The sequence below is a fragment of the Mycobacterium sp. IDUB_3 genome (genome assembly GCF_055419585.1).
Genome location: NZ_JBVAXZ010000001.1, coordinates 460,654 through 682,653 on the forward strand (window position 1 = coordinate 460,654; position 222,000 = coordinate 682,653).

Genomic DNA, 222,000 nt, shown 5'->3' on the forward strand with positions numbered 1-222,000 from the left:
ATGAGACCGCGCTGGCCTCCTCGGTGCCGCCACCGCTGATCGCAGCCAACCGCACCCAGTCCCAGCAGCTGCAGGCGACGAACGTGCTGGGGCAGAACACCCCGCTGATCGCGCAGCTGGAAACCCAGTACGGCGAGTACTGGGCGCAGGATGCGGGCGCGATGTACAGCTACGCGGCCCAGTCCTCGACGGCCACGAATGTGACGCAGTTCCAGAAGGCGCCGGAGGTGACCAACCCGTCCGGCCAGGCCAACCAGGCCGCGGCGGTCACCAACGCGACGGCCAATTCGACGGCGACCAACACGTCGAAGACCCTGCAGTCGCTGGCGACCCCCGCGGCGACCACCACGACCAACGCGACGACGGCGACCACGGCGGCGACCACCACCACCGACCCGCTGTCGGAGGTCTGGTTCCTGCTGACAGGGCAGACCAGCCTGCCCACCAGCCTGGGAACCCTCGTTAACGGCTACAGCCCGTTTGCGGGCCTGTTTTACAACACCGAGGGTCTGCCGTACTTCAGTACCGGTATGGCCAACACCTTCACCCAGATCGCCAAGTCGGTGGGTGCCATCGGTGGGGCGGCTCCGGCCGCGGCCAAGGCGCTGCCCGGCCTCGGTGGTCTGGGCGGCATGTTGGGTGGCGGCGCCGCCGCCGCGCACCCGGTGGCAGCGCTGGGCAGCGCGGCCTCAGTCGGTGGCAAGCTGTCGGTTCCGGTGGCCTGGTCGGGCGCGCCGGCCGCGCCGGCGTTGGGACATGCGATCCCGGTCAGCAGCATCTCCGCCGCCCCGGAGGCCGCGGGCGGACCCGGAAACCTGCTCGGTGGCATGCCACTGGCCGGTGCCGGTGCCGCCGGGCACGGGGTCGCCGGTCCCAAGTACGGCTTCCGGCCCACCGTGATGGCCCGTCCACCGTTTGCCGGCTGAGGGCGGCACGGGCCGAAATGGACGAAAGGAGGTCCCCACGACACGCCGCCGGGAATGGTCATCGCATTGAGCCTTCGCGACGAGTTAATCGGCAATCAGATTTTTATGCCGGGCGACGCGGCCACAGCATCCCGGGCGCCGACTACCAGCAACTTTTTAGGCCGGGGGCTGGTACCGTTTGCTATGACCGTCGTTCAAGGGGCAGCGGTCGAGGTCAGGCGCTGTTACTGTGTCGTTACCAAAAGTGAATTTGCCGTACCGCCAAGTGAACAATTGCAAACACCGGGCTTCCACACCGACCTGGGGGGCCCCAGTCATCTAGTCTCGCAGAGTCGGAGATTGACCTAGGAGGGAAACAATATGTCGTTCGTGACCACACAGCCGGAGGCTTTGGCCGCGGCGGCCGGGAATCTGCAGGCTATCGGGTCGACCTTGAGCGCCCAGAACGCAGCCGCTGCAGCCCCAACCACGGGGGTGGTACCCGCCGCTGCCGACGAGGTGTCGGCGTTGACCGCGGCTCAGTTCGCCGCGCACGCGCAGATGTACCAAGCGGTGAGCGCCCAGGCCGCCGCGATCCACGAGATGTTCGTGAACACCCTGTCCACCAGCTCCGGTTCGTACGCTGCGACCGAAGCAGCCAACGCGGCCGCCGCCCTGTAGCTCGGACAGGCGGTTCGGGGGCTTGGAGCAGGTCGTCACCGAAATGGGTTCCAACGTAACCGCCCCGCAGGGGACGATTTCGGGGCCGGGGGATTGGGCCCTTACAGCGTCCCCAAGCGCAACACACACTCCGTCAACTCAAACGCCGCGGTTCGGGTTCGACGTCCGTCTCACCGTGACAGCACCCGGTGGCCGCCGGCTGACGGGAAGGGGGGGTCATTTCTATTCATTCGGCTCGGCGGTTGCGTAATGCGTAAACGATCCGGCCACCGTCTTCACCACATCACCCAGTAACCACGTAGCAAGGAGAACAGCCGACATGGCAACACGTTTTATGACCGACCCGCACGAGATGCGGGCGATGGCGGGCCGCTTCGAGGTGCACGCCCAGACCGTTGAGGACGAGGCTCGCAAGATGTGGGCGTCGTCGATGAACATCGCCGGCTCGGGCTGGAGCGGTCAGGCCCAGGCCACCTCGTACGACACCATGGGTCAGGTCAACCAGGCCTTCCGCAACATCGTCAACATGCTCCACGGGGTGCGCGACGGGCTGATTCGCGACGCGAACAACTACGAGCAGCAAGAGCAGGCCTCGCAGCAAATCCTCGGCAGCTAGCGCTAAAAACCGCAGCTGCGCGTAACATTCCAAGACATTAGGAGAACACCGTTATGAGCATTAACTACCAGTTCGGCGACGTAGACGCCCACGGTGCCTTGATCCGCGCCCAGGCCGCTTCCTTGGAGGCTGAGCACCAGGCCATCGTTCGCGATGTGCTTGCTGCCGGCGACTTCTGGGGCGGTGCGGGTTCGGTGGCATGCCAGGAGTTCATCACCCAGTTGGGTCGCAACTTCCAGGTCATCTACGAGCAGGCCAACTCTCACGGACAGAAGGTCCAGTCCGCGGGCAGCAACATGGCCAGCACCGACAGCGCCGTTGGGTCCTCCTGGGCCTAACCCGCAACTTCAGGCGCGGCAGCACACCACCCGTCGGTGTGCTGCCGCGTCCTGCGGTTACCGTGCAGTTCCGCTTGAGGTAACTAGGGACCAATTGAGGATTTGATGGACCAACAGAGCACCCGCACCGACATCACCGTCAACGTCGACGGCTTCTGGATGCTCCAGGCGTTGCTGGACATCCGGCACGTCGCGCCGGAGCTGCGGTGCCGGCCATATGTGTCTACCGACTCGAGCGACTGGCTCAACGAGCATCCCGGAATGGCGGTGATGCGCGAGCAGGGCATAGTCGAGAACGACCAGGTGAACGAGCATGTGGCCGCTCGGATGAAGGTGCTCGCCGCGCCCGACCTCGAAGTCGTCGCCCTGTTGTCTCGAGGCAAGCTGGCCTACGGCGTCCTCGATGACGAAAACCAGCCCCCGGGCTCCCGCGACATCCCCGACAACGAATTTCGGGTGGTCCTGGCCCGGCGCGGCCAGCACTGGGTGTCGGCGGTCCGGGTTGGCGGCGAGATCACCGTCGACGACGTCGCCGTCGCGGACAGCGCCTCGATCGCTTCCCTGGTGATCGACGCGCTGGAGTCCATCCACCACGCCGAACCCGCGGCGATCAACGCCGTCAACGTGCCGCTGGAGGAGATGCTGGAAGCGACGAAGTCCTGGCAGGAGTCGGGCTTCAACGTGTTCTCCGGGGGCGACCTGCGCCGGATGGGAATCAGCGCCGCGACGGTGGCCGCGCTGGGTCAGGCGCTGTCCGACCCGGCCGCCGAGGTTGCGGTGTACGCCCGCCAGTACCAGGACGACGCGAAGGGCCCGAGTGCGTCGGTGCTGTCACTGAAGGACGGCTCCGGCGGCCGCATCGCGCTCTACCAGCAGGCCCGCACCGCAGGTTCGGGGGAGGCATGGCTGGCCATCTGTCCGGCCACCCCGCAGCTCGTGCAGGTGGGCGTCAAAACGGTGCTGGACACACTTCCCTACGGCGAGTGGAAAACGCACAGCAGGGTTTGACATTCGCGCGAAACATAGAGTTCACCAATGTCTTTGCACTCAACATGCGCTTGAGCTGCGAACACGGCATACTTCTCTCAAGACATCAGCAAATCTCAAACCGGTGTCAACCACAACTCTTAATCGCAAGGCGAGGCAGATGGAATTCCAATTAGCCGGAATGCACTTTGCGGGGGGCCGCAGCACCTCGACGAGTACCCCGGCGCATGTCCGCGCGCGACTGGCGGCACGGGCTCACACATTCATCACGATAGGGAGTACAGGGCGATGACTGCGGTAGTTGAAGTACCACAGCCTGACGTAGAGGGAATCTCGCAGCCTCAGGCAGTCGTCGTCGGCGTGATGGCCGGCGCGGGTGTCCAGATCGGGGTCCTGCTGGACGCCAACGCCCCCGTCTCGGTAATGACCGAGCCGTTGCTGAAGGTGGTCAACAGCAGGCTCCGCGAGCTCGGTGAGACCCCGCTCGAGGCGTCGGGCCGGGGCCGCTGGGCGCTGTGCCTGGTGGACGGCTCGCCGCTGCGGGCCACCCAATCGCTGAGCGAGCAGGACGTCTACGACGGCGACCGGTTGTGGATCCGGTTCATCCCGGACACCGAGCACCGCTCGCAGGTCATCGAGCACATCTCCACCGCCGTCGCGGCGGACCTCAGCAAGCGCTTCGCCGCCATCGACCCCGTCATCGCGGTGCAGGTCGGTGCGACGATGGTGGCCGTCGGCGTGACGACCGCGGCCGGCCTGCTCGGCTGGTGGCGGTGGCACCACAACTCGTGGCTTCCGACCGTGTACGCGGGCGTGATCGGCGCCGTGGCGCTGGGTGTTTCGCTGCTGCTGTTGATGCGTGCCCACACCCAGCAGGAACGGCGCGTCGCCGACACCATGCTGTTGAGCAGCCTCGCGCCGGTGGCGATCGCGGCGGCGTCGGCACCGCCCGGGGGCGTCGGATCACCGCACGCGGTACTGGGTTTCGGGGTCCTCACCATCGCGGCGATCCTGGCCCTGCGGTTCACCGGTCGCCGACTGGCGATCTACACCGCCATCGTCACCGTCAGCCTGATCGCGTCGGTGGCCGCGCTCGCGCGCATGGTCGCCATGACGAGCGCCGTGACGCTGTTCACCTGCGTCGTGCTGGTGTCGGTCATGATCTACCAGAGTGCGCCGGCGATCTCGCGGCGGCTGGCAGGCATTCGGCTGCCCGTCTTCCCGTCGGCAACCAGCCGGTGGGTGTTCGAGGCCCGGCCCGACCTGCCCACCACGGTGGTGCGCTCCGACGGTGGCCCGCCGGTCCTGGAGGGGCCAGCCTCGGTCCGCGACGTGCTGACCCAGGCCGAGCGCGCCCGCTCGTTCCTGTCGGGTTTGCTGATCGGGCTCGGCGTGCTGATGATCGTGTCTTTGACCGCGCTGTCGGATCCGCACACCGGACAGCGCTGGCTGCCGGTCCTGCTGGCAGGCTTCAGCGCGGGATTCCTGATGCTGCGGGGCCGCTCCTACGTCGACCGCTGGCAGGCGATCACCCTGGCCGGGACCGCGGTGCTGATCGTCGGTGCGGTGGTGTTGCGCTACGCGCTGGTGCTGCAGTCGCCGCTTGCGGTGTCGATCAGCGCGGCGATCCTGGTTCTGCTGCCCGCGGCGGGGCTGACATCGGCGGCCGTCGTGCCGAACACCGTCTACAGCCCGCTATTCCGCAAATTCGTGGAATGGATTGAATACCTCTGCCTGATGCCAATTTTCCCGCTGGCATTGTGGTTGATGAACGTCTATGCAGCAATTCGCTATCGCTAACGGCAAGGTGTGGCGTGGTCGAGCTTCCGCCGCGACCATCGCCGCCGCCCTGCTCGCGTCGGGCGCCTTAGCCGGCCTGCCGCCCGCGTACGCGATCTCACCCCCGACGATCGACGCCGGCGCGGTCCCGCCGGACGGTGCGCCGGGACCGGGGGCGCCGATGAAGCAGAACTCGTACTGCACCGAGGTCGGTGTGCTGCCCGGGACGGATTTCCGGCTGCAGCCCAAGTACATGGACATGCTGAATCTGCAGGAGGCGTGGCAGTTCGGTCGGGGGGCCGGCGTGAAGGTGGCCGTCATCGACACCGGCGTGACGCCGCACCCCAGGTTTCCGCACCTGATTCCCGGCGGTGACTACATCATGTCCGGGGACGGCCTGTCCGACTGCGACGCGCACGGCACCATCGTGGCGTCGATGATCGGTGCGGCGTCGGCCAACGGCGCCGGCGTGCCGCCTGCAGCACCGCGCAAACCCGTCACCATCCCCACCACCGAGCCACCGCCGAAAGCGCCACCGCCGCAGACGGTGACCCTGTCACCGCTGCCTCAGACCGTGACGATGGTCCCGCCGCCACCGCAGTCTCAGGAACAGGCGCCGCCGGGTCCCTTCGGCGCGCCGCCGCCGCAACCGGCGGCTCCGCAGCCCGCTGGCCCGCCCCCGGGACCGTCTCAGGGTGGACAGGGTCCCAATGGGCAGGCGCCGGCGTCCAGCCACGGCGACGGCACGGTGACCATCCCCGGTTACGCCGGTGGCGGGCACGTGGCCAACGTCGACAACCTGCGCGGCCCGCGTCCGCTCGACCCGCCACCGCCGCCGCCCCCGCCGCCGAAGGCAGGTCCGGACGCGTTCAGTGGGGTGGCCCCGGATGTCGACATCATCGCGATCCGGCAGTCCAGCCAGGCCTTCGGCCTCAAGGACGCCTACACCGGGGACGAGGACCCGCAGACGTCGGCGAAGATCGACAACGTGCAGACGATGGCGCGAGCGATCGTGCACGCCGCCAACATGGGCGCTCAGGTCATCAACATCTCCGACGTGACGTGCATGAGCGCGCGCAACATCATCGACCAGCGTTCGCTGGGCGCGGCCGTGCGCTACGCGGCGGTCGACAGGAACGCCGTCATCGTGGCCGCCGCCGGCGACACCAGCAAGAAGGACTGCAAGCAGAACCCGCCACATGATCCGTTGCAGCCCAACGATCCTCGCAACTGGAACGCGGTCACCACTGTCGTGACGCCCTCCTGGTTCAGCGACTACGTCCTGACGGTCGGCGCGGTCGACACCGAAGGCCGCCCGCTGAGCCAGGGCAACCAGGGCCAAGCGTCGACGAGCGTGGCCGGGCCGTGGGTCGGGATCGCCGCGCCCGGAACCGACGTCATCGGACTGTCGCCCCGGGACGACGGCCTGATCAACGCGATCGACGGGCCCGACAACACCCTGCTGGTTCCGTCCGGCACCAGCTTCTCGGCGGCGATCGTGTCCGGCGTCGCGGCACTCGTGCGGGCCAAGTTCCCGCAGCTGTCGGCGTATCAGGTGATCAACCGGTTGACCCGGACCGCCCGAGCGCCGGCGCGCGGCGTGGACAACCAGGTCGGTCACGGGGTCGTCGACCCGGTGGCGGCCCTGACCTGGGATGTACCCGACGGTCCGGTGAAACCGCCCCAGCAACTGTCGGCACCGCTGAACATTCCGAAGCCCGTCCCGCACCGCGATATGGTGCCAGTGTGGGTGGCCGCCGGCGGCTTGCTCGGGGCGCTACTCATCGGCGGCGGAGTGTTCGGTACGGCGATGCTGATGAAGCGATCGCGGAAACAGCAATAGGGGCGGAGCAGCAGCACCATGAAGCGTCAGCGCAGGTTCGGGTTGTCTTTGTCGTGGCCGCGGCTGACCACCGTGTTTTTGGTCGATGTCGTGATCATGGTGGTGGCCAGCCACTGCCCGGAGTCCTGGCAGGGCACGTATCGCATCGCGTTCTGGGTCGGTGTCGGTCTGGCCGTGCTGGTGACGCTGCTGTCGCTGGTCACCTACCACGGCCTCACGGTCACGTCGGGGCTGGCCACGTGGCTGTGGGATTGGTCCGCCGATCCGGGCTCCGCGCTGTCCGCGGGCTGCACCCCCGCCCTCGACTACCAACGCAAATACGGGCGCGACAAGGTCGGCGTGCGGCAGCACGACGGCCAGCTGGTCACCGTGATCGCCATCAACGGCGGTGACGACGACTCGGCCTCGCGCCTTCGGCACCGCAACTCGCCGCCCACCCTGCTGGTGTCGGCCGTCGCTTCGGGCCTGCGCCAGTTCGACGTCCACCTCGACGACGTCGACATCGTTTCGGTGAAGGTCCGCCGCGGCGGCCCTGAAGCCAAAGCCGCCGAGTTGTCCAAGCTGGACGACTGGGGCCCGGAAGAGTGGGAGGTGGCTAACGGCGAGCCGACCTCGTACATTCGCCGCACCTGGCTGGTGTTGCGGATGAACCCGCAGCGCAACGTCGCCGCCGTCGCGGCCCGTGATTCGCTGGCGTCGACCTTCGTGGCCGCCACCGAACGGCTCGCTCAGGATCTCGACGGGCTGACCTGCGCGGCCCGCCCGTTGACCGCGGAGGAGCTGGCCGAAGTCGACCGTGCGGTCCTGGCCGATCTGGAGCCGACCTGGAGCCGGCCCGGCTGGCGCCGCCTCAAGCACTTCAACGGGTTCGTCACCAGCCTGTGGTTGTCGCCGTCCGACATCACCACCGACAAGCTGGAAGAGCTGTGGGAGGACGAGACCGTCGCGACGGTGCTGACCATCCGGCTCACCTCGCGCGGCGGCCGGCCGCAGGTATCGGCCTGGGTGCGGTACCACACCGAAAAGCGGTTGCGCAGAAACGTCTCGTCGGGCCTCAATCGTCTCACCGGACGCCAGCTGGCCGCGGTGCGAGCCAGCCTGCCCGCCCCGACGGCGCGCCCCCTGCTGGTCGTGCCGAGCCGTCCATTGCGCGCCGACGATGACGACCTTGCGCTATCCGTCGACCAGCTGCGAGGGAGCTCGGCGGGCGTACCTGTAGCGCAATGACGAGGCCGCAATCAACCGCTGAAGGTGCCCGTAACGCGATGGTCGCCGGGCTGCTGGCCTCGGGCGTCTCGGTCAATGGGCTGCAGCCCAGCCACAATCCGCAGGTCGCGTCGCAGATGTTCAGCACCGCGACCAGCCTGGATCCGGGGATGTGCGACGCCTGGCTGGCACGGATCCTGGCGGGGGAGCAGAGCATCGACGTGCTGTCCGGTGCGTGGTCCTCGATCCGGACGTTCGGTTGGGAGACCCGCCGCCTCGGGGTGACCGAGTTGCAGTTCCGGCCCGAGGTTTCCGACGGGTTGTTCCTGCGGCTGGCCGTCACCAGCGTGGAGACGTTGGCGTGTGCGTACGCCGCGGTTCTCGCCGAAGCGAAACGCTACGAGGAAGCCGCGAAACTGATCGACGGCGTCGAACCCCGTCAACCTGTCGATGAGGAACTGGTCAGTTACGTGCGCGGCGTGCTGTACTTCCGCACGGCTCGGTGGCCGGATGTGCTGAATCAGTTCGCCGAGGGGAAAAGCTGGCGCCAGCCCGAACTTAAGGCCGCCGGCGCGGCGATGGCCACCACGGCCCTGGCTTCGCTGGGTGTGTTCGAGGAGGCGTTGCGCCGGGGCCAGGATGCCATCGAGGGCGACCGGGTGCCGGGCGCGGCCAACATCGCCCTGTACACCCAGGGCATGTGCTTGCGGCACCTCGGCCGCGAGGACGAGGCCGTCGAGCTGCTGCGCCGGGTGTACTCGCGCGATCCGAAGTTCACGCCGGCCCGTGAAGCGCTGGACAACCCGAACTTTCGCCTGGTCCTGACCGACCCGGAGACGATCGAGGCCCGGACCGACCCCTGGGATCCGAACAGCGCGCCGACCCGGGCCGAGACGGAAGCCGCCCGCCACGCCGAAGAGGCGGCAAGGTACCTGGCCGAAGGCGACGCCGAGCTCAACGCCATGCTCGGCATGGAACGCGCCAAGCGCGAGATCAAGCTCATCAAGTCGACCACCAAGGTGAACCTGGCGCGCGCCAAGATGGGCCTGCCGGTGCCGGTCACTTCGCGCCACACGTTGTTGCTCGGCCCACCCGGAACCGGAAAGACTTCGGTGGCACGAGCTTTCAGCAAGCAGCTGTGCGGGTTGACGGTGCTGCGCAAGCCCGTGGTGGTGGAAACCAGCCGCACCAAGCTGCTGGGCCGCTACATGGCCGACGCCGAGAAGAACACCGAGGAGCTTCTGGAGGGCGCCCTGGGCGGCGCGGTCTTCTTCGATGAGATGCACACGCTGCACGAGAAGGGCTACCAGCAGGGTGACCCGTACGGCAACGCGATCATCAATACGTTGCTGTTGTACATGGAGAACCATCGCGACGAGCTGGTGGTTTTCGGCGCCGGCTACGCCAAGGCCATGGACAAGATGCTCGAAGTGAATCAGGGTCTGCGACGGCGTTTTTCGACCGTCATCGAGTTCTTCAGCTACACCCCGGACGAGCTGGTCGCGCTGACCCGGTTGATGGGCCAGGAGAACGAAGACGTGATCACCGACGAATCGGCACAGGCGCTGTTGCCGTCGTACACGAAGTTCTACCTCGACGAAAGTTATTCGGAGGACGGCGATCTCATCCGCGGCATCGACACCCTCGGCAACGCCGGTTTCGTGCGCAACGTGGTGGAGAAGGCCCGCGATCACCGCAGTTTCCGCCTCGACGACGAGGATCTGGACGCGGTGCTGTCCAGCGACGTGACCGAGTTCAGCGAGCGTCAACTGCTGCGTTTCAAGGAATTGACCCAGGAGGATCTCGCCGAGGGCCTCAGCGCTGCGGTCGCCGAGAAGAAGTCGGACTGACCGCCCCGCGTGCCCTCCACGCCAAGGCCCGCGCGGGTGCATTGCGGGTGACGGCGGGGGAATGCGTTGTACGTCAGCTTGACTCAGCGCGGGCCGAGTGCCACCATTGCCAATGCAAGCACCTCGCTAGGTGAGGCGTCTGCACGGATACAGGCCACTGACCTCGAACGTCGAAAGACGCCCAGGGTCAGGACAGCTCTTCCCGGATTAAGGGTTGAGCCCAAGTGGCTTCCGGCTTTGGTTGGCCGGATACGCCGTGTGGTGCCGAAGCTCTGACGAGAGGGGTGCCGCAGCCGGCCGTTTCGCCTGGTTGTTCCTCCCCGTGTGCACCGTGTGGCGCCCCCGCGTGCCCTGGCCTTGAGGAGGTGAGAGCGAATTAGTCCCGAAGACAGACCGTATGCCAGATTGTTGACCATTTCGCTTCGATCCGGCCTCGGCATCGTTATTTCCTGAATTGGCTTGTAGTTAGCCGATTTTCGTAGCATGCGCACTCGCTGACGTGTGGCGTCGGCGCGCGCCCGCGGCATGGCCACACCCTGGCCTGCCGATATTTGTGGGGAGATTTGTGATGAACTTTGTTACCGCACAGCCGGAATCGTTGTCGGTGGCAGCCGGCCGGCTGCAAGAGATCGGTTCGGCGCTGACTGCGCAGAATTCGGCTACCGCCGCCCCGATGACCGGGGTGGTGCCTGCCGCCGCGGATGTGGTGTCGATGCTGACGGCGGCGCGATTCGCCAAGCACGGGCAGGTGTTCCAGACGTTGAGCACCCAAGCCGCCGCGCTGCATGAGAACTTCGTGGTCACCTTGCGGGCCAGTGCCGAGTCGTACGCGGCCACCGAGGCAATCAACGCGGCTTCAGCGCGCTGAGCATTGTGGAGTATCCATCATGATGGATTTTGCGGCACTGCCGCCGGAGATCAACTCGGCCAGAATGTATTCCGGCCCCGGCTCGGGGCCGATGCTGGCCGCCGCTGCCGCATGGAACACGATGGCCGCGGAGATGCGTTCGGCTGCAGCCTCTTACTGGTCGGTGGTGACTGAACTGACCGGTGCCGGCTGGCTGGGGCCTTCGTCGATGTCGATGTTAGCCGCGGCCGCACCCTATTTGGCCTGGCTGGACGGCACCGCCGCCCAGGCCGAGCAGGCCAGCGGCCAGGCCTTCTCCGCCGCGACCGCCTACGAGTCGGCCTTTGCGATGACCGTGCCCCCGCCGGTGATTGCGGCCAATCGGGCTCAGCTCGCGATGCTGGTGGCGACCAACGTCTTCGGTCAGAACACTCCGGCGATCGCGGCAACCGAAGCGCAGTACGCCGAAATGTGGGCGCAGGATGCGGGCGCGATGGACGGCTATGCCAGCGCTTCGAGCACCGCGTCGCAACTGACGCCGCTGGCTGCGCCGCCGTCCACCACGAACACCGACGGCGTGGCCGCGCAGGCGAACACGGTGGCTCAGGCGGCCCAAACGCCGGCGGGTTCGGCGCAGTCGGTGCTGTCGTCGGCCGGCGGGGGTTCCTCGTCGCCTGGTTCGCTGTCGTCATCGCTGGCGGGCTTGCTGAGCGGCTCGGACAATTCGGCCCTCGGCACCTTCACGAACAGCAACTTCTTCAGCACCGCGGTGGTCAACGGCGCGCTCGCCGGCGGGCCGTTCAACCCGCAGTTCATCCTGCAGACGGCCGCCGGGCTGATGAACGCGGGCAAGTCGTCCACGGGTGCCGCGGCGCTGGCCGGACTGGGGGAGCTGTCGGAGCTGGGTTCGGGTGCATCGATTCCGGCCGCACTGGCTGGCGCCGGCGGCTCGGCGGGACGGGGGCACGCGAGCCTGGTGGGGTCGTTGTCGGTGCCGCCGAGTTGGGCTTCGTCGGCCAACATAAATCCCGGCGAAGTCGCGGCACCGGCCAACGGCCTCAGTGACATCGGCTCGCCGGCCCCGGCGGCCGGCGGGCCCGGTGGTTTTGCCGGGCCCCTGGGGTCGGCGGGCGGGCGCCGTCGCGCAATCCCGAAATACGGATTCCGGCCCGTGGTGATGCCACGCCCGCCTGCCGCCGGATAAGCAAGGAGACAGTGCCATGTTCGATTTTGCGGCGTTTCCGCCGGAGATCAACTCGGCTCGCATGTACGCGGGCCCCGGGCCGGCGTCGATGGTGGCCGCCGGCGCCGCCTGGAACACGATGGCCGCCGAAATGCGTTCTGCGGCAACCGGTTATGGATCGGTGATAGCGGGCTTGACCGGCGAAGGCTGGCTGGGTCCGTCGTCAGTGCTGATGGCGGCCGCGGCTGCGCCCTACGTGGCGTGGCTGAGCAGCACCGCGGCGGCGGCCGAACAGGCCGGCGTGCAGGCCACCGCGGCGGCGGCCGCATACGAGGCAGCGTTCGCCATGACGGTGCCGCCTGCCGTGGTCGCGACCAACCGGATGCAGCTGGCAAACCTGTTGGCCGGCAACCTGTTCGGGCAGAACACCGCTGCAATCGCGGCCATCGAGGCGCAGTACGCCGGCATGTGGGCTCAAGACGCCTCCGCGATGAACGGTTACGCCAACGCCTCGAGCGAGGCCACCCAGCTGACGCCAATGGCCGCACCATCGCCGACCACCAGCACCGACGGTGTTGCCGAGCAGGCCGCGACGGTGGCCCAGGCGGCCACTGCCTCGACCAACGCGGCCTCGGGCAGCTCGACGGGCGGACTGCTGGCCTGGCTGGGGCTCGCGCCCAACACCAATACGTCCACCACGGGGCTGGCCGGGCTGATGAACTTCCTGGACGGCTCCAACGGCTCGCTGCTGGGCAGCTTCCTCAACAACGCTTCGGTGGCCAACTTCTCCAACGCCTTGACCACCAGCGGGCTACTGAACCCGACGTCGATGATCGATTCGGTGACCGCCTTCAGTTCCGTGTTTCCCAACGCGGCCGACGGCGCCGCGGACGCGGCTGGAGCCGAGCTGGCCGCGGGCCTGAGCCGCGGCCAGCTCGGCTCCCTACCAGGCCTTGCGGCCTCGGCGGGTGTCGGCCAGGCGAGCCTGGTCGGCACCCTCGCCGTCCCGTCGAGCTGGGGTGCGACGGGGGCCGCCATCACCCCGGTGGCGGCGACAACCCGCCTGGGGGCGGGGATGTATCACGGCGTTCTGGGGACGACGCCCATGGTGATGGAGGACGCCGGTCCGGTCGGAATGCCGGGAATGCCGGTGGGCGCCGTGCCGGGCGCACACGAGGATGAGTTGGCCGCGCCCCTATATGGATTCCGGCCCCGAGTGATGGCCCGTCCGCCCTCCGCCGGTTAACAACGCGCGCAATCAAAATTAACGGTTGACCAACGGCACTTTTTCACAATCCTTATCTGGCAAATAGCGGGAACCCCAGCAACGGCATGAGGCTAGCAATGTGTGGCTCACAGGGGCCCAAAAACCCTTGTGAGCTATCGAGATTGCCACACAGGAAATTGTCAGTAGCTAATCAGTGCCACGGCAGATTGTCCACGTCTACTCGTATAGGTGAAGTCGAGGAGAACGGTCAACTGCATGGAGTCGGGCGCGGGGCCATGGTCTCGGATGTGCCTGTCGCCGGGGGTTTCTGGGGCCGTGCCGGTTCGGTGGCGTGCGGGAGTTCAGCGCCGATGGTCGGTCGTCGCCTCAAGTCTTCCGCGAGCGGGCCGACTTCCGGCCCCAGCAGGTCCGGTCCCACGGGGAGCGCCATACAAATGCCGACAGCGTCGTCGGCTGGAGTTCGTCGCAATTGAACCCCGGGAATGGAAATACGCCGAATAGATACTGGCAGCGAATTTGTATGACAGCTTTGCTTCGGAAGCCACCAGTGCGGGCCCGGATATATCAGGATCCGCGATATATAGAGATTGATATGGAGGTTACTGATATTCTTGACCGGACTTGAGAGAGATAATTTCTGAGCGCTTTATACGATTGGCGATGGCGCCGATCTACGGGTTGTTGATTACGCCGCTTGCGGAATGCATATTCATTTAGTTCGGGCGTTGTCGAATGCTGCCCACAAGCGCCTCGGAAAGTGATATGTGCCACTAATCCAGTGGTGGTAGCCGGTCTCTCTCACAGACCGTCGAGACTCCCGATATTTATTTTTTACAAAGGTTTACCTGACGGGAACGCCCGACGAAATAAGTGATGGGCACCATCGTCAATACAAAAGCAGCGTGGCTTGACTAGTCGTTCGCACGCCATTTAGGCGCCGATCCAGAGCTAGGAGCAGGATGGCTTTATTGTCTGCAGCACATGGAATCTGCACATGTGTCTCGTAGCAGAGTTGATGAATTCCCTTAGAGCTGCAACTTTGTCGATGCCGGGGTCACCAGGCGGTGCCTACCATGGCGGTCAGATGAGGGACCGGAGGTTTTAGGTGTTGGATTTCGGGGCTTATCCGCCGGAATACAACTCGGGGCGGATGTACGTCGGAGCGGGGTCGGGGCCGCTGCTGGCCGCGGCCGCGGCCTGGGATGAATTGGCCGCGGAGCTGCAGAGCACCGGGGCGTCGTACGGCTCGACGATCGACACTCTGGCGACGGGTCCGTGGACGGGCCCCTCCTCGATCGCGATGGCGGCCGCGGCAGCACCGTACGTGGCCTGGATCCACGCCACCGGCGCGCGAGCCGAGCAGGCGGGCGCCCAGGCGAAACTCGCGGCCGGCGCCTACGAGGCCGCGTTCGCGGCCACGGTGCCGCCGCCGGTGATCGCCGCCAACCGCTCGCTGCTCGCGACCCTGGTCGCCACCAACATCCTCGGCCAGAACACCCCGGCGATCGCCGCCACCGAAGCCCACTACATGGAGATGTGGGCGCAGGATGCCGCCGCGATGTACGCCTACGCGGCGGCCTCGGCGAGCGCCTCTCAGCTGACCTCGTTCGCCGAGCCACCCCAGACCACCAACGACTCGGCCGGTCCGACGCAAGCCGCCGCGGTCGCCCAGAGCACCGGGCAGTCCAGCGCGAACACCGTCAGCCACCTGTCCCAACTGAGCACCACGATGCAGCCGGCGGCACAGGCCGCGAGCAATGCCAGCACCACGACGACGGCGGCGTCTGGTTCGTCACTCACCCTGCCGAGTGCGATAACCAACTGGAACGAGTTCTGGTCGGTCGCCACCGGGCCGTTCTCCCCGCAGTCCTGGAGCAGCATCCCGGGCGGTCCGTTCCTGTCATTCGGCCAGGCCTACGCCTGGGGGCAGAACGGACAAGGCGCCGCCGCCTATCTGGCGGGGCCGAAAGCCATCTCCGGGGCGTTGGCACCGCTGACCAGCGGCGCCAACGCGGTCAAGCCCATGCTGAGTTCCGCGGTCGGGGCGGGGCAGGCGACGGGGTCGATGGGCAAAGCCGCCCTGGTCGGCAGCATGTCGGTGCCGCAGGGCTGGACCGAAGCTGCCCCCGCCTTCCGGATGCTGGCGATGCCGACCAACTTGGCGGCGGCGCCTGCCGCGATGGCCGGCGAAGAGGGCGTGTTCAGCCAGATGGCCTTGTCCAGCCTGGCCGGTCGCGCCGTCGCCGCCGCCGCGACCCGGCCGGTAGGCGGCGCGGCCTCGGCAGCGGCCTCATTGGGCGGCGTCGCCGCCGAGGCCGACCCGGCCGCGGCCACCATCATCGTGATCCCGTGCATTGAGGAATGACGGCGATGACCAAACCGTTTGGCAGGCAATCACTTTCCGCTAGAACACCCAGGTAAGGGGTACCAGAGATGTTTTACGGAGCCTTTCCGCCGGAGTTCAACTCGGGCCGGATGTACAGCGGCCCGGGGTCGGAATCATTCGTGGCCGCGGCGACGGCCTGGCAGAGCCTGGCCACCGAATTGCAGTCCACGGCGTCGTCGTATGCGTCGGTGCTCGCTAACCTGACCGCCGGACCCTGGACGGGTCCGTCGTCGCTTGCCATGGCCTCCGCGGCCGCCCCCTACGTGGCCTGGATGCAGCAAACCGCCGCCCAGGCCGCCCAAACCGCGACCCAGGCCACCGAAGCGGCCGCGGCCTATGAGACGGCGTTCGCCGCCCACGTGCCACCGGCGGTGATCGCGGAAAACCGCACCCTGCTGGCCCAACTGGTGGCGACGAACATCGTCGGGCAGAACACCGCGGCGATTGCCGCGAATGAGGCGCAGTACAGCGAGTTTTGGGCTCAGGACGCCACCGCGATGGACACCTACTTCGCCTCGTCGGCGACGGCGTCCAACAAGCTGACGCAGTTCAGCCCGGCGCCCAAGGCCACCAATGATGCTGCGGCGCCGATGCAAGCCGCCGCCGTGAGTTCGGCAGCCAGCACGCCAACCGCCAATGTGGCGAACACCGCGGCGAGCGCCGCCACGACCACTCTGCCCTACAGCGGATTGTTCTCGGGCCCGGCGAACCTCGCCTATCTCTACAACCAGTTCGTCACGGGTCTTCTTAACGGCCTTCCGGGCGGGTCGAGCTTCTACACGGGCTTGTACAACGCCGTCAAGGTGCCGCTGGGCCTGACCACGCAGTTCAACGACGTCGGATTGCTGATCAACTTCCCACTGTCGCAGTGGCTCAAGTTCGCACCGCCCGTCGGGTACGGCGCGCTGCCCAAAGATGCGCTGGGCGCCGGCCTGGGCGCGCTGGGTTTCGGTCGCGGCACCCTGTACAGCTCGATCAGCCCGATCGCCGGCATGGGAAACGCCGGCACCCTGGTCGGAAAGCTGTCGATCCCGCCGAGCTGGGCCACGACCACCCCGTCGATCAGGACCGTTGCTGCGGCCCTATCGTCCGCGGGGGCGGACACCGTGCCCGCGGCCGCGTTGGGCGAGGGGAGTCTGTTCAGTTCGATGGGACTGGCCGGGATGCTGGGCAGCGCCATGGGTTCCGGTGGACCCACCATGGTCCGTGCGGGCGTTCGTAACCGGATGACCCCGATCAAGGACCTCAAAGACAAACAATCGCCGGAACAGCTGAAACGTCTCGTCGCACAGATCTCGGAGAAGCCGGAAAGCGTCCAGCACCACAACGTCGACCAAGAGAATCTCGACGCGCTCCTCGAACAGCTGGCCAAGAAGCCCGGCATCCACGCGGTGCATCTGAAAAAGGGCGACAAGTCGAAGGTCCTGCCGGCCGATGCCCAATCCGGTTGACAGGCAACGCAGAAGGGTGACGGATGATGAAACGACTATTGGCACTACTCGGTGCGTTTACGACGATCGGGCTTGCCGCTCCCGCGTACGCGACTCCTCCGCCCGAGCCGGATGGTGACGACGGCGGGTTCGTCGCGGCGCTGCAGCAAGCCGGCTTCAGCTTCAACAATCCGGGGTCGGCCATCGCCGCCGGGAGGGCGGTGTGCTCGTGCTTGAACAACGGCGAGTCGGGCCTGGAGTTGGTCCACGACGTGAAGACCCATAATCCGGGCATGGACATGGAGATGGCGTCCAACTTCGCGATGATCTCCGCGAAGTTCTATTGCCCCCACCAACTCTCCAAGGCGTGACACACCACGGGCGGTGAACCTGCTAACGGTTACGCGGGTCGAATGCCCTGGCGTTCAGGGTATTTGCGAGTCGAGGCCGAACGCTGCCGAGATGGCCCCGTGGAACAATCGCGCCGCATGAGACTATTGCCAGCGCTGGTTGTCGGCGTTTCGGCCGCGATCGGAATGGCCCCGCCGGGGCATGGTGACCCCGGCCCGCCCGGCGTCGACGAGGCCGGTTTCCTTGCCTCCCTGAGGAGTGCGGGCATCACCTACTCGACCCCCGACGGGGCGATGAAATTCGCCAAGGCGGTGTGCGTGTCAATGGGCAACGGCGAGTTCGGCCCTCAAATGGTCGACGAACTCAAGAGCGAAAACCCCGGTCTCACCAACGATCACGCAACGTCGTTCTTGGCGATCGCGGTGAAATACTATTGCCCGCAGCAACTTAGCCGGCGGTAGCCCGGCGTCACCGCGCAGCGGGTGACCGCGGCGCAACCAATCGACGGCGCGCCGGTTTCGCGGATGTGGCCGCCCCGCGCCCGATTTGGCTCGGGTCTATCTGCCGTTCACTTGCACATGTTTAGCTGCGCCAACCGGCACCACGCCGGGGCCGCAGCCGGAACCGTCAGGTGCGGTCGGGGATACTCGACGGCAGGGAAAGGAGCGTGTCGTTGGAGACGCTGAGCGCTCTCGATTTCGTACTCCGGCTGGGCGTCGGCGTGGGCTGCGGCGCCCTTATCGGCCTGGAACGGCAATGGCGGGCGCGACGCGCGGGCCTACGCACCAACGCACTGGTGGCCGGAGGCGCGACGCTGTTCGTGCTGTACGCGGCGGCCACCTCCGACACCAGCCCCACCCGCGTCGCTTCTTATGTCGTGTCCGGCATCGGGTTCCTCGGCGGTGGCGTGATCCTGCGTGAGGGCGTCAACGTCCGGGGCCTCAACACCGCCGCCACCCTCTGGTGCTCGGCCGCGATCGGCGTGCTGGCCGCTTCCGGGCACCTGGTGTTCGCGCTGATCGGCACCGGCACCGTCATCGGCATCCACCTGCTGGGGCGCCCGCTGGGCCGCCTGATCGACCGCGACAACAGTGCGGAAGAGGATGAGAGCCTGGTGCCTTACCTCGTACAGGTGGTCTGCCGTCCGAAGCATGAGAAGTACGCGCGGGCCCAGATCGTTCAGCACGCCGGCAGCAACGACATCACGCTTCGCGGAATCCATACCGGCAACCCGGATGGCGACGAGGTCACCCTGACCGCCCACCTGCTGATGTACGGCGACGCCCCGGCCCGGCTGGAGCGACTGGTGGCCGAACTGTCGCTGCTGCCCGGCGTCCGCGCGGTGCAGTGGTATGCCGGAGACGAAGCGCAGTCCGACGATCGTCGCTGAGGGCGGACGGACGCCGCGGCGCTCGTCGTAGTCTTACCTGTGTGAGTGCCCTGTCAGGCTTCCTGTCCGCCCTGCCTCCGCAGATGCGGGATCCGGTGCTGGTCGCCATCCCGTTCTTCCTGCTGCTGCTGACCCTCGAATGGACCGCGGCTCGCAAGCTGGAACACCTCACGGCCGAGGCCGCCGACACGGCGCGGCCGGCGTCGGGGGCGCACCTGACCCGCGATTCGGTGGCGAGCATCTCGATGGGGCTGGTGTCGGTGGCCACCACGGCCGGCTGGAAGACCCTGGCTCTGCTCGGCTACGCCGCGATCTATGCCTACGTCGCGCCCTGGCACCTGTCGCCGACGCATTGGTACACCTGGGTCGTCGCGCTTGTCGGAGTGGACCTGCTCTATTACGCCTATCACCGGATCGCGCACCGGGTGCGATTGATCTGGGCAACCCACCAGGCCCATCACTCCAGCGAGTACTACAACTTCGCCACGGCACTGCGCCAGAAGTGGAACAACAGTGGCGAGATCTTGATGTGGATTCCGTTGCCGCTGTTGGGAATTCCGCCGTGGATGGTGTTCTTCAGCTTCTCGGTGAACCTGATTTACCAGTTCTGGATTCACACCGAGCGGATCGACAAGCTGCCGCGGCCGTTCGAGTTCCTGTTCAACACGCCGTCGCATCACCGGGTGCACCACGGCATGGACAAGGTCTATCTCGACAAGAACTATGGCGGCATCTTCATCGTCTGGGACCGGCTCTTCGGAACCTTCCAGGCCGAGCTGTTCCGGCCACATTACGGCCTTACCAAGCGCGTGGACACCTTCAACATCTGGACGCTGCAGACCCGCGAATACGTCGCGATAGCCCGCGACTGGCGCTCGGCGACGCGCCTGCGCGATCGGTTGGGTTACGTGTTCGGGCCGCCCGGCTGGCTGCCGCGTGCGGCCCGTCACGCCGAGGCCGGCACCCCGGCCGTGACCTCCCTGTAACATTTGCGCAGGCCGGCGCGAAAAGCTGAGCGTGGAGGCGGTTACCCGTAACCTCGCCCTCCCGTCGGTATCGGCCCGTGGATCGGAGTTCATGGTGCATCGTCTGGCAACGCGCACGTTCGCCACGTCGGCTACGGTCGTGGCGCTCGCCTCCTTTGTGCCGGCGGCGCCGGCCAAAGCCGACGTCGTGGTGTATCCGGGCATGGAAATACGCCAGGACAACCGCGTCTGCACGCTGGGATACGTCGACCCGGGCCTGAAAATCGCATTCACCGCGGGGCACTGCCGGGGCGGGGGCAGCGGCGTGGTGACGGATCGGGGCGGCGCCGTCATCGGCCGGATGGCCGCTTTCCGAGACAACACCCCCAGCGGAACGACGGTGTCGACGAGCCAGGTGATCAACGACTACGAAGCGATCGTGCTGGACAGCAGCGTCACGGCGAACAACATCCTGCCGGGCGGCCGGCCGCTGGTCTCGGACCCCGGCCTCACGCTTGCGCCCGGGCAGCCGGTCTGCCACTTCGGCGTGATCACCGGGGAGACGTGCGGGACGGTGGAGAGCGTGAACAACGGCTGGTTCACCATGTCGCATGGCGTGCAGAGCCATAACGGCGATTCGGGCGGACCGGTGTATCTGGCGCCCAGTGGCGGCCCCGGGCAGATCGTCGGGATCTTCAACAGCGTGTGGGGGGACTTCCCGGCCGCGGTGTCATGGGGGGCGACTTCGGAGGAGGTCCGCGAGGACCTCGGAGTGCGCGACAACGCGCACTAGGGGCGGTCAGCCCGCCGGGGTCAGGGCGAATACCGGAATCGAGGGCGCGGCGGCGCGGAACTGCTCGTCGGTGCTGTCCGGCGTCAGTCCGGCGACATAGTCCTTGACCTGCCAATACCATCTGGCCAGGTAGCTCCGCAGCAGCTCGGGCTTGGCCGCGTCGTCGACTTCGTCGGCCCGCACGCGCCGCCGGTGCCAGCGGGGACCCACCTCGACGACGGACGCCGCCCGGACATTGCGTGCCCACTGCGTATTGCCGCGCGGCGAGACCAGGTAGTCCACGCCGTCGACGGTCAACAGGTTGATCACCACCGCGCGTTGCTTCCCGGTTTTGCGGCCGCGGACGCGCAGCGCCCGGGTCCCGGCGATGCTGATTCCCGCCTCGGCAAGCCAGCGGATGACCCCGTTGGCGGCGCGGACGGCCCGGCTCGGTTCTTCATAACGGGTGGACATGGTGCGGCCTCTCAGCGAATCCTGGTCAAGCTAATGAGAGCGGTGCTCTCTGACTTGAACACGCTGCCACACCGCGCCACGGAAAGCAAGAGCGGTGTTCTCAGTTGTGTCAGACTGGCCGCGTGGGCAAACGCCAGGAATCGCGCGAGCAGATCGAGGCACGCATCATCGAACTCGGTCACCGCCAGCTGGCGGAGCGCGGGGCGGCCGGACTGTCGGTGCGGGCGATAGCCCGCGACCTGGGCATGGTGTCCTCGGCGGTGTACCGCTACGTGTCCAGCCGCGACGAATTGCTGACCCTGCTGCTGGTCGACGCTTATTCCGACCTGGCCGACGCCGTGGATCGCGCCCGCGAGACGGTCGGGGACCTGTGGAGCGACGACGTCGTCGCCATCGCGCGGGCGACCCGGGGCTGGGCGGTCGCGCACCCGGCGTGCTGGGCCCTGCTGTACGGCAGTCCCGTTCCCGGATATCACGCGCCACCCGAGCGCACGGTCGCGGTGGGGACCAGGGTGGTCGCGGCGTTGTTCGACGCGGTGGCGGCCGGAATCGCCACCGGCGACATTCGGCTGACGAATGATCTTGCCCCGCAACCGATGTCATCCGACTTCGAACGGATTCGGCACGAGTTCGGCTTCCCCGGGGATGACCAGGTGCTCGCCAAATGCTTTTTGCTGTGGGCGGGGGTGCTGGGTGCGATCAGCCTCGAGGTGTTCGGGCAGTACGGCGCCGATACCCTGACCGACCCGGAAACCATTTTCGACGCTCAGCTGCGGCTGCTGGTGGATGTCCTGACCCGGCATTGATGCCTCGCCGCGACCGCGGGCACTACCAGAATTAGAACGTGTTCACCCGCTGGTTCGCCGACCGGAAGGGCTCGTCATGGCAAATTTATTCGGGCCCTTTCTGGCGGCCCGGAGGCTGGACTATTCTGCGAGGCGATGACGCTTCCCGTTCAATCACCGACACAGATCGCTTGGGTCACCACCGACCTGGATGCCACCGAAACGGCCCTCACCGGCCTGTTAGGTGTGCGAAAGTGGGTGCGCATACCCGATGTGCACTTTGCTCCGGAGGCGTGTAGCTACCATGGCCGGCCCGCCGACTTCTTTGCCAGCATCTCGTTGAGCTACCTCGGTGACATGCAATTGGAACTGATCCAACCGGTTCGCGGCGAGAACATCTATAGTGATTTTTTGTCCGAATGCGGGCCGGGTTTGCACCACATCTGCATGGAGGTCGAAAGCCCCGACCGGCTGGAGGCGGCGGTCACCGAGGCCGCCGAGCGGGGCGCCGCGGTTGTGCAGCGAGGCGTGATGCCCGGCGGCATCCGATTCGTCTATCTTTCAGCGCCGGAGGCAGGCGTGCCGTACGTGGAGCTTGCGTACGTTTCGCCCGAAATGAGGGCGTTTTACGACTACATCAAACAGGAGCAGCGGTGAGCCGCCTCGGCGACGAAGTGGAACGCAGCGATGAGGAAGAGGGGCGCCAATGAGCACGGAGATACCGGCAACAGTCAGTGCGGCCGGCGTGAACACGTGGTCCGACGACGTCGACGTCGTGGTGATCGGGTTCGGCATCGCCGGCGGCTGCGCCGCGGTGAGTGCGGCGGCGGCCGGCGCACGGGTGCTGGTGCTCGAACGTGCGGCCGCGGCGGGCGGCACCACTTCGCTTGCCGGGGGCCACTTTTACCTCGGTGGCGGGACGGCGGTGCAACAGGCAACCGGTCAGGACGATTCCGTCGAGGAGATGTACAAGTATCTGGTAGAGGTGTCGCGGGAACCCGAACTCGACAAGATCCGCGCCTACTGCGACGGCAGCGTCGAGCATTTCAATTGGCTGGAAGACTTGGGTTTCCAGTTCGAGCGAAGCTACTACCCGGGCAAGGTCGTCGTCCCGCCGGGCACCGAGGGGCTGAGCTACACCGGCAATGAGAAGGTCTGGCCCTTCTGCGAGCGGGCCAAGCCGGCACCGCGCGGGCACTCGGTGCCGGTGCCCGGCGAATTGGGCGGCGCCAGCATGGTCGTCGACCTGCTGCTCAAACGCGCCGACGCCCTGGGCGTGCAGATCCGCTACGAGACCGCGGTCACCAACCTGGTGACCGGCGACGACGGCGGCGTGGTCGGCGCCGCGTGGAAGCACTTCACCGACACCGGTGCCATCAAGGCCAAGTCCGTCATCATCGCGGCGGGCGGATTCGCGATGAACCCGGAGATGGTCGCCGAGCACACGCCCGCGCTGGGCCAGGAGCGGCGCACCAAACATCACGGCCTGGTGGCGCCCTACATCCTGGGCAATCCCAACGACGACGGGCTGGGCATCCGGATGGGCGTGTCGGCGGGTGGTGCGACCAAGAACATGGACGAGCTGTTCATCACCGCCGCGGCCTATCCGCCGGAGGTCTTGCTGACCGGTGTGATCGTCAACAAGGAGGGCCAGCGGTTCGTCACCGAGGACTCCTACCATTCGCGCACTTCGGCTTTCGTGTTGGAGCAGCCCGACCAGACGGCGTACCTGATCGTCGACGAGGCGCACTCCGAGATGCCTGCCATGCCGCTGATCCGTTTCCTCGACGGGTACGAGACGATCGCGGAAATGGAAGCGGCGCTGGGTATTCCGGCGGGCAATCTCGCGGCCACGCTGGATCGCTACAATAAGCACGCAGCCGCAGGCGAGGATCCCGACTTCCACAAACAGCCGGAATTCCTTGCACCCCAAGACAATGGACCCTGGGCGGTGTTCGACCTGTCGCTGGGACGGGCGATGTACTCGGGGTTCACCATCGGCGGCCTCGCGGTGACCGTCGACGGCGAGGTGCAGCGAGCCGACGGCAGCGTGGTGCCCGGTTTGTACGCCGCGGGTGCGTGCGCGTCCAACCTCGCCCAGGACGGCAAGGGCTACGCGAGCGGGACGCAGCTCGGTGAGGGGTCGTTCTTCGGCCGCCGCGCGGGAGCGCACGCGGCCGGACGGGCCGCGGGAGCTTAAGCGCTATGACGATGCCTTGAACTGCACCAGGGTCGCCAAGGTTTCCCGATAGTGTTCCATCGGTGGGACGCGCCGGTCTGCGACCTTTGCCGCATCATCCCAGCGGCGCAGGCGGCAAGCGTCGTCCGCGTGGAAGCTCTTACCCGGCATCGCATTTAGGCGTCCTAGACCGGCGCCGGAGCCTTCTCGACCGGGCCCAGTTGCCACGGGCCGCCGCCGAGCAGACGCAGCTGCTGCTCGTGGTGTTGTTCGACGGTGGGCCGGTGGCTCACGCTGACCATGACGCACTCCGGCAGCTCGGACCGGATCAACTGGTACAGCGCGAATTCCAGGCCCTCGTCCAGGGCCGAGGTGGCCTCGTCGAGGAACACCGCCTTCGGCTTGGTGAGCAGGACGCGCGCGAAGGCGACGCGCTGTTGCTCGCCGGGGGAGAGCACCTTGGCCCAGTCGTGGTCTTCGTCCAGCCGGTTGATCAGCGGTGCCAGCGACACTTTGGTGAGCACGTCGCGCAGTTCCTCATCGGAGACGCTGTCCGGCGAATTCGGGTAGCACACCACGGTGCGCAAACTGCCGAGCGGCACATAGGGCAGCTGCGACAGGAACATCGTCGCGTTGTCGCCGTCCGGGCGGCACAGGGTCCCCGAGGCGTACGGCCACAATTCGGCCAGGCTGCGCAACAGCGTCGTCTTGCCGGCCCCGGATCGGCCGGTGATCACCAGCGTGTCGCCGTGGTCGAGCTGGATGTCCAGCGAGTCGACCAGCTGGTCGCCCTCCGGCGTGCGCACCTCGATGCCGCGGAGCTCAACCGCCGTCTCTTCACTCGGCTTGACCAGAATCGCCGGAAGCGCGCGGCCCTTGCTGTTGGCGTCGACCAGTCCGTGCAATCGGATGATCGCCGCGCGGAAGGACGCGAACGCGTCATAGTTGTTGCGGAAGAACGACAGCGAGTCGTGGATGTTGCCGAATGCCGTCGCCGTCTGGCCCACATCGCCGAAATCGATCTTGCCGGCGAACAGCCGCGGCGCCTGAATCACCCACGGCAGTGGGACAATTGCCTGCGACACCGACCAGTTCCACCCGTTGAAAATGATGGTCCGTCGGACAAAATTGCGGTAGTTGCCGATGATCGGGGTGAAGCGCCCCCACAGCTGCGCCCGCTCGACCCGCTCGCCGCGGTAAAAGCCGACCGCCTCCGCGGCGTCCCGCAACCTCACCAGGGCGTATCGGAAGGCGGCGTTCAGCCTTTCGTTGTTGAAGCTGAGCCAAATCAGCGGGCGCCCAAGCCAAACCGCGACGACGGTCGCGATCAGCACGTAGACCAGAACCGTCCAGAACATCGCGCGCGGCAACACCACGCCGAAAAGATCCAGGTCCCCGGACAGGTTCCACAGGATCGCGGCAAAGGAAATCACCGAGGCCACCGCGTTGACCGCCCCAAACAGCAGCGTGCTGCCCGTTCCGTTGGACGGGATGTTGGGGGTTCCGCCGGCATTGGCGGTGAAGATGTCGATGTCCTGCTGGATGCGCTGGTCGGGGTTGTCGATGGTGTTGTCGATGAAAAGGTCTCGGTAGTAGGCCCGGCCCTCCAGCCAGTCGTCGGTGAGGTGGGAGGTCAACCACATACGCCAGGCGATGATGAACCGCTGCGTCAGATAGACGTCGGCCGCGAACCGGATGACGTAAAGGGTCGCCAATACGCTGAAGATCGCAAGCGACATCCAAAAGCCATGTACCCCGGACTGTTTGACGCTGTCGTCACCGGCGGCCATGCCCTGGACCGCCTTCTGTACCGCGGTGTACAAGTCGTTGCCCTGGTAGCTGAGCAGCACCACCAACCGCACCGACAACAGCACCGACAACAGCAACACCCCAAGCATGACCCACACCCGGACGCTGTGTGCCCCGACGAAGTAGCCGCGGGTGATCCGCCAGAACTGCCGCCCCCAGGGGGTGAGAAAGCGGAACGCGAGCAGGACCCCGAACAGACAGACAGCGCTGACCACCCACGCAATGGCGACCCACCGCAATGAATCCATGGGTGCCGCCGACCAGTTGATCGATGGCTTGAAGGGCTTCGGACCCATCGTCGACGTCTCCTTACGGTCGAGGTGGTCAAACACTCCTCAACTTCAAATCCTTCGGCGAAGGTACCCGACGGACCTGGTTAGGCTGCGGTCATGACTACCGACGCCACCCCCGCACAAACATTGCACGCCGGACGACTTGTCGCGCGGCGCCTGCGGGCCAGCGGCGTCGACACCGTCTTCACGCTATCCGGCGGCCACCTGTTCTCCATCTACGACGGCTGCCGCGAGGAGGGTATTCGGCTGATCGACACCCGTCATGAGCAGACGGCGACCTTCGCCGCCGAGGGATGGTCGAAGGTGACGCGGTCGCCGGGCGTGGCCGCGCTGACGGCGGGGCCGGGCATCACCAACGGGATGAGCGCGATGGCGGCGGCGCAGCAGAACCAATCGCCGCTGGTGGTGTTGGGCGGACGGGCGCCGGCGCAGCGCTGGGGCATGGGCTCGCTGCAGGAGATCGACCACGTGCCGTTCGTGGCACCGCTGGCCCGCTTCGCCGCCACCGCACAGTCGGCCGACGACGCCGGCCGACTCGTCGACGACGCGCTGCGCGCCGCCGTCGGCGCGCCGTCGGGCGTGGGGTTCGTCGACTTCCCGATGGACTACGCGTTCTCCATGTCCGACGACGACGGCCGGCCCGGCGCCCTCGCCGACCTGCCGCCCGGCCCAGCACCCGACGGCGAATCCCTGAGCCGGGCCGCGGCCCTGCTGTCCGCGGCTCAGCGGCCGGTGATCATGGCGGGCACCAATGTCTGGTGGGGGCGTGGGGAAGCGGCCCTGCTGCGCCTAGCCGAGGAACTCCAGATCCCGGTGCTGATGAACGGGATGGCCCGCGGCGCCGTTCCCGCCGACCATCCGCTGGCGTTCTCCCGGGCTCGCGGAAAAGCGTTGGGGGAGGCCGACGTTGCGCTGATCGTCGGCGTGCCGATGGATTTCCGGCTCGGCTTCGGCGCGGTGTTCGGGGCGCAGACCCAACTCATCGTGGCGGACCGGGTCGAACCCGAACGCCGCCATCCGCGGCCGGTGCAGGCCGAGCTGTACGGCGACCTGTTGACGATCCTCGCGGCCCTTGCCCCCGCCACGGGGACCGACCACCGGGACTGGATCGGCGACCTGCGAACCGCCGAGACCGCGTCGCGGGCGAAGGAGAAGGCCGAGCTGGCCGACGACCGCATCCCGCTGCACCCCATGCGGGTGTACGCGGAGCTGGCACCCATGCTCGATCGCGATGCCATCGTCGTGATCGACGCCGGCGATTTCGGGTCGTACGCCGGGCGGGTGATCGACAGCTATCAACCGGGGTGCTGGCTGGACAGCGGTCCCTTCGGCTGCCTGGGATCGGGCCCGGGCTACGCGCTGGCCGCCAAGCTGGCCCACCCGGAACGTCAGGTGGTGCTGCTGCAGGGCGACGGCGCGTTCGGCTTCAGCGGCATGGAATGGGACACCCTGGTTCGACACAACGTGCCCGTCGTGTCCGTGATCGGCAACAACGGCATCTGGGGGCTCGAACACCACCCGATGAAAGCTCTCTATGGCTATTCGGTGGTGGCCGAGCTGCGTCCGGGGACCCGCTACGACGAGGTGGTGCGCGCCCTGGGCGGCCACGGCGAACTGGTCGCCGCGCCCGGCGAACTGCGGCCCGCCCTGGAACGCGCCTTCGCCAGCGGGCTGCCCGCCGTCGTCAATGTGCTCACCGACCCCGACGTCGCGTATCCACGCCGCTCGAGCCTCGCTTGATGAATCTGCGCGGGAAGTCACCGCGTACCGTTGACCTGTGCCTAAGACGACCCGCGCTCAACCCGGCCGGCTGAGCAGCCGCTTTTGGAAGCTGCTCGGCGCCAGCACCGAAAAGGACCGCAGCCGCTCCCTCACCCAGGTCACCGACTCGTCAAAGTACGACGACGAGGCGGCCGGGCTGACCGACGAGCAGCTACGCAAGGCGGCCGGGCTGCTCAACCTCGAGGACCTCGCGGATTCCGAGGACATCCCGCAATTCCTCGCCATCGCGCGTGAGGCCGGCGAGCGGGCCAGTGGGCTGCGGCCGTTCGATGTGCAGCTGCTGGGCGCGTTGCGCATGCTGGCCGGCGACGTCATCGAGATGGCCACCGGTGAGGGCAAGACGCTCGCGGGCGCGATCGCCGCGGCCGGGTACGCGCTGGCCGGTAGGCACGTGCACGTCGTGACCATCAACGACTACCTGGCCCGTCGCGACGCGGAATGGATGGGTCCCGTCATCGAGGCCATGGGCCTGACGGTCGGCTGGATCACCGCCGAGTCCACCAGCGAGGAACGCCGGGCCGCGTACGGGTGCGACGTCACCTACGCCTCGGTCAACGAGATCGGCTTCGACGTGCTGCGCGATCAGCTGGTGACCGACGTCGCCGACCTGGTATCGCCCAACCCCGACGTGGCCCTGATCGACGAGGCCGACTCGGTGCTGGTCGACGAGGCGCTGGTGCCGCTGGTGCTGGCAGGGACCACGCACCGCGAGACGCCGCGGCTGGAGATCATCAAGCTGGCCGGCCAGCTGGAAGCCGGCACCGATTACGACACCGACGCCGACAGCCGCAACGTGCACCTGACCGAGGTCGGCGCCCGCAAGGTCGAAAAGGCGCTCGGCGGCATCGACCTGTACTCCGAGGAGCACGTCGTCACCACGCTGACCGAGATCAACGTCGCCCTGCACGCGCACGTGTTGCTGCAGCGCGACGTGCACTACATCGTCCGCGACGACGCGGTGCACCTGATCAACGCCGCGCGCGGGCGCATCGCGCAGCTGCAGCGCTGGCCGGACGGCCTGCAGGCCGCGGTCGAGGCCAAGGAGGGCATCGAGACCACCGAGACCGGCGAGGTGCTCGACACCATCACGGTGCAGGCGCTGATCAACCGTTACTCGACGGTGTGCGGCATGACCGGCACCGCGCTGGCCGCCGGCGAGCAGCTGCGCCAGTTCTACAAGCTCGGTGTGTCACCAATTCCGCCGAATGAGCCCAACATTCGCGAAGACGAGTCGGACCGGGTCTACATCACCGCCGCGGCCAAGAACGACGCGATCGTCGCGCACATCGCCGAGGTCAACGAGACCGGGCAGCCGGTGCTGGTCGGCACCCGCGACGTGGCCGAATCCGAGGAGCTGCACGAGCGGCTGCTGCGCCGCGGCGTGCCCGCGGTGGTGCTGAACGCGAAAAACGACGCCGAGGAAGCCCAGGTGATCGCCGAGGCAGGCAAGTTCGGCGTCGTCACCGTCTCGACGCAGATGGCCGGGCGCGGCACCGACATCCGCCTGGGTGGCTCCGACGAGGCGGACCACGACCGCGTCGCCGAGCTGGGCGGGCTGCACGTGGTCGGAACCGGGCGGCACCACACCCAGCGGCTGGACAACCAGCTGCGCGGCCGCGCCGGCCGTCAGGGCGACCCCGGGTCGTCCGTCTTCTTCTCCAGTTGGGAGGACGACGTCGTCGCCGCCAACCTCGATAGCAACAAGCTGCCGACCCAGACCGACGAGGACGGCAAGATCGTCAGCCCGAAGGCCGCGGGCCTGCTCGACCACGCCCAGCGCGTGGCCGAGGGCCGCATGCTGGACGTGCACGCGAACACCTGGCGCTACAACCAGTTGATCGCCCAGCAGCGCGCCATCATCGTCGATCGACGGAATACGTTGCTGCGCAACCCAACCGCGCGCGAGGAGCTCGCCGAGCTGGCACCCAAGCGCTACGAGGAGCTGGCCGAGACCGAGGGAATCTCTGAGGAGCGCCTGGAGACGATCTGCCGGCAGATCATGCTGTATCACCTCGACCGCGGCTGGGCCGACCATCTGGCGTACCTGGCTGACATCCGCGAGAGCATCCACCTGCGGGCGCTGGGCCGGCAGAACCCGCTGGACGAGTTTCACCGGTTGGCGGTCGACGCGTTCGCGTCGCTGGCCGCGGACGCGATCGAAGCGGCCCAGCAGACGTTCGAAACCGCGGACGTGCTCGAATCCGAGCCCGGACTGGACCTGTCCAAGCTGGCGCGGCCGACGTCGACATGGACGTACATGGTCAACGACAACCCGCTGTCGGACGACACGCTGTCCACCCTGAGCCTGCCCGGGGTCTTCCGCTAGTCCCATGGCCCGGCGGCCGAGTGCACGGCCAGCCGCACACTCCCCGTTGGGCTAATGTCACGGCTCATGGAGCCGGTGCTTCCACCCAACCGGGTGCTGACGGTGCCCAACGTGCTCAGCGCTGTCCGCCTGGCGCTGATCCCGGTGTTCGTCTACGCCCTGCTGGTCGCGCACGCCAACGGGTGGGCCGTCGCGATTCTGATGTTCAGTGGCGCCTCGGACTGGGCCGACGGCAAGATCGCCCGGCTGCTGAATCAGTCCTCCCGGCTCGGTGTGCTGCTCGACCCCGCGGTCGACCGCCTCTACATGGTGGCGGTGCCCATCGTGCTGGCGTTCAGCGGGATCGTGCCGTGGTGGTTCGTCATCGTCCTGGTCGCGCGCGACGGCCTGTTGGCGGCGACGCTGCCGCTGTTGTGGAGTCGCGGACTGTCGGCTCTGCCGGTGACCTACATCGGCAAGGCCGCGACGTTCGCGCTGATGTCCGGCTTTCCGCTGGTGCTGCTGGGCACCTGGGACGCGCGGTGGAGCCGCGTGATCGGCGCCTGCGGATGGGCTTTCCTGATCTGGGGCATGTACGCCTACCTGTGGGCGTTCGTGCAGTATGCGGTGCAGATGACTCTCGTGCTGCGACGCATGCCCAAGGTCGACCGCGGTTCTCGTCCGTCGGCCGCGGCGAAGGTGGCTGACCATGGCTGACGCGGACCGTCTGCTCGGCGGCTATGACCCCAATGCGGGTCACGGCGCGCATGTGGCGTCGCGGCCCAAACAGATCCCGGTGCCGTCGCTGCTACGCGCGCTGCTGTCCGAGCACCTCGACCCCGGCTATGCCGCGGCAGCGGCCAAGCGCGGCGCCGCCGACGCACCGCGCAGCGAACGCCAGCGGGTGTTCGGTTGGCTCTGGCAGGCGCTGGCGGCGCTGCTGATCGCGACGGTCTTCGCCGCCGCGGTCGCCCAGGCCCGCTCGGTGGCGCCCGGGGTGCGGTCCGAACAGGAGCTCCTGTTGGGCAATGTGCGGTCGACGGAGGGCTCCGCGACGAAGCTGAACCAGCGCCGCAGCGAGCTGGCGAAGCGAGTCGACGACGTGCAGCGTCACGCCCTGGCCGAAGACGCCGAGGGGCAGCGGTTACTGAAACGTCTTGACGCGCTCAGCCTGACGGCGGCCAGCACCGCGATCATCGGGCCCGGCCTGAAGGTGACCGTGACCGATCCCGGTGCCAGCCCGAACCTTTCCGACGTGTCCAAGCAGCGGGTCAGCGGCAGCCGGCAGATCATCCTGGACCGCGATCTGCAGCTGCTGGTCAACTCGTTGTGGGCGAGCGGTGCCGAGGCGATTTCCGTCGGGGGTGTGCGGATCGGGCCGAACGTCACCATCCGGCAGGCCGGCGGTGCGATCCTGGTCGACAACAACCCGACCAGCAGCCCGTACACGGTCCTGGCGATCGGACCGCCGCGCGCGATGCGCGATGTCTTCGACAACAGCCCCGGCATACAGCGACTGAGGCTGCTGCAGATCTCCTACGGCGTCGTGGTTACGGTGGACGTCGCCGACGGACTCACGCTTCCTGCCGGATCGACCCGGGATGTCAAGTTCGCCAAGCAGATTGGGCCACAGTGAGAAAAGTCCTGCACAGACACGTTCCCCTGTGTGAGACGCGGACGGGAAGCCAAGCATGATCGGTATCGCAGCTCTGGCGATCGGCATCGTGCTCGGCCTGGTTTTTCACCCCGCGGTGCCCGAATTCGTCCAGCCGTATCTGCCGATCGCGGTGGTCGCGGCGCTGGACGCGGTGTTCGGCGGGTTACGGGCATACCTGGAACGGATTTTCGATCCGAAGGTCTTCGTTGTCTCCTTCGTCTTCAACGTCTTCGTGGCCGCCCTGATCGTCTACGTCGGCGACCAGCTGGGCGTGGGTACGCAATTGTCCACGGCCATCATCGTCGTGCTGGGCATCCGCATCTTCGGCAATGCCGCCGCCCTGCGCCGCAGGCTGTTCGGGGCGTGACGCGCGCCGGCGACGATGCAGAGCGAAGCGATGAGGAGAAGCGGCGCCATGACCGCGCCGGCGACGATGCAGAGCGAAGCGATGAGGAGAAGCGGCGCCATGACCGCGCCGGCGACGATGCAGAGTAGAAAAGCGATGAGGAGAAGCGGCGCCATGACCGAGTTGGGGTCGACGTGAGCCAGGATCCCGAAGACCGCGACGCCGGCGGACCCGCCGCCGGCGGCCAAAGTGGGGACGGGCCAACCGGCCCCGGGCACCCAGGGGCCGACGCGGCGCCGGAACGGGGTGCGCCGCGCGGCCGTCACGAACTGGTCGCGAAAAGCCCCCGTCCGGAAATCGGCCCGCTGCACCGCACCGGGCTATTCGGCATGGTGCGCGGCGGCCGGTCCCGGATGGCGTTCGGGACGCTGGCCGCCATGCTATGCCTGCTGCTGGGCCTGGCGATCGTGACCCAGGTCCGCCAGACCGAATCGGGCGACGCGCTGGAGACGGCCCGCCCCGCAGACCTTTTGGTGCTGCTGGATTCGTTGCGACAGCGCGAGGGCACGCTCAACACCGAGGTGAACGAGCTACAGAACACGCTGAATTCATTGCAGGCGTCCGGGAACAACGACCAGGCCGCCATCCAATCCGCGCAGTCCAGGCTGGCGGCGCTGTCCATTCTGGTCGGGGCGGTCGGCGCCACCGGTCCCGGCGTCACCGTCACGATCGAAGACCCCGGACCCGGGGTTTCGCCCGAGGCGATGCTCGACGTGATCAATGAGTTGCGCGCCGCCGGCGCCGAGGCGATCGAGGTCAACGACGCGCACCAATCGGTGCGGGTAGGTGTCGACACCTGGGTGGTGGGTGTGCCCGGGTCGCTGACCATCGACTCCAAAACCCTGTCGCCGTCGTATTCGATTCTGGCGATTGGTGATCCACCCACCCTGGCCGCGGCCATGAACATTCCCGGCGGCGCGCAGGACACCGTCAAGCGCGTCGGCGCGCGAATGTCCGTCCAGCAGGCCGACCGAGTGGACGTCACCACCTTGCGGCAACCAAAACCGCACCAATACGCTCAGCCCGTCAAGTGAGCATCACCCGAACAGAACAGGATCACCCGTGAGCGATATCCCGCCCGATCTGCGCTACACCGCCGAACACGAATGGGTTCGTCGAAGTGGGGATGACACCGTGCGCGTGGGCATCACCGATTTCGCGCAGTCGGCGTTGGGCGATGTCGTTTTCGTTCAGCTGCCCGACGTGGGCACCGACCTGACGGCGGGCGAATCCTTCGGTGAGGTGGAATCGACGAAATCGGTGTCGGACCTGTACGCCCCGGTGTCGGGCAAAGTTTCCGCGGTCAACAGCGATCTGGACGGCAGTCCGCAATTGGTGAACTCCGACCCGTACGGAGGCGGTTGGTTGCTGGATGTGCAGGTGTCCGACGTCGGCGAATTGGAGTCGGCCATTTCTTCGCTGCTCGATGCGGAGGCCTACCGCGGAACGCTCACCGAATGACGATTGCTAATGTCCCTGCAGCCCCGCGCGGCCAACGCGCGGTGCAGCCAGGGTGCGGGGAAATCGAAGTTTCGGATCGTCAGGTGGTGGGCGCATTGCAAGCCGGTGCGCGGTACCGTCGACACATCGACCTTTGAAGTCTCTCGAAGATCGCTGAAAAGAGACGTGAAAGACTCTTGAACGTACGAAATGGCAGTAATCGGCATATCGGGCAGACAAACCTGATGCACAAGCCGGCCGAGCGGCCCGGACAGACAACGCCACAGCAGCCAGTGAGGAGCAGCGCGTGACGGACATGGACAACGACCAGAATTCGGACGAAGTCACGGTGGAGACGACTTCGGTCTTCCGTGCCGACTTCCTCAACGAGCTGGACGCTCCCGCACAGGCGGGAACCGAGAGTGCGGTATCCGGAGTCGAAGGGCTCCCTGCGGGCTCGGCGTTGCTGGTCGTCAAGCGTGGACCGAATGCGGGCTCGCGGTTTTTGCTGGACCAGCCCACCACGTCCGCCGGCCGGCACCCCGACAGCGACATTTTCCTCGACGATGTGACCGTCAGCCGCCGGCACGCCGAATTCAGGTTGGAAAACAACGAATTCAGCGTGGTCGACGTTGGTAGTCTCAACGGCACTTACGTCAACCGTGAGCCCGTGGACTCCGCGGTGCTCGCCAACGGTGACGAAGTGCAGATCGGCAAGTTCCGCTTGGTGTTTCTGACCGGACCCAAGCAGGGTGAGGATGGAGGATCTTCAGGCTAGTGAGCGCACCCGATAGCTCGGCACTGGCCGGGATGTCGATTGGGGCGGTCCTGGAACTGCTCAGGCCGGACTTCCCCGATGTCACCATCTCCAAGATCCGCTTCTTGGAGGCCGAGGGGCTGGTGACGCCGCAGCGGGCCGCGTCGGGTTATCGAAGGTTCACCGCCTATGACTGCGCTCGGTTGCGGTTCATCCTTACCGCGCAACGTGATCACTACTTGCCGCTGAAGGTCATCAGGGCGCAACTGGACGCCCAGCCCGACGGTGAGCTGCCGCCCGCCAAGGGTCCGTATTCCGTCCCGCGCCTGGTGTCCGTGGCGGGCACCGGGGAAGCCGCCGGGGCGGATGCGGGATCCGACACCTCGGCGGTGGCCCCCACCCACGTCCGGCTGAGCCGCGAAGAACTGCTCAACCGCGCGGACGTGGGGGACGACCTGCTGGTCGCGCTCCTCAAAGCCGGGGTCATCACCACCGGGCCCGCCGGTTTTTTCGACGAGCACGCCGTCGTCATCCTGCAGTGCGCGCGGGCGCTGTCGGATTACGGTGTCGAGCCGCGGCATCTGCGCGCGTTCCGCTCGGCCGCCGATCGCCAGTCGGACCTGATCGCCCAAATCGCCGGGCCGGTAGTCAAAGCCGGCAAGGCCGGTGCGCGCGATCGCGCAGACGATTTGGCGCGCGAAGTCGCGGCGCTCGCGATCACGTTGCACACGTCGTTGATCAAATCCGCCGTTCGCGACGTTCTGGATCGGTGAGGACTAGACTTCGGTCGACAGCTTGGTTTTCGGCAGCAGGGCGGACTTTTGACCTCGCCGTCCGCTGGCGGGTACCAATCCAACCGGCGCCACTAATGCGGAGGGCAGACACAAATGGGTGAAGTTCGTGTTGTCGGCATTCGCGTAGAGCAGCCGCAGAACCAGCCGGTGCTGTTACTGCGCGAAACCAACGGTGACCGTTACCTTCCGATCTGGATCGGTCAGTCGGAGGCCGCCGCCATCGCGCTCGAGCAGCAAGGCGTTGAGCCCCCGCGCCCGTTGACGCACGATCTGATCAGGGATGTCATTGCCGCGCTTGGGCATTCATTGAAAGAGGTGCGGATCGTCGATCTGCAAGAGGGCACTTTCTACGCTGACCTGGTGTTCGACCGCAACATCACCGTGTCGGCCCGGCCCTCGGACTCGGTGGCGATCGCGTTGCGGGTCGGCGTTCCGATCTACGTCGAGGAAGGCGTGCTCGCCCAGGCCGGCCTGCTGATTCCCGACGAGAGCGACGAGGAAGGTGGCACCGCCGTCCGGGAGGACGAGGTGGAGAAGTTCAAAGAATTTCTCGACAGCGTGTCGCCGGACGATTTCAAGGCCACCTAGGGCGCCGAGCGCAAACCCGCTACCACCAGCACTTGGGAACGGCGGGTTGGCTGGTTTAGCCTGGATGGTGATATCACGGATCCATCTCAAACCACACCGTGATCTCGACACGCTGGCGGATAGCCCGCCCACTTGGGCCGGCGGAAGCCATACTTTGATCGCGACTACAGGCGCGGCGGCTATCAGAAAGCGTAAGCTCTACTAGCACTCGGGCCTGAGCAAACGTGGCTGCGACGCAGCCTTAGACGCAGCTAACGACGAGAGCGCGATCGCGGAGAGGAACCACCGTGAGCGAGCAGCCACGCCAAGAGCAGCTCAACCTAGCCGACAGCGGTAGCCCGGCGGCCAGTGACCGTCCCGTCACCGTAGCCAGTGCACCCGTGCAGCCCGGCCTTTTCCCGGACGACTCCGTGCCCGACGAACTCGTCGGCTACCGCGGTCCGAGTGCCTGCCAGATCGCCGGCATCACGTACCGGCAGCTGGACTACTGGGCACGCACCTCGCTGGTGGTCCCGTCGATCCGCAGCGCGGCCGGCTCCGGCAGCCAGCGGCTCTACTCGTTCAAGGACATCCTGGTCCTCAAGATCGTCAAGCGGTTGCTGGACACCGGGATCTCGTTGCACAACATCCGCGTCGCGGTCGATCACCTGCGTCAGCGCGGCGTGCAGGATCTGGCCAACATCACCCTGTTCTCCGACGGCACCACGGTTTACGAGTGCACGTCGGCCGAAGAGGTCGTCGACCTGCTGCAGGGCGGGCAGGGTGTCTTCGGCATCGCCGTGTCGGGCGCCATGCGCGAGCTGACCGGCGTCATCGCGGACTTCCCGGGAGAGCGGGCCGACGGCGGCGAGTCGATCGCCGAGCCCGAGGACGAGCTGGCGTCCCGGCGCAAGCACCGCGACCGCAAGATCGGCTGAACGGCGCGCCACCGCACACCGCGCCGCGCCCCCCGCGGTCCGAGTAAACTGGGCGGCGCATCGCATTCGAGCGGGAGAGTTCCGTGGCGGCCAGCCACGGACGCCGAAGGAGCAACACCTCTCCGTCAACCTCTCAGGCACCCGGACCGCGCGAAATCATGATGCCTCTGGAAAGCGGCAAAGGGCCCTCGTGGTCCACGCCCGCCGATGGGGAAAGGCGCTCGGGCAGCATCGAGCACCGAATCTCTCAGGCGCCCGGCGAACGGGTGAAGACAGAGGGAGAGGGCCGTTAGTCCTCTGCCTTGATATGTCTTCGCCCGCCTACTCAGGAGCTTCCAGTGTCCGATCAATTCACTTTCGCGGCTCGGCACATCGGCCCGGACAGCCAGGCCGTCGCGGCCATGCTCGCCGTCATAGGCGTCGACTCGCTCGACGAGCTGGCCGCCAAGGCGGTTCCGGCCGGCATCCTGGACCGGCTGACCGACGGTGGCGCCGCGCCCGGTCTCGACCAGCTGCCGCCGCCCGCCACTGAGACCGAGGCGCTATCCGAGCTGCGGGCGTTGGCCGAAGCCAACACGGTCGCCGTATCCATGATCGGGCAGGGCTACTACGACACCCTCACGCCTCCGGTGTTGCTGCGCAACATCATGGAGAACCCGGCCTGGTACACGGCCTACACGCCCTACCAGCCCGAGATCAGCCAGGGCCGGCTCGAGGCGCTGCTGAACTTCCAGACCATGGTCGCCGACCTCACCGGCCTCGAGGTGGCCAACGCCTCGATGCTCGACGAGGGCACCGCGGCGGCCGAGGCCATGACGCTGATGCACCGCGCGGCACGCGGGAAGGCCAACCGCCTGGCGGTGGACATCGACGTCTTCGCCCAGACCGGGGCCATCTTGGCCACCCGGGCCAAGCCGCTGGGCATCGAGATCGTCACCGCCGACCTGCGCGGTGGCCTTCCGGATCTGCCCGACGGAGGGGACTTCTTCGGCGTCATCGCCCAGCTGCCCGGGGCCAGTGGCCGGGTCACCGACTGGGCGGGCCTGGTGCAGCAGGCGCACGACCGGGGCGCGCTGATCGCCATCGGCGCCGACCTGCTCGCCATGACGCTGATCACGCCGCCCGGCGAGATCGGCGCCGACGTCGCCTTCGGCAGCACCCAAAGATTCGGTGTGCCAATGGGATTCGGTGGGCCGCACGCCGGCTACCTGGCGGTGCATGCCAACCACGCCCGTCAACTGCCGGGCCGGCTGGTGGGTGTGTCGCTGGACGCCGACGGGTCACCGGCCTACCGGCTGGCGTTGCAGACCCGTGAGCAGCACATCCGCCGCGACAAGGCGACCAGCAACATCTGTACCGCGCAGGTGTTGCTCGCCGTGATGGCCGCGATGTACGCCAGCTACCACGGCGCCGAGGGGCTGACCGCGATCGCGCGCCGGGTGCACGGTCACGCCGAGGCGATCGCCGCCGCCCTCGGCGATGCGTTGTTGCACGACAAGTACTTCGACACCGTGCTGGCCCGGGTGCCCGGACGTGCCACCGAGGTGATCGCCGCGGCCAAGGCCAAGGGCATCAACCTGTGGCAGGTCGACGACGACCACGTGTCGGTGGCCTGCGACGAGGCCACCACCGACGAGCATGTCGCCGCGGTGCTCGAGGCCTTCGGGGTGCAACCGGCCGAGCCGGTGTGCGCCGGCATCATCACCCGCACCTCGGAGTTCCTCACCCATCCCGCGTTCACCCAGTACCGCACCGAGACCGCGATGATGCGCTACCTGCGCGCGCTGGCCGACAAAGATATCGCCTTGGACCGCAGCATGATTCCGCTGGGTTCCTGCACCATGAAGCTGAACGCCGCCGCGGAGATGGAACCCATCACCTGGCCGGAATTCGCCCGCCAGCATCCGTTCGCGCCGGCGTCGGACACCCCCGGGCTACGGCGTCTGATCGCCGACCTGGAGACCTGGCTGGTGCAGATCACCGGCTACGACGCCGTCTCGCTGCAACCCAACGCCGGGTCGCAGGGCGAGTACGCCGGCCTGCTGGCCATCCACGACTACCACGCCAGCCGCGGGGAACCGCACCGCGACATCTGCCTCATCCCGTCCAGCGCACACGGCACCAACGCAGCGTCGGCGGCGCTGGCCGGGATGCGGGTGGTCGTGGTGGCCTGCCACGGCAACGGCGACGTGGATCTCGACGACCTGCGCGCCAAGGTCGGCGAGCACGGGGACCGACTGTCGACGCTGATGATCACCTATCCGTCCACGCACGGCGTGTACGAGCACGACATCGCCGACATCTGTGCGGCCGTGCACGACGCCGGTGGCCAGGTGTACGTCGACGGCGCCAATCTCAACGCGCTGGTCGGTCTGGCGCGGCCGGGCAAGTTCGGCGGCGACGTCAGCCACCTGAACCTGCACAAGACGTTCTGCATCCCGCACGGCGGCGGCGGACCCGGCGTCGGGCCGGTGGCGGTGCGCTCGCATCTGGCGCCGTTCCTGCCGGGGCACCCGCACGCCCCCGAACTGCCCCAGGGGCATCCGGTGTCGTCGGCGCCCTACGGGTCGGCCTCGATCCTCCCGATCAGCTGGGCCTACATCAGGATGATGGGCGCCGAGGGGCTACGCGCGGCATCGCTGACCGCGATCACGTCGGCCAACTACATCGCCCGGCGTCTCGACGAGTACTTCCCGGTGCTCTACACCGGTGAGAACGGCATGGTCGCCCACGAGTGCATCCTGGACCTGCGCGGCATCACCAAGTCCACCGGTGTCACCGTCGATGACGTGGCAAAACGCTTGGCGGACTACGGTTTTCACGCGCCCACCATGAGTTTCCCGGTGGCCGGCACGCTGATGGTGGAACCCACCGAGAGCGAGACCCTGACCGAAGTCGACGCGTTCTGCGACGCCATGATCGCCATCCGCGGCGAGATCGACCGGGTCGGCGCGGGGGAGTGGCCCGTGGACGACAACCCGCTGCGCGGCGCGCCGCACACTGCCGAATGCCTGGTCGTCAGCGACTGGGACCACCCCTACACCCGGGAACGGGCCGCCTATCCGCTGGGCAAGGAGTTCCGGCCCAAGGTGTGGCCGCCGGTGCGTCGCATCGACGGCGCCTATGGCGATCGCAACCTGGTCTGCTCGTGCCCGCCGGTGGAGGCGTTCGCCTGACGGTCGCGCGGGTCGAGCCTCAGCCGGGCGCCGTCGCCGGGACTTGCACCACCAACGGCACCAGGTAGCGGCGGGCGAAGCCGCGGGCCTGGTTCAGGTTGTAGATCGGGATGACCGAGTTCGGCGTCTTGACCAGCGAGATGATCAGCCGCCCGATCATCTCGCCGACCACCTCGGCGTCCAGATCGGCGGACAGTTCGCCGCGTTCCTGCCATCGGCGAAGCCAGGTGGCGATGTAGCCACCGGTCATGGCGATCAGGTTCTCATCGGTCAGGTAAGCGGATAGTTCACCCGCGGCGGGTGATTCGCGGATGCTCCGGGTGAGCAGCTTCGGCGCGGAGGCTTCGTGGACGAAGGCCGCGAAGACTTCCGCGATCCCCTCTTCCGGCGTCGCCGCGCGGCCCGCAACCTCGGAGACCAGTGTGCTCAGCCGCAGTGATTCGTCCATGATGGTCAGCCGCACCAGGTTTCGCTTGTGTCGGAAGCGGCGGTAGACCGTGGCGACGCCGACTCCGGCGGTGTCGGCGATGTCCTGCATGGTGGTGTTGGAGAATCCGCGCTCGGTGAAGCAGGTGCGTGCCGCGGTGACGATGGTGCGGGCCGTCGGATCGAGGGTGGCCAGGCCGTCGGGCACCAGGCCCAGCAGCATCGCGGGGTCTACCATCTGGCCTCCAGCCATCGGAGTATTACGTCGATTCTGCGCTGTATCAGCGTATTAGCCCGCAGGTGCGCAGAATTCTTCCGGGTGCCTGCCGCCCGCCGTCATCTATCGTGCCGAATCAGGCCCGGCTCGGCGCGGCGAACGAATCGAGCAGCACCGAGCGATAGCGGTCGCGCAGCCGCTCGTACTGGTAGCGGTTGTAGGCCAGGGGCTCCAGGGTGAGCCGGCGCGGTAACCATTTCCAGCCCAGCTGCAAGGCGGCAACGTAGACGGCGAACTCGACTTGCTCACGTGTGCCCCATCGCACGCCCAGCAGGCCGCGCATCGTGGGGTGGGCGACCGCGGCCGAGCAGACGACCACCGGCCGGGACGCCAGCGTGGTCATCACCGGCCAAACCAGCCGCAGCAGTGGCCGTATTTGCCGGGACACCAACAACTTCGGGATCGGTGGCGCGACGAAGCTGCGGTTGGCGAATTGCAGAAAGTCGTTGTCGGCCAGATCTTTTGCGGCGACGGCGTTGTAGTACTCGAGCATGTCGTGCAGCGTCGCCGGCAGCTTCGCCTGCTTGCTGGGCAGTTCCAGGAATTGCAGCTCCGCCCGCAGCGTCTGGTAGACGACCTCCTTCTCGACCGGGGTGAGCCGACGACCGCACACTCGCAAATAGGCTTGATACAGGAGGTTGAGGCCACTCACGGCCACCCAGATCCACACCTCGGGATCCAGTGCGCTGTACCGGGTATCGCTGAACGAGTCCTTGCCGGCGCCTCGCACATCGCGGTGCAATCGCTTGAGGTCGGCCCGCGACGTCCGCACGTCGGAGCTGTCGCCGAAGGTGGCCAGGGCGGTGAAGGCGGCGCTGCGGATGCCGCGATCGGTGAAGTTGTCGGCGAACCGTCCGCTGCGGTCCACCGCCGCGGCGATCTCGCGGTGCGCCACCTGGTCCAGCGCCAGGCGACCGAATGCCGCCGCCAAGGGCGAGCCCGCGAACCATCGGACGTCCTCCGCCAATTCCCGGTGCGCCGGGTCTGGTTTCACCCTCGCGCCGGGTTCATTGCCGTGTGGTACGAAACTCGCGGTCGTCGTCATGCCGCTCCTCCTTTGATGGGCGAGAGTTGGGCTCACACCACGGTTGCCCCGACGATGCGGCGCAGCCTCATGTCCCACACCACCGCCTGCACACCCAGCCGTGTCAAGAACCGCGGCGTGAACAGGTCCAGCACCCCGAGAACACGCTGCCACCGGTCGAATCGGCGTTGCTGCGCGTCCGACCAGCCGAATCCGAGCTTGTCGCGCAGTTGAACGGGCAGGTAGCCCAGCGTCATGAACAGGTTCCAGCCGCCGAACAGTGCCGGGATGGGTGCGGGCAGGAAGTTCAGTCGCGCGATGCCGATCAGATAGTCGCGCATCCGTTCGTCGAAGTCGAGTCGGTCGAGTTGCTGCTGCCAGTAGCGGTCAGCGGCCGCCCGATCGGCGGGCCACATTTCGGGCGGCACCTGCAGGGTGGTCGCGAACACCGACGCGGCCCGGTGAATCGTTTCGGGGTCGTGGCGGGATCGGCCGCCCCGCAGCCTGCGGGTGTCCTCGAAGACCGCGGCCATGCAGGATGCCACCCACAGTTGTAACGCGGGGTCGAACGCGTTGTAGCGCACCGGGCTCTGGGGGCCGGACCGTACCGGGACGTGTGCGGCGTTGACCGCTTCCCGATACACCTTGCGATCCTTGGCATTTCCGGCGATGGCCACGGCAATGTAGGTGAATGTGGTGCGGGCCCGTTTGAACGGGTGCTTGTGCAGGTTGCCGCTGTCGACCTTGCTCTCCATCACGCCGTAGGCCACGCCCGCATTCGCCAGCTGCATCACGACATTCGCTGCACCGTAGGCCGGGGTCAGCCAGGGTGACATCTCCTCGGCCAGAAACGACGTGTTGGCCGAATCGGTGTCGGCCCGCTGGTCGCGCCGATCCGGCGGCACCGCCGAGAGTTCGGGATCGGAGGGTAACGGATGGGCCACGTCGCCGCCTTCCTGGATTGATAGACAGCTCAAACAGATTCGGGTACGTGCCTGCCGCGACGGCGCTGCCGTTCGGCGATGCCGCGCCGCCAGGTGGCCGAGCCGGGACCGATGGGGCGCAACGCCGGCGTCGCCACCGGTCCGGCCTGTGCAGCGGACATCTCGACCACGTCTCCTCAGCTCCCCACCCTGATAGAATTTGAGGCGAATTCTATCGTCGAGTCTGGCACAGTCCGGTGTCGTTTGATAGAGACGGCGAGGAATTGTCCGGAACCGGCATGGCAGCCCTGCATTTCGCCGAACTCGACCTGCATGTTCCGCGAGCGCCAGCACCGCCGGTGTCGTAGCCGCCGGTAGGCAGAGGCGAGCTATCTATCACGGACCCGCGGCGGCCGCGTGCTCCACCGGGCGGGCGTAACTCGCGCCGTCAGCTCAGAAAGGCGTTGACCGCCGACGCGAGATCGGGGGACGCGGACGTCGCGAGGTTCTGATAGCTCCCGCCACTGAGCTGGGCGACCGCTTCCCAGGTCGCCCGGTCCGGATCGGCGCCGAAGTCGATCACATTCACCGCGATGGGTTTGGCCGAATCGGCACTCTTGCGGATGAAGTCCTGTAGTCCCGGCCCGTCCAGCGACTGGTCGGTGTGCGGACCTGCGGTGATCAACAGGATCGAATTTGTCTGTCCCGCATGGTAGTTGGTCTGCATGTCCTGGTAGAGCATCCGCAGCGTGGTGAAGGACACCGCGCCGCCCCCCGACGAGTACTGCTTGTCCAGCGCGGCGGCCAGCGCCGCCGAACGCGGCTGGCCGTTGACCGCGTCGGACAGCGGCCCGCTCGCCACCTCGGAGCGGCCCTCGTGGCCGTCGAACGTCCACAGCCCAACCACCGCCGTGCCGGGCAGCGCCTTGATCTTGTCCTGCAGCGCCCCGACCACGTTGGCCAGCCGGGACTTGCCGCCTTCCTGGCCGGGCATCGACTGGTCGAGCATGATGGTCGTGGCCTGTCCGCTCGACGGGCTCGCCATCGCCTCGGCGAGGGTGGCTCGCATCTGCTCATCGCCCACAGACAGCGCGGCCGGCAGCGCCGGGAAGTTGGTGACCGGACTGCTTGGCGGTTTGACCCCGTTGACGCGGAAGCCGGCCTTCGCCAGCTTGGCCAGCTGGTCGGACTTGTGCATGAAACGCGAGAACTCGCTGGCCGCCGAGGCCTGTTCGCGGCTGAGCCAGGAACCACTGAGCAGCACGGTGGGGTAGTCGGCCACCGCGGCGGACCCTGGTGGGAGCCAGAAACTCAAGGCGCCCTTGGCATCTGGCACGGATTGGCCACGCTGGAACAGCTGCTGTTCGGTGGTGACGACCGCGTGTACCGGCGCGGTCGCGGGGTCGCCTGGCTTCAGCAGCGTGTTCATCGCCTCGTTGAGCGAGTTGTCGGCCAGTTTGGGTTGTGCGCTCAGCAGGTTGCGGACCGCGCCGGTGCCCTGCGTCACCGGGGCGCCGGGCGGTACCGACGCGGCCGCCACCGCCTCTCCGGCCAGAAACGATGCGTCCCCGTTGCCGTTCATCGGCAGGGCCAGGCGCAGCGAGCCCCACGCGGGTAAGTTCAACCCGGCCAACGCATTCGGGTTGGCTTGCAGCCCGGGTAGCGCCGCCCAGTTCTGGTTGGACAGGGCCGGGGCGAGTTCCGGGCGGATGGCCAGCACCACGGGCGAGGTGACCAGCGAGTGGCTCTCGGTGACGGTCTTCTGGGCCGTCGCCCCGGCGAGCCGCGCGGCCGAGATCGAGCTGCCCGGAATCCACAGCGCCGGTTGGCCGCCCAGTTCCGCGGGCCACTTGCCGATGAAGCCGTTCAGCACGGCGTCGGAGTTGGCCGGCTTGACGCTCACCACCATGCAGTGGTCACCGATCGGCCCGGCGGATTTGTTGTAGCTCTCCGCGAATTGCTGAACGGAATCGGCGATCGACGGGTCCGCGACGACGGCCACCGTCTCCTGCCCGCCCGAGCAGCGGCCGGCCGCCGTGTGGGATCGCTTGGACAGCGCGTCACCGAAGAAGCTCCACAGGATCACCGATCCCACCACGACGACGACCGCGACCAGCGCCACGATCACGCCGATGCTGACGCCGCGGCGGCCGCCCTCGCTGCGATGACCACCCAGCCGATCGGCGAAGCCACGATGCCCGCCCCGGAAGAGCGACGATGTCGAGGCCGGCGGCTCCGGGCTCGAAGCGGCGGCCGGCCGCGACGGAAACTCCGGGTAGTCGTCAGCAGCGCTGTCTACGAACGAATCCTCGGCCGCGTAGGTAGCGTCGTCAGCCGCGAAGCCCCCGTCGTCGGGATGGCGACGTTCGTCGGAGTAATAACCCTCGTCCGAGTAGTCATCCTCGTCGGAATAGTCACCCTCGTCCGAGTAGAGGTCGGCTTCCTCGTCGTCACCGGCGTCCCGGTGGCGATGTCCTGCCTCTTCACCTCGAGATGGCTCGTCGAGGAAGTCGTCAGGGTCGGGCGCACTGTGCCTACCCATAGCAGTGCCCGCGGCCTTTCCGTCGATCCATCGTTGACTCGGCGCCGATTTTAGTCATCGACGGCACTATTACACGTTCGAACCCGATTTCAGCGCAGGCTCAATTCGGGTTCGAAGCTTGTGCCTTGGCCTCACGCCGACGGCGATGCAGGATCGGCTCGGTGTAGCCGTTGGGTTGCTGCGTTCCGGTCAGGATCAGATCCTGTGCGGCGAGGAAGGCGATGCTGTCGTCGAAGTTCGGCGCCATCGGCTGGTACGCCGCGTCCTTGGCGTTCTGCTCGTCGACCAGCGGGGCCATCCGCTCCAGGCTGGCCCGCACGTCCTCCTCGGTGATCACACCGTGGCGCAGCCAGTTGGCCAGCAGCTGGCTCGAAATCCGCAGCGTGGCACGGTCTTCCATGAGCGCCACGTCGTGGATGTCGGGAACCTTCGAGCAGCCGACGCCCTGGGCGACCCAGCGCACCACATAGCCCAGGATGGACTGGCAGTTGTTGTCGACCTCTTCGCGGATCTCCTCCGAAGCCCAGGCCAGCTCCTTGGCCAGCGGGATGGTCAGCAACTCCTCGATCTTGGTGCGCTTCTTGCCGGCGAGCTCCTCCTGCACGGCGCCCACGTCGACGTAGTGGTAGTGCATCGCGTGCAGGGTGGCCGCCGTCGGCGACGGCACCCACGCGGTGGTCGCGCCCGCCTTCGGCTGGCCGATCTTCTGCTCGACCATGTCGGCCATCAGCTCGGTCATCGCCCACATGCCCTTGCCGATCTGGGCCTTGCCCTTGAAGCCGGCCGCCAGGCCGATGTCGACGTTGGCGTCCTCGTAGGCCTTGATCCACGCGGTGCTCTTCATCGCACCCTTGCGGATCATCGGCCCGGCCTCCATCGAGGTGTGGATCTCGTCGCCGGTGCGGTCCAGGAAGCCGGTGTTGATGAACACCACCCGGTCGGCCGCCGCCTTGATGCAGGCCTTGAGGTTGACGGTGGTGCGCCGCTCCTCGTCCATGATGCCGACCTTGAGGGTGCCCTGAGGCAGGCCGAGGACGTCTTCGACGCGGCTGAACAGCTCGCAGGTGTAGGCGACCTCGTCGGGTCCGTGCATCTTGGGCTTGACGATGTAGATGGACCCGGTGCGGCTGTTGGCCAGCGGCCCGTTCGCGTCACCGGTCTTGAGCCCGTGAATCGCGGTCAGGCCGGTGAACAGGGCATCCATGATGCCCTCGAACACCTCTTTTTCTTCGTCACCCTCGGCGACGGTCACGATGGCATCGTTGGTCATCAGGTGACCGACGTTGCGGACGAACAGCAGGCTGCGGCCGGGCAGGACCAGTTCGCCCTCGCCGTCGGGTGTGCTGTAGGTGCGGTCCTCGTTGAGCACCCGGGTGAAGGTCTTGCCGTCCTTCTTGACCTCTTCGGACAGATCGCCCTTGTTCAGCCCGAGCCAGTTGCGGTAGCCCAGCACCTTGTCGTCGGCGTCGACGGCGGCCACCGAGTCCTCGAAGTCCATGATGGTGGTGATCGCCGACTCCAGGACCACATCCTTGATGCCGGCGGAGTCGGTCTTGCCGATCGGCGATTCCGGGTCGATGAGGATCTCGATGTGCAGCCCGTGGTTGACCAGCAACACCGACCAGTTCGGGGAGCCGAGTTCGCCGGCGTAGCCGGCGAATTTGTCCGGGTCGGCCAGGCCGACGGAGCCGTCGGCGATGGCGACCTGGAGCCGGCCGTCGTCGACGGACAGGCCCGTCGCGTCGGCCCACGACCCGGATTCCAGCGGCACGGCCTCGTCGAGGAACTTGCGCGCGTAGGCGATCACCTTGTCGCCGCGGACCTTGTTGTAGCTCGACCCCTTCTCGGCGCCGTCGTCTTCCGGGATGACGTCGGTGCCGTACAGCGCGTCGTACAGCGAACCCCACCGGGCGTTTGCGGCGTTCAGCGCGAACCGCGCGTTGAGCACCGGCACCACCAGCTGCGGGCCGGCGGTCGTGGTGATCTCGTCGTCGACGCCGGAGGTGGTGATGGTGAAGTCCGCGGGTTCGGGCTGCAGGTAACCGATTTCGGTGAGGAACGTGTGGTACGCCTCGATGTCGAGCGGCTCGATGACGCGCTGCCGGTGCCACTTGTCGATTTGGGCCTGTAGCTCGTCGCGCCGGCGCAGCAGGTCCTGGTTCTTGGGGGTGAGGTCGGTGACCACCTTGTCGACGCCCGCCCAGAAACTGTCCGGGTCGATGTCGGTGCCGGGCAACGCCTCGTTGTTCACGAAGTCGTAGAGCACTCGGGCGACGCGCAAGTTCCCCGCCGACACGCGATCAGTCATGATTCTCCTCCATCATGGGCCGCACCGGCTCATCGTCGGGCCAGATTGGCAATGTCATAAGCCTACCGAGCGCAGCCTGGTGAGCGTTATTAGCCCGACCCGGCAGGCGCAGGTCAGGCTGCGCTGACAGCTCCAAGAACGACGCTGCGGCGAGCACAGGGATCCGGTTCCAGCAACGCATGTTCCGCGCGCCAACGGTGCTGCGCCCTCCAGCACTTTCTTAACTGGTAGCCGTGAGAGATCATACGGGCTGCGCGCAGTGGTATTGGCGGGCCAGTATCGCTAGGCGTCGCGCATGGTGCCGACGAGGTCTTCAACCAGGTCTTCCATGGCGACCAAGGCCACGACCGTCCCGCTTTCGTCGGTCACCAGTGCCAGATGGCTGTTGCTGCGGCGCATCCGGGACAGGGCATCGGCGAGCGGCAGCGACCGGGACAGCCGCGGCAGCGGGCGCACCTTCTCCAGATCGATCACCGTCCGCGGATCGTCGTCGAGCGTCAGCACGTCCTTGATGTGCAGATATCCGAGGAAGGCGCCGCCGACACTGGCGACCGGGAACCGCGAGTAACCGGTCTGGGCCAGGGCCTGCTCGACCGCCCCGACCGTGGGACCCGAGCCGGCCGCAGCCACCGGTACCGCGTGCACGTCGGCGAGGGGGACCGCCACGTCATCGACCACCCGGTGGCGGATTTGCAACGCCCGGGTGAGCCGGGTGCGTTCCTCGCGGTCCAGCAAGCCCTCGGACTCCGATTCGGCGATCATCTCGCTGAGCTCGACGGGCGAGACTGTGATCTCCAGCTCGTCCTTGGGTTCGACGCCGAACGCACGCACCACCACGTTGGCGCACTTGTTGTAGAACACGATGAACGGCCGGGCAGCGCGCACATAGGCCAGATACGGTGGGACGAGCAGCATCGCGGTGCGCTCCGGCCCGGCCAGCGCGATGTTCTTGGGCACCATCTCGCCCAGCAGCACGTGCAGCGTCACCACGATGGCCAGGGCGATCGCGAACGACAATGTGTGCAGCAAGGTGGGGTGAATTCCACTGAGCCCCAGCGCCATTCGCAACAGATTGGACACCGCCGACTCGCCGATCCGCCCAAGCAGCAGGGACGCGGCCGTGATGCCCAATTGGGCACCGGCCAGCATGGACGGCAGCTGTTCCCCGGCGCGGATCACCGTGACCGCGGCCGCCTTGCCCTGTTCGGCCAGCGCCTCGAGGCGGTCGCGGCGCGCCGAGATCAGCGAGAACTCCGCCCCGACGAAGAACGCGTTCACCCCGATCAACAGGCAGGCCAGCAGCACGCCCATGGTGTCGCTCATCGGTGCACCCCGGTCGCGGGGACGTCACCGTGACTGCTCAGTTCGATCAGCTCGAGCAGGTCGATCCGGCGGCCGTCCATCCGGATCACCGTTGCCTGCCAACACGTCACCGCGTCCAGCAGGCCGTCGGCGTCCAGCGCGGGCAGCTTGACCGAGTCGCCGGCCACCGGGATGTGACCGATCTCGCGCAGCACCAGTCCGCCGATGGTCTCGTAGGGGCCTTCCGGCGCCCGGAAGCCGATGGCGGCGGCCACCTCATCGATGCGCAGCAGGCCAGAGACCCGCCAACCGGAGCCGGCGGGCACCACATCCGGAGTCGCGTCGTCGTGCTCGTCGCGGACATCGCCGACGATCTCCTCGATCAGGTCCTCGACGGTCACCATGCCGGCGGTCCCGCCGTATTCGTCGACGACCAGCGCGGTTTGCAGGTTGTTGGCCCGGATCTCGGCCATCACCGCGTCGCCGTCCAGGGTCGACGGCACCTTCGGAACGGGTTGGGCCACCGTGATCAGCCGGGTGCGGGCGCGTTCGGTCCGCGGGATGGCGAACACCTGCTTGACATGCACGATGCCGGCCGTCTCGTCGAGGTCGCCGTCGACTATCGGGAAGCGGGAGAATCCGGACTCGGCCGCGGCGGTCACCAGGTCGGCGATCGTGTCGTCGGTCTGCAGCGCCACGATCTTGGACCGGGGCGTCATCAGCTCCTCGGCGCTCAGGGCGCCGAACTGCAACGATCGCCGCACCAGGGCTGCCGTCGCGGCGTCCAGGGAGCCGCTGCGCGCCGACGAACGCACCAGCGACAACAGCTCCTGCGGGGACCGGGCCGATCGCAGCTCTTCGGCCGGTTCGACGCCGAGCCGGCGCACGATCCAGTTCGCCGCCCCGTTGGTCAGCCGGATCGCCGGGGTGAGCAGCAGCGAGAACAACAGCTGGGCGCTCACGACGGCGCGGGCCGTCGACAGCGGGCGAGCCACGGCCAGGTACTTGGGAACCAGCTCGCCGAACACCATCGACACCGACGTCACGATCACCAGCACCAGGAACGCCATGATCGCGTCGCCGACCTTGTCGGGGATGCCGATCGCGTCCAGCCACGGGTGCGGCAAGTCGTCCACCATCGGATCGGTCAGGTAACCGGCCGCCAGCGTGGTGATCGAGATACCCAACTGGGCGCCCGACAGTTGAAACGACAGCCGGTGGTGCGCGTGGCGGATCCAGCGGTCGCGGCGTCCACCGCCACGGGCGTTGGCCTCGACCGCGCTGCGGTCCAGGGTGGTCAGCGAGAACTCCGCGGCAACGAAGACGGCGTTGCCGAAGATGAGCACCGCGATCGCCACAACGCTGATCACGGTGACGGTGACGTTCATGAACGACGCCGCCGGCCGGCCGAGGGGAAAGCCTTGTCGAGCGCAGGCGGCGCCGAAGGAGGCTCCGCATCGGGCGATTCGGCTGACGGCCCGTGCGCCCGCAAGCCGATGGCTGGCACGGGTGCCTGCGGCACGTCGATCCTTTCGCTGCCTGGTGGCTGAGCGGTCGCGGTTGCGTCCGTCTTTGCTGTCATATGCTAGCCCGGGCCGCGGCCGCACGGCGCTGCCCGACCCGGGACCCGCGGTCGCCCGACCGAATTCGGCGGCCGACGCGGGCCAACTAAAGTATGGCTAACCTTACTCAGGTAGGCTCTGCGGACTATGTCCGACGCTCAGACGCCGTCCATTCATGTCCTCCCGCGCGAACGCTCCGACATTCCCGACGAGGTTGCGCGCATTCCCCGGCCACCGGTTCCCACCCTCGATCCACCGTTCGGCATGCGCGTGGCGCGGCTCGACGACGTGGACATGGTGACCGAGTGGATGAACCGCCCGCACTTGGCGCAGGCGTGGGAATACGACTGGCCGGCGCCCCGGTGGCACCAGCACCTGAGTGCCCAACTGGACGGGACGTATTCGCTGCCGTTACTCGGCAGCATCCGGGGCGTAGACCGTGCCTACCTCGAACTATATTGGGGCGCAAAGGATCTGATCTCCCACTACTATGATGCCGAGCCCTATGACCTGGGGCTGCACGCCGCCATCGCCGACCCGAACCTGGTGAACCGCGGCCTGGGCCCGATGCTGTTGCCCCGCATCGTGGCCAGCGTCTTCTCGATGGAGCCGCGGTGTCGGCGGATCATGTTCGACCCCGATCATCGCAACACCACCGCGCGCCGGCTGTGCGAGTACGCCGGCTGCACGTTCCTCGGCGAGCACGACACGACGAACCGGCGCATGGCGCTCTACGCGCTGGAAGCGCCGACCACGGCTTCGTAGCCGCCGTAGTCGGGCGCGCGACCAGGGCGTCCGCGGGCACCCAGGTGCTCGATCAGCTCACCCGAAACGCGTTGCCGCGCTTCGGCTTCGGCCGTCCACGCCAGTTTGCCCGACGAGGTCCCGGGCAGCCCGCGGCCAGTTCACTCATCGCGAGGTTTCGCGGCGATCGCGGCCTGCAGGTCGCCAACCGTGTCGCAGTTCAAGAGCTCTTCTTCGGACAGGGAGGCACCCAGCCGCTCTTCGATCGCCACCATGGCCACGGCGAAGGCCACCGAATCCAGGCCTACGTCGTCGACGAGGCGGGCATCCGGAGTCACGCGGGACGGGTCGACGTTGAGGTCATCGCGCAGGATGCTCAGCAGTTCTGGCGTGACCGTGGACGAAGAAGTGGGGGAAGAGGAGGTCATGGCGCAGAACGTTAGCAGCCATACTTAGGTAAGGCTAGCCTTATCCCGTCGGGTCACCAGCCCAGCGGGAGCGGGTGTCCCTCAGCGAAGCCCGCCGTCGACTGCACGCCGACCACGGCTCGCTCATACAGCTGCGCCAGGTTGTCGGCACCGACGTAGGTGCAGGTGCTGCGCACGCCCGAGGTGATGTGATCGAGCAGATCCTCGACACCGCCGCGGGCCGGATCCAGCCCCATCCGGGACGTCGAAATGCCTTCCTCGAACAGCGCCTTGCGGGCCCGATCGAACGCCGTCTCGGCCCCGCTGCGCGCGACCACGGCGCGTTTGGAGGCCATGCCGTAGCTCTCCTTGTACGGCTGGTCGTCGCGGTCGCGCATCAGGTCGCCGGGCGACTCGTAAGTGCCGGCGAACCACGACCCGATCATCACGTTGGACGCCCCGGCGGCCAGCGCCAGCGCCACGTCCCGGGGATGCCGGATGCCGCCGTCGGCCCACACATGGCCGCCTAATTCCCGTGCTGCCGAAGCACATTCGACGACAGCGGAGAATTGCGGGCGGCCCACACCGGTCATCATCCGGGTGGTGCACATCGCGCCCGGTCCGACGCCGACCTTGACGATGTTCGCCCCCGCGCCCAGCAGGTCGCGGGTGCCCTCCGCCGAGACGACGTTGCCCGCCACCAGCGGCACACCCAGCTGCAACCCCGCGACCGTCCGGATCGCCTCGATCGTCTTGACCTGATGCCCGTGCGCCGTGTCGATGACCAGCAGGTCGACGCCGGCCTCGGCGAGCGAGCGCGCCTTGGCCCCGATGTCGCCGTTGATGCCGATGGCGGCGCCCACCCGCAGCCGGCCCCGCGCATCGACGGCCGGGGTGTACAGGCCCGCGCGGATGGCGCCGGTGCGGGTCAGCACCCCGGCCAGCGTGCCGTCGGCGTTCGTCACGACCGCGACACCGATGGGCGATTGCTCGAGCAGGTCGAAGACCTTGCGCGGTTCGGTGCCCACCGGGGCGGTGACGAAGTCGGTCATCGCGACGTCGCGCACCCGGGTGAAGCGGTCCACCCCCAGATACGACGATTCACTCACCAGACCCAGGGGACGCCCTTCGAAGGCGACCACCGCGACACCGTGCGCACGCTTGTGGATCAGCGCCATCGCATCGGACACCGAGTCGTCGGGCCCGAGTACCACCGGGGTGTCGAGAACCAGGTCGCGGCTCTTGACGAACTCGACCGTCTGCTGCACCGCGGTGATCGGGAGATCCTGCGGCACGATGACGAGTCCGCCACGCCGCGCGACGGTTTCGGCCATCCGCCGCCCCGCCACCGCGGTCATGTTGGCGACGACGACCGGGATCGTGGTGCCCGAGCCGTCACCGGTGGACAGGTCGACGTCAAAGCGCGACGCGACCTCCGAGCGGTTCGGCATCACGAACACGTCGTTGTACGTCAGGTCGTATGCGGGTCGGTGCCCGTCGAGAAACCTCATCGCAGTCGCCCCACCAACTCATGCCCCCTTCGCGCCCTCTGGTGTCGCCCGGCTACGCGGGCACTTCGGAGCGGTCTCCGCTCCACAGCGTGTGGAAGCGCTTGTCCGGGTCGTCATCGATGCGGCCGTACGTGTGTGCGCCGAAGAAGTCCCGCAAGCCCTGGGTGAGTGCCGCCGGCAGCCGCTCGGTGCGCAGGGCGTCGTAGTAGGACAGCGCGGAGGCGAAGCCGGGAATCGGGATGCCGAGTTCGGTGGCCTTCACCACGACCCGACGCCAGCTGTCGATGGATTCCTCGATGGCGCTGCGGAAGTAGGGGGCGACGATCAGGCTCGGCAGGTCGGCGTCGGCGTCGAACGCCTCCTTGATGCGGTTGAGGAACTTCGCCCGAATGATGCAGCCGCCGCGCCAGATCGTCGCCATGTCGCCGGGCGTGATACCCCAGTCGTACTCGGCGCTGCCCGCCTGGATCTGATTGAAGCCCTGCGCGTAGGCGATGATCTTCGACGCGTAGAGGGCCTTGCTCACGTCGTCGATGAACTGCGCTGCGTCGCTTGGCTTCTCGCCCAGCCGACCGGAGGCCAGCCCGGTGGTGGCCTTGCGCTGGGCCACCGAGCCGGACAGGGCGCGGGCGAACACCGCCTCGGCGATACCCGTTACCGGCACACCGAGATCGAGCGCCGACTTCACCGTCCAGCGGCCGGTGCCCTTCTGCTCGGCCTCGTCGAGGATGAGGTCGACCAGCGGCTTGCCGGTCTTGGCGTCGGTCTGGCGCAGCACCTGCGCGGTGATCTCGATCAGGAAGCTGTCCAGGTCGCCCTTGTTCCACTCGGCGAACACGTCGGCGATTTCGGGGGCGGTCTTGCCCAGGCCGTCGCGCAACAACTGGTAGGCCTCGCCGATCAGCTGCATGTCGGAGTACTCGATGCCGTTGTGCACCATCTTGACGAAGTGGCCGGCGCCGTCAGGGCCGATATGGGTGCAGCACGGCACGCCGTCGACGTGCGCGGAGATCTCCTCGAGCAGCGGGCCCAGCGACTTGTACGACTCGGCCGGGCCGCCCGGCATGATGGACGGGCCGTTGAGCGCGCCCTCCTCACCGCCGGAGATGCCGGCGCCGACGAAGTGCAGGCCGCGCTCGCGGATCGCCTTCTCGCGCCGGATGGTGTCGGTGTAGAGGGCGTTGCCGCCGTCGATGATGATGTCGCCTTCTTCCATGGCGTCGGCGAGCTCGTTGATGACGGCGTCGGTGGGGTCGCCGGCTTTGACCATGATGATCACCCGGCGCGGCTTCTCCAGCGCGTCCAGAAATTCCTCGATCGTCTCGGAGCGGACGAAGTTGCCCTCGTCGCCGTGCTCTTTGAGCAGCGCATCGGTCTTGGCGATCGAGCGGTTGTGCAGCGCCACGGTGTAGCCGTGGTGGGCGAAGTTGCGGGCGAGGTTCGAACCCATCACGGCCAGACCCGTGACGCCGATCTGCGCGGTGCCGGTCGTGGAATCCGAATGCGTGTCCGACATGTTTTCGCCTCTCAATTTGGAGAACTTTTCGTCAAAAGCTTTCGGTGACACTGTGGCACAGCGAACAGTTGGGCGCCCGGGGTGATCGGCCCCCGGCTGCGTCAGAGGTTGAACAGGCGTTCCAGTTCGGTCAGCCACGGGACGGCCAGCGCGACGGTGGGCACCACGAATACCGCGGCCGCGGCCAGGTACGCGGCCGCCGACAGCATCGGGCTGTTGCCGCGGCCGCCCAGCCGGCGCACTCGCAGCACCGTGCTGGGGCCGCCGGCCGCGAGTGCGCCCGACGGGGCCCGCCCGGAAGCGCAGGCGACCAGCGCCCGGGCCAGGGGAGCGCGACCCGCGGCGCGGACCGCCGCGTCGTCGGCGAGCAGCTCGACCAGAAGTTGGACCGCGCCGAGCGCGTTGGCGCTGCGGACCAGCCGCGGGAAGGCCGCGTGCACGGCGGTGAAGGCCTCCAGCACCAAGTCGTGCCGCGCCCGAAGATGGGCGCGCTCGTGGGTGAGGATCGCCTCGACCTCGGCGTCGGCGAGCGTGCTCAGCGTTCCCTCGCTGACCACCACCCGGCTGCGCACGCCGGGCAGGCAGTAGGCGAGCGGCTGCGGCACGTCCAGCACGCGAAGATCGCGCGTGCGGGCGCAGGGCTGGGACAGCGCCGCGCCGTGGCCGACTCCGACCAGGTCGACCACCATGCGGTGGTGGGCCCGTCGTTTCCGGTTGGCGATGGCCACCCGGGCCATCGCGACCATCAACCGGGCGCCGACCAGCACGGTCAGGGCGAAAACGCTGATGTAGACAGTCCACAGCGGCCAGCCGAGGCGGTCGGCGGCGCCGACGATGCTGGTCGTGGGCCGCCCGTCGCGGCCTGGCATCAGCAACCGGGTGGCGATCGCGATACCGGCGCTGAACGCCGAGAGGACCGCCGCCAGCGCAACGGCTTGCCAGAGCACCATTGCGGCGCGGGGAGCGCGCAGCGGCCAGCGCGCGCGTGCCAACATCGCCGGCACCGGGCCGGTCAGTAGCACCGCGAGAATGGTGAAAGCCAGCGCGGACACACTGTAAGTGTCCCTCAGCCCTCCGGGGCAGCGCCAGCAGATGGCGAGTTATTGCGTTGATTGGCTTCCAGTTCGGCGAGTGCGCGCCGCAGCGCCTCCGCCTCGTCGGCGCCGACACGCTCGACGAAGTGCACCAGCGCGGCCTGGCGGCCGCCGGAATCCTCGGCCTGGGCCAGCGCGTCCACCATGAGTCCGGCGACCAGCTCGTCGCGACCGTGCACCGGCGCGTACCGGTGCGCCCGGTCGTCGCGGATCTGGGAGACCAGGTTCTTCTTGGCCAGCCGTTGCAGCACGGTCATGATCGTGGTGTAGGCCAGGTCGCGCTGTGCAGACAACGCCTCATGGACCTGGCGAACGGTCTGCGGCTCGGGCGAGGACCATAGGTGGTCCATGACGGCCCGTTCTAGATCCCCCAGCCGGGTCAGTTTGGCCATAGTTCGTTCATCTCCTGAGCGTCGAATCAAGCGTACTCCGGCTTACTACCGACGGTCGTACGGAAGGCTGACAAATCACTGTGTCGGCCACCGCGCCGCCGCCGCGAACAAGAAGAACGATACCTCTTGCGAACTTAGGGCAGCCTTGCCTATGCTGATCGAGTCGAGCGATAACGGACCGTGCGAGAGTCCTGAGGGCTGCAGCGACCCCCGGTCTACTCGATCGGCGAGCCCCGTGCCATCAAGGCACGGGGCTCAGCCGTTTCCGGGCCAGAATCCGCCGTGAGCGTCCGTGCCGGGCCATGGTGTAGACACATGGACGTGCCAGAGCCGCAGAAAACGATCCTCCCGCCGGACTTCGCCGCACCCTTCGACCGCGAGATCGGGCTGCAATTCACCGAACTCAGCCCCGACGGTGCCCGCGCCCAGCTGGAGGTCACACCCAAGCTGCTGCAGCCTATGGGTTTGGTCCACGGCGGCGTTTACTGCTCGATGATCGAGAGCATGGCCAGCGTGGCGGCCTACACCTGGCTGGCGACCCGCGGCGGCGGAAACGTGGTGGGCGTCAACAACAACACCGACTTTTTGCGTTCCATCGGCTCGGGCATGGTGTACGGCAAGGTCGAACCGATCCACCGCGGCCGAAGCCAACAGTTGTGGTTGGTCACCATCACCGACGGCGACGACCGGGTGGTCGCCCGCGGTCAGGTGCGGCTGCAGAATCTCGAGATCCGCGAGGGCTGATTCAGCATCGGCCCGCCCGCGACGAAATACGTTGTCCGGCACCCTCATTGGGGGCGCCAACGGTGATCGGCTAGCTGGCCCGCCTGGCCGCCGGCCGCTTGGTCTCGGCAGCGACCACCGCCAATTGTTCGAGCCGGGTTCTTGCGAACGCCTGCTGCTCGGTGATGGTCAGCTGGCCGCGGCGGGTGCTCAAGAATGTCACCGTCCAGGACAGCAGCGTGCTGATCTTGGTCTTGAACCCGACCAGGTAGACCAGGTGCAGCACCAGCCAGGCGAACCACGCGAACAGGCCACTGAACTCGACCGGGCCGATCTTGGCCACCGCGGAGAACCGCGACACCGTCGCCATGGAGCCCTTGTCGAAGTACTGGAACGGCTCCCGGTCGGCCGGGTTGGCGCCGCCGAGTTCGGCCTTGATGGTGCTCGCGACGTACTTGGCGCCCTGAATGGCGCCCTGCGCCACGCCCGGTACGCCCTCGACGGCGGCCAGGTCGCCGATGACGAACACATCCGGGTGGCCGGGGACCGACAGGTCGGGCAGCACCTTGACGCGGCCGGCCCGGTCCAGTTCGACCGACGACTGGTCGGCGAGGTCGCGGCCCAGCGGGCTGGCGGACACGCCGGCGGACCACACCTTGCAGGCCGACTCGATGCGCCGGACGGTGCCGTCGGAATCCTTGACGGTGATGCCGTTGCGGTCGACGTCGGTGACCATCGCACCCAGCTGGATCTCCACGCCCATCTTCTCCAGCCGGGCCGCGGCGCGCTGACCCAACTTCTCGCCGAACGGCGGCAGCACGGCGGGCGCGGCATCGAGCAGGATCACCCGCGCCTTCGTCGAGTCGATGTGCCGGAACGAGCCCCTCAACGTGTCCTTCGCTAATTCCGCGATCTGCCCGGCCATTTCGACGCCGGTGGGGCCCGCCCCGATGACGGTGAACGTCAGCAACTTGGCCCGTCGTTCCGGATCGCGAGACCGCTCGGCCTGTTCAAACGCGCTGAGGATGCGCCCGCGCACCTCGAGGGCGTCGTCGATCGACTTCATGCCGGGCGCGAACTCGGCGAAATGATCGTTGCCGAAATACGACTGGCCGGCGCCGGCGGCGATGATCAGGCTGTCGTACGGGGTGTCGTAGGTATGTCCGAGCAAGTCGGACACCACGAACTTGCCCTCCAGATCGATGTGGGTGACGTCGCCGAGCAGCACCTGCACGTTGCGCTGCCTGCGCAGCACCACGCGAGTGGGCGGCGCGATATCGCCTTCGGACACAATGCCGGTCGCCACTTGGTACAGCAGGGGCTGAAAGAGGTGGTGTGTCGTCCGGGCGATCAGTTTGATGTCGACGTTGGCGTGCTTGAGTTTCTTCGCCGCGTTCAGTCCGCCGAACCCGGAGCCGATGATGACGACCTGGTGACGGCGCTCCGGTCCAGCTGTGGTACCTGGCTGGGGGCTCATGTTTCCGCTGCTCCTGACGGGGGCTTCTGGACGCGCGACTGCAGTAACCACCACGCTAGTCAGGCGAATACCCGCAAACCTAGCCGGCAACATGTGCAATCAAACACATCACCAGTATCACTGCTGGTCGTCGAAGGTGATACTCGTCATGCTCGGCCGACCGGTCCGCTGAAGTGCCGAAATGCCTACCGTCCCACGAGCGGACGCAGCGCTGCGCCGGCCGCCTCGATGACGCCGGGCGTATAGAAGGGCAGGTTGATGATCACGCCGTCGATGCCCGCGTCGATCACCTTGGTCTTGAGCTGATCGGCGACCGAATCCGGCGTGCCGACCACCATGCGCTGCGTCATCTCGGCCGGAACCTGGTCGAGACTCGCATTTGCGTCGATCAGCACCGTGATCAGCGTGCTGGTTTCCAGGGTGGCGGGGTCGCGGCCCACCTCCTCGCAGGCCCGTCGCACCGCGTCCAGCTTGCGCGGCAGCTCGTCGAAACCCGCGATCACGTTGAGGTGGTCGAAATGCCGCGCGGCGAGCGGGATTGTCTTCTTCTCGCCGCTGCCGCCGATCATCAGCGGAATGTGGTCCCGGAAGCGGGGATTGGCGAACGCCTCGCTGGTTTGGTACCACTTGCCCGAGACGGTGGCCCGCTCGCCCTTGATCATCGGCAGGATGATCTGCAGGGCCTCGTCGAGCCGGTTGAACCTGTCGGTGAAGGTCCCGAATTCGAAGCCCAGCTGATCGTGCTCGAGCTGGAACCATCCGGTGCCGATCCCCAGGATCGCCCGGCCCTGGCTCACCACGTCGAGCGTGGTGATGGTCTTGGCGAGCAGGGACGGGTTGCGGTACGTGTTGCCGGTTACCAAGGTGCCAAGCTGCACTCGCTCGGTGGCGGTGGCCAGCGCCCCCAGGGTGGTGTAGGCCTCCAGCATCGGCTGATCCGGCGATCCCAACATCGGCAGTTGATAGAAGTGGTCCATCACGAAAACCGAGTCGAATCCGGCGGATTCGGCCTCGCGGGCCTGGGCGATGACGGTGGGGAAGAGTTGCTCAACCCCGGTGCCGTAGGAGAAGTTGGGAATCTGCAGACCGAGTCGAATAGCCACGAGATTTACCGTAGCGATCGGCCCCGCCCGGGAGAAGATCGCCCGTTACGCCTCAGGCGAAACGAGCCAGCGCGCCGTGACTCACGTGCAGCGTCTGGCCGGTGATGTGGCGCGCCGCCGACGTCGTCAAGAACAACGCCAACCGGGCGGCCTCCGTAGCCACCGGCGCCGGCGTGCGGGACAGTCCGTCATAGCCGGCCTCGGCGCTGCGCCCACTCGCCACGACGTTGACCGTGATTCCGCGGGTGCCGAAAATGCCTGCCTGCCCGGCAGTCCAGTTGGACAGCGTGGCCTTGATGGCGGCATCGGCGCTGCCCGCCGGCGGGTTCTCGGGCACCACATTGATGATGGAGCCGCCCGAGCGCAGGTGATCGCCCACGGCCTGCACGGTCAACACCGCCGAAAGCACCGTCGCGTCAAGGGCGTTGCGCCAGGCGTTGGCCGTGTCGGCGATCGAATAGGTGCGTGGGTCGCCGGCTTCCCAAGTGGGGGCCGGCACATTGACGATGGTGTCCAGGTGATGCGGGAACAGCGGACGGGCCTCTTCGAGGCTGGCCGGGTTGGTGGTGTCGCAGATGATCGCCTCGACCTCGAGCTCCTTGGCCGCGATCTCCAGTTCGCTCTTGCGCGCGCCCACGAGTGTCACCTTGTGGCCGTCATCGCGGAAGCTCTCGGCTACCGTGCGCCCCAGGTCCGTGTCTCCGCCGGTAACCAGCACCTCCACTGCCATGACCTCCTCGTGTTCACGCGCGTTATGGCATCAATTCCCACATATGTTACTGGACAGTAGCTAGTCGGCGAAACTTTCGCCGGTGCGACGCGCGGATCAGTTGCGTAACTATTCGGCCGCCACTTTCTTGCGGCGATTCAACCCCCGAGCGGACCGCATCATCGGCGGGCTAGGGTGCATCCATGCGTCCGATCGGGATCCTGGCCGCTGTGGTTTCGACGGTGCTGATGGCGGGGCCGATCGGGTGCGGTTCGAAGTCGCCCACTTCGCAGACCGCGTCGACATCCGGCAGCAAGGTCATGGTGTTCGCCGCGGCGTCGCTCAAGCCGTCGTTCACCCAGATCGGCCAGCAGTTCAAGAACCAGAATCCGGGCGTCGGCGTCGACTTCGAGTTCGCCGGCTCCTCCGACCTGGCGGCCCAGCTGACGCAGGGCGCGACTGCCGACGTGTTCGCCTCTGCCGACACCGCCCAGATGGACACCGTCAGCAAGGCCGGCCTGCTGAGCGGCAACCCGACGAACTTCGCGTCGAACACCCTGGTCATCGTCACCGCGCCGGGCAACCCGAAGAACATCGGCTCCTTCGCTGACCTGGCCAAGCCCGGGCTCAACGTGGTGACCTGTCAGCAGCCGGTGCCGTGCGGGGCGGCCACCCACCGCGTCGAGGACAGCACCGGGGTGCGCCTCAACCCGGTCAGCGAGGAACTCAGCGTGACGGACGCCCTCAACAAGGTCACCAGCGGCCAGGCCGACGCCGCGCTGGTCTACGTCACCGACGCCAAGTCCGCCGGCAGCGAGGTCGCGACGGTGAACTTCCCGGAGGCCGCCGGCGCGGCGAACGTCTATCCCATCGGCGTTCTTAAGGAGGCGCCGCTGGCCGCGCAGGCGCAGAAGTTCGTCGACCTGGTGACCTCACCGGCCGGGCAGCAGATCCTGGCCCAGGCCGGCTTCGCGAAACCCTGACGCCGCCCATGCACCGGCCGCCGACGGATCTGCCCCGCTGGGTGTATGTCCCCGCGGCAGTGGGCACCGTCTTCGTGGTGCTGCCGCTGCTGGCCATCGCGGTCAAGGTCGACTGGCCGCATTTCGGGTCGCTGATCAGCAGCTCGTCGTCGCGGACGGCGTTGTTGCTGAGCCTGAAAACCGCCGCCGCCAGCACGATGCTGTGTCTGGTACTGGGGGTGCCGATGGCGCTGGTGCTGGCGCGCAGCGCCGCGCGCGTGATCCGGTTGCTGCGGCCCCTGATCCTGCTGCCGCTGGTGCTGCCGCCCGTGGTGGGCGGAATCGCGTTGCTGTACGCGTTCGGCCGGCTGGGACTGCTCGGCCGGTACCTGGAAGCCGCCGGTGTCAGCATCGCGTTCAGCACCACCGCCGTGGTGCTGGCACAGACCTTCGTCTCGCTGCCCTTTCTGGTGATTTCCCTGGAGGGCGCTGCGCGCACTGCCGGTGCCGACTTCGAACTGGTGGCCGCGACGCTGGGTGCGCGTCCGAGCGTCGTGTGGTGGCGCGTCACCCTGCCGCTGTTGCTGCCGGGTGTGGCGTCGGGGGCAGTGCTGGCCTTCGCCCGCTCGCTGGGTGAGTTCGGCGCGACGCTGACGTTCGCCGGATCCCGGCAGGGGGTGACCCGCACGCTGCCGCTGGAGATCTATTTGCAACGGGTGACCGACGCCAATGCCGCTGTGGCGCTGTCGATCCTGTTGGTGGTGGTAGCGGCCCTGGTGGTGTTGGGCCTGGGCACTCGACGGCTGACCGTTGCCGGGCAAGCATGAGCGAACTGCAGCTGCGCGCGGCCGTCGCGGACCGGCATGTGGACGTGGAGTTCTCCGTGTCCGCGGGTGAGGTGCTCGCGGTGCTCGGCCCCAACGGAGCGGGCAAATCGACCGTCCTGCATGTCATCGCGGGGCTGCTTCGTCCGGACGACGGGGTGGTGCGGCTGGGGGACCGGGTCTTGACCGACACCGCGGCCGGGATCAACGTGGCGACGCACGACCGCCGGGTCGGACTGCTGCTGCAGGACGCATTGCTGTTCCCGCACCTGAGCGTTGCCGCCAATGTCGCCTTCGGACCGCACAGCCGGCGCGCGAGGTGGCGTCCGGCTCGGGCCGCGCAGGCGGCGACCGCGCTGCGCTGGCTGAGCGAGGTGGACGCCGAACGCTTCGCCGACCGGAAACCGCGACAGCTGTCCGGCGGGCAGGCCCAGCGAGTCGCGATCGCCCGGGCGCTGGCGGCCGAACCCGACGTGTTGCTGCTCGACGAACCGCTGGCCGGGCTCGACGTCGCCGCAGCCGCGGCGATCCGGGCTGTGTTGCGCAAGGTCATCACCCGCACCGGCTGCGCGGCGATCCTGGTCACCCACGACCTGCTGGACGTGTTCACCCTGGCCGATCGCGTCCTGGTGATGGAAGCCGGCAAGATCGCCGAAATCGGTCCGGTGTCTGAGGTTCTCACCGCACCCCGCAGTCATTTCGCGGCCCGCATCGCGGGCATCAACCTGGTGAACGGAACCGTCGACCGTGACGGCTCGCTGCGCGCGGAGTCCGGCGACCGCTGGCATGCGGCGCCACCGGAGAGCGGCGAACCGTTCTCGCCGGACCGGCATGCGATCGCGGTGTTCTCGCCAACGGCGGTGGCCGTCTACCGCGATCGCCCGCACGGCAGCCCCCGCAACACGATTGAGGTCACCGTCGCCGAGATGGATGTCCGCGGGCCGGCGGTGTTGGTGCGCGGCGCACAGCAGCCCGACGGCGCCCCGGGCCTCGCCGCGGAGATCACCGTCGACGCCGCATCCGAGCTGCACTTGGTGCCCGGGGACCGAGTGTGGTTCTCGGTCAAGGCCCACGAGGTGGCGCTGCACCCCGCGGCGCGCTGAGCCGCTGAGTGCGTGGCGTCGTGGCCCCCCAAAAGATTGCACATTGGCAACATCGGTAAATCCGCACCGCATTGGTCCGCAATGCATCCTTGCGTCACAGCGGTAACACGGTAGGTTCGTCGCCATGGAGCAGGTGGATCCGACCTCGACCCGTCGCAAAGGACTGTGGACGACGCTGGCGATCACCACGGTGACCGGTGCCAGCGCAGTCGCCATCGCGTTACCGGCGACTTCCAGCGCCGATCCCGAAGTGCCGACCCCGGTCCCGCCGACCACGGCCACGGCCCCGCCGGGGGCGCCGGCGACCAACGCGCCGCCGGCCGCCCAGGCACCGAATGGGCAACCGGTACCGGGTGATCCCAACGCGGTCCCGCCGCCGGCCAACCCCAACGGGGCTCCGCCGCCGCCCGTCGACCCGAATGCGCCGCCGCCACCGCCGGCTGACCCGAACGCCGGGCGGATCACCAACGCGGTCGGGGGATTCAGCTACGTTCTGCCTGGCGGCTGGGTGGAGTCGGACGCGTCGCACCTCGACTACGGTTCGGCGCTGCTCAGCAAGGTCACCGGCCCACCGCCGATGCCCGACCAGCCGCCAGCGGTCGCCAACGACACCCGCATCGTGATGGGTCGCCTGGACCAAAAGCTCTACGCCAGTGCGGAAGCCAACAATGCCAAGGCCGCGGTGCGGCTGGGCTCGGACATGGGCGAGTTCTTCATGCCCTATCCCGGCACCCGGATCAACCAGGACGCCACCCCACTCACCGGGAGCAACGGAAGCACCGGCAGCGCGTCGTACTACGAAGTCAAGTTCAGCGATGCGTCCAAGCCCAACGGCCAGATCTGGACCGGCGTCATCGGTTCCGCCAACGGCGGGACCGCCCAACGCTGGTTCGTGGTGTGGCTCGGAACCTCGAACGACCCGGTGGACCGCGGCGCGGCCAAGGCGCTCACCGAGTCGATCCAGGCGTGGACACCGCCCGCGGCCCCAGGAGCCCCCGCGGCACCGGGCGCGCCGGGAACAGCGACGGCGCCCGGCGCGCCGGCACCGGCGCCCGCTGCTCCGGCGGCGCCGGGTGCGCCCGCTGCTCCGGCGGCGCCGGGTGCGCCCGCGCCGGTTCCCGGCGGTGCGCCGGCTTCCTCCGAGGTCAGCCCGACGCCCACACCGACACCGCAGCAGACCTTCTCGGCCTGACGCGGCCGCTCGACCGGCCCGTCGCATCCGAAACCGACTGGTCAACCGTCTCCAATTCCGCGCTCATTTCGTGACCCAAACTGGGTATACCGAAATAACAGCCCAGCAAATAGCTGGGCTTTGCCAGCGATTGCGAGGAGACCTCAATGGACGTCACTGCTGCTACCGAATATCTGGCCCGATCGACGACGTTTACCAGCGTCGGCATCATCGGTTACATCATCATCGGCGGTTTGGCCGGTGCGCTCGCCAGCCGGATCATCCGCGGTAGCGGAGCCGGCATCCTGATGGACATCGTGATCGGTGTCGTCGGCGCACTGATCGGCGGCTTCATCCTGAGCTTCTTCGTCAACACCGCGGGAGGTGGCCTGATCTTCACCTTCTTCACCGCGCTGCTCGGAGCCCTCCTCCTGCTCTGGGTCGTCGGCATGGTGCGCAGGACGTAATCGGGTTAACCCGTTGCGGCCGTGGTGGTTAGCGGCATGATGGATTGATGCCTCCACCGGTGACCACCACGGCAATGCGCGCCTGGCGCGTGCGTCGGCCCGGGCCGATGAACACCGGCCCGCTGGAGCGGGTCACTGCCGAGGTGCCACACCCCGGGCCCTCCGAACTGCTGGTGGCGGTGCGCGCATGCGGCGTCTGCCGCACCGACCTACATGTCACCGAAGGCGACCTGCCCGTGCACCGCGATCGGGTCACTCCCGGTCATGAGGTGGTGGGCGAGGTCGTCAGGATGGGTGAGCAGGCCGGCAGCGAATTCCGGGTGGGGGACCGGGTGGGCATCGCCTGGCTGCGCCACACCTGCGGCGTGTGCGCGTACTGCCGTCGCGGCGACGAAAACCTGTGCCCCCATTCTCGCTACACCGGCTGGGACGCCGATGGCGGATACGCCGAATTCGCCACGGTGCCGGCCGCTTTCGCCCACCCGTTGCCCAGCGGCTACAGCGACAGCGAGCTGGCCCCCTTGTTGTGTGCGGGCATCATCGGCTACCGCTCTCTGCAGTGCGCCGGGCTGCCGCCCGGTGGTCGCCTGGGCCTCTACGGCTTCGGCGGCAGCGCGCACATCACCGCGCAGGTGGCGCTGGCGCAAGGCGCCGAGGTGCACGTGATGACCCGCGGATCCAGGGCGCAGGAACTGGCGTTGGAGCTCGGCGCGGCGTCGGCGCAGGGTGCGGCCGACCCGTCCCCGGTGCCGCTGGATGCCGCGATTTTGTTTGCCCCGGTGGGTGATCTTGTGCTGCCCGCGCTGGAAGCGCTGGACCGTGGGGGCACCCTGGCGATCGCCGGGATTCACCTGTCCGACATCCCAACCCTGAACTATCAGCGTCACCTGTTCCAGGAACGCCAGGTCCGATCGGTCACCTCCAATACCCGGGCGGACGCGCGGGCCTTCCTGGACTTCGCGAGTAAGCACCACATCGAGGTGACGACGCCGGAATATCCGCTCGGGCAGGCGGATCGGGCGCTGGCGGATCTGAGCGCGGGCCGCATCGCCGGTGCGGCCGTGCTGCTGGTCTGATCTGGCGTCAGGTGGACAGGTGCCAGACCAGCGCGGCGGCCAGCGCGCCGAGTCCGTTCAACGACCAGTGCAACGCGATGGGTGCGATCAGGCTGCCGCTGCGCCGGCGCAGCCAGCTGAAGACGAATCCGGCGGCCCCGGTCGCCAGCACGGCCCCGGTCACCCCGGCGATCATGCCCACGATTCCGCCACCCAACAGCCGGGTGAAGCCGACGTTGCTGCTGGTCAACCCGAGCGACGTGGCTACGTGCCATAGCCCGAACAACAGCGAACCGGCCAGCGCGACACCGCGAAAGCCCCAGGCCCGGTTGAGCGTGCCGTGCAGGACGCCCCGGAATGCCAGCTCCTCGGGGATGACGGTCTGCAGCGGGATGACGACCATCGAGGCGATCATCGCCCCGGAGATCGTGGCGTAGCGGTTGTTCATGAACAACGGCCGGGTCTCCGGCAGCACCACCCCCAGCGCGATCACCGACGCGACGACGGCCACGGCGGCCACCGCGTAGCCCATGCCGGGCTTCCAGTGCTCGCGGCCCAGGCCAAGGTCCGCCCAGCCCAGGCCCCGCCAGCGCATCAGGATGACCAGGCCGACGGCCGCTGCCGGGACGGTGGCGATGCTCGCCCACGGGGTGGTGAAGTGTGCGACCAGGTTCGTCAGCACCAGCACCACGACGACGACGGCGATGTCGAGATGGATCCGGAATCGGTGCAGCGCCGAGAGCTGGGACACCGCGGGGTGATTGTCGGCTGTCCCGGTGGCGTCAAGCATCCGATCAGTTTACCGGCGCCCGAGGCGCCGACCGGATTGCTCGCGTCACCCGGCGGTCAATTCCACGGTTCACTCAGCCGTCCAGTCCAATGGGTCGTCTCGCTCCCATCACTCACTACGTTCGTTCTGCTCGCTCGACTCCCAGGTCCAATGGGTCGTCTCGCTCCCATCACTCACTACGTTCGTTCTGCTCGCTCGACTCCCAGGTCCAGCCGGCGATCTTCGGGTCGTCCTCACCGTGCTCGCGGGTGTACATCCGCGCGGCGAGGCGGGCGTCGACCATCCGCTGCCGCAGCATGGCGGCGCGACTGGCCAGCCCGTCCACCCGGTCGATGACGTCCATGACCAGGTGGAAACGGTCGAGGTCGTTGAGCATCACCATGTCGAAGGGCGTCGTCGTGGTGCCGCGCTCCTTGAAACCGCGCACGTGCAGGTAGGCGTGGTTGGTGCGGCTGTAGGTGAGTCGGTGGATCAGCCAGGGATAGCCGTGGTAGGCGAAGATGACCGGCTTGTCGCGGGTGAACAGCGCGTCGAACTCGCGGTCCGGCAGGCCGTGTGGGTGCTCGGAATCCGGCTGCAGCCGCATCAGGTCGACGACGTTGACCACTCGCACACCCAGCTCCGGCAGCTCGCGGCGCAGGATGTCGGCCGCGGCCAGCGTCTCCAGCGTGGGGATGTCGCCGGCACAGGCCAGCACCACGTCGGGCTCGTCGGTGGCCGTGCTCGCCCACCCCCAGATGCCCAGGCCGCGGGTGCAGTGCGCGATCGCCTCGTCCATGTCGAGGTAGGCCAGCGCGGGTTGCTTGCCGGCGACGATGACGTTGATGTAGTCCCGGCTGCGCAGGCAGTGATCGGCCACCGAGAGCAGCGTGTTGCCGTCCGGCGGCAGGTAGACGCGGGTCAGCTCCGGTCGCTTGTTGGCGACGAGGTCGATGAAGCCGGGGTCCTGGTGAGACGCGCCGTTGTGGTCCTGGCGCCAGACGTGCGAGCTCAGCAGGTAGTTCAGCGACGCGATCGGCCGCCGCCACGGCAATTCCCGGCTGGTGGCAAGCCATTTCGCGTGCTGGTTCATCATCGAGTCGACAATGTGCACGAACGCCTCGTAGCAGTTGAACAGGCCGTGCCGCCCGGTCAGCAAGTAACCCTCCAGCCAGCCTTGGCACAGGTGCTCGGAGAGCACCTCCATCACGCGGCCGTCGGGCGCCAGATGCTCGTCATCGGGCTCGACCTCCGAAAGCCACACCTTGTCGGTCGACCCGAAGACGGCGTCGAGCCGATTGGAGGCCGTCTCATCTGGCCCCATCAGCCGGAACCGGTCGCGGTTGCGGGCGATCACGTCGCGCAAAAACGCGCCCAGTACCCGGGTGGCCTCGTGGGTGCCCGCCGCTGGCCGCTCGACGGCCACGGCGTAGTCGCGAAAGTCCGGCAGGTCCAGATCGTGCAGCAACAGCCCGCCGTTGGCGTGCGGGTTGGCGCTCATCCGGCGATCGCCCTTGGGTGCCAGCGCCCGCAATTCCTCGCGCAGCCTGCCGTTGTCGTCGAAAAGCTGCTCGGGCGCATAGCTGCGCAGCCAGTCCTCAAGCTGGGCGCGGTGCTCGGGATTGTCGTGCGTCTCGGACAGCGGCACCTGATGCGAGCGCCAGGTGCCCTCGACCTTCTTGCCGTCCACCACCTTGGGGCCGGTCCAGCCCTTGGGCGTGCGCAGCACGATCATCGGCCACACCGGTCGGTTCGCCAGACCGCCGCCGCGGGCTTCGCTCTGGATGGCCGTGATGTCGTCGAAGGCGTCGTCGAGCGCGGCGGCCAGTTGCTGGTGCACGTCGGCCGGGTCGTCGCCGGCGACCGTGATGGGTCGGTAGCCGTAACCGCGCAACAACGACTCCAGCTCGTCGTGTGGGATGCGGGCCAGCACCGTCGGGTTGGCGATCTTATAGCCGTTGAGCGCCAGGATGGGCAGCACGGCGCCGTCGGTGACCGGGTTGAGGAACTTGTTGGAGTGCCAGCTGGCGGCCAGCGGCCCGGTTTCAGCCTCGCCGTCGCCGACGACGCAGGCCACCACCAGGTACGGGTTGTCCAGGGCAGCGCCGTAGGCGTGCACCAGCGCGTAGCCGAGCTCACCGCCCTCGTGGATGGACCCCGGGGTTTGCGCCGCGACGTGGCTGGGGATGCCGCCGGGGAAGGAGAACTGCCGGAACAGCTTGCGCAGCCCTTCGGCGTCCTCCTCGATGCCGGTGTACACCTCGCTGTAGGTGCCTTCCAGGTAGGCATTGGCGACCAGCCCGGGGCCGCCGTGACCCGGCCCGGTCACGTAGATGACATCGGCATCGCGGTTGCGGATGATCCGATTCAGGTGGGCATAGACGAGGTTGAGCCCGGGCGTGGTGCCCCAGTGCCCCAGCAAGCGCGGTTTGACGTGCTCGGTGGCCAGCGGCTCGGTGAGCAGCGGGTTGTCCAGGAGGTAGATCTGCCCGACCGACAAATAATTGGCGGCGCGCCAATACTTGTCGAGTAGAGCGAGTTCGTCGTCGGAGAGCGGAGATTCGGTGGGCGCGGAGGTTCGAGTTTCGAGGCTCACCCGCCCGATTGTCCGCGCCTTCGGCGAACAATGCTCGTGCGCGATTACTCTTCGCCGCGAGCGCGCGCCTCGTACGCCCGGCGCTTGGCGACATCGACGTCGTCGGTGAAGACGTGATCACCACCCAGCATCCGGTTCAGCCCCTCGGCGATTCGGCGCGGCCAGAACTTCTGGGACACCACCATGGCGCCCGCCGCCTTGGTGATCCGCACCCGCGGCTTGGGGTGGGCCACCAGTTTGACGATCGCGTCGGCGATCTCGGTGGGTTCGGCGTTGCGGAACCCCTTCATGCCGGGCGTCCCGGCGACCAGCTCGGTGTTGACGAACGTCGGCAACACCAGCGAGAACTTCACACCGGCGTCGTGGTACTCCAGCCGGGCCGAGTCGGTGAATCCGATCACCGCGTGCTTGCTGGCGCAGTAGGTGGCCAGCCCGACGATGTTGAGCTCACCGGCCAGCGAGGCGACGTTGATGACGTGCCCCCTGCCGCGCGGCGCCATCCGCTGCGCGGCCAGCTTGCTGCCGACGATCACGCCGTAGACGTTGATGTCGAGGATGCGCCGGGTGACCGCGTCCGGCTCGTCGACGATCTTGCCGACGGGCATGATGCCGGCATTGTTGATCAGCACGTCGATCGGGCCGAGCTGGCGCTCGACCTCGTCCAGGAAGTCGGAGAACGAGTGCGGATCGGTGACGTCGAGCCTCCCGTAGACGTCGACGCCCAGGTCGGCACCCGACTCCTTCACCCGCACCTCGTCGACGTCGCCGATGGCGACTTTGGCGCCCAGATTGTGCAGCCTGGTGGCGGTGGCCAGCCCGATACCCCGGGCGCCTCCGGTGATCACGATTACTTTTTGGCGGACCTTGCCTTGGAGCTTCAGGCCGATCGAAGCCGTGTCTGCCATTCCGGTCCCCTCCAGCTTCTTGACGGGTGTCAACTAGACGACGGGCTAAGCACAGCACTCGAAGTCGCCCCGCGCAAGAATCCCCGGTGACCGCGCTGGCCGGACGCGCGGCCCCGCGCACGATGACCGGCCGCCAGGGCCAGTATTCGCTCGAGTTGATGAATCGATTTCACCCAAGCTCGTGTAATGAATTGCCGCAATCGCGGATTGGGCGCCCCACCCCGCCCGACGGTTCAGCTCAGGGCGAACCAGACCAGGCTTGCGCCGCCGGCCAGGGCGCAGTAGATCGCGAACGGCGTCAACGTGCGGGTCTCGAAATACCGTGTCAGGAAACGCACGGCGAGATAGGCACACACGAATGAGGCGACGCTGCCGGCCAGCACCTGGCCGCCGATTCCGGCGCCGAGCGGCCCAAAGAGTTCCGGGATCTTGTACACGCCCGCGGCCAGGATGATCGGGGTCGCAAGCAAAAAGGAGAACCGGGCGGCGTCTTCGTGCGACAGGCCCCGCCACAGTCCGGCCACGATGGTGATTCCCGAGCGACTGATGCCGGGCAGCAGCGCGAGGATTTGCGCCGCACCGATCACCACGCCGCGAGGCAGGGGAAGTTGGGCGAGCCGGTGGTCGGAGGCCTCGTCGCCGTGTTCGGGCTCCGCGCCTGCCGTCTCGGCCCCATCCGGTGCGGGCGCGATGCGCCGGCGCAGCACCTCGCCCGCATACAGGGCGATGCCGTTGAGCAACAGGAAGGCCGCCGCGGGAACGGGCTTGCCGAGTGTGGTGCGGAACACCTGCTCCAGCAGGAGCCCGGCCAGGCCCACCGGGATGGTGCCCGCCACGATCAGCCAGGCGAGCCGTTCGTCGGGCGTCTGGATCCGCCGATGGCGCAGCGAGGTGAAGAACCCCGTCAGGATGCGCACCCAGTCGCGCCAGAAGAACACCAGCAAGGCGGCAGCGGTGGCCACATGCAGGCCCACGATGAACGCGAGGTAGGGCGATTTGGGGGCGGACACGCTGAGGTCCTGCGCCCATCGCCCACCGACCAGCGCCGGCACCAGCACCGCGTGCCCCAGGCTGGAGACCGGGAACAGCTCGGTGACGCCTTGGAACGCGCCGACCACCACGGCCTCCACATAGCTCAGGTGCGCGGTCATAGTGATGCCTCCATGAGACGACGGACAGGGCCGGGCGGATCGGCCTGTGACGATAGCCGACGCCGCGCCGGTGCGGGCCTTCGACCGAAGCTCGCGTCGGCGCCGACGGCGCATGCGCCGAATCATCTTGCCCACCCGGCACTTTGGCCGCCGCGGTGGCCGATCGGCCTCGGCAACGCCCCACGCGCAGCGGCCTGACCAGGCAGGTACGGTGTCCAGATGGCCGACGGATTGCTCGATGCCGTGCGCGTCCTCGACTTGTCGAGCGGCGTCGCGGACGCGGTCACCCGGCTGTTCGCCGACTTGGGCGCCGACGTTCTCAAGGTGGAGCCGCCGGGCGGCTGCCTGGGACGCGATGCGCTGCCCACGCTGCGCGGAGCCAGCATTCCGTTCGCGATGCACAACGCGAACAAGCGCAGCGCGGTGCTCGACCCGTTCGACGACGATGACTGCGCCCGCTTCCTGGACCTGGCCGCGGAGGCCGACATCGTCGTGGACACCGGCGCCGACGAACGCGGAGCCATGTTCGGGACCTCGGGCGAGGAGCTGGCGGCCCGCTATCCGCACCTGGTGGTGCTGTCGATCACCGACTTCGGTGCGACGGGTTCGCGGTCGTCGTGGCGTGCCACCGATCCCGTGTTGTATGCCATGTGTGGCGCGTTGTCGCGATCCGGCCCGGCCACCGGCACCCCCGTGCTGCCGCCGGATGGTATCGCGTCGGCGACCGCCGCGGTTCAGGCGGCGTGGGCCGCGCTCGCGGCGTACTACAACCGGTTACGCTGCGGCACAGGCGATTACATCGACTTCTCCTGGTTCGACGCCGTCGTCATGGCCCTCGATCCCGCCTTCGGCGCGCACGGGCAGGCCGCCGCCGGCGTGCGTCGCAGCGGGCGGTGGCGGGGCCGGCCGAAGAACCAGGACGCCTACCCGATCTACCCCTGCCAGGACGGATACGTCCGGCTGTGCGTGATGGCACCGCGGCAGTGGCGCGGCCTGCGGCGCTGGCTGGGGGAGCCGGAGGAATTCCAGGACCCGAAATACGACGCGATCGGTGCGCGGTTCGCGGCCTGGCCGCAGATCAGCGAGCTGATCCGGGAGCTGTTCGCCGGCCAGACCATGAAGGACCTGGTGGCCGCCGGCCAGGCGAACGGGGTGCCGATCGCCGCGGTGCTGACGCCCGCACGCATCCTGGGGTCCGAACACTTTCAGGCGGTGGGCGCCATCGCCGATGCCGAACTCGTTCCCGGCGTGCGCACCAGCGTGCCGACCGGATATTTCGTCGTCGACGGCCGGCGCGCGGGATTTCGCACGCCGGTGCCGGCCGCGGGCCACGACGAACCGTATTGGCGGGGCAATCCGTCGGTGGTGCCGTCGTCACCGGGCCGGCTCGGCGACTATCCGTTCGCCGGGCTGCGGATCCTCGATCTGGGCATCATCGTCGCCGGTGGTGAGCTGAGCCGGTTGTTCGGCGACCTGGGCGCCGATGTCATCAAGGTCGAAAGCGTCGATTACCCAGATGGATTGCGGCAGGCCCGGGTCGGCGACGCCATGAGCGAGTCGTTCGCCTGGACCCACCGCAACAACCGGGGATTAGGGCTGGATCTGCGCAGCCCCGAGGGCAAGAAGATCTTCGGGCGCCTGGTGGCCGAGGCCGACGCGGTGTTCGCCAACTTCAAGCCGGGAACCCTTACCGCACTGGGCTTTTCCTACGATCAGCTGCGCGCCATCAACCCGCGCATCGTGCTGGCCGAAAGCAGCGCGTTCGGCGACACGGGGCCGTGGAGTGCGCGGTTGGGCTACGGCCCGCTGGTCCGCGCCACCACCGGGGTGACCCGGCTCTGGACCTCCGACGGTGCGAAGGGCGAAGCCGGCACGGGCAGGCACGGGTTTTACGACGCGACGACGGTCTTCCCCGACCACGTGGTGGGGCGGGTCACGGCGATCGGGGCGCTGGCCGCGCTGATCCACCGCAACCGGACGGGCCGGGGAGCCCACGTGCACATCTCGCAGGCCGAAGTCGTGGTCAATCAGCTCGACACGCTGTACGTCACCCAGGCGGCGCTGGCCGCGGGTGTCGCACAGATCCGCGAGGACACCGGCCTGCATGCGGTCTACCCCTGCGCGGGCGACGACGAATGGTGCGTCATCTCGATCCGCTCCGACGACGAATGGCGCCGCGCCGCTTGGGTTTTCGACCATGCCGGGTGGGCCGACGATGCGCGCTTCGCCACCGGCGAGGCGCGGCTGGCCCATCGCGACGAGCTGGTGGAGCTGGTCTCCGGCTGGACCCGCACCCGCACGCCGCTGCGGGCGGCCGAGTTGTTGCAGTCGGCCGGGGTGCCCGCCGGGCCGATGAACCGCCCGCCGGACGTACTCGAGGATCCACAGTTGATCGCGCGAAACGTGTACAGCCCCATGACGCATCCGCTGATCGAAAGTCCGTTGCCGGCCGAAACGGGCCCGGCGCCGTACCGCCACATCCCGGCGGCCCGGCAGGCGCCGGCGCCGCTGCCCGGCCAGGACACCGTCGAGATCTGCCGAAGCGTGCTGGGAATGAACCCCGCGGACATCCAGCGGCTGATCGACGACGGCGTTTTGTCCGTCCCGGCCGACGACGCCTAAGGCGCTCGAAGCCGCATTCACACGCGTGCGCGCGACGCCCGGCGAGGCCCGGCACGGCGGCCAGATCCCTAGCCCCGCTAAATTCGTTCCCATGAGCGTCGACCCCAGGACCCCGGTGTTGATCGGCTACGGCCAGGTCAACCATCGCGACGAGATCGACCCGGAAACCCGCTCGGTCGAGCCCATGGACCTGATGGTGGCCGCGGCCCGGCAAGCCGCCGATGCCGCGGTGATCGGGGCCGTCGATTCGATCCGCATCGTGAACATCCTGTCGGCCCAGTACCGCGACCCGGGACTGTTGCTCGGCCAGCGGATCGGCGCCTCCGACTTCAGCACGCTGTACAGCCCCGTCGGCGGCAACGTGCCGCAGTCGCTGGTCAACCAGGCCTGCCTGCATATCCAGCGCGGCCACGCCAAGGTGGTGCTGCTGGCCGGCGCCGAAACCTGGCGCACCAGGCGGGGACTGCGGGCCAAGGGCGCCAAGCTGGTGTGGACCGAGCAGGACCAGTCGGTCCCGATGGCCGAGATCAGCGGCGACGACGTCGCCATGGCCGGCGACGCCGAGATCAGGATCTCCCTCGACCGGCCGGCCTACGTCTACCCGATGTTCGAGGAGGCCCTTCGGATCGCGAACGGCGAGTCGATCGACGATCACCTCAAGCGCATCGGGGCGCTGTGGGCACGGTTCAACGCCGTGGCGGTGGACAACCCGTACGCCTGGATCCGCAAACCTTCGAGCGCCGACGACATCAGCCAGGTGGGCCCGCAGAACCGGATGATCAGTTGGCCCTACACCAAGCTGATGAACTCCAACAACATGGTGGACCAGGGCGCGGCGCTGGTCCTGACGTCGGTCGGGGAGGCGACCCGGCTGAAGATCCCGGCCGAGCGCTGGGTGTACCCGCACGCGGGCACCGACGCCCACGACACCGCGTCCATCGCCGAGCGTCACGAACTGCACCGGTCAACCGCGATCCGGATCGCCGGTGCGCGGGCGCTGGAGCTGGCCGGCCTGGGCATCGACGACATCGATTACGTCGACCTGTACTCCTGCTTTCCCTCCGCGGTTCAGGTGGCGGCGGCCGAGCTCGGGTTGAGCTCCGACGATCCCGCCCGACCGCTGACGGTCACCGGGGGGCTGACCTTCGCGGGCGGACCGTGGAGCAACTACGTGATGCATTCGATTGCCACCATGGCGGAGTTGCTGGTGGCCAACCCGGGCCGCCGCGGCCTGATCACCGCCAACGGCGGCTACCTGACCAAACACAGCTTCGGGGTCTACAGCACCGAGCCGCCGGCCGAATTCCGTTGGGAAGACACGCAACCGGCCGTCGATCGGGAGCCGACGACCGACGCGGTGGTCCGGTGGGAAGGCGTCGGCACCATCGAGGCCTGGACGACGCCGTTCGACCGCGACGGCCAGCCCGAGAAGGCCTTTCTGGCCGTGCGTACGCCCGACGGGTCGCGTGCGCTGGCCGTGGTCACCGATCGCGCCGCTGCGCAGGCATCGGTGCGTGAAGATATCGGTGGCGCCAAGGTTGCCGTCGCCGCGGACGGCAGTGCAACGCTGCGGTAGCGCCCGCCTACGGCATCACGGCAGGTCACCGAACCGTTACCGGACTAACGGTCGCGTAGCCAGTGCCTACTTGCCTATTGTTGAATGCTGAGGGTTGGGGGAGGTGAGCCCAGGTGCACATCCTGGTTACCGACGCCACCGGCGCACTCGGGCGACTGGTCGCCGGGCAGCTGATCGCTGCCGGGCACACGGTCACCGGCATTGCTGAGCTTCCCCACCCGTGCCTGGACCGCAACGTCGAGTTTGTTTGCGCGTCGCTGCGCGACCGGGTCCTGCGGGAGCTGGCCGACGAAGCCGACGCGGTGATCCACCTGGCCCCCATCGACCCGTCCGTTCCCGGCAGCGCGGACATGGACGGCCTGGCGAGGGTGACCGATGCGGCCGCACGCGCGGGCTCCCGGCTGCTGTTCGTGTCGCAGGCCGCCGGCCGTCCCGAGCTGTACCGACCGGCCGAGGACCTGGTGTCCTCGAGCTGGGGCCCCACCGTGGTCGTCCGGATCGCACCACCGGTCGGTCGCCAGCTCGACTGGATGGTGTGCCGTACCGTGGCCACCCTGGTGCGCGCCAAGGTCTCGGCCCAGCCCATGCGGGTGCTGCATCTCGACGACCTGATGCGCTTCCTGGTGCTGGCGCTCAACACTGACCGCAGCGGTGTGGTGGATCTGGCCAGCCCGGACACCGTCAATCTGGTCACCGCCTGGCGGATGCTGCGAGCCGCCGATCCGCGGTCCCGGCTGCATCGGGTGCGCAGCTGGTCGCAGCTGATCCCGGACATGAATATCTCTGCGGCACAAGAGGATTGGTCATTCGAGTTCGGCTGGCACGCGCTCGACGCGGTCGCAGACACCGCGCGCGGACTCGTCGGCCGCCGCCTCGATACCGCCGGCGCGATCAACCACGGCGGGCGGCTCGCGCTCCCGGTCGAGGTGCTGGCACACGCCCGGCGGCCGGCCGACGACGCGCACAGCGCGGCACCGGAAGGCATCGAAGGCGAATTCGACGACCAGATCGATCCGCGGTTCCCGATCTTCAGCGGTTCCGCCCTCAACCAGGCGCTGCCAGGACCACTCACGCCGATCACCCTCGACGTTCAGCTGAGCGGGCTACGTGCCGCGAGCCGGGTGCTCGGTCAGGCGCTCGCTCTCGGCGACGCTGTCGATGAGGAGTGGGCAAGCAGGGCCATCGCGGTGTTCGGTCACCGCCCCTACGTCGGGGTATCGGTCAACCTGGTCGCCGCCTCGCAGTTGCCCGGTTGGGACCAGGAGGCCGTCGCCCGCGACGCTCTGGTCGGCCGGCCCCACGTAGGGGATCCGCTGCCGTTCGGTGAGCCGGCATTGGCGGGCGGAGCGCTCGGCTCGGTCGCCAAGGCGGTGGCCGCGGGACGGTCGGTGGCCCTGCTGCGCCATCTGCGGGCCGACACCCGCGCGTACGCAGTCGCGGCGGCCGCGGAGCACCTCGATGCCGGCCAACTGGCGCTGCTGCCGGAGGCGGCACTGGAAGTTCGGCTTCGGCTGTTGCGCGATCGCATCCATCAGGGCTGGATCCTCAACGCGCTGTGGTTGATCGACGCCGGGGTCAGCGCCGCGACGCCGGTGCGCAGCCAGGCACATCGCAGCGTGCCCGGGGTGGGCATGATCACCGACAGCGGCCTCGTCGCCGCTGAGATCGCCGGCTTGGCGGCTGCGCTGCGGGCCGACCCGCCGTTGTGTGCGCTGGCCGCCGACGGCAACCTCGCGAGCGTTCGCGCGTTGTCGCCGAAGACAGCGGCCGTCGTGGATGCCGCCGTGGACCGCATCGGGCACCGCGGCCCGGGGGAGGCCGAGCTGGCCAGCACGACATTCGCCGACGACCCGACGATGTTGCTGATCGCCGCCGCACTGCCCGCACCCTCGCCGACGGCGGACGAACAACGCGCTGAACATCGCGCCACCGGCTCCCGCGGCTCCCGGGAGCTGGCCCACGACACCACGATGCGGTTCACGCACGAACTCCGAATGACGCTGCGCGCCTTGGGTTCTCTGCGAGTTGAGGCCGATCTCATCGACGACGTCGACGACATGTACTACCTGACCTGCAACGAATTGGTCACCCTGCCCGGCGATGCGCGGCTGCGGATCAAGCGCCGCCGCACCGAACGGGAACGGTTGCAGGTGCAATGCCCACCCGACGTCATCGACGGCACCTGGGCCCCGGCGCGGCGCTGAGGGCTCCGGCCCCGAGCGCACCGCCGGCTGACGCTCAGCTGGGCAGGTCGGCCAGCGACGACTGCGGATCGCACAATTTGTCGACGTCGACCGGGGCCTGGGCCCGGATCAAGGCTTTGACGTCGTCGAGCACATCCCAGACATTGACGTTCATCCCGGCCAGCACCCGGTCGTCGCCGTCGAGCCAGAACGCGACGAATTCACGGCCGGTGACGTCGCCGCGGAACACCACCCGCTCGAAGTCGGGCGCGTGCCCGGCGTATTCCATGCCGAGGTCGTATTGGTCGGTGAAGAAATACGGCAGCTCCGCGTATTCGCCAGGCGTGCCCAGCATTCCGGCGACCGCGACCGCGGGCTGCTTGAGCGCGTTGGCCCAGTGTTCGGTGCGGATCCGGGTGCCGAAGAGCGGGTGTTGGGCGGCGGCGATGTCGCCGACGGCAAAGATGTCGGGGTCGCTGCTGCGCAACGAGGCATCGACGAGCACCCCGCCGTCGCCCATGGACAGCCCGGCCTGTTCGGCGAGTTCGGTGTTCGGCTTGGCGCCGACGGCCACCAGCACGGCGTCGGCCGCGATCGTCGCCCCGTCGCGGGTCCGCAAACCGGTCGCCGCCCCGTTCGCCCGGGTGATCTCCTCGACCTGAGTCTCCAGCCGCAGATCCACGCCGTGCTCGCGATGCAGATTGGCGAACACTTCACCGACGGTTTCGCCGAGTGCGGCCAGCAGCGGTTGGCTGGCCGCCTCGACCACGGTGACGTCGACGCCGCGCTGACGGGCGCCGGCGGCCACCTCCAGCCCGATCCATCCGGCGCCCACGACGGCCAGCGACGCGCCTTCGGTCAGAACGGAATTCAACGCCACCGCGTCTTCATAGGTACGCAGGTAGTGGACGCCGCCTGCGTCCGCGCCCGGTATCGGCGGACGCCGCGATGCCGAGCCGGTCGCCAGCAGCAGCTTGTCGTAACGCACGGTGGTGCCGTCGGCGAGACCCACGGTGTGGCCCGCGGCGTCCAGGTCCGACACCCGGGTGCTGAGCCGCAAGTCGACGTTGTTGTCCCGGTACCAGTCCGAGTTGCGCACGGTGAAATCGGTCAACGACTTCTTGCCGGCCAGATACTCCTTCGACAGTGGGGGTCGCTCGTAGGGCAGATGCTCCTCTTCGGCGAACACAATGATGTAGCCATCGAAGTTATTGTCGCGCAATGCTTCTACGGCTTTGGCCGCCGCGAGCCCGCCCCCGACGATCACGAAGCTGGTCGAACCGGCCATGACTTGCGCTCCCTTCTTTCGAAGGATTCCAGCCTACTCGCGAGCGCTCAACCCAAAAGGTCGCGCAAGGCCAGCGCGTTGCGGACCGCATGCCCGCCCAGGTCGTTGTTGAAATACATCCACACGTCCTTCCCGTCGCCGTCCCAGTGGGCGATGCGATCGGCCCAGCGCCGTAGGTCGTCGTCGGAATAGGAGCCGGCATAGTTGGCGTCCGGATCGGGGCCGTGCATCCGGATGTACACCAGGTCGGTCGTCGCCCGGGGAATGCATTCCAGCCCGAGGCCGCTCATCACCACGTAGGCGGCGCGGCGGCGTTCCAGTAACTCGAACACGGCTGGGTCATTCCAGGACGGGTGACGCAATTCGACGGCGACGCGGATCGATTCGGGCATGCGGGCCAGGAACGAATCCAGGCGCGCGTCGTCGCGCTGCATCTCGGGGTGCAACTGCACGAGCAACACGCCGTGCCGATCACCCAGCAGGTTCCAGCAACGCTCGAACCGCTCTATCCACGGCTCCGGTGAGGCCAGTCGGCGGTAGTGCGTCAAGCCGCGATGCGCCTTGACCGACATGGTGAAGCCCGCCGGAAGCTGCTGGCGCCAGCCGGTGAAGGTCGAATCCTGAGGCCACCGGTAGAAACTCGCGTTCAGCTCGACGGTGTCGAACACCTCGACGTAGCGGGCGAGCCGGTGTCCCGACGGCGTTCCGGTCGGGTACAGCACATTCACCCAGTGGTTGTAGGACCACCCGGAGGTACCGATGCGTATGGTCACGGGCCGCTCAGCCGGTCACCCGCTGACGCACATCGTCGTCCAGCGACACCCTGACCAGCGCGGCGGCCAGCCGCGCATTTTCCTGCGGTGCAAGCGATCCCAATTTCTTCGGATCGGCGGGAAAGCCCAGTTGCTTGGCGGTGCCGATGGTGCGGTCGTCGAAGTACGGCCGCACCCACGTCCACACGTCCTGAACTTCGCGCAGGAAGATGTCGGCACCCGTGTCACCAATTCCCTTGAATTGCTTGAGCAACCGTTTGGTTGCGGCCGGATCATGCTGGCTGCGCTCCGCCAGTCGGCGCAGATCACCGGAGTAGTCGTCGCGAACGCGCTCGGCCATATCGGCGAGCCGGGTCGCCGAACTCTCGTCGTAACGAACGTAGTGCGCGCGTCCGAACGCCTTGATCATGGTCTGCCGGTCCGCCTCCTGAACGGCTTTGGGTGTGCGCAGGCCGGCTTTGAACAGTTCGCGCGCGGCGGCCATGGCGATGCCCGCATCGATCGGCTTGCTGGCCAGCATGCACAGCACCAGGAGCTGAAACAGCGGCATCGGCTTGTCGCTCATCGTGATACGCGCCTGCGCGGCATATGTGGTGCCGGCAACGTCGAGCAGTCGTCGCACCTGCTTGTCCATAGGCACCCGCGTACCCGCGCCCTGCGGAAACAAACGGGACCGCTATTTGGGCGGCAGGCTGCGCGCGTAACCGACTCCGCGGGTGACCCAACTGTCAAGTTGGCGTTTGGTTTGCACGCCGGCGGCCTCAATGCGCAACCAGCCGCGGGCTTCCCGGCCGGCCATCACCATCGGGCTGACGTGCGCACGCTCCACGAGCTTGTCGGTGTCCTCACGCGGCACCCGCACCAGCAGCCCGCCCTGCCCGCTGACGGCCACCGACATGTTGCCGTTGATCAGAAACGCCAGACCGCCGAACATGCGCTTTTCCTCGACGCCCGATTCGGTGCCGAGCAGTTCGCGAATCCGGTTGGCCAGGTCTTCGTCGTAGGCCATGTGGCGACCCTAATCCCGCGGTCCGACACGTGTGGTCGCGTCAGTCCAGATCGACGCGGAATGTCAGCAGGTCGCTGCCCATCAGCCGCACCACCGCGCTGTTCAGTCGCGGCAGGTTGCCCAGCCGCTGCACGGCGTCGTCGTCGGGCAGCAGGTGCGCGGTGCCGTAGCGCCAGCCGCCGCCAACCCGCACACGGACAGCGGGATTGGCTTTGATGTTGCGGACGTAGTCCGAGTGCTCGCCGTGCTCGGAGACCATCCAGAACTGGTTGTCCACCACGCGCCCGCCCACCGCGGTGCGCCGGGGCTGTCCGCTCTTGCGGCCGGTGGTTTCCAGCATGGTCATGGGCAATTGACGACCCACCGGGTTGACCACCAGCCGCTGAACGCGATGGACGACTTGCCGTTTCAGTTTCGCGAAGTCACTCATACCCCGCGATTCTGCCGCAACGTGCCGCAACGAGAACAGCCGCCGCATAGGCGGCGGCTGTCTCGTTGTGCGGTGTTAGTCACGTAGGCGACAAATTGACCGCCGGGCAGGAAAACGCCCCACTGGTTTACGTCCGGGTTATATACGACCGGGTAGTCGCCCGGTTGGCCCGGGGGAGGCCAAAACCTCTCGGCCTTCCCCGGGGTTGTCCCGTCAGCACCGGCTGAACAGGGGTTCAACCGCGTCAGGCGGCCACCGTGGCGGCGTGCGCGGCCGGTTCCAGCGCCTGCACCACGATCTCGGCGACGTCGGTCATGGGCCGCACGTCCAGCGCATCGAGCACCTCACCCGGCACGTCATCCAGATCCGGCTCGTTGCGCGCCGGGATGAAAACCGTTGACAGTCCGGCACGTTGGGCCGCCAGCAGTTTCTGCTTGACGCCACCGATGGGCAGCACCCGGCCGTTCAGCGTGACCTCACCGGTCATCCCGACGTCGGAGCGGACCTGGCGTCCGGTCGCCATCGACACCAGCGCGGTGACCATGGTGACACCCGCCGACGGTCCGTCCTTGGGCACCGCACCCGCGGGCACGTGCACGTGGATGCGCCGGTCCAACGCCTTCGGGTCCACACCCAGCTCAGCAGCGTGGGAGCGCACGTAGGACAGCGCGATCTGCGCCGATTCCTTCATCACGTCGCCCAGCTGGCCGGTCAACTGAAGCCCCGGCTCGCCGTCGGTGGAGCCCGCCTCGATGTAGAGCACGTCACCACCCAGGCCCGTCACGGCCAGGCCGGTAGCCACGCCCGGCACCGCCGTGCGTTCGGCCGATTCCGGCATGAACCGCGGACGACCCAGGTAGTCAACGAGATCCGGCTCGTCGATGGACAGCGGTGCCGGGTCGGCGGCCAGCTTGGTGGTCGCCTTGCGCAGCGCCTTGGCCAGCAGCCGCTCGAACTGCCGAACCCCCGGCTCTCGGGTGTAGTCGGCGGCGATCTTGCGCAGCGCGGCGTCGGTCACCGCCACCTCGTCCTCGGTCAACGCCGCCCGCTCCCGCTGCCGGGGCAGCAGGTAATCGCGCGCGATGGCGACCTTGTCGTCCTCGGTGTAGCCGTCGATCTGCACCAACTCCATGCGGTCCAGCAGCGCCGACGGGATGTTCTCGATCACGTTGGCGGTGGCCAGGAACACCACGTCGGACAGGTCCAGGTCCAGATCCAGGTAGTGGTCGCGGAAGGTGTGGTTCTGCGCGGGGTCCAGCACCTCGAGCAGCGCCGCGCTCGGGTCGCCACGGTAGTCGGAGCCGACCTTGTCGATCTCGTCCAGCAGCACAACGGGATTCATCGATCCCGCCTCACCGATCGCCCGCACGATGCGGCCCGGCAGCGCGCCCACGTAGGTGCGCCGGTGCCCACGGATCTCGGCCTCGTCGCGCACGCCGCCCAGGGCGACGCGGACGAACTTGCGACCCAGCGCGCGCGCCACGCTCTCGCCCAGCGACGTCTTGCCGACGCCGGGGGGCCCGGCCAACACCATCACCGCGCCGGAGCCGCGGCCGCCCACGACCTGAAGTCCGCGCTGCGCGCGGCGCGCCCGCACGGCCAGGTATTCGACGATGCGGTCCTTGACGTCGTCCAGCCCGTGGTGGTCGGCGTCCAGGATCTCGCGCGCGGCCTTCAGATCTGTCGAGTCCTCGCTCTTGACGTTCCAGGGCAGGTCAAGCACGGTGTCCAGCCAGGTGCGGATCCAGCCGCTTTCCGGGCTCTGGTCGCTGGAGCGTTCCAGCTTGCCGACCTCGCGCAGCGCGGCCTCGCGCACCTTCTCGGGCAGCTCTGCCGCCTCCACGCGGGCCCGGTTGTCATCGGAGCCGTCGGGTTCACCCTCGCCCAGTTCCTTGCGGATCGCGGCCAGCTGTTGACGCAGCAGGAACTCCTTCTGCGTCTTCTCCATGCCCTCGCGGACGTCCTCGGCGATCTTGTCGCTGACCTCGACTTCGGCGAGGTGCTCGCTGGTCCAGTCGATCAGCACGCGCAGCCGCTCGGCGACCTCGACGGTCTCCAGCAGCTGCCGCTTCTGGGCGTTGGTCAGGTAGGAGGCGTACCCGGAGGTGTCCGCCAGCGCCGACGGATCGGTCAGCCTGTTGACGTAGTCGATGATCTCCCAGGCCTCGCGGCGTTGCAGCATGGCCAGCAGCAGCTTCTTGTACTCCGCCGTCAGCGCCTTGATTTCGTCGGTCGTCTCGGCCTCGGAGACCTCGGTCACCTCGACCCACAGCGCCGCGCCGGGTCCGGGCGCGCCCGCCCCGATCTGGGCCCTGCGTTCGCCGCGCACCACCGCGGCGGTGCCGCCGCCGGCGATGCGCCCGACCTGCAGGATCTTCGCGATCACGCCGTGCGAGGGATAGCGGTCCTCGAGCCGGGGGGCGATCAGCAGCTGCCCCGATTCGCTCGCCTGAGCGGCGTCGATCGCCGCGCGGGCGGCGTCGTCCAGCGCGATCGGCACCACCATTCCGGGCAGCACGATGGTGTCGGTGACAAACAGCACCGGCACCGACTTGGCTTCAGCCATCAAATCCTCCAAAAGTTGAGTCTGATGCGCTTAACCCAGCCGGGCGGCGGTTTGTTCCCGACGAATCCGGCCGTCGCGGCTGTGCGACCGGCCTCACACCGGCCGCGGAAGGGGACCCAGCCGCTTCAGCTGTGTGACGTGCTGGGGCGTCAGCTCTTCCAAACAGGTCACGCCCAGCAGCGCCATGGTGCGCAGAATCCCGCTCGCCAGGATGTCGATCGCGCGGCTCACCCCGGCCTCGCCGCCGGCCATCAGGCCGTACAGGTAGGCCCGCCCGACCAGCGTGCAGCGGGCCCCCAGCGCGATCGCGGCGACGATGTCGGCGCCCGACATGATGCCGGTGTCGACCAGGATCTCGGTGTGCTTCCCGAGCTCGCGCGCGACCGTGGGCAGCAGGTGAAAGGGGACCGGGGCCCGGTCCAGTTGGCGCCCACCATGATTGGACAGCACGATGCCGTCGACGCCGCGGTCGACGACGGCGCGCGCATCCTCAAGTGTCTGAATCCCTTTGACGACGAGCTTGCCGGGCCACTGCGCCTTGATCCACTCCAGGTCGTCGAAGGTGAGGCTGGGATCGAACATCGTGCTGAGGTATTCGGCGACCGTGCCCGGCCAGCGATCCAGCGAGGCGAACGCCAGCGGCTCGGTGGTCAGCAGATCGAACCACCATTTCGGGTGCGGCACGGCGTCGAGCACAGTGCGCAGAGTCAGCGTCGGCGGGATCGTCATGCCGTTGCGGTTATCCCGCAGCCGGACACCGGAGACGGGAACGTCGACGGTGGCCAGCAGTGTGTCGAATCCCGCGGCGGCGGCGCGCTGCGCCAGCGCCATCGAGCGCTCGCGATCGCGCCACATGTAGAGCTGGAACCACTTTCGGCCCTGCGGGACGGCGGTAACCAGATCTTCGATCGCGCAGGTGCCCAGTGTGGACAGGGAAAACGGGATCCCCGCCCGGGCCGCCGCTTGCGCGCCGGCGATCTCGCCCTCGGTGTGCATCAAGCGGGTGAAACCGGTGGGCGCGATCGCGAACGGCAACGCGACCGGCTGGCCCAGCACGCTCCAGCCGGCGCTCACTTGGGAGACGTCGCGCAGGATTCTCGGATGAAACTCGATGTCGCGGAACGCTTGTCGCGCACGTTGGATGGACAGCTCGTCCTCGGCGGCGCCGTCGGTGTAGTCGAACGCCGCCTTAGGGGTGCGGCGTTTGGCGATGGCCCGCAGATCCTCGATGGTGTAGGCACCTTCGAGGCGGCGCCTGGTCGCATTCAACCGGGGCCGCTTGAATTGCAGCAGCGGCGCCAGGTCGCGGACTTTGGGCACTCGTCGTTGGACTGCCATGTGTGCAACCGTAGTCATATGGAATCGGCCGGCGACCCCTTCGATCTCAAACGTTTTGTGGACGCCCAGGAGCCGGTGTATGGCGACGTCGTCGACGAGCTGAGGGCCGGCCGAAAACGCAGTCACTGGATGTGGTTCGTCTTCCCGCAACTGCGCGGGCTCGGCGGCAGCGCCATGGCGGCCCGGTTCGGCATCGCCTCACTCGACGAAGCCGGCGCATACCTGCGCCATGACCTGTTGGGGCCACGGTTGCGCGAGTGTGCCCGGCTGGTCACCGCGGTGCAGGGGCGCTCGATCGGCCAGATCTTCGGCTCGCCGGACGATCTCAAACTGCGCTCGTCGATGACGCTGTTCGCCCACGCCACCGAGGACAACCAGGACTTCATCGCGGTGCTCGACAAGTATTACGGCGGCCAACAGGACCGGCTGACGCTGCAACGGCTGACGGCGCCATAGACGGCGCCCTAAACCGGGCGCTAGGCCGGGCTCAGGATCCGCCAGCCCCGGGCCTCGACGACGACGGTGTCGACTACCTCCTGCGGTGGTGCCGCCGATCCGCCGATTACTTTCGCACGGGCCGTGCCCAGCTTCGGCAGCGAGACGCGCAGCGGCTCGTCGTCGATGTTGAGCACCACCAGCAGCGCGTCGTCGCCGCTGCGGGTCTCGTACCCGTAGTGCCGGTTTTCCAGCAGCCGCGCGGTGGTGGACGCCGCGTGCAGCCAGGGGTAGCGGCGACGCAGCCCGACCAGGTACTGGTGCAACCGCCAGGTCTGGACACCGAAGTCATCCAGTTGCAGTGGGGGAGAGCCGAACTCGGGTCGTACCGCGTCGTCTCCGCCGTACCGTTCTTCCTTCACGCCCCGAAACCCGAGCTCGTCGCCGGCGTACACGCTGGGCACCCCGCCGATGGTCAGCAGCAGCACCAACGCGTGCGCGACATGTTCGGGGGTGTCCAGCCGGCTGGCGATGCGGGTGACGTCGTGATTGCCGATGAACGTCAGCGGCGGGAAGGCGGCCAGAAAGTCGTTGTGGCGCTGCAGCGCCCAATCGAGTTCGAAGAAGTTGCCGTCGTTGAGGCTGCTCCAGATGGCCTTCCACAGCTCGTATTGCGTGGCCGAGTCGAAGGTGGCGGCCTGCACGACGGCGGCGTAGTCGCCGTGGATGAGTTCGCCGACGAACCAGGCATCCGGGTAGCGCTCGCGCACCCGCGGCAGGGTCGAGGCCCAGAAGTGTTGCGGCACGGCGTAAGCCGCGTCGAGTCGCCAGCCGTCGGCTCCGCGCCCCAGCCAGTGCGCCATCACGTCGACGGCGTAGTCGGCGACCTCGGGGTTGTCGTGGTTGAGGGTGATCAGCCCGGAGTGGCCTTCGAAGGTGTGGAAGCGGCCGGGGCGCCCGCGAAACCAGCGTGCGGCCGCGTCGTCGTCGGCCGCCGCGCGATAGCGTGCGAAATCCTCCCCGACGTGATTGAACACGCCGTCGAGCAGCACGCGCAGGCCGCGGCGATGCGCCTCGGCCACCAGGTGGTCGAAGTCGGCGTCATCGCCCAGCCGGGGATCGATGCGGTAGTGGTCGGTGGTGTCGTAACCGTGTGTGCGCGAAGCGAAGACGGGTCCCAGCGCGATGCCGGATGCGCCGAGCTCGATGGCATGGTCCAACCAGTCGACGAGCCGCCGCAACCGGTGTTCCTCCGGTTGCGGCGGCTCGCCTGACTGCTGTGCGGGGAATGCTCCGACGAACCCCAGCGGGTAGACCTGCCACCAGATCGCGTGCTGAACCCAGGCGGGTCCGGTCACGGTTCTGGTCACGGCGGCGCGATCAGCCGACGGTAGCCAGCGTCTGGGAGGCGATGATCGCTTGTGCCACGCCGGAAACGATCGCCGCGGCCTTCAACGCCTCCTGGATGGTTTCCCGGCTGACTCCGGCTTCGCGCAGCGTGTGCTCGTGAGCGGCCACGCAGTCCGGGCATCCGTTGATCGACGACACCGCGAAGGACCACAGCTCGAAGTTCGCCTTCTCCACGCCGGGGTTGGCGATGATGTTCATCCGCAACCCCGCGCGCAGGTCGTCGTACTTACCGTCCAGGAAGCCGCGGCCACGGTAGAACACGTTGTTCATGCCCATGATCGAGGCGGCGCCCAGCGCGGCGTTGTACGCCTCGGCGGACAGGATGTCGGCCGCCTCGGCCCCGATCTCGCTGAGCACCTGGGTGTTCCGCGTCGCGGCGGCGCTGGCCAGCAGGGTGCCCCACAGCTGCTCCTCGTTGAGCTCGGTCGTGCGGGTGATCGAGCCCAGGTTGAGCTTGAGGTCCTTGGCGTACTCCGGCAGCGCTTCTTTGAGGTTTTCTACGCTCATCTCGCCTCCTTATCCGACCTTATGCGACCAGGTGAGAATCAGGCCGACTGCTTGAGCAGCTCGGTGGCATCCAGCGTCGGGTCACCCTTGCGCCAGTTGCACGCGCACAGCTCGTCGGACTGCAGGGCGTCCAGTACGCGCAGCACCTCTTCGACGTTACGGCCCACGGAACCCGCGGTGACCGACACGAACTGGATCTCGTTGTTGGGGTCGACGATGAAGGTCGCCCGGTCGGCCACGCCGTCGGCGTTGAGCACACCGGTGCCCAGGCTCAGCTCCCGCTTGATGTCCGAGAGCATCGGGAACGGCAGCTTCTTCAGGTCCTCGTGCTGCGCCCGCCAGTTGAAGTGCACGAACTCGCTGTCGATCGAAACACCCAGAACCTGCGCGTCGCGGTCGGCGAATTCGTCGTTGAGCTTGCCGAACGCGGCAATCTCGGTCGGGCACACGAAGGTGAAGTCCTTCGGCCAGAAGAACACCACGCGCCACTTGCCGGCGTGGTCCTCGTTGGTGATGGTGGTGAAGTAGTCCTCGGGCTGCTTGGCGTCGACCTTGGACAGATCGCCCGCGATCAACGCAGTGAGCTCGTAGGCGGGGAACTGGTCGCCGATGGTCAGCAGAGGCATATCGCTCCTTATCTGGAATTACTCAAGATTAGATGTCCTCCACCATGTTGCCGCGTAGCCTTATTGAAGTAAAGGTGATATTTCCCACTAGACTCATAGGTATGACCGATAAGACTTATCAGCCCACGATCGCCGGCCTGCGCGCATTCGCCGCAATCGCCGAGAAGCGGCAATTCAGCAGTGCCGCAGCGGCTCTCGGCGTCAGCCAGTCGACGTTGTCGCAGGCCCTCGCGGCGCTGGAGACCGGCCTGGGTACCCAGCTGGTCGAGCGCTCAACGCGGCGTGTCTTCTTGACAACCCAAGGCACGGAACTGCTCCCACGCGCCCAGGCGGTCGTCGACGCGGCCGACGCGTTCAGCGCCGCGGCGGCCGGCTCGGCAGATCCGCTACGGTCCGGCATCCGGCTGGGGCTGATACCCACGGTGGCGCCCTATGTGCTGCCGACCGTGCTCGCCGGTGTCGCCGAGGAGCTGCCGGGTCTCACGCTGCGGGTGACCGAAGACCAGACCGAGCGGCTGTTGGCGGTGTTGCGGGAGGGCGCGTTGGACGCGGCGCTGATCGCCCTGCCCGCCGAGGGCGCCGGCGTCACCGCGATCCCGATCTACGACGAGGATTTCGTGCTCGCCCTGCCTCCCGGCCATCCGCTGGCGGGCAAGCGCCGGGTTCCGGCGACCGCGCTGGCCGACCTGCCGCTGCTACTGCTGGACGAGGGGCACTGCCTGCGTGATCAGGCACTCGACGTCTGCCACAAGGCGGGTGTGCGGGCGGAGCTGGCCAATACCCGGGCCGCGTCACTGGCGACGGCCGTGCAATGCGTGACCGGCGGACTGGGCGTCACACTGATTCCCCAGAGCGCGGTGCCGGTCGAGGCGTCCCGTAGCCGCCTGGGCCTCGCGCAGTTCGCCGCGCCGCGCCCGGGTCGGCGGATCGGTTTGGTTTTCCGGTCCTCGAGCGGGCGCGACGAGTCCTACCGCCAGCTGGCCGGGCTCATCGGCACATTGATCAGCGGCCAGCACCCGGTGCGGCTGGTCAAATAGCCGGCCGGCGACTGTAAGTTCTGCGTATGGAGAAGGTCATCGCCGTGCTGATGCGGGCAGAGCCGGATGACGCGTGGTGCGCCCGGCAACGGGGTCACGTCGCCGACGCGCTACTGCAACTGGGCGTCGCCGGGCTGCAGATGAACGTTCGTGACAGCGCCGTGCGTCACTCGCTGATGACACTGACAACCCTGGACCCGCCAGTGGCCGCGGTGGTGAGCATGTGGACCCAGCAGTGCTACGGCGAACAGATCACGGCGGCACTCAAATTCCTTGCCCAGGAATGCCAGCAGCTGGCCGCTTACCTGGTGACCGAGTCGGTCCCGTTGAATGCGCCTGCCGTTGAATCCGGTTCGCGCACACCGGGTTTAGCCAACATCGCACTGCTGCGCCGGCCCGCCGGCATGGACCAGGCAACCTGGCTGAACCGTTGGCAGCATGACCACACCTCGGTGGCCATCGAAACGCAGTCGACGTTCGGTTACACCCAGAATTGGGTGGTGCGGGCGCTCACTGCGGATGCGCCGGGAATTGCCGGCATCGTCGAGGAGTTGTTCCCTATCGAGGCAACCACCGACCTGCACGCTTTCTTCGGAGCCGCCGATGACGGCGACCTACAGGACCGGCTGGGCCGGATGGTCGCCAGCACAACCGCATTCGGTGCCAACGAGAACATCGACACGGTGCCGACAAGCCGCTATGTGTTCGAGACACCGTTCCGGGATTGAGGACCGCCCATGACAACACTCGACGAGGCCGTGGCGCTGGCCAAGAAAGAAAGCGGACTGGCGGTGATCTCCACGGTTCGTGCCGACGGAACCGTTCAGGCCTCGCTCGTCAACGTGGGACTGTTGCCGCACCCGGCGAACGGCCAACCCGTCCTGGGCTTCACCACCTACGGCAGGGTCAAGCTGGCCAACCTACGCGCCCGGCCGCAGCTGGCGGTGACCTTCCGCAACGGGTGGCAGTGGGCCACCGTGGAGGGCCGCGCCGAGCTGGTCGGTCCCGATGACGCCCGGCCCTGGTTGGCAGACGCCGATCAGTTGCGACTGTTGTTGCGCGACGTGTTTACCGCCGCGGGCGGCACCCACGACGACTGGGACGAGTACGACCGGGTGATGGCTGCCGAAGGCCGCGCCGTGGTGCTCATCGCCCCAACCCGCGTCTACAGCAACGGCTAGCCTCGTTAGGCTGCTGGCGTGACGCTGCAGATCGATGACGAGAACCGGGTACGCACCCTCACGCTGAACCGGCCCGAGGCGCTCAACGCATTCAACGAAGCCCTCTACGATGCGACGGCCGAGGCGCTGTTGGCCGCGGCCGAGGATCCCGAGGTCGCGGTCGTGCTGCTGACCGGCGCGGGCCGCGGCTTCAGCGCCGGCACCGACCTGGCCGAGATGCAGGCCCGCATCACCGACCCCGACTTCACTCCGGGCAAGCACGGCTTCATCGGACTGATCGACGCGCTGAGCGCGTTTCCCAAGCCGCTGATCTGCGCTGTGAACGGCGTGGGCGTCGGAATCGGCGCCACCATCCTCGGCTATGCCGATCTGGCGTTCATGTCGTCCACCGCCCGGCTGAAGTGCCCGTTCACCAGCCTGGGCGTGGCGCCCGAAGCGGCATCGTCATATCTACTGCCCCAGCTGGTGGGCCGGCAGAACGCGGCCTGGCTATTGATGTCATCGGAATGGGTCGGCGCCGACGAGGCGTTGCGGATGGGCCTGGTCTGGCGGGTGTGCGAACCGGATGAGCTGTTGGCACAGGCCCGTCAGCACGCCGAAATCCTTGCCTCCCGGCCGATTTCGAGTCTGATGGCCGTCAAGCACACGATGACCGAACCTGTCCGCCCGGAGATCGCGGCGGCCACCGCCCGGGAAAACGCGCACTTCGCCGAACTGATGGGCGCACAAGCCAACGCGGCGGCCCTGGCCGCCTTCAACAAAAGCTGAAGCAACAAACGCTGACGCGCTAGACGGACGGAGCCGTTTCCAACTTCGCCGAGGCGGCCAGGATCGCCCGCAGCGTGCGCCGGCAGCGGCCGCAGTCACCGCCGGCCCCACACGCGGCGGCGATTTCTTTGGAGGTCGATGCGCCCTGCGCGACGACGTCGCACACGGTCTGGTTGGTCGCCCCAACACAGAGGCACACGTACATCAGCGCACCTCCTGCACGTCGAATCCCCTTCGTCGAGAGTTCGGTCCAGCGTCTGCGATTCGTCTCGACTCCGGCGTTCCGAGTCATCGGGCACCATGGCGATGAGGCCGAATGCGCATGCCGCTTATTAGCCGAGTCTAACCTAAGTTCGTAAGCCGAGTCTAACCTAACCAAGGGGTGACTTACTTCACTCGGGGCGTCACTGAGTGCAGCCAAACCTTGCTGGAACATTCCAAGCGGCCGTGGCAAAGTGCTGCTACAGCCCAGGTTTGCGCGCTCCAGCCCAGCGCGTGCGCCGCGGCGATACACGACAGCCGCTCACACCATAGGAGTGACAATGCAAGGGGATCCGGAAGTTTTGCGTCTGCTCAACGAGCAGTTGACCAGCGAGCTCACCGCGATCAACCAATACTTCCTGCACTCCAAGATGCAGGACAATTGGGGGTTCACCGAGTTAGCTGAACACACCCGGGCCGAGTCCTTCGACGAGATGCGGCATGCCGAGGCGATCACCGACCGCATCCTGTTGCTCGACGGGTTGCCGAACTACCAGCGCCTGTTTTCGCTGCGCATCGGCCAGACGCTGCGCGAGCAGTTCGAGGCCGACCTGGCCATCGAATACGAGGTGATGGAGCGGCTCAAGCCGGCGATCATCCTGTGCCGGGAAAAGCAGGACTCCACCACGGCGACCCTTTTCGAGGAGATCGTGGCCGACGAGGAAAAGCACATCGACTACCTCGAGACCCAGCTCGAGTTGATGGACAAGCTGGGCGTGGAGCTGTACTCGGCGCAGTGCGTGTCGCGGCCACCCAGCTGACCCGGCGGCGGCGAAATAGGTAACGTCGCGAAGGTATGACGAGCCCGAGGGCAGCGACCCAAACTCGGCCGGCCTCCGGTGCCGCATCCAGTGGCGAGCTGGTCAGCCCGCAACGACGCAACCTGATTTTCGTCGCGATCGTGCTCGGCATGCTGCTCGCGGCGCTGGACCAGACCATCGTGGCGACCGCGCTGCCGACCATCGTCGCCAACCTCGGTGACGCCGGCCATCAGTCCTGGGTTGTCACCAGTTATCTGCTCGCATCGACCATCGTCACCGCGCTGGTCGGCAAGCTCGGTGACGTTTTCGGCCGCAAACGCGTATTCCAGACCGCGGTAATCTTTTTCGTCGTCGGCTCGATCCTGTGCGGGCTGGCCCAGTCGATGGCCATGTTGGTGGGAGCGCGTGCCCTGCAAGGGATTGGCGGTGGCGCGATCACCGTCACGGCCAGCGCGCTGATCGGCGAGGTCGTCCCGTTGCGCGAACGGGGCCGATACCAGGGCATCCTGGGGGCGGTCTTCGGCGTCACCACCGTCATCGGTCCGCTGCTCGGCGGCTATTTCACCGACTACCTGACCTGGCGGTGGGCCTTCTGGGTCAACGTGCCGATCTCGGTGGTCGTCATCTTCGTTGCGGCAGCGGCGATTCCCGCACTGACGGCGTCCGCCAAGCCGGTCATCGACTATGCCGGGATCACGTTCGTGGGCCTCGGCGCCGCGGGCCTGACGCTGGCCACCAGCTGGGGCGGCACCCTCTATCCGTGGGGATCGGCGACGATCATCGGCCTGTTCGTCGGCGCCGCGGTGGCGCTGGGCATGTTCGTGGTGGTGGAACTTCGCGCCGCCGAACCGATCCTGCCGATCCGGTTGTTCAGCAGCCCGGTGTTCGCCGTGTGCTGCGTGCTGTCCTTCGTCGTGGGCTTCGCGATGCTGGGCGCGATGACCTTCCTGCCGACCTATATGCAGTACGTCGACGGTGTTTCGGCGACCACCTCCGGCCTGCGCACGCTGCCCATGGTGCTCGGGATGCTGGTCACCTCGACCGGCAGCGGCACCATCGTCGGCCGGACCGGCCGCTACAAGATCTTCCCGGTGGCCGGCACCGCGCTGATGGCGCTGGCCTTCCTGCTGATGTCGCGCATGGAGCCGTCCACCTCGGCCCTGGTCCAGTCGCTGTATCTGGTGATCCTGGGCGCCGGCATCGGATTGTCCATGCAGGTGCTCGTTCTCATCGTGCAGAACACGTCCAACTTCGAAGACCTCGGTGTCGCCACATCGGGCGTGACGTTCTTCCGCACCATCGGAAGTTCGTTCGGTGCGGCCATTTTCGGCTCGCTGTTCGTGAACTTCCTCAACCGCCGCATCGGTCCGGCCCTGGCGACCAGTGGCGTGCCGCCCAGCGCGGTCAGCTCGCCGGGGGCCCTGCACCGTCAGCCGCATGACGTGGCCGCCCCCATCGTGGCGGCCTACGCCGAATCGCTCACCCAGGTGTTCTTCTGGGCGGCGCCGGTCGCCGTGGTCGGCTTCGTGCTGGCGTTGTTCCTGCGCGAGATCCCGCTTCGCGATATCCACGACAGCACAACCGATCTCGGCGATGCGTTCGGGATGCCGACCACCGAGACGCCCGACCAGATGCTGGAGAACGCCATCGCGCGGATGTTGCGGGGTGAAACCGGCATGCGGCTGCGCAGCATCGCGATGCGCCCCGATTGCCGGCTCGACGTCGCCGGGCTGTGGGGAGTCCTGCGCATCAACCGTTATACCCAGATGTACGGGGCTGCCCGTCTCACCGACATGGCCAACTATCACCGGATACCGTTCGAGGTTCTCGAACCCACCTTCGCGCGCCTGGTCTCCGGGGGTTACGCGCGGCGTGACGGCGAGCAGATGTGGCTCACCCCGGCCGGGGGACAGCAGGTCGGATACGTGCACTCGCTGCTGTTGGCGTGGCTCGTCGACAAGCTCGCCCGGTCACCGGGCTTCGAGGGCCGCCCGGATCGTCGCACGGTCGAGGCCGCGCTGGACCGCGTCGCGCATCGGGTTCTGGCCCAACGTGATTGGCATGACGAGCAGCCAACCATGGCGATCCCTGCGGCCGGCCGCTAGCGGGCGCCCATCCGCATTCGCCGACATCCCCGACCCGCGCCCTGACGCGGGCGTACCATCACGCCATGAGCCGAATCGGAACATTTGCTGACGACGACCTGGCCGGCTGGTTTGCGAAGTCTCCGGACATCGGCGGCGCGCTCGGCGGCTTCAGCCAGGCGGTCTACACCAAGAACCGGTTGCCGCTACGTACCCGCGAGCTGGCCCGCGCAGTGATCGCCCACCGCAACGAATGCGTCGTCTGCGTCAACACCCGTGACGAAGACGGACCCGCCGCCGGCGTCGACGAGGAGTTGTACGACCACGTCCACGAATGGCGAACCTGGCCCGGCTACAGCGATCAGGAACGGCTGGCCGCCGAGTTCGCGGACCGTTTCGCCACCGACCACACCGCCCTGCGCAACGACGAGGACTTCTGGAGTCGTTGCGCCGAACACTTCTCGGACGAGTTGCTGGCCGACCTGGCACTGTCCTGCGCGCTGTGGGTCGGTATGGGTCGAGTGCTACGGACCCTCGACATCGGCCAAGCCTGCAAACTCACCATCCCCAGCCGCGTCTAGTTTCTCGCCCTGCAAGTTCGGGCAGCCGGCGATGACGCGCGCCCGGGCACAAATGGCGGCGCGGTGATGTTGCGCTGTTGGTGAGAGGACTCAGAGGGAGGTGCCGGTGAAGATTCGCTTCGGCGTCGGTCTGGGTGCCGAATCCGCGCCGGACCAGCTGGCCGCCATCGTCGATCACCTCGAGGCCAACGGGGTGGACTCGCTGTGGTTTTCCGAACTGGTGTATTCGCCTGCGGTCGATCCGATGGTCGGCATGGCGTATGCGCTCGCGCGGACGACCCGGCTGAAGGTCGGCACGTCGGTGGCGGTGCTGCCGGGCCGGCATCCGGTGCTGGTGGCAAAGCAGTTGGCGTCCCTGGCGGCCGTCGCGCCCAAGCGGGTGCTTCCGGTGTTCGGTCTGCGCTCGGCGATCCCGGCCGAACGCGAGGTGTTCGTGGTCCCCGACGGCGAGCGCGCGGCGGTATTCGACGAGTCGCTGCGGCTGCTGCGTGCGGCGCTGGTCGAGGAGTCGGCGACCTTCAGCGGTCGGTATTTCAGCGTCACCGATGTGGCCGTCGCCCCGAGACCGTCACCGCCGCTTGATATCTGGGTGGGCGGCTCGGCGCCGGCGGCGTTTCGGCGCATCGGCGCGCTGGGCGACGGCTGGCTGGGCAGTTTTCTCACCCCGGCGGAGGCGCGGGACGGGCGCGAGGCGATCGAGCGGGCCGCCGCGGACGCCGGCCGCAGCGTCGAACCCGACCACTACGGCATCTCGCTGGCGGTCGCAGACGGGGATTTGCCCGCCGAGCTGGCCGCGGCGGTGCGCCGGCGTCGCCCGGACCGCGACCCCGGCGAGCTGGTCGCCACCGGGTGGGATGAGCTGCACCGGCAACTCGACGCCTACATCGAGGCGGGATTGACGAAATTCGTCATCCGGCCGGTGGGTGGGGCGCCGGCGGATGGCTTTCTCGATCGGTTCGTCACCGAATTGGTAGCCCGGCAGAACTGAGCGTGCGGGTGCGCCGTTTACCGTACGGCGAGATCCGAGGTTGGGAGAATGACTGCCATGACCGGCACACCGCTGGCCGCCGCGGCCATTGCCCAGCTGGAGGCCGAGGGCGTCGACACGGTCATCGGCACCGTGGTGAATCCCGCCGGGCTCACCCTGGCCAAAACTGTGCCGATCCGGCGAACCAACACCTTTGCGGATCCCGGGTTGGGGGCCAGCCCGTCCTGGCACGCGTTCGCCATCGATCAGACCGGCATCGCCTTCACGGCCGATGTGGGCGTGGTGGGGGACCAACGCCTTCGTATCGATCTGTCCGCGTTGCGCATCGTCGGTGACGGTCTGGCATGGGCGCCCGCCGCGTTTTTCTCGCAGGACGGCACGCCGGTTCCCGCTTGCAGTCGGGGAACGTTACGGCGTATCGAGGCCGCACTCACCGAAGCCGGCATCGAGGCCGCGATCGGGCACGAGATCGAGTTCCTTCTGGTCGGCCCGGACGGCGGCCGGCTGCCGTCGACGTTGTGGGCGCAATACGGCCTGGCCGGCGTGCTGGAACACGAAGCGTTCGTGCGCGACGTGATCGGTTCGGCGACGGACGCCGGCATCGCGATCGAACAGTTTCACCCCGAGTACGGCGCCAACCAGTTCGAGATCTCGCTGTCACCGCAGGCCCCGGTGGCCGCCGCCGATCAGCTGATCCTGATGCGGCTCGTCATCGGCCGCGCGGCGCGCCGCCACGGGCTGCGCATCAGCCTATCGCCCGCGCCGTTCGCCGATGGCGTCGGATCCGGTGCCCACCAACACTTTTCGCTGGCAACATCCGATGGCCGGCTGTTCTCCGACGGCCCCCAAACCCACGGCATGACGGAGGCGGGGGAGAGCGCGATTGCGGGTGTGGTCCGCGGCTTGCCCGAAGCCCAGGGCGTACTGTGCGGGTCCGTCGTCTCCGGTTTAAGGATGCGCCCCGGCAACTGGGCCGGCGCTTACGCGTGCTGGGGCACCGAAAATCGCGAGGCCGCAGTGCGGTTCGTCGTCGGCGGGCCGGGAAGTCCGCGCGGCGGCAACGTCGAGGTGAAAATCGTTGACCCGTCGGCGAACCCGTACCTCGCCTCGGCGGCCATCCTCGGTCTGGCTCTGGACGGCATCAAGTGCCAGGCGGCGCTGCCACCAGAGATCACCGTCGACCCGGCCGTCCTGTCCGATTCCGACCGTGCGCGCGACGGCATCGTGCGCCTGACCAATTCGCAAGCTGAAGCGATTGCGGCACTTGATGGTTCAGAGGCGATGCGCCGCATCCTTGGCGATCCGGCGGTCGACATGGTGGTCGCGGTTCGCCGCCTGGAACAGGAGCGTTACGGCGAGCTGGCCCCTGAGCAGCTGGCGGACAAATTCCGCATGGCCTGGAGCCTGTGACGGCTCCTATGGTCTCCGGCACCAGCGCCCTCGCCCAGCACGTCGGCGAAGTGGCGCTGGTCGATCAGCATGTCCACGGTTGCTGGCTGGCGCCCGGAGACCGCCGGCGATTCGAGAACGCACTCAATGAGGCCAACAGCGAACCCATCACGTATTCGGGCTTCGACTCGCAACTCGGATTCGCGGTGCGCGCGCATTGCGCCCCCGTCCTGGGGCTGACCAAACACGCCGATCCGCAATCCTATTGGGAGCGACGCAGCCAATTCGAGGAGGAGGAGCTGGCGCGGCTGTTCCTGGCGGCCGCCGGCGTGAGTGACTGGCTGGTGGACACCGGGATCGGAAGTGGTGGTGTCGCCGGGGTCGTGGACATGGCCCGGCTGTCCGGCGATCGTGCGCGCGAGGTCGTCCGTCTCGAGGAAGTGGCCGAGCAGGCCGCGCAGGCGCCGGGTGCCTACGCCGCGGCGTTCGAAGAAATCCTGCACCGGCGCGCGGCCCACGCGGTCGGCACGAAATCGATTCTGGCCTACCGCGGCGGGTTTGACGGTGACCTGAGCGAACCGTCGACGGCTCAGGTCGCCGAAGCCGCCGGTCGCTGGCGCGAGCGCGGCGGTGCGCGGTTGCAGGACAGGGTTCTGCTGCGGTTCGGGTTGCACCAGGCGCTGCGGCTGGGCAAGCCGCTGCAGTTCCATGTCGGGTTCGGCGACCGTGATTGCGACCTACACCAGGCCAATCCGCTGCTGCTGGTTGACTTTCTGCGGGACGCGGCGGACGTGCCGATCGTGCTGCTGCACTGCTATCCCTACGAGCGCGAGGCCGGTTATCTGGCCCAGGCGTTCAACAACGTCTATCTCGACGGCGGTTTGAGCGTCAACCACCTGGGCGCGCGGTCACCGGCCTTCCTTGCTCGATTGCTGGAGATGGCGCCCTTTTCCAAGATCCTCTATTCGTCAGACGGATTCGGCCCGGCGGAATTGCATTTTCTCGGTGCGGCCTTGTGGCGCAGAGGTATTGACCGTGTGCTACGGGAGTTCGTGGACCGAGGTGATTGGAGCGAGGCGGACGCCATCCGGGTGGTCGATCTCATCGCCCGCGAGAACGCCACGCGCATCTACCGCGTTTGACCCCCGGTGACGCCGGGGTATACCACCGATCATGGCGACCGCGAAGGGCGTCTTGGGTTGGGCCCGCGACAAGGTCGTGTCGTGGGTGCCCAAAGCCGACCTCGACCAGCGGGATCCGGATTACATCCGCGATCAGCTGCCGGGAACCTGGTTGCTGGCGTCGTTCTATTTCAGGGCGGACGTGCGGGGTCTCGACCGCATTCCGGCCGAGGGACCGGTGCTGCTGGTGGGCAACCACAGCGGCGGCAACGTGCCGCCCGACACCTTCGTGTTCACCCTCGCCTTCTGCTCCTATTTCGGCGTCGAGCGGCCCTTCTACCAACTGGCCCACGACCTCGTGGTCTCCGCACCGCCGCTCGGCTCGCTACGCAAGTTCGGCACAGTCGCCGCCAACCCCGAAAACGCTCGCCTCGCACTAAAATCCGGAGCGGCCCTGCTGGTCTATCCCGGCGGCGACTACGAGGTATTCCGGCCCTCGTGGGAACGCCACAAGGTCGACTTCGGCGGGCGCATGGGCTACGTAAAACTGGCCCGCGAGGCCGGGGTGCCGATCGTCCCCATCGCCAGCGTCGGCGGGCAGGAGAGCGCGCTGTTCCTCAACAGGGGGCAGTGGCTGGCCAAGCTACTGATGGCGGACAAGTTGCTGCGGCTCAAGAGCATCCCGATCTCGCTGGCGCTGCCCTGGGGCCTCAATATCAGCGATCTGGCGGGCCACATTCCATTGCCCACCAAGATCGTGATCGAGGTTCAAGACCCCATCGAGGTCGACGGCGATGACCAGGCGGTGCATGAGAAGGTGATGGCCAGCCTCCAGGGTGGTGTCGATCGGCTGGCCGCAGAACGTCGATTCCCGGTGATCGGCTGATGCGCGTCGAACGCCGTTGCGTCATCAACGCCGACCGCGCCGACGTGTGGAAGATCGTCAGCGACCCGGCCTGCTACCCGGCGTTCATGACGAACCTCGAGCGGTGGGAATCGTCGAACGAGATATCCGCCGGTGTCGGTGCGCGCTACACCGTCCACTGGAAGATCGGTTCCGTACCCGTTGGCGGGTTGATCGAGGTGGTCGAGTTCGACGACGGCCGCGACCTGGCGTTCGTCGGTATCACCGGGGTAACACTGCGCGGGCGGATGCGGTTGCGCGACACAGGCGATGGCTGTACAAGGGTGACGTTCCGGCTGTCGTATCAGGCGCCCGGGGGAATTCTCGGATATATCGCCGATCGGATCGCCGTGCGCCAGGTGGGACGCACACTGACGGAAACGTTGAAACGCCTCCGGAAACTGGCCGAGTCGTAGTCGCAATGATGCGTTCCACCGCCGTGGGGCGGCAGACGGTCCGCGCTGCCCTGAAAGGTGATCGTCAGACCAGCGCTGAGGCGTCGAATATCCAACTGGTGTCGCCGGTCGCCAAGCCCTCGAAGTGGTTCGGGGGAGCGAAGGCGACCAGGCTGTTCATGTCCCAATAGTCTTTCCAGACAGTCACTTTGCCGTCGACGACCTTGTGCACGGACACGAATCGCAGCACACCCTGCTCGCCGGTGGCGAAGGTCCAGGTCTCGGAGTGCTCGTAGAGCACGTCGGAGCCGTTCGACACCAACACGCCGGTGTGGTTCTCATAGCCGGCCAACTGCTCGAGACCCATCCTGAGGCGTTGCACGATGCCCTCCGGCCCACGGGCCGACATCGCGGGAACCGGCATGTCGACATAGAGGCAGTCGTCTGACAGGAAGGTCTTGATCGCTTCCCAATCGCGCCGCGAAAGGGCCTGCCACAGCCCACGTACGACATCCTCGACCGCGATCATAGATACCTCTGTCATAACGGCAAATAAAACTCTGTTGCCGCCGCCGTGTCAACTGGTTCGGTCGTACTCGCGCACGTACGGCCCCAGGGTCACCGGCAACGACGACCACCCCCGCAGCACACGGGTTTCGCGCCGGCTTCCGGCACCCGCCGCGCGCGCCTCGGGAAAGCGGTCGAAAAACGTGCGCAGTCCGACTTCGCCCTCGGCACGCGCGAGGGCGGCGCCAAGGCAGAAGTGCCGGCCACCGGAGAAGGCGAGATGCCTTCCGGCGTTCTCCCTTTCGATGTCGAAGCGGTGCGGGTCGGGGAACACGGCGGGATCCCGGTTGGCGGCCGCCAGATACACCAGCACCAAATCGCCGGGTTTTAGCCTCCGGCCGGCGATCTCGACATCGTTGAGCGCCAACCGCGCGGTGAGCTGCACCGGCGACTCCAGTCGCAGGATCTCTTCGACGGCGTTGGGCCACAACTCGGGGCGCCGTCGCAGGGCGTCGAGGTGCTGAGGCGCGTCCAACAGCATGCGAATCCCATTGCCGAGCAGATTCACTGTGGTCTCGAATCCGGCGGCCAACACCAGACCGGCGATAGCCTGCAACTCTTGCTCGTTGAGATACGTCTCCGCGGAGCCGCTTTCGGCGGTCTGGATCACCTGGCTCATCAAATTGTCGCTGGGATCCAGGCGCAACTGCCGCAGGTGCTCGTCGAGCCAGGAGCTGAAGCCGGCGATGCCTTCCTGCACGCTGCGGTACTGCCGCCATGGCAATCCGATGTCGAGGCTCGGCGCGGCCAGTTCACCGAATTCCAGCACGCGGCGCCGCTCGGACTCCGGCACGCCAAGGATGTCGCTGATGATCGAGACAGGTAGTTGCGAGCAGTACCGCCCGACGATGTCCACGACACCCGACTCGCCGGCCAGCCGATCCAACAGCCCGGCGGCGGTCTGCTCCACCCGATCTCGTAGCGCGGCAACCGCTCTGGGGGTGAACACCGCCGATACGGTCTTGCGGTAACGGGTATGGTCGGGCGGCTCGACCGCCAGTAACGACGGCGCCCGCAGTGGATGCAGGAGGTCGTCGCGGGTGCGGCGCTCCAGCCATCGCAACGGCCCCGGCAGGTTCGATCCGAAGATCAGTACCCGGAAATCATCGGACCGCAGCAGCTCATGGGCGAGCGCATGATCCGCCGTCAGATAGGCGACTCGGCCCTTCACCAGCTTGCCCCGGGCGCGCACCTCGTCGTAGTAGCGCACCGGGTCGGCGGCCACCGCCGGATCGGCGATCAGCCTGGCCTGAACATCTCCTCGCCGGGCCCCGAGCGCCGCGGCTCCCCGGATGAAGCCATGCATCGCGAACCAGTGCAATCGTTCCTTCACCGGCCCCTCCCTCGTTCGGGTGTCGTTCGAGCCTAGGCTCCGGCCACCTCGAGAGTCAGCACTGCGCGACGAGTTTGAAGTCGGTGGTCACCACTTTGTTGGGGTTGCTGCTGTTGATGCCGTACGCGCTGCCCGTGATGGTGTATGCGTCGTTGGTGAGGTCGACGTGCGCGTCTCCCACGCCGCCTTGCCAGAAGCTGCCGGTGAAGCCGTCGACGTTGCGAATCTTCACCCACTGCGGCATCACCCGGTAACCGCTGAGCAGCACCACCGCCTCGACTCCGCCATCGCGGTCCGGGATGTTGATGCTGCGGTACATCTGGTCCTGGTGGCACGCTGGGGGCGCCGTCGTGTGGGTGGCGCCGTCGATGGTCAGATGGGCGGCCCGCCGAGGCGTCGTCTGCGCCGCGCTGCATCCGGCGACGCCGACGGCGACGGCGACCGCCGATGAGACCAAAGCGACTGTGAGCAATCGATTTTGCACCAGCCGACCTCCTTATTTTTGCTCCGGCACCAGCTTGGGTAGAGACTTGACGATGCTGCGTCGCACGAATTCCGGACTCAGGCCTTTGAAAAAGTCAATCAAGCGAATGCTTTTCGGCACATACCAGTGCAACCGCTTCTCATTGTGGTAGGCCTGCCACGCCGTCTCGGCCACGCTGCTTGCCGGCATCAACCGCAGCATGCCCTTCTTGGGCGCGGTGGCCCGCAGTTGCTCGGCCGTCATGGGCGCGCCGCCGTCGTCGGAGTGGTTGGTCGTCGTGGTGAGGATCGCGGTGTCGATCAGACCGGGCAGCACGTCGGCGACGCGCACCCCGTGTCGCTGCCACTCCACACTCAGGGCCTCGGTCAGGCCTTTGACCGCGTGCTTGGTGGACGAGTAGACGGCCAGGCGCGGCATGCCATAGGTACCCGAGGACGACGACGTCGTGAACATCAGGCTGCCGGGGGTTTTCTTGAGGTATGGCAGCGAGGCGTACGCGCCCGTCAGCACCGCCTTGAAGTTCACGTCGACGACGCGCATCGCGGCGTCATACGGCACGTCCTCGAACCAGCCGGATTCGCCGATGCCGGCGTTGTTCCACATCATGTCCAGGCCGCCATCGGCGTTGCCGGCGCAGAAGTCGGCCAGGGCGCCGTCGAGGGCCGCCTTGTCCGTCACATCGACGGCGCGGGTCCACAGCCGATCGCCACCGAGCTCGCCGGTCAGGGTTGCCAGGCCGGCGTCGTTGCGGTCGACCGCGCCCACGCGCCAACCCTTGGCGTGGAACAGCTTTGCGCCCTCGCGGCCCATGCCGCTGCCCGCGCCGGTGATGAAGACCGATTTCACGCGCGTCAGCCCGCCTCGACCACGTCTTTGATGCGGTTCAGCGTCTTGGTCATGTCGCGGACGTTGCGGCGCTTCCGCAGGAAGCCGCCGAACAGCCAGTACACGCCGAGCCATGGCGCGGGATTGAGCCGGAACGACTCGGTGACGTCGGTCCCTCCGTCGCTCGGCGCCAGGCGGTAATGCCAGTTGTTGACCGGCCTGTCACCGAGCAGCACCGTGAAGCCGAATTCGCGACCCGGTTCGCACGCGGTGACCTTGCACGTCGTCCAATACACCGGGCCCATCTCGTTGCGCTTGACGTGGCCGCGGAATTTCGCACCGAGGGCCGGGCCGGTCGCGCCGCCCAGCCACTCGGCTTCAAAAACTTCCGGGGAGAACTTTCCGGTGTTGCGGACGTCTGCGATGAGATCCCAGATCTTGGCCGCAGGCGCCGCCATATGAACAGTCGCCGAACCTTCCATGGGCTGATCCAAACACAGCTGGGCGCTGGGTCATAGACCGCAGGTGCGTTTCATCAGTGTGGGACGGCCGCCTGGATCAGCCCGTTGATGATCTGCTTGATGCCCTGGGCCGGGTGCGAGTACCAACCGATTGGCAGGCCGGATTGGGCGCCGCACTTTGGCCAGGCCTCCACGCCCTCTTCGGCGAAAACCCGGTTGGCCACGGCGATTTGCTGCTCCCTGGACGCAGCCGCGGGGTTGCCGACGCCGCCGTAACGGGCCCAGGTGCCCGGTTTGAATTGCAGCCCACCGTATTCGCCGTTTCCGGTGTTGGCGTGCCAGTTGCCACCCGATTCGCATTGAGCGATCGCGTCCCAGTTGGGAGCGGTTTCCGCGCTCACCACACCCGTGGACGAAGCCATCGACGCTGCAACGAACCCGCCGACCACTACGGACTTGACGAGAAGCTTGCAGAGATATTTCATGTCCAGGATTTCGGCGCGTGTGGCCAAAGCGTTACCTATTCGAAAATGGCGCGAGATATGCCATCTATCTGCGGAAACCGACTTATCGGCAGGCCAAATCGGACCGTTAGAAATCGGTGAGGAAAAATTAAATTATTGCTGGCAATACGACTGCGTCGCTGATGACAGGGCCTTTTGGTACAGGCCGTCGAGCTGATGGTCCCGGATGACGCCGCTTCGCGCGGCGCCGAGTTGCGCGACACATTCCGGCGAGTGCAACACGCTCCAGTTGGCCAAAATCTGGGTCAGCATCGTCCGGTTGAAGGCGTCGATCGCTGATCGCGAGGCCGACAGGTCCGGCGCGGCGCCCGGAGCGCTCGCCGGGTTCAGCTTCCAGTCCGCGAACCGGCTGTATTCGATGGCCTCGGTGGCACCGATCTGGTCCCCGAAAACCCCGGTGATGTAGTCGCGGTCGACGCGTTCGGCGTCGGCCTCGTCGCCCAGCCTGGCCAGCTCCTGCTGGACGCGGACCGGGTCTTCGATGGCGCCGTGCTGGTTCCATTTGTACGCGGCGACGGGCTCGGCGACCTGCAACCGTTGCGCGGCGGCGTCGACCAGGGGCGTCAGCGGGCTCGCCGAGTCGGCCCGACCCGGCGCCACAAGCATCGCCAGGCCGCCGATCACGGCAGCCCAGCGCGCGGCCGCGGCCGGGCGGGGCGGGCGGACGCGGCGGTGCATGACGACGATTCTGGCGCGTCGGCGGGGCTGTCGGCCCCTTAACGCACTACTGCGCCTGACGAAGTTGTCAGGCGCAGTAGTGAAACAGCCGGGCGAAGGGTTATCCACCGCCGCCCTGGGTGGCGCCGAGGGCGCCCTGCAGGTCGGGCTTCATGGCGTTGAGCTGGGCACCCCAGTACTCCCAGCTGTGCGTGCCGTTGGCGTCGAAGTTGAACACCGCGTTGTGGCCGCCGGCCGCGTTGTAAGCGTCCCGGAACTTCAGGTTGCTGCTGCGCACGAAGTTCTCCAGGAACTCGGCGGGCATGTTGGCCCCACCCAACTCCGACGGCGTGCCGTTGCCGCAGTAGACCCAGAGCCGGGTGTTGTTACCGGCCAGCGCCCCGACCTGCAGTGTCGGGTCGTTGCGCTGCCACGCCGGATCGCTCGACGGACCCCACATGGCGTCGGGCTTGTAGCCGCCCGCGTCACCCATCGCCAAGCCGATCAGTGACGGACCCATGCCCTGCGACGGGTCCATCAAGGCCGACAACGATCCCGCGTAGATGAACTGTCCCGGATGGTTCACGGCCAAGATCAGCGCAGAGGAACCGGACATGGAGATACCGATCGCGGCGCTGCCGTTGGACTTGACGCTCTTGTTGGAGGCCAGATACCCGGGGAGTTCGCTGGTCAGGAAGGTCTCCCACTTGTAGGTCTGGCAGCCGGCCTTACCGCAGGCCGGACCGTACCAGTCGGCGTAGAAGCTGGACTGGCCGCCGACCGGCATGACGATCGACAGCCCCGACTTGTAGTACCACTCGAACGCAGGTGTGTTGATGTCCCACCCGTTGTAGTCGTCTTGAGCCCGCAGACCGTCCAGCAGATACACCGCGGGAGAACCGTTGCCGCCGCTCTGGAACTGGACCTTGATGTTGCGGCCCATGCCGGCGGACGGCACCTGCAGGTACTCGACGGGCAGGCCCGGACGCGAAAAAGCGTTCGCTGTCGGGGCGCCGCCGGCAAGACCGATCAGGCCCGGCAGTGTAGCTGCCGCCGCTGTGCCGACCAACAGCCGGCGCCCCCAGGCCCGGACCTTCTCGCTCAGATCTGTCATACCTGCCCCTTGTCGATGTGGTCAGTGTGATCGTGGTCTCACAGGAATTTACCGTGTGACGCCGTGAAATGTCGATTAGGACGCGAACGCGTCTCGTTTCGGCATCGCTTTTCACCTAACAATTTCGCCACCCGGCACACCCGGGCGGCGACAGGCGACGCGTACCCGTTCGCCCACGGTCCTACCCGTCGAGCCAGAAAACGCCAGGCAGTACTGCCCCTGAGGCGCGGTGAGCGCCCGGAAGCCCGCAATACGCCACGTTATAGAAAGCACCCGAAATGAAGCCCGCGCCGGATTTGGCCGCGGATCGCCGCCGGACCCCTATGCGTCGCATCTTTGACCGTTTCAAGGCGTCGCCGCCGCACCGCGACACCGATAAATATCTTCCCGGCCGATAAAACGATGTGGCTTTCGCCGCCACCGCGGTTCCCGACGCGGCATGTTCATCTGGCGATTCCCAGGCGATGACTGACCGGGGCAGCCGGACTTGCGCCGACCGCGTAGGCTCTCTCGGAGCAAGCCGATGAAGACCACGCTATCCCGTGTCTGTTCCGGCTCTCACGAATCACCGCACCTGCGGCTTCATGGTGCGCGTCGGTGCGGCTGAGGGCGTCGGACGCGGGACCGATTGGGGCATAGATTTGGACACGGTTCTTGGCCTGTCAGTGACGCCGACCACCGTTGGTTGGGTCCTCGCTGAAGGACACGGCGCGGACGGCACCATCCTGGATCACCAGGAGCTGGTGCTGCGCGCAGGCCACGGCGTGCGCGCCGTGGGTACCGCAGAGCAGGTAGTAGACGAGGTATTGCGGGTTGACACGACGGCGGCCGCGAGCGATCGCCGCCTGCGTGTCATCGGAGTGACCTGGAACGACGAAGCATCCGCGCATGCCGCGCTGGTACTGGAGGCGCTGACCGACGCGGGATTCGACAACGTCGTGCCAATCCGGTTGCTGGAAGCCGTCGAAACGTTGGCTCAGGCCATCGCGCCCGTCATCGGCTACGCACAGACGGCGGTCTGCGTTCTCGACCACGACGCGACCACCGTCGTCATGGTCGACACGCACGACGGGGAGACCCAGACCGTCACCAAGCACGTGCGCGGCGGCTTCGACGGTCTGACCCGTTGGCTGACCGGCATGTTCGACCGCAACGGATGGCAGCCGGGCGGCGTTGTGGTGGTCGGCGCCCACGACAACATCGACGGACTCTCCTGGCAACTCGAAAAGACTTTGCCGGTACCGGTTTTCGTGCAGTCGATGGCCCAGGTCACCATCGCGCGCGGCGCCGCGCTGTCTGCGGCCCGCAGCACCGAATTCACCGACGAGCAGTGGGTGGAGCACGTGAGCGAACCCGTTCCGGCATCCTCCCAGAAGCGGCACTCGTCCTACGCCGGGGCCGTGACCGCGCTGGCGGCGGGTGCCATCACCTTCGTCGGCTCGGTGTCACTCGCGGTGGGGATCCACGTCGGCCCCGCCAGCGCGGCGCCCGCGCCGAAGCACGCTATGCATCCGCCGACACCACAGATCGCCGAGGCGGTCACGGCCGCGGCGCCGCTTCCGGCGGCCCCACCGACCAAGCAGGCCGCCCCGCAGGCCAGGCCGCCTGCCGGGGAACCGGTTTCGGAGCCGAGCGCGCCGGAGGAGCAGCCGGGGGCCGGCGGCGACCGCCAGCCGTACCTGACGCGGGTACTGGAGCACATTCCCGGCGACACCGGCGATCCGGCGGTTGATTCGGCCCCGCGCGCAGCGACCGAATCGCAGCCCTGATTTTTCTTCCGACGCCGGGTCGGCAGCGGTCAATTCTCTTGGGCGCGAACCGCGGAGAAAGTCAACGACACCTCGTCTGCGACTTGGACCGTACCCATCAGCAGCGAGTAGGGCTTGATGCCGTAGTCGGACTGACGGATGGTGGATTCGACTGACAACCGCCACGAGTCCCCGAGATCTTCTGTGTGCACATCGATCACGTGGTCTCGCGACTCTCCCCGAATTTCGAGCGTTCCGGTCAGGCGGTACCCGTCGTCGACCTCGTCGATGACGTCCGCGGTGTAGCGGATTACGGGGAATCGACTGGCGGACAAAGACTTCAGTGCATTGGAGCGCACCAATGCCTTCTCGGTCCCGGACAGCCCTTTGACGCCGCCGTCGCCGCGCAGCACCTCGAACGAATCGGCCTCGACCACGAGCTCCGCGCTGACGGGTCGAGATCCGGCCCGGCTTATGGTGGCGCGCCAGCGCGTCATCGCGATGGTGAGACGATGACCCATCCGTGCCGCCCTACCGGCAACACCGGTGTGCAACAACAATTCACCGCCAGCCGGACCGATCGTCCACACCAAGCTTTTGTCGGAAGTCACGGACCGACTGTGTCACATGGTCAAAACGGTGCGGTAGTGCGCCCGACCTTCTTCCAGGGCCGCATACCCGTCCTTGGCCTGCGACAGTGGAAGTTCCTCGATCCACGCACGCACGCCGGATAACACCGCGAAATGCATGGTGTCTTCGACGTCCTTCGCCGTCCCGGAGGGATGGCCGACGATGCTGACGCCCGGCGTTATCAGCTGCACCGGGCTGATCGGCAGCGGCTCGGGCGTGACCCCGATGGTGACCAGTTCACCTTTGGGGAGTATGCCGCCGACGGTGGCGGCCATGGCTTTTGAATTGCCCGCGGTGGCCAGGACGACGGTCGCGCCGCCGAGATCCTTGAGCGCCTCGGCGGGATCGTTGGCCGTGGAGTCGATGTAGTGATGGGCGCCCAGCTTCCGGGCATCGTCGGCCTTGTCGGTGCCGCGGTTGATCGCGATGGTTTCGAATCCCATCGCCCGGGCGAACTGCACGCCTAGGTGGCCCAGTCCGCCGACACCGAGAATCGCCACCCGATCGCCGGGCAGCGCCTTGGTGTGCCGCAAGGCGTTGTAGGTGGTCACGCCCGCACAACCCATCGGGGCGGCTTCGGCATCGGAGAGCTCGTGCGGGATGCGGGCGAGCGCGCTCACCGGCACGGTCACCGACTCCGCGTATCCACCGGGATACTGCCAACTCGGCACCTTGCCGTTCTCGCAGTGGATGAACAGACCCTTACGACATTGGTTGCAGCGGTTGCAACATCCGCCGAACCAGCCGACCGCGACGCGATCGCCGGGTGCGAAATCCTGTACGCCATCGCCGATCTCGGCAATCCTGCCGGCGATCTCATGTCCGGGAGTCAGCGGCCAGGACATGCCGGGGAACCCGCCGCTGACGAAGTTTGCGTCCGTGCCGCAGATGCCGCATGCAGCGACCGTCAGCCGTACCTCGTCGCGACCCGGTGGCTTCGTTTCGGCATCGACCAGCTCCAGAGCTGCGCCTGCGGACGGGACATGGACGGCTCGATGAGTGGGCATGCCCCTAGCTTGTCACCCCTGCGCCTGATGCGCGACAGGACATTTCTCGGCACCGTTGGTGTGATAGTCGACCTGCCAGTGCTTGATTCCGTTGAGCCAGCCCGACCGGAGCCGCTCGGGCTTGCCCGCCGATTCCAGATCGGGCATGGCGTCAGCGATCGCGTTGAACATCAGGTCGATCGTCATCCTCGCCAGGTTGGCCCCGAGACAGTAATGCGCGCCGGTGCCACCAAAGCCCACGTGCGGGTTGGGATCCCGCAAGATGTTGAAGGTGAACGGGTCGTCGAACACCTCCTCGTCGAAATTGGCTGAACGATAGACCATTACGACGCGCTGGCCCTTCTTGATCTGCACGCCGGACAGCTCGTAGTCCTCCAGGGCGGTCCGCTGGAATGAGGTGACCGGCGTCGCCCAGCGCACGATCTCGTCGGCGGTGGTGACGGGGCGCTCGCGCTTGTAAAGCTCCCACTGATCCGGGAAGTCGGTGAAGGCCATCATGCCCTGCGTGATCGAGTTGCGGGTGGTCTCGTTGCCCGCGACGGCCAGCAGGATCACGAAGAAGCCGAACTCGTCGTCGGAGAGCTTGTGCCCGTCGACGTCGGCCTCGATCAGCTTGGTGACGATGTCGTCCCCGGGGTTTTGCTTACGGTCGGCGGCCATCTGCATGGCGTAGGTGATCAGTTCGACCGAGGCGCCCATCGCGTCGTTGCGGGCGAACTCGGGATCCTGATCGCCCACCATTTCGTTCGACCAGTGGAACAGCTTCATGCGGTCCTCTTGCGGCACCCCCATCAGCCCGGCGATCGCCTGCAGCGGGAGCTCGCAGGACACCTGCTCGACGAAGTCGCCGGAACCCTCGGCCGCCGCGGCCGCGACGATGCGCCGGGCGCGCTCCTTCAGGTCATCGCGCAGGAGCTCGACGGCGCGGGGGGTGAATCCGCGGGAAATGATTTTGCGGAGGTGGGTGTGCTGCGGGGCGTCCATGTTGAGCAATACGAACTTGCCCGTCTCGCGCTGCTCGCGCACCGTGCCCTCTTTGTATCGGGGCAGGGCGGTGTTCTCCAGGCTGGAGAAGACGTCACTGCGCCGCGAAATCTCTTTGACGTCCTTGTGCTTGGACACCACCCAGAAGCCGCCGTCATCGAATCCGCCCACCCCGTCCGGCTGTTCGTTCCACCAGATCGGCGCGGTCCGGCGCAGCTCGGCCAGTTCTTCCACCGGGAGTCGCTCGGCGTGGATGTCCGGATCGGTGAAGTCGAAGCCGGGAGGCAAATTGGGGACCGGCTTGGCAGTTGGCTCGACGGTTGGCATTGCCCGCTCCTCGATGACGAAGTGGTCTAGTCGTCCTTGTGCTAGGAAACCACTGCTGCACCTTGGTTGGGAAGCATTGACGCAAGATCGCCGGGTGCGAATTGGAACGTGTTCTTCACCGGCGGTTTTTCGCCGAGGAGTGGGTCTACGCCGGCGATCGCGGTCGCAGGCCGGAACGGTCTTGTGGCTGACGGTCCGACCGATATGCTTTGGTGCAGGTCACCGGCGACGACAGGCGGGGTAGCACATGATTCGGGAACTGCTCAGCGCCGCTTCGATAGCGGGCATCACGATCGGCTTGGCACCGTGCGCGGCCGCCGGCTATGACGGCGACGTACCGGGGATGAACTACCAGGCTTCGTTGGGCGCTCCGTGCGACAACTACGAGCGCTTCATCTTCGGGCGGGGGCCCAGCGGGCAGGCCGAGGCCTGTCACTTCCCGCCGCCCAATCAATTCCCGGCGGCCACCACCGGATATTGGGTGGCGTCGTACCCGCTGTACGGGGTCCAGCAGACCGGCGCGAAATGCCCGGGCTCGCAGGCCGCGGCACAGACTCCGGACGGACTTCCCATGCTGTGCCTGGGCGCCCAGGGGTGGCAGCCCGGATGGTTCACCGGGGCAGGGTTTTTCCCGCCCAGCGGATAGCCGGTGCAGCCATGAAGCGTAGTGAGCCCGGAGAACTGCTTGTGCCCCGCTGGCTGCGTTTCGTGCTGGCGTCCGATCGCGCCGGGTCGGCGTGGTACATCGGCACGGGGTTCTTCTTCGCGCCGGTGCTCGCGGTGCTCTCGCCGTGGCCCACGGTCACCGCCGTGCTGTGGGGCGTCATCGCACTGGCCGGGCTGTGGCTGGGACTGCTGGGTATCGCGATGGCCATCGGGCTGGCCCGAATAATGCGCTCCGGGGCCGAAATTCCCGAAGACTACTGGCGTTCGCTGGTGCACTACTAGGCCGCGACGCCGACGAGAAATGCTGGGCGACCCCGTCTAGAGTCGGAGCGACCGCCCTGCAACAAAGGAGACTCGAGGTGGCCTTCAATCCCAAAGATGCAGTCGACGCGGCGCGGGACATCGCGACCAACGCCGTCGAGAAAGCCTCCGACATCGTCGAACATGCCAGCGACATCATCCGCGGCGACCTCGCCGGCGGTGCCAGCGGCATCGTTCAGAATTCGATCGACATCGGCACCTACGCGCTGGACCGGACGAAGGAAGTGTTCACCGGCCGCGACGACGTCGAGGACGTCTAGGCGCGACGCCTCCGCGTTATACGGAGGCGGCCTCGTTGAGCTCGTCGAGCCGGTTGGTGGCTTCCAGGTACTCCTGCACCCAGCGCTCGATGACCGTTGAGGTCTTCTCCACCTTGGTGAACTGCCCGACCACCTGACCGACCGGGTTGAACGCCACATCGACAGATTCATTGGGGTACCTGTTGGTGGCGCGGACGGCCATGCCAGACACCATGTACTGCAACGGCATTCCGAGCGGCTTCGGGTTGTCCGGCGCCTCCCATGCCTCGGTCCAGTCGTTGCGCAGCATGCGGGCCGGCTTGCCGGTGAAGGAACGGCTGCGGACGGTGTCGCGGCTGCCGGCCTTGACGTAGGCCTCCTGCTGGACCGGGGTGTTCGAGGACTCCTCGACCATCAGCCACTGCGATCCGGTCCACGCACCCTGCGCGCCGAGCGCCAGCGCTGCCGCGATCTGCTCACCGCTGCCGATGCCGCCCGCGGCGAGCACCGGGACCGGGGCGACCTCCTTGACGACCTGCGGCCACAGCACGATCGAGCCCACCTCGCCGCAGTGCCCGCCGGCCTCACCGCCTTGGGCGATGATGATGTCGACGCCCGCGTCGGCGTGCTTGCGGGCCTGCGAGGGGGAGCCGCACAGCGCCGCCACCTTGAGCCCGGCGTCGTGGATGTGCTTGATCATGTCGGCCGGCGGGGTGCCCAGCGCGTTGGCGATCATCTTCACCTTGGGGTGCTTGAGCGCCACCTCGACCTGCGGCGTGGCCGTCGCCTCGGTCCAGCCGAGGAGCTGCAGCGTGTCGCCGTCGCTGTCCTCGACCGGCACGCCGTGGTCGGCGAGGATCTTCTTCCCGAAGTCCAGGTGCTCCTGCGGCACCATCTTGCGCAGCGTCTCGGCCAGCTCCTCGGCGGACTGGTTCGAGTCCATGCCCTCGTACTTGTTCGGGATCACGATGTCGACGCCGTAGGGGTGGTCGCCGATGTTCTCGTCAATCCAGTTGAGTTCGATCTCCAGCTGCTCGGGCGTGAAGCCGACCGCCCCGAGCACGCCGAACCCCCCGGCCTTGCTGACCGCCACGACGACGTCGCGGCAGTGGGTAAAGGCGAAAATCGGGAACTCGATCCCGAGTTCGTCGCAGATAGGGGTGTGCATTACAACTCCTGGGAGCTCGCCGAATTGGAACGTGTTCTAGTTTAGTACGTACCTCACTGACGTGGCCAGCGGGTCCTGACCTGCGCCTTCTTACTACGACCCGTCGTGCAAGTCAGAGCGCAACGCTGGTCGCCACCCACAGGACGAGAAACGCCAGCAGGCAGGCGGCGCACAGCAGGTGGTCGCGGCAGATCGATCGAGCCAGGCGCGTCTGCTCGGACGGGCTGTCCGTGCGACCTCCGAGTTGTACCGCGTCGGGCACGGTGTGCATCAACGCCAGCATTACCGGAATGCTCGCAAGCACGGCCGAGGTCACCAGCAGCCAGCTGGGGTCGCGTCCGCGCGCGGCCTGCAGCACAAGCGCTCCCAGCAACGCCACCATGACCAGCGCGATCAGGCGGTTCATCGGCCGCGACGTGGTGGTCGCGCGGTTATAGTAAGCCGCGATGGACGCGAGCACGGCCTCGGGCAGCTCGCCGGTGAGCTTCCGGTAGCGCAGAACTTGGACGTCGAACATCAGATCTATCCATAGGACGGCCAACAGGAACCCGCTGCAGGCCGTGAGCAACGAGGCCATGGCACTCACCCACTTCTGGTCCATCGCGGGCAACCGGCGCCGCGGCGCGGTTGCCACCTGGACTCATTGTTCTCGGCGACGCAATAGGCATCGGGGCGCTGGCAAGCTGGGGTCGCTCGCCGCGATTCGCATGCGGACCGCCGATCGTGAGCCTAGGGTCGACAAATGAACTGGATGACGCTGGTGCTCAACGCCCTCGTCCCGCTTGCATCCGTGATTTCGAGCGCAACCGTCGCGATCTGGACGAAGCGCATCGACGCCAAGAACAAGGCGGAAGACCGCCGCCACGAACGTGTGCTCGACTTCGAGAAGCGGGCGGCCGATGACAAGAAGGCCGTATTGAAGTCGCTTATCTCCGCGACGATCTACGTCAAACGCGCGGCCCAGTACGAAGGCGTCGGCACCGCCGAGGAGATCGCGAGCCAGCGGCGCGCCGAGGCCCTTCGAGAGCTCTATGACTTCCGCATGCGCCTGGGCCTGGACGACGGGGTGGCCGAGCTATTGGTCTATGCCGCGCCACCGGTGCGCGACATGGTCAATCAGCTACTCGACCAGTGGGATCGACAGTTCCGCGAGCATGGCTACTCACTGACTCAATTGGATTCGTGTAAGCGTGAATTGGCGCAGACCACGGCCTGCCCCACCCCACGTGAGGACGTGACCGTGTTTTACGAGGGCGAACTCAAGTGGTCGGAGCTGAGGAAGGTGGAGACGGTCTGGCTGGAGAGGTTGGGCAGGGAGTCGGATCTCGATCTCGACGCTCTCGTGAATCTCTGCGACCGCACCCTGGAGGCTGCGCACAAGGACTTGCGCGGCGGATACGGCCTCGAGTAATCGGTGCCCACCACGTCGCAACACCTTCCACCATTGACACGCCTCGCAGATGGCGACCACGAAGCCGACGAGCTTCGCTCCTGATCTCTTGATCCCGTGCCGAGCGACCGGGTACGGTAGGGCTGCCAATTACGAAACGATGCGTAGCGTAATTGGCTTCCAAACCGTCGAGAGGATCTCCCTTGATGCGCAGCCGCTACGCGGGCGATCCCTTCACCACATCCACACCCGAGATCGCCGCCGCGTTAGAGGATGTCAGCATCCCCACGCTGTTGCTCTCGCTCGTCCACATCACCGGCGACCCCAGGTTCATCCGCGACTTCAAGCAGATGGGCATCTTCCTCAACGAGATCCAGGGGTTCATGTCGGAGGAGGACAAGGCGCGCGCCCGCGCCGAAGCCCTGACGGTGATCACCGAGTACCGGGATCGCGGTTGCCCCGAACCGCCGCCGCTGAGCCCGGAACTCATCAGGGAGATGATGGATTGGGCAGCGTGCGAGCACGTTGGCGACGACTACCTGTCGCTGGTTTCCGAAGAACTCGATCTCGACGGCGTCGACCCCCGACGTCCCGCCGCGTTGCCGGCCGCCCGCGCCGCCGAGCTTCCAGTCCTGGTCATCGGGTGCGGCGAATCCGGCATTCTGGCCGGTGTGCGCCTCAAGCAGGCCAACATCCCGTTCACCATCGTGGAGAAGAACGCGGGCCCCGGCGGAACATGGTGGGAGAACAGCTATCCCGGCGCCCGGGTGGATGTGGCGAACCATTTCTATTGCTACAGCTTCGAACCCAACAACGACTGGACGCATTTCTTCGCCGAGCAATACGAGCTGCAGGACTATTTCACCAAGGTCATCGATAAACACGGCCTGGGCGAGCACGTGCGCTGGCGGACCGAGGTTGTCGCGGCCGAGTGGAACGACGACGACGGCACGTGGAGCGTGTCGCTGCGCTCGGCCGACGGCAAGCCGACCACCGTGCGGGCACGTGCGCTCATCACCGCGGTGGGCCAGCTGAACCGTCCCAACATTCCGGCCTTCGATGGAGCGGACACGTTCGCAGGACCGTCTTTTCACTCAGCTGCCTGGGATCACTCGGTGGACCTGAAAGGTAAGCGGGTCGCACTCGTCGGCGCGGGCGCGAGCGGCTTCCAGATCGCCCCCGCCATAGCCGGGGACGTCGAGCACCTCACCGTGTTCCAGCGGACCGCGCAGTGGATGTTCCCCAACCCGATGTATCACGACGAGGTCGGCGACGGCGTGCGTTGGGCGATGCGGCATCTTCCCTTCTACGGGCGGTGGTACCGCTTCCTGGTGCTCTGGCCCGGGTCTGACAAAGGCCTGGACGCCGCCGAAGGTGACCCGGGCTACGCCGACCAGGATCACGCCGTCAGCGACATCAATGCCGCCGCGCACATGATGTTCTCGCAGTGGATCACCAGCCAGGTCAGCGAGGATTCGGAGTTGCTGGCCAAGGTGATGCCCGACTATCCCGCTTGTGGCAAACGGACCCTGCAGGACAACGGCAGCTGGCTGCGAACGCTGCAGCGCGACAACGTCGAATTGGTACGCACCGGGATCGCGAAGATCACGCCGCACGGCATCGTCACCGATGACGGCGTGACGCACGCCGTCGATGTCATCGTGTACGCCACCGGGTTTCGGCACACTGACGTGCTGTGGCCGCTGAAGGTCACCGGCCGAAACGGGACCGACCTGCATGAGATGTGGGGGAGCCGCCCCTATGCCTACCTCGGGATCACCGTCCCGCAATTCCCGAACTTCTTCATCGTCTACGGCCCGGGAACTCACCTGGCCCACGGCGGCAGCCTGATCTTCCAGTCCGAACTGCAGATGCGCTATGTCGACCAGTGCCTCGCGCGACTGGCCGAGACCGACGTGCACTGCCTCGAACCCAAGCCCGAGGCCGCCAGCGATTGGCACCGGCGGACGCAGACCCAGATCAAGAAGATGGTGTGGTCGCATCCGGCGATCAAGCATTCGTACTTCAAGAACGCCGACGGGGAGATCCACACCGTGAGCCCATGGCGGCTCAACGAATACTGGTCGGCGGTGCGCGAGCCCGACTGGTCACAGTTTTCAGTGCGGACGAAAGATTGAGCGCGACAAGGAAAGTGAGCACATCACTATGCGCACCGTAGTCGTCGATGGGCCCCGCAGCATCCGGGTGGACACCCGGCCCGATCCAACCCTTCCCGGGTCCGACGGGGCGATCGTCGAGGTGAGCGCCGCCGGCATCTGCGGATCCGACCTGCACTTCTACGAGGCCGACTTCCCGATGCCCGACCCGATCGCGCTCGGCCACGAGGCCATCGGAACGGTGGTGGATGCCGGGCCCGACGTGCGCAACGTCAAGGTCGGCGATCAGGTCCTGGTGTCGTCGGTCACCGGCTGCGGTGCGTGCGCGGGATGCGCCACCCATGATCCGGTGATGTGCCACTCCGGCTTTCAGATCTTCGGTGGCGGGGTGCTCGGCGGCGCGCAGGCCGACCTGCTCGCGGTGCCCGCCGCGGATTTCCAGCTGCTGAAGATGCCCGAGGGCATCAGCACCGAGCAGGCACTGTTACTCACCGACAACCTGGCCACCGGCTGGGCCGCGGCGCAACGGGCCGATATCCCATTCGGCGGCTCGGTGGCGGTCATCGGCCTGGGCGCGGTTGGCCTGTGTTCGCTGCGCAGCGCGCTCTTTCAAGGTGCGGCAACGGTTTTCGCGGTGGACCAGGTCGATGGCCGATTGGAGCGTGCCGCCCGGTGGGGCGCGACGCCGCTCAAAGCCCCGGCGCTCGAGGCGATCATGGCTGCCACCGGTGGCCGCGGCGCCGACGCGGTGATCGACGCCGTCGCCACGGACGCCTCGCTGACCGACGCGATCAACGCCGTGCGGCCCGGCGGTACGGTCTCGGTCGTCGGTGTGCACGACATGAATCCGTTCCCGCTCAACGCCCTGGGCTGCCTGATCCGTAGCACGACGGTGCGATTCACCACCGCGCCGGTGCAGCGAACCTGGCCGGAACTGATCCCGCTGCTGCAATCGGGTCGGCTCGATGTCGACGGCATCTTCACCACCACAATGCCGTTGGACGAAGCGGCCAAGGGCTACGCGACCGCGGAGTCGCGATCGGGCGACGACGTGAAGATCCTGCTGAAGCCCTAGGTCTTCACCTGGTCGCCGTGATGTATTGCGACCGCATGAAACTGTCGATCTTCACGTCGACGTCCGGCGGGGTCATGCCGTACCCGGCTTGCAGTTCGAGCGTGTTGCGGACGGGCTCGACATTCCATCCGTGGGCCGTGAGCCACTCCGCCGGGTCCGACTGGGGTTCGTAGGTGAGGGCCGAAAAGTCCACATTGCCAGACACATTGACGCCCGGGTGGTTGGTCTCCAGAGCGTTGAGCTGGTCGTGGTCCAGTCGCGACCCCAGCGCACCGATGGCGATACGGCTGCCCGGCGCGCTCAGCCCGCTGATCCGGCTGAACAGCGCGTGTTGCGCCTCGTCGGTCAGGTAGGGCAGTAGCCCCTCCACCGACCAGGCGCTCGGACTCTCCCCGTCAAACCCGGCCGCTTCCAGCGGCCGCGACCAGTCGGTGCGCAGATCGGCGGCGACCTCGATCCGGTCGGCCCTCGGGGCGGCGCCCTGATCGCCGAGAACCCGGGACTTGAATTCGAGGACCTTGGGCAGGTCGACTTCGAAGACCCTTGTCCCTTCCGGCCATTCGAGCCGATACGCCCGCGAATCCAGCCCGGCGGCGACGATCACCGCCTGCCGGATGCCCGCCGCGCCGGCGGCCTCGAAAAAGTCGTCGAAAAACCGGGTCTGCACGCCATATAGGCGCGGGAAGGCCATCTCATCATCGGAGCTACCCGGATTGGCAAGCACGCCCGCCAAATACGGGTCCTGCGACGCGGCGATGAACACTTTGGCGTATTCGTCGCGCACCAAGGGCCGCGGGCTCACGGCATGCAGCGCACGCCATCCCGCCACCAGCAGCGCCGTATACCCGACGCTGCTGACGATGTCCCAGTTGTCATCGTCAGAACGGAGCGACCCGAACTCAGGTGGCGTGCTCATGTTGCCAACGTACTAGAGCTCCAGCAACACCGTCACCGGACCGTCATTCACGAGTTCGACCTGCATGTCCGCGCCGAACACGCCGGTCTGCACCTCGGCACCGAGCTGCCGCAACGCCTCGGCGAACTCCGCCACCAGCGGCTCGGCGACCGCTCCTGGCGCGGCAGCATTCCATGACGGGCGGCGGCCCTTGGCGGTGTCGGCGTACAGCGTGAACTGACTGACGACCAAGATAGGCGCGCCGACATCGGCCGCGGAGCGCTCGTCGGCGAGAATCCTTAGCTGCCAGAGCTTCTCAGCGAGCCTTCGCGCCTTATCGCGATCGTCGCTATGGGTGACGCCGACGAATGCCAGCAGGCCCTGGCCATCCGGGCGGATGGTCCCCACCACCGTGCCATCCACCGAGACCGTTGCCGACGAGACTCGTTGCACCAACACCCGCATGGGCCTCGATGGTGCCAGATTGGCCTCACCCAGGTTGGGTACGCTCGTGGGGTGTCTGTGCTCGTCGCGTTCTCCGTCACCCCGATGGGAGTCGGCGAGGGTGTCGGCGAGATTGTCGCCGAAGCGGTTCGCGTGGTCCGTGAATCCGGGTTGCCCAACAAGACCGATTCGATGTTCACCGTCATCGAAGGCGAAACGTGGGCAGAAGTGATGGCCGTGGTGCAGCGCGCGGTCGAGGCCGTGGCCGCCCGCGCGCCCAGGGTCAGCACGGTGATCAAAGCCGATTGGCGCGCCGGCACCAGCGACGCGATGACGCAGAAGGTCGCCACCGTCGAGCGGTACCTCTCCGAGAGCTAGCCGCGCACCGCGGATTGAAAGGCCCGTTCGGCCGCCTCGCCGTGCACGGCGAACACCACCCTGCGTAGCGAACTCGGCTGGTGCCGCCGCACCGCGTCGACCATCAGCCGTGCCGCCTCGTCGAGTGGAAAGCCGCCGACGCCGGTGCCGAAGGCCACCAGCCCGAGCGAGCCGCAGCCGAGCTCGTCGGCCCTGCGCAGAGTCGAGGCCGTGGCGGCGGTGATGATCTCGGCCGAGGTCGGGCCGCCGAGCTCCATCGTCGCGGCGTGGATGACGTACCGCGACGGCATGTCACCGGCCGTCGTCTCGACCGCTTCGCCGAGGCCGATCGGCGCCTTCTCGGTCGATTCCCGCTGCACGTCGGGCCCGCCCGCGCGCGAAATGGCCGCCGCGACACCGCCACCGTGGCGCAGCTGCGTATTGGCCGCGTTGGTGATCGCGTCGAGTTCGAGCTTGGTTACGTCGGCCTGAATCACCTCTAACTCGATCATGGGCTCATTGTCCTCGCAATGAACGTCCTCGCACCCCATGCGTAGGCTCAGGGCCGTGAGCGCACGCGCGGGAATCGTTGTCACCGGGACCGAGGTCCTCACCGGACGCGTCCAAGACGCGAACGGCCCCTGGATCGCCGATCGCCTCCTGGAGCTGGGCGTCGAGCTGGCGCACATCACGATCTGCGGCGACCGGCCGGCCGACATCGAAGCGCAGCTTCGGTTCCTCGCCGATCAGGGCGTGGACCTGATCGTCACCAGCGGCGGCCTGGGGCCGACGGCCGACGATATGACGGTCGAGGTGGTGGCCCGGTTCTGCAACCGCGAGCTGGTGCTGGACGCCGAGGTCGAAGAGAAGATCGCCGACATCCTCAAGAAGCTGATGGCGCGCAACCCCGCGTTCCAATCCGCCTTGGATCCCGGCACTTTCGAGTCGCTGCGCGCCGCCAATCGCAAGCAGGCCATGGTGCCAGCGGGGGCCCAGGTGCTCGACCCGGTCGGCACCGCGCCCGGCGTCGTCGTGCCCGGCAAGCCGACGGTGATCGTGCTACCGGGTCCGCCGCGCGAGCTGCAGCCCATGTGGCACACCGCCATCGAGACACCAGCTGCGCAGGACGCGATCGCCGGCCGAACCGTCTACCGGCAGGAGATGCTGCGCATGTTCGGGCTCCCCGAGTCGGGGCTGGCCGGAACGCTGCGCGACGCCGAACAGGCCGTCCCCGGCTTCGAGCAGCTCGAGATCACCACGTGCCTGCGGCGCGGGGAGATCGAAATGGTCACCCGCTACGAGCCGGACGCCGCCGACGCGTACGCCCAGCTGGTCAAGCTGCTGCGGGAGAGGCACGGACATCAGCTCTACTCCGAGGACGGCTCGCGCGTCGACGATCTGGTCGCACAACTCCTGGCCGGGCACCGGATCGCTACCGCGGAGTCCTGCACCGCGGGACTGCTGGCCGCGCGCCTGACCGACCGGCCCGGCTCGTCGGATTATGTCGCGGGCGGTGTGGTGTCCTACTCGAACGAGGCGAAGACGGAACTGCTCGGCGTCGACCCTGCACTGATCGAAGCGCATGGCGCGGTGTCCGAGCCGGTGGCCCAGGCGATGGCCGCGGGCGCGCTACAGCGCTTCGGGGCCGACACCGCGGTCGCGATCACCGGAATCGCCGGCCCGGGCGGGGGAACCGAAGAAAAGCCGGTCGGCACAGTCTGTTTCAGCGTATCGGCCAACGGCCGCAACGACACCCGCACGCTGCGGCTTCCCGGCAACCGCTCGGATATCCGGGAGCGCTCGACCACGGTGGCCATGCACCTGCTGCGGCGGCTACTGGACGATAGCGAGTAGCGTCACGTCACTTCGCTTGCTATAAAAGCGCTTTCGGTAGTGCCGAACCGGATTCCGGTGGCGTCCTTGCCGATCAGCGTGAGCACCGTGACCGCGATCAGCACCGGCACGATCGTCGCCGCGAGCGCAAACGGGTAGCCGTGCGATTCGGCGAGGCGTTCCTGGATCGGCAAGTTGAACGCCGCCAGCAGGTTTCCGAGCTGGTAGGTCACGCCGGGGTAGAGGCCGCGGATGGCATCCGGGGACATCTCGGTGAGGTGGGCGGGAATCACGCCCCAGGCGCCCTGCACGAACAACTGCATCAAAAACGAACCCAGGCACAGCATTGCCGCGCCGCGTGAGTACGCGAACAACGGCACGATCGGCAGTGCCAAGATCGCGCAGAAGACGACGGTGTAGCGGCGGCTGAATCGCTGCGACAGGGTGCCGAAGACGAGCCCTCCGATGATGGCGCCGACGTTGTAGACCACCACGATCCACCTGACCGTCGTGCTCGACAGAGCGGCGCCCTGGTTGGCGTGCGCCCCCAGGAAGGTCGGGTAGACATCCTGCGTGCCGTGGCTCATCCAGTTGAACGCCGTCATCAGCAACGCCAGGTAGATGAACCGCCGGATGATCGCGCCGTCGCGCAGCACGTCGCGGATTCGGGTGCTGGTGAGCTTCATCTGCTCCTGCGCGGCCTCCCACACCTCGGACTCCTCCACCCGGTAGCGGATGACCAGGCTGATCAGGGCGGGGACGATGCTCAAGCCGAACAGCCATCGCCACGACAGCCCGAGCCAGTCGATCACCACCAGCGCGGCGACGCTCGCCAGCAGGTAGCCGAGCGCGTACCCCTCCTGCAGCAGCCCCGAGAAGAACCCGCGTCGCTGGACGGGAACCTTCTCCATGGCGAGCGCGGCGCCCAGCCCCCACTCGCCGCCCATGCCGATGCCGTAAAACAGGCGCAGGATGACCAGCACGGTGAAGTTCGGAGCGAACGCGCACAGGAAGCCCACCACGGAATAAAACATGACGTCGACCATCAGCGGCAGCCGCCTGCCGACGCGGTCGGCCCACAGCCCGAAGAGCAGCGCGCCGACGGGCCGCATGATCAGAGTGGCCGTGGTGACGAACGCGACCTCGGCCTTGCTGTGGTGGAACGTCTTGGCGATGTCGGCGTAGACGAGCACCACGATGAAGTAGTCGAAGGCGTCCATCGTCCAGCCCAGTAGCGCCGCGATGAAGGAGTTCCGCTGATCGGCGGTCAACTTCTGTCGGGGACTGTGTGTGGTCACGTCAGCATCGTGCAGTACGCGGGCCGATAGCGCGACCTGTTCCACCGTGGGGACTCCGGGAGTAAGTTGCGGATACATGCGGATCATCGACGCCGACGGGCATGTGGCCGAGAATTCCTCGCTGGCAATCGAAGCGATCAAACGATGGCCGCAGCATGTCAAGCTCAGCACGGACGGGCGCCCGGGGCTGACGCTGGAAGGCCGCAATTACCCGGAGGACACGGGCCCGGGTGCGGGTTGCCCACCCGAGCACGGGATCAGCAAGGCTCCCGACATCAATTGCCGCTCACCCGAGGGCGTGCTGGGCGATGCGGACCTCGATCACATCGACACGATGGTGCTGTATCCGAGTATGGGACTGTGCGCGCCGAGTCTCGAGGATCCCGAATTCGCCGCCGGATTCTCCCGCCTGTACAACGAGTGGATCGCGGACTACTGCGCCTCATCGGGTGGGCGGCTGCGCGGCGTCGCGGTGACACCTATCGAACACGGCCGGGTGGCCATCGACGTCATGACCGAGGCCAAAGAGCTTGGGCTGATTGCGACTTTGGTGCCGCCGGCGCTCAAGAGCCGCAACCTCGACCATCCCGACCTCGACCCGTTCTACGCCGCCGCCGTCGAACTCGGCATGCCGCTGGGCGTGCACGGCGCCCCGGGCATCCATCTGCCCAAGATAGGCGTGGACCGCTTCACGAACTACATCCAGGTGCACTGCATCAGCTTTCCGTTCGACCAGATGACGGCCATGACCGCGATGGTGTCCGGCGGCGTCTTCGAGCGCCACCCGGAGTTGCGGGTCGCCTTCCTGGAGGCGGGCGCGGGCTGGGTGCCCTTCTTCATGGATCGGCTGCACGAGCATTATGAAAAGCGCGGCGATTGGGTCCAAGGCGGCTGGCGTCGCGATCCGCATGACTATCTGGCCGCGGGCAACATCTGGGTGACGTGCGAGCCGGAGGAACCGATCCTGCCCGGCGTGATCGACGTGCTGGGCGACGATTTCATCATGTTCGCCAGTGACTATCCGCACTGGGACGGTGAGTGGCCGGAGAGCACGAAGCACCTGCGGACCCGCCCGGATATCAGCGAAGAGGCCCGCGAAAAGATCGGCGGGCTCAACGCGCAGCGCTTCTACAACTTGAATTGAGCGGACGCGCATCCTCGTGGCAGTCGGCCGGATAGCCTGAGCAGAAAGCCGGGATTTCTTGGAAGGCAACGATCTCAGATGACTGACAAATGGTTCTCCGATAGCAGCGCGCCGGGACAGTTGACCCTCACGGATCTCTGCGACCAGATCGAGCAGAAAATGCACCTCAACGCGGACAACCAGAAAGCCCCGCAGGAGTTCCCCGATTGGCAGTCGTGTGTGGCGGATCGGGACGCCAGCATTTACAAGTTGAGCGCGGCCGTTGTGAACCTGTGCCAGATGGTGAAGCACCTGGCGGCGCAGCGCGGCGACGCTTAGCGAGGAATATCAGCGGTCAACTCAACAGGCCGCCCTTCGCGCACGCCTGGTGAGAGGATCGTGAGCATGGGCCCTTTCCTGCTTCGCGCCGCACTGACCGGTTTCGCGCTATGGCTGGTCACGAAATTCGTCCATGGGATCACGTTCGTGGGTGGCGACACGAAGCTGGAGCGGGTCGGCATCATCTTCGTCGTCGCCGTGATCTTCGGTCTGGTCAACGCGTTCATCAAGCCGATAGTTCAGATCTTGTCGATCCCGCTGTACATCCTGACGCTCGGCCTGTTCCATGTCGTCGTCAATGCGCTGATGCTGTGGCTCACCGCGCGGATCACCGAGCACACCACGCATTGGGGGCTGCAGATCGATCACTTTTGGTGGACCGCGATCTGGGCCGCGATCGTGCTGTCGATCGTTAGTTGGTTGCTGTCCTTGGTGATTCGGCGCACCGGCGCCGGACGCTAGCCATCGTTTGCCAGGCTCAACACGTCGCGTGCACAGCCCCAGGACAAGGTGACGCCGTTGCCGCCGTGCCCGTAGTTGTGGATGCACCGGGCCCGCCCGAGCGGCTCGGCTTGCAGCCGCACCGACGGACGGTCGGGACGCAGCCCGGCGATCACCTCGATCACCTCCGCGTCGTTGAGCCGTGGCTCGACGCGGCGGCAGCGCCGCAGGATGCGTTCGGTCACGTCGGGATCCGCCGCGGTGTCCCAGCGGTCGGGGATGCTGATGCCGCCGCAGACCACCCGCTGCGGGTGGGGGAAGTAGCAGGTCCATTCCGGACCCTCGTTGATTTGCACAAACGGTTGCCGCAGACCGGGATTGGTGAGCACCACGTGCTGGCCGAACAACGGCCGCACCGTGTCGTCACCGGTCAGCGAGCCCGCGGCCAGGCCCGCGCAGTTGACGACGATCGCGGCCGCGTCGGCGGCCTCCGCCAGGGATTGCACGGCATGCTCCTCGATTTCGCAACCGGCCGACGTCAGCCGCCGGGTCAGGTAGTCGAGATAGTGCGGCATGTCGATCACCGGTACGGTCGCGCGAAATCCGGCGCCGAAGCCCTCGGGGACGTCGGCCGGATCGGCCGGGCGCAGGTCGGGGATCAGCGCCGCCGCCGACGACGACATCGCCTGGCTCGCGCTCAGCTCACCAGCGGCCAGCGCGGGAGCCAGCTGAACCCCGGAATCGGAATTCTGGGCAAGATCGGTGAATACCCGCAGCGAGTGCTCGACCCAGCCCAGCGTCTCGGGCGCGCGCTCGGCGGGCCGTGGGGGAAGCCAGATCGCGCCGGCCACCGCCGACGTCGTCTGCTTCAGCGTCGCGGCCGCCCATACCCGGACCGACCAGCCCGCCTCGGCCAGACAGATGGCCGACGTCAATCCGCTGACGCCCGCACCGACGACGACAATCTGCTGCGAATGTGCCACGGCGCCACGGTAGCGAAAACAGGCCTGTCGCGGTTGGCGCCGGGGTCCGCGCCGAGCGCTCTTCGAGGCGGGTCAGGAATGCGCGGACTGCGGGGCCGCGGAGGTCGCCGGCGCGGCCGGTGAGGCGGCCGGCGCCTGCGGGGCGGGTGAAGCGGCCGGCGCCTGCGGAGCGGGTGAAGCTGCCGGCGCCTGCGGAGCCGGCGAGGCCGGCCGTGCCTGCTGTTGACCGCCCAGCAGGCTGTTGAGGATGCCGAGCGTGCCCTGCACACCCGCGGGCGGCGCGGTGGAGGGCGGAACGGCGTCCGGTGTCAGCTGCCAGGGCTGGCAGCCCGAAGTCTTGAACGCCTTATCGCCCGGATCGATCTGCACCACCTGGGGCTTCTTCGACATGGCGTTGTCGATGAGGGCGCCGTCCGGGTTGCCGGTCCGCTTCCAGTAGCAGGTGCCGTTGTCGACGGGGCCCCCCGAGCTGTAGATGCCCGGCACGATGTCAGTTCCCACCGCGTAGATGCCGTCCTTGTCGATGGACGTCTTCGGCCCGGCTGGTGCGGGCGAGGCCCCCGGCGCCGGTGACGCGGCCGGTGCAGGTGATGCCGCTGCCCCGGGTGCCGGGCCGGGCGCCGGTTCGTGTGTATCGTCCGGATCGGCGCTGGCGACCACGGTGGACGCGGCCCAGCCCGCTACCATCAGGCTCGCAGCAACCACCCTTGCCGCAGTAGGTACTCCACCCATAGAGATCGAGGGTACCGGGGTCGAGAACCTAATTCATATCGTTGTGAAATCGGCCCAGCGGCAAAGACCGCCTAGGCGAGCCGCCGCACACGGCCCGCGTAACCGAGCGCGTGCTCGTAGGTCTCGAGGTTGTCGCGGGAAATCTTCGCGTGCACCGGGCGTTCGAGAAAGAAGCGCAGCACCGGGTTGTAGGCGTGATAGGTCTCGTGGAACGTCAGCACGGTGCTGCCGTCGGGCTGCTCTTCGAGCCGGTGATAGCCCTCGGCGCGCGACCACAGCGGGGCGCCGACGGCCACGTAGCGTGACAGCTTGTTGAGTTCTGCCTCGGTCACCGTTTCCCACGATCGCGCCCTGCCGCCGGTCAGCAAGTACTTGGGCACTTCAAAGATGCAGGTGCGGACCAGGCCCTCACCGGCTTCGTTGCCCTCGTTGAGGATTTCCATGCTGCCGGTGGGCCAGGTGAGCACCCGCGGGCGCGGGGCGTTCGGTGGCGCCGGCGGATGCAGCACCCGCCAGACTTTCCGCGGCGGAGCGTCGATGTGGAAGCGCACGGTGTAGGACTGCATCAGCCTTCTCCATCAGCCGGTATCCAACTGTTCCAGAACGTGATGGACTCCGCGGGGGGCCGCTTGGCCGGCCGGAAGTCGGTGCCGATCGTGTAGGCGACGGGGAACAGCGCGGCCTGCGTGACGGTGGGCGGAATGCCGAGCAGCTCGGCGACCTCCCGCTCCTTGAACAGATGCATCGTCGTCCACACCGATCCCAGCCCACGCGAGCGCAGCGCCAGCAGAAAGCTCCAGCCGGCCGGGATGATCGATGCCCAGGCCGCCGCGGCGATGCCCAGTTCGGCGCCGTCGATGCGCTGTTCGATACACGGAATGACGTGCACCGGCACGTCGGCCAGCGTCTCGGTCAGGCTCATCGCGCTCTGGTACACCCGCTGCGTCTGAGGATCCGTCGCGTTGTCGGCGGCGTACGCCAGGTACTGCGCGCCGATGCTGCGGTAGATCTCGGCGATCGCGGCTCGCTTGTCCGCATCGGTGATCACCAGCCAGCGCCAGTCCTGCGTGTTGCTCGCCGTCGGCGCCTGCATCGCCAGCTGGATGCACTCCAGGATCACCTCGCGACTTACCGGCCGGGTCAGGTCGAGGCGTTTGCGAACCGACCTCGTGGTGCTCAGCAGTTCGTCGACGGTGGCGGTGTCCATTGGTTCCTTCGGAGTGGTCAGAGGTCGATGGCACAGGACTGGTCGACGCCCAGCACGCTCAGCGAGCGCCCCAGGCCGAGGAATACCGCGACGCACAGCGTGAGATCCAGGATCTCCTCGTCGGAGAACGACTCCCGAAGTCGTTGAAAGAAGGCGTCATCCAGAGACGCGTGGTCGGTGGCGAAGCGCTCGGCGTACTCGATGCAAAGACGTTGGCGCGGCGTGTATCCCGGGTAGGCGGCGTACGCGGCGACATTGTCGTACAGCTCGGGCGCCACCCCGGCGGCCTGCACCGACTGGGCGCGAAAATCCGAGCAGGCCACGCAGTCGTTGATCTGCGCGATGCGCATCCTGGCGAGTTCCCGCTCGTCGGCCGGAAGGATGCTCTGCTGATAGGCGCCGCGGATCATGTGTTCGACCATGCCGCCGAGTTGCGGCCGCAGCGTCCAGATCATGGCGGCTTCGCCGCCGGGGCCATCCGGCACGTTGAGACGGGCCATCAGCGAACTCCTGCCCGCGAAAGTGAACTACCGAGCTGAGCAAACCAGACTCCTCGCTCGGCTGTCTAGGGCGCGCCGTCCCGGTTGAGGATGCGCTTGGCTTCGCCGACCATGTCGGCGACGATTTCGACGGCGGGACGAACCTCCCGGATGCGCCCCACCGCTTCGCCGGTGAGTATGGCGGCGGTGTCGAAATCCTCTGCCGCGACGGCCTTTTCGTAGGCGCTGATCGCTTCGGGCAGCTGCGCCGCCAGCCCCGCCTCGTTGCCGTGCCAGGTGTCGAGGAAGGGGTTGCTCAGGGCCCGCGCGTTGTATCCGGCGGGCCAATCGAGGCGGCGCACAACGTCATAGACGCGGGTGCGCACGGTGTCGTCCCCGCCTGCCGCCACGGCGCGCTGCTGGGCCCGCGGTGAGACCAGCGCTTCGGGCGTCGCCCAGAACCGGGTTCCCACCACCGCGCCATCGGCACCGAGCGCCAGCGCGGCCGCCAGACCGCGGCCATCGCTCACGCCGCCCGCGGCCACCACCAATGTGTCGGGCGAGCGATCCGCCACGAAGTCGACGACCTCGGGTACCAGGGTGAAGGTGGACCGAACGCTCATGCCGTGGCCGCCGGCCTCGCCGCCCTGAGCCACGACGACTTCCGCCCCGGCGTCCAAGGCCTGGCGTGCCTGATCGAGGTTCTGCACCTGCGCGAGCAGCGGAACGCCGGCAGCGTGAATGCGGTCGGCGAAAGGCTGCAGCTCGCCGAACGACAGCATCACGGCCGCCGGCCGCTGCTCCAGCGCTATGTCGAGCACCCCCGGGTTTCGGGCCAGGCTCCAGCTAATGAATCCGTATCCGACCCGGGCGCCTTCGGCACGGTCCATCTGCGAACGCAGCCATTCGGCGTCGGGATAGCCCCCACCGACGAGGCCCAGGCCGCCCGCCCGCGTCACCGCCGCCGCGAGCCGGCCCCCGGAAGCCAGCGCCATCGGCGCGAGCACGATCGGCCGCTCGATTCCGAACAACTCGGTGAGCCGCGTGGTCAAACCCGTGCCGGCGCTCACTTGAGCTCACCGGTGAGGAACTGCGCCCTGCCGTGGCCGAAAGACCAGTCCTCGTCGCCGTTTTCGGTGACCGACACGATCAGGTCGGCGGGGTCGAGACCGCAGCGGTCGGCGAGACGGGACGCCAGCAGCTCATAGAACTTCTGCTTGAGCTCGCGGGGACGCCGCCGGCTCACCACGTGGAGGACCACCTGGCGAGACGAACGGTCGATGCCCAGACCGGTATCCAGCGTGACGATCTCGAGGGCCGGATGGGTGCGCACCACCTGGTAGCGGTCCCGCTCCGGAACGCCGAACGCTTCGACCACGGTGTCGTGGATCGCGTCCAGCAGCGCGCGAACCTCCGACGACGAACGGCCCTCGATGAGGTCGAGATACAACAGCGGCATTTTTTCCTCCTGCGACAATGCGCGGATCGCGCAGCCATTGCAACCGACGGTAGGTCCGCGAGAATCCCGCGTGAAATGCCTTCTGTAGGGCATCTATGCTCATCAGGCATGGACGTGGTGCGGGCCGGTCGAGTCGAGTTGCGCCACCTCAGGGCATTCGAAGCGGTGGCACGTCTGGCGTCGTTCACCCAGGCCGCGCAGGAACTCAGCATCACCCAGCCCGCGCTGAGCAGAACCATCCAGCAGCTCGAGGACGCGCTCGAAGCGACGCTGTTGGACCGGAGTTCGCGACACGTGGCGACCACCCAGTCCGGGCGGGTCTTCCTCGATCACGTCGAACGGGTCCTCGCCGAGTTGGGGCGCGGCGTGGACGCCGTCCGGCAACAGGCGGGCATCCGCCTCGGGTTCAGCTGGCTGCTGCCCGACCCGTGGGCACAGGACACCGTCGCGCGATTCGAGCGGGCCACTCGGGCCACGGTCCACCTGATCCGCACCGACGACGCGCTCGGCGCGGTCCAGCAGGGGAGGGTCGACGCCGCCGTGGTGCGCGGGCATGTCACGTCGACCGCCGTTCGGATCGTGCACCTGTTCGACGAGCCACGCGTGGCGGTGTGTTCGGTTCATTCGCCCCTCGCGGAGCGGGCGCAGTTGGACTGGGCCGAGGTGCCGCGGTGGCCACTGGTGGTGAACACCGCCAGCGGCACCACCGGACCCTGGTCGTGGCCCGCCGGGGCGGGACCCGAAACCGTGGTCGAGACAACGAATTTCGACGAGTGGATCGAATCCGTCGCCGCCGATCGGGGCATCGGGGTGATTCCCGACGTCGCAGTCAGACGCAACATCCACCCGGGCGTGCGGTTCGTCGCGCTGCGGGGCGCCCCCGACATTCCCGTCGCGGTCGCGTTTTTGAAGCGGGCCAACGGCCCCGTACTGCGCCGCTTCATCGAGGCGGCCGTGAACGCCGCGACCGACCCGTGACGGATCAGCCCCGAGGGCACGTCAGGCGAGCGGCGCCAGGCCGCAACGCACCAGATCCAGGCTCGCGGTCACGTCTGCGCCGAGGTCGCCGGAGCAACCTCTGCGGCCCCAATCCTCCACTGCCGCAACGAGAGCCGCGGCGATCACGGAACCCGCGACCTCGGCGGCCAGGTCGATGTTCGGCAGATCCGGATTCCGCCTCCTGACGAAGTCGGTGAGCACCCGGGCAAACGAGGACTGCACGACCCGCAGGTGACCGGCGATCCGCTCCGCGCTGATCAGCTCGGCACGGGCGGTCGCGGCCTGGCGCACCACTTCGAGGTCGTGCGGGAAGGCGGCGACGCTGGCCAGCACCGCGTCGAACAGTGATTCAGAGGCCGGGCGCTGGGCAAGCGCTTCGGCCAGCCACTCCAACTGGGTCTCGTAGTCCTGGAAGAGCACGGCTTCCTTGGTCGGGAAGTGCCGGAAGAAGGTGCGCTCGGTGACACCGGCCTCGCTGGCCAGCTCGGTGACGGTGACGTTCGCAAACCCCTTGTGGGCGAAGCTCTTCAACGCCGCTCGGCGAAGCGCCTCATGCGTCGATCGTCGTCGTTGTTCATGACGGTTGCCCGGGGAGGTCATCTCAGCGCCGATCGTATCCCAGGCGAGCGGGCCACGACTGACATCTTCCAATTATGTCAGTACTGACATATTCTGGCACGCAATCACCCGACGGAGGCGGAGGGCCACACCATGACCAACACCGAGTACGACGCAATCGTGGTGGGCGCCGGGCACAACGGGCTGACCACCGCCGCGATCCTGCAACGCGAGGGCCTGCGCACCCTGTGCCTGGAGGCCAACACCTACGCGGGCGGCATGGCCGCGACCGTCGAATTGATCGACGGTTTCCGGTACGAGATCGCCGGTTCGGTGCAGTTCCCCATGGCCAGCCAGCTCACAAAAGACCTCGGGCTGGACACGCTGCCGGCGGTAGAGCCCGACGTGATGTCGATCAACATCGGCGACCACGGCGAAGAGCCGATGATCTTCTACCGCGACCCGATGCGGCTGATGACGCATCTGAGCGAGAAGCACGGGCTCGAGGCGGTTACCGGCATGGCCGAATTGATCGGCTGGAGCCGGGGGCCGGCGAAGGCGCTGGGCCGTTTCGACGTCCGCCGGCCGCCCAAGACCCTGGACGAGATGTATGCCTGCACGGCCGACGACGCCGAACGCCGGGCGATTCACGAGATGCTGTTCGGCTCGGCCATGGACGTGATCGACCGCTACCTGCCCGACAAAGACAAGCACGCGGTCATGCGCGGGATGCTGGCGTTCCTGGCCGTCAACTCGACCTACCGCGGCCCGTACACTCCGGGCAGCGCAACCTGTTTGGCCTTTGCCCTGGCGGTGCCCGACAACAGCACCGCGATGATGACCAAGCTGAAGGGCGGCATCGGCGCACTCACCGAACACCTGCGCGAGCTCTTCATCGCCCACGGCGGGGAGATCCGGTTCCGCGCCAAGGCCGAGGAGATCCTCGTCGACCACGGCAACGTGACCGGTGTGCGACTGCGCGACGGATCGACGATATCGGCGCCGATCGTGGTGTCCAACCTGTCGCCGGATATCACCCTCACCGAATTAATTGCGCCCGAACATGTTCCGGAGCAGCTGGTCTCACGAGTCTCCGGCCGCGACCACCGGGCCTCGTTTGTGCAGATCCACTTCGCTCTGGACGGCCTGCCCGAATTCGCCCCGCCATATGAGTTTCTCAACGCCGATGGCATGCAACAGTCGGTCGGAATCTTCGGGTCACCGGAATCCCAGCAGCTGCACTGGGAAAACTGCCGGCGAGGGGTCGTTCCGGACAACCCGTCGATGGGAATGCAGATCCCATCGGTGCATGACCCCGGCATGGCGCCGCCCGGCAAGCACGCGGCGAGCGCGTTCGCCTACGCGTTCCCGGTCGAGGCCAGCCGCGACCAGCACGGACATCTCAAAAATGAGATGGCGCAACGGGTTATCGACAAGATCACCCGCCTGGCACCGAACTTCAAGGACATCGTGATACGCCACATCACGTTCGCGCCCTACCACATGAGCACCATGTTCGGTGCTCCCTCGGGCGACTTCTGCCACGGGCTGCTACACCCGGATCTGATGGGTCCCAACCGGCCCGGCCCGAAGGGCTTCCTCGACATGCCCATCGGAATCGACGGCCTGTATCTCGCCGGCGCCGGATGCCATGGCGGACCGGGCATCACCTTCACCCCCGGTTACAACGCCGCCTATCAGGTGCTCGACGACATCGCCTGACTTTCACGGTTTGCAGGCGGATTCCAGCGCAAGGACTGGGCCACCGGATTGCAGCGACAGCAGATACAGGTAGGTTGCGAGCGAATGTTCGCATGACACCGTGTATTTGACCAGGACCTCGGGTGGAAGCGGCACCCACCGGACCGGGATGAGTTCGACCGGATTGAGCACATGCTCGTAGTCAAGGGGCGGGGGCAATGCGGGAACGATGTCCACCCGGTTCGCGACTCGCCAGGAGTTCTTGACGACCTGGTCGAAGGTGCGCGCAAACAGCGAATCGCCGGTGCGTGGACTGCCGTAGGTGTAAACGGCGGGGTTGGTGAACGCCGTGTTCGCCGCCACGTCCAGGGCGAGCAGTGTCGCCAGTGCGCCTCCCAGGCTGTACCCGCAGATCGTCACGGAGCCGACGGCTTGCGGAAACGCAAGTGTTGCCAGCGCGTCCACCACCGTCGGCGAACCGAGCGTGGCGCCCGTCCGCAGGGACTCGTACATGGCGGTGAAGCCGTCTTCCGTGTGGCCGGCACCGGCCAGAAACGGACACGGCACCTGGAGAAAGTCGACGTCGTGAATCCATTCCAGCCATCCTTCGGTGCCGCGGATCGCGATCGCGACGTCGCCCGTCTTGTCTTCCTGGCAGATCAGCCCGATGGACACTTCGTCGTCGGCCCGGCTCGGCTCCATGCTGGTCGCCAGATCGTTGGCGTAGATCGTGGTGATGACGGTGTAGCTGAAGCCGCCGGCGCTCAACGCCTGACCCGCCTTATTCGTCAAATCGCCGGGTGGCGTCTCATACGTCGCGTCGACGAGCTGGGCGAATTGTATTGCCTGCGCGACGTTTAACGTCGGTTGTGTTGGCATGGCGGGCCCGCTCGGGTTCAGCCGCCGAATATTCCGGTGAGCTGCGCCTGCGCGGTCGCGGCGCCGGCAATCGTCTGCGCCGCCTGAACGCCTGCCAGGCCGCCAGGCAGTTGATAGTCATTGGGCAGCTGATACAGGGTGAACCGGTAATGATGCATGCCGGTTCCGGCCGGGGGACAGGGACCCTTGTACGCGGGTTGGCCCGCCGTGTTCGGCAGGGCGGTCGCTCCGGCCGGGGTCTGACCGTCGGCGGTGCTGCCCGAGCCGGGGGCAATCCCGACGACTACCCAGTGGATGTACAGGCCGTTGATGGCGTCGGGGTCGTCGACCACCAGGGCCGCCCCCAGCGGGGCCGACCAGGCCAGCGGCGGCGCGATGTTGGCGCCTTTGCAGGTGTACTGCACCGGAATGGGCGCGCCGTCGGTGAAAGCCGGGCTGCTGATGGTCAACGGCCCGTCCGCGGGCGCGTTCGGCGCCGTGCGGCCGAGGGTGGTGATCTTCGGCGTCGACGGTGTGGTCTGGTGGCTATTACCTTGGCCGCCGCAGCCGGCCAACCCGGGCGCGATCGCCAGCGCACCGATGATCGCCGCGATTCGGTTCAGCGTGCCTGCCGACGTCGATTCCATGAATAACAGTCTGACTCGCGCGCCCGCGGTGGGGAAGGACCCGATTTTCCCGGGCGCGGCGACGTTACTTGCCGCGCTTCTCCACTTCGAGCACCCGCTTGCGCAGTCCCTCGGTGGCCGTGTCCATCAGGCTCTTGGCCCCCTTCTTGACCAGGAACCCGGGCACCGGCGCAACCAGGTCCACCGTCAGCTCAAAGTGCACCCGGGTGGAGTCGCCCTCCGGGGTGAGCGTGTACCGACCCTCCTGAGCGCGTTGCTGTTTGGCGCTGATCAGGGTCCAGCCCACGCCGTCGTCGTGAACGGTGTACGCCAGCTCCTGTTCGTCGCTGACGCCGACGAGTTTGACGACCTGCCGGGATCTGGTCGGATGGTTCTGGTCGTCGCGCGCGAGCACTTCGACCTTCTTGTGTGCCGACGACCACTCGGTCAACGACTCGATGTCGAACAGCACATCCATGATCTCGTCGGGTGTCGCCTCGATGACGACTTCGCGGGAATCGGTGATAGCCATCTCGGGGAAATAGCCAGCGCGGTGCGGCTCGAAACCACCCGAGCCTCGCATCAGGGACGTGGTTGGGCACCAATGCGAGCGAGCCGGGGGAGGATGACGTCGCGCCAGCCCGGCCCCATCCGCTCGAACGCCTGCGCCATGCGGCTGTCGTCGAGGTCAAAGCCGCTGTGTTCCAAAAACACTCGCGTACCGTCCCCCTCGGCTTCCAGTCGCCAGGTCAGTGTCCAGGCGGCGGTGAACGTGTAGACGAACCGGCGCGGCGGGTCGGCCTCGAGCACCGTGCACGGCTGCTTGCCATAGCCCGGCATGTCGAGAGTGAACTGGTGTCCCACCACCGCCGCCACCGGTCCCTCGGCCCACCACCGCTTCAGCAGCGCGGGTTCGGTCAGCAATCGCCACACGGTGGCCGGTGGTGCTGCCACGAATTGATCCACCCGGATCGTCGCGAACCGTGACGTTTCGGTCATTTGAGCTCCTCTGCTACCTCGGCGAGCTTGGCCAGGCGGGCACGCCAGACCTTCTCGAAGGGATGCAGCCATTCGCCGAGCTCCGCCAACGGCTCCGCGGTCAGGCGGTAGATGCGATGACGCCCGTGCGCCTGGTCGGCCACCAGCCCCGCGTCGCGCAGCACCTTGAGGTGCTCGGCAACCGCGGGCCGGCTGAGCTCGAACCGCTCACTGAGTTCCCCCGCCGACAGCGGTTGGTCGAAGAGGATCTCCAGCAGTTCGCGCCGCACCGGGTTGGCCAAGGCAACGAAGACGCGATCGACACTGGCCATAGTGAGCAACATATGTCGGACATTCCCGACATGTCAACTATTTCCGACATAACGGAGCGAGGGAAACCGCGAGAAGGGGGCAGCGGGCGGAAGCCGGCGCGGCTACCTTCGGAGGCTGTGCATCTCGCCTGGGAACGACTGAGCGCCGGTGCGCATCGCTGCCGGCTCCCGTTCTGCGACGTGACCATCGGGCTGGTGTGGGGCAGTGCCGGGGCGTTGCTCGTCGACACCGGAACCACGCTCACCGAGGCCGCCGCGATCGACGCCGACGTCCGGCTGCTCGCCGGGAGCCCGGTGAACCATATTGTCTTGACGCACAAGCACTTCGACCATGTACTGGGTTCATCGTTGTTCACCGGGGCGCGAGTGCACTGCGCGCCGGAGGTGGCCGAACACCTTTCCTCGGCTACCCACCGGCTCCGCGAGGACGCCCTTCGGCATGGCGCCGACCCCGCCGAGGTGGACGCGGCGATCGCCGCGTTGCGGCCCACGCCTGCCGGCGGTTACGACGCCGTCGTCGACCTGGGGGACCGGACGGTGGCGATCGCCCACCTCGGCCGCGGCCATACCGCGTCGGACTTGGTGGTTGTCGCGCCAGGCACGCACCGGGGTGAGCGGGTTGTGGTGTTCACCGGTGACTTGGTGGAGGAGTCCGCCGACCCCGCGATCGACGCCGACTCCGATGTCGCGGCCTGGCCCGCGACCCTGGACCGGCTGCTGGCGGTCGGCGGGCCCGACGCGATCTACGTCCCCGGCCACGGCGACGTCGTCGACGCGGGGTTCGTCCGGCGCCAGCGCGACTGGCTGGCCCGTCGTGCGGCCGCGCTGTGATCGCTACCATGCCGAAAAGTATTGTCCCCCAAGGGGTTGACGCCGCACGCGAGCACGCCACCCCAGTCAGCGAGCGTTCCGGGTGGCGAACGGCCGGCGCCGATCACCGGCCCGCCGCCGAAAAGCTCTCGCAAGTACAGGGCGCGGCAACAGTTTTGGCTCGAGTCGTTGACCCCTGATTGAACTGCCGTTCCCGGGGATAGACTCACGTTCAGTGGAATCGTGTGCGAAGAGGAGCGTAGACATGGCGATCATTGATAGGGACACGCAAGTCCGGCCATCGTTTGACGACGAGGTCGCTGCTACGCAGCAATACTTCGACGACCCGCGCTTTTCTCGCATCACGCGACTCTTCACGGCCCGCCAAGTAGCGGAGCAGCGCGGCACCATCCCCACCGACTACACCGTCGCCCGCAACGCGGCGGCCGCCTTCTACGAGCGGCTGCGCGAGCTGTTCGCCGATAAGAAGAGCATCACCACGTTCGGCCCGTACTCGCCGGGCCAAGCCGTCGCGATGAAACGCATGGGCATCGAGGGGATCTATCTGGGTGGCTGGGCGACGTCCGCCAAGGGCTCCACCACCGAGGATCCGGGACCCGACCTCGCCAGCTACCCGCTGAGTCAGGTGCCAGACGATGCCGCGGTGCTGGTGCGCGCGCTGCTGACCGCCGACCGCAACCAGCAGTACCAGCGCCTGAACATGAGCGAGCAGCAGCGAGCCACCGCCACAGAATACGATTACCGGCCGTTCATCATCGCCGACGCGGACACCGGCCACGGTGGTGACCCGCACGTGCGCAACCTGATCCGCCGGTTCGTCGAGGTCGGCGTGCCCGGGTACCACATCGAGGATCAGCGCCCCGGCACCAAGAAGTGCGGCCACCAGGGCGGCAAGGTGCTGGTCCCGTCGGACGAGCAGATCAAACGACTCAACGCCGCGCGCTTCCAGCTCGACATCATGAAGGTGCCGGGCATCATCGTCGCGCGCACCGATGCCGAGGCGGCCAACCTGCTCGACAGCCGGGCCGACGAGCGCGACCAGCCGTTCCTGCTCGGCGCCACCAATCTCAACATCCCGTCGTACAAGTCGTGCTTCCTGGCGATGGTGCGCCGCTTCTACGAGCTGGGTGTCAAAGACCTCAACGGTCACCTTCTCTACGCGCTGCCCGAGGGGGAGTACGCCGAGGCGGGCGCCTGGCTGGAGCGGCAGGGCATCCAGGGCGTGATCTCCGATGCCGTGAACGCCTGGCGCGAGAACGGTAAGAAGTCGATCGACGACCTGTTCGACCAGGTCGAGTCGCGGTTCGTGGCGGCCTGGGAGGACGACGCCGGGCTGATGACCTACGGCGAGGCCGTAGCCGAGGTGCTCGAATTCGATGCCAGCGAGGGCGAGCCGGCCGACATGAGCGTCGACGAGTGGCGCGCGTTCGCAGCGCGTGCGTCCCTGTACTCCGCCAAGACCAAGGCGAAGGAGTTGGGCGTCGACCCGGGTTGGGACTGCGAGCTGTCCAAGACCCCCGAGGGCTACTACCAGATCCGGGGCGGCATCCCGTACGCGATCGCCAAGTCGCTGGCGGCCGCGCCGTTCGCCGACATCCTCTGGATGGAGACCAAGACCGCCGACCTGGCCGACGCGAAGCAGTTCGCCGACGCCATCCACGCCGAGTTCCCCGACCAGATGCTGGCCTACAACCTGTCGCCGTCGTTCAACTGGGACACCACCGGCATGACCGACGAGCAGATGAAACAGTTCCCCGAGGAACTGGGCAAGATGGGCTTCGTCTTCAACTTCATCACCTACGGCGGGCACCAGATCGACGGCGTCGCGGCCGAGGAGTTCGCCACCTCGCTGCAACAGGACGGCATGCTGGCGCTGGCCCGGTTGCAGCGCAAGATGCGCCTGGTCGAATCGCCTTACCGCACACCGCAAACCCTGGTCGGCGGGCCGCGCAGCGACGCGGCGTTGACCGCCTCCTCGGGTCGCACCGCGACCACCAAGGCGATGGGTGAGGGCTCGACCCAGCACCAGCACCTGGTGCAGACCGAGGTGCCGAAGAAGCTGCTCGAGGAGTGGCTGGCGATGTGGAGCGAGAACTACAACCTCGGCGAAAAACTCCGTGTGCAATTACGGCCCCGGCGGGCCGGCTCGGACGTGCTCGAGCTGGGCATCTACGGCAACGACGACGAGCAACTGGCCAACGTCGTGGTCGACCCGATCAAGGACCGGCACGGCCGCAGCATCCTTCAGGTGCGCGACCAGAACACCTTCGCCGAGAAGCTCAGACAGAAGCGGCTGATGACGCTGATCCACCTCTGGCTGGTGCACCGCTTCAAGGCCGACGCGGTGATCTACGTGACGCCGACCGAGGACAACCAGTATCAGACCGAGAAGATGAAGTCGCACGGCATCTTCAGCGAGGTCTACCAGGAGGTCGGCGAGATCATCGTCGCCGAGGTGAACCGGCCCCGCATCACCGAGCTGCTGCAGCCCGACCGGGTCGCGCTGCGCAAGCTGATCACCAAAGAAAATTAGCGAGCGGGTCGACGGCGGCCGCCCGATCGCGGGGTGCGGCCGCCGTCGACCGCTGCTATCCATCCAGGCCGGCATGCGTCCGCGCCGATCACCGTTCGCGATGGCCCATCACACCGGCGTGATGGGCCATCTTCGCCTGGCGCAATCTCGGCGCTGAAATCTGTTTGCGCGGCCACGCCCGGGGGTAAGAAAAAATGGGCGGGGCGACGTGACGCAAGTGGAGATTGGGGGATCTGATGAGATCTGGACCGAGGACGACGATCGCACTGTTCGGCGGTGCGGCGATGCTCGTGCTATCGGTCGCCTGCGGCGGCGGTCATAAAGGCGGCCCGAGCAGCACCACCACCCCGACGACCACCCCGTCGTCCAGCGTCGCGCCCACTACTGCACCCGGCGGCGAGCCCGGCGGCCCGACCGGTGGCGGCGGACCCGGCGGTGGCGGTGGGGGTGTACCCGGCGGCCCGACCGGTGGCGGCGGACCCGGCGGTGGTGGCGGCGGTGTACCCGGCGGACCGACCGGTGGCGGCGGACCCGGCGGGGGCGGCGGCAGCATTCCCGGCGTCGGCGGTGGCGGCGGCGGACCGGGCGGCGGCGGCGGTTGCGTCGGCAACGTCTGCGGCGGCTACTGATCGCTGCGCCGAGCTGAGCCGGCGCTGAAACGCACCCCAAAAACTTGTTTCCCTAGCCGGTGGGGCCGGGATCACCTGGCCCCATCGGCTGAACCCTGCTCGCGGGCCTAGGGCAAGCCCGCGATCCGAGTTATGGTTCTGCCAACTCGGATGCAAGGGGACGTCAATGTCAAAGCTGCGGTTCGGATACTTCATCGCCCCGTTCCACCGCGCGGGCACCAACCCGACGCTGGCCTTGCAGCGGGATCTGGCGTTCGTCGAGCACCTCGACGCCCTCGGCTTCGACGAGGTGTGGTTGGGCGAACACCACTCGGCCGGCAGCGAAATCATCAGCTCCCCAGAGATTTTCATCGCGGCGGCCGCCGAACGGGCGAAGCGCATCCGATTCGGCACCGGAGTCATTTCGCTGTCGTATCACAACCCGCTCTGGGTCGCCGACCGGTTGATGCTGCTGGATCACCTGACGCACGGCCGCATCATCGGCGGCGTCGGGCCCGGCTCGCTGCCCAGCGACTCGTCCATGATCGGACTCACCCCCACCGACACCCGAGAGCTGCTCGAAACCAACCTCGACATCGTCGTGCGGTTGCTGGCGGGGGAGACGGTCAGCGCCAAAACGGCCACCCACCAGCTCTTCGATGCCAAGCTGCAGCTTGCCCCGTTCTCCGACGGCGGGATCCCGCTGTCGGTCGCCGCGGTCGCGTCACCGACGGGGGCCCGGCTGGTCGGCAAGCACGGCATCGGCCTGCTGTCCATCGGGGCGACCCTGACAGTCGAGGGTTTCAATGCGCTGTCCTACCACTGGGGCATCGTCGAGGAGCGCGCCGCGGCCTTCGGCACGCAGGTCGACCGCAAGAATTGGAGCCTGGTCGGTTTGTTCCACCTCGCCGAGACCGAGAAGCAGGCCCGCGAAGAGGTCAAGTTCGGCATCGAGCCGTGGTTCCGGTACTTCCAGAAGGTGGCCGCGTTCCCGCAGATGACGATGCCGGGCGAGCAGCTCGACGAAATGATCGACGTCATCAACGAGAACGGGGCGGGCGTCATCGGCACGCCCGAGCGGGCGCGCGAACAGGTGCAGCGGCTGTGGGATCAGTCCGGCGGTTTCGGCTGCATGCTGCAGATGGGCCACGAGTGGGCCAACCCGGCCGCCACCCGACGGTCCGCAGAATTGTTCGCCGCCGAGGTGATGCCGCACTTCCAGGGACAGGCGCAGCCGACGCTGGATGCCGCAGCGCGCGCCGGCCAGGCCCGGGAGAACCTCGCGCAGTCGCAGTTGGACGCCGTGGCGCACATGACCAAGAAGTATGAAAGCGAGAAACGACCTACTAAAGCCGATTGAGCTGGTCTTTTCTGAGATCCCCGCGAATATCCGTGCCCAGGCAACCGAGCGGACAGCGAAACCCCACCGAACGGCTGTGGCGAGGGTTTCGATCCATTCCTCCCGCTCGTCCCCGCGTGGTCGTCGCTTCATCAAGTCCGGCCCTGGCCGCGATTTGGCCGGGCCGGATCGTCGGCCTGCCGGTCTCGTCGTAAATCTGCACGATGGCCTCGAGGACGGGCAAGTCGCGATTGGTCCACGTGTCGGCGATCGGGTCGGGGTTTTGTGGGGTCATCCGCGACGGTAACGCTGGAGTGCCGGCTCATCGAGACAGCGCTGACGCGTTCGGGTGTGTTACAAGTCGACGATTCAGGGAAGCCCTAGTCGAAGATGGAGCCCACTCGGGGCGCCGCTACGACAGGAGTTGCAGCAATGATCGGGTCAATAATCCTCGCCATCGTTGTGGGTGCGCTCATCGGCTTGATTGCTCGTCTTCTCATGCCAGGCAAACAAGACATCGGCATGATTATGACCATTGCGCTCGGCGCCCTAGGTGGCTTGATCGGCTCATGGGTAGCCGGCAAGTTCGGATACCACAATGTCAATGGCGGATTCGCTTGGGTTCCATTCCTCATTGGAATCGGTGCCGCCATCGTCCTCATCGCGATTTGGGAAACCGTGCGGGGTCGCCGTGCTCGCCGTACCGGGTTGCTTCGCCGGTAACTGGCTGGTGGCCAACACAATCGGTGCTTAAGCATCGCTGGTGCAGCGATAGCCGGTGGCGGGCAAGCAGCGCAGGTTGCCCGCCGTGTAGCGAGCCGGATCGAAGGCCCTGCTGGACGCCCGACGCGATGCCTGCTGAGATGGTGGACGCGAAAAAGCAGGACGATCATCGCTCTGGAGGGGACCGGCCTCATGTTAAGACAACATGCGATGCGCGCCATCGACGACGATCTGCAAAGGGCTTGGGATCACAAGCCCCCGCGGGAGTTTCACGATTTCGGATGTGAGTAACGGTAGAAGCTTCGGACTGGCCGCCGACGGTGCCGTCGTGCGGCGGCGCCGGCTTCATATCCAGGCGACAGCGGGGTCCCAGGGGGCAGCTAAGGACGCGGCGCATACCTGGAGGATGACCACCAACACCCCTCGCCTCACGTTCGCCGGCGGACGCCGCCGGCGACTACTGCGCCTCACACTCGCGGGCGCCGCGACCCTGGCCGTCCTGGCTCTCTACGACGCGGCGCAGCCCCAGACCCCAACAACCACGCTGGGATCCGGATCGGTGCGCCTGACGGACCTGGCCTTTTCACCCCAGGCGCCGCCCGGCCTTACCGGCGGCGGCGTCGCGGCCGATGACGACGACGACCAGGCCCAGCTGCAACAACAGCTGAATCAGCAGCAGCTGCAACAGTCCATGCAGCAGGCCGAAGAGCAAAACGAGCAGGCCCAGCAGCAGTTCAACCAGGACATGCAGCAGCAACAGACCTACGAGAACCAGTTCAACAACCCGTAAATCGTGAATCAAAGCGTGGCGGCCGCGGTGCGCGGCCGTCATGCGCCATTCGGGAAAGCTAGCGACCGCCGGTGGATTCGCGCTCGGCCGCCTTCACCAGCCGGCCCGCGAAAAACCGGACCGCTCCGCCCATGGCGGCGCGCATCAGCGGGCCCGTCCCGCGAACGCCTTCGGTGAACGAGCCGGTCCAGCGGATGTCGGTGCCGCCCGCCGCATTCGGCGTGAGGACCACCTCGCCGGCGTAATCCTTGGCCGGGGTGGCCGGGCCCACCAGCTTGTAGGCGTGGCGACGGTCCGGCTCGTACTCGACCGTTTCCTCCTGCACGTACACCGGCCACATGCCCACCTTGCGGATGGCCCCGACGCCGCCTGGCGCGGGATCGCCCTGGCGAGCCCAACTCGAGTGCATGACAATCGGCTTGGCCCACTGCGACCAGTTGGCGCCGTCGGCTACCAACCGGAACACCGTCGCGGGGGGTGCGCTGCTGGTGCGGGTGATTTCGAAGGAAAAGTTCCGGCCCGGCATGACGACTCCTGGTGGTAGCAGACGGACGGCCCTGGACGCCGCTCGCCGGTAGGCTACCGCCCACGCCGGGCGTGAACCGGATCGGGTGGATCGCCGCTGTCAACCCGGTGATCGAACGTCTGCCGGAATCGACGAATGCGCCCGCCGCTCTTGATGTTTGCCGATTCACCGCGCGGGGACCGTCGGATCGGCTTGCCTAGACTGCAGTTATGGATCGCGGTTCCCGGCAGGACGGCCCAGGTGCCGGTGGCCTACTTAGGATCGAGGACTGCCTGGACACGGCCGGCCGGGTGGTGCTGCCGCCGGGGGTCAACCTGATCTCGCTCATCAACCGCAACATCGCGAACGTCGGTGACACCGTGGCGTATCGCTACCTCGACTACAGCCGTTCGGCCGACGGGGACGCCGAAGAGGTGACGTGGAGCCGGTTCGGCGTCCGGCTGGAGGCCATCGGCGCGCGCATCCAGCAAGTTGCCAGTCACGGTGAGCGCGTCGCGGTCCTCGCGCCACAGGGCATCGACTATGTCGCCGGCTTCTACGCGGCGGTCAAGGCCGGAACCATCGCGGTGCCGTTGTTCGCCCCGGAACTACCCGGGCACGCAGAACGGCTCGATACCGCACTGCGCGATTCCGAGCCCACCGTCGTACTCACGACGACGCCCGCCCGAGAGGCGGTGGAGAAGTTCCTGGCCGGCCACCCGCACCTGCGCCGGACGCGGGTGATCGCCATCGATCAGATTCCCGATTCGGCGGGGGAGTCGTTCGTGCCCACCGAACTCGGCATGGACGACGTCTCGCACCTGCAGTACACGTCGGGCTCGACCCGGCCGCCGGTCGGTGTCGAGATCACCCACCGCGCGGCGGGCACCAACCTGGTGCAGATGATCCTGTCGATCGACCTGCTCGACCGAAACACTCACGGCGTCAGCTGGTTACCGCTCTACCACGACATGGGTTTGTCGATGATCGGCTTCCCGGCCGTCTACGGCGGCCACTCCACGCTGATGTCTCCCATCGCGTTCGTCCGCAGGCCCCGGCGATGGATTCAGGCCCTGTCCGACGGGTCGCGGCAGGGCAACGTCGTCACCGCCGCACCGAACTTCGCCTACGAGTGGGCCGCGCAGCGCGGCCTGCCCGGCCCCGGTACAGACATCGACCTGCGCAACGTGGTGATGATCATCGGCTCAGAACCCGTCAGCATCGATGCGATCCGGACCTTCAACAAGGCGTTCGCGCCGTACGGGTTGCCGCGGACCGCGTTCAAGCCGTCCTACGGCATCGCCGAGGGAACGTTGTTCGTCGCGACCATCGCCGCCGACGCCGAGGCGACGGCGGTGTATTTCGACTCAGAACGGCTGGGCGCGGGACACGCGGTGCGCGTCGGCGCGGACGATCCCAACGCCGTCGCGCAGGTGTCGTGCGGCCAGGTAGCGCGCAGCGAATGGGCCGTCATCGTCGACCCCGCCCGCGGATCCGAGTTGCCGGACGGCAACGTGGGCGAAATCTGGTTGCAGGGCAACAACGTCGGACGCGGCTACTGGGGGTTGCCGGACGAGACGCGGCGGGCGTTCGGCGCCGAGCTGCGATCCCGGCTTGCCCAGGGCGGCCACGCCGACGGCGCCGACCCGGACCGCTCTTGGCTGCGCACCGGCGACCTGGGCGTGTATCTGGACGGTGAGCTGTACGTGACCGGCCGGATCGCTGACCTGGTGACCATCGACGGCCGCAACCACTACCCGCAACACATCGAGGCCACCGTCGCCGAAGCCTCGGAAATCGTCCGGCGCGGATACGTGGCTGCGTTTTCCGTGCCGGACGGCGCCGACCCGGATGCCGCCCGGCTCGTCGTGGTCACCGAACGCGCCGCGGGCACCAGCCGTCAGGATCCGCGGCAGGCGATCGAGGCGATCCGCGCGGCGGTCGCGCAGCGGCACGACCTGACCGTCTCGGATGTGCGTCTCCTGCCTGCCGGCGCCATCCCACGGACCACCAGCGGCAAGCTGGCCCGTCGGGCCTGCCGCGCGGAATACCTCGGCGGCACGCTGGGCGTCCGCTAGCCGGGCGAACCCTCAAAAGGGCCTGCGGGCGAACCGTCCACTCGGAGGCGCGCGATTCTCAGGCTGATGGTGTCGCCGGATTTAGTCGGCGGCGACGTAGCGGTCGGCTACGGCAGGGTGGGTGGCATCCTGGCCAGGTGGGTTTGATATTCCGGTTGGCGGAGCTGTTGATCTTGATCCTGCCGCTGACCGGTGCGATCGTCGCCGCGGTGCGCGCATTCGGCGCCTACCGCCGGCGCGCCGACGAGCGGTCGCGGGAGATCGGCCCGACACCGCCCGACACGTCCGCCACGGACGGGGCCGCCGTCAATCACGCGGCCCAGTGGCGCTCGATTCGCCGCGTCCTCGATGAGCATGGCCGCACGGACGCGCGCTGGCTCGAGTACGAACTCGACGTCGCCAAGCTGCTGGACTTCCCCCTGATGACCGACATGCGCGACGCGAACACGATCGCGTTCCACAAAGCCAAGCTGCGGGCCGACTTCCTGCGCCCCGTCAAGGCCGAGGATCTGCTCGACGACCGGGAGGGCGCCGCGCGATACATGGCCGCCGTCGAGGACTACGTCACCGCGTTCAACGCCGCCGAGGCCGAAGCGATTCGCCGGCGCCGCAACGATTTCTCCCGGGCGGATCAGCAGCGAATTGCGCGGGCGCAGAGCCTGTTACGAGTCGCGGCTGATCCCGGGGCGGCGTCGCACGAACGTCAGCGCGCCTATGACGTGGCCCGCAACGAACTCGACGGCCTGCTGGTGTTGCCGTCGGCGACACAGGCCAACCTCGAGCGCGGCATATCGGGCGAGCTGGAGCGGTAAGCGGCGGGGCTAGGGACAGGTGTAGCCGCCGTCGATCACGACGTCCGAACCGGTCATGTAGCTGGACGCCTCGCTGGCCAGATAGACGTAGAGGCCGGTGAGCTCTTCGGGGCGGCCGATGCGTCCGAGCGGAATTTTCGGCTCCCACTGGCGGTGGTACTCCGACAACGGCTCGACCAGCTCGGTGAGGATGTAACCGGGGCTGACGCTGTTGACCCGGATGTTATGCGGCGCGAATTCGACTGCCATGGCCTTGGTCAGGTGGATGACGGCCGCCTTGGAGGCGCAGTAGTGGCCGACCTGTTGCGGGACGTTGATGATGCTGCCAGACATCGAGGCGGTAGTGATGATGACGCCGCCGCGCCCCTGGGCCACCATCGCCCGGGCCGCCGCCTGCGCGGTCAGGAAGACACCGGTCACGTTGGTGTCCTGAATGCGCTGGAATTCTTCGGGCGACATGTCCAGCATCGGGACGACGTCGATGACACCGGCGTTGCAGACCGCGACGTCGACGCCGCCCAGCTCCGCGATCACCCGGTCCACCATGGCGGCCACCTGGTCGGGCCGGGTCACGTCGCATCGGATCGGCACCACCTTGCCGTCACCGTCGGGCGCCAGCTCGCCGGCGATGCGTTCCAGCGCCTCGATATTCCGCGCCGCGATGGCCACGTCGGCGCCGGCCTGCAGGTAGGCCTGAGCCACTTTCCTGCCGATGCCGCTGGACGCCCCGGTGACCAACGCCCTCTTGCCGCGCAGGCCGAACAAGTCCATCACGTTCATCCGACATCCCCATCCATACGAGCGACCCAAAACCGAAACACGTTCTAGTGTGTCCGCATGGGCAAATTCACCAGGGCAGAAATCGACAAAGCCGTCGATAACTACACCAAAGTCGTCGAAGGGTGTAGCGCTTCGGGCGATTGGCGGCCGTTTGCGGACCTCTTCACCGAGGACGTCGTCTACACCGAGCACCACTACGGCGTCTTCCACGGGCGCGAGGCGGTCCGCGACTGGATCGTCGCGGTGATGGCGCCGTTCCCGCACATGCGTTTTCCCAATGACTGGGTCGCTCACGACGAGGACAACGACGCCGTCGTCGTCATGATCAAGAACCTGCTCGATCACCCGACCGACCCGACCGGTGAACCCTTCTGGTTTCCGAACTGGACCCGGCTGGTCTACGCCGGCGACGGGCTGTTCTCTAGCGAGGAGGACATTTACAACCCCGACCGGGACGCTCCCGGCGTCGTTGCGGCGTGGATGCAGGCCGGCGGCCAGCTCGCCACGACCGACATCCTGCAGCCCGGCGCATAGCCTCGCGCAGCGAAAGTGCTTGCGCGCGAAGCGCTATCACCGGCGCCAGCCTTTTTCTGACCGACCTACGCCGTGCCGGAAGCGACTGCCCGCCCGCGGCGCCGCGACCGGACCCTACCCAGCGCCTGCTCCCAGGCGAGCAAGGTTGCGGCTTTCACGTTGGCGGGCTTCACGCTGTCGCGGGACAGCAACGCCGTCGCGGCGGCCTTCGTGGTCGCCGAAGCCTTCGACATGTGACCCGAGTCGTACGGTGGCTGCGGGTCGTATTCGAGCGCGAGCTGGATTGCCTTCGCGCGGGATTCGCCGGCGATCTGGCCGGCCAGCCACAGCGCGAGGTCGAGCCCGGCGGACACGCCCGCACTGGTGACGATGTCATCGGAGTGCACGATTCGTTCGTCGGTCACGGGCACCGCGCCGAATGCCTTCAGCGCGGAAACCGTCAGCCAATGCGACGTCGCCCGGCGGCCGTCCAGCAGGCCGGCGGCCGCCAGAATCACCGACCCCGAGCACACCGACGTCGTCCAGCTCGCGCTGTGGTGGGCCCGGCGCAGCCAGTCGAGCAGCGCGTCGTCACGGGCATGAACCGGCGTCGACGGACCCCCGGGAACGAGAATCACATCGGGGGAGGGGGTTTCGGCCAGCGAGTGGGTGGCGCCGATAACGAGCACCCCGGAGTCGGCGGTGATCGGTCCGGCTTCGTGCCACACGAAGCGCACCTCGGCGCCCGGCAGGTTGCGCAGCACCTCGTAGGGACCGATCATGTCCAGCGCGGTGAATCCCGGATAGGCCACGATGGCGATTTGGGTCATCAGAGTCGTCCTTTCGATGTCAGGCGAAGGCCTTGCGGTATTGGTCGGGCGAAATGCCAACGCGGCGAAGGAAATTGCGTCGCATGGTTTCCGCGGTGCCGAAGCCGCACCGAGCGGCGATCGCGACGACGGTGTCGTCGGTCTCCTCCAACTGCCGGCGTGCGGCCTCGGTGCGGATGCGTTCGACGTATTGGCCGGGCGCCTCACCGATTTCGGCGGTGAACACCCGGGTGAAGTGCCGCGGGCTCATCGCGGCGCGGCGCGCCAGCTCGTCGATGCTGTGCGGACGGCCCGGCGCCGCCTCGATCGTCTCCTGCACCTCGCGGATCGAGTCCCGTCTGGCCCGCGGCATCCACACCGGCGCGGCGAACTGGGTCTGGCCGCCCGGCCGACGCAGATACAGCACGAGCCAGCGGGCAACCGTCTGCGCAAGCTCGGTGCCGTAGTCGTCTTCGATCAGCGCGAGCGTCAGGTCGATGCCCGCGGTGACGCCCGCCGCGGTCCATAGGATGTCCGAGCTTCGCACGAAGATCGGGTCGGCATCGACGTCGATGGCGGGGAATTCACTCGCCAACCGCTCGGCGAAGGCCCAATGGGTGGTCACCCGGTGCCCGTCCAGCAGGCCCGCCTCGGCGGCGAGAAACGCACCGGTGCACACCGTGACGATCCGGCGGGCTTGGGTGGCGACGGTCTTGATCCAGGCGAGAAGGTCGGCATCGGAGCGGGCGGCGTCGACACCGGCGCCGCCGGGCAGAACGACCGTGTCGATCGGGTCGGCCGGGTCCGGCAACGGGGTCGCCACGAAGGCCAGCCCGGTGGCCGTCTGCACAGGTTGGCCACCGACCGAGGCCATCGCGACGTCGTAGCCGCCGCCCGTCAGCAGCGATGCGCCGGTGAACACGTCATACGGGCCCACCACGTCAAGGGCCTGCACGCCGGGAAAGCCGACGATGACCACCTTGCGAGGCATGGCTTCAGTGTTGGGCACGCCGGGGCCTGTCGTCTACGCCATGCATCCCACTGATTAGGACATGGGACCTGCCCCAAGGCCGCCACGGCGGCCTTGGCAGACTGTTGCCCATGGCACAGATAACGTTGCGTGGAAACCCGATCAACACTGTCGGCGAGCTGCCTGCCGTCGGATCCAAAGCCCCGGCCTTCAGCCTGGTCGGCGGCGATCTGGCAGCGGTGAGCAGCGAGCAATTCGGCGGTAAGCCCTTGGTGCTCAACATCTTTCCGTCCATCGATACGCCGGTGTGCGCCGCCAGCGTGCGGACCTTCAACGAGCGTGCCGCCGGGGGCGGGGCGACCGTGGTGAACGTCTCGAAAGACCTGCCGTTCGCGCAGGCGCGATTCTGTGGCGCCGAGGGCATCGAGAACGTCAAGAGCGGTTCGGCGTTCCGCGACAGCTTCGGTGAGGACTACGGCGTCACCATCACCGACGGTCCGATGGCCGGATTGCTCGCCCGGGCCATCGTGGTGATCGGCGCCGACGGCAACGTCGCCTACACCGAGCTGGTGCCCGAAATCGCCCAGGAGCCCAACTACGATGCGGCTCTGGCGGCGGCGGGCTGACCTCCGCGCCCGCCTAGGGCTAGGTCTCGTCGAGTTCGGCCCGGCCCACCCGCTCCGACGTGGCCGCCAGCAGCTCGCGGCAGCCTCGCCACATCTCGTTGATGATGTCGGCGGCCGGCGGCAGGTCCTGGATGCGCCCGGCCACCTGACCCGTGTTGGCGACGCTGGCGTCCAGGTCGCCCTCGAAGTAGAGCCGCTGCACCCGTTGTAGCGCCGCGGCGCCCTCGCCCGCAGATGTCGCGGTGTCGAGTCGCTCGGCGGCCGGGGTGCGGATGACGCGCATCATCCGCGTGCCGTCGAGGGGGAGCATCACCGTGCCGGTCTCGTCGGCGTCGACGACCGCCTGCTTGAGGTTGCCGTGCACCGGCGACTCCGCCGAGGCCAGCAGCCTGGTGCCCATCTGCACCGCTTCGGCGCCGAGAACAAACGCGGCCGCCATGGACCGCGCATCGCAGATCCCCCCGGCGGCGACGATCGGGATGTCGACGTGTGCCGCCACCAGCGGCAGCAGCACCATGGTCGACGCGCCGAACCGGTTCTTGAATCCGCCTCCCTCGACGCCCTCGACCACCAGCCCGTCCACCCCGGCATCGACGGCCTTCTTGGCCGCGGCCAGGGTGCCCACCACGTGGAACACGGTGATGCCCGCGTCGTGGAGACGTTCGGTGAACACCGATGGGCTGCCGGCCGAGGTGGTGACGAACCGAATGTCGTTGGCGACGAGCAGATCCAGCATCGCCGGGTCGCGGTTGAACAGTAACGCGATGTTCGCGCCGACGGCACCGCCGGTCAGCTCGCGCACCCGTCGCAGGTCGGCCCGGCCCGGATCCGAGGTGGTCTCGATGATGCCCAGGCCGCCGGCGTTCGATACCGCGGCGGCCAGTTGGGCGCCGGCGATGTAGGTCATCGGCGCCTGGATGATCGGGATGTCGATGTGTGCGAGCGCGCAGACCCGGTTGGGTGCGGCACCCGGGCCGCCGGTGGTCATCGGTCCCGCGGATCGATGAGGTCGCGGAAGCCCTCCGACCGGTGGACCGATGCGCCCAGACTTCGCACTCGCTCGGTCAACGCCCGGTCGGACGTCACGACGCGAATGTCGTGCGGCGCGGCGTCGGCCGCGACCAGCCGGACGATCTCGTCGTCGGCCGAATTCGCGGCCGCCCGGGGTGCGTGCGCAACCTCGACCACCGATGACGTGATGGCCGTCGACGGCGGTCGTTCGAAAACCACTGTCACCGTTTCTCCTTGACCCGACGCCCATCGATCCAGGCTTTCCACCAATGTGACCATGGCACCGTTGCGGTCTTTCCACCAGCCATCGGGACGACTTCCGATCACATTCATGCCGTCGACGATCCAGCGCACAATCCACACCGTAAACGACCCGGCGTGACCGATTGAATTTCGTTCGAGAAGCCGTCAGTGGTTGATACGGTCACCCTCATGACCTCGATCGCCGACACCGAAGACCGGGTGATCGCGCTGGCCCGCGGTATGCGGGACCTGGTGCGCGCCGAAGCCGCCGAATCCGAGCGGATGCGCACCCTCACCCCCGCGATCGTCGACGCGATGTGGGCCAGCGGGCTGATGTCGGCGTTCAACCCGGTAATGGCCGGCGGGGTCGAGCCGTCGTTCACCGAGATGATCGAGACCTGGATCGAAATGGCTTGGCAGGATGGGTCATTCGGCTGGGTGGGGATCGCCAATCTGCCGTCGTCCTTCGCCGCGGCGGCCTATCTGCCCGACGAGGGCTTCGCCGAAGTGTTCGCCGCACACGACAACCGGGTCACCATGGGCGGCCAGTTCTTTCCCAACGGGCAAGGCGCTGCCGTCGACGGCGGCTACCGGGTGACCGGCGCCTGGAACTTCGGTTCGGGCACCGGTCACGCGCAATACGTTGCGGCCGGTTTCCTGCCGATGGACAACGGCGAGATGCGCTGGATCAGTGAGGGTTTCCCGGAGATGCGGGTCGCTGTGATTCCGCGGGAGGAGATCAGTTTCAACGACGGCTGGTTCGTGCAAGGGCTGAAGGGCACCGGCTCCTACGACTACAGCGCTCAGGACTTGTTCGTACCCGAGAGCCGCACGTTCGAGCTGTTCGTGCGGCAGCCCCGCCGGGGGACCTCGCCGGCCACCCGGATGGGGCTGATGCCCGTGACCGCCGCCGGGCACGCCTCGTGGGCACTGGGCGTGGCCAAGAGCATGCTCGACGATGTCCAAGAGTTGGCCGCGACAAAATTCCGGATGAGTGACATGGCGGCACTGGCCAGCCGCCCCACCTTCCAGAAGGGGCTGGCGCATCACCGCGCGGCGTGGCGTGCGGCTCGCCTCTTGGTGCTCGACGCGTTCACCACCGCCGAGGCGGCGGTAGCGTCGGGTGAGGACCTGACACCGGCGCTTCGCGCCGACATGCGGGTGGCCGCCGTCTACGCCACCGATGTGGCCCGCGGCTGCGCCGAATGGGCCCACCTGGTCGCCGGGACCAGCTCGATCCGCGAGGGCAGCCGGCTGGAGCGTGCCTTCCGGGACATCTACACCGGAACACAGCACGCCTTCATCAGCGAGAAGGTCGCCATCGACGTCGCCCAGATCTGGCTGGGCATCATCGAGGACCAGCCCGGGTTGTAAGGCATCGGACCTAGGTTCGGCGACAGGTCCTCGCTACCATTGCGCGCATGCGCGGCTCAAAAATCCTGATCACCGGTCCGACCGGTCAAATCGCCACCCCCATCGCCCGAGCGCTCGCCGCCGACAACGAGGTTTGGGGGATCGCCCGTTTCACCGACCCTGCCGCGCGCGAAGGCCTAGAGAAGGCCGGGATTCATTGCGAGAAGGTGAATCTGGCGGCGGGCGACTTCACCGCCCTGCCAACGGATTTCGACTACGTCCTGAACTTGGCGGTGGCCAAGAGCGGAAGCTGGGACAAGGATCTGGCGGCCAACGCGGAATCGGTAGGTCCGCTGATGGCCCACTGCCGCAACGCGAAGGCGTTCCTGCACTGCTCGTCGGCCGCCGTGTATGACCCGCCCGACGACGATCCCCGCAGCGAGCAGTCCGCCCTCGGTGACAACCACAAGCCACTGTTTCCCACCTATTCCATCTCTAAGATCGCCGGGGAAGTGGTGGCCCGGTCGGTGGCGCGCGTCGTCGGCGTGCCCACGACGATCGCCCGGCTCAACGTCCCCTACGGCGACAACGGCGGGTGGCCGTTCTACCACATGGAGATGATGTTGGGCGGTATCCCGATTCCCGTTCCACCCGGTGAACCCGCCCGCTACAACCCGATTCACGAGGACGACATCATCGCGACGATTCCCAAGCTGCTCGAGGTCGCCTCGGTACCGGCGACCACGGTCAACTGGTGCGGCGACCAGACGGTCAGCCTGCAGGAGTGGTGCGATTACCTCGGCTCACTCGTCGGCAGGGAGCCGATCTTCGAGGTGAGCGAGCAAGCGCTGCGCGGCAATCCCACCACGATCGACCGGATGCACGAGCTCATCGGCGGCACCTCGGTCGACTGGCGCGACGGAATCCGCCGCATGGCGGCCAAGTTCCATCCCGAGCTGGTCGGCGTCTAACCGGCTGCGGCACAACGTCATTGGTCGAGCGAATCAAGCTCAGCCCTGTATAAGGCGGGTGGCGGCCTCCACCGCGGCGGCGCGGCGGCCCGCGATGACGTCCGCGTCAGTTGTCTCCGCGTCGGGATCGGGCCAGTGCGCCCAGGCCAGCCCGATGCCGAACAGCAGCACCAGCAGCTGCCTCGGGTCCCACGACGGATCGACGTGACCGTCTAGGCGGGCGCGTTCCAGTGCCGCGATGGCCGTAACGGGCGGGGATCCGCCGTCGAACTCCGGCTTGTCGAGTGGAAAGCCCCCAGCCGCGACCTGCTGCGGCTGAGCGGGCAGGACCCCTACCGGGGACTGAACCCACTGGCCTGGCGCAGCGCCACGCTGGCCTGAGGACCAAACAGCCCGAGAGAGGTGCGGCCTTAGGCGACTGCCTGGTCCGGGTGGCAGCATCACATTGGTGACCAGCACACCGGACGCCGCCGCGCAGCGCCTGCGCACGCTGGTGCTGTTGCGCCGCGTCCGCGACCGCATCGATCGGGACTACACCCAGCCATTGGACGTCGAAGCGCTCGCGCGCGGCGTGCACATGTCCGCCGGCCACCTCAGCCGCGAATTCCGGCGGGCCTACGGCGAATCGCCGTACTCCTATTTGATGACGCGACGCATCGAGCGAGCCATGGCCCTGCTGCGCCGCGGCGATTTGAGCGTCACCGAGGTGTGCTTCGCGGTCGGGTGCTCATCCTTGGGCACCTTCAGCACCCGATTCACCGAACTGGTCGGTGTGCCGCCCAGCACGTACCGGCGCGAAGCGGCCGGCGCGCTGGCGGGCATGCCGCCATGCGTGGCCAAACAGGTCACGAGACCGATCAGGAATCGAGAAGCATCCGCCACCGGACCGCACCTAGCCTGACCGCATGGACATCACCATTCACTCGAGCTTCCTGCCCCACGAGGACCCGGAAGCATCGCTCGCCTTCTATCGCGACGTCCTCGGGTTCGAGGTTCGCCTCGACGTCGGCAAGGGCACGATGCGCTGGATCACGGTCGGCCCGCCGAACCAGCCGGACACGTCCATCGTCTTGAATCCGCCCGCCGCCAACCCGGGCATCACCGACGACGAGCGCCGCACCATCGCCGAGATGATGGCCAAGGGCAGCTACGCCACACTGCTGCTGGCCACCAAGGACCTCGATGGCACGTTCGAACGGCTGCAGGCCGGCGACGTGGACATCGTTCAGGAGCCCACCGACCAGCCGTACGGGCTTCGCGATTGCGCCGTTCGCGATCCCGCGGGAAACCTCATCCGCATCCAACAACTCCGCTGAGCCGATCGAGCTTGACCAGCCGTGTGCACAATGCTAAGCAAGTGCTCAGCACTGAGCGCATTGGGCGCTGGGGAGCCACGACTGGAAATACGAAAGGGATCAGATGACCGTGCAGGCGGTATTGGACGACATTCGCAAGCGCCCCGGAACGGGTGACGTCATCTCGGTCATCGATCCCGCGACCGAGGAGACGATCACCGAATTCACCGACTGCGGGCAAGAAGCGGTCAACGACGCCGCGGCGAAAGCGAAGGCGGCCTTCGAGTCGGGGGTCTGGGCGGACCTTCCGGGCCGCGAGCGGGCCAAGATCCTTTGGCGGATCGGCGAGCTGATCGACGAGCACGCCGAGGAGTTCGCACAACTCGACTCGCTCAACACCGGCATGCCGCTGATGCAGGCCCAGTTGCAGATGTCGACCTGTTCGGAGTTCTTCCGCTACTACGCCGGTTGGTGTTCGAAGATCAACGGCGTCGCCTACGACGTGAAGACCGACGGCATCGCGACCGACAACTACGTCAACATGCACGCCTACACCTTGAAAGAGCCGTATAGCGTTGTGGGCTTGATCTTTCCGTGGAACGGCCCGATCTTTAACGCCAGCGCGAAGCTGGCGCCGGCCCTGGCCGCGGGCGGCAGCCTGTTGGTCAAGCCGGCCGAGGAGACGCCGCTGTCGGCGCTGCTGTTGGACAGGCTCATCCACGAAGCCGGCGTGCCCGAGGGCGTCGTCAACCTACTAACCGGTTACGGCCACACCGCGGGCGCCGCGATCACCGCGCACCCCGATGTCCAGAAAGTCGCCTTCACCGGCTCCACCGAGGTCGGCAAGGAGATCGTGCGGGCCTCGGCCGACAACCTGAAGAAGGTCACGCTCGAACTGGGCGGCAAATCGCCGGTGCTGATCTTCGACGACGCCAACCTGGACAACGCCATCATGATGGCGTCGCTGGGCATCTTCGTGCACTCCGGCCAGGGCTGCGTGTGCGGGTCGCGCATCTTCGCCCAGCGCGGCGTCTACGACCGGGTCGTGGAAGGCATTGCGATGATGGCGAATTCGTTCAAGCTGGGCGCCCCCAGCGAGGAGGGCTGCGTCAGCGGCCCGCTGATCAGCGAGAAGCAGTTGACCCGCGTCATGGGCTTCATCGACGAGGGCAAGAAGGACGGCGTCGAGGTGGTCACCGGCGGTCACCGCCTGGACCGCAAGGGCTACTTCGTGCACCCGACGGTGCTAACCAACGTCGACACCAGCATGCGGCTGTACCGGCAGGAGATCTTCGGGCCGGTGGTCACCATCCTGCCGTTCGACGACGAGGACGAGGCCGTGGCCCTGGCCAACGACACCACCTACGGCCTGGCGGCCACCGCCTGGACGGAGAACCTGGGCCGGGCCCACCGCATCATGAGGCGGCTGCAGGCCGGCAGCGTTCAGGTCAACTGCCAGTTGGTCTTCGACCACGATGTGCCGTTCGGCGGGTACAAGCAATCCGGCTGGGGTCACGAGTTCGGTAAAGAGGGCCTCGAGATCTACCTGAAGACGAAGTCGGTCTGGGCTCAGCTCTAAACCTGTTGTCCGACAACGGAAAGTCCCGGATCCCAAAGGTCCGGGACTTCTCCGACGGCCGTCAGACGAGTCAAGATCCCTTGTTGTAGCGGGTGAGGAACCCGACGGAGGCCACCGCGGCGGCTGTCCCGATCACACCCCACAGCACCACCTGGAAAGCCATCGCGCCGAAGAACCAGCCGAAAGTCATTCCGAGATAAAGCATCCAGATCAGCCGGTAGACGCTCCAGATCGCGAGCAGGCCGGTGCTGATCCCGATGTACAGGCTGCGTTGGCGATCGACACGGTTGATCTGCTCTTGGATGCTGGTCGGCACGATGTTCATTTGCTGTCTTCCTTTCGTCGGGCGCCACCTCCGTGGCGGCGTCGTTGCGGTAAGTACAAACCCGCCCCGTGGCTACCGATCCCAATCACGCGCCCCCGCCGATTCCGGGCCGCCGGCCCCGGGTGCGTTCTACTCTGCACAAAGGGGGTCGTGCAGAAGGGTTGGCTCGATGAACGTGGTGCCCCGCATGGCGCTGGCCTGGATCGTCTTGCTGGTGATGGCGACCTCGACGGCCGGGCCCGCGGGCGCCGATCCGCCCGCCACCCGGGTGATCACCGTGATGGCCGTCGGACCCGGCGGCGACGCGATGAACGGCTACAAAGTGGCATCCGGGCCGGGCAACGTCGGGCAGGCCAGCGACTGCTCGGAACCGTCACCGTCGGCGGTTGCCGACAACGTCTACTACTGTTCGCCGAGCGCCGCCGGAGCCGGCACCTGCTGGCCGTCGACGCCGGGATCGCTTCTGTGCGTGGACAATCCGTGGGACATGCAGATGCACCGGGTGGTGTTCGACGGTCAGCTCCCGCCCGTGCACGCGACCGCCGCCCCGGATCCGTTCGCGCTTACCCTCGACGACGGCGCCCGCTGCCTGCTCCGCAACGGCGGCGCGTGGGGTGGGCGAGCCGACGGGTATACCGGCGTCTACGGGTGCGGCAGCGACCTGGCCGTGCTGTGGCTGCCCAGCCAGGGCCCCGGATCCTGCATCGACCGCTCGTCGCCGGCGTGGACCGTCAAGGTCGGTCGCCTCGGCGCACCGGACGCCGCCCTGCCACCGCCCGCGACCCGCACCGTGAGCGAGGCCTGGTTCGCCGGAGGCAGGGCTGGGCAGTAGGGCCGGGACGGTACTGCTATAACGCAACGTATGTCTGGTCCAGCGCACACCATTACCCACGTTTCCGACACGGCCCGGTGGACTGCGCTGCACCGGGCGACCGAATCGGCCCGCCCCGATGCGCTGTTCAAGGACCCCCTCGCGGAACGCCTCGCCGGTGAACAGGGCCGCGCGATCGTCGCAGGAGTTCCATGGACGGATCGCAGCGGTTGGTGGCTGGTCGCACGGACCAAGCTCATCGACGATGCCATCGCCGACGCACTCGCACAGGGCTGTGACCGTGTTCTGAATCTGGCCGCCGGCCTGGATACCCGGCCCTACCGCCTAGACCTCCCACCGGATCTCACCTGGATCGAGGCCGATCTACCCAAGCTGCTCGCCGAGAAGACGCAAGTACTTGCCGATCAGACCCCGCGCTGCCGGCTCAGCCGCACCGCGGTTGACCTCGCCGACCCGCTCGCCCGAGACACCTTCTTCAACGAGGCGCTGGACGGGGCGACGAGGGCCTTCGTGCTGACCGAGGGGTTGTCGATGTACCTGGAGGCCTCCGACATCGCGGCCCTTTCGGGCGCGATCAAGCGACCCGAGGTCGCGTGGTGGATGATCGATTTCGCCTTTCCCGGCCTGGAAAAGCGGATCAACAAGAATGTGGCCGGGATTTCGGAGAACGCACCCTTCAAGTTCGCGCCCGAAAACGGGCTGGCCTTCTTCGAAGATCTCGGCTGGCGAGCCGTCAAAGCGGAATCGCTGCTGGTGGCCGCCAAACGGTTCGGCCGCTTACCGATATGGATGCGTCCGCTTGCCTGGCTGCGATCGGATTTGCGCCGGCCGGGGGGCAGGCCCACGACCGCGGTCGCGCTGCTGACGCACTGAGACGTGCCGCCTACCAGACGCGTATCCAGTCGATGAGCATGTCGGCGGGATAGGTGCCCGGGCCCGGGTCTTCGCCACCCGACCCGGCCACCGCCAGGTTGAACACCGGATAGACCGTGTAGCCCGCCCCGTTGAACGGCCAGTCCGGCAGCGAGCTCGCCGGCACGTCGAAGTAGGGCGCAGCGCCTTCGGTGTAGTCCTTCCAGAACCGGATGCCCGCCTCGTCCCACTGCGTGCGCCAGGTGTGCCAGGCGCTGTCCACCGCGATGTTGTGCGTCTTCCATTCGCCGCCGTTGGCCTCGGCGTGCACGGTGGTGGCCGCGGGCCATTTGCCGTTGCCGTACCACTCCATGACGTCGATCTCGCCCTGATCGTCATTGCCGAGCCAATACGCGGGCCAGGCACCCGGGGTCAGGCAGTTCAGTTTGATCCGGGCTTCCCAGATGTGGCCGACGCCGCCGCGCCACAGGCTCTGCACCTTGCCGCTGTAGTACGTGGGGCCATCCTTGGCGGCGCGCAGCACCAGGTTGGAATTGCCGTCGACGAACACGTTGCGGCGATCGTCGCGGTACTGCCCGATGTGCTCGGGCAGCTCCCAATAGGTCGGGTCCTTGATCGTCTCGCGGGCTTTCGCGATCGCCCACTTCGACGCATCCGGGGCGGAGCCCGCCGGGCCGTCGAACTCGTCCGAGAAGATGTAGCTCCCGGACTGGCCGCTGGGCGCCGCGGGCGGCGGCACCCGACCGGCACGTTCGTCCTGCCGGGGCGGGTGGGCCCAGGCTGTCGGGCCCGGCAGCGTGGCTGCCAGCACGCCGATCCCGGTTGTCAAAATCATGCGGCGGCGATCGATCTCCGGCATAAGCAATGGACCCTAGCAGGCAACGGTGCCTGAGGCTCAAACGGGAATTCTGTCGGTGCCCGTCGCTATGGTTCTGATCGCGGTCGTACCAGCACGGACGACAGCACAGAGGTGGCAACGGATTACGTTTCGCGAATTCACGGCCAATTCTCACCTTCACCGGTGGTTTGGTCTCAGGATTCGACGGGCATTCTGGAATCACGATCCGATAACCACAGTGTTGTAGCTTTTGCGGGTGGTACTGAGAGGAGTGACGATCGTGGCGAATACACAAGAAGGCACGGTTATTTTCCTTCAGTCCCATCCGGCATGGGCCGCCGCGCAACGCCGCGAACGCGAACGCAATGAAGCAATGCGCCGCCATCCGTCGTTCCGCGCCCGCCAGCGCGCCGCAGCTGCTGGTAACCCGGTGGTTCCGATGGTCCGCAACTTCAAGCTGTACTCCAGCGGCAACACGCCCGCCTGAATTCATCACCGAATTGGCGTGATCTCGTTCGCGTCTCGGTCGTTAAAATTAGGCCTCGGAGCAAACAGTTAAGCCGGCCGCGTCGGCCGGTGCTCTCAAGTTCTAGCTGAGGTAATTACCGGCGTTCCCAGCGCTACTACCGTGCGTAGTAGCCATTGCTGGGGAGCCGCCAATGTCCAACTGGGGTGCGGTGCCGACGCACCATTCGCTAACCGGAGGAATGGTCGCCTTCGCGGCCGCGTTTGCGCTCCACGCGGTCGATCATTTTCGGGGGGACGTTTCCGTTGCGCACCGCCGTCGGCGAGACCGGAGCCGCGCTGATCCTCGGCCACGCAGGCCCGTGGGCGCGGCACGAGGAGGCCGCGCCCATTCAATGCCGTCGAGAAACTGCTTAACGCGTCACGTCAGTCATGCCCGGAGGTCGCGGCGCCGATATCGAGCACACCACCGCCCGCCGGATCGTCAACCTCGACGATCGGGTCGTCGACGTCGTCGAACTCCAGCCGCAGTGCCCGAGACATGATCGCGTGCATCACATACATGGTCGTGGTGTAAGTGAATTCGAGGATCTCGGTGTCGGTGAATACCTCACGCAACTGAGTGAACAACCGCTCTGGCACTCGGCCATGCTGTCCCGCAAGGCAATCCGCATACGCCAGCAACAGCCGCTCTGTCTGATCGAAACACTCGGCGGTCTGCCAGGACGGTATGGCCGCGATCTTTTCCTCGGACAGCCCCGCCGAACGGCAGGCCTTGCAGTGTTGGGAGAAGACAAACTGGCTGCCGACGACCCAGCCTGCCCGGATCTGGCCCAACTCGCGGTGATCGGCCGGGATGGAGACCTCTTCGCGGTAGAGGCGGAAGCCGCGCACCGCATGGCGCAGCGCCGCGGGGGATTGCGCCATCACCGTCCACCAATTGCCAGGAGTGCCGCCGACGGCGCCCGGCTCGGCGACCGGATCACGATCGCCGAACATGAAGTCGTACATCTTCAGCGTGAATTCGTCGCTGACTTCTCCCCGCGGGATCGGATCAAGACGCGGCATCGCGTCTCCTCTCAGCTGGCGGCACGGATCTGGCGTTACCGCAGATTGCTTTCGATCCTAGGTTCTGCGTCTGCCGCAACGCAGTTCACGGCGGCTCAGCCAGCGGGAAGCCTTTGGGCAACCGGCCGGCCCGCATCCTCATCGGCCATGCCGGTACGCACTCGTGACCCATGACCGACGCGCAAATCCGGCAGCGCATGCGCTAGCTGATTGAGCCTTGCCTGTTAGCCGGGAGAGAGGTCCGGCGCCGAAGCCGGTCAGAGCTTGCCGGCGACGAAGTCGGCGGCCTGGTTGGCCATGCCCGCGTCGATGTAGGCACCGGCGAGATGCTGTGGCCAGTTTTCCTTCCAGGTGTTCGGATCGGCCGGGTTGCAGATGGGATCGGCGCCGTGGCACAACTCGATGGTCCGGTCGTTATAGGTCGGGTTGAAGTTGGTGATCGGACCCACCCATTGGCTTCCGTTGCCGAACAAGGCGACGGCGGCGATGTGCTGATCGACGCCCGGCGGGAGCGGGCTGTCGAAACCGAACGCGCCGATCGGCGCCGCCAGCACGACGTCGGTGACCGCGGCGCCCAGTGAGTAGCCGCCCAGCACCAGCCGGGTGTCGGGGCAGTTGTTGACCATGTCCTGGATGTGGTGGCTCATGTCGTTGGCGCCCTGGGCGACCTCGGTGTCGGCCGGGTACTGCACGGCGTATGCGCCGACGGTCCTGTTCACCTTGCTGCGAACGTTACTGATGAAGGCGTTACCCAGCACGCCCGGCCCGGGTGATTCGTTACGGCCCCGGGCGAACACGATCTGCACCGGCGGGCAGTTCGCGGCCCCGGCCGGCGGCGCCGCCCCCGGGGTCCCGGGCGGAAGCACCGCTGCGGACAAAATCAGGGCGACCGCGGCCACGACCCCGGCAAGGCCAACACCAGCAAATTTGCGGATAAGCAAGACGCGCACGAGATGATGGTAAAGCGAACCCCCCTCCGCCCGCTGGCCAGCCGGGATACAGGTCGCAAATGATCGCTCAGCGCGAACAACGACCACGGCGTCGGCGGTCCCGATCGAGACGATAGGTTCAGCTGATGAGTCACGTCGACGCGCACGCGCCCGAGCGCCTGTTCGCGCTGGCCGAACAGGTGCAAGGTTTCATGCCGGCCGACGAGGGCCGCGCGCTGTACGACGCCGCGCTGCGGTACCTCGGCGGCGGCATCGGCGTCGAGATCGGAACGTACTGCGGCAAATCCACCCTGTTGCTGGGTGCGGCGGCGCAACAGACCGGCGGCGTGGTCTACACGGTCGACCACCATCACGGTTCTGAGGAACACCAGGCCGGGTGGGAGTATCACGACGCGTCGATGGTGGACGAGGTCACGGGCCTGTTCGACACGCTGCCGACGTTTCGCCGTGCGCTCGATACGGCCAGGTTGGACGAACACGTCGTCGCGATCGTCGGCAAGTCACCGGTGGTGGCGCGGGGCTGGCGCGCACCGCTGCGGTTCCTGTTCATCGACGGCGGCCACAGCGAAGCCGCCGCGAACCAGGACTTCGACGGCTGGGCCAAATGGGTCGACACCGGTGGGGCGCTGATCATCCACGACGTGTTCCCCGACCCGAAGGACGGCGGGCGGCCACCGTATTACATCTACTGTCGCGCACTCGATTCCGGACATTTCCGGGAGGTCTCGGCCACCGGATCGCTGCGGCTGCTCGAACGTGTCGGTGGCGAGCCCGGGGAGCAGCTCTAGCGGGCTATCGGCCCGGACCCGTGACGACGCATTCGCAATCGAAGTCGGTCTGTAGGCCCACCGGCAGCTCGTCGCCGCGGAAGATTCCCGCCCCGGCGGTGGTGTTGGACAGGGCGTCCGCAGCCAGGATCATCGCCGCACCGGTCCACGTGGTGCGCTCCTCGGGCCACCGCTTGCCGTCCGCGAAAACCAGTCCCGTCCAATATGATCCGTCGCCTTCGCGCAGATGCTGCATCGCGGCGAACTGCCGGTGAGCGTCTGCGTGCTGCCCGATGGCGTCCAGAGCCATCACCAGCTCGCAGGTTTCGGCACCGGTCACCCACGGACGATCGCCGACACACCGGATGCCCAGGCCGTCGACCACGAAGGCATCCCAACGCTGTTTGATGCGGGCGGCCGCTGCCGGACCCCGCAGGGCGCTACCGAGGATCGGGTAATACCAGTCCATCGAGTAGCGGTCTTTTTCGGTGAACGCCTCCGGGTGCGCGGAGATGGCGTGACCCAGCCGGCCCAGCGCCAACTCCCACTCCGGCTGCGGATCCCCGACCAAGGCGGCCAGGGCGAGCGCGCAGCGGATGCTGTGGAAGATGCTCGAGCACCCGGTCAGCAGGGCTTCGGGCAACACGCCGGCTTGGCTTCGCGCCCAACCGATCTCGCCGTAGCCGAATTGCATGTCGATGACGAAGTCGATCGCTCTGTGCACCACCGGCCACATCTGCGCCGCGAACCTCTCGTCGCCGGTGACCAGTACGTGATGCCACACGCCGGCGCCGATATAGGCGCAGAAGTTGCTGTCGCTGTTGGCGTCTTCGATGACACCCGCGCGGAACTGGAGGGGCCACGAGCCATCGGGGCGCTGGGTGCGGCGACACCAGTCGAAGGCGGCCCGAGCCGGCTCCAGCAGACCGGCGGTGGTGAGCGCCATCGCGCACTCGATGTGATCCCACGGATCGGTATGGCCGCCCTCGAACCAGGGGATGGCACCCGATGATTCCTGTGCGGCGGTTATGGAACGCGCGGTCTGTCGGCATTGTTCAGGAGTCAGGACCCCCGGAACTGCGGGCGGGTTAGACCGATGCAACTGAATATCCCTCAGTTGCTTGGCTTTTCGCCTCATGCGGTTTGACGAAATACATCGCTACGCTCTTGCCCACCAGCGGATTGAGCAGCGACTCCGCCAGCTGGGTGATCTTCGGCCGCTGCATCAGGTCCCACACCAGCAGCTTGTGGTAGGCGGTCACCGCGCGGTGGTCGGTGTTCTGCACGCCCACAGCGCATTTGAGCCACCAGAAGGGGGAGTGAAGCGCGTGGGCATGATGGGTGTGGGTCAATTCCAGCCCGCCGCCGGAGATCTTGCCGCGCAATTCGCTGGCCCGGTAGATGCGTACGTGACCACCCTCGTTGGCGTGGTACTCGTCGGACAGCCACCAGCACACCTGCTCGGGCAGCCACCGCGGCACGCTGACCGCCAGCGTGCCACCGGCTTTGAGCACCCTGATCAGCTCGGCGATCGCCGCGTCGTCGTGGGGGATGTGCTCCAGGATCTCCGACGCGATGACGCAGTCGAACGTCTGGTCGGCGTAGGGCAGCTTGAGCGCGTCGCCGGCGACCACCTTCGCCGACGCGCCGGCGGGCGCCTCGCCGGTTTCGGCCATCGCGCGCAGAATGCTGTCCACCGAACGCAGTTCGGCTTCGTCGCGGTCGAACGCTACGACGTCCGCGCCTCGCCGATACGCTTCAAACGCGTGCCGACCGGCTCCGCATCCCACGTCGATGACCTTGGTCGACGGCCCGATGCCCAGCCGGTCGAAATCGACTGTCAGCATGGCGCTCCGCTCTGCGCGTTGCGTGCGATCGCCCGCTCGTAGACCCGAACGGTTTGAGCGGCCACCGCTTCCCAGCTGAAGACGTTGACGGCACGGGTGCGTCCCGCCTTGCCGAGGCCGCGGCGCTTTTCGGGGGAGTCCAGGAGTTCACCGAGTGCGCGCGTCAGCGCATCCACGTCTGCGGGCGGCACCAGCTCGGCGCAAGCACCGTCCGTCCCAAGGACTTCCGGCAGCGCGCCGACCCGGCTCGCGACAATCGGGGTGCCGCTGGCCATGGCTTCCACCGCGGGCAGCGAAAACCCTTCGTAGAGCGAGGGGATGCAGGCGACCTCCGCGGACGCGAACAGGGCGGCCAGCTCGGCGTCGGACAGCCCGCTGGTGATGTGCACGATGTCGGAGATCCCGAGTTCGGCGATGAGCTTGTGGGTCGGGCCATTGGGCTCCACCTTGGCGACCAACCGCAACTCGAGATCCCGGACGGTGCGCAGCCGCGCGACCGCCTGCAGCAGGGTGCGCACACCTTTGAGCGGGGTGTCGGCGCTGGCGATCGCGATGATGCGGCCGGGCTCGCGGGGGCCGGATCCAGGTTTGAACAGTTCGGTGTTCACGCCCAGCGGCACGACGTGAAGCTGCTCCGGTGCCACACCGAAGTCGGCGATGATGTCCGAGGCCGACGACGACGAGACGGTCAGGAGGTCGGGGATGTGCCGGGCGACCTCTTGCTGCATGTCCAAGAACCCATACCAGCGGCGCACCAACGGCTTTCGCCACCATCGCGCGGCGGCCAGATCCAGCACCCGATCGCGGGTGATCGGGTGGTGCACGGTGGCCACCACGGGAAGTCCCACCCCGGCGATGCTGAGCAGTCCGGTGCCCAGACTCTGGTTGTCGTGGACTACGTCGAAATCGGCTGTCCGCTGGGCAAGTAACCGCGCGGCCCGCATCGTGAACGTTCGCGGTTCGGGAAAGCCAGCGGTCCACGTGGTGAGCAATTCCAAGAGGTCGATGGAGTCGCGAATCTCGCTCGGCCGCGGCACCCGGAAGGGGTCGGGTTCCCGATAGAGATCGAGGCTGGGCACCTCGGTGAGTCGGACCCGCGGGTCGAGCAGGTCGGGATACGGCTGTCCGGAAAACACCTCGACGTCGTGACCGAGTTCCACCAGACCGTGGCTGAGATGGCGCACGTAGACGCCCTGTCCGCCGCAATGGGTCTTACTACGGTAGGACAGCAGGGCAATTCGCATACTCAACTCTTCTTTGCTGGAAAATGACCGCGGAATGGCGCCGAATCCATCGCGGTCAACGGGCTCCCGAACTCCGTGACAGCAAACTGGACATGTGTCCAGACTATAGTTCGATCACCTAATCGAGCGCAACGAGCCGGAGATCCGCCATCCCGCGCATAGGTGGCCCCCAGGATGTCCGACACGCAAAGATCATGCCACTGGCCGATGTCGGCCCTCTTTCCGACCGGTCGGTTCCGGCCACCCGCCCCCCGGAGGTGACCTGCGCGGACCGGCGAAGATCGGCCGAAAAAGGCGGCTGCTTTTTGTTACCATCGCGCGGTGCGGGATTCGGCCGGACCGGGCGGACGCGGCGACCAGCGATCGCCTTCGAGGCGCGACCTCTTCAAATACGCCGGCGCCTATGCCATGGCGCCGGCCCTGCTAAGCCTGGGCGCGGGCGCCGAGGCGCCGAAGGCGTCGGCGGCCGGCATGAGGCTGATCGATTTCGCCGAGCGCCGGATCGCTCCCGACGAGATCAAGTCGGCCGGCTACGACGGCGTGGTGAATTACGTGTCGCAGTCGCGGCCGGGCGCCAACTTCGAGGCCAAACCGCTGACCCGGGACTACGCCGACGCCCTGCGCGCGGCGGGGCTGCACATCGTAAGCAACTTCCAGTACGGCAAGCCCGGCTGGCCCGACCCGTCGGATCTCACCCGGGGCTATGACGGCGGCGTGGCCGACGCCCACACGGCCATGCAGTTGCACTCCGCGGCGGGAGGCCCGAACTCGGCACCCATCTTCTTCAGCGTGGACGACGACATCGACGCCAACGCTTGGAATAGCGCGGCGGTCCAATGGTTTCGCGGGATCAACTCGGTGTTGGGCGTGGGCCGCACCGGCATCTACGGAGACGCCCAGGTGTGTGGATGGGCGATCAGGGACGGCGTCATCGGTCCGTCCACCAGCGCGGGACACCAATGGGTGTGGCAGACGAGGTCTTGGTCGCACGGCGATCGCCAACCCGCCGCGGTCCTCTACCAGACGGTCGTCAACAGCCCCGGAAATCCGGGGCCGCTGCTGGGCGGCATCAACGTCGATGTCGACGATGTCCTCGCCGCCGACTTCGGGCAGTGGGATCTCGATCGCTGACCCGCACGCGAAAGAACGGCACCCCGCGAGCTCGTGGCTCGCGGGGTGCCGCTTTTGATCAAGACCCTTTCTTACTTGAGGTCGAACCGGTCGTTGTTCATGACCTTGACCCACGCCGCCACGAAGTCCTCCACGAACTTGCCGTGGGCGTCGTCCTGGGCGTAGACCTCGGCCAATCCGCGCAGCACCGAGTTCGAGCCGAAGACAAGGTCATTCGGGGTCGCGGTCCACTTGAGCGCGCCGGAGGCCCGGTCGTGGCCTTCGTAGACGTTCTCCGCGGTCTCCGACGCCTTCCACTCGGTGCCCATGTCAAGCAGGTTGACGAAGAAGTCGTTCGTCAACGCCCCCGGCCGGTCGGTGAACACGCCGTGCTTGCTGCCGCCATGGTTGGCGCCCAGCGCACGCAACCCGCCGACGAGCACCGTGAGCTCCGGACCGGTCACACCGAGTAGGTACGCGCGGTCCATCAGAAGCTGCTCGAGCGGGGCCTTCTCGCCCGGCCGCGCGTAGTTGCGGAACCCGTCGGCCCGCGGTTCGAGCACGGCGGCGGCCTCCACGTCGGTGGTCTCTTGCGAGGCGTCGGTGCGCCCGGGGGCGAAGTGCACCGAGATCTCGTAACCGGCGTCCTTGGCCGCCTTCTCGACCGCCGCGGAACCGGCCAGCACGATCAGGTCCGCAATCGAGATCTTCTTGCCGCCGGAGGCCGAGGCGTTGAAGTCCTGCTGGATCCGCTCCAGCACGGGCAGCACCTTGTCCAGTTCGGAGGGCTCGTTGACCTCCCAGCTCCGTTGCGGCTCGAGGCGAAGCCGCCCGCCGTTGGGACCACCGCGCTTGTCGGTGTTGCGGTAGCTGATCGCGGCCGACCAGGCGGTCTTGACCAGCTGGGGCACGGAGAGACCCGATGCGAGCACCTTGCTCTTCAGGTCCGCAACATCCTTGTCGTCGACGAGCGCGTGGTCGACGGCCGGCACCGGGTCCTGCCACAGCTGTGGTTCGGGAATCCACGGCCCCAGGAAGCGGGTGACCGGTCCCATGTCGCGGTGCAGCAGCTTGTACCACGCCTTGGCGAAGGCGTCGGCCAGCTCCTCGGGGTGGTCCAGCCAGCGCCGGGTGATGTCGCGGTAGATCGGGCTTTCCCGCAACGAGATGTCGGTGACCAGCATCGTCGGAGCGCGCCCCGGCCCACCGAACGGGTCGGGGATGGTTCCCGCGCCGGCGCCGTCCTTGGCGGTGAACTGCCAGGCGCCGGCGGGGCTCTTGGTGAGCTCCCACTCGTAGCCGTACAGCGTCTCCAGGAAGGAGTTGTCCCACTTGGTCGGCGTTGGCGTCCAGACGACCTCCAGGCCGCTGGTGATGGCGTCCTTGCCCACGCCGCTCCCGAACGAGCTCTTCCAGCCGAGCCCCTGCTGTTCGATCGGGGCGGCCTCCGGCTCGGGGCCGACCAGGTCGGCGTCACCGGCACCGTGGGTCTTGCCGAAGCTGTGGCCGCCGACGATCAGCGCGGCGGTCTCCTCGTCGTTCATCGCCATCCGGCCGAAGGTCTCGCGGATGTCGATCGCGGCCGCGACCGGGTCCGGCTTGCCTTCGGGCCCTTCGGGATTCACGTAGATCAGGCCCATGGTGGTGGCGCCGTAGGGCTGCGCGAGATCGCGCTTGCCCGAGTAGCGCTTGTCGGTGCCCAGCCATTCCTCTTCTTCACCGAACAGGATCTCCTCGGGCTCCCAGACGTCTTCGCGGCCGAAGGCGAAGCCGAACGTCTTGAATCCCATCGATTCCAGGGCCGTGTTTCCGGCGAAGAGCAGCAGGTCAGCCCAGGAGATCTTGTTGCCGTACTTCTTCTTCAGCGGCCACAGCAGCCTGCGCGCCTTGTCCAGGCTGGCGTTGTCGGGCCAGCTGTTGAGCGGGGCGAAGCGCTGCATGCCCTGGCCGCCACCACCGCGGCCGTCATAGATGCGGTAGGTGCCCGCGGCGTGCCAGCTCATCCGGATGAACAGGCCGCCGTAGTGACCGTAGTCGGCGGGCCACCAGTCCTGCGAGGTCGTCAACAGCGTGACCATGTCGGCCTTGAGCGCATCGACGTCGAGCTTGGCGAACTCCTCGGCGTAGTCGAAATCCTCACCGAGCGGGTTGGACTGGGCGACGTGCGGGTGCAGCCGCGACACGTCGACCTGGTTGGGCCACCAGTCCTGGTTGGTCCGTGGAGCATTCGACTTCGGCTGCGGCGAAGGGATTGCTGGGTTTTCGCTTTCGCTGGTGCTAGCCGACCCTGCGTCAGGTTGGGGTGGGCGGCTGGCGGATGTATCAGATGACACAGCATTCCTTTCGAGGGTGGGTGAAACGGACTGCGATCACGGCTGTGATCTAGGAACCTGTCGTCGAGCAATCGGCGCACAGGCCCCAGTAGATGACCTCGGCCTCGTCGAGGACGAAGCCATCAAGAACGTTGTCGTCGTCGGAGGGCGTGAGGCAGGGAGCGTCGCCGACGGCGCAGTCGATGTCGGCGATGATCCCGCAGGACCGGCAGACGACGTGGTGGTGGTTGTCGCCGACGCGCGATTCATAGCGCGCGACCATGCCCAGTGGCTGGATGCGCCGCACCAGACCGACGGTGGTCAGCGCATTGAGCACGTCGTAGACGGCTTGGCGCGAGACATCGGGCAGGCCGATGCGGACCGCCGAGAAGATCGTCTCGGTGTCGGCGTGCGGATTGGCGTCCACGACTTCCAGCACGGCAACCCTGGGCCGGGTCACCCGCAGATCGGCCATCCGCAACCTGTCCGCGTAATCGGCCGTCGATGACACGCCACCAATATGACGCACTTAATTGGAACGAGTCAAGACTTTATTGTGAAGTGAGGCACAACGGTGCGTGACGAATGAGCTGGATCATGCGGAGGTCAGGTCGGCTTCAGCGCGCTGCCTTTGCGCCACTCGTCCCAGCTGAGCGTCCAGTCGCCGTTTTGCGCCAGCGTCAGCGGAGGCCCGCCGCTGTTGCGGACCTCGACCACGTCCCCGGGTACCGAAAAGTCGAAGAACCATTTCGCGTTGTCGGCATTGAGGTTCAGGCAGCCGTGCGAGGTGTCGCGGTGCCCCTGGGCCCAGACCGTCGCGTCGAGCTCGTGCAGATAGATGCCGTCCGAGCTGATCTTGGTGGCCCAATTGATGGTCTCCCGGTAGCCGAGCCGCGAGTTCTTGGGCAGGCCGAAGGTCGAGGAGTCCATGATGACCGGATTGCCCTTGTCCAGGACGGTGTAGACACCGGGCGGGGTCCAGAGCGAGATGGTCCTGCCGCCGACGTCTTCGGTGCCGCCCATTCCCATGCTTGTGGGCATCGTGCGCTGGAGGTTTCCGTTGCTGAAGACGCTGACCTGGTGGGTCGCGTCGTCGGCGATCGATACGTGCGCGTCGCCGACGCGGAAGGACACCTTGGTGTCGTCTTGCCCGAACAGGCCGTCGCCCAAGGCTATTCCGTAGATCTTCGCCTCGGCCGTGACGTTCGTGCCCGGTGCGTAGTAGTGCTGCGGCCGCCAGTGCGCGTTCTGGCCGTCGACCCAGTACCAGGAACCCTCGACTTTCGGGGTGGTGGTCACCGACAGTTGCCGCTCGGCGGTGGCGCGATCGGTGATGTTCTCGTCGAAGTGCGCCACGATCACCGTCCCGACGCCGTAGGTGCCGCCGTCGTGCAGCGCGGTCTCCGATGTGGTGGTGAACGACACCTTGGTCTGGTTGGACGGCTTCAGCGTGGAGAACGACGAAACCTGCTTGGCCGCAACGCCACTGACACCGCTGCTGGTGACCGTCAGCGTGTAGGTGCGCCCGTAGCCCAGCGGGACGGTGGGCTTCCACACCGTGTTGTCCGGGGTCATGACGCCCTCGACCGGTTTGCCGCTCTCGTTGACCATGTCGACACCCGTCAGGGTCCCGTTCTCGGCTTTGACCGTGACCGGGGCAACCGGGTCGACGTCATGGGTGTCGGGGCCGGGGGTAATCGTTATCTGGGCCGGCCCAGCGGTTTTCGCGGGGGCGCCGCTTTGACCACAGCGGCCGCCGGGGCAATGTGACGTCGATGCAAGGTATATCGCGGCGACGGCGGCGACGATCACGCACACCGCAATCAAGAGTCTGCGGGGGCGTCTGACCCGCGTGATCCGGCCGACGAGCTGATCACTGTTCTTGGACATCATGAAGCTGCCGAACCCTGCTTTCTGTTGCGCGCAGGCCGCGAACTTCTGCCCGGCGATGTCGATGTTGTAGATGAGGTATCCCGCGACGTGCGGTTTTTAAACCGTCGCGCAGTTGGGCTTCGTCACTCAAGGCCGCACCGGCCGTCCGCGAGAGATCATGGCCTCATGGCCGATGAGGAACTCGACAGCCTCTATGAGGCGCCGCCGAAGGAGTTCACCGCGGAGCGCGCCAGATTGGCCGCCGCGGCCAAGCAGCGCGGCGATACCGCGGCCGCGAAACGGATTTCCGCCGCCAGCAAGCCGACGACGCCTGCCTGGATCGTCAACCGGTTGGCGCTGCGGCACGCCGATACCCGGCAGCGGCTGGCAGACCTTGGGGAGCGGTTGCGCGCCGCGCACGCGGCGATGGATGGCGCCCGCATCCGGGACCTGACGGCCGAACAACGCAAACTCATCGACGAACTCACCCGCAAGGCACTCGGCGAGGCCAGCCTCGAGCAACGGTCGGCGGCCGTGCGCGAAGACCTGACCAGCACGCTGCAGGCCGCCATCGCCGACCCGCAGATCTGTGCGCGGCTGGGCAGGCTGACCCGGCCCGAGCAGTGGTCGGGTTTCGGCGCCTTCGGCGATGCGGTGCCGGAATCGACGGATACATCCGGCGGACCGGCGAAGCCGCGGCGCGCCCAGGCGCGGAAGCAGCCCGCCAAGCGGTCGGCGGACGAAAAGGCGCAGGGCCGACGGCGCGAGAAGCTGAGCGCTGCCGTCGCCACCGCGGAGCGCGCCAAGACCCAGGCCGACGACCTGGTGGACCGCCGGCAGGCCCAACGCGATGCCGCCCGGCAGCGCCGTGACGATGCGGCCCGGGCACTGCGGGAGGCCGAGCGGGAACTCAGCGCCGCCGAAAAGGACTACGACAAGGCAAGGGAAGCCGGCCGAACCGCCGCGGACGCTGTGAAGGAGGCAAAAGCCCGATTGAAGCGGGCGTGAGCTCGCCGCGGCGTTTCCCCGGGCCCGGCTGGGGTATCAGCTCAGCCGTGACTTCTTTGTGGATGACAGAACGCACCGAACAGCCGTGGGCCCCAAGCCGACTTGACCAGGGCTCCGCGTCCGCCGATGTCATCGTCGTGGGCGCAGGCATCACCGGCCTGATGACGGCGGTGCTGCTGGCCCGCGCGGGCAAGGATGTGCTGGTGCTTGAGGCGCGCACGGTCGGGGCGTGCGCGACCGGAAACACCACCGCGAAAATCAGCCTGCTGCAGGGCAGTCAGCTTTCCAAGGTGCTGCCACGACATGGTCGAGACGTTGCGCGCGCGTACGTCGACGGCAACCGCGAGGGCCAGGAGTGGGTGCTGGGCCACTGCGAGGCGCACGGCGTGGCGGTGCAGCGCGAGGATGCCTACACCTACGCCCAGTCCGTGCGGGGCGTCCCGTCGGCGCGCGCCGAGCTCGCGGCGTGTCAGGCGGTCGGCCTGCCGGCGGAGTGGGACGACGATGCCGAGGTGCCGTTCGCGTATCACGGCGGTGTGCGGCTGGCCGATCAGGCGCAGTTCGACCCGATGCCCTTCCTCGACTCGCTGGCCGTCGAGCTGCTGGGTCACGGCGGGCGGCTGGTCGAGCACACCCGGGTGCGGCGGGTCTCGTGGCGCGGCAAGGAGCTGCGCGTGCATGTCAACGACGCCGCGCAGCGGGACGTCGAACTGCAGGCGCCCCAGCTGGTGCTCGCGACCGGGATCCCGATCCTGGATCGCGGCGGATACTTCGCGCGGGTGAAGCCGAGCCGGTCCTACTGCTTGGCGTTCAAGGTCCCCGGCAACATCACCCGGCCGATGATGATCTCCACCGATTCGCCGACACGGTCGGTGCGGTACGCGCCGGTCGCGGACGGGGAGCGGCTGATCGTGGGCGGGGCCGGCCATACCGTGGGCCGCGAGAAGAGTCCGTCCGAGGCGCTGGACGAGCTGTCGACGTGGACGCGCAAGCACTATCCGGGTGCCGTGCAGACCCACTTCTGGTCGGCGCAGGACTACACGCCCATCGACCACCTGCCGTACGTGGGCCCCATCCTGCCGAGCACCGAAAGCATCTTTGTTGCAACGGGTTTCAACAAGTGGGGGATGACCAACGGTCCCGCCGCGGCGTTGGCGCTGTCCAGCCGCATCCTGGGCGGCCGGATGGACTGGGCCCGCGCGTTCGCCAGCTGGAGTCCGCACGAGCTGACGGGGCTGGCGACGGCCGTGCAGGCCAACCTCGAGGTCGGCTTCAATCTGACGAAGGGCTGGATCACGCCGGCGATACGGACTCACCGCCGCGGCCCGGTCGACGACGAAGGCGGTGTGGTGAGTGGCCCGCCATGGCACCTTCAGGCCCGTTGCCGCGTCGACGGGACCGAGCACCGCGTCTCGCCGGTGTGCCCGCACCTGGGTGGGATCGTGAACTGGAACGACGCCGACAACGCCTGGGAGTGTCCTCTGCACGGGTCGCGGTTCGCGCCCGACGGCACCTTGCTGGAAGGGCCGGCGACCCGCGATCTGACCGCGTAGCCGCCGGTGTCAGCCCGCCTTCTGAAACACCAACCAGCGCAACTCGATTGGGGAGTCGCCACGCTCGACGTCGAACACATCGAGGCCGCCGGCCCAACCTTCGAACCAGCCCGTCGGCGGCCAGGCGTCCGACGGTAACCGCGCCTTCTCGTATTCGTAGGCGGCGTCGTCGGCGATCGGCTCCAGAGGCAGGCCGGCCGCCGCGGCGGTCACTTCGTCGCGGGTGAAGATCATGCTGTTGCACTGCTGACTCAGTTGCACCGCGACGTCGTCGGGAACGTAGCCGTCGCGAGCCAGGAAGGTGTTGAAGACCAAGCGCCCACCTTGGGCCAGGCAATCGGTGGCGAGTTCGAACATGCCGCGCAACTCGTGCGGCGTGCGGAAGTCGGACACCACCTCCGAGAGCACCATCAGCTGATACTTATCGCGTACGCCCTCCATCGCGGTGAACACGTCGCTTTGAATGACGTTCACGCCCAACGATTCGCCGGCGGCTTCTGCGACCATCACCTCCGCGAACTTCGCGGTCATCTCGACCGCGTCGACCGGGTGTCCGCGCCGGGCCAGGGCCAGGGCGTTGCGTCCGGTTCCGGCGCCGACGTCCAGCACCCGATAGACCGACGGATCGGCCGCCTCCGCCGCCAGCGCGAGCACGCGCGCGTCGGGTTCGGTCCCGAATAGCGGCGGCGGGCGGATCGCCATCCACTGGTCGTAATCGGCCTCGACCGTGCGCCAATCGGCTTGGACCCGGAAATTCACGCCGGTCCCGAATGGAGCCTCATACGAGATGAGGACCTCGGAACGGGGGGAGGCCTTGAAGGCCTTCGCCAACTCGGCTACCAGCGCGGCCCGCAACTGTGCGGACTGCTCGGGTGGACACCAGACGCCCAGGGTGGCGCAGACGTTGTTGCACAGCTGGACGTACTCGTCGATCAGGCCCGGCACCGCCGGCACCCGGATGTGGCCCTCGGCCGACAATCGCCGATACAGCCGCCTGATCATCGCCTCGCGCAGCATCGACGGGTCGAACGACTTATTCGGCGGATCCTGCACGAGAACCTTCTACATGACAGGCGGGCTTTGCACCACCGCTGGGCGAAGCGGGCGGCGCGGCTACGCCCGGCGGGCGGCGGATTCGAGAAGATCGGCCGCCTTGGCGACGCTTTCGGCGGGTGTGCTCATTTGGGTGGCCACCTCCCTGGCTCGGCTGAGGTAGTGCGCCGACCGCACCGAACGCAGGTCGGCGACCAGCGAGTCCAAGGTGGAGGCCGAGAACGCCCGCCCCACGCCGACTTCCAACCTGCCGACCGCCTCGGCCCAGATCGGCTGATCGAGCCAGAGCCAGAGAATCAACATGGGCACGCCCGCCCGCATGGCCGCGGCGGTGGTGCCTGCGCCGCCGTGGTGCACGATCGCACGGCACGCCGGGAAGACGGTGGCGTGATTCACCGCGTCCACGATCTTCACGTGGTCGGCGGGCGGGATATGGGTGAAATCGTTTGGGCCACTGCAAATCAACGCCCGCTCACCGATCTGCGTGCAGGCCGCGCTGATCACCGCGACCGTTTCGGCGGGGGAGGTGACCGGCGTGCTGCCGAATCCGAAATAGATCGGCGGCGTCCCGTCGGCTATCCAGGACAACACCTTGTCGTCCGCATCGGCCGGCATCCCGAGGGTCAGCGAACCGACGAAGGGCCGTCGGTATCCTGGCCCGGCCCACTGCTTCGCCAGTTCGGGCGCCCATAACTCGTCGTAGGTCTGAATCTCGAGCGCCGGCTGCGTCGACGGGTTGTCGGACAGACCAAGCGCCCGACGTTGGGCCGCTGCGGCCGCGCCGGTGACTTCGGACTGCAGCCGGCCGAGTTCCAAGGTGTCGGCGGGAAAGAAGTGCAGGGCGGCCAGCGGTATGCCGAAATGTTCCCCGACGTTGCCGGCGAGCCGCTGCTCGTTCATCCCGGCCACCAGCAGATCGGCGCCGGCCGCCACCGAGGCCAGCGTGTCGCTCTTACCGGTCCACACCTTGGTGACGCGCTCGATGAGTTGCGGCAAAGCGCTCATCGGATTCTGGACGTTGCGAACGAAATTGGTCGCCATGTTGATCTGCTCGCGGCTGTCGGGCCCGTACGCTACCGCGGAAAGCCCCGCCGACTCGGCCATGCCCAGCTTGTCGGGCGGCACCCCGAGCACGACGTCGTGCCCTCGGCGGTGCAACTCGCGTGCGGCGGCGACGCAGGGTTCGACGTCGCCTCGGCTGCCATAGGCGGCCAGCGCAATTTTCATCAACAGACCTCACTCGCGGGGATGCCTCAAATCCAAGCAGAACCGGCGCCGTCAGACCCGCCGGACGCGCGCTCGCCGCCTGAACTGGTCTTTTGCCAAGTCCCACCCATGAACAGCGGCCGCCCGACGCTGAGCGGGACCGGTCCCGCCCCGTTGAGAGCCGGCTGAGGGTGATTTGCGCAATACGAGCCGAACCCTTGTGAGTTTCGGCTGTCATGTGCAGGTAACCTATCGTTAACCGTCGGCAACAATTTCGCTGTATTCGTTGACGTGGGAGCACCTGCAAACGTTAAGACCGGTCCGCTAGCACTGGGGACGGTCTTATTCGGCCGTCTTCGTTCGCGGGACTGGCAGCACCGGAGGGAGTGCGATTTGTTTGCTGCTCGGTGGGCTATCCCCATACGACCCGCATCGATGATGCCATCGATGCCCTCGCGGCCCTGAAAGCGATCGGAGGAGAACGGCATGGACTTCGCAGTACTGCCGCCGGAGGTCAACTCCGCGCGCATGTACGCCGGTCCGGGGTCGGGACCAATGCTGGCCGCCGCGATGGCCTGGGATGAATTGGCCGCCGCGCTGCAATCGACGGCGAACTCCTATCAGGCCGAGATCACGGCCCTGACCTCCGGTCCATGGGTCGGCCCGTCGTCGGCGTCCATGGTCGCGGCCATCACCCCGTATCTGGAGTGGATGAGGACCACCGGCGCCCAGGCCGAAGAAACCGCCAACCAGGCCAGGGTGGCGGCCTTCGCCTACGAGACTGCGTTCGCCGAGACGGTGCCGCCCCCGGTGGTCACGGCCAACCGCACCCAGCTGGCGGCGCTCGTCGCGACCAACGTCCTCGGCCAGAACACGCCGGCGATCGCCGCGACCGAGGCGGAGTACGGCGAGATGTGGGCGCGTGACACCGCGGCCATGTTCGGCTACGCGGGTACGACGGCCTCGGCGACGCGGTTGACGCCGTTCGCCCAACCCGACCCGGCCAGTAATTCCGGCGCCGGCCAGTCCGACGCGGTGGCCCAGGCCACCGGAACCGCCGCCGGGAGCACGCGCAATGCCGTGCAGCAATCGTTTTCGGCGGTTCCTAACTTACTGAGCAACGTCTCGGCGGCGCCGCTGGCCGCAGTCGACCCTGCGTCTGCAACGGACGTCCTGGGGCTGGGGAGCGATCTCGTCACGTTCTTTCTCGATGCGCCGGCCAGCGTGGCCGGGCTCAGCATCGACACGCCGGGTACGTTGATCGCAGTTCCCTTCGACATCGCCGGTGCGCTGACCGGTTTCCACACCGATGACATCGTCAGCGGGTGGGCCGGGGTGCAGTCGTGGCCGGGCGCCGGCGCGGTGCCGCCCACACCGTTTCCGGTAATCACGAACCCGGCGGGCGGATTTGGAACGTTGGCATCGGCGGGTCTGGGCCAGGCGAACACGGTCGGCGGCTTGTCGGTGCCACCCGGCTGGACGGCGGCCGCCCCGGCGATTCGCCCGGCCGCGCTGGTGCTTCCGACCACCACCGCAGGCGCCGTCGCGGAGGCCGCGGCCGCGGCCGCTCCCACCGGCGCCGGCAGCTTGTTCGGCCAGATGGCCGTGGCGAGCATGGCTGGGCGCGCGATGGCCGGTACCGGTGGCGCCCTGGGTCGCGAGCGGGCCCGGGCCGGCGAGATCGAGAAGGCGACGCGCGAGGCGCCGAAGGAGCCGACGACCGAGCCCACGGCACCACCGCAGGTTGCCGCGGGCGGCCCGATCACCAGCATCGCCGCCGAGTTGCGCGAACTGGCTTCGCTGCGCGACGCGGGAATTTTGACTCAGCAGGAATTCGAGGAGCAGAAAAAGCGCCTGCTGCCCGGCTGATCCGGGGTCCGGCGCTGCGCGTTCATCGGTCAATCCGGCGAGCACAAAGGTTCACGGTTTATTCGGCAGTAGCGGTGCGGTGCGGGTGCTACCGTTTGCTGGCCATTCGACCGTCGACGGGACTCCCTCGCTCATGCTCACGTTTCGGATCGCCCCTGCGGCCGTGATCGGCGCATGCGTCGGTTTGGCCGCCGCGGCGCTCGTTTCGGGGTGCGGTAGCGCCCCGCCGGCGACCACGGCCGCCACCAGCTCGTTGACCACGGTCATTGCGGCACAGACTAATTCATCGCCGGCTCCAGGAGCCGGCCCCGCGGCGACCACCGTCCCCGGCATGTACGGCAACCCGGGCGCCGCGGCGAAGTATTGGGTGGCGCAATCGCTAGAGGACAACTGCGGACTCGTGTCGATCGCCGACGTGGTGGGCGAGCTCACCGGCAACACACCCAGCGAACGGCAGATGCTGGATCTGGCGGAGTCGACGCCGTCGGGGGCCAATCCCGGACCGATCTACGCGCCGCGGAACGACCCGAGCCACTCTGGCCCGGACAGCGGCATCTCGATGTCCGACCTGGTGATCCTGCTCGACCACTTCGGCATCAAATCCGAGATGACCTCCACATCCGACCGGGACCAGAACGGGCTCCCGCTCCTCGAGCAATACCTGGCCAAGGACCGCAAGGTCATCGCCTTCGTCAACTCCTCGGTCATCTTGAATGCCGACGACCAGCGCACCAAGGCCGACCATTTCCTGGTCGTGACGGGCATCGACACCGGCAAAGCGATCGTGCACCTCAACGACCCCGGTATCGACCACGCCGACGAACAGGTCGGCTTCGCCACGTTCATGACGGCCTGGAAGACCAGCGATCAGTCGATCGTGGCGACCGCGGCGCCCGGCTGATCCCTGGTGACGCCAGGCGATTTCGGGCACAGTGAGCAGTGAAACCTCAGTGAAGGCGCGTGATGGACAACTCGACCGCCCAGGCCTCCGATGCCGCACCGATGCGGGTGCAGGCGTTGCTTCGCTATCCGGTCAAGTCGATGCTCGGCGAAACCCTCGATCGCCTGCTGGTCGACGAGCGCGGCGCCGAGGGCGACCGCCGGCTGGCGCTCCTCGACGGTGAGACCGGGCACGTGGCCAGTGCCAAGAATCCGCGGTTGTGGCGTGATCTGTTGACGTGCACCGCACATGCCGATGCCCAGGGCGTGCGTATCAGCCTGCCCGACGGAACCGACGTGGCCGCCGACGATCCCGGCGTCGACGAGCTGATCTCGCGGCTGACCGGCCGGCGGGTCCGGCTGGTCACCCGGCGCCCCGACGGCGCGACGCTGGTGCGGCCCGATCCGGAGCAATTGCTGGAACTCGGTCTCGACGCAGAGGTCGACGGCCGCATCCTGCGGATCGCCGCGGCCACTCCGGGCGAGTCGTTCACCGACGAAGCCCCGTTGCATGCGATCACGACGGCCACCCTCGAGCACATCGGCGTGGAGGCGCTGCGCTACCGCCCAAATCTGGTGATCACGACGCCGCCGGACTATCCGCCCTATGCCGAGAACGACTGGGTGGGCGGCGAAATCGCAATCGGAGAGGCGCGGCTGCGCGTTCTGACGGCCACGTCGCGCTGCGTGGTCCCCACGCTCGAGCACGGGCCGTTGCCGCGAGCCCCGCAGGCGCTTCGCATACCCGCGGCCGAAAACCGTTTGAACACAGGCGGTCACGGCGCGCAGCCATGCGCGGGTGCCTACCTCGCGGTGGCGGCCGAGGGCATCATCCGCGTCGGTGACCGAGTCACCATCCGGCCATAACAGCTGCGCAGCAACGCATCAGCCGCCCAAATTGCGCAGCGCGGTGTCGAGTTCCTCGGCCTGCTCGGTCACCTCGCGGTCGGATAGCTCCTCGCGCCCGACTCGCTGCACCAATTCCTGGCGCGTCGCGACCTGCAGGGCGCCTCGGTATTCGGTGGACTCCAGATCGGCCGGCGCGACGACGGCGGCACGCCCCTCGATCACCACCAGCGTCGCGTCTGCGTCCGGGCGTGCCAGTAGCCGTCGCACATCCTCGGCGCCGATGGTCATGAGCCGCCGCCCCGCCCGGTTCGCTGTTGCAGCTCGTCGATCAGGCTGGATGCCTGGGCCTTGGTGAGGTTGTCCGGGATCTCTTCGCCCGCTTCCTGTGCCAGCGTGTTCAGGTAGCTGCGCTGCGGCCCGGTCATGGGTTCGTCGCCGGTCACCCACTGCGACTGGTCCTTTTCCGGATTCTCTTGTGGCGCCTGCGCGGCATCGTCGACCATGCATGTGGCTATGCCCGCTACCGAGCCAACGTAATCAGGAAGTGTTGTCGCTGGTTTCGGCATGCTAACCCCTCGCCCCGACCATCTTCATCACCAGCAGCACCGCAACCGCGATGAACGCGACGGTGAAGATGCAGACGGCGAGCACGGTGAGCACCGAGCTCGAGGCGAAGCGCCGGGTGTTCGGTGGTTGGGTCTCGGATACCCCGGAGGTTTGGGGCGCGGCCGGGGGAGTGGTGCCCGGTGCGGCACCCCCCCCTGGCTCCAGCCCCGGTATTTGCGTCGGGTCAGGATCGGGAGGTTGCGCGGTCATGGGTGCCACCGGCCCCGTCGTAGCGGACGGTGCCGCAAGTGTTCGGCCACGTCGCCGGCCAGATGCACGCGTTCTGTTGGCTCTGGAACAGGTCTCATCGCGCGCTCCCTCCGTCGGGGCATGGCGATACCCGCCCAGACGCCGCCCAAACGGCCGGCCCGTCGGGAGCTTGCCGACGCCCACCGGCGTCATCCGCGGTGTCGGCGCCCGGTCGTCCGCGATGCGCTGGGGACCACGTGCGCGTAGGTCATCGAAAGGACTGCCCGCCAACACATCCCGCGTCAGGCGGTGTGCTGACGGCGCTTCAGTTCTCCGAGTTTGGGGTCGGGCTCTGCGCGGATCCCCACTTCGCCTCGAGGGACCGTTTCACCCGGGTGCCGGCCGCCATGTCGAGCTGAAAAGTCTCACCGCCGTCGGTCTCGAATGTGATGAGATACCCCGCGTCGCTGGGATCCTTGAAGACGACTTTGTAGGGCCGTTCACCCGAGCCGCGGTCCACGGCGATGATGTCGCCAGGGGTGACGTCGTCGACCAGGTCGTTGCCGGAGACTTTGGACATACGCTCGACGTTAGCCGAAAAGATGCCGCGAACGTCCGGCCGGCCGGCGCAGTGACCGACCTCACCTACGGCTGCAGGAAGGCCTTGATGGCGCGGCGCTCATCCATGGCCCGGTAGGCCTCGGCGACCTGATCGAGGGGCAGGCGCAGGTCAAACACCTTGCCGGGGTGGATTTTTCCCCCGAGCACCGACTCGATCAGGGAGGGCAGGAAGTGCCGGACCGGGGCGGGTCCGCCGCGCAGCCCGACCTGGGTGCTGAAGAGTTGCTCGCCGGTGATTGCGACATCGTGGGGGACGCCCACGAACCCGACGAAGGCGCCCGGGCGAGCGGACTGGATGGCTTGTTGCATGGCCTGGCCGGTGCCCACGCATTCCAGCACGGCGTCGGCACCGACTCCCTCGGTCATCTCCTTGATGACGGCGACTCCGTCGTCGCCGCGTTCGGTGACGATGTCGGTGGCGCCGAAGTCACGGGCCAGCTGCTGCCGCGGCTCGTGGCGGCTCATCGCGATGATCCGCTCGGCGCCCTTTTCGCGGGCGGCCAGCACCGCGCACAACCCCACCGCACCGTCACCCACCACGGCCACGGTCATTCCGGCGGCGACGTTGGCCGCTTCGGCGGCGAACCACCCGGTGCCCATCACGTCCGAGAGGGTGAGTAAGTCCGGAATCAATTCCTCGTCGGGTTGGTCGGGCAGTGCCACGAGGCTGCTGTCGGCCCACGGGATGCGCACGGACTCCGCTTGGCAGCCGCCCATCAGCACGCGGTTTACGCACGAACTCTGAACTCCGTTGCGGCAATTCGGACAGGTGCCGTCGGAGGCGTAGAAGGATCCGATGACGAATTGGCCGGGCCTGACCGAGGTGACGTCGTTACCGACGGCTTCGACGACACCGCAGTACTCGTGACCGAACGGCTTGGGCTCGGGAACGGGGTTGATGCCGCGGTAGTCCCAAAGATCCGAGCCGCACACGCAGGTCGCCGTGGTGCGGATGATCGCGTCGGTGGGGGCGACGATCTCGGGTTCCGGCAGGTCTTCGAATCGGACATCACCCGCGCCGTAGATGACAGCTCCTCGCATTGCGCCTCCCTCTCGCGGTAGTGGGAGCCCAGCTACCCTAAATCGATGTTTTCAACCGCTCCTCAACGCCATTTGATGCCGCACCCGATGGACGGGCGCTGTTCGGGATTCACCGGTTGCCCGGCCAGCACCGCGTCGACCGCGGCGCGGACGTCCGCGGCCGTGACCGGCAGGCCGTTTTTCGGCCGGGAGTCGTCAAGCTGGCCGCGGTAGACCAGCCTGCGTTCGCCGTCGAACACGAAGGTGTCGGGCGTGCAGGCGGCCGAGTACGCGCGCGCGACGTCTTGGGTTTCGTCGTAGAGGTACAGGAACGTCCAGCCATGGCTGCGAGCCTCCGCGACCATCTGATCGGGCCCATCCTGCGGGTAGGTGACCACGTCATTGCTCGAAATGCCCACCATCGCAACGCCTTGCTCGGCGAGGTCACGACCGAGCGTGGCGAGCCCGTCGGCGACGTGCTTCACGTATGGGCAGTGATTGCAGATGAAGGTGACGACCAGGGCAGGGCCGGTGAGATCGTCGCGACTGAGCGTGCGGCCGGTGGCCGGCTCGGGCAGCGTGAAGGGCGGGGCGGCGGTACCGAGGGCGAGCATGCTGGACTCGATGGCCATGCCGGCCAGAGTATCGCCATATCGCCCGTCCGCGCACCACACGAAGTCGCGACCGCGAAACATGTTGCGCCAAAGCTAAATTCGATCCGCAGAGCGCAATTCCCTCGGCTGGCGCCCGGTGACCCGATCCCTGTGCGTGTTTGATCGGCCCAGTTCGTGGAATTACACACCTGACACCAACGAACGATTGGCCAACGCCTCAAGGAGAATGATGAGTGAGCACAATAAGGCCGACGAAGCTCGTAGGGGCCTGATCGACTCGGTCAAAGGCAAAGCCAAAGAGGTCGTCGGCGCGGTCACGGGCAACGAATCGCTGACGGCCGAGGGGCAGCTCGAGCAGACCCAGGCGCATCAACGCAAAGAAGCGAATGCGACCGAGGCCGTGGCCGAAGCCCAGGCCAAACAGGCCCAAGAGGACGCCGCCGAAGTCAGGGCGCAAGGCGCCGAACAACGCCTGGCGGCGAACGCTCAGGCCGTGGCCGCCGAGGATTCGATCGAGGCCCAGGAGGCCGCCCAGAAGCGTGCGGCCGACCGGGCGGCGCACCAACAGGCGACCGCCGCGAAGACCCAGGCCGAGGTGGACGCGCAGCGCGACATCCGACTGGCCAAGGCCGAAGAGCGCGCCGAGATCCGCGAGGCGTCCGAGGAGATCGTCGACGCGGTCGCCGAGCACCAGAGCTCGGTTCAGGTGGCGCGCAACGAAGCATCGGAGGCCGACCGGCTGCGACGCCAGGCCCAGAACGTGACCGACGAAGCCGACCTGCCCTGACGGCGGGCCTCACCCCAGGAGAAGTTGATGAAAATTTCCGAAGTCCCGCTGGCAGTCCTGCGGTTTCACTACCAACTCGCCCGATTCCCGTTGCAGCTGATCGAGAACCAGGTCGTCAACCGCATCCCCACGGAAGCGCCGGCCCGACTGCTGTACGAGCGTTCGCTGGGCATGCTCGACAGCACCATCGGGAATGTGCTCGGCGACGCGACGCTCGCCGAGCGGGGGACCGCCCTGGTCGAACGCAGCGACACGCTGGGCCAAGCGGCTCAACTGGACGCGCAAGCCGCGACCAGGAAGGCGCAGGCCGACGCCAAGCTCAGGAGCACCCGCGACGAGGCCGTCCAGGAGCGTGAGGAAGCGCAGAAGGCCACCCAGCAGGAAGTCAAAGAGGCCCGGATCGGCGCCGAGCAGCGCAAACGCGAGGCGGCGCAATCGGCGCAGCAGCGCAGCGCCGCGGCCAAGCGGCGCGCCGACGAGACCGCCTCCCAGCGCAAGCAGACGGTCGAATCGGCCAAGCGCCAGGTGGAAGACAGGACTAAAGCCGCCGAGAAGGCCGCGGCCAAGGCTTCGGCGGCCAAAGTCGATGAGGCCGAGGACAAGCTCGGTGAGGCCGCCGAGCAGCGCGCCGAGGCGGATCGCGTGGCGCAGCTGGCGGCCGCCGAGAAGCGCCAGCGCCAGGAGGAGCGGGCTAAGGACTGACGGGTGTCAGGCGCTCGGGGCGCTCCGGGCGCCCTGGTTGATCTTGTTGGCCGCAAACGTCGCGGCCTGGGCGGTCATCCCGGCATCGATGTAGGAGACGTGCGCCATGATGTTGCCGCCGCCGGAGCAGATCGGATCGTCGGGCGCGCAAATGCTGGTGACCTTGGAGCCATACGCCGGGTTGATCGTCGGTAGCGGCTGGCCGCCCCACAGCATGGTGGAGAACTGGCTGGTGGGCTCGCCGAACAGGGCGACGGCCGCGACGTGGTCGGCCACCGAGGGCGGCATTGCGTTGGTGGCCAGGTCGATTACCGTCGAGCCCTGGGAGTAGCCGCCGAGCACGATCTTCGAGTTCGGGCAGCTGGCGACGACGTCCTGGATGTGTGCGCTGGCGTCGTTGGAACCGGCGTTTGCGCTGTTGTGGTAGTCGTCGTTGGCGGGGTAGTTGACCGCGTAGACGTCGACGGACTTACCGCCGAGCTGCGACGTGAGCGAGTCGACGAACGCCTGTCCGATGTTGCCGAGACCGGGCTCCTGGTGGGTGCCCCGGGCGAAGACCACCGAGACGTCCGAACAGCCATCGGCTACGGCGGTGGGGGTTCCGAGGGGTGCACTCAGCAGTGCCCACGTCGTCACAACCGCGATACCAACCCAGCGAGCAAATCTGCGTGCACTCATGGGAGAAATCCTGTCATATCGTCGGTTACGGCGATGCCGGCGGTTGACACCACGACGTTGAACCGACGCTCGGGCGGACGAATAGCGTTGCACCGCAACGCCAATGCCTATCGTCCGGTGATTCGGATGCGAATGGGGCCGGACCAGTCGCCGTCGGGGTCGACGACCTTGCCGCGCTGCGTGATCTCCACGTCGCCCGACCTGGCGAGGCGCCGTGCGGCCGTGCGGGCGTCGTCCATCAGCTCGCGCCAACCGTCGCCGCCGACCGCGCGGGCGGCGTCCGACGGGCAGATGCTGCTGCGCGGGCCACGATGTTCGGCCAGCGCCCGTATCGACGACTCGAGGCGCTGCGGCATCGGCCCGTCACCGAGGGCGATCTCGGCGTGGTCGGCCCCGCGGCCCCCGCCGTCGAGCACGCGACCCAGTTCGGCACGCAATCGCTCACCAACCCCGGCCGTCACCGGCCGCGCCACTGGGGTTTGCGCTTCTCGGCCCAGGCGCGCAGCCCCTCGGCGACGTCTTCGGTCGCACCGGCAACCTTGCGCATGGTCTCGCCGAAGCGCACGGATTCGATCCAGCCCATGTCGGCGGTTCGCCACGCCACTTCTTTGGTCGCCCGTTGGGCCAGCGGTGCGGCCTCGGTGAGGGTGCGCGCCCAGGCCTGGGCTTCGGCCTGCAGCTGGTCGGGCTCGACCAGCTTCCACACCAGGCCGATTTCCTTGGCCCGCTCGGCGTTCATCGGTTTGCCGGTCAACAGCAGCTCCATGGCGTTGGCCCAGCCCACCCGGTGCGGGAGCCGAATGGCTCCGACGATGGTGGGTACGCCGATCGACACCTCGGGGAAGCAGAACGTGGCCTCGGTGCTGGCGATGACGAAGTCGCAGAACAGCACGCCGGTTACGCCGTAGCCGATGCACGGGCCGTGCACGGCGGCGATGGTCGGCTTGAACAATTCCATGCCGGATTCGAACGAGTTGATGGTCGGCTTCTCCCAGAACGTGCCGCCGAACGTGCCGACCGATCCTTCACCGTCCTTGAGGTCGCCGCCGGCGCAGAAGACACTGCCGTTGGCCGTCAGGATCCCGACCCACGCGTCCAGGTCGTCGCGGAAGCGATCCCAGGCGGCGTTGAGGTCCTGGCGCAGCGCGCCGTTGATGGCGTTGCGCGCCTCGGGGCGGTTCAGGGTGATGGTGGCAACGTGGTCTTGCAGCTCATAGGTGACCAGACTCATGACTGCAGACTATTGCGCCGGGCTCACAACCTCGCCATAAGCCGGGACCAGACCCGTTCTCATGGCGTGGGCGGGCGACGAAAATCGTGAAATGCCGCAAGGCGCCCAACGGTTTTCGCGGGAAGGCGTTTGACGTCCTCGAAATGCACGTGAACCCGCTCGAAGGTTTTGACCCGTTCGGCTTTGACCTTCTTCGTGTAGGTCCGGCGATCCGCCAGCGTCAAATCCGCGTCATCGCTGAACGCGCCGAGCAGCGCGCGGGGGTAGAGCCGCTCCACCAGGACGACATTGACCTCGGCGCACATCACCAGCGCCACCGACGCGAGGAACAGAAACGCCAACGCGCCCAAGACCAGTGCGAACACACTGTTGGTGGCGCTGGCCCTTTTCACGGTGTGCGCCACATAGCCGGCCCCGAACCACTGCAGCATCTGCCAAATGAACGCTGCGGCAATCGCTCCCGGCAATACCTCCCGGTATGTCAGGGCCCGCGCCGTGGTCACCCGGAAGGCCACCAGGCAGATCACCGCGTTGATGGCCATCGCGACGAGCGCGAGGCCGATCTTGCTGAAGATGCCGAGCGCCCCGGTGGCGTGGCCCGCCGCGGCCAACACGGTGGCCGCGATGGCGGCCGAGCCGAGCACCAACAGCAACAGCAGGCTGCGCAGCCGGGACAGAATCGGGTTGGGGCGCTTGTGCTTCGGCACCGCCCAGATCGTGTCCATCGCGTTCTGCAGCGCCTGGCCGACGCCCAGCCCGCCGTAGAGCGCGCCGAGCAGCCCGACGGCCACGCCCACCGCTCCGCCGCTGAGCCCCTGGGGGTGGTGCAGCTGGTCGCCGAGCACCGGGAATTGGCTCAAGGTGCTGTGCAGCACCTGTGCCTGCAGATCGGGTCTACCGGCCAGCACCACCCCGAGGCCGGTGGTCAACAGCAGCAGCAGCGGAAACAGCGACACCAGCCCGTAATAGGTGATCAGCGCCGCGAGGTAACCGCCCTGATCGTCGTTGTACTTGTAGACAACAGCGACGATCACGCCGACGACTCGATTACGCCGCTGCAGCTCGTCCAGCCAACCGACCATCGCCGATCACTTCCCCCACCAGCCGGCATCCAATTCGATGCACTCGCCACGTGATACCCGGATCCGCCCACGATCAACCCAGCCGGTCACCCGCCGCGTTGGGGACGCCGCCGCGCGAGTGCCTATTCTGTGCGGGGTGGCCGAACCGTCTGCAGCGCAGTTGCGCAACCAACTCGACGGTGTGACCTTACGCGACGCCGCCCGTCTCGGCCGGCGCCTGAAAAACCTCCGCGACGCCTCGCCCGAGAAGCTGCGGCAGCTCGCCGATCAGGTCGCCGCGGCGCACGCGGTCGTCGCCGCCCGGCAAGCCGCCGTCCCCACCATCACCTACCCCGACCTCCCGGTCAGCGAGCGGCGACACGAAATCGCCGCAGCCATCCGGACGCACCAGGTGGTGGTGATCGCGGGGGAGACCGGATCGGGGAAGACCACCCAACTGCCCAAGATCTGTCTCGAGGCCGGCCGCGGCATCCGCGGAACAATCGGCCACACCCAGCCCCGCCGGCTGGCCGCCCGCACCGTCGCTCAGCGCATCGCCGACGAGCTGGGCAGCCCGCTCGGCGACACCGTCGGCTACACCGTGCGCTTCACCGACCAGGTCAGTGACCGCACGCTGATCAAGCTGATGACGGACGGCATTTTGCTCGCCGAGATCCAGCGCGACCGCCGCCTGCTGCGCTACGACACGCTGATCCTGGACGAGGCGCACGAGCGCAGCCTCAACATCGACTTCCTGCTCGGGTACCTGCGTGAGTTGCTGCCTCGCCGCCCCGATCTGAAGGTCATCATCACGTCGGCGACGATCGAGCCGCAGCGCTTCGCGGCGCACTTCGGCGGAGCCGAACATGTGCTCAGCGGCGGAGCCGAACATGTGCTCAGCGGCGGAGCCGAACATGTGCTGAGCGGCGGAGCCGAACATGTGCTCAGCGGCGGAGCGCCGATCATCGAGGTGTCCGGACGGACGTATCCGGTCGAGGTGCGCTACCGGCCGCTGGAAGTCGCCGTGCCTTCGGCCTCCGATGACGACCCGGACGACCCGGACCACGAGATCGTGCGGACCGAGACCCGCGACGAGGTCGAGGCGATCGTCGACGCGGTCGGTGAACTCGAGGCCGAGCCGCCGGGAGACATCCTCGTCTTCCTCTCCGGCGAGCGCGAGATCCGGGATACCGCAGAGGCTTTGAGCGGACTCAAGCACACCGAGGTGCTCCCGCTGTACGCGCGGCTGCCCACCGCCGAGCAACAGAAGGTGTTCGCGCCGCATACCGGGCGCCGCATCGTGCTGGCGACCAACGTCGCCGAGACGTCGTTGACGGTGCCGGGGATCCGCTATGTCATCGACCCGGGCAATGCCCGGATTTCGCGCTACAGCCGGCGCTTGAAGGTGCAGCGGCTGCCGATCGAGCCCATCTCGCAGGCGTCCGCCGCGCAGCGGGCCGGCCGTTGCGGCCGGGTCGCGCCCGGCGTGTGCATCCGGCTCTACTCCGAGCAGGACTTCGCGGCGCGGCCGCGTTACACCGAGCCCGAGATCCTGCGGACGAACCTCGCGGCCGTGCTGCTGCAGATGGCGGCCCTGCAGCTCGGCGACATCGAGCAGTTCCCCTTCCTCGATCCGCCGGACCGTCGCAGCGTCCGCGACGGCGTGCAGCTGCTGGCCGAACTCGGCGCGTTCGACCAGCACGGCGCCATCACCGATCTCGGCCGCCGCCTCGCGCGGTTGCCCGTCGATCCGAGGCTGGGCCGGATGATCCTGCAGGCACAGACCGAGGGGTGCGTCCGCGAGATGCTGGTGCTGGCCGCGGCACTGACAATCCCGGATCCGCGGGAACGCCCGAGTGACCGCGAGGAGGCGGCCCGCCAAAAGCATGCCCGTTTCGCCGACGAGCACTCCGACTTCGTGTCCTATCTCAACCTGTGGCGCTATCTGCGCGAGCAGCGGAAGTCTCTATCGGGCAATGCGTTTCGGCGAATGTGTCGTTCGGAGTTCCTGCATTATCTGCGCATTCGCGAATGGCAGGATCTGGTCGGGCAGCTGCGCAGCATCGCCCGCGAACTGGGCATCGTCGAGGACGCGGCAACTGAGGAGCCGGCCGATCCGGCGCGGGTGCACGCGGCACTGCTGGCGGGGCTGTTGTCGCACGTGGGCATGCGCCGCGAGGACACCCGCGAATACCTGGGCGCCCGCAACTCGCACTTCGTGCTCGCGCCCGGCTCGGCGCTCGCCAAACGGCCGCCGCGTTGGGTCGTCGTGGCGGAGATGGTCGAGACCAGCCGCTTGTACGGGCGCACCGCCGCCCGCATCCAGCCCGAAGTCGTGGAGCGGGTCGCCGGCGATTTGGTGCAGCGCACCTACAGCGAGCCGCATTGGGACGCCCAACGCGGCGAGGTGATGGCCTACGAGCGGGTGACGCTGTACGGGCTCCCGCTGGTCGCGCGCCGCCGCGTCGGATTCGCGCGCATCGAGCCGGTGGTGGCGCGCGAGTTGTTCATCCGCCACGCACTGGTCGAGGGCCACTGGCACACCCGCCATCACTTCTTCGCCGACAACGCGCGGCTGCGGGCCGAGCTCGAGGAGCTGGAGGAGCGGGCCCGCCGGCGCGACCTGTTGGTCGGCGACGACGACGTGTATGCGCTCTACGACGCCCGCATCCCCGCGGACGTCGTGTCTGCGCGGCACTTCGACGCCTGGTGGAAGAAGCAGCGGCACAAGACACCGGACCTGCTGACGTTCACCCGCACCGACCTGCTGCGCACCGACGAGACCGCCGACGCGGATCGGCCAAGCACGTGGCGCACCGGCGATGTCGCGCTGCAGTTGACCTACCGATTCGAGCCCGGAGCCGCCGACGACGGTGTCACCGTGCACGTGCCGATGGACGTGCTGGCGCGCTTGGGCGGCGACGAGTTCGCCTGGCAGGTGCCGGCGCTGCGCGAGGAACTGGTGACCGCGCTCATCCGCTCGCTGGCGAAAGACTTGCGCCGCAACTTCGTTCCCGCCCCCGACACGGCGCGCGCCGTGCTGGCGGCAATCGATCCGGCGGCCGAGCCGCTGCTGCCGGCGCTGCAACGCGAGTTACGCCGTCGCACCGGGGTTTTGGTGCCCATCGACGCCTTCGACCTGGACAAGCTGCCCTCGCACCTGCGAGTGACGTTCGCGGTCGAGGCCGGCGACGGCGCCGAGGTGGCCCGGGGCAAGGATCTGCGGGCGCTGCAGGAGCGGCTCACGGCGCCGGCCCGGCAAGCCGTCGCGCATGCGGTCGCCGGCGAGCTGGAGCAGGCGGGGTTGCGCGGCTGGCCCGATGACCTCGACGAGCTGCCGCGCGTCGTCGAACGCACGATTGACGGACGGACCGTGCGGGGGTTTCCCGCGTTCGTCGACGCGGGCGGCGCCGTCGACCTTCGCGTGTTCGCCACGTCGGCCGAGCAGGACCAGGCGATGGGGCCCGGCATCCGGCGGTTGGTGCGGCTCAGCGTCGCCTCCCCGGTCAAAGCCATTGCGCGTCAACTCGATCCACGGACCCGGCTGGCTCTCGGCACCAACCCGGACGGTGATCTGCCCGCGCTGCTGGGTGACTGCGCCGATGCCGCGACCGACGCGCTCGTTTCGGCGCCGGTGTGGACGCGCGCGGAGTTCGCCGTGCTGCAACAGCGGGCGGAAAAGTCCCTGCTGCCCGCCACCGTCGACATCGTGGGCCGTGTCGAGAAGGTGCTGGCCGCCGCTCAGGAGGTGCAACTCCTGCTGCCCGCGAATCCGCCGCCCGCGCACACCGATGCGATCGCCGACATCCGTGCGCAGCTGGCTCGGCTGTTGCCGGCCGGTTTCGTCACCGCCACCGGGGCCGCGCAGCTCGCCGATCTGACCCGCTACCTGCTTGGGATTCGTCGCCGCCTCGACGCGCTGCCTCGCGCCGCCCAGGCCGATCTGGAGCGCATGCAACGGGTGCACGCCGTGCAGGTGGCCTTCGACGAGCTGGTGCAGGAGCTGCCGCAGTCGGCGGGGGCGGCCTCCGAGGTTCGCGCTATCGCCCGGCAGATCGAGGAATTGAGGGTGAGCCTGTGGGCCCAGCAACTCGGCACGCCTCGCCCGGTCAGCGAGCAGCGGATCTACCGCGCGATCGACGCGGTGCGCAACCGTTGGTGATTGTTTTCCCCGCCACTTTCAACCTATAGCGCATACGGGGGCTTGCCGCAAGACCCGGGTGATGATGCAAAATCGCTGTCCTCGACCAGAATTCAGGCGAATCGGGGTGGCGAAGTGGATGTTTCGGCGGAATCAGGGGACGACGGCATCGAGCACGCGGTGCTCATCGCCGGGGGCGGTCCGACCGGGCTGATGCTGGCGGGCGAGTTGGCTTTGGCGGGGGTCGACACCGCCATTGTGGAGCGGCGCACCAGCCAGGACCTGATCGGAGCGCGGGCCGGCGGCCTGCATTCCCGCACCATCGAAGTTCTCGATCAGCGTGGCATCGCCGATCGGTTCCTGTCCCGGGGCCAGGTGGCGCAGGTCGCCGGGTTCTCCCAGATCCGGCTGGACATCAGTGACTTTCCCACCCGGCATCCCTACGGACTCGCGCTGTGGCAGAACGAGATCGAACGCATCCTGGCCGAGTGGGTCGGCGAGCTCGGCGTGCCGATCTACCGTGGCGGGCAGGTGGCAACATTTGCCCAGGACCGCAGCGGCGTCGACGTCGGCCTGGCCGACGGCCGCAAGATGCGGGGTGAGTATCTCGTCGGTTGCGACGGAGGACGCAGCGTGATTCGCAAGGCGGCCGGCATCGAATTTCCCGGATGGGACGCGACGACCAGCTATCTGCTCGCCGAGGTCGAAATGGATTTCGGGACCGGACAATCCCCGCAGTGGGGCATCCGCCACGACGCGATCGGAGTCCACGCCCTGTCCACCGCCGAGGAGGGCCGCGGCCCGGTGCGGGTGATGGTCACCGAGGCGCAGCTTGGACCTGGCTCCGAACCCACGCTGCGCGAGCTGAGCCAGGCACTCGTCGCCGCATACGGAACCGACTACGGAATCCACAGTCCCACTTGGCTTTCCCGGTTCACCGACGCGGCGCGCCAGGCCACCGCCTACCGCCGCGGCCGGGTCCTGCTCGCCGGGGACGCCGCACATATTCACCACCCGGTAGGCGGGCAGGGCCTCAACACCGGCGTGCAGGATGCGGTGAATCTGGGCTGGAAGCTGGGCCAGGTGGTCAACAAGACATCGCCCGACAGCCTCCTGGACAGCTACCACGCCGAACGGCACCCGGTTGCGCGGCGGGTAGTGCGCAACGCGTTGGCGCAGATGGCGCTCTTGCACCCCGACGAACGCACCAAGGCACTGCGCGACAGCGTGTCCGACCTGCTCGCCATGGACGAACCCCGCACCTGCTTCGCCGCGATGATGTCCGGCCTGGACATCCATTACGACCTGGGCGAGGGGCACCCGCTGGTGGGCCGCCGCATGCCCGACCTGGACCTGGTCACCGCCGACGGGTCGCTGCGGGTGTTCGACCTGCTGCGCTACGCCCGCCCGGTGCTGCTCAATTTCGGCGAGACCGGCCGCATCGACATCGCGCCCTGGGCGGACCGGGTTAAGACGGTCGACGCGAAACATGTTGACCGGTGCGTGCTTCCCGTGCTGGGCACCGTGAGTGTGCCGCCCGCGGTGCTGATCCGGCCGGACGGACACGTCGCCTGGGCGGGCGCCGGCACCGACCCGGCGCTGCGCGATGCCCTCGCCATCTGGTTCGGGCCGGCTGCGACGTGAGGCAACCAAAAGGGTGACTTGTGCCGGCCGGCGCAGGGTGTAACGTGCGTGTTCGCTGTTCAAGAGCAGGAAGCACCGACCGTGGACATGGCAACCGAGCAACCGCCGACTCCGCCCATGGATTGGGCCGAGGCCCAACCATTGCTCCGGCCGATGCTGCGCCCGCAAAGCTACGTCAACAGCTTGGTCAACACCGGGGCCCAGCCCTGGGTCCGCCCGGTGTTCCCCTTCATCAACGAGATGGTGGTCGTCGACCTCCCCACCGTGCGGGCCATAGTGTCGCCGGCGGAAACGGGCGCCTGGGGCGTCACCGGCGATCAGGCCTTCGCGGTGGCCAGGGAGAACCTTTCGGCGCGCCAGCAGCCCTTCGCGCCGGGTGAAAAGTTTTTGTTGAAAGACGCCGACGGCGGCACCTACATCGATTCGATGATCCTGGCCACCGGCTGGCTGGGTTCGCTGGCGGTGGCCGGCGGCCCCCGCCCGCTGGTGTTTTTCCCGGGCGACGGCGTGTTACTGCTGGGCACCGATGCGCCCGATAACGCCGAGGACCTCTTCGAGGCCGCCGAGCAGATGTACCTCGACGCCGACCAGCCCATCTCGCCGCAGGGCTACACCATCGTGGGCAGCGTCATCGCGCCGTTCGATCAGGCCGGCCCGCACCCCCTGCGCGGGTTGGCGTTGAGGGCCCGAACCCTGTTGGCCACAGAGGAATACAAGCACCAGGCCGAATTCTTGCGGGAGCATTATGAGCGCGAATTGTTCCCGCAATACGTCGGCGACGCGCAGATGATCGAGACGGCCTGGGGCCGGCGCACCAATGCGGTGTGGGGGCAGGGGATCCCGTGGGAGTTGCCGCAGACAGATTACGTCACGTTCGTGGTCGGCGAGCCGTCGAACGTGTCCGACAGGTTCACCGTGCCGTTCCCGACGGTGGTCGACGCGGTGGGCATCCTTCCCGTCGCGGGAATCAATCCGGTCCGCTACCGGGCCGACGAATGGCCGACGGCCGAGCTGCTGGCGACGCTGAAGGCGCACGCCATCGACATACCGAGTGAATGACGGTGCTCACCTGAGCCAGGCCGGAGAACCGCTAGTCCGGCGGCTCGCTGGTGGGGCCGCGGACAGCCGCTCGTTCCCGGTCGCTGCGGTTGCCGGGAACGCCTTCGGCTTCGCTCTCCTCGGTAACCTTCTCCTCGAGCTGGTCGACGATGTTTTCCAGCTCCTGAGCGCGGCTCAGCGGGTCTTTGTCGGGTTTGGTCATATCGCTTTCCATCGGCGTTGGTGGGGGACGGGCCCCGGCGCCGGGAACCCGCCGCTATTCCATACCCGATCGCGCGTTCGCTAACCAGATCCGGCGACCGTCGAACGAACGAGACACAAGGCCGTGGCGATGGAAGTATCGCAAGAGTGGCTACCGAGAAACCTCAGACCATCTCTTATCCCGCTGCCGACGCCCGCCCGCGTCGCCACCATTCCGATCCGCTCGACCCGCACGTCATCGTCCTTTTCGGGGCGACGGGCGATCTGGCGAAACGAAAGCTGATCCCCGGTCTGGCGTACCTGGACCAGTCCGAATTGGCGCCCGATATTCAGATCGTCGCCACGTCGCTGGAAGACCTGAGTCAAGACGAATTCCGCGATCTCGCCAAGAAGGCGGTCGATTCCTTCGGCACGCACACACTCACGCCCGAGCAGTGGTCGAACTTCGCGAACATAATCACCTACGTCCCCCAGGGCGCCGGACCCGAGGCGCTGGCCGAGGCGGTGGCGCAGGCCGAGGACAACCTGGGGCCCGACGTCCGGCGACTGCACTACCTGTCGGTGCCGCCCAAGGCGGCGCGCGCCGTCATCACCATGCTGCGCGATGCCAAGCTGGTCGAACGTTCGCGGGTGGTGATGGAGAAACCGTTCGGCACCGACCTGGCCAGCGCGGTGGCGCTGAACGACTTCGTGCACGAAACCTTCGAGGAATCGCAGATTTTCCGCATCGACCACTTCTTGGGCAAGGAAGCCGCGCAGAACATCCTGGCCTTCCGCTTCGCCAACGGCCTCTTCGAGCCGATCTGGAACCGCAACTTCATCGACCATATCCAGATCGACATTCCCGAGGCCCTGGGCCTGGACCAGAGGGCGAACTTCTACGAAGAGACCGGCGCCTACAAGGACATGGTGGTGACCCATCTGTTCCAGGTGATGGCGTTCGTGGTGATGGAACCGCCGACGGCGCTTGAACCGTTCGCCATCAGCGAGGAAAAGAACAAGGTGTTCCGATCGATGCTGCCGGTCAAACCCGCCAATGTGGTCCGCGGTCAGTACAACGGATACCGCGACGAGGACGGCGTGGCAAAGGATTCCGACACCGAGACGTTCATCGCGCTCAAGGTCGGCATCGACAACTGGCGGTGGGCCGGGGTGCCCATCTACCTGCGCACGGGTAAGAAGATGGCAGAGGGCATCCGCATCATCTCGATCGCGTTCAAAGAGGCCCCGCGAACCATGTTCCCGCCCGGATCCGGGGTGGGCACCCAGGGTCCCGATCACCTCACCTTCGACCTTGCCGACAACTCAAAGGTTTCGCTGTCGTTCTATGGCAAGCGGCCGGGGCCCGGCATGAAGCTGGACAAACTGTCCATGCAGTTCTCCTCGCAGGAGATCGACACCGTCGTGGATGTGCTGGAGGCCTACGAACGATTGATCCTCGATGCGATGCGGGGCGACCACACGCTGTTCAACACCGCGGAAGGCATCGAATCATTGTGGGAGCGTTCGGAAGGTCTGCTTACCGATCCGCCGCCGGCCAAGCTGTATCAGCCGGGCACATGGGGGCCCAACGCGATTCACCAATTGATCGCGCCGAATGCGTGGCGGCTGCCGTTCGAGCGGGAGTGGCGCGAGGCCAAGCCTTAGCGGAAGGCCGAACTCCTGGGGCTCAGCGCAGTTCGGCACTGAGGTAACTGATTGCGTGACGGAATTGCTTGAGGATTTCGTTGTCCGGCAGCGCGAATCCGTAACCCGCATAGACCTGTTCGGTGGGGTGGCGGGTGACGTTCCAGCCGGTGGCGCCCAGGTGATCAGCGGCGGGGCGGCGCTCCCCGAGCCAAATCAGCTCGGCGACATCGATGTCCAGCCCGTGCTGCCGCCAGGTGCTGCGCATCGCCCGGGCCCGTTCGTCGGTGAAGACGCTCATGTCGGTGATGTTCTCGGTGGCCATCCGACTGCCCGGGGCGCTGAGCGCGGTGATGTTGTCCAGCAGCCGGTCCTGGGCGTCGGGCGGTAGATAGGGCAGCAGGCCTTCGGCGATCCAGGCGGTGGGGGAGTTGGTGTCAAAGCCACCGTCGCGCAGGGCCGTTGGCCAATCATCGCGGAGATCGATGGCGACGGTCCGGCGCTCGGCGGTCGGTTCCGCGCCGATCTGGGCGAGCGTGGCGGTCTTGAAGGCGATGACTTCCGGCTGGTCGACCTCGAACACCACCGTGCCCGATGGCCACGACAATCGATAGGCCCGCGCGTCCAGCCCGGCGGCCAAGATGACGGCCTGCCGGATTCCGGCGGCGGTGGCGGCGCCGAAGAAGTCGTCGAAAAACCTGGTCCGCACGGTCATCTGCTCGCGCCGCTGCTGCAGCGTCATCGGCATGTCGCCGGTGTCGAGCGGGATCTGACCGTCCAGCATGCGGGTGAAGAAGGGATGCCCGACCGCGCGCACCAGGGGCTCGGCGAACCGGTCATCCAGTAGCGGATCCGGCTCGCGCGATGCCAGCGCCCGGGACGCCGCCACCATCGTCGAGGTCGCCCCCACGCTGGAGGCCAGGTCCCAGCTGTCGCCCTCGGTACGCGCCGAACCAGATGATGACATTCGCTTTCCCCTTCCGGATCCACCCGCCACGTCGGCCAATTCAGCGGTCGGGGCCGCTCGCCACCGGCGACTACACCACCGGTACCGAAGGGTACTTTCTGGCTATGTCGCGCGCACCACGCACCCGTCGCGCGGGCATCTGACTCCCATCCCCGTTGCACGCCGACTCCGAAAGTGAATAACTCCATGGCACCGACCCTGCGCCCGCGCCGATCCGCTCTGTACCTGCCCGGCAACAAGCCCCGCGCGCTGGAGAAGGGTAAGTCGCTGCCGGCGGACGTGCTGATATTCGACCTCGAGGATGCGGTGGGGCCCGACGCGAAAGCCGATTCGAGGGCGACGGTGTGCGACGCGATCTCGTCGCAGAGCTACCGGCCCCGCGAGGTCGTGGTGCGGATCAACGGGTTGGACACCGACTGGCACCGGGACGACCTGGCCGCCGTGGCCGGATCGACGGCCGACGGTGTGCTGGTGCCGAAAGTCGAGACGGGCCAACAGGTTCAAGCGCTGGCCGAGGCGCTCGACGCCTTAGGAGCGCCGAACTCGTTGCAGCTGTGGGTGATGATCGAAACGCCCCGGGCCTTTCTGCGGGCCGAGGAGGTCGCGTCGGCCAGCGATCGCCTGGCCGGGTTGGTGGTGGGGACCAACGACCTGGTCAACGAGCTGCACGGCCTGCACGTTCGCGGGCGCGCACCCGCCGTGCCCGCCCTCGGCCTGGCTTTATTGGGAGCGAGGGCGGCCGGAAAGGTGATCTTGGATGGCGTGTTCAACGACATCACCGACGAGGGCGCATTCCGGGCCGAGGCCCAACAGGGCCGCGAAATGGGATTCGACGGCAAGACCTTGATCCACCCGTCGCAGATCGCCCCGGCCAATGAGCTGTTCGGTCCGTCACACCAGGAGCTGGAGAACGCCCGCAAGATCGTCTCGGCTTACCAGCATGCGCAGGCGGCCGGGACCAGCGTGATCACCGTCGATGGCCGCATGATCGAGAGCCTGCACGTCCGCGACGCTCAGCGAATCCTGACCCTCGCGGATTTGATCTCGGAGATGGAATCCGCCTCTTAGGCCGAGTGGACATATCGTGCGCACGGTGGCGGTGCGCGGCGCAAGCCCGCGACGGGCGTTCGGTGCCTGCCACACGGTAGGTTGAACGCGTTCGGAGGCGACTCGAGAGGAGATAACGTGGGCCAGTCCGCGGCCATGGCCGAGGCCGACCGCACCTGGATGATCGACACGTTGCTGGCGCTGCTGCAGACCCCGAGCCCGTCGGGACGCACGGATGCGGTGATGCAGGTCATCGGCGACATCTTCGACCATTTCGGGGTGCCATTCACGCTGACCCGGCGGGGAGCGCTGACCGCCGAATTGCCCGGTGAATCCGCGACCATCGACCGGGCCCTGGTGGTGCACTCCGACACGATCGGCTGCATGGTCCGCGAGCTGAAGGACAACGGCCGCCTCGAGATCGTTCCGGTCGGCACCTTTTCGGCGCGGTTCGCCGCCGGCGCCCGGGTGCGCATCTTCATCGACGACCCCGACGAGTTCATCACCGGTACGGTCATGCCGCTCAAGGCCAGCGGGCACGCGTTCGGCGACGCAATCGACACGCAACCCACGGACTGGGACCACGTCGAGGTCCGCATCGACCGCAGCGTGTCGACGCGGGAGGACCTGGTTCGGCTCGGCCTGCAGGTCGGTGATTTCGTGGCCCTGATCACCAGCCCCGAACTCACCGCCGACGGTTTCATCGTTTCTCGTCATCTGGACGGGAAGGCGGGCGTCGCGATCGCGCTGGCCCTGGCCAAGAACTTCTCCGAGAACAAAGTGGTGCTGCCGCACCGCACCACGATCCTGGTCACCATCACCGAGGAGGTCGGCCACGGGGCCAGCCACGGCCTGCCCGCGGATGTCGCCGAGCTGGTGTCGGTGGACAACGCGGTGTGCGCGCCGGGCCAGCATTCGCTCGAGGACGGCGTGACGATCCCGATGGCCGACATGCACGGCCCATTCGACTACCACCTGACCCGGAAACTTTGCCGGCTCGCGCACGAACAGGGAATTCCGTTCGCGCGTGACATTTTTCGCTACTACCGCTCCGATGCCGCGGCGGCGATCGAGGCCGGGGCCAACACCCGCGCCGCGCTGGTCGGCTTCGGCCTCGACGGCAGCCATGGCTGGGAGCGCACCCACATCGATTCGCTAGAAGCGGCCTATCACCTGCTGCACGCCTGGCTGCAGACACCGTTGACGTTCGCCAAGTGGGACGCCAAGCCGACCGGCAGCCTGCGCGACTTTCCCTCGCAAGAGCAGCCCGCACCCAGCGAGCGGTGGGTGCCGCTGTCCCGCGGCGATTTCGAGAGCCCCGGCGAGGCGTCGCCCGGGACACACTGGCCGCCGGAGGGACCCCAGGCCTGAGGCCGCTACATCTGGGCCCAGACGACCTTGGTCTGTAGGTAGGTCTCGATGCCGGCCTTGCCGGACTCGTGGCCCCAGCCGGATTGCTTGTAGCCGCCAAACGGCATCGAGTGGTCGTACGGGAAAGCGCAATTGAGCCCGACGGTTCCGGCCTTGAGCCGCTTGGCCAGCCGGTGCGAGCGACCGAGGTCCTTGGTCCACACCGTCGCGGCCAGCCCGTAGGTGCTGTTGTTGGCCAGCGCGACCGCCTCGTCCTCGTCGTCGAACGGCAGGATCGTGACGACCGGCCCGAAGATCTCCTCCTGGAACAACCGGCTGGTGTCGGGATCGACGTCGGTGACGACCGTGGGGTGCACGAAGTAGCCCTTGCGGTCCAGCCGGTGCCCGCCGGTCACTATCTGAGCGCCGTCGGACCAACCCTGCTCGAGGTAACCCAGCACCCGATCGAGTTGCTTCTGGCTGATCAGCGGGCCGCTCATGGTGCCCTCTTCTTTGGGGCCACCCATCTTCATGGCGTCGGCGACCATCGCCATGCCCTCGACGACCTGGTCGTAGACGCCGCGCTGCACCAGAATGCGCGAACCGCACACGCAGGCCTGCCCGGAGTGGACGAAGGTGCCGAACGCCGACATCGGGATCGCCTTCTTCAGCTTCGCATCGTCGAAGATCAGCACCGGCGACTTGCCGCCGAGCTCCAGGGTGACCTTGTTGAGGTTGCTGTCCGCCGAGGCGTGCACGATCGCGCGGCCGACCTCCGTCGATCCGGTGAAGGCGACCTTCTCCACGTCGGGGTGCGCGGTGATGGCCGCGCCGACGGTGTGCCCGTAACCGTTGACCAGGTTGGCCACCCCGTCGGGCACCCCGGCCTCGGCCAGCAGGCGCATCAGGACGTGCGCTGAAAGTGGCGTCTCCTCAGCAGGTTTGACCACACTGTTGCAGCCGGCCGCCAGCGCCGGCGCGAGCTTGGCGCAGAAATTGAACACCGGCCCGTTCCACGGGAAGATCAGCCCGACCACGCCGTAGGGCTCACGCACCGTATAGGTGTGCATGTGCGAGTCGACGCCGGTCAGGCCGCCGGTGTTCACATCCCGCGCGATGCCGTCGATCTTGGTACACCAACCCGCGTAGTAGCGGAACCACTCGGCGCCGATCTTCACCTGCATCTCCGCCTGCGCGGGATACATTCCGGCGTTGAGCATTTCGAGCTCGGCGAGCAGGTCGGCGTTCTCGTCGATCAGGTCCGCGACGCGCCACAGGATCTTCGCCCGCTCATAATCGGGCTTGCCGGACCAGATCCCGGCCTCCGCGCCGGCTTTCGCGCGCGCAACCGCCTCGTCGACGGCTTCGGTGCCGCAGTCGGTGAACGAGCCGATCTGCTCCTCGGTGGAGGGATCGAAGATCGGGATCACGTCACCGGTACCGGGGCGTTCCCGAAGCTCGTCCAGTACGGATTGCACCGTCATGCGTCTCCTCCTCACCCGGCTGGCTGCGGCAGAAGTTACGCGCTTAACCCGGTGCTGTCTACGACATTCGGAAGAAACGCCGCACCGACACGGCGGCTACCGGCCACGGGCGATCCGGTCGGCGCGCCAGCACCGGGACTGCATCGGGATGTCGATTGCTTCGGCGCCGGGGAAACGCTCGGCCAGGACGGCTCGGGCTTTGTCGAGCCGCTGCGCGCGGTCATCCGGAGAGGCGATGATCACCCGGCTGTAGGTGGCAAGCATCGCGACGACATCGTCGATCTTCATGGTCCGCACGAACCCGAACGTCTCCCGCGCGACGTTGTGGAAGATCTGCGGATCGGGGAGCACGACGTTCTGGTGGCGCCGGCGGAAGCGGTCGGGCGCATCCAGTTCGGACGCATCGTCCTTGGGCAGCACCTCGAGGTCGCGCACCCAGTCGACGTCGCGATCTCGACTCGTCCAGATCAGCCCGAACCGTCCGTTGTCGCGCAATACGCGGCCGATCTCCGGCACCGCGCGTTCGGGATCCATCCAATGCCACGCCGACGAGACGAACACCGCGTCCGCGGAATCATCGGGGAGTGGAATCGCCTCGCCGGTGCCCGCCACGGCGCTAACCCCGGGGGACCGCTCGGCCAGCACCGCGCGCATCCGCGCATCGGGCTCGACGGCGACCACGTGCGCCGCCCGGCCGACGAGCGTGCGGGTGAACAACCCGGTGCCCGCACCGACGTCGACGGCCACCTCACACCCGGATGGCAACAACCAGTCCACCGCCTGTTGCGGTGGGGGCGGCCGCAGCCCGTCGTAGTCCTGCGCGATCGAACCGAAGGACATCGCACGCTCTTGACGATCAGTCACACGCGACAACGTAATCCGGCTCGCTGTGCAAGACATGAGAAGTTGTGGCGCGTCACCACAGTGCGCTGTGATTGACCAGTGCATCGGCGATCAGGCCGGTTCCGAAAACCAGGAACAACAGCCGCACCGCCATCGGCCCGTAGCGGGTGAGCGCGCGCACGATCGCGCGCTGAATGCGCTTGGCTCGCATGGTTTTCCTCATCGAGAGGGCAAGGATCAGCAGCGGCGGCGACAGGGCGATCGCCCAGTAGGCGATGATGACCAGCGGCCAGAGCGGCGGTCGCGGGTGCAACGCGGCGAGCATGGCCAGCACGGTGAGGTAGGGCACCGCGGTCGGGGCCTGGCCACTGCCCACCGCGAGCCCCAGGAATCCGAGCAGCCACGGACGTTGCCGCATCGCAGCCAGCGCCCAGCCGGGTGCCGATGATTGTGCGGTCAGCGGGAAGTAGGCCAAGCCGATCAGGACGATCCCCAGCAGAAGTTCGCCCCGGAAGCGAATTGCCGGTGTCAGGTGAAAGTCGAGCACCTCGGTGATGAAGCCGATGCCCAGCACGGTGCACACGCCGAAGGCGGTCGTCACCGCGAACACGCCCGCGATGTAGCTCAGGGCGCCCGGAATTGGTGACCGGCGCCCCAGCCGGCTGTCGAAGATGATGGCCGAGACCACTCCCACGCTGAGCACATTGAGCGAGTCGAGAAACGCCAATCCGGCAAGCGCCAGCGCCAGGGCCGCCACGCGTCTGTACCGGGCCTAGCGTCCGGATGCACCGGCCGCCCACGGCGGGCGGCGCGCTGACCACGGCGGCAGGACCAAGGCGGCGATCATGCTGCAGACAATACGAGTTCGAGTGGGAACCTGTCGGGCGAGGCTGCCGGTTGCCGCGGATGATCGCGCTCACCGCCGCGGCCACTGGTGATGCGGGGGGCGATGGTGTCGGGGCAGGTAATGCGCGGCATTATCGATGCGTCGGCGGCGCGTATTCCGATATCGCGATCGAACGTGCTCATCAAGGGCAAGCTCCGCAACGGACGCCTGATCTGGCAGCGCGCGAAACGGTGATAGCCGGGAAGCGCAACGCCAGACCGGCCGCGCACCTAGGGAGAACCGAATGGGATTGCTTGACAACAAGACCGCCGTCATCACCGGCGCCAACTCCGGGATCGGGCTGGCCACCGCGCAGCGGTTCCTTGACGAGGGCGCCGACCGGGTGTTCATCACGGGCCGGCGTCAGCCCGAACTCGACGATGCGGCAAGCAAATTGGGCCCGGGTGCCACCGCAGTGCGCGGCGACGTCGGAACGCCGGGGGACCTGGACCGGCTCTACGCCGAGGTCGCGGCCGCCGGCAACGGTCTCGACATCGTGATGGCCAACGCCGGATCGACGAGGGTGGCGCGACTGGGCGAGATCAACGACGACGACCTCGACACGCTGCTGACCACCAACGTCAAGGGAGTCGTCTACACCGTGCAGAAAGCGCTGCCGGTGCTCAACGACGGCGCCTCCATCATCCTGATTGGCTCCACCACCGCCGACCGGGGACGCGCCGGACTGAGCATCTACGCCGCCACCAAGGCGGCCGTCCGTTCGCTGGCCCGCGCCTGGGCCAGTGAACTCGCCGACCGCAACATCCGGGTCAACGTGATCGTGGCCGGCTCCACGGCCACGCCGGGAAGCAATGCGTTGGCCGCGCAGACCGATCCCGACGCTTCGATCGAGGAGTTCCGCGCCGAACGCATCGCCACGATTCCGCTGGGCCGCTTCGCCGATCCCACCGAGATCGCCAATGCCGCGGTGTTTTTGGCCAGCGATCTGTCCAGCTTCAGCACCGGTTCCACGGTCACCGCCGACGGCGGATTCAACCAGGTCTGACGGATTCGCCGGGCCGGTCCATAGGCGTGCGTCAGCGCTGAGGTTCCGCGATGCTGTCGGCCAATTCATCGAAGATGGCCTGGTTCAGCCCGAAGGCGAATTTGACCTCGCCGACGATGCGATCGATGTCGCCGGTGTCGGCGCGAAGAGCGTCGAGGCGAGCGCGATAGGCGTCTTTGTAGGATTTGGGCCGCACCGGAAACTCGTAGAACGCGAGGCCGGCGCCGCCGAGATCGAATGTGCGATCCAGAATTTTGCCGATGCCCCGGCCTCCGGAGAGATCCCCGAGATAGCGCGTGTAGTGGTGAGCCACCAGCGCACCGCCCCATGTGAGGGTGCCGAGCCGCTCGGCATAGGCCGCCGCCGCGGGAGAGTCGACATTGCGTGCGGCACCCCGGGGCAGCCAGTGTTCGAGGTCGGCGTCGATAGCCGTCAGGCGTTCCAGCGCGGGGTCATACACTGCGGCAACCATCGAGTCGTCACGCCGGGTCCGCACGGCGTCCTCCAGGGCCGCATACACCACGCGCAACCGCAGCAGATAATCGGAATAGCCGGCCGCGCCGATCCGTCCGGCGAGCAGTTCGGACATGAACGGGCTCTGCTCGGCGGCATCGTGTTCGGCCGCCGAGCCCTCCTTCATCGCGACCGACAGGCGGCGGCTTGCTGGGACGGCGATCGAGCACATGACCTGCCCAGATTACATTGGTGATCTGGGCGGGGCGGGTTGTGGCGGCGGATGCGATTGAGTGATGGGCAAAGCCGCGTGGAAGTGCGGACCGCGGCTGACCTGGTCGGAGTATGGCGACACACGTTGATAGCTTGGAGGTCTGGCTGCTACCCCTGATCAATCCGATAAAGCCGCTCGCGTGACCAACGACGAGCGGTCCGTCCGGCCATCGGCACCCGCGGAGCAGTCGATCGATGATCTCGTACCGGTCGGCACCCCGATCGACCTGGACAACTGCGCGCGTGAGCCGATCCACATCCCCGGCAGCATCCAGCCGCGCGGTGTGCTCGCGGTGGTGCGTGAGCCCGCGTTCGAGGTGCGCCAGGTCAGCGCCAACGTCGCAGATCTGCTCGGCCGTCCCGTCGGCGCCATCGTGGGACGGCACCTGTCGGCATTGATCGGTTCCGAGCAAGCCGCCCGCATCGAGCAGGCCGCGGCGACCTTCGCCAGCCTGCGCCAGAACAACCCGCTCGAGGTCACCATCGAGGTCGCCGGCGAGCCGCGGGCCTTCGACGCGATCCTGCACCGCGAGCCGGGCGGTTTGCTGCTGGTGGAACTCGAGATCGCCTACGGCGAGCGTCCGTTCTCCTTCCCGAACACGTATCAGTCGGTACGTGGCGCGGTGGAGGAGTTGAACCGGGCCTCCACGCTGACCGAGCTGTACGCCACCGCCGCGCGCGCCGTCCGCGACCTGACCGGCTTCGACCGGGTCATGGTGTACCGCTACGACGAGGAATACAACGGCGAGGTTGTCGCCGAGTCCAAGCGCGACGACCTCAACTCCTTCCTCGGCCTGCATTACCCGTCGACCGACATCCCGGCGCAGGCGCGCGCGCTGTACGAGAAGAACTGGATTCGGCTGATTTCCGACGTCGATTACGCGCCGGCACCGCTGGTGCCGAGCATCGACCCGGTGACCGATACGCCACTGGATCTGACCTATGCCACGTTGCGCAGCGTGTCGCCCATTCATGTCGAATATCTGCGGAACATGGGTGTGCACGCATCGATGTCGATCTCGTTGCTGCGGCGGGGGCGGCTGTGGGGGCTGATCGCCTGTCACCATTACACCGGTCCACACCTGCCACCCTTCGGCACCCGGGCGGCGGCCGAGTTCCTCGGTTCGACCCTGTCGCTGCGACTCGTCGACCGGTTCGAGGACGAACAACTGCACAAGAGGTTGGCCGCGCAGGCCATTCTGGCCAAGCTCACCGCCGCCACGCTGGACGATGGCGAACCGCTGTCGGAGGCGCTGCTCGGCGCGCCCGACCTGTTCGATCTCGTGCCGGCCGACGGCGTGGTCATCGATATCGGAGGCGATCTGCGGATGCGCGGCTCGGTTCCACCCCCGGACGTCGTCTCGGCCGTCGCCGCCTGGGCGCGTGACGTGGACGAAGACGTCGCCAGCAGCGAATGCCTGTCCCGGGCGCTGCCCGAGCTCGATCTCGATCCCCAGGTGGCCGCCGGTGCGCTGGTGCTCAACCTGCCTGACGGCCAATACGCCATCTGGTTCCGGCGAGAGGTGCTGCGCTCGGTCGACTGGGGCGGCGACCCCTACAACAAGGCGATCGCGGTCAGCGAGGGTCAACTGCGGCTCAGCCCGCGCAAATCGTTCGACCGGTGGCGCGAGATCGTCCACCAACGCAGTGAGCCGTGGTCGCCGAGCGAGACCGAATCCGCAGGGTCATTGCGGCGCTACCTGGTCGAGTCGCTGTACCGCCGCACGCGCGGGGCGCTGCGCGTGGCTGAGACGCTGCAGCGCAGCCTGCTGCCCGAGTCGATCCCGGCGCTCGAAAGCTGGGAACTATCGGCACATTACGAGCCGGCGGCGGGGGACAACGTCGGCGGCGACTGGTACGACGCGTTCGAGCTACGCGACGGCCGGCTGATCGTGCTGATCGGCGACGTCGCCGGACACGGCATCGCCGCGGCCGGCACCATGGCCGCGCTCCGCAACGCCCTGCGCGCCCAATTGTTCGCCGGCGCCGCGCCGGCCGAGGCGCTGTCGCAGCTCAACGACTTCTGTCTGCATATGCTGCGCGGCGCGTTCGCCACCGTCATCGCCGCGCGGGTCGATCTCGGCTCGGGCCGGGTGGAGGCGGCGTCTGCCGGTCACTTGATGCCGTACCTGACGAACTCCTCGGCGCCGGCGGTACCGGCACCGATCAAGCTCTCGCCACCCATCGGCGTCAAAGGCGTGAAATACGCACCCAGCACCTTCACCGTCGAACCCGGACACGGCGTGGTCCTGTTCTCCGACGGCCTGGTGGAACGTCGCGGTGAATCGATCGACGACGGCCTCGACCTGCTGGCCGAAATCCTCGGCCGGGCCGGTGATACCGCGGCGACCGGAATCTGGACGGCGATGGCATCGGACCACACCGACGACGACGTCACCATCATCACGCTGCGCCGACCCTGAACTCTCGCTAAGCGATTCGTATATCAGCGCCTAATTGAGCGGCGGCCATCTACAGTTCGACGAATAGCGAACCGTAACCGCCCTTAAAGGACAATGCGATGGCGAAAAGTGTTGCGACCAAAAACAACAACGAAAAGATCGTGGTCGATTTTATACATGCCGCTTACGGCCAGAGCATGGATATCGACGCCATGACCGCCCTGATGGCCGAGGACTTCGTCTGGCAGCTCCACGTTCCGCTCTCACCGATCGTCCGCGGACGTGACGCGGCGCGCGCGGAACTCGAAAAGCACAACACCCTCTCGACGGGCATGATCGAGGGCAGCGAAATCCGCACGATCGTGTCCGACAGCGACACCGTCGTCGTTGAGCGGGTCGACGTGAACGCCATGAACGGCGTCGCGGTCACTTTCCACGTCACGGCCCTCTTCGAGATGCGCGACGGTGCGATCACGCATTGGCGTGAGTATTGGGACACCACTCGCGTTGCCCAACAACTCGGGATAGATCCCGCGCTCATGTTCGCGCCGTTAGGCGATTGACCTACGGCACAAGGGATCTGGTGGGTGGAGCTAACCTGCGGCGTTCAGGATCTTGATCGCGAACACCAGCGAGTCGCCGGGCTGGATACCCGCGCTGGGCTGGCCTTGGGGGTAACCATCGGCGGGGACCATCGCGACGGCGACCGTCGACCCGACCTTTTGCCCTGCGATGGCCTTCTGGAATCCCGGGACGACTCCGGTCAGCGGGAAGTCGACCGGGGCGCCGCGCTGGTAGCTGCTGTCGAACACTGACCCGTCACGTCCGTTTACGCCCATGTAGCAGACCGAGACCCTGGCGGTGTTGGACACCACCGGCCCGTCTCCGGCGTGCAGCGTATGCACCTGGGTCTGGCTCACGCTGAACGGTGCGGTCACGTTCACCAGCGGGGCGGTCGTATCCGTGGATCCGGTGACCGCGACGCTGCCGGTGGTGCCGCTCAGTGTCCAGTCGGGCGTTCCGCCGTTCTGCGGCGCCGCGGTGGGACACGAGCCGGCCGCGATAGCCGTGCCGGCGCCAGCGAACGTCATGACGGTTGCCGCGACACAAGCCGTGAGCGCGACGGAGGAATACATCCAGGAGGACTTCACGGCCGTCACGCTACAGCCACCGTGCTTCTCAAGAGGCGCGGGGCTCCACAGATCGCGCGTCGAGATCATTCGTCGGTTGGACGAGGCGTGAGTTGCTGAAGAATGCGCAACAGCGACTTGCGGTCCGACGGAGTCAGTTGGCAAAGCCAACGCTCTTCGCCACGCTGAATTGCCTGCTGTGCCTGCCTTTTGATCGTCCGTCCGCGCTCGGACAGCTCAAGCAGCCGGACTCGACGGTCGTCAGGGTCGGGGCGGCGCTCGATGTACCCGAGCTGCTGTAGATCGTCGAGAACCGCGATGATGCGTGTCTTGTCCGCGCCGATAGCCGCAGCCAGGGCGGCTTGAGTGCGCACTGGCGAGTTGTCCAGCTCGGTCAACACGGTGTAACCCCACATCGTTAGGCCGTGGCGCTCAAGAATCGGCAGCTCGGCAGCCACGAGTTCGCGCACCAACGGTCCGAGCATGGCCGCAAGATCAGGTCGGGGCTGCCCTTTGGTCATGGCGCGATAGTAGAGGAGACACGATAATATGCGTATGCTTACGATATGATCGTGCCTACGATAGATATTCTGCGAACACACCACCGCACGGCCGTAATGGCCACCATCGACATTGTTCAGAGGGTCAGCACCAGCGACCTCGAGCGCACGACCCCATGCAGCGACTGGAATCTGCTGGAACTGGTGGCCCATATGACCGCACAGCACCGAGGGTTCGCCGCGGCCGCTCACGGCGCCGGCAGCGATCGGGCGGCGTGGCAGACCGCTGCCGTGATCGACGCGGTAGCGGCCGACCCCGCAGGCAGTTATGCGGCCGCGGCTTGCGAGTTGCTCACGGCAACCGCCAAGGACGAGGCGCTCGCCGTGCCCTTCGAATTACCCGACTTCGGTCCGGGTGCGATGTTTCCCTTCGAGCAGGCGATCGGGTTTCACTTCGTCGACTACGTCGTGCACGGCTGGGATGTGGCCCGCACAGTTCGCATCCCATTCGAATTGCCCGACAACGTCATTGACGCAGCGCTCGTGATCGGATTGCAAGTTCCCAGTGGCGACTTTCGTACCAGCGCCGCCTCCCCATTCGGGCCGGCCCTTGACCCACTACCAGACGGCACCGGCCTCGACCGCCTATTGCGTCATCTCGGCCGCTCGCCGGCATGGAGTTCACCGGGCGAATGACCGGCGTGAGCTCGTCGGGGATCGCGTCCGGCCGTCAGGTGCAAAGGCTGGGGGCGTCGCACACGTTGCCGGGGCAATAGATCGAATGCGCGGCGTTGACCAGACTTCCGACGTCGAGCAATGTCACACCCTTGGTGTCCAAGCGGGCGTGCAGGTCGTCGGCGATCTGTTGCGGCGTCCAACCCCAAGTGAGGTCGTAACACACATCGTGCGCCTCGGCGATGAGTGCCTCTTCCGTCTTCGGCGGCCAGGTGAGGCCGACGGCGCGCAATTGCGCGAGGTACGCATCTTCTTGGGGGGTCGCGGCCGCGATGCCGGCGCTGCTCGCAAAAGCAAGGGCAACCATGATCGGGACGGCGATTCTGACCGGCCTTCGAGGTGAGGGCATTTGACTCACTTCCAATCTTTGTTGCGCGATGAAAGGCCGCGAAAACCGTGCCGCTGCAAAGCGAGACAAACAGCAGAATAGCCAAAGTTCACCGACGCGGCTCGCCGAAATTCCGGCGTGCACCGGGGCCAGCCGGTCAGTCCAATTCGCTCGTTACCGCATCGAATGCACGCAACGTGTCGAGCATGTGTGGTTCGTGCGAGTCCAGTTGGGTGGACAGCTTGGCGGCGACAAGCTCCGCACGACGGTTGACGTAGATCATCTGACCGCACATGCCCTGGCACAACACGACGTCGTTGCCGGGATAGGGGAACCACATCTGGTTGCGGTACATCCCGCCGGGCATCTCGTTGTCGTCGGGGCTGGCGGCGAACGCCTGGCGCGAATCGGGCCCGCCGTCGAGGGTGTCGGCGATCCACGCCGCCGGCACCACTTGGTGGTCGGTCAACGAAACACCGTCGCGCAAAAACAGCGAACCGAATCGGATCATGTCGGTGAGGCAGGCGCTGACGCCGCCGTCGAATAGTCCGGTCCCTACCGCGTCGACGCCGATGGTGGCATCGCATTGGGCGCCGATTCGGCTCCAGAGGACTTGTGACATCAGTTCGTTCATTCGCAGGCCGCCGGCGACCTCGCAGATCCAGCCCAGCACATCGGTTTCACAGGAACGGTATTCGAACGGGCCGCCGTGAGCGGACTTCTGCCGCAAGGTCAACAGGAACTCCTGCAACGTGGCGGGGGCGTCTGGGCTGTTCCTGGGCGCCCAGCCCATCGCCTGGTCGAGAAGATGTATCTCCGCGGCCGGGTCTTGATAGTTCTCCGAGAAGCCGATGCCCGACCTCATGTCCAGCAGATGACGCACCGTCGCACCCGTGTAGCCGGAATCCGCCAATGCCGGAACATATCTCGTGACCCGTGCATCGAGCGCGATCGCGCCGGCCCCGTGCAGCGCGCCGACGACGGCGGCCACCAGCGACTTGCTCACCGAGAACACCAGGTGCCGCGTCTGGGGTCCCAGACCGTCGAGGTACTCCTCAGCCACCATCGACCCGCGATGCCACACGGCCCACCCGTCGGTGCCGGTGGTAGCCATCACCGCGCCCACGGTGGTGGGCACCCCGCCATTGCGGGTCATCCGGATCGCCGACAGGGGAGAGGGGGCCGCAGGGAATTCCGCGACCGGTCCGGTCCCGCGCGAAATGACGGCAGTCGGCACATAGTCTTCGACGTGCTGGAAGGACCACCGCGCATATGCCGCCGACATCCAGTTGTCCAGTGAGATGCCGGCCGGGGCGTGAGCCGTACGGCCGTCGGTCACGCGCGCGTGACGAGGCGTGAGACGATCGGCGCAGCCGGCGCCAGGGGCGTTGAGACGAACTTCGCCTTCATGCCCTTAACCCAACGCTGGCAGCGCTCGCTGAGCCGATAGTCATCGGTCTGCAGGTGTGAGCGGGTGACGAGCACGCCGAGTTGGGCGCCCTCGGAACGCAAGTCGCCCGGCGCCGCGACACGCATGTAGAAGGCCTCGGACCCGTCGAGCAGCGTGGCCCAGTCGTTGGCGGACCGCGCAAAGGAGACACGCCCGCCGTCGTCGATCCGCCATACGCCGGTGCGTGGCGTTGCGGTGAACAGCTCGACGTCCGGCGAGGTCTCCGTGAGGATCACCTGGCCCCAGACTTCGTCCTCGCCATAGCCGCGCTCCCAGCGGGAATTGATCTCGTCGATGTCGAGCTCGTAGTCCACGTCCATGTACTCGAGCAGATGGAAGAGGAACAGCGGCATGTCGGCGTAGGCCTCGGTGGTCAGGTTCGTCATCGGGCTGGCGCCGGACAGGCGGGGGTTCACCTCGCCGAGGTAGAGCTCGTTGGAGTCCAGGTCGAGCAACAGGTCCACCTCGAAGTAGCCGCGGTAACCCTCGCGGCGCATGACGTCGCCCAGCTTTCCTACCATTTCGCGCGCGGCGTGCGTCTGTGCGGGCGGCAGCACCTCGCGCCAGATGTCGTTGCCGCACCAGCTGCCCCGGTGCGGGGTCAGCTCCGAATAACCGACGAGACTCGTCATCGCGGGGCCGATCACGGTGCCGTGGCGGGTGACGGCGCCCTCGAGGCACACCTCGACATTGCGGATCCGCTTCATGACTTTGACTTCTTGCTGCGCGGTCAGGTCACCGGCGTGCTGGTCCCAGTCGCGCTGGCCGTGCACGAAGAACGTCCCGCTGCCGGCGTTGCCGTAGGCGACCGACACGACGAGGTCATCTCCCAACCCGGCGTTGCGCGCGAGCGCCAGCAGTTCGTCGTAGGAGCCGGCTTGCCCGATCGCGTGCGGCACGCTCGGTACGCCGGCCTCATTGGCCAGGCGCGTCATGACGATCTTGGAGCCTAGGCGCTGGCGCAGCTCGATCGGCGGGTGCATGACCTCGAGACCCGCCTGCCGCGCGAGGGCCTGCGTCTCGCCGTCCAACATCACGAAGCAGGACTTGCCACCGGGCCCTTTGCCCGCGATGAACTCGAGCGTCTCGGGATCGGACAGGAGGTGGTTGCACACATCGCCCATGGACTCGAAATCAAGGCGGTCGCGGCGCCGGGGCACGAAGACGCGCGAATGTGTGCCCTCGAACGAGTCAAAGTAGGTCAGGTAGAAGAAGTTTTGTATCCAGCGGTCGATGCCGAGCAGATTGAACGGGGTCGGCGAGATGAAGTACAGCGGCACCTTGTTGGTGTGAAAGAACGCGCGTATGTCCGAAAGCCCGTGCAGCGTGCGGCGCGGCTCGGGCCCCATCACGTGGCCAGAGGTGGTGCGGTCGGCGCAACGGCGATGGAACGACATACCTCCATTCGGCAAGTGTGCGCCCTTTCGGCGTCCGTGTCAGCGGGAACGGTCCCAAACGCTGAGAGGCGGCCGGTTAGTACACCCTGCCCTAAAGGTCACGGTCGGCGCGTATTCCCTTGTCCCGCACCCGATTCGACCAGCGCGGTGGCCCGGGCTAGCCTGCATTGACTCGAGCGGGTCCGAGATCGACGGGAAGGCACTTGATTCCGTGCAACAGCGTGCTGTCGTTCGGGACCGGTTGGCCCGCGAGAGTGAGTTGGCGAAGGCGTTGGAAAAGCGCCTGCAGTCCGATGTTCAGTTCCATGCGCGAAGGCGCGCGCCAAAGTCGTCGACGTCAGGAATCCCGGTGGTATTCGTCATTCATCAGGACCTCGACGCCACGCCACCCCCAATACACCCGGTGGGCCTGGATCAAGCCGTCCTCGATCTCCATCACCTCGACGAAGTCCATCTGCTCACCCCGCGGGGTCGCACGCGGATACTCCCAGGTCGCTCGCCGACCATCGGTGAAAAAGCCGACCCGATGGTAGGCGCGCAGCTTCGGCGTGCGCGCAACCACCTTGGCGAGAAGCGGCCGTAGTTGCGCGTGACCGCGGCGGATCCCATCGCCGCCGGTGATGTGGGCGGCCACCGGACTTTCCAAGGTCGCATCGGGCGCATAACAGGCCAGCAAGGCGTCCAGGTCATGAGCGGCCAGCGCGCTTTCCCAAGACTGCATCACGGCCTCGATTGCGTCGGGCGAGGCGGTCGCGTTCGCTGCGGTGTCGTGGGTGTCCATCACCCCATCGTGACGCCGAATCGCTTCGGCGCAGCCCGAAATGTCCGCGGCCTATCGTGGTGACATGTCCAGCGATCCCGGCAGCACCATCGCAGCCGGGCATGGCGGCGACGCCGATATCGGCAGTGTTGCCGCACTGATCGGCGAGCGAGCTCGTGCACGGGTGTTGATGGCGCTGCTCGACGGGCGCGCGCTGCCGGCCAGCGTGCTGGCCGCCGAAGCTGGCGTGGCCGCTTCCACGGCCAGTGAACACCTTGCCCAGCTGGTTAGCGCCGGCCTGCTGACCGTGCACCGTCAAGGCCGTGGCCGCTACTTCCGCCTGGCCGGCCCGCCAGTCGCCGAGGCTCTGGAGGCACTCGCCCGAATCTCTGCACCCGAGCCGATCCGCTCCCTGCGCCAAGGGACGCGTGCGCATGCGCTACGCCGTGCCCGCACCTGCTACAACCACCTTGCCGGGCGCCTCGGGGTTGCGATCATGAGTGCGATGCTCGACCAAGACCTGCTCGCCGGCGGCGATGGACGCTATCGCCCCGAAGAAGCCTTCACCGACCGATTGTCGGCTCCCGGCACCGACCTCGCCTATCGGCTCACCGCGAGAGGACGAGAAACTCTGAGCGCCTTAGGTATTGACCTGGCCACCCTCAGCCGCAGCAAGCCGATGATTCGTTACTGCGTGGACTGGTCCGAACAACGCCACCACCTCGCTGGCCCGCTCGGCGCCGCGCTAACCCGACGCATGTTCGACCTGGACTGGATCCGTCGCGTCAATCAACGCCGCGCGGTGGTGCTCACCGACGCTGGGCGGCAAGGGCTCAGCGACACCTTTGGCGTCCCGGAGAACTGGGATTGACCGGATCCGGCACGTACCATGCGCACTCACGACAGGGCGAACCTGTTGCGGGAACGTGGTATAGCCTGCCCGACCGATCAGCTCGCGACCGATCGCTCAAGAGTGGCCAGCGACGCAACGAGGTAATCCTCGCCGAAGATGGGCATTTCACCGACGCGGTCCCGGAAACTCTGTGGCGTGCCGCCCCAGTCATACGTGAGGGTGACGTCGGTGCCACCACCGTTCGGGGCGAGGTCGTAGCGCCAGGACCAACCACCGGGAGAGTGGTTCCCCGCGTCGTCGAACACCCCTGGCATCCAGCCGATGGCGCGGTCCTTCTCGAAAACATTGACCAGGTTGTACGTGACGTAGTCGCCGCCCGCCTGCGGGAGGTACATGTTCATCGCGAACATCTGTCCCGCGCCGGTGATCGGCGCGGTGTCGACCGCGTCGCGCACCCAGTCGGTGGGCTCGGTGTTCCGGTGGCGGGACGGGTCGGCGAGGACGGCGAAAAGCTCGGCCGCGGTGGAGGCGATGGTGCGGGTGACGACGTACCGCTCGGCGGCGCTCATGATCTGTGCGGTCCGTAGGCGGCGGCGATCTCGGGGGAGTCGAGCCATCCCGAGTAGGTGGGCCGCGAGGGCCAACCCTCGGGTGAATCGAGCCATTCCTCTTGGCGACCCCACGGCAGGATGTCGATCAGCCCGAAGGAGTGACTGAGCTGCTCGGTGCCTCGCCCGTTGGTATGCCACGTGCGGTACACGGTGTCGCCGTCGCGCAAGAACACGTTGACCCCGAAGCCACCGCCCGGCGGCGCGTCCATATCGGCGCCGAACGTGCTCTGCGACGACGAATACCAGTCCATGCGATTGCCGACCCGGCGCTTGTAGGCCAGTGCTTCCTCGATCGGTCCGTTGGTGACGATGACGAACCGGGCGTCGTAGTTGTCGAGGAACTCCAGCCGGGTGAATTGCGAGGTGAAACCCGTGCACCCGCCGCACTGCCACTGCGCGCCGTCGGACCACATGTGGTGGTAGACGATCAACTGCGATCGGCCGTCGAAGACGTCGGCCAGGCGGATCGGACCGTCGGCACCGACCAGGGTGTAGTCGGCCACTTCGACCATCGGCAACCGCCGCCGCTGGGCGGCGATCGCATCCAGTTCGCGGGTGGCGGCTTTCTCGCGTTTGCGCAATTCATCGAGCGCGGCGCGCCAGGTGTCGTGATCGACGACCGGCGGCAGCGCCGTGTTCTTCGGGGTCATGGCTCCACCTTTGCTCTCGATTCGTCCGTCTGGAAGGTCTGACCGGTGGACGGCGCAGAATTCATCGGCAACAGGCGCGATCCCCACTACTCGATTGCTTCGAATGCTCTTGACCCGCGTGCCCGGTGCTGGGTTCGATATTGCAAGAACGATGGGAGGCCTGCGATGAGGACGTTCATTCGCCAATTTGTAGTCATCGTCATGTTGGCGTTCGCGTCGATGGCGGCCGTGACGATCATGACGCCCGCGGTGAGTAAGGCCGACTGCGGAGACGGCGAGTGGTGGGACCCGACCGGCAAGGTGTGCCGGCCGCTCGGGGTCGGCCCGCAACCCTTGGCGTGTGACCAGGGCCAGTGGTGGGACCCGACGGCCAACGTGTGCCGGCCCGTCGGTGTCGGGCCGCAACCGCTCGCCTGCGACAACGGCTGGTGGTGGGATCCCGGCACCAACGAATGCCGTCCGCCGGCCGGCTAACAGCCGGGCGCGGGTTATCGAAGGTTTTTTGATCTTCACAGGCCTGGTTGCGGACCGCGATGAGATCTATCGCGTCGGCTGCGGATTCAGCAGAGCGGCGTACTGGCGTTCCAGGGCCTTGGCCGCACCGCCGTACCAGGTCGGCGAGACCGACTGCGACATCGGATCGGGAAAAATCTCTTCGACCCCTTGTTCCACCCCGTCGAAAATGGCGTGCGCCACGGAGTCCGCTGAGGACTTGGGTATATCGAGGCCTCGGGTCATGTCGGTGTCCACCGGGCCGGTCAGGACCGCGTGAACGCGTACGCCCTGTCCTGCGAGAAGAACTCGCAAAGACTGAGTGAAGTTGAATGCGGCCGCCTTCGAAATCGAATAGGCCGGAATCAGCGGTAGCGGGGCGAGCGCGTTCACCGAGAGATTGTTCACGATGGCGCCCCGAGACCGAATCAGCAACGGCATCAAGGCCTGAGTGACGTCGGAGGTGCCGAAGAGATTGACGGCGAGGTGTTGTTCAAGCACCGCGCGATCACTCAGGTCGTCATAGAGTGCCACGCCGGCGTTGTTGACGAGGATGTCGAGAGATTCGAGTTTCCGCGCGGTCTGCTCGATCTGCGCGGCGTCGGTCACGTCCAGACCCACGGCGATCACCCGCGGATCCGGATGGACCGCCGGTCGGCGTGCGCACGCGTACACGCTTTTGGCGTTTCGACGCAACGCCTCCTCCACCAGGGCCTTCCCGATGCCCCGGTTGGCGCCGGTCACCAGAACGGTCTTGCCAGCGATGGTCATACATCCTCCTAGATCAAACGAAGTTTGAAGCGGTCGAAGATGTAGATCCCGCGATGCGCAGAAACTAAGCGGCCGTGGGCCGCCTATTTCACGGCTCGGTCGGTGTCTCTGGGGTGCTGCCCATCTTTCGGCTGCGGGCGGTGCTCCCGAACGAACCGCCAACGGCACATCACGGCGTTCCTGAACACATGAACGGAAACCCGCACCACGGCTTGCGCGTCGCCTCCGGCGGCGGGGGACCACCCTCCCAGATACCGGGGGCGGCGTTTCCATGCCCCCAGACGACGCCGTACCAGGTGTGACACTGACTCGCGTCCCAGTGAACTTCTGTTCCCGGGCAGCCGCGGCCGGTCTGCGGGTGAAGCCCGGTCTTTTGGTCTTCGGGGCAACAGGTGTACGGCCCGCTCGCACCCGGTGGTACCGGCCCGTCTACGGGCGCGAAGCCATGCGTCGGCGGCACGGGGCCGGGCTGAGCCTGTGCGCTACCTAGCGCCAGCCCCATTCCGGCCACCGTGACGCCGCCCGACAACAATGCCGCGCCAACGATTTTCTTCGCGATTCGGTTGATGTCCACAGCAGACTCTTTCGTTGGTATCGGGAATTCAACGCCGCAACTCGCGAAATTTTTGCGCTTTGGCGCGGCTACCGATCCCAAAAAGGGTTAGCGCGTCACACCCCGGCCGGGACCAGCGTCGCCGACGTCCGCATCTCATGCCGGAGCGCGGTGAAGTCCGTGATCGTCTTTGTGCTCACGGTCGCCACCGGACGAGAGTTGCGGCCGGTGGCTTCGCGCTTGGACACCATCACCACGCTGTCGATGTAGGGCTGGATGGTGGTGGCGTTCTGCACGGTGGCCACGATGACGAGTTGGAAGCCGAACTTTCGAAACGCCTGCAAAGCCTGCTGGGCGAACTGCGGGTCGGACTTGGAAAAGGCCTCATCGAGCATCAACTGGGCGAAAACCGGTTTGTTGTCCGCACTTTCGGGATTGGCGAGGTTGAAGCTCAGCGCACCGGCCAGGCAGAAAGCCATCAGCTTCTCCTGTTCGCCGCCGGAGTTGTCGCCGGCGTTGCTATGGGTGCGGATCAGTTCATCGCTACTGACGTCCCATTCGGCGCAGTCGAAGGTGAACCGGTTGCGGACGTCGAGGGCGTCGCGGGTCCACGCCTTGTCTTCCGGTGCGGTCGACGCCAACCGATTGCGCAGCCGCAAGATGTCGGCGTACTGGTCAAGGATGGCCTGCTTGTCGCCGAGGCCGACCTCGGCGATGCGCCGTGAGATGGCCCGAACGATCTCGGTGAGTTCGGCGACCGCGGTCAGGCTGCGCGAGGTGGCGCGCAGGGTGAGCCGGGTGCCGCGGTTGAACTCCACCGCCCCAAGACCGGTGTTGACCCGTTCGATCTGCTCGCTGATCCGCCGGGCCTCCTGCTCGGCGACCCGGTGCAGGGTCAGGATGGCGTCGGGTGCCTGCTCGGTGACCAGCCGCATCATCCGCTCGTAGGCCTCGGGCAGTTCCCGCTCGTCGATGTGGCGGCACAGCGCGACGTAATCGTGCATGCGTTCGTCGAACACGTCGCTGTCGTTGGGGATCGCGTCGGGGAACGCGGTGTCGAACGTGTTGAGGATGCGGGCGAGCTCGTCGTATGAGCGCCTGCGGCTTTCGCGCAGTTGCTCGCGTTCGCGCCGGATCGCGGTGAAGACGGCCTCGCGGTGCGGTTCCGGGTTCAGCATGTCCAGGGACACCGGCACGTCGGCGGCGTAGCTGTTCAGCAGGTCGGTCAGCGGCTCGGACACGAACGCCGGAGCCAGCCGTTCCTGCAGTTCGAGCAGCTGGGTGCGCCGACCGTCGAGGTCGTCGCGGCGGGTCTGGATGGCACCGCGGCGGGTCATCAGCGCCTGGATCTGTTCCCAGCACTCCTCGGCGCGGGCGGTGAGCGCCTCGATATCCGGGTTGTCGGCCAGCAACAGCTCGAACTGCTCGCGCAGCCGATCGGCGTGCCCGTCGGCGGTCTCGGTGTCGATGTGGGTCCACTGCTCGAACTGATCGCAGATCGCCTTGAACGCCGCGGCCCGGTCCCGCCACTGCTGACGCTCGGCGGCGATCTCGTCGGCGACACTGCGGGCCCGGCGAAACGCCTCTTCGGCATCGGCGAGATCCACGGTCAGCGCGTTGACCTTGGCGGCGACATCGCCCTGGTAGATGTAATCGGCCTGCTTGAGCGGCCGGCGGTCGTCCTTGATCGCCAGGCGCTCGGAGTCCTTGTACAGGCCGGTGTCGGTGACGGCGCGCCGGAACCGGGAGAACACATCGGGGGTGTCGACGCAGATGTGATCACCGGCGGCGGCGATGACGTCGGCGGCCTCCGCGGCGCAGTCATGGGTGGGGTCGACCACGAACAGCTTGCCCGCCAACGTGTTCGGATCTGCCTCGGCGACGTCCGCGCCGACGAACCGGGCGCGGACGTGGTGCAGCTGCAGGCGCCCACCCATGTTGGTTTCGTTGACGAAGCGCAGCACCGCCGCGTAGTGACTGTCGGGGACGAGCAGCCGCAGGCCCACACCGCGCAGCACCTTTTCGACGGCGACGCGCCAGCGGCTCTGCTCGGGCCGCAGATCCATCAGCTCGGCGATATAGGGCAGCTCACCGGGATCGATACCCACCGCGGCGCAGATGTGTTCGCGCATGGTGAGCGCGAACTCCGGCAGCGCCGAGCCGACGCGCTCGACGCGTTTGAGTTCCTTGGCGGCGTCGTCGCGGGCGATGCGGGCGACCTTCTGGGCGTACTCGGCGTCGGTCGAGGCTTCCCGGCCGCGATCCAGTTTGGCCAGCAGCTCGGTGGCCCGCGTGCTGAGTTCCTCGCGCAGATTCCAGAATTCGTCGGCGGTGTCCGGGATGTCGAGACCGTGTGTGCTGAGCATGGATTCGTAGGCGGTGCGCCGGCGCGATACCTGCTCGGCGTGCGCCTCGGCGGCGGCCACCTGTGACTGCAACGGCCCCAGACTGGTGCTGGATCCGCTGATCTGTGCGTTCAGCGAATCACCCTCGGCTTTGGCAAGATTCAGCTGGCGGGTTACGTCTTCGTATTCGTTGCCGAGCTGGTCGATGGTGGCGTCGAGCGATTCGATCTGCGCCGGGCACTGCGCGAGCCGGACGTGATCGGTGTAGGCGCGGACCATCGGCTGGTCCACGAGGTCGATGATGCCCAGGTCGGAGGATTCCGAGGCGTAGCGCTGCTGGATCTTTTCGATGTCGCCGAGGATCTTGCGTTTGCGTTGCGCGACCGCCAGCAGTTCACGGGCGTCGACCAAGGGGTCGATCTGCTTGAGCGCTTCGGGCAACCGGCTCAGGCTGCTGGGCTCGTCGAGCATGAACTCCCGGACGAACTGCTCAAGCCCACCAACGCTTTTCAGCGATTTGGCTTTGCCGAGCAGCTGCTGTGCGGCGTCGGAGGCGCGGATGCCGATGGTGGCGTACAGCTGGGCGAGGTACTGCGATTCCACCTTGGTGGAGAACCGCCAGTCGTCCTTGAACACCGCGGCGTCGAAGCGGCCCGCGGCCCAGCGGTTGCAGACGCCCTCGATATCGCGGTCGCCGTCGGCCAGCACGAACCGGCTCGAGGAGTCGGACCGCGATTCGCCGGTGAGCCACTTGAGCACCAGACCGGTGACCGTGCGGCCGGTGTTGCTGCGGTAGGTGACGGCGATCGCCGACCACGCTGTGCCGTCGCCGCGCAGGTACATGACCTTGCTGGTGCCGGCATCGCTGCGCTGGCCCCAGGCGCCGCGGACGTATTTGTCGACGGTCCGCCGGCCCGCGCTCGACCCGGCGGCGGTGTTGTCGCCGGAGGCGTTGAAGTTACGCCGGTTGAACGGCAGGAATCCAAGCGAAATAGCATCCAGCAGTGAGGATTTGCCGCTGCCTGAGGCGCCGGCGATCAGTGCGCCGCCTTCGCTGAATTCGATGGAGTGATACCCGTCGAAGACACCCCAATTGATGACCTGCAGGCGCGACAGGTGGAACTGTTCAGTCATCCTCGCGTTCCTCCCCGTCGTCGTGGCCCTGCTCGTCGGGAACGCCGCCGCCCAGAAGGATCTCGAACTGCTGCTGCAGCTCGGTGATCACCGAAGCCGTCATGACGGCGTTGATGACCGGGCTCACGGTGTAGCTGTCCTCGTCGTCGCGGGTCTTGCGCAAGATCTCCAGAGACGCCAGCCGCGCGATGGCCCCGTCGATGCGCGCGGTGAACGTGACGGCGTCGCGGTCGACATCGTTGAGCACGCCGGAGAACAGCCCGTGCATTTCGTCGCGGCTGATCACGACGGCCTGGTCACCCGAGGCGCGCATCATCTGCGCCAGATGCAGCGCCAGGATCGAGTCGTAGGTGCCCAGCGGCTCACGGCGCAAAAGCTTTACGCCCCGGGCGGATTCGTAGCGGGCCTGCTCGACGAACGCGACGTCAGCGCCCTCGACGACGCGCAGCAGAAGATCCAGTTCGGAGAATCTGACCGACAGTTGGGCCCGATACTCCAGCACCCAGGTGTAGACGTCGCGATCGGCTTCGGCACTGATGTAGCGGCGCGTCAGCAGCTGTTGCAGCGCCCAACAGGCACGATCGGGCAGCTCGGACACGTCGCCGTCGAACCGGGGTCGGCGCTGGTGCGGGGCGCGGGCCGTCTGGTCGACCTGGGGGAGTGCGGAGAACCCGCTGTAGTCCGCGGTCTCTTCAAAGGTCTCTTCGACGGTCACGCGGTAGCCCCCAACAGGGTGGAAACCGGTTCGGTGAACATCAAGTGCGGCACCTCCATTTCGCGGTCACGCCCGTCCAGGGACTGAAAGCGGACCGTGACCGACTCGGAACCCTGTGCGGATCCCGGTTGTTTGAGCGCCCAGCACCACAGCACGATGACGTGGCCGAGGTAGGCCGAATCGAGCATCGCCACCGCATCCGGGAGGGATAGTTGCGCCCCCGAACTGATTGCGCTGTTGATCATCTCCGACATCGCGGGTGCGTCGACCTGGGTGGTCAGCGCGGCGAAGCTGGTCAGGTCGACCTCGCCCTCGGCGGCCTGAGCGGGTTTCGGGTTGGACAGCTCGCCGATCCGGAAGCTAAGCGCGCCAACCGAACTGAACGCGTGGCGGGCCAGGGGGAGTTCGATGTCAAGCCGGGAGTCGGTCAGCGACGATTTGAGCAGGTTGCGGGCGGCGCCGATGGCCTCGTTGAGCTGACGTGCCACGCCACGACTCTGTTCGAGGGTGCCGAACGCGGTGAACCGTTTGACGCGCTGCGCGCAGCGCTGCTGGATGCGTTCCACCTCGTCGATCTGATGGCCGACCAGTTCGAAGAAGCCGGCCATCACCTTGCGCAGGGCGGGATCGAGGGCGGGGAGGGCTTCGGCGACGGCGGCGACGTCGGCTTCGAACTCCGCGCGCTGGTCAGGGTCGTTGATCATGCGCAGGAACGCGCGGTGCGAGTCGCGGCCCTGGGAGTCCCAGGCGGCCTCGTAGTCCGCATACATACGTCGCTGCCGGTCCCGGTATTCGACGTTGCTGTCGATCGGCTCGTCGAGGGCGGCGGTGGCACGTTCGATCATGGCCCCGTACTGGCCGATGTCGGTGATCAGGCGTTCCATCTGCAGGGCGATGGCGTGGGCTTCGTCGTAAGCGTCGGTGAGGTCGACGTCGTGGCTGTCCTCACCCGGGTTGGCGCCGTGCTCCAGGGCATCGAGTTCGGTTTGTAGCGCGGCGATTTCGGCCTCTATGCCGGCGCGAATGCGGTCGGGGTCATTGCCGACGCGCAGCGCGACCTGCTTGAGGCGGGACGCGATGCCGTTGATCGAGCCGCCGGTGGCGATGGTGTCCTGCCGGCGCATGCCGCGCAGGAAGTCGAGCGCCCGGCGCGCCTCCTGGGTCAGGTAACACAGGTTGCGTTCGACACCGGAGCGCTGGTCGGCGACGCGGTGCAGCCAGCCCTGGCTGGCCCAGGACTTGATCAGGGCCAGGCCCGACTGCTCGCCGGCCTGGTCCAGCGCGGCGAGGTCGCGCTCGAGCCGTACGACAAGGTCGGTCTCGGGGACCACGCCGCCGCTGAGCTGGCGCTCCATCAGGGTTGCATAGAGGTTCAGGTTCAGTGTGGCCAGCAGGCGGACCGTCGGCGAGCCCTGAAGGCCACGATTGAGTTCGAGCAGGTCGGCAGGCGACAGCGTGGTGTCGTCGTCCAGCACATGCCCTCCGTCTCGATCGATCGCGTCTCGGACGATCCAAGATATGGCACGGAGGCGACAATCGACGTCCAGCGGGTGGGGTGTCGGGCGATGGTTTGGGGTTAGTCGGTCCCTGTGGTCTCAGGCATCGCTCGAGTCCCAGTAGTCACCGGCGAAACCCGGACGAACGTTTGATTGGCACCGCGGAAACGGCGAGCCCTTCTCGCCTTGACGACGGTTAGGATTCGCTCCATGACCGCACTCCTGGTTGCCAAAGCGTTATTGCTGGGCTTTCTCATTGTGGGCTGCGGCGTCCTCACCGTGACTTACGTGCGCAGGCGTCGCGCCGGCGTGCAGCCATGGAGAAACCCTTACGCCTCACCGTATCTCGACATATATCGCGGCGGACTGCCGCCGATACCGCCGCCGCCCTCATCTGCCTACGAGCGGCCAGCTGACGGCGAGCGTTCCTCGCGCGATCCCGACGGGGTTGCCAGTTAGCCCCAGTAGGCGAAGTCGCATGTGGGCCGCGGTTCACTCTTGAGGGACACGACCTTGTCGCCATCCATGATGATCGTGCAGTTGAGGGCGGCGTCCCCGCCGTCGGCGGTTACCTGCGACTCCAGTTGGTTGTAGACGGGGTACCGCTTTTCGCACAGCAGCGGCGCATCGGTCTCGGTCTGTTCTGGGCCTCCGTTGATCCGGTAACGGATCGTCACCGGGCCACTACCACCACTGACCCTCATTACCGCCGTACCGACTGGCTGACCGGTGGGCGCCGCGGACGTTGGCGTCGGTGGTGCCGACGAGGCCATCGGTGAGGTGGTACCCACACCGCTGGTGGTCTCTATTGCCTGTCCGGAGGTGCTCTTGGTGCATGCCGTCGCGGCAAGGCCAGCCGCTGCGATGCTGATGGTCACCGCGACGGCACAACGGCACGAGCGCATGCCCAAAGCCTACGGTGAGCGCCTCGGAGCCGGGAGGAAACCGTGCCGACAATGATCCAGATCGCGCCTGTGGTCACACGCTGATGCCCTACTTCGTCATGAGATGAAGAAGAGAAGAATTTTGTCGGAGGGCAGCAATGATGGATCGCTTGAATACGGTGGCGCGGATCTACTTGATCGCCTTGACAGCAGTTACGGCGGTCGTAACCGCAGGGATCGGGATCTGGTGTCTGATCGGGCCGAAGTCATTCGCCGATGCCG

The 222,000-nt window shown here is 67.2% G+C and carries 227 protein-coding genes, 1 pseudogene and 3 riboswitches (2 of these 231 cut by a window edge); of the genes and pseudogenes, 114 read left to right on the forward strand and 114 right to left on the reverse strand.

Going from position 1 to position 222,000, the window contains the following annotated elements; translation table 11 throughout:
- The 19 genes from ACZYVJ_RS01815 to ACZYVJ_RS01905 form a co-directional block, all read left to right on the forward strand.
- Nucleotides 1-926: the 3' portion of a PPE family protein gene (locus ACZYVJ_RS01815; protein WP_463829438.1), read on the forward strand. Its footprint begins 292 nt before the window's first position; the window shows 926 of its 1,218 coding nt (coding positions 293-1,218); its start codon lies off the left edge, out of view; it ends in the stop codon at nt 924-926.
- Between the two features lie 360 nt (nt 927-1,286).
- Nucleotides 1,287-1,586: a PE family protein gene (locus tag ACZYVJ_RS01820; protein ID WP_007771419.1), complete on the forward strand. Its 300-nt coding sequence runs from the start codon at nt 1,287-1,289 to the stop codon at nt 1,584-1,586.
- Nucleotides 1,587-1,905: 319 nt separating this feature from the next.
- Nucleotides 1,906-2,202: a WXG100 family type VII secretion target gene (locus ACZYVJ_RS01825; RefSeq protein WP_007771418.1), complete on the forward strand. Its 297-nt coding sequence runs from the start codon at nt 1,906-1,908 to the stop codon at nt 2,200-2,202.
- Nucleotides 2,203-2,255: 53 nt separating this feature from the next.
- The gene (locus ACZYVJ_RS01830) at nt 2,256-2,540 is read left to right on the forward strand and encodes a WXG100 family type VII secretion target (protein ID WP_007771417.1); all 285 of its coding nucleotides are present in this window, start codon (nt 2,256-2,258) and stop codon (nt 2,538-2,540) included.
- A 105-nt stretch (nt 2,541-2,645) separates the two neighbouring features.
- Nucleotides 2,646-3,548: an ESX secretion-associated protein EspG gene (locus ACZYVJ_RS01835; protein WP_007771416.1), complete on the forward strand. Its 903-nt coding sequence runs from the start codon at nt 2,646-2,648 to the stop codon at nt 3,546-3,548.
- A 267-nt stretch (nt 3,549-3,815) separates the two neighbouring features.
- Entirely contained in the window at nt 3,816-5,327 is a 1,512-nt protein-coding gene (eccD, locus tag ACZYVJ_RS01840; protein WP_463829439.1) for a type VII secretion integral membrane protein EccD, read from the forward strand.
- Nucleotides 5,305-7,149 carry a S8 family serine peptidase gene (locus ACZYVJ_RS01845; protein ID WP_463829440.1) on the forward strand — a complete coding sequence of 615 codons (1,845 nt, stop codon included), beginning with the start codon at nt 5,305-5,307 and terminating at the stop codon, nt 7,147-7,149. The genes eccD and ACZYVJ_RS01845 overlap by 23 nt, the downstream gene beginning before the upstream one ends.
- Nucleotides 7,150-7,167: 18 nt before the next feature.
- On the forward strand, nt 7,168-8,376 hold the full coding sequence (eccE, locus tag ACZYVJ_RS01850; RefSeq protein ID WP_463829442.1) for a type VII secretion protein EccE: 1,209 nt from the start codon (nt 7,168-7,170) through the stop codon (nt 8,374-8,376).
- The gene (eccA5, locus tag ACZYVJ_RS01855; protein ID WP_463829443.1) at nt 8,373-10,205 is read left to right on the forward strand and encodes a type VII secretion system ESX-5 AAA family ATPase EccA5; all 1,833 of its coding nucleotides are present in this window, start codon (nt 8,373-8,375) and stop codon (nt 10,203-10,205) included. The genes eccE and eccA5 overlap by 4 nt, the downstream gene beginning before the upstream one ends.
- A gap of 115 nt (nt 10,206-10,320) precedes the next feature.
- Nucleotides 10,321-10,496: riboswitch (M-box (ykoK) riboswitch) on the forward strand.
- A 277-nt stretch (nt 10,497-10,773) separates the two neighbouring features.
- Complete coding sequence (locus ACZYVJ_RS01860) at nt 10,774-11,073, forward strand: PE family protein (RefSeq protein WP_463829444.1); 300 nt, start codon at nt 10,774-10,776, stop codon at nt 11,071-11,073.
- A gap of 19 nt (nt 11,074-11,092) precedes the next feature.
- The gene (locus ACZYVJ_RS01865; RefSeq protein ID WP_463829445.1) at nt 11,093-12,256 is read left to right on the forward strand and encodes a PPE family protein; all 1,164 of its coding nucleotides are present in this window, start codon (nt 11,093-11,095) and stop codon (nt 12,254-12,256) included.
- Nucleotides 12,257-12,272: 16 nt separating this feature from the next.
- Nucleotides 12,273-13,481 carry a PPE family protein gene (locus ACZYVJ_RS01870; RefSeq protein WP_463829446.1) on the forward strand — a complete coding sequence of 403 codons (1,209 nt, stop codon included), beginning with the start codon at nt 12,273-12,275 and terminating at the stop codon, nt 13,479-13,481.
- A gap of 1,087 nt (nt 13,482-14,568) precedes the next feature.
- Nucleotides 14,569-15,828 (forward strand): PPE family protein, encoded by a 1,260-nt coding sequence (locus ACZYVJ_RS01875; RefSeq protein ID WP_463829447.1) that lies wholly within the window; start codon nt 14,569-14,571, stop codon nt 15,826-15,828.
- A 68-nt stretch (nt 15,829-15,896) separates the two neighbouring features.
- On the forward strand, nt 15,897-17,300 hold the full coding sequence (locus tag ACZYVJ_RS01880) for a PPE family protein (protein ID WP_463829448.1): 1,404 nt from the start codon (nt 15,897-15,899) through the stop codon (nt 17,298-17,300).
- Between the two features lie 23 nt (nt 17,301-17,323).
- Nucleotides 17,324-17,650 carry a DUF732 domain-containing protein gene (locus ACZYVJ_RS01885; protein WP_463829450.1) on the forward strand — a complete coding sequence of 109 codons (327 nt, stop codon included), beginning with the start codon at nt 17,324-17,326 and terminating at the stop codon, nt 17,648-17,650.
- Between the two features lie 117 nt (nt 17,651-17,767).
- Nucleotides 17,768-18,091, forward strand: coding sequence for a DUF732 domain-containing protein (locus ACZYVJ_RS01890; RefSeq protein WP_463829451.1), 324 nt, complete (start codon nt 17,768-17,770; stop codon nt 18,089-18,091).
- A 212-nt stretch (nt 18,092-18,303) separates the two neighbouring features.
- Complete coding sequence (locus ACZYVJ_RS01895) at nt 18,304-19,020, forward strand: MgtC/SapB family protein (RefSeq protein ID WP_463829453.1); 717 nt, start codon at nt 18,304-18,306, stop codon at nt 19,018-19,020.
- A gap of 41 nt (nt 19,021-19,061) precedes the next feature.
- On the forward strand, nt 19,062-20,006 hold the full coding sequence (locus ACZYVJ_RS01900) for a sterol desaturase family protein (protein ID WP_463829454.1): 945 nt from the start codon (nt 19,062-19,064) through the stop codon (nt 20,004-20,006).
- Between the two features lie 91 nt (nt 20,007-20,097).
- Nucleotides 20,098-20,778: an Rv1815 family serine proteinase gene (locus ACZYVJ_RS01905; protein WP_463829455.1), complete on the forward strand. Its 681-nt coding sequence runs from the start codon at nt 20,098-20,100 to the stop codon at nt 20,776-20,778.
- A gap of 6 nt (nt 20,779-20,784) precedes the next feature.
- On the opposite strand, the gene ACZYVJ_RS01910 is transcribed toward ACZYVJ_RS01905, so the two are convergent.
- A complete protein-coding gene (locus ACZYVJ_RS01910) occupies nt 20,785-21,231 on the reverse strand; it encodes a nitroreductase/quinone reductase family protein (protein WP_463829456.1) in 447 nt (148 codons plus the stop codon).
- A gap of 122 nt (nt 21,232-21,353) precedes the next feature.
- On the opposite strand from ACZYVJ_RS01910, the gene ACZYVJ_RS01915 reads away from it, so the two are divergent.
- From ACZYVJ_RS01915 to ACZYVJ_RS01925, 3 genes are all read left to right on the forward strand, one after another.
- Entirely contained in the window at nt 21,354-22,037 is a 684-nt protein-coding gene (locus tag ACZYVJ_RS01915; RefSeq protein ID WP_463829457.1) for a TetR/AcrR family transcriptional regulator, read from the forward strand.
- 135 nt (nt 22,038-22,172) lie between these two features.
- Entirely contained in the window at nt 22,173-22,673 is a 501-nt protein-coding gene (locus tag ACZYVJ_RS01920) for a VOC family protein (protein ID WP_463829458.1), read from the forward strand.
- A gap of 49 nt (nt 22,674-22,722) precedes the next feature.
- On the forward strand, nt 22,723-24,216 hold the full coding sequence (locus ACZYVJ_RS01925; RefSeq protein WP_463829459.1) for an FAD-binding protein: 1,494 nt from the start codon (nt 22,723-22,725) through the stop codon (nt 24,214-24,216).
- A gap of 164 nt (nt 24,217-24,380) precedes the next feature.
- Here the strand turns inward: ACZYVJ_RS01925 and ACZYVJ_RS01930 are convergent, their stop codons facing one another.
- Nucleotides 24,381-26,300: an ABC transporter ATP-binding protein/permease gene (locus ACZYVJ_RS01930; RefSeq protein WP_463829460.1), complete on the reverse strand. Its 1,920-nt coding sequence runs from the start codon at nt 26,298-26,300 to the stop codon at nt 24,381-24,383.
- 93 nt (nt 26,301-26,393) lie between these two features.
- On the opposite strand from ACZYVJ_RS01930, the gene ACZYVJ_RS01935 reads away from it, so the two are divergent.
- The 13 genes and pseudogenes from ACZYVJ_RS01935 (at nt 26,394) to gcvP (ending at nt 40,119) form a co-directional block, all read left to right on the forward strand.
- Complete coding sequence (locus ACZYVJ_RS01935; protein WP_463829461.1) at nt 26,394-28,037, forward strand: acetolactate synthase; 1,644 nt, start codon at nt 26,394-26,396, stop codon at nt 28,035-28,037.
- Between the two features lie 37 nt (nt 28,038-28,074).
- Nucleotides 28,075-30,405, forward strand: coding sequence for an accessory Sec system translocase SecA2 (gene secA2, locus ACZYVJ_RS01940; protein WP_463829463.1), 2,331 nt, complete (start codon nt 28,075-28,077; stop codon nt 30,403-30,405).
- Between the two features lie 66 nt (nt 30,406-30,471).
- Nucleotides 30,472-31,101 (forward strand): CDP-alcohol phosphatidyltransferase family protein, encoded by a 630-nt coding sequence (locus tag ACZYVJ_RS01945; protein WP_463829464.1) that lies wholly within the window; start codon nt 30,472-30,474, stop codon nt 31,099-31,101.
- Nucleotides 31,094-32,020, forward strand: a complete 927-nt coding sequence (locus tag ACZYVJ_RS01950; protein WP_463829465.1) for a DUF881 domain-containing protein — start codon at nt 31,094-31,096, stop codon at nt 32,018-32,020. Before ACZYVJ_RS01945 ends, ACZYVJ_RS01950 begins: the two co-directional genes overlap by 8 nt.
- Nucleotides 32,021-32,075: 55 nt before the next feature.
- Nucleotides 32,076-32,408 (forward strand): small basic family protein, encoded by a 333-nt coding sequence (locus tag ACZYVJ_RS01955; RefSeq protein WP_463829466.1) that lies wholly within the window; start codon nt 32,076-32,078, stop codon nt 32,406-32,408.
- Between the two features lie 48 nt (nt 32,409-32,456).
- Nucleotides 32,457-32,549, forward strand: a pseudogene (locus ACZYVJ_RS01960) (hypothetical protein); the annotation flags it as partial.
- Nucleotides 32,550-32,716: 167 nt separating this feature from the next.
- Nucleotides 32,717-33,481 (forward strand): DUF881 domain-containing protein, encoded by a 765-nt coding sequence (locus ACZYVJ_RS01965; RefSeq protein ID WP_463832795.1) that lies wholly within the window; start codon nt 32,717-32,719, stop codon nt 33,479-33,481.
- A gap of 28 nt (nt 33,482-33,509) precedes the next feature.
- On the forward strand, nt 33,510-33,908 hold the full coding sequence (gene gcvH / locus ACZYVJ_RS01970) for a glycine cleavage system protein GcvH (RefSeq protein ID WP_463829467.1): 399 nt from the start codon (nt 33,510-33,512) through the stop codon (nt 33,906-33,908).
- 295 nt (nt 33,909-34,203) lie between these two features.
- Nucleotides 34,204-34,665, forward strand: a complete 462-nt coding sequence (garA, locus tag ACZYVJ_RS01975) for a glycogen accumulation regulator GarA (protein WP_007771376.1) — start codon at nt 34,204-34,206, stop codon at nt 34,663-34,665.
- Nucleotides 34,665-35,417, forward strand: a complete 753-nt coding sequence (ftsR, locus tag ACZYVJ_RS01980) for a transcriptional regulator FtsR (protein ID WP_463829468.1) — start codon at nt 34,665-34,667, stop codon at nt 35,415-35,417. The genes garA and ftsR overlap by 1 nt, the downstream gene beginning before the upstream one ends.
- 114 nt (nt 35,418-35,531) lie before the next feature.
- Nucleotides 35,532-36,026 carry a bifunctional nuclease family protein gene (locus tag ACZYVJ_RS01985; protein ID WP_007771374.1) on the forward strand — a complete coding sequence of 165 codons (495 nt, stop codon included), beginning with the start codon at nt 35,532-35,534 and terminating at the stop codon, nt 36,024-36,026.
- A gap of 287 nt (nt 36,027-36,313) precedes the next feature.
- The gene (locus ACZYVJ_RS01990; RefSeq protein WP_064881076.1) at nt 36,314-36,943 is read left to right on the forward strand and encodes a MerR family transcriptional regulator; all 630 of its coding nucleotides are present in this window, start codon (nt 36,314-36,316) and stop codon (nt 36,941-36,943) included.
- 61 nt (nt 36,944-37,004) lie between these two features.
- Nucleotides 37,005-37,102, forward strand: a riboswitch (glycine riboswitch).
- Nucleotides 37,103-37,229, forward strand: a riboswitch (glycine riboswitch).
- Between the two features lie 52 nt (nt 37,230-37,281).
- The gene (gcvP, locus tag ACZYVJ_RS01995) at nt 37,282-40,119 is read left to right on the forward strand and encodes an aminomethyl-transferring glycine dehydrogenase (protein ID WP_463829469.1); all 2,838 of its coding nucleotides are present in this window, start codon (nt 37,282-37,284) and stop codon (nt 40,117-40,119) included.
- Nucleotides 40,120-40,138: 19 nt separating this feature from the next.
- On the opposite strand, the gene ACZYVJ_RS02000 is transcribed toward gcvP, so the two are convergent.
- From ACZYVJ_RS02000 to ACZYVJ_RS02035, 8 genes are all read right to left on the reverse strand, one after another.
- Complete coding sequence (locus ACZYVJ_RS02000) at nt 40,139-40,783, reverse strand: TetR/AcrR family transcriptional regulator (protein WP_463829470.1); 645 nt, start codon at nt 40,781-40,783, stop codon at nt 40,139-40,141.
- Nucleotides 40,784-40,898: 115 nt separating this feature from the next.
- Nucleotides 40,899-41,867 (reverse strand): oxygenase MpaB family protein, encoded by a 969-nt coding sequence (locus tag ACZYVJ_RS02005; RefSeq protein ID WP_463829471.1) that lies wholly within the window; start codon nt 41,865-41,867, stop codon nt 40,899-40,901.
- A 32-nt stretch (nt 41,868-41,899) separates the two neighbouring features.
- Entirely contained in the window at nt 41,900-42,790 is an 891-nt protein-coding gene (locus ACZYVJ_RS02010) for an oxygenase MpaB family protein (RefSeq protein WP_463829472.1), read from the reverse strand.
- A 29-nt stretch (nt 42,791-42,819) separates the two neighbouring features.
- A complete protein-coding gene (locus ACZYVJ_RS02015; RefSeq protein WP_463829473.1) occupies nt 42,820-42,951 on the reverse strand; it encodes a hypothetical protein in 132 nt (43 codons plus the stop codon).
- A gap of 266 nt (nt 42,952-43,217) precedes the next feature.
- Entirely contained in the window at nt 43,218-45,311 is a 2,094-nt protein-coding gene (locus ACZYVJ_RS02020; RefSeq protein ID WP_463829474.1) for a hypothetical protein, read from the reverse strand.
- 100 nt (nt 45,312-45,411) lie between these two features.
- Nucleotides 45,412-47,619: a malate synthase G gene (locus tag ACZYVJ_RS02025; RefSeq protein WP_463829476.1), complete on the reverse strand. Its 2,208-nt coding sequence runs from the start codon at nt 47,617-47,619 to the stop codon at nt 45,412-45,414.
- Between the two features lie 282 nt (nt 47,620-47,901).
- Complete coding sequence (locus ACZYVJ_RS02030) at nt 47,902-48,942, reverse strand: hemolysin family protein (protein ID WP_463829477.1); 1,041 nt, start codon at nt 48,940-48,942, stop codon at nt 47,902-47,904.
- Nucleotides 48,939-50,309 carry a hemolysin family protein gene (locus ACZYVJ_RS02035; RefSeq protein WP_463829478.1) on the reverse strand — a complete coding sequence of 457 codons (1,371 nt, stop codon included), beginning with the start codon at nt 50,307-50,309 and terminating at the stop codon, nt 48,939-48,941. Before ACZYVJ_RS02035 ends, ACZYVJ_RS02030 begins: the two co-directional genes overlap by 4 nt.
- A gap of 321 nt (nt 50,310-50,630) precedes the next feature.
- On the opposite strand from ACZYVJ_RS02035, the gene ACZYVJ_RS02040 reads away from it, so the two are divergent.
- Nucleotides 50,631-51,248: a GNAT family N-acetyltransferase gene (locus ACZYVJ_RS02040; protein WP_463829479.1), complete on the forward strand. Its 618-nt coding sequence runs from the start codon at nt 50,631-50,633 to the stop codon at nt 51,246-51,248.
- Between the two features lie 140 nt (nt 51,249-51,388).
- Here the strand turns inward: ACZYVJ_RS02040 and ACZYVJ_RS02045 are convergent, their stop codons facing one another.
- From ACZYVJ_RS02045 to ACZYVJ_RS02065, 5 genes are all read right to left on the reverse strand, one after another.
- On the reverse strand, nt 51,389-51,655 hold the full coding sequence (locus tag ACZYVJ_RS02045; protein ID WP_463829480.1) for an acyl carrier protein: 267 nt from the start codon (nt 51,653-51,655) through the stop codon (nt 51,389-51,391).
- Nucleotides 51,656-51,708: 53 nt separating this feature from the next.
- Nucleotides 51,709-53,145 (reverse strand): GuaB1 family IMP dehydrogenase-related protein, encoded by a 1,437-nt coding sequence (locus ACZYVJ_RS02050; RefSeq protein ID WP_463829481.1) that lies wholly within the window; start codon nt 53,143-53,145, stop codon nt 51,709-51,711.
- A gap of 52 nt (nt 53,146-53,197) precedes the next feature.
- Nucleotides 53,198-54,661 (reverse strand): NADP-dependent phosphogluconate dehydrogenase, encoded by a 1,464-nt coding sequence (gene gndA / locus ACZYVJ_RS02055; RefSeq protein ID WP_463829482.1) that lies wholly within the window; start codon nt 54,659-54,661, stop codon nt 53,198-53,200.
- A gap of 101 nt (nt 54,662-54,762) precedes the next feature.
- Complete coding sequence (locus tag ACZYVJ_RS02060; protein WP_463829483.1) at nt 54,763-55,713, reverse strand: M56 family metallopeptidase; 951 nt, start codon at nt 55,711-55,713, stop codon at nt 54,763-54,765.
- 14 nt (nt 55,714-55,727) lie between these two features.
- Complete coding sequence (locus ACZYVJ_RS02065; protein WP_463829485.1) at nt 55,728-56,147, reverse strand: BlaI/MecI/CopY family transcriptional regulator; 420 nt, start codon at nt 56,145-56,147, stop codon at nt 55,728-55,730.
- Nucleotides 56,148-56,462: 315 nt separating this feature from the next.
- On the opposite strand from ACZYVJ_RS02065, the gene ACZYVJ_RS02070 reads away from it, so the two are divergent.
- Entirely contained in the window at nt 56,463-56,891 is a 429-nt protein-coding gene (locus ACZYVJ_RS02070) for a PaaI family thioesterase (RefSeq protein ID WP_463829486.1), read from the forward strand.
- A 70-nt stretch (nt 56,892-56,961) separates the two neighbouring features.
- Here the strand turns inward: ACZYVJ_RS02070 and ACZYVJ_RS02075 are convergent, their stop codons facing one another.
- The 3 genes from ACZYVJ_RS02075 to ACZYVJ_RS02085 form a co-directional block, all read right to left on the reverse strand.
- A complete protein-coding gene (locus ACZYVJ_RS02075; protein ID WP_463829487.1) occupies nt 56,962-58,347 on the reverse strand; it encodes an NAD(P)/FAD-dependent oxidoreductase in 1,386 nt (461 codons plus the stop codon).
- Between the two features lie 185 nt (nt 58,348-58,532).
- Nucleotides 58,533-59,450 carry an LLM class F420-dependent oxidoreductase gene (locus tag ACZYVJ_RS02080; protein ID WP_463829488.1) on the reverse strand — a complete coding sequence of 306 codons (918 nt, stop codon included), beginning with the start codon at nt 59,448-59,450 and terminating at the stop codon, nt 58,533-58,535.
- 52 nt (nt 59,451-59,502) lie between these two features.
- Nucleotides 59,503-60,180, reverse strand: a complete 678-nt coding sequence (locus tag ACZYVJ_RS02085) for an SDR family oxidoreductase (protein ID WP_463829489.1) — start codon at nt 60,178-60,180, stop codon at nt 59,503-59,505.
- A 182-nt stretch (nt 60,181-60,362) separates the two neighbouring features.
- Between ACZYVJ_RS02085 and modA the strand changes: the two genes are divergently transcribed.
- The 6 genes from modA to ACZYVJ_RS02115 all read left to right on the forward strand — a co-directional run bounded on the left by modA (nt 60,363) and on the right by ACZYVJ_RS02115 (nt 65,762).
- On the forward strand, nt 60,363-61,142 hold the full coding sequence (gene modA / locus ACZYVJ_RS02090) for a molybdate ABC transporter substrate-binding protein (RefSeq protein ID WP_463829490.1): 780 nt from the start codon (nt 60,363-60,365) through the stop codon (nt 61,140-61,142).
- Nucleotides 61,143-61,150: 8 nt separating this feature from the next.
- Entirely contained in the window at nt 61,151-61,948 is a 798-nt protein-coding gene (locus tag ACZYVJ_RS02095) for an ABC transporter permease (protein ID WP_463829491.1), read from the forward strand.
- On the forward strand, nt 61,945-63,048 hold the full coding sequence (locus tag ACZYVJ_RS02100) for a sulfate/molybdate ABC transporter ATP-binding protein (protein ID WP_463829492.1): 1,104 nt from the start codon (nt 61,945-61,947) through the stop codon (nt 63,046-63,048). Before ACZYVJ_RS02095 ends, ACZYVJ_RS02100 begins: the two co-directional genes overlap by 4 nt.
- 124 nt (nt 63,049-63,172) lie before the next feature.
- Complete coding sequence (locus ACZYVJ_RS02105) at nt 63,173-64,240, forward strand: alanine and proline-rich secreted protein Apa (protein WP_463829493.1); 1,068 nt, start codon at nt 63,173-63,175, stop codon at nt 64,238-64,240.
- Between the two features lie 146 nt (nt 64,241-64,386).
- Entirely contained in the window at nt 64,387-64,686 is a 300-nt protein-coding gene (locus ACZYVJ_RS02110; RefSeq protein WP_406815589.1) for a GlsB/YeaQ/YmgE family stress response membrane protein, read from the forward strand.
- Nucleotides 64,687-64,733: 47 nt separating this feature from the next.
- Nucleotides 64,734-65,762 (forward strand): zinc-binding alcohol dehydrogenase family protein, encoded by a 1,029-nt coding sequence (locus tag ACZYVJ_RS02115; protein ID WP_463829494.1) that lies wholly within the window; start codon nt 64,734-64,736, stop codon nt 65,760-65,762.
- A 7-nt stretch (nt 65,763-65,769) separates the two neighbouring features.
- On the opposite strand, the gene ACZYVJ_RS02120 is transcribed toward ACZYVJ_RS02115, so the two are convergent.
- The 4 genes from ACZYVJ_RS02120 to ACZYVJ_RS02135 form a co-directional block, all read right to left on the reverse strand.
- Nucleotides 65,770-66,531, reverse strand: coding sequence for a lysostaphin resistance A-like protein (locus tag ACZYVJ_RS02120; protein WP_463829495.1), 762 nt, complete (start codon nt 66,529-66,531; stop codon nt 65,770-65,772).
- Nucleotides 66,532-66,700: 169 nt separating this feature from the next.
- Nucleotides 66,701-69,106, reverse strand: a complete 2,406-nt coding sequence (locus ACZYVJ_RS02125; RefSeq protein ID WP_463829496.1) for a phosphoketolase family protein — start codon at nt 69,104-69,106, stop codon at nt 66,701-66,703.
- A gap of 44 nt (nt 69,107-69,150) precedes the next feature.
- Nucleotides 69,151-70,011, reverse strand: a complete 861-nt coding sequence (locus ACZYVJ_RS02130) for an SDR family oxidoreductase (RefSeq protein ID WP_463829497.1) — start codon at nt 70,009-70,011, stop codon at nt 69,151-69,153.
- 233 nt (nt 70,012-70,244) lie between these two features.
- The gene (locus tag ACZYVJ_RS02135; RefSeq protein WP_463829498.1) at nt 70,245-71,162 is read right to left on the reverse strand and encodes an undecaprenyl-diphosphate phosphatase; all 918 of its coding nucleotides are present in this window, start codon (nt 71,160-71,162) and stop codon (nt 70,245-70,247) included.
- A 219-nt stretch (nt 71,163-71,381) separates the two neighbouring features.
- Here ACZYVJ_RS02135 and ACZYVJ_RS02140 point away from each other — a divergent pair, with 219 nt between their 5' ends.
- From ACZYVJ_RS02140 to ACZYVJ_RS02150, 3 genes are all read left to right on the forward strand, one after another.
- On the forward strand, nt 71,382-73,784 hold the full coding sequence (locus tag ACZYVJ_RS02140) for a CaiB/BaiF CoA-transferase family protein (RefSeq protein WP_463829499.1): 2,403 nt from the start codon (nt 71,382-71,384) through the stop codon (nt 73,782-73,784).
- Between the two features lie 91 nt (nt 73,785-73,875).
- Nucleotides 73,876-75,360 (forward strand): acetyl-CoA acetyltransferase, encoded by a 1,485-nt coding sequence (locus ACZYVJ_RS02145; RefSeq protein WP_463829500.1) that lies wholly within the window; start codon nt 73,876-73,878, stop codon nt 75,358-75,360.
- Between the two features lie 113 nt (nt 75,361-75,473).
- Nucleotides 75,474-77,564, forward strand: coding sequence for an NAD-dependent epimerase/dehydratase family protein (locus tag ACZYVJ_RS02150; RefSeq protein WP_463829502.1), 2,091 nt, complete (start codon nt 75,474-75,476; stop codon nt 77,562-77,564).
- A 34-nt stretch (nt 77,565-77,598) separates the two neighbouring features.
- On the opposite strand, the gene ACZYVJ_RS02155 is transcribed toward ACZYVJ_RS02150, so the two are convergent.
- From ACZYVJ_RS02155 to ACZYVJ_RS02185, 7 genes are all read right to left on the reverse strand, one after another.
- Nucleotides 77,599-78,831: an NAD(P)/FAD-dependent oxidoreductase gene (locus ACZYVJ_RS02155; RefSeq protein WP_463829503.1), complete on the reverse strand. Its 1,233-nt coding sequence runs from the start codon at nt 78,829-78,831 to the stop codon at nt 77,599-77,601.
- A gap of 47 nt (nt 78,832-78,878) precedes the next feature.
- Nucleotides 78,879-79,604, reverse strand: coding sequence for a DUF72 domain-containing protein (locus ACZYVJ_RS02160; protein WP_463829504.1), 726 nt, complete (start codon nt 79,602-79,604; stop codon nt 78,879-78,881).
- Between the two features lie 7 nt (nt 79,605-79,611).
- Complete coding sequence (locus ACZYVJ_RS02165; RefSeq protein WP_463829505.1) at nt 79,612-80,238, reverse strand: HhH-GDP family DNA glycosylase; 627 nt, start codon at nt 80,236-80,238, stop codon at nt 79,612-79,614.
- Between the two features lie 42 nt (nt 80,239-80,280).
- Nucleotides 80,281-80,613, reverse strand: coding sequence for a TfoX/Sxy family protein (locus ACZYVJ_RS02170; RefSeq protein WP_463829507.1), 333 nt, complete (start codon nt 80,611-80,613; stop codon nt 80,281-80,283).
- 40 nt (nt 80,614-80,653) lie between these two features.
- Nucleotides 80,654-81,043 carry a nitroreductase family deazaflavin-dependent oxidoreductase gene (locus tag ACZYVJ_RS02175; protein WP_463829508.1) on the reverse strand — a complete coding sequence of 130 codons (390 nt, stop codon included), beginning with the start codon at nt 81,041-81,043 and terminating at the stop codon, nt 80,654-80,656.
- 244 nt (nt 81,044-81,287) lie between these two features.
- On the reverse strand, nt 81,288-83,609 hold the full coding sequence (lon, locus tag ACZYVJ_RS02180) for an endopeptidase La (RefSeq protein WP_463829509.1): 2,322 nt from the start codon (nt 83,607-83,609) through the stop codon (nt 81,288-81,290).
- 93 nt (nt 83,610-83,702) lie between these two features.
- Nucleotides 83,703-84,947: an alpha-hydroxy acid oxidase gene (locus tag ACZYVJ_RS02185; RefSeq protein ID WP_463829510.1), complete on the reverse strand. Its 1,245-nt coding sequence runs from the start codon at nt 84,945-84,947 to the stop codon at nt 83,703-83,705.
- Between the two features lie 18 nt (nt 84,948-84,965).
- Between ACZYVJ_RS02185 and ACZYVJ_RS02190 the strand changes: the two genes are divergently transcribed.
- Nucleotides 84,966-85,403: a DUF1810 domain-containing protein gene (locus tag ACZYVJ_RS02190; protein WP_463829511.1), complete on the forward strand. Its 438-nt coding sequence runs from the start codon at nt 84,966-84,968 to the stop codon at nt 85,401-85,403.
- A gap of 20 nt (nt 85,404-85,423) precedes the next feature.
- Here ACZYVJ_RS02190 and ACZYVJ_RS02195 read toward each other — a convergent pair whose 3' ends face one another.
- From ACZYVJ_RS02195 to ACZYVJ_RS02205, 3 genes are read right to left on the reverse strand one after another with little or no spacing between them, the layout of a single operon-like run.
- Entirely contained in the window at nt 85,424-86,752 is a 1,329-nt protein-coding gene (locus tag ACZYVJ_RS02195; RefSeq protein WP_463829512.1) for an alpha-amylase family protein, read from the reverse strand.
- Between the two features lie 10 nt (nt 86,753-86,762).
- Complete coding sequence (locus ACZYVJ_RS02200) at nt 86,763-87,299, reverse strand: alkyl hydroperoxide reductase (RefSeq protein ID WP_463829513.1); 537 nt, start codon at nt 87,297-87,299, stop codon at nt 86,763-86,765.
- A 38-nt stretch (nt 87,300-87,337) separates the two neighbouring features.
- Nucleotides 87,338-87,925: a peroxiredoxin gene (locus ACZYVJ_RS02205; RefSeq protein ID WP_463829514.1), complete on the reverse strand. Its 588-nt coding sequence runs from the start codon at nt 87,923-87,925 to the stop codon at nt 87,338-87,340.
- Between the two features lie 101 nt (nt 87,926-88,026).
- Here ACZYVJ_RS02205 and ACZYVJ_RS02210 point away from each other — a divergent pair, with 101 nt between their 5' ends.
- Genes ACZYVJ_RS02210 through ACZYVJ_RS02225 form a run of 4 tightly spaced genes read left to right on the forward strand, consistent with a single transcriptional unit; the run spans nt 88,027 to nt 90,911 of the window.
- Complete coding sequence (locus ACZYVJ_RS02210; RefSeq protein ID WP_463829515.1) at nt 88,027-88,962, forward strand: hydrogen peroxide-inducible genes activator; 936 nt, start codon at nt 88,027-88,029, stop codon at nt 88,960-88,962.
- 26 nt (nt 88,963-88,988) lie between these two features.
- Complete coding sequence (locus ACZYVJ_RS02215; RefSeq protein WP_463829516.1) at nt 88,989-89,690, forward strand: EthD domain-containing protein; 702 nt, start codon at nt 88,989-88,991, stop codon at nt 89,688-89,690.
- Nucleotides 89,691-89,699: 9 nt separating this feature from the next.
- Nucleotides 89,700-90,143, forward strand: coding sequence for a PPOX class F420-dependent oxidoreductase (locus ACZYVJ_RS02220; protein ID WP_463829517.1), 444 nt, complete (start codon nt 89,700-89,702; stop codon nt 90,141-90,143).
- An 18-nt stretch (nt 90,144-90,161) separates the two neighbouring features.
- Nucleotides 90,162-90,911: an enoyl-CoA hydratase/isomerase family protein gene (locus ACZYVJ_RS02225; RefSeq protein WP_463829518.1), complete on the forward strand. Its 750-nt coding sequence runs from the start codon at nt 90,162-90,164 to the stop codon at nt 90,909-90,911.
- A gap of 19 nt (nt 90,912-90,930) precedes the next feature.
- Here the strand turns inward: ACZYVJ_RS02225 and ACZYVJ_RS02230 are convergent, their stop codons facing one another.
- Entirely contained in the window at nt 90,931-91,116 is a 186-nt protein-coding gene (locus ACZYVJ_RS02230; protein WP_463829520.1) for a (2Fe-2S)-binding protein, read from the reverse strand.
- Nucleotides 91,117-91,453: 337 nt separating this feature from the next.
- Between ACZYVJ_RS02230 and bfr the strand changes: the two genes are divergently transcribed.
- The 8 genes from bfr to ACZYVJ_RS02270 all read left to right on the forward strand — a co-directional run bounded on the left by bfr (nt 91,454) and on the right by ACZYVJ_RS02270 (nt 99,416).
- Complete coding sequence (bfr, locus tag ACZYVJ_RS02235) at nt 91,454-91,933, forward strand: bacterioferritin (protein WP_463829521.1); 480 nt, start codon at nt 91,454-91,456, stop codon at nt 91,931-91,933.
- A 35-nt stretch (nt 91,934-91,968) separates the two neighbouring features.
- Nucleotides 91,969-94,038, forward strand: a complete 2,070-nt coding sequence (locus ACZYVJ_RS02240) for an MDR family MFS transporter (RefSeq protein WP_463829522.1) — start codon at nt 91,969-91,971, stop codon at nt 94,036-94,038.
- A 65-nt stretch (nt 94,039-94,103) separates the two neighbouring features.
- Nucleotides 94,104-94,598 carry a carboxymuconolactone decarboxylase family protein gene (locus tag ACZYVJ_RS02245; RefSeq protein ID WP_463829523.1) on the forward strand — a complete coding sequence of 165 codons (495 nt, stop codon included), beginning with the start codon at nt 94,104-94,106 and terminating at the stop codon, nt 94,596-94,598.
- Between the two features lie 106 nt (nt 94,599-94,704).
- Nucleotides 94,705-95,586 (forward strand): TIGR03854 family LLM class F420-dependent oxidoreductase, encoded by an 882-nt coding sequence (locus ACZYVJ_RS02250; protein WP_463829524.1) that lies wholly within the window; start codon nt 94,705-94,707, stop codon nt 95,584-95,586.
- Between the two features lie 57 nt (nt 95,587-95,643).
- Nucleotides 95,644-96,996 carry a type I glutamate--ammonia ligase gene (locus ACZYVJ_RS02255; protein ID WP_463832796.1) on the forward strand — a complete coding sequence of 451 codons (1,353 nt, stop codon included), beginning with the start codon at nt 95,644-95,646 and terminating at the stop codon, nt 96,994-96,996.
- Nucleotides 96,997-97,004: 8 nt separating this feature from the next.
- A complete protein-coding gene (locus ACZYVJ_RS02260) occupies nt 97,005-98,117 on the forward strand; it encodes an amidohydrolase family protein (protein WP_463832797.1) in 1,113 nt (370 codons plus the stop codon).
- Between the two features lie 31 nt (nt 98,118-98,148).
- Nucleotides 98,149-98,982, forward strand: a complete 834-nt coding sequence (locus tag ACZYVJ_RS02265) for a lysophospholipid acyltransferase family protein (protein WP_463829525.1) — start codon at nt 98,149-98,151, stop codon at nt 98,980-98,982.
- Nucleotides 98,982-99,416 (forward strand): SRPBCC family protein, encoded by a 435-nt coding sequence (locus ACZYVJ_RS02270; RefSeq protein WP_463829526.1) that lies wholly within the window; start codon nt 98,982-98,984, stop codon nt 99,414-99,416. Before ACZYVJ_RS02265 ends, ACZYVJ_RS02270 begins: the two co-directional genes overlap by 1 nt.
- Nucleotides 99,417-99,480: 64 nt before the next feature.
- Here the strand turns inward: ACZYVJ_RS02270 and ACZYVJ_RS02275 are convergent, their stop codons facing one another.
- The 8 genes from ACZYVJ_RS02275 to ag85B all read right to left on the reverse strand — a co-directional run bounded on the left by ACZYVJ_RS02275 (nt 99,481) and on the right by ag85B (nt 105,360).
- Nucleotides 99,481-99,924: a nuclear transport factor 2 family protein gene (locus tag ACZYVJ_RS02275; protein ID WP_463832798.1), complete on the reverse strand. Its 444-nt coding sequence runs from the start codon at nt 99,922-99,924 to the stop codon at nt 99,481-99,483.
- Nucleotides 99,925-99,972: 48 nt separating this feature from the next.
- The gene (locus tag ACZYVJ_RS02280; RefSeq protein WP_463829527.1) at nt 99,973-101,295 is read right to left on the reverse strand and encodes a cytochrome P450; all 1,323 of its coding nucleotides are present in this window, start codon (nt 101,293-101,295) and stop codon (nt 99,973-99,975) included.
- A 55-nt stretch (nt 101,296-101,350) separates the two neighbouring features.
- On the reverse strand, nt 101,351-101,779 hold the full coding sequence (locus ACZYVJ_RS02285; protein WP_463829528.1) for a lipoprotein LpqH: 429 nt from the start codon (nt 101,777-101,779) through the stop codon (nt 101,351-101,353).
- Nucleotides 101,780-101,791: 12 nt separating this feature from the next.
- A complete protein-coding gene (locus tag ACZYVJ_RS02290) occupies nt 101,792-102,625 on the reverse strand; it encodes an SDR family oxidoreductase (protein WP_463829529.1) in 834 nt (277 codons plus the stop codon).
- Nucleotides 102,626-102,630: 5 nt separating this feature from the next.
- The gene (locus ACZYVJ_RS02295; RefSeq protein WP_463832799.1) at nt 102,631-103,104 is read right to left on the reverse strand and encodes an SRPBCC family protein; all 474 of its coding nucleotides are present in this window, start codon (nt 103,102-103,104) and stop codon (nt 102,631-102,633) included.
- Nucleotides 103,105-103,139: 35 nt separating this feature from the next.
- Nucleotides 103,140-103,577, reverse strand: a complete 438-nt coding sequence (gene rpfC, locus ACZYVJ_RS02300) for a resuscitation-promoting factor RpfC (protein ID WP_463829530.1) — start codon at nt 103,575-103,577, stop codon at nt 103,140-103,142.
- A gap of 105 nt (nt 103,578-103,682) precedes the next feature.
- Nucleotides 103,683-104,267 (reverse strand): chorismate mutase, encoded by a 585-nt coding sequence (locus ACZYVJ_RS02305; protein ID WP_463829531.1) that lies wholly within the window; start codon nt 104,265-104,267, stop codon nt 103,683-103,685.
- A 100-nt stretch (nt 104,268-104,367) separates the two neighbouring features.
- Nucleotides 104,368-105,360, reverse strand: coding sequence for a diacylglycerol acyltransferase/mycolyltransferase Ag85B (ag85B, locus tag ACZYVJ_RS02310; RefSeq protein WP_463829532.1), 993 nt, complete (start codon nt 105,358-105,360; stop codon nt 104,368-104,370).
- Nucleotides 105,361-106,001: 641 nt separating this feature from the next.
- Between ag85B and ACZYVJ_RS02315 the strand changes: the two genes are divergently transcribed.
- A complete protein-coding gene (locus ACZYVJ_RS02315; RefSeq protein WP_463832800.1) occupies nt 106,002-107,129 on the forward strand; it encodes a DUF7159 family protein in 1,128 nt (375 codons plus the stop codon).
- A 29-nt stretch (nt 107,130-107,158) separates the two neighbouring features.
- Here the strand turns inward: ACZYVJ_RS02315 and ACZYVJ_RS02320 are convergent, their stop codons facing one another.
- Genes ACZYVJ_RS02320 through ACZYVJ_RS02330 form a run of 3 tightly spaced genes read right to left on the reverse strand, consistent with a single transcriptional unit; the run spans nt 107,159 to nt 110,056 of the window.
- Nucleotides 107,159-107,719, reverse strand: coding sequence for a YceI family protein (locus ACZYVJ_RS02320; protein ID WP_463829533.1), 561 nt, complete (start codon nt 107,717-107,719; stop codon nt 107,159-107,161).
- A 12-nt stretch (nt 107,720-107,731) separates the two neighbouring features.
- Nucleotides 107,732-108,745 carry an alcohol dehydrogenase catalytic domain-containing protein gene (locus ACZYVJ_RS02325; RefSeq protein WP_463829534.1) on the reverse strand — a complete coding sequence of 338 codons (1,014 nt, stop codon included), beginning with the start codon at nt 108,743-108,745 and terminating at the stop codon, nt 107,732-107,734.
- A gap of 12 nt (nt 108,746-108,757) precedes the next feature.
- Nucleotides 108,758-110,056, reverse strand: a complete 1,299-nt coding sequence (locus ACZYVJ_RS02330; protein WP_463829535.1) for a cytochrome P450 — start codon at nt 110,054-110,056, stop codon at nt 108,758-108,760.
- Nucleotides 110,057-110,303: 247 nt separating this feature from the next.
- Here ACZYVJ_RS02330 and ACZYVJ_RS02335 point away from each other — a divergent pair, with 247 nt between their 5' ends.
- From ACZYVJ_RS02335 to ACZYVJ_RS02345, 3 genes are all read left to right on the forward strand, one after another.
- A complete protein-coding gene (locus ACZYVJ_RS02335; protein WP_065028655.1) occupies nt 110,304-110,702 on the forward strand; it encodes a hypothetical protein in 399 nt (132 codons plus the stop codon).
- Between the two features lie 11 nt (nt 110,703-110,713).
- Nucleotides 110,714-111,004 carry a hypothetical protein gene (locus tag ACZYVJ_RS02340; RefSeq protein WP_463829536.1) on the forward strand — a complete coding sequence of 97 codons (291 nt, stop codon included), beginning with the start codon at nt 110,714-110,716 and terminating at the stop codon, nt 111,002-111,004.
- 77 nt (nt 111,005-111,081) lie between these two features.
- Nucleotides 111,082-111,303, forward strand: a complete 222-nt coding sequence (locus tag ACZYVJ_RS02345) for an Rv1893 family protein (protein ID WP_463829537.1) — start codon at nt 111,082-111,084, stop codon at nt 111,301-111,303.
- A gap of 16 nt (nt 111,304-111,319) precedes the next feature.
- Here the strand turns inward: ACZYVJ_RS02345 and ACZYVJ_RS02350 are convergent, their stop codons facing one another.
- The gene (locus ACZYVJ_RS02350; protein ID WP_463829538.1) at nt 111,320-112,450 is read right to left on the reverse strand and encodes a nitronate monooxygenase; all 1,131 of its coding nucleotides are present in this window, start codon (nt 112,448-112,450) and stop codon (nt 111,320-111,322) included.
- Nucleotides 112,451-112,562: 112 nt separating this feature from the next.
- Nucleotides 112,563-113,027 carry a hypothetical protein gene (locus tag ACZYVJ_RS02355; RefSeq protein ID WP_463832801.1) on the reverse strand — a complete coding sequence of 155 codons (465 nt, stop codon included), beginning with the start codon at nt 113,025-113,027 and terminating at the stop codon, nt 112,563-112,565.
- 165 nt (nt 113,028-113,192) lie between these two features.
- Here ACZYVJ_RS02355 and ACZYVJ_RS02360 point away from each other — a divergent pair, with 165 nt between their 5' ends.
- The 3 genes from ACZYVJ_RS02360 to ACZYVJ_RS02370 all read left to right on the forward strand — a co-directional run bounded on the left by ACZYVJ_RS02360 (nt 113,193) and on the right by ACZYVJ_RS02370 (nt 117,032).
- A complete protein-coding gene (locus ACZYVJ_RS02360) occupies nt 113,193-113,861 on the forward strand; it encodes a hypothetical protein (protein ID WP_463829539.1) in 669 nt (222 codons plus the stop codon).
- A gap of 185 nt (nt 113,862-114,046) precedes the next feature.
- The gene (locus ACZYVJ_RS02365) at nt 114,047-115,978 is read left to right on the forward strand and encodes a flavin-containing monooxygenase (protein ID WP_463829540.1); all 1,932 of its coding nucleotides are present in this window, start codon (nt 114,047-114,049) and stop codon (nt 115,976-115,978) included.
- A 28-nt stretch (nt 115,979-116,006) separates the two neighbouring features.
- Nucleotides 116,007-117,032, forward strand: coding sequence for an alcohol dehydrogenase catalytic domain-containing protein (locus ACZYVJ_RS02370; protein ID WP_463829541.1), 1,026 nt, complete (start codon nt 116,007-116,009; stop codon nt 117,030-117,032).
- 4 nt (nt 117,033-117,036) lie between these two features.
- Here ACZYVJ_RS02370 and ACZYVJ_RS02375 read toward each other — a convergent pair whose 3' ends face one another.
- Together ACZYVJ_RS02375 and dtd are read right to left on the reverse strand one after the other, a co-directional pair.
- A complete protein-coding gene (locus ACZYVJ_RS02375; RefSeq protein WP_463829542.1) occupies nt 117,037-117,948 on the reverse strand; it encodes a class I SAM-dependent methyltransferase in 912 nt (303 codons plus the stop codon).
- A gap of 12 nt (nt 117,949-117,960) precedes the next feature.
- Nucleotides 117,961-118,392, reverse strand: a complete 432-nt coding sequence (gene dtd, locus ACZYVJ_RS02380) for a D-aminoacyl-tRNA deacylase (protein ID WP_463829543.1) — start codon at nt 118,390-118,392, stop codon at nt 117,961-117,963.
- 51 nt (nt 118,393-118,443) lie between these two features.
- On the opposite strand from dtd, the gene ACZYVJ_RS02385 reads away from it, so the two are divergent.
- Complete coding sequence (locus ACZYVJ_RS02385) at nt 118,444-118,749, forward strand: MTH1187 family thiamine-binding protein (RefSeq protein ID WP_463829544.1); 306 nt, start codon at nt 118,444-118,446, stop codon at nt 118,747-118,749.
- Here ACZYVJ_RS02385 and ACZYVJ_RS02390 read toward each other — a convergent pair.
- Nucleotides 118,746-119,240, reverse strand: coding sequence for a macro domain-containing protein (locus tag ACZYVJ_RS02390; protein WP_463829545.1), 495 nt, complete (start codon nt 119,238-119,240; stop codon nt 118,746-118,748). The genes ACZYVJ_RS02385 and ACZYVJ_RS02390 overlap by 4 nt on opposite strands.
- 55 nt (nt 119,241-119,295) lie before the next feature.
- Between ACZYVJ_RS02390 and ACZYVJ_RS02395 the strand changes: the two genes are divergently transcribed.
- The gene (locus tag ACZYVJ_RS02395) at nt 119,296-120,582 is read left to right on the forward strand and encodes a competence/damage-inducible protein A (RefSeq protein WP_463829546.1); all 1,287 of its coding nucleotides are present in this window, start codon (nt 119,296-119,298) and stop codon (nt 120,580-120,582) included.
- Nucleotides 120,583-120,584: 2 nt separating this feature from the next.
- On the opposite strand, the gene ACZYVJ_RS02400 is transcribed toward ACZYVJ_RS02395, so the two are convergent.
- Nucleotides 120,585-121,937 (reverse strand): MFS transporter, encoded by a 1,353-nt coding sequence (locus tag ACZYVJ_RS02400; protein WP_463829547.1) that lies wholly within the window; start codon nt 121,935-121,937, stop codon nt 120,585-120,587.
- Between ACZYVJ_RS02400 and ACZYVJ_RS02405 the strand changes: the two genes are divergently transcribed.
- The 3 genes from ACZYVJ_RS02405 (at nt 121,936) to ACZYVJ_RS02415 (ending at nt 123,783) form a co-directional block, all read left to right on the forward strand.
- A complete protein-coding gene (locus ACZYVJ_RS02405) occupies nt 121,936-123,003 on the forward strand; it encodes an amidohydrolase family protein (RefSeq protein ID WP_463829548.1) in 1,068 nt (355 codons plus the stop codon). The genes ACZYVJ_RS02400 and ACZYVJ_RS02405 overlap by 2 nt on opposite strands.
- 78 nt (nt 123,004-123,081) lie before the next feature.
- Nucleotides 123,082-123,321 (forward strand): hypothetical protein, encoded by a 240-nt coding sequence (locus ACZYVJ_RS02410; RefSeq protein ID WP_463829549.1) that lies wholly within the window; start codon nt 123,082-123,084, stop codon nt 123,319-123,321.
- A gap of 66 nt (nt 123,322-123,387) precedes the next feature.
- Nucleotides 123,388-123,783, forward strand: a complete 396-nt coding sequence (locus ACZYVJ_RS02415; RefSeq protein ID WP_463829550.1) for a phage holin family protein — start codon at nt 123,388-123,390, stop codon at nt 123,781-123,783.
- On the opposite strand, the gene ACZYVJ_RS02420 is transcribed toward ACZYVJ_RS02415, so the two are convergent.
- The 7 genes from ACZYVJ_RS02420 to ACZYVJ_RS02450 all read right to left on the reverse strand — a co-directional run bounded on the left by ACZYVJ_RS02420 (nt 123,780) and on the right by ACZYVJ_RS02450 (nt 128,622).
- A complete protein-coding gene (locus ACZYVJ_RS02420; protein ID WP_463829551.1) occupies nt 123,780-124,745 on the reverse strand; it encodes an FAD-dependent oxidoreductase in 966 nt (321 codons plus the stop codon). The two genes, ACZYVJ_RS02415 and ACZYVJ_RS02420, sit on opposite strands and share 4 nt — an antisense overlap.
- A gap of 72 nt (nt 124,746-124,817) precedes the next feature.
- Entirely contained in the window at nt 124,818-125,477 is a 660-nt protein-coding gene (locus tag ACZYVJ_RS02425; RefSeq protein ID WP_463829552.1) for a hypothetical protein, read from the reverse strand.
- Between the two features lie 71 nt (nt 125,478-125,548).
- On the reverse strand, nt 125,549-126,043 hold the full coding sequence (locus ACZYVJ_RS02430) for an SRPBCC family protein (RefSeq protein ID WP_463829553.1): 495 nt from the start codon (nt 126,041-126,043) through the stop codon (nt 125,549-125,551).
- Entirely contained in the window at nt 126,043-126,684 is a 642-nt protein-coding gene (locus ACZYVJ_RS02435; protein WP_463829554.1) for a nitroreductase family protein, read from the reverse strand. The genes ACZYVJ_RS02430 and ACZYVJ_RS02435 overlap by 1 nt, the downstream gene beginning before the upstream one ends.
- A 17-nt stretch (nt 126,685-126,701) precedes the next feature.
- Nucleotides 126,702-127,184: a carboxymuconolactone decarboxylase family protein gene (locus ACZYVJ_RS02440; protein ID WP_463829555.1), complete on the reverse strand. Its 483-nt coding sequence runs from the start codon at nt 127,182-127,184 to the stop codon at nt 126,702-126,704.
- A 65-nt stretch (nt 127,185-127,249) separates the two neighbouring features.
- Nucleotides 127,250-128,233 (reverse strand): NAD(P)H-dependent flavin oxidoreductase, encoded by a 984-nt coding sequence (locus ACZYVJ_RS02445; protein ID WP_463829556.1) that lies wholly within the window; start codon nt 128,231-128,233, stop codon nt 127,250-127,252.
- Nucleotides 128,230-128,622, reverse strand: coding sequence for a tautomerase family protein (locus ACZYVJ_RS02450; RefSeq protein WP_463829557.1), 393 nt, complete (start codon nt 128,620-128,622; stop codon nt 128,230-128,232). Before ACZYVJ_RS02450 ends, ACZYVJ_RS02445 begins: the two co-directional genes overlap by 4 nt.
- Before the next feature lie 108 nt (nt 128,623-128,730).
- On the opposite strand from ACZYVJ_RS02450, the gene ACZYVJ_RS02455 reads away from it, so the two are divergent.
- On the forward strand, nt 128,731-129,600 hold the full coding sequence (locus ACZYVJ_RS02455) for a LysR family transcriptional regulator (RefSeq protein ID WP_463829558.1): 870 nt from the start codon (nt 128,731-128,733) through the stop codon (nt 129,598-129,600).
- Nucleotides 129,601-129,621: 21 nt separating this feature from the next.
- Here ACZYVJ_RS02455 and ACZYVJ_RS02460 read toward each other — a convergent pair whose 3' ends face one another.
- On the reverse strand, nt 129,622-130,221 hold the full coding sequence (locus tag ACZYVJ_RS02460; protein WP_463829559.1) for a TetR/AcrR family transcriptional regulator: 600 nt from the start codon (nt 130,219-130,221) through the stop codon (nt 129,622-129,624).
- A 111-nt stretch (nt 130,222-130,332) separates the two neighbouring features.
- Between ACZYVJ_RS02460 and ACZYVJ_RS02465 the strand changes: the two genes are divergently transcribed.
- On the forward strand, nt 130,333-131,901 hold the full coding sequence (locus ACZYVJ_RS02465) for a phytoene desaturase family protein (protein ID WP_463829560.1): 1,569 nt from the start codon (nt 130,333-130,335) through the stop codon (nt 131,899-131,901).
- Nucleotides 131,902-131,904: 3 nt separating this feature from the next.
- On the opposite strand, the gene ACZYVJ_RS02470 is transcribed toward ACZYVJ_RS02465, so the two are convergent.
- The 5 genes from ACZYVJ_RS02470 to ACZYVJ_RS02490 form a co-directional block, all read right to left on the reverse strand.
- Nucleotides 131,905-132,759, reverse strand: a complete 855-nt coding sequence (locus ACZYVJ_RS02470; protein ID WP_463829561.1) for a lipase family protein — start codon at nt 132,757-132,759, stop codon at nt 131,905-131,907.
- 17 nt (nt 132,760-132,776) lie between these two features.
- Nucleotides 132,777-133,385 (reverse strand): YbhB/YbcL family Raf kinase inhibitor-like protein, encoded by a 609-nt coding sequence (locus ACZYVJ_RS02475; RefSeq protein ID WP_463829562.1) that lies wholly within the window; start codon nt 133,383-133,385, stop codon nt 132,777-132,779.
- A gap of 64 nt (nt 133,386-133,449) precedes the next feature.
- The gene (locus ACZYVJ_RS02480) at nt 133,450-133,896 is read right to left on the reverse strand and encodes an SRPBCC family protein (protein ID WP_463829563.1); all 447 of its coding nucleotides are present in this window, start codon (nt 133,894-133,896) and stop codon (nt 133,450-133,452) included.
- 50 nt (nt 133,897-133,946) lie between these two features.
- On the reverse strand, nt 133,947-134,363 hold the full coding sequence (locus ACZYVJ_RS02485; protein WP_463829564.1) for an SRPBCC family protein: 417 nt from the start codon (nt 134,361-134,363) through the stop codon (nt 133,947-133,949).
- A complete protein-coding gene (locus tag ACZYVJ_RS02490; protein WP_463829565.1) occupies nt 134,360-134,686 on the reverse strand; it encodes an ArsR/SmtB family transcription factor in 327 nt (108 codons plus the stop codon). Before ACZYVJ_RS02490 ends, ACZYVJ_RS02485 begins: the two co-directional genes overlap by 4 nt.
- A 105-nt stretch (nt 134,687-134,791) precedes the next feature.
- Between ACZYVJ_RS02490 and ACZYVJ_RS02495 the strand changes: the two genes are divergently transcribed.
- The 4 genes from ACZYVJ_RS02495 (at nt 134,792) to ACZYVJ_RS02510 (ending at nt 140,006) form a co-directional block, all read left to right on the forward strand.
- Complete coding sequence (locus ACZYVJ_RS02495) at nt 134,792-135,505, forward strand: MBL fold metallo-hydrolase (RefSeq protein ID WP_463829566.1); 714 nt, start codon at nt 134,792-134,794, stop codon at nt 135,503-135,505.
- 244 nt (nt 135,506-135,749) lie between these two features.
- Nucleotides 135,750-138,038: an isocitrate lyase ICL2 gene (gene aceA, locus ACZYVJ_RS02500; protein WP_463829567.1), complete on the forward strand. Its 2,289-nt coding sequence runs from the start codon at nt 135,750-135,752 to the stop codon at nt 138,036-138,038.
- Between the two features lie 236 nt (nt 138,039-138,274).
- Nucleotides 138,275-138,667 (forward strand): hypothetical protein, encoded by a 393-nt coding sequence (locus ACZYVJ_RS02505; protein WP_463829568.1) that lies wholly within the window; start codon nt 138,275-138,277, stop codon nt 138,665-138,667.
- 166 nt (nt 138,668-138,833) lie between these two features.
- Entirely contained in the window at nt 138,834-140,006 is a 1,173-nt protein-coding gene (locus ACZYVJ_RS02510) for an LLM class flavin-dependent oxidoreductase (protein ID WP_463829569.1), read from the forward strand.
- Here ACZYVJ_RS02510 and ACZYVJ_RS02515 read toward each other — a convergent pair.
- Nucleotides 139,993-140,280 (reverse strand): hypothetical protein, encoded by a 288-nt coding sequence (locus ACZYVJ_RS02515; protein WP_463829570.1) that lies wholly within the window; start codon nt 140,278-140,280, stop codon nt 139,993-139,995. The two genes, ACZYVJ_RS02510 and ACZYVJ_RS02515, sit on opposite strands and share 14 nt — an antisense overlap.
- A 137-nt stretch (nt 140,281-140,417) precedes the next feature.
- Between ACZYVJ_RS02515 and ACZYVJ_RS02520 the strand changes: the two genes are divergently transcribed.
- The gene (locus ACZYVJ_RS02520) at nt 140,418-140,708 is read left to right on the forward strand and encodes a GlsB/YeaQ/YmgE family stress response membrane protein (protein WP_463829571.1); all 291 of its coding nucleotides are present in this window, start codon (nt 140,418-140,420) and stop codon (nt 140,706-140,708) included.
- A gap of 406 nt (nt 140,709-141,114) precedes the next feature.
- A complete protein-coding gene (locus ACZYVJ_RS02525) occupies nt 141,115-141,498 on the forward strand; it encodes a hypothetical protein (RefSeq protein WP_463829572.1) in 384 nt (127 codons plus the stop codon).
- Between the two features lie 58 nt (nt 141,499-141,556).
- On the opposite strand, the gene ACZYVJ_RS02530 is transcribed toward ACZYVJ_RS02525, so the two are convergent.
- Nucleotides 141,557-142,024, reverse strand: coding sequence for an SRPBCC family protein (locus ACZYVJ_RS02530; RefSeq protein ID WP_463829573.1), 468 nt, complete (start codon nt 142,022-142,024; stop codon nt 141,557-141,559).
- 209 nt (nt 142,025-142,233) lie between these two features.
- Here ACZYVJ_RS02530 and ACZYVJ_RS02535 point away from each other — a divergent pair, with 209 nt between their 5' ends.
- Together ACZYVJ_RS02535 and ACZYVJ_RS02540 are read left to right on the forward strand one after the other, a co-directional pair.
- Nucleotides 142,234-144,081, forward strand: coding sequence for a fatty acyl-AMP ligase (locus ACZYVJ_RS02535; RefSeq protein ID WP_463829574.1), 1,848 nt, complete (start codon nt 142,234-142,236; stop codon nt 144,079-144,081).
- A gap of 137 nt (nt 144,082-144,218) precedes the next feature.
- A complete protein-coding gene (locus ACZYVJ_RS02540; RefSeq protein ID WP_463829575.1) occupies nt 144,219-144,893 on the forward strand; it encodes a hypothetical protein in 675 nt (224 codons plus the stop codon).
- Between the two features lie 9 nt (nt 144,894-144,902).
- Here ACZYVJ_RS02540 and ACZYVJ_RS02545 read toward each other — a convergent pair whose 3' ends face one another.
- A complete protein-coding gene (locus ACZYVJ_RS02545; RefSeq protein ID WP_463829576.1) occupies nt 144,903-145,673 on the reverse strand; it encodes an SDR family oxidoreductase in 771 nt (256 codons plus the stop codon).
- A gap of 57 nt (nt 145,674-145,730) precedes the next feature.
- Here ACZYVJ_RS02545 and ACZYVJ_RS02550 point away from each other — a divergent pair, with 57 nt between their 5' ends.
- Complete coding sequence (locus ACZYVJ_RS02550; protein WP_463829578.1) at nt 145,731-146,207, forward strand: nuclear transport factor 2 family protein; 477 nt, start codon at nt 145,731-145,733, stop codon at nt 146,205-146,207.
- Nucleotides 146,208-146,272: 65 nt separating this feature from the next.
- On the opposite strand, the gene ACZYVJ_RS02555 is transcribed toward ACZYVJ_RS02550, so the two are convergent.
- Nucleotides 146,273-147,016: a DJ-1/PfpI family protein gene (locus tag ACZYVJ_RS02555; RefSeq protein WP_463829579.1), complete on the reverse strand. Its 744-nt coding sequence runs from the start codon at nt 147,014-147,016 to the stop codon at nt 146,273-146,275.
- A gap of 19 nt (nt 147,017-147,035) precedes the next feature.
- Entirely contained in the window at nt 147,036-147,986 is a 951-nt protein-coding gene (locus ACZYVJ_RS02560; protein WP_463829580.1) for a GlxA family transcriptional regulator, read from the reverse strand.
- Between the two features lie 110 nt (nt 147,987-148,096).
- On the opposite strand from ACZYVJ_RS02560, the gene tpx reads away from it, so the two are divergent.
- Nucleotides 148,097-148,591 carry a thiol peroxidase gene (tpx, locus tag ACZYVJ_RS02565; protein ID WP_085289592.1) on the forward strand — a complete coding sequence of 165 codons (495 nt, stop codon included), beginning with the start codon at nt 148,097-148,099 and terminating at the stop codon, nt 148,589-148,591.
- Nucleotides 148,592-148,610: 19 nt separating this feature from the next.
- Here the strand turns inward: tpx and ACZYVJ_RS02570 are convergent, their stop codons facing one another.
- Together ACZYVJ_RS02570 and ACZYVJ_RS02575 are read right to left on the reverse strand one after the other, a co-directional pair.
- Nucleotides 148,611-149,579 (reverse strand): NAD(P)H-dependent flavin oxidoreductase, encoded by a 969-nt coding sequence (locus tag ACZYVJ_RS02570; protein WP_463829581.1) that lies wholly within the window; start codon nt 149,577-149,579, stop codon nt 148,611-148,613.
- Nucleotides 149,576-149,956, reverse strand: coding sequence for an NYN domain-containing protein (locus ACZYVJ_RS02575; RefSeq protein WP_463829582.1), 381 nt, complete (start codon nt 149,954-149,956; stop codon nt 149,576-149,578). The genes ACZYVJ_RS02570 and ACZYVJ_RS02575 overlap by 4 nt, the downstream gene beginning before the upstream one ends.
- A 78-nt stretch (nt 149,957-150,034) precedes the next feature.
- On the opposite strand from ACZYVJ_RS02575, the gene ACZYVJ_RS02580 reads away from it, so the two are divergent.
- Entirely contained in the window at nt 150,035-151,219 is a 1,185-nt protein-coding gene (locus tag ACZYVJ_RS02580; protein WP_463829583.1) for an acyl-CoA dehydrogenase family protein, read from the forward strand.
- A gap of 47 nt (nt 151,220-151,266) precedes the next feature.
- Nucleotides 151,267-152,169 (forward strand): NAD-dependent epimerase/dehydratase family protein, encoded by a 903-nt coding sequence (locus ACZYVJ_RS02585; protein ID WP_463829584.1) that lies wholly within the window; start codon nt 151,267-151,269, stop codon nt 152,167-152,169.
- 39 nt (nt 152,170-152,208) lie between these two features.
- Here ACZYVJ_RS02585 and ACZYVJ_RS02590 read toward each other — a convergent pair whose 3' ends face one another.
- The gene (locus ACZYVJ_RS02590; RefSeq protein ID WP_463829585.1) at nt 152,209-152,691 is read right to left on the reverse strand and encodes a hypothetical protein; all 483 of its coding nucleotides are present in this window, start codon (nt 152,689-152,691) and stop codon (nt 152,209-152,211) included.
- On the opposite strand from ACZYVJ_RS02590, the gene ACZYVJ_RS02595 reads away from it, so the two are divergent.
- The 3 genes from ACZYVJ_RS02595 (at nt 152,618) to ACZYVJ_RS02605 (ending at nt 155,043) form a co-directional block, all read left to right on the forward strand.
- A complete protein-coding gene (locus tag ACZYVJ_RS02595) occupies nt 152,618-153,070 on the forward strand; it encodes a helix-turn-helix transcriptional regulator (protein ID WP_463829586.1) in 453 nt (150 codons plus the stop codon). The two genes, ACZYVJ_RS02590 and ACZYVJ_RS02595, sit on opposite strands and share 74 nt — an antisense overlap.
- A 4-nt stretch (nt 153,071-153,074) precedes the next feature.
- On the forward strand, nt 153,075-153,485 hold the full coding sequence (locus ACZYVJ_RS02600; protein WP_463829587.1) for a VOC family protein: 411 nt from the start codon (nt 153,075-153,077) through the stop codon (nt 153,483-153,485).
- 103 nt (nt 153,486-153,588) lie between these two features.
- On the forward strand, nt 153,589-155,043 hold the full coding sequence (locus ACZYVJ_RS02605; protein WP_463829588.1) for an aldehyde dehydrogenase family protein: 1,455 nt from the start codon (nt 153,589-153,591) through the stop codon (nt 155,041-155,043).
- A 70-nt stretch (nt 155,044-155,113) separates the two neighbouring features.
- On the opposite strand, the gene ACZYVJ_RS02610 is transcribed toward ACZYVJ_RS02605, so the two are convergent.
- Nucleotides 155,114-155,368 (reverse strand): hypothetical protein, encoded by a 255-nt coding sequence (locus ACZYVJ_RS02610; RefSeq protein WP_044485686.1) that lies wholly within the window; start codon nt 155,366-155,368, stop codon nt 155,114-155,116.
- A 169-nt stretch (nt 155,369-155,537) separates the two neighbouring features.
- Between ACZYVJ_RS02610 and ACZYVJ_RS02615 the strand changes: the two genes are divergently transcribed.
- Together ACZYVJ_RS02615 and ACZYVJ_RS02620 are read left to right on the forward strand one after the other, a co-directional pair.
- Nucleotides 155,538-156,200: a hypothetical protein gene (locus ACZYVJ_RS02615; RefSeq protein ID WP_463829589.1), complete on the forward strand. Its 663-nt coding sequence runs from the start codon at nt 155,538-155,540 to the stop codon at nt 156,198-156,200.
- 30 nt (nt 156,201-156,230) lie between these two features.
- On the forward strand, nt 156,231-157,073 hold the full coding sequence (locus ACZYVJ_RS02620; RefSeq protein WP_463829590.1) for a class I SAM-dependent methyltransferase: 843 nt from the start codon (nt 156,231-156,233) through the stop codon (nt 157,071-157,073).
- 10 nt (nt 157,074-157,083) lie between these two features.
- Here ACZYVJ_RS02620 and ACZYVJ_RS02625 read toward each other — a convergent pair whose 3' ends face one another.
- Complete coding sequence (locus tag ACZYVJ_RS02625) at nt 157,084-157,932, reverse strand: glycoside hydrolase family 16 protein (protein ID WP_463829591.1); 849 nt, start codon at nt 157,930-157,932, stop codon at nt 157,084-157,086.
- Between the two features lie 259 nt (nt 157,933-158,191).
- Here ACZYVJ_RS02625 and ACZYVJ_RS02630 point away from each other — a divergent pair, with 259 nt between their 5' ends.
- Nucleotides 158,192-158,398: a hypothetical protein gene (locus ACZYVJ_RS02630; protein WP_155764318.1), complete on the forward strand. Its 207-nt coding sequence runs from the start codon at nt 158,192-158,194 to the stop codon at nt 158,396-158,398.
- A 404-nt stretch (nt 158,399-158,802) separates the two neighbouring features.
- Here ACZYVJ_RS02630 and ACZYVJ_RS02635 read toward each other — a convergent pair whose 3' ends face one another.
- Together ACZYVJ_RS02635 and ACZYVJ_RS02640 are read right to left on the reverse strand one after the other, a co-directional pair.
- Nucleotides 158,803-159,444: a carboxymuconolactone decarboxylase family protein gene (locus ACZYVJ_RS02635; RefSeq protein WP_463829592.1), complete on the reverse strand. Its 642-nt coding sequence runs from the start codon at nt 159,442-159,444 to the stop codon at nt 158,803-158,805.
- Nucleotides 159,445-159,701: 257 nt separating this feature from the next.
- A complete protein-coding gene (locus ACZYVJ_RS02640; protein ID WP_463832802.1) occupies nt 159,702-160,385 on the reverse strand; it encodes a cutinase family protein in 684 nt (227 codons plus the stop codon).
- A gap of 134 nt (nt 160,386-160,519) precedes the next feature.
- Between ACZYVJ_RS02640 and ACZYVJ_RS02645 the strand changes: the two genes are divergently transcribed.
- Nucleotides 160,520-161,182, forward strand: a complete 663-nt coding sequence (locus ACZYVJ_RS02645) for a class I SAM-dependent methyltransferase (RefSeq protein WP_463829593.1) — start codon at nt 160,520-160,522, stop codon at nt 161,180-161,182.
- Between the two features lie 4 nt (nt 161,183-161,186).
- On the opposite strand, the gene ACZYVJ_RS02650 is transcribed toward ACZYVJ_RS02645, so the two are convergent.
- From ACZYVJ_RS02650 to ACZYVJ_RS02660, 3 genes are read right to left on the reverse strand one after another with little or no spacing between them, the layout of a single operon-like run.
- Nucleotides 161,187-162,263 (reverse strand): prenyltransferase, encoded by a 1,077-nt coding sequence (locus tag ACZYVJ_RS02650; protein ID WP_463829594.1) that lies wholly within the window; start codon nt 162,261-162,263, stop codon nt 161,187-161,189.
- Complete coding sequence (locus tag ACZYVJ_RS02655) at nt 162,250-163,008, reverse strand: class I SAM-dependent methyltransferase (RefSeq protein WP_463829595.1); 759 nt, start codon at nt 163,006-163,008, stop codon at nt 162,250-162,252. The genes ACZYVJ_RS02650 and ACZYVJ_RS02655 overlap by 14 nt, the downstream gene beginning before the upstream one ends.
- Nucleotides 163,002-164,252, reverse strand: coding sequence for a glycosyltransferase family 4 protein (locus ACZYVJ_RS02660; protein ID WP_463829596.1), 1,251 nt, complete (start codon nt 164,250-164,252; stop codon nt 163,002-163,004). Before ACZYVJ_RS02660 ends, ACZYVJ_RS02655 begins: the two co-directional genes overlap by 7 nt.
- Nucleotides 164,253-164,573: 321 nt before the next feature.
- Between ACZYVJ_RS02660 and ACZYVJ_RS02665 the strand changes: the two genes are divergently transcribed.
- The gene (locus ACZYVJ_RS02665; protein ID WP_463829597.1) at nt 164,574-165,383 is read left to right on the forward strand and encodes a DUF1906 domain-containing protein; all 810 of its coding nucleotides are present in this window, start codon (nt 164,574-164,576) and stop codon (nt 165,381-165,383) included.
- 71 nt (nt 165,384-165,454) lie between these two features.
- Here ACZYVJ_RS02665 and katG read toward each other — a convergent pair whose 3' ends face one another.
- The 3 genes from katG to ACZYVJ_RS02680 all read right to left on the reverse strand — a co-directional run bounded on the left by katG (nt 165,455) and on the right by ACZYVJ_RS02680 (nt 169,567).
- Nucleotides 165,455-167,695 carry a catalase/peroxidase HPI gene (katG, locus tag ACZYVJ_RS02670; protein WP_463829598.1) on the reverse strand — a complete coding sequence of 747 codons (2,241 nt, stop codon included), beginning with the start codon at nt 167,693-167,695 and terminating at the stop codon, nt 165,455-165,457.
- Between the two features lie 49 nt (nt 167,696-167,744).
- Nucleotides 167,745-168,185 carry a Fur family transcriptional regulator gene (locus tag ACZYVJ_RS02675; protein ID WP_463829599.1) on the reverse strand — a complete coding sequence of 147 codons (441 nt, stop codon included), beginning with the start codon at nt 168,183-168,185 and terminating at the stop codon, nt 167,745-167,747.
- Between the two features lie 95 nt (nt 168,186-168,280).
- Nucleotides 168,281-169,567: a L,D-transpeptidase gene (locus ACZYVJ_RS02680; RefSeq protein WP_463829600.1), complete on the reverse strand. Its 1,287-nt coding sequence runs from the start codon at nt 169,565-169,567 to the stop codon at nt 168,281-168,283.
- A gap of 165 nt (nt 169,568-169,732) precedes the next feature.
- Between ACZYVJ_RS02680 and ACZYVJ_RS02685 the strand changes: the two genes are divergently transcribed.
- Both ACZYVJ_RS02685 and ACZYVJ_RS02690 read left to right on the forward strand, forming a co-directional pair.
- Entirely contained in the window at nt 169,733-170,554 is an 822-nt protein-coding gene (locus ACZYVJ_RS02685; RefSeq protein WP_463829601.1) for a hypothetical protein, read from the forward strand.
- Between the two features lie 62 nt (nt 170,555-170,616).
- Complete coding sequence (locus tag ACZYVJ_RS02690; protein WP_463829602.1) at nt 170,617-172,107, forward strand: FAD-dependent oxidoreductase; 1,491 nt, start codon at nt 170,617-170,619, stop codon at nt 172,105-172,107.
- Nucleotides 172,108-172,116: 9 nt separating this feature from the next.
- Here ACZYVJ_RS02690 and ACZYVJ_RS02695 read toward each other — a convergent pair whose 3' ends face one another.
- The gene (locus ACZYVJ_RS02695; protein WP_463829603.1) at nt 172,117-173,160 is read right to left on the reverse strand and encodes a class I SAM-dependent methyltransferase; all 1,044 of its coding nucleotides are present in this window, start codon (nt 173,158-173,160) and stop codon (nt 172,117-172,119) included.
- Between the two features lie 60 nt (nt 173,161-173,220).
- A complete protein-coding gene (locus ACZYVJ_RS02700; protein WP_463829604.1) occupies nt 173,221-174,387 on the reverse strand; it encodes a glycosyltransferase in 1,167 nt (388 codons plus the stop codon).
- A 465-nt stretch (nt 174,388-174,852) separates the two neighbouring features.
- Here ACZYVJ_RS02700 and ACZYVJ_RS02705 point away from each other — a divergent pair, with 465 nt between their 5' ends.
- Complete coding sequence (locus ACZYVJ_RS02705; protein ID WP_463829605.1) at nt 174,853-176,235, forward strand: PPE family protein, SVP subgroup; 1,383 nt, start codon at nt 174,853-174,855, stop codon at nt 176,233-176,235.
- A gap of 51 nt (nt 176,236-176,286) precedes the next feature.
- Here ACZYVJ_RS02705 and ACZYVJ_RS02710 read toward each other — a convergent pair whose 3' ends face one another.
- Nucleotides 176,287-176,502, reverse strand: coding sequence for a hypothetical protein (locus ACZYVJ_RS02710; RefSeq protein WP_463833088.1), 216 nt, complete (start codon nt 176,500-176,502; stop codon nt 176,287-176,289).
- Here ACZYVJ_RS02710 and ACZYVJ_RS02715 point away from each other — a divergent pair.
- Both ACZYVJ_RS02715 and ACZYVJ_RS02720 read left to right on the forward strand, forming a co-directional pair.
- A complete protein-coding gene (locus ACZYVJ_RS02715; protein WP_463832803.1) occupies nt 176,399-177,136 on the forward strand; it encodes a C39 family peptidase in 738 nt (245 codons plus the stop codon). The genes ACZYVJ_RS02710 and ACZYVJ_RS02715 overlap by 104 nt on opposite strands.
- Nucleotides 177,137-177,198: 62 nt before the next feature.
- The gene (locus ACZYVJ_RS02720; RefSeq protein WP_463829606.1) at nt 177,199-178,041 is read left to right on the forward strand and encodes an MOSC domain-containing protein; all 843 of its coding nucleotides are present in this window, start codon (nt 177,199-177,201) and stop codon (nt 178,039-178,041) included.
- Between the two features lie 18 nt (nt 178,042-178,059).
- Here the strand turns inward: ACZYVJ_RS02720 and ACZYVJ_RS02725 are convergent, their stop codons facing one another.
- The 6 genes from ACZYVJ_RS02725 to ACZYVJ_RS02750 all read right to left on the reverse strand — a co-directional run bounded on the left by ACZYVJ_RS02725 (nt 178,060) and on the right by ACZYVJ_RS02750 (nt 181,091).
- The gene (locus tag ACZYVJ_RS02725) at nt 178,060-178,311 is read right to left on the reverse strand and encodes a hypothetical protein (protein WP_463829607.1); all 252 of its coding nucleotides are present in this window, start codon (nt 178,309-178,311) and stop codon (nt 178,060-178,062) included.
- Nucleotides 178,308-178,526 carry a DUF3072 domain-containing protein gene (locus tag ACZYVJ_RS02730; protein ID WP_463829608.1) on the reverse strand — a complete coding sequence of 73 codons (219 nt, stop codon included), beginning with the start codon at nt 178,524-178,526 and terminating at the stop codon, nt 178,308-178,310. The genes ACZYVJ_RS02725 and ACZYVJ_RS02730 overlap by 4 nt, the downstream gene beginning before the upstream one ends.
- A 64-nt stretch (nt 178,527-178,590) precedes the next feature.
- On the reverse strand, nt 178,591-178,839 hold the full coding sequence (locus ACZYVJ_RS02735) for a DUF6480 family protein (RefSeq protein ID WP_463829609.1): 249 nt from the start codon (nt 178,837-178,839) through the stop codon (nt 178,591-178,593).
- 304 nt (nt 178,840-179,143) lie between these two features.
- Entirely contained in the window at nt 179,144-179,398 is a 255-nt protein-coding gene (locus ACZYVJ_RS02740; RefSeq protein ID WP_463829610.1) for a hypothetical protein, read from the reverse strand.
- Between the two features lie 65 nt (nt 179,399-179,463).
- Nucleotides 179,464-180,480: a zinc-dependent alcohol dehydrogenase family protein gene (locus ACZYVJ_RS02745; RefSeq protein ID WP_463829611.1), complete on the reverse strand. Its 1,017-nt coding sequence runs from the start codon at nt 180,478-180,480 to the stop codon at nt 179,464-179,466.
- 62 nt (nt 180,481-180,542) lie between these two features.
- Nucleotides 180,543-181,091 carry a thioredoxin family protein gene (locus ACZYVJ_RS02750; protein ID WP_463829612.1) on the reverse strand — a complete coding sequence of 183 codons (549 nt, stop codon included), beginning with the start codon at nt 181,089-181,091 and terminating at the stop codon, nt 180,543-180,545.
- 211 nt (nt 181,092-181,302) lie between these two features.
- Here ACZYVJ_RS02750 and ACZYVJ_RS02755 point away from each other — a divergent pair, with 211 nt between their 5' ends.
- Complete coding sequence (locus tag ACZYVJ_RS02755) at nt 181,303-181,860, forward strand: CsbD family protein (RefSeq protein WP_463829613.1); 558 nt, start codon at nt 181,303-181,305, stop codon at nt 181,858-181,860.
- A 27-nt stretch (nt 181,861-181,887) separates the two neighbouring features.
- Nucleotides 181,888-182,562, forward strand: a complete 675-nt coding sequence (locus ACZYVJ_RS02760) for an IF2 family translation initiation factor (RefSeq protein WP_463829614.1) — start codon at nt 181,888-181,890, stop codon at nt 182,560-182,562.
- Between the two features lie 6 nt (nt 182,563-182,568).
- Here the strand turns inward: ACZYVJ_RS02760 and ACZYVJ_RS02765 are convergent, their stop codons facing one another.
- The 4 genes from ACZYVJ_RS02765 to ACZYVJ_RS02780 all read right to left on the reverse strand — a co-directional run bounded on the left by ACZYVJ_RS02765 (nt 182,569) and on the right by ACZYVJ_RS02780 (nt 185,553).
- A complete protein-coding gene (locus tag ACZYVJ_RS02765) occupies nt 182,569-183,240 on the reverse strand; it encodes a cutinase family protein (RefSeq protein ID WP_463829615.1) in 672 nt (223 codons plus the stop codon).
- A gap of 107 nt (nt 183,241-183,347) precedes the next feature.
- On the reverse strand, nt 183,348-183,713 hold the full coding sequence (locus ACZYVJ_RS02770; protein ID WP_463829616.1) for a DUF3253 domain-containing protein: 366 nt from the start codon (nt 183,711-183,713) through the stop codon (nt 183,348-183,350).
- Nucleotides 183,698-184,471, reverse strand: coding sequence for an enoyl-CoA hydratase/isomerase family protein (locus ACZYVJ_RS02775; RefSeq protein ID WP_463829617.1), 774 nt, complete (start codon nt 184,469-184,471; stop codon nt 183,698-183,700). Before ACZYVJ_RS02775 ends, ACZYVJ_RS02770 begins: the two co-directional genes overlap by 16 nt.
- A gap of 59 nt (nt 184,472-184,530) precedes the next feature.
- Nucleotides 184,531-185,553, reverse strand: a complete 1,023-nt coding sequence (locus ACZYVJ_RS02780) for a YihY/virulence factor BrkB family protein (RefSeq protein WP_463829618.1) — start codon at nt 185,551-185,553, stop codon at nt 184,531-184,533.
- Between the two features lie 136 nt (nt 185,554-185,689).
- On the opposite strand from ACZYVJ_RS02780, the gene hrpA reads away from it, so the two are divergent.
- From hrpA to ACZYVJ_RS02795, 3 genes are all read left to right on the forward strand, one after another.
- Nucleotides 185,690-189,694, forward strand: a complete 4,005-nt coding sequence (gene hrpA, locus ACZYVJ_RS02785; protein ID WP_463829619.1) for an ATP-dependent RNA helicase HrpA — start codon at nt 185,690-185,692, stop codon at nt 189,692-189,694.
- Nucleotides 189,695-189,808: 114 nt separating this feature from the next.
- Nucleotides 189,809-191,317 (forward strand): FAD-dependent monooxygenase, encoded by a 1,509-nt coding sequence (locus ACZYVJ_RS02790; protein WP_463829620.1) that lies wholly within the window; start codon nt 189,809-189,811, stop codon nt 191,315-191,317.
- Between the two features lie 81 nt (nt 191,318-191,398).
- Nucleotides 191,399-192,376, forward strand: coding sequence for a DUF1444 domain-containing protein (locus tag ACZYVJ_RS02795; RefSeq protein WP_463832804.1), 978 nt, complete (start codon nt 191,399-191,401; stop codon nt 192,374-192,376).
- A 31-nt stretch (nt 192,377-192,407) separates the two neighbouring features.
- Here the strand turns inward: ACZYVJ_RS02795 and ACZYVJ_RS02800 are convergent, their stop codons facing one another.
- Nucleotides 192,408-192,590, reverse strand: a complete 183-nt coding sequence (locus ACZYVJ_RS02800) for a hypothetical protein (RefSeq protein WP_463829621.1) — start codon at nt 192,588-192,590, stop codon at nt 192,408-192,410.
- Between the two features lie 134 nt (nt 192,591-192,724).
- On the opposite strand from ACZYVJ_RS02800, the gene zwf reads away from it, so the two are divergent.
- Nucleotides 192,725-194,224, forward strand: coding sequence for a glucose-6-phosphate dehydrogenase (gene zwf / locus ACZYVJ_RS02805; RefSeq protein WP_463829622.1), 1,500 nt, complete (start codon nt 192,725-192,727; stop codon nt 194,222-194,224).
- A gap of 22 nt (nt 194,225-194,246) precedes the next feature.
- Here zwf and ACZYVJ_RS02810 read toward each other — a convergent pair whose 3' ends face one another.
- Entirely contained in the window at nt 194,247-195,170 is a 924-nt protein-coding gene (locus ACZYVJ_RS02810; RefSeq protein WP_463829623.1) for a class I SAM-dependent methyltransferase, read from the reverse strand.
- A 186-nt stretch (nt 195,171-195,356) separates the two neighbouring features.
- Here ACZYVJ_RS02810 and ACZYVJ_RS02815 point away from each other — a divergent pair, with 186 nt between their 5' ends.
- Nucleotides 195,357-196,238, forward strand: a complete 882-nt coding sequence (locus tag ACZYVJ_RS02815; RefSeq protein ID WP_463829624.1) for an HpcH/HpaI aldolase/citrate lyase family protein — start codon at nt 195,357-195,359, stop codon at nt 196,236-196,238.
- A gap of 117 nt (nt 196,239-196,355) precedes the next feature.
- Entirely contained in the window at nt 196,356-197,588 is a 1,233-nt protein-coding gene (locus ACZYVJ_RS02820) for an osmoprotectant NAGGN system M42 family peptidase (RefSeq protein ID WP_463829625.1), read from the forward strand.
- Nucleotides 197,589-197,593: 5 nt separating this feature from the next.
- Here ACZYVJ_RS02820 and ACZYVJ_RS02825 read toward each other — a convergent pair whose 3' ends face one another.
- The 4 genes from ACZYVJ_RS02825 to ACZYVJ_RS02840 all read right to left on the reverse strand — a co-directional run bounded on the left by ACZYVJ_RS02825 (nt 197,594) and on the right by ACZYVJ_RS02840 (nt 200,923).
- A complete protein-coding gene (locus tag ACZYVJ_RS02825) occupies nt 197,594-199,051 on the reverse strand; it encodes an aldehyde dehydrogenase family protein (RefSeq protein ID WP_463829626.1) in 1,458 nt (485 codons plus the stop codon).
- Nucleotides 199,052-199,147: 96 nt separating this feature from the next.
- Entirely contained in the window at nt 199,148-199,915 is a 768-nt protein-coding gene (locus ACZYVJ_RS02830; RefSeq protein WP_463829627.1) for a class I SAM-dependent methyltransferase, read from the reverse strand.
- Nucleotides 199,916-199,967: 52 nt separating this feature from the next.
- Complete coding sequence (locus tag ACZYVJ_RS02835; RefSeq protein ID WP_463829628.1) at nt 199,968-200,651, reverse strand: GAP family protein; 684 nt, start codon at nt 200,649-200,651, stop codon at nt 199,968-199,970.
- An 86-nt stretch (nt 200,652-200,737) separates the two neighbouring features.
- A complete protein-coding gene (locus tag ACZYVJ_RS02840) occupies nt 200,738-200,923 on the reverse strand; it encodes a hypothetical protein (protein WP_463829629.1) in 186 nt (61 codons plus the stop codon).
- 101 nt (nt 200,924-201,024) lie between these two features.
- Between ACZYVJ_RS02840 and ACZYVJ_RS02845 the strand changes: the two genes are divergently transcribed.
- Nucleotides 201,025-201,786 carry an SDR family NAD(P)-dependent oxidoreductase gene (locus tag ACZYVJ_RS02845; RefSeq protein ID WP_463829630.1) on the forward strand — a complete coding sequence of 254 codons (762 nt, stop codon included), beginning with the start codon at nt 201,025-201,027 and terminating at the stop codon, nt 201,784-201,786.
- A gap of 31 nt (nt 201,787-201,817) precedes the next feature.
- On the opposite strand, the gene ACZYVJ_RS02850 is transcribed toward ACZYVJ_RS02845, so the two are convergent.
- Nucleotides 201,818-202,471 (reverse strand): biliverdin-producing heme oxygenase, encoded by a 654-nt coding sequence (locus tag ACZYVJ_RS02850; protein WP_463829631.1) that lies wholly within the window; start codon nt 202,469-202,471, stop codon nt 201,818-201,820.
- Nucleotides 202,472-202,652: 181 nt separating this feature from the next.
- Here ACZYVJ_RS02850 and ACZYVJ_RS02855 point away from each other — a divergent pair, with 181 nt between their 5' ends.
- Together ACZYVJ_RS02855 and ACZYVJ_RS02860 are read left to right on the forward strand one after the other, a co-directional pair.
- Nucleotides 202,653-204,935: a SpoIIE family protein phosphatase gene (locus ACZYVJ_RS02855; RefSeq protein ID WP_463829632.1), complete on the forward strand. Its 2,283-nt coding sequence runs from the start codon at nt 202,653-202,655 to the stop codon at nt 204,933-204,935.
- A gap of 98 nt (nt 204,936-205,033) precedes the next feature.
- Complete coding sequence (locus ACZYVJ_RS02860; RefSeq protein ID WP_463829633.1) at nt 205,034-205,477, forward strand: limonene-1,2-epoxide hydrolase family protein; 444 nt, start codon at nt 205,034-205,036, stop codon at nt 205,475-205,477.
- 30 nt (nt 205,478-205,507) lie between these two features.
- Here the strand turns inward: ACZYVJ_RS02860 and ACZYVJ_RS02865 are convergent, their stop codons facing one another.
- Both ACZYVJ_RS02865 and ACZYVJ_RS02870 read right to left on the reverse strand, forming a co-directional pair.
- Complete coding sequence (locus tag ACZYVJ_RS02865; protein WP_463832805.1) at nt 205,508-206,050, reverse strand: FKBP-type peptidyl-prolyl cis-trans isomerase; 543 nt, start codon at nt 206,048-206,050, stop codon at nt 205,508-205,510.
- Between the two features lie 80 nt (nt 206,051-206,130).
- Nucleotides 206,131-206,565 carry a MarR family winged helix-turn-helix transcriptional regulator gene (locus ACZYVJ_RS02870; protein ID WP_463829634.1) on the reverse strand — a complete coding sequence of 145 codons (435 nt, stop codon included), beginning with the start codon at nt 206,563-206,565 and terminating at the stop codon, nt 206,131-206,133.
- 45 nt (nt 206,566-206,610) lie between these two features.
- Here ACZYVJ_RS02870 and ACZYVJ_RS02875 point away from each other — a divergent pair, with 45 nt between their 5' ends.
- Nucleotides 206,611-207,240 carry a TIGR03086 family metal-binding protein gene (locus ACZYVJ_RS02875; RefSeq protein ID WP_463829635.1) on the forward strand — a complete coding sequence of 210 codons (630 nt, stop codon included), beginning with the start codon at nt 206,611-206,613 and terminating at the stop codon, nt 207,238-207,240.
- A 34-nt stretch (nt 207,241-207,274) separates the two neighbouring features.
- On the opposite strand, the gene ACZYVJ_RS02880 is transcribed toward ACZYVJ_RS02875, so the two are convergent.
- The 4 genes from ACZYVJ_RS02880 to ACZYVJ_RS02895 all read right to left on the reverse strand — a co-directional run bounded on the left by ACZYVJ_RS02880 (nt 207,275) and on the right by ACZYVJ_RS02895 (nt 211,235).
- Complete coding sequence (locus ACZYVJ_RS02880) at nt 207,275-207,586, reverse strand: DUF732 domain-containing protein (protein ID WP_463829636.1); 312 nt, start codon at nt 207,584-207,586, stop codon at nt 207,275-207,277.
- Nucleotides 207,587-207,764: 178 nt separating this feature from the next.
- Nucleotides 207,765-208,892, reverse strand: a complete 1,128-nt coding sequence (locus tag ACZYVJ_RS02885) for a serine hydrolase domain-containing protein (RefSeq protein WP_463832806.1) — start codon at nt 208,890-208,892, stop codon at nt 207,765-207,767.
- Between the two features lie 50 nt (nt 208,893-208,942).
- Entirely contained in the window at nt 208,943-210,406 is a 1,464-nt protein-coding gene (locus ACZYVJ_RS02890) for a biotin carboxylase (RefSeq protein ID WP_463832807.1), read from the reverse strand.
- A gap of 385 nt (nt 210,407-210,791) precedes the next feature.
- Nucleotides 210,792-211,235 carry a nuclear transport factor 2 family protein gene (locus ACZYVJ_RS02895; RefSeq protein ID WP_463829637.1) on the reverse strand — a complete coding sequence of 148 codons (444 nt, stop codon included), beginning with the start codon at nt 211,233-211,235 and terminating at the stop codon, nt 210,792-210,794.
- 64 nt (nt 211,236-211,299) lie between these two features.
- On the opposite strand from ACZYVJ_RS02895, the gene ACZYVJ_RS02900 reads away from it, so the two are divergent.
- Nucleotides 211,300-212,085, forward strand: coding sequence for an ArsR/SmtB family transcription factor (locus ACZYVJ_RS02900; protein WP_463829638.1), 786 nt, complete (start codon nt 211,300-211,302; stop codon nt 212,083-212,085).
- Between the two features lie 77 nt (nt 212,086-212,162).
- Here ACZYVJ_RS02900 and ACZYVJ_RS02905 read toward each other — a convergent pair whose 3' ends face one another.
- Together ACZYVJ_RS02905 and ACZYVJ_RS02910 are read right to left on the reverse strand one after the other, a co-directional pair.
- Nucleotides 212,163-212,636 carry an SRPBCC family protein gene (locus tag ACZYVJ_RS02905; RefSeq protein WP_463829639.1) on the reverse strand — a complete coding sequence of 158 codons (474 nt, stop codon included), beginning with the start codon at nt 212,634-212,636 and terminating at the stop codon, nt 212,163-212,165.
- Complete coding sequence (locus ACZYVJ_RS02910) at nt 212,633-213,328, reverse strand: DUF899 domain-containing protein (RefSeq protein ID WP_463829640.1); 696 nt, start codon at nt 213,326-213,328, stop codon at nt 212,633-212,635. The genes ACZYVJ_RS02905 and ACZYVJ_RS02910 overlap by 4 nt, the downstream gene beginning before the upstream one ends.
- Nucleotides 213,329-213,493: 165 nt before the next feature.
- On the opposite strand from ACZYVJ_RS02910, the gene ACZYVJ_RS02915 reads away from it, so the two are divergent.
- Entirely contained in the window at nt 213,494-213,802 is a 309-nt protein-coding gene (locus ACZYVJ_RS02915; protein ID WP_463829641.1) for a hypothetical protein, read from the forward strand.
- A 66-nt stretch (nt 213,803-213,868) separates the two neighbouring features.
- Here ACZYVJ_RS02915 and ACZYVJ_RS02920 read toward each other — a convergent pair whose 3' ends face one another.
- The 4 genes from ACZYVJ_RS02920 to ACZYVJ_RS02935 all read right to left on the reverse strand — a co-directional run bounded on the left by ACZYVJ_RS02920 (nt 213,869) and on the right by ACZYVJ_RS02935 (nt 220,810).
- Nucleotides 213,869-214,564 (reverse strand): SDR family NAD(P)-dependent oxidoreductase, encoded by a 696-nt coding sequence (locus ACZYVJ_RS02920; RefSeq protein ID WP_463829642.1) that lies wholly within the window; start codon nt 214,562-214,564, stop codon nt 213,869-213,871.
- A 696-nt stretch (nt 214,565-215,260) separates the two neighbouring features.
- Nucleotides 215,261-218,623 carry an ATP-binding protein gene (locus tag ACZYVJ_RS02925; RefSeq protein WP_463829643.1) on the reverse strand — a complete coding sequence of 1,121 codons (3,363 nt, stop codon included), beginning with the start codon at nt 218,621-218,623 and terminating at the stop codon, nt 215,261-215,263.
- Nucleotides 218,616-219,338 carry a DUF4194 domain-containing protein gene (locus ACZYVJ_RS02930; RefSeq protein WP_463829644.1) on the reverse strand — a complete coding sequence of 241 codons (723 nt, stop codon included), beginning with the start codon at nt 219,336-219,338 and terminating at the stop codon, nt 218,616-218,618. The genes ACZYVJ_RS02925 and ACZYVJ_RS02930 overlap by 8 nt, the downstream gene beginning before the upstream one ends.
- On the reverse strand, nt 219,335-220,810 hold the full coding sequence (locus ACZYVJ_RS02935; RefSeq protein WP_463832808.1) for a DUF3375 domain-containing protein: 1,476 nt from the start codon (nt 220,808-220,810) through the stop codon (nt 219,335-219,337). The genes ACZYVJ_RS02930 and ACZYVJ_RS02935 overlap by 4 nt, the downstream gene beginning before the upstream one ends.
- Before the next feature lie 234 nt (nt 220,811-221,044).
- On the opposite strand from ACZYVJ_RS02935, the gene ACZYVJ_RS02940 reads away from it, so the two are divergent.
- Nucleotides 221,045-221,293, forward strand: a complete 249-nt coding sequence (locus ACZYVJ_RS02940; protein WP_463829645.1) for a hypothetical protein — start codon at nt 221,045-221,047, stop codon at nt 221,291-221,293.
- On the opposite strand, the gene ACZYVJ_RS02945 is transcribed toward ACZYVJ_RS02940, so the two are convergent.
- On the reverse strand, nt 221,290-221,511 hold the full coding sequence (locus ACZYVJ_RS02945) for a hypothetical protein (RefSeq protein ID WP_463829646.1): 222 nt from the start codon (nt 221,509-221,511) through the stop codon (nt 221,290-221,292). The genes ACZYVJ_RS02940 and ACZYVJ_RS02945 overlap by 4 nt on opposite strands.
- A gap of 365 nt (nt 221,512-221,876) precedes the next feature.
- Between ACZYVJ_RS02945 and ACZYVJ_RS02950 the strand changes: the two genes are divergently transcribed.
- Nucleotides 221,877-222,000: the start of a PPOX class F420-dependent oxidoreductase gene (locus ACZYVJ_RS02950; RefSeq protein WP_463829647.1), read on the forward strand. 689 nt of this gene lie beyond the right edge of the window; only the first 124 of its 813 coding nucleotides appear in the window; its start codon is at nt 221,877-221,879; the stop codon falls past the right edge of the window.

Excerpts from the sequence above, each read along its gene's own strand:
- ACZYVJ_RS01820 (WP_007771419.1), top strand. The coding sequence starts at position 1,287 with ATGTCGTTCGTGACCACACAGCCGGAGGCTTTGGCCGCGGCGGCCGGG.
- ACZYVJ_RS01825 (WP_007771418.1), top strand. The coding sequence starts at position 1,906 with ATGGCAACACGTTTTATGACCGACCCGCACGAGATGCGGGCGATGGCG.
- ACZYVJ_RS01830 (WP_007771417.1), top strand. The coding sequence starts at position 2,256 with ATGAGCATTAACTACCAGTTCGGCGACGTAGACGCCCACGGTGCCTTG.
- ACZYVJ_RS01835 (WP_007771416.1), top strand. The coding sequence starts at position 2,646 with ATGGACCAACAGAGCACCCGCACCGACATCACCGTCAACGTCGACGGC.
- eccD (WP_463829439.1), top strand. The coding sequence starts at position 3,816 with ATGACTGCGGTAGTTGAAGTACCACAGCCTGACGTAGAGGGAATCTCG.
- ACZYVJ_RS01845 (WP_463829440.1), top strand. The coding sequence starts at position 5,305 with ATGCAGCAATTCGCTATCGCTAACGGCAAGGTGTGGCGTGGTCGAGCT.
- eccE (WP_463829442.1), top strand. The coding sequence starts at position 7,168 with ATGAAGCGTCAGCGCAGGTTCGGGTTGTCTTTGTCGTGGCCGCGGCTG.
- eccA5 (WP_463829443.1), top strand. The coding sequence starts at position 8,373 with ATGACGAGGCCGCAATCAACCGCTGAAGGTGCCCGTAACGCGATGGTC.
- ACZYVJ_RS01860 (WP_463829444.1), top strand. The coding sequence starts at position 10,774 with ATGAACTTTGTTACCGCACAGCCGGAATCGTTGTCGGTGGCAGCCGGC.
- ACZYVJ_RS01865 (WP_463829445.1), top strand. The coding sequence starts at position 11,093 with ATGATGGATTTTGCGGCACTGCCGCCGGAGATCAACTCGGCCAGAATG.
- ACZYVJ_RS01870 (WP_463829446.1), top strand. The coding sequence starts at position 12,273 with ATGTTCGATTTTGCGGCGTTTCCGCCGGAGATCAACTCGGCTCGCATG.
- ACZYVJ_RS01880 (WP_463829448.1), top strand. The coding sequence starts at position 15,897 with ATGTTTTACGGAGCCTTTCCGCCGGAGTTCAACTCGGGCCGGATGTAC.
- ACZYVJ_RS01885 (WP_463829450.1), top strand. The coding sequence starts at position 17,324 with ATGATGAAACGACTATTGGCACTACTCGGTGCGTTTACGACGATCGGG.
- ACZYVJ_RS01890 (WP_463829451.1), top strand. The coding sequence starts at position 17,768 with ATGAGACTATTGCCAGCGCTGGTTGTCGGCGTTTCGGCCGCGATCGGA.
- ACZYVJ_RS01905 (WP_463829455.1), top strand. The coding sequence starts at position 20,098 with ATGGTGCATCGTCTGGCAACGCGCACGTTCGCCACGTCGGCTACGGTC.
- ACZYVJ_RS01910 (WP_463829456.1), bottom strand. The coding sequence starts at position 21,231 with ATGTCCACCCGTTATGAAGAACCGAGCCGGGCCGTCCGCGCCGCCAAC.
- ACZYVJ_RS01920 (WP_463829458.1), top strand. The coding sequence starts at position 22,173 with ATGACGCTTCCCGTTCAATCACCGACACAGATCGCTTGGGTCACCACC.
- ACZYVJ_RS01925 (WP_463829459.1), top strand. The coding sequence starts at position 22,723 with ATGAGCACGGAGATACCGGCAACAGTCAGTGCGGCCGGCGTGAACACG.
- ACZYVJ_RS01930 (WP_463829460.1), bottom strand. The coding sequence starts at position 26,300 with ATGGGTCCGAAGCCCTTCAAGCCATCGATCAACTGGTCGGCGGCACCC.
- ACZYVJ_RS01935 (WP_463829461.1), top strand. The coding sequence starts at position 26,394 with ATGACTACCGACGCCACCCCCGCACAAACATTGCACGCCGGACGACTT.
- ACZYVJ_RS01945 (WP_463829464.1), top strand. The coding sequence starts at position 30,472 with ATGGAGCCGGTGCTTCCACCCAACCGGGTGCTGACGGTGCCCAACGTG.
- ACZYVJ_RS01950 (WP_463829465.1), top strand. The coding sequence starts at position 31,094 with ATGGCTGACGCGGACCGTCTGCTCGGCGGCTATGACCCCAATGCGGGT.
- ACZYVJ_RS01955 (WP_463829466.1), top strand. The coding sequence starts at position 32,076 with ATGATCGGTATCGCAGCTCTGGCGATCGGCATCGTGCTCGGCCTGGTT.
- garA (WP_007771376.1), top strand. The coding sequence starts at position 34,204 with ATGGACAACGACCAGAATTCGGACGAAGTCACGGTGGAGACGACTTCG.
- ACZYVJ_RS01985 (WP_007771374.1), top strand. The coding sequence starts at position 35,532 with ATGGGTGAAGTTCGTGTTGTCGGCATTCGCGTAGAGCAGCCGCAGAAC.
- ACZYVJ_RS02000 (WP_463829470.1), bottom strand. The coding sequence starts at position 40,783 with ATGGTAGACCCCGCGATGCTGCTGGGCCTGGTGCCCGACGGCCTGGCC.
- ACZYVJ_RS02005 (WP_463829471.1), bottom strand. The coding sequence starts at position 41,867 with ATGACGACGACCGCGAGTTTCGTACCACACGGCAATGAACCCGGCGCG.
- ACZYVJ_RS02015 (WP_463829473.1), bottom strand. The coding sequence starts at position 42,951 with ATGTCCGCTGCACAGGCCGGACCGGTGGCGACGCCGGCGTTGCGCCCC.
- ACZYVJ_RS02020 (WP_463829474.1), bottom strand. The coding sequence starts at position 45,311 with ATGGGTAGGCACAGTGCGCCCGACCCTGACGACTTCCTCGACGAGCCA.
- ACZYVJ_RS02025 (WP_463829476.1), bottom strand. The coding sequence starts at position 47,619 with ATGACTGATCGCGTGTCGGCGGGGAACTTGCGCGTCGCCCGAGTGCTC.
- ACZYVJ_RS02030 (WP_463829477.1), bottom strand. The coding sequence starts at position 48,942 with ATGAGCGACACCATGGGCGTGCTGCTGGCCTGCCTGTTGATCGGGGTG.
- ACZYVJ_RS02035 (WP_463829478.1), bottom strand. The coding sequence starts at position 50,309 with ATGAACGTCACCGTCACCGTGATCAGCGTTGTGGCGATCGCGGTGCTC.
- ACZYVJ_RS02040 (WP_463829479.1), top strand. The coding sequence starts at position 50,631 with ATGTCCGACGCTCAGACGCCGTCCATTCATGTCCTCCCGCGCGAACGC.
- ACZYVJ_RS02045 (WP_463829480.1), bottom strand. The coding sequence starts at position 51,655 with ATGACCTCCTCTTCCCCCACTTCTTCGTCCACGGTCACGCCAGAACTG.
- ACZYVJ_RS02050 (WP_463829481.1), bottom strand. The coding sequence starts at position 53,145 with ATGAGGTTTCTCGACGGGCACCGACCCGCATACGACCTGACGTACAAC.
- gndA (WP_463829482.1), bottom strand. The coding sequence starts at position 54,661 with ATGTCGGACACGCATTCGGATTCCACGACCGGCACCGCGCAGATCGGC.
- ACZYVJ_RS02065 (WP_463829485.1), bottom strand. The coding sequence starts at position 56,147 with ATGGCCAAACTGACCCGGCTGGGGGATCTAGAACGGGCCGTCATGGAC.
- ACZYVJ_RS02070 (WP_463829486.1), top strand. The coding sequence starts at position 56,463 with ATGGACGTGCCAGAGCCGCAGAAAACGATCCTCCCGCCGGACTTCGCC.
- ACZYVJ_RS02075 (WP_463829487.1), bottom strand. The coding sequence starts at position 58,347 with ATGAGCCCCCAGCCAGGTACCACAGCTGGACCGGAGCGCCGTCACCAG.
- ACZYVJ_RS02085 (WP_463829489.1), bottom strand. The coding sequence starts at position 60,180 with ATGGCAGTGGAGGTGCTGGTTACCGGCGGAGACACGGACCTGGGGCGC.
- modA (WP_463829490.1), top strand. The coding sequence starts at position 60,363 with ATGCGTCCGATCGGGATCCTGGCCGCTGTGGTTTCGACGGTGCTGATG.
- ACZYVJ_RS02095 (WP_463829491.1), top strand. The coding sequence starts at position 61,151 with ATGCACCGGCCGCCGACGGATCTGCCCCGCTGGGTGTATGTCCCCGCG.
- ACZYVJ_RS02100 (WP_463829492.1), top strand. The coding sequence starts at position 61,945 with ATGAGCGAACTGCAGCTGCGCGCGGCCGTCGCGGACCGGCATGTGGAC.
- ACZYVJ_RS02105 (WP_463829493.1), top strand. The coding sequence starts at position 63,173 with ATGGAGCAGGTGGATCCGACCTCGACCCGTCGCAAAGGACTGTGGACG.
- ACZYVJ_RS02110 (WP_406815589.1), top strand. The coding sequence starts at position 64,387 with ATGGACGTCACTGCTGCTACCGAATATCTGGCCCGATCGACGACGTTT.
- ACZYVJ_RS02115 (WP_463829494.1), top strand. The coding sequence starts at position 64,734 with ATGCCTCCACCGGTGACCACCACGGCAATGCGCGCCTGGCGCGTGCGT.
- ACZYVJ_RS02120 (WP_463829495.1), bottom strand. The coding sequence starts at position 66,531 with ATGCTTGACGCCACCGGGACAGCCGACAATCACCCCGCGGTGTCCCAG.
- ACZYVJ_RS02130 (WP_463829497.1), bottom strand. The coding sequence starts at position 70,011 with ATGGCAGACACGGCTTCGATCGGCCTGAAGCTCCAAGGCAAGGTCCGC.
- ACZYVJ_RS02135 (WP_463829498.1), bottom strand. The coding sequence starts at position 71,162 with ATGACCGCGCACCTGAGCTATGTGGAGGCCGTGGTGGTCGGCGCGTTC.
- ACZYVJ_RS02140 (WP_463829499.1), top strand. The coding sequence starts at position 71,382 with ATGGCCGACGGATTGCTCGATGCCGTGCGCGTCCTCGACTTGTCGAGC.
- ACZYVJ_RS02145 (WP_463829500.1), top strand. The coding sequence starts at position 73,876 with ATGAGCGTCGACCCCAGGACCCCGGTGTTGATCGGCTACGGCCAGGTC.
- ACZYVJ_RS02155 (WP_463829503.1), bottom strand. The coding sequence starts at position 78,831 with ATGGCCGGTTCGACCAGCTTCGTGATCGTCGGGGGCGGGCTCGCGGCG.
- ACZYVJ_RS02165 (WP_463829505.1), bottom strand. The coding sequence starts at position 80,238 with ATGGACAAGCAGGTGCGACGACTGCTCGACGTTGCCGGCACCACATAT.
- ACZYVJ_RS02170 (WP_463829507.1), bottom strand. The coding sequence starts at position 80,613 with ATGGCCTACGACGAAGACCTGGCCAACCGGATTCGCGAACTGCTCGGC.
- ACZYVJ_RS02175 (WP_463829508.1), bottom strand. The coding sequence starts at position 81,043 with ATGAGTGACTTCGCGAAACTGAAACGGCAAGTCGTCCATCGCGTTCAG.
- lon (WP_463829509.1), bottom strand. The coding sequence starts at position 83,609 with ATGGCTGAAGCCAAGTCGGTGCCGGTGCTGTTTGTCACCGACACCATC.
- ACZYVJ_RS02185 (WP_463829510.1), bottom strand. The coding sequence starts at position 84,947 with ATGGCAGTCCAACGACGAGTGCCCAAAGTCCGCGACCTGGCGCCGCTG.
- ACZYVJ_RS02190 (WP_463829511.1), top strand. The coding sequence starts at position 84,966 with ATGGAATCGGCCGGCGACCCCTTCGATCTCAAACGTTTTGTGGACGCC.
- ACZYVJ_RS02200 (WP_463829513.1), bottom strand. The coding sequence starts at position 87,299 with ATGAGCGTAGAAAACCTCAAAGAAGCGCTGCCGGAGTACGCCAAGGAC.
- ACZYVJ_RS02205 (WP_463829514.1), bottom strand. The coding sequence starts at position 87,925 with ATGCCTCTGCTGACCATCGGCGACCAGTTCCCCGCCTACGAGCTCACT.
- ACZYVJ_RS02210 (WP_463829515.1), top strand. The coding sequence starts at position 88,027 with ATGACCGATAAGACTTATCAGCCCACGATCGCCGGCCTGCGCGCATTC.
- ACZYVJ_RS02215 (WP_463829516.1), top strand. The coding sequence starts at position 88,989 with ATGGAGAAGGTCATCGCCGTGCTGATGCGGGCAGAGCCGGATGACGCG.
- ACZYVJ_RS02220 (WP_463829517.1), top strand. The coding sequence starts at position 89,700 with ATGACAACACTCGACGAGGCCGTGGCGCTGGCCAAGAAAGAAAGCGGA.
- ACZYVJ_RS02230 (WP_463829520.1), bottom strand. The coding sequence starts at position 91,116 with ATGTACGTGTGCCTCTGTGTTGGGGCGACCAACCAGACCGTGTGCGAC.
- bfr (WP_463829521.1), top strand. The coding sequence starts at position 91,454 with ATGCAAGGGGATCCGGAAGTTTTGCGTCTGCTCAACGAGCAGTTGACC.
- ACZYVJ_RS02240 (WP_463829522.1), top strand. The coding sequence starts at position 91,969 with ATGACGAGCCCGAGGGCAGCGACCCAAACTCGGCCGGCCTCCGGTGCC.
- ACZYVJ_RS02245 (WP_463829523.1), top strand. The coding sequence starts at position 94,104 with ATGAGCCGAATCGGAACATTTGCTGACGACGACCTGGCCGGCTGGTTT.
- ACZYVJ_RS02255 (WP_463832796.1), top strand. The coding sequence starts at position 95,644 with ATGACCGGCACACCGCTGGCCGCCGCGGCCATTGCCCAGCTGGAGGCC.
- ACZYVJ_RS02260 (WP_463832797.1), top strand. The coding sequence starts at position 97,005 with ATGGTCTCCGGCACCAGCGCCCTCGCCCAGCACGTCGGCGAAGTGGCG.
- ACZYVJ_RS02265 (WP_463829525.1), top strand. The coding sequence starts at position 98,149 with ATGGCGACCGCGAAGGGCGTCTTGGGTTGGGCCCGCGACAAGGTCGTG.
- ACZYVJ_RS02270 (WP_463829526.1), top strand. The coding sequence starts at position 98,982 with ATGCGCGTCGAACGCCGTTGCGTCATCAACGCCGACCGCGCCGACGTG.
- ACZYVJ_RS02275 (WP_463832798.1), bottom strand. The coding sequence starts at position 99,924 with ATGATCGCGGTCGAGGATGTCGTACGTGGGCTGTGGCAGGCCCTTTCG.
- ACZYVJ_RS02305 (WP_463829531.1), bottom strand. The coding sequence starts at position 104,267 with ATGCACCGCCGCGTCCGCCCGCCCCGCCCGGCCGCGGCCGCGCGCTGG.
- ag85B (WP_463829532.1), bottom strand. The coding sequence starts at position 105,360 with ATGACAGATCTGAGCGAGAAGGTCCGGGCCTGGGGGCGCCGGCTGTTG.
- ACZYVJ_RS02325 (WP_463829534.1), bottom strand. The coding sequence starts at position 108,745 with ATGCCCACTCATCGAGCCGTCCATGTCCCGTCCGCAGGCGCAGCTCTG.
- ACZYVJ_RS02330 (WP_463829535.1), bottom strand. The coding sequence starts at position 110,056 with ATGCCAACCGTCGAGCCAACTGCCAAGCCGGTCCCCAATTTGCCTCCC.
- ACZYVJ_RS02335 (WP_065028655.1), top strand. The coding sequence starts at position 110,304 with ATGATTCGGGAACTGCTCAGCGCCGCTTCGATAGCGGGCATCACGATC.
- ACZYVJ_RS02340 (WP_463829536.1), top strand. The coding sequence starts at position 110,714 with ATGAAGCGTAGTGAGCCCGGAGAACTGCTTGTGCCCCGCTGGCTGCGT.
- ACZYVJ_RS02350 (WP_463829538.1), bottom strand. The coding sequence starts at position 112,450 with ATGCACACCCCTATCTGCGACGAACTCGGGATCGAGTTCCCGATTTTC.
- ACZYVJ_RS02355 (WP_463832801.1), bottom strand. The coding sequence starts at position 113,027 with ATGGCCTCGTTGCTCACGGCCTGCAGCGGGTTCCTGTTGGCCGTCCTA.
- ACZYVJ_RS02360 (WP_463829539.1), top strand. The coding sequence starts at position 113,193 with ATGAACTGGATGACGCTGGTGCTCAACGCCCTCGTCCCGCTTGCATCC.
- ACZYVJ_RS02365 (WP_463829540.1), top strand. The coding sequence starts at position 114,047 with ATGCGCAGCCGCTACGCGGGCGATCCCTTCACCACATCCACACCCGAG.
- ACZYVJ_RS02370 (WP_463829541.1), top strand. The coding sequence starts at position 116,007 with ATGCGCACCGTAGTCGTCGATGGGCCCCGCAGCATCCGGGTGGACACC.
- ACZYVJ_RS02375 (WP_463829542.1), bottom strand. The coding sequence starts at position 117,948 with ATGAGCACGCCACCTGAGTTCGGGTCGCTCCGTTCTGACGATGACAAC.
- dtd (WP_463829543.1), bottom strand. The coding sequence starts at position 118,392 with ATGCGGGTGTTGGTGCAACGAGTCTCGTCGGCAACGGTCTCGGTGGAT.
- ACZYVJ_RS02390 (WP_463829545.1), bottom strand. The coding sequence starts at position 119,240 with ATGATCGAGTTAGAGGTGATTCAGGCCGACGTAACCAAGCTCGAACTC.
- ACZYVJ_RS02405 (WP_463829548.1), top strand. The coding sequence starts at position 121,936 with ATGCGGATCATCGACGCCGACGGGCATGTGGCCGAGAATTCCTCGCTG.
- ACZYVJ_RS02400 (WP_463829547.1), bottom strand. The coding sequence starts at position 121,937 with ATGTATCCGCAACTTACTCCCGGAGTCCCCACGGTGGAACAGGTCGCG.
- ACZYVJ_RS02410 (WP_463829549.1), top strand. The coding sequence starts at position 123,082 with ATGACTGACAAATGGTTCTCCGATAGCAGCGCGCCGGGACAGTTGACC.
- ACZYVJ_RS02415 (WP_463829550.1), top strand. The coding sequence starts at position 123,388 with ATGGGCCCTTTCCTGCTTCGCGCCGCACTGACCGGTTTCGCGCTATGG.
- ACZYVJ_RS02425 (WP_463829552.1), bottom strand. The coding sequence starts at position 125,477 with ATGGGTGGAGTACCTACTGCGGCAAGGGTGGTTGCTGCGAGCCTGATG.
- ACZYVJ_RS02430 (WP_463829553.1), bottom strand. The coding sequence starts at position 126,043 with ATGCAGTCCTACACCGTGCGCTTCCACATCGACGCTCCGCCGCGGAAA.
- ACZYVJ_RS02435 (WP_463829554.1), bottom strand. The coding sequence starts at position 126,684 with ATGGACACCGCCACCGTCGACGAACTGCTGAGCACCACGAGGTCGGTT.
- ACZYVJ_RS02440 (WP_463829555.1), bottom strand. The coding sequence starts at position 127,184 with ATGGCCCGTCTCAACGTGCCGGATGGCCCCGGCGGCGAAGCCGCCATG.
- ACZYVJ_RS02450 (WP_463829557.1), bottom strand. The coding sequence starts at position 128,622 with ATGCCGCTGTTGTATCTCGACCTCATCGAGGGCCGTTCGTCGTCGGAG.
- ACZYVJ_RS02455 (WP_463829558.1), top strand. The coding sequence starts at position 128,731 with ATGGACGTGGTGCGGGCCGGTCGAGTCGAGTTGCGCCACCTCAGGGCA.
- ACZYVJ_RS02460 (WP_463829559.1), bottom strand. The coding sequence starts at position 130,221 with ATGACCTCCCCGGGCAACCGTCATGAACAACGACGACGATCGACGCAT.
- ACZYVJ_RS02465 (WP_463829560.1), top strand. The coding sequence starts at position 130,333 with ATGACCAACACCGAGTACGACGCAATCGTGGTGGGCGCCGGGCACAAC.
- ACZYVJ_RS02470 (WP_463829561.1), bottom strand. The coding sequence starts at position 132,759 with ATGCCAACACAACCGACGTTAAACGTCGCGCAGGCAATACAATTCGCC.
- ACZYVJ_RS02475 (WP_463829562.1), bottom strand. The coding sequence starts at position 133,385 with ATGGAATCGACGTCGGCAGGCACGCTGAACCGAATCGCGGCGATCATC.
- ACZYVJ_RS02480 (WP_463829563.1), bottom strand. The coding sequence starts at position 133,896 with ATGGCTATCACCGATTCCCGCGAAGTCGTCATCGAGGCGACACCCGAC.
- ACZYVJ_RS02485 (WP_463829564.1), bottom strand. The coding sequence starts at position 134,363 with ATGACCGAAACGTCACGGTTCGCGACGATCCGGGTGGATCAATTCGTG.
- ACZYVJ_RS02490 (WP_463829565.1), bottom strand. The coding sequence starts at position 134,686 with ATGTTGCTCACTATGGCCAGTGTCGATCGCGTCTTCGTTGCCTTGGCC.
- aceA (WP_463829567.1), top strand. The coding sequence starts at position 135,750 with ATGGCGATCATTGATAGGGACACGCAAGTCCGGCCATCGTTTGACGAC.
- ACZYVJ_RS02505 (WP_463829568.1), top strand. The coding sequence starts at position 138,275 with ATGAGATCTGGACCGAGGACGACGATCGCACTGTTCGGCGGTGCGGCG.
- ACZYVJ_RS02510 (WP_463829569.1), top strand. The coding sequence starts at position 138,834 with ATGTCAAAGCTGCGGTTCGGATACTTCATCGCCCCGTTCCACCGCGCG.
- ACZYVJ_RS02515 (WP_463829570.1), bottom strand. The coding sequence starts at position 140,280 with ATGACCCCACAAAACCCCGACCCGATCGCCGACACGTGGACCAATCGC.
- ACZYVJ_RS02520 (WP_463829571.1), top strand. The coding sequence starts at position 140,418 with ATGATCGGGTCAATAATCCTCGCCATCGTTGTGGGTGCGCTCATCGGC.
- ACZYVJ_RS02525 (WP_463829572.1), top strand. The coding sequence starts at position 141,115 with ATGACCACCAACACCCCTCGCCTCACGTTCGCCGGCGGACGCCGCCGG.
- ACZYVJ_RS02530 (WP_463829573.1), bottom strand. The coding sequence starts at position 142,024 with ATGCCGGGCCGGAACTTTTCCTTCGAAATCACCCGCACCAGCAGCGCA.
- ACZYVJ_RS02535 (WP_463829574.1), top strand. The coding sequence starts at position 142,234 with ATGGATCGCGGTTCCCGGCAGGACGGCCCAGGTGCCGGTGGCCTACTT.
- ACZYVJ_RS02545 (WP_463829576.1), bottom strand. The coding sequence starts at position 145,673 with ATGAACGTGATGGACTTGTTCGGCCTGCGCGGCAAGAGGGCGTTGGTC.
- ACZYVJ_RS02550 (WP_463829578.1), top strand. The coding sequence starts at position 145,731 with ATGGGCAAATTCACCAGGGCAGAAATCGACAAAGCCGTCGATAACTAC.
- ACZYVJ_RS02555 (WP_463829579.1), bottom strand. The coding sequence starts at position 147,016 with ATGACCCAAATCGCCATCGTGGCCTATCCGGGATTCACCGCGCTGGAC.
- ACZYVJ_RS02560 (WP_463829580.1), bottom strand. The coding sequence starts at position 147,986 with ATGCCTCGCAAGGTGGTCATCGTCGGCTTTCCCGGCGTGCAGGCCCTT.
- tpx (WP_085289592.1), top strand. The coding sequence starts at position 148,097 with ATGGCACAGATAACGTTGCGTGGAAACCCGATCAACACTGTCGGCGAG.
- ACZYVJ_RS02570 (WP_463829581.1), bottom strand. The coding sequence starts at position 149,579 with ATGACCACCGGCGGCCCGGGTGCCGCACCCAACCGGGTCTGCGCGCTC.
- ACZYVJ_RS02580 (WP_463829583.1), top strand. The coding sequence starts at position 150,035 with ATGACCTCGATCGCCGACACCGAAGACCGGGTGATCGCGCTGGCCCGC.
- ACZYVJ_RS02585 (WP_463829584.1), top strand. The coding sequence starts at position 151,267 with ATGCGCGGCTCAAAAATCCTGATCACCGGTCCGACCGGTCAAATCGCC.
- ACZYVJ_RS02590 (WP_463829585.1), bottom strand. The coding sequence starts at position 152,691 with ATGCGGTCGCGGACGCGGCGCAACAGCACCAGCGTGCGCAGGCGCTGC.
- ACZYVJ_RS02600 (WP_463829587.1), top strand. The coding sequence starts at position 153,075 with ATGGACATCACCATTCACTCGAGCTTCCTGCCCCACGAGGACCCGGAA.
- ACZYVJ_RS02605 (WP_463829588.1), top strand. The coding sequence starts at position 153,589 with ATGACCGTGCAGGCGGTATTGGACGACATTCGCAAGCGCCCCGGAACG.
- ACZYVJ_RS02610 (WP_044485686.1), bottom strand. The coding sequence starts at position 155,368 with ATGAACATCGTGCCGACCAGCATCCAAGAGCAGATCAACCGTGTCGAT.
- ACZYVJ_RS02615 (WP_463829589.1), top strand. The coding sequence starts at position 155,538 with ATGAACGTGGTGCCCCGCATGGCGCTGGCCTGGATCGTCTTGCTGGTG.
- ACZYVJ_RS02620 (WP_463829590.1), top strand. The coding sequence starts at position 156,231 with ATGTCTGGTCCAGCGCACACCATTACCCACGTTTCCGACACGGCCCGG.
- ACZYVJ_RS02625 (WP_463829591.1), bottom strand. The coding sequence starts at position 157,932 with ATGCCGGAGATCGATCGCCGCCGCATGATTTTGACAACCGGGATCGGC.
- ACZYVJ_RS02635 (WP_463829592.1), bottom strand. The coding sequence starts at position 159,444 with ATGCCGCGTCTTGATCCGATCCCGCGGGGAGAAGTCAGCGACGAATTC.
- ACZYVJ_RS02645 (WP_463829593.1), top strand. The coding sequence starts at position 160,520 with ATGAGTCACGTCGACGCGCACGCGCCCGAGCGCCTGTTCGCGCTGGCC.
- ACZYVJ_RS02655 (WP_463829595.1), bottom strand. The coding sequence starts at position 163,008 with ATGCTGACAGTCGATTTCGACCGGCTGGGCATCGGGCCGTCGACCAAG.
- ACZYVJ_RS02660 (WP_463829596.1), bottom strand. The coding sequence starts at position 164,252 with ATGCGAATTGCCCTGCTGTCCTACCGTAGTAAGACCCATTGCGGCGGA.
- ACZYVJ_RS02680 (WP_463829600.1), bottom strand. The coding sequence starts at position 169,567 with ATGATGTCCAAGAACAGTGATCAGCTCGTCGGCCGGATCACGCGGGTC.
- ACZYVJ_RS02685 (WP_463829601.1), top strand. The coding sequence starts at position 169,733 with ATGGCCGATGAGGAACTCGACAGCCTCTATGAGGCGCCGCCGAAGGAG.
- ACZYVJ_RS02690 (WP_463829602.1), top strand. The coding sequence starts at position 170,617 with ATGACAGAACGCACCGAACAGCCGTGGGCCCCAAGCCGACTTGACCAG.
- ACZYVJ_RS02700 (WP_463829604.1), bottom strand. The coding sequence starts at position 174,387 with ATGAAAATTGCGCTGGCCGCCTATGGCAGCCGAGGCGACGTCGAACCC.
- ACZYVJ_RS02705 (WP_463829605.1), top strand. The coding sequence starts at position 174,853 with ATGGACTTCGCAGTACTGCCGCCGGAGGTCAACTCCGCGCGCATGTAC.
- ACZYVJ_RS02710 (WP_463833088.1), bottom strand. The coding sequence starts at position 176,502 with ATGACCGTGGTCAACGAGCTGGTGGCGGCCGTGGTCGCCGGCGGGGCG.
- ACZYVJ_RS02720 (WP_463829606.1), top strand. The coding sequence starts at position 177,199 with ATGGACAACTCGACCGCCCAGGCCTCCGATGCCGCACCGATGCGGGTG.
- ACZYVJ_RS02725 (WP_463829607.1), bottom strand. The coding sequence starts at position 178,311 with ATGACCATCGGCGCCGAGGATGTGCGACGGCTACTGGCACGCCCGGAC.
- ACZYVJ_RS02730 (WP_463829608.1), bottom strand. The coding sequence starts at position 178,526 with ATGGTCGACGATGCCGCGCAGGCGCCACAAGAGAATCCGGAAAAGGAC.
- ACZYVJ_RS02735 (WP_463829609.1), bottom strand. The coding sequence starts at position 178,839 with ATGACCGCGCAACCTCCCGATCCTGACCCGACGCAAATACCGGGGCTG.
- ACZYVJ_RS02740 (WP_463829610.1), bottom strand. The coding sequence starts at position 179,398 with ATGTCCAAAGTCTCCGGCAACGACCTGGTCGACGACGTCACCCCTGGC.
- ACZYVJ_RS02745 (WP_463829611.1), bottom strand. The coding sequence starts at position 180,480 with ATGCGAGGAGCTGTCATCTACGGCGCGGGTGATGTCCGATTCGAAGAC.
- ACZYVJ_RS02750 (WP_463829612.1), bottom strand. The coding sequence starts at position 181,091 with ATGGCCATCGAGTCCAGCATGCTCGCCCTCGGTACCGCCGCCCCGCCC.
- ACZYVJ_RS02755 (WP_463829613.1), top strand. The coding sequence starts at position 181,303 with ATGAGTGAGCACAATAAGGCCGACGAAGCTCGTAGGGGCCTGATCGAC.
- ACZYVJ_RS02760 (WP_463829614.1), top strand. The coding sequence starts at position 181,888 with ATGAAAATTTCCGAAGTCCCGCTGGCAGTCCTGCGGTTTCACTACCAA.
- ACZYVJ_RS02765 (WP_463829615.1), bottom strand. The coding sequence starts at position 183,240 with ATGAGTGCACGCAGATTTGCTCGCTGGGTTGGTATCGCGGTTGTGACG.
- ACZYVJ_RS02775 (WP_463829617.1), bottom strand. The coding sequence starts at position 184,471 with ATGAGTCTGGTCACCTATGAGCTGCAAGACCACGTTGCCACCATCACC.
- ACZYVJ_RS02780 (WP_463829618.1), bottom strand. The coding sequence starts at position 185,553 with ATGGTCGGTTGGCTGGACGAGCTGCAGCGGCGTAATCGAGTCGTCGGC.
- ACZYVJ_RS02800 (WP_463829621.1), bottom strand. The coding sequence starts at position 192,590 with ATGGAAAGCGATATGACCAAACCCGACAAAGACCCGCTGAGCCGCGCT.
- ACZYVJ_RS02810 (WP_463829623.1), bottom strand. The coding sequence starts at position 195,170 with ATGTCATCATCTGGTTCGGCGCGTACCGAGGGCGACAGCTGGGACCTG.
- ACZYVJ_RS02815 (WP_463829624.1), top strand. The coding sequence starts at position 195,357 with ATGGCACCGACCCTGCGCCCGCGCCGATCCGCTCTGTACCTGCCCGGC.
- ACZYVJ_RS02825 (WP_463829626.1), bottom strand. The coding sequence starts at position 199,051 with ATGACGGTGCAATCCGTACTGGACGAGCTTCGGGAACGCCCCGGTACC.
- ACZYVJ_RS02840 (WP_463829629.1), bottom strand. The coding sequence starts at position 200,923 with ATGAGCACGTTCGATCGCGATATCGGAATACGCGCCGCCGACGCATCG.
- ACZYVJ_RS02845 (WP_463829630.1), top strand. The coding sequence starts at position 201,025 with ATGGGATTGCTTGACAACAAGACCGCCGTCATCACCGGCGCCAACTCC.
- ACZYVJ_RS02850 (WP_463829631.1), bottom strand. The coding sequence starts at position 202,471 with ATGTGCTCGATCGCCGTCCCAGCAAGCCGCCGCCTGTCGGTCGCGATG.
- ACZYVJ_RS02860 (WP_463829633.1), top strand. The coding sequence starts at position 205,034 with ATGGCGAAAAGTGTTGCGACCAAAAACAACAACGAAAAGATCGTGGTC.
- ACZYVJ_RS02865 (WP_463832805.1), bottom strand. The coding sequence starts at position 206,050 with ATGTATTCCTCCGTCGCGCTCACGGCTTGTGTCGCGGCAACCGTCATG.
- ACZYVJ_RS02870 (WP_463829634.1), bottom strand. The coding sequence starts at position 206,565 with ATGACCAAAGGGCAGCCCCGACCTGATCTTGCGGCCATGCTCGGACCG.
- ACZYVJ_RS02875 (WP_463829635.1), top strand. The coding sequence starts at position 206,611 with ATGATCGTGCCTACGATAGATATTCTGCGAACACACCACCGCACGGCC.
- ACZYVJ_RS02880 (WP_463829636.1), bottom strand. The coding sequence starts at position 207,586 with ATGGTTGCCCTTGCTTTTGCGAGCAGCGCCGGCATCGCGGCCGCGACC.
- ACZYVJ_RS02885 (WP_463832806.1), bottom strand. The coding sequence starts at position 208,892 with ATGTCGGCGGCATATGCGCGGTGGTCCTTCCAGCACGTCGAAGACTAT.
- ACZYVJ_RS02890 (WP_463832807.1), bottom strand. The coding sequence starts at position 210,406 with ATGGGGCCCGAGCCGCGCCGCACGCTGCACGGGCTTTCGGACATACGC.
- ACZYVJ_RS02895 (WP_463829637.1), bottom strand. The coding sequence starts at position 211,235 with ATGGACACCCACGACACCGCAGCGAACGCGACCGCCTCGCCCGACGCA.
- ACZYVJ_RS02900 (WP_463829638.1), top strand. The coding sequence starts at position 211,300 with ATGTCCAGCGATCCCGGCAGCACCATCGCAGCCGGGCATGGCGGCGAC.
- ACZYVJ_RS02905 (WP_463829639.1), bottom strand. The coding sequence starts at position 212,636 with ATGAGCGCCGCCGAGCGGTACGTCGTCACCCGCACCATCGCCTCCACC.
- ACZYVJ_RS02910 (WP_463829640.1), bottom strand. The coding sequence starts at position 213,328 with ATGACCCCGAAGAACACGGCGCTGCCGCCGGTCGTCGATCACGACACC.
- ACZYVJ_RS02915 (WP_463829641.1), top strand. The coding sequence starts at position 213,494 with ATGAGGACGTTCATTCGCCAATTTGTAGTCATCGTCATGTTGGCGTTC.
- ACZYVJ_RS02925 (WP_463829643.1), bottom strand. The coding sequence starts at position 218,623 with ATGACTGAACAGTTCCACCTGTCGCGCCTGCAGGTCATCAATTGGGGT.
- ACZYVJ_RS02940 (WP_463829645.1), top strand. The coding sequence starts at position 221,045 with ATGACCGCACTCCTGGTTGCCAAAGCGTTATTGCTGGGCTTTCTCATT.